General features: G+C 62.3%; 207 protein-coding genes (1 of these 207 cut by a window edge). 91 read left to right on the top strand and 116 right to left on the bottom strand.

Annotated features, from left to right (window positions below):
* The 3 genes from SB753_RS16090 to SB753_RS16080 form a co-directional block, all read right to left on the bottom strand.
* A protein-coding gene (locus SB753_RS16090) for an NAD-glutamate dehydrogenase (protein WP_410800690.1) crosses the window boundary here: on the bottom strand, nucleotides 1-4,794 show its 5' portion. Its footprint begins 60 nt before the window's first position; the window shows 4,794 of its 4,854 coding nt (coding positions 1-4,794); it begins with the start codon at nucleotides 4,792-4,794; its stop codon lies beyond the left edge, outside the window.
* Between the two features lie 110 nt (nucleotides 4,795-4,904).
* Complete coding sequence (locus SB753_RS16085) at nucleotides 4,905-5,771, bottom strand: alpha/beta fold hydrolase (RefSeq protein WP_408485722.1); 867 nt, start codon at nucleotides 5,769-5,771, stop codon at nucleotides 4,905-4,907.
* Nucleotides 5,768-6,802, bottom strand: coding sequence for a M14 family zinc carboxypeptidase (locus tag SB753_RS16080; protein WP_408129927.1), 1,035 nt, complete (start codon nucleotides 6,800-6,802; stop codon nucleotides 5,768-5,770). The genes SB753_RS16085 and SB753_RS16080 overlap by 4 nt, the downstream gene beginning before the upstream one ends.
* Nucleotides 6,803-7,102: 300 nt before the next feature.
* Here SB753_RS16080 and SB753_RS16075 point away from each other — a divergent pair, with 300 nt between their 5' ends.
* The 3 genes from SB753_RS16075 to gabD all read left to right on the top strand — a co-directional run bounded on the left by SB753_RS16075 (nucleotide 7,103) and on the right by gabD (nucleotide 10,934).
* Nucleotides 7,103-7,939: a DMT family transporter gene (locus SB753_RS16075; RefSeq protein ID WP_020068219.1), complete on the top strand. Its 837-nt coding sequence runs from the start codon at nucleotides 7,103-7,105 to the stop codon at nucleotides 7,937-7,939.
* Between the two features lie 233 nt (nucleotides 7,940-8,172).
* Entirely contained in the window at nucleotides 8,173-9,462 is a 1,290-nt protein-coding gene (locus SB753_RS16070) for a 4-aminobutyrate--2-oxoglutarate transaminase (RefSeq protein ID WP_204522994.1), read from the top strand.
* Nucleotides 9,463-9,473: 11 nt separating this feature from the next.
* A complete protein-coding gene (gene gabD / locus SB753_RS16065) occupies nucleotides 9,474-10,934 on the top strand; it encodes an NADP-dependent succinate-semialdehyde dehydrogenase (RefSeq protein WP_087753879.1) in 1,461 nt (486 codons plus the stop codon).
* Between the two features lie 71 nt (nucleotides 10,935-11,005).
* Here the strand turns inward: gabD and SB753_RS16060 are convergent, their stop codons facing one another.
* Nucleotides 11,006-11,329: a DUF4148 domain-containing protein gene (locus SB753_RS16060; protein WP_020068216.1), complete on the bottom strand. Its 324-nt coding sequence runs from the start codon at nucleotides 11,327-11,329 to the stop codon at nucleotides 11,006-11,008.
* A 113-nt stretch (nucleotides 11,330-11,442) separates the two neighbouring features.
* Nucleotides 11,443-12,450, bottom strand: a complete 1,008-nt coding sequence (locus SB753_RS16055; RefSeq protein WP_131316788.1) for a GlxA family transcriptional regulator — start codon at nucleotides 12,448-12,450, stop codon at nucleotides 11,443-11,445.
* A gap of 366 nt (nucleotides 12,451-12,816) precedes the next feature.
* Between SB753_RS16055 and SB753_RS16050 the strand changes: the two genes are divergently transcribed.
* The 6 genes from SB753_RS16050 to SB753_RS16025 all read left to right on the top strand — a co-directional run bounded on the left by SB753_RS16050 (nucleotide 12,817) and on the right by SB753_RS16025 (nucleotide 18,198).
* Nucleotides 12,817-13,770: a choline ABC transporter substrate-binding protein gene (locus tag SB753_RS16050; RefSeq protein ID WP_408163332.1), complete on the top strand. Its 954-nt coding sequence runs from the start codon at nucleotides 12,817-12,819 to the stop codon at nucleotides 13,768-13,770.
* Nucleotides 13,771-13,816: 46 nt separating this feature from the next.
* Nucleotides 13,817-14,746 carry a 3-keto-5-aminohexanoate cleavage protein gene (locus SB753_RS16045; RefSeq protein WP_020068213.1) on the top strand — a complete coding sequence of 310 codons (930 nt, stop codon included), beginning with the start codon at nucleotides 13,817-13,819 and terminating at the stop codon, nucleotides 14,744-14,746.
* A 72-nt stretch (nucleotides 14,747-14,818) separates the two neighbouring features.
* Nucleotides 14,819-15,784 (top strand): L-carnitine dehydrogenase, encoded by a 966-nt coding sequence (locus tag SB753_RS16040; protein WP_410800686.1) that lies wholly within the window; start codon nucleotides 14,819-14,821, stop codon nucleotides 15,782-15,784.
* Nucleotides 15,785-15,888: 104 nt separating this feature from the next.
* The gene (locus SB753_RS16035; protein WP_204522997.1) at nucleotides 15,889-16,398 is read left to right on the top strand and encodes a thioesterase family protein; all 510 of its coding nucleotides are present in this window, start codon (nucleotides 15,889-15,891) and stop codon (nucleotides 16,396-16,398) included.
* Nucleotides 16,391-17,338 carry an alpha/beta hydrolase gene (locus SB753_RS16030; protein ID WP_410800684.1) on the top strand — a complete coding sequence of 316 codons (948 nt, stop codon included), beginning with the start codon at nucleotides 16,391-16,393 and terminating at the stop codon, nucleotides 17,336-17,338. Before SB753_RS16035 ends, SB753_RS16030 begins: the two co-directional genes overlap by 8 nt.
* Nucleotides 17,339-17,700: 362 nt before the next feature.
* Nucleotides 17,701-18,198 carry an acyl-CoA thioesterase gene (locus SB753_RS16025; protein WP_020068209.1) on the top strand — a complete coding sequence of 166 codons (498 nt, stop codon included), beginning with the start codon at nucleotides 17,701-17,703 and terminating at the stop codon, nucleotides 18,196-18,198.
* 23 nt (nucleotides 18,199-18,221) lie between these two features.
* Here the strand turns inward: SB753_RS16025 and SB753_RS16020 are convergent, their stop codons facing one another.
* The 8 genes from SB753_RS16020 to SB753_RS15985 form a co-directional block, all read right to left on the bottom strand.
* The gene (locus SB753_RS16020) at nucleotides 18,222-19,652 is read right to left on the bottom strand and encodes an ATP-binding protein (RefSeq protein ID WP_410800682.1); all 1,431 of its coding nucleotides are present in this window, start codon (nucleotides 19,650-19,652) and stop codon (nucleotides 18,222-18,224) included.
* Nucleotides 19,653-19,675: 23 nt separating this feature from the next.
* Nucleotides 19,676-20,647: a response regulator gene (locus SB753_RS16015; RefSeq protein ID WP_087753986.1), complete on the bottom strand. Its 972-nt coding sequence runs from the start codon at nucleotides 20,645-20,647 to the stop codon at nucleotides 19,676-19,678.
* Between the two features lie 288 nt (nucleotides 20,648-20,935).
* Entirely contained in the window at nucleotides 20,936-21,610 is a 675-nt protein-coding gene (locus tag SB753_RS16010; protein ID WP_020068206.1) for an HAD family hydrolase, read from the bottom strand.
* Between the two features lie 57 nt (nucleotides 21,611-21,667).
* Nucleotides 21,668-22,336, bottom strand: a complete 669-nt coding sequence (locus SB753_RS16005) for a DUF2894 domain-containing protein (RefSeq protein WP_410800680.1) — start codon at nucleotides 22,334-22,336, stop codon at nucleotides 21,668-21,670.
* A 52-nt stretch (nucleotides 22,337-22,388) separates the two neighbouring features.
* Nucleotides 22,389-23,036, bottom strand: a complete 648-nt coding sequence (locus SB753_RS16000) for an OmpA family protein (RefSeq protein ID WP_087753987.1) — start codon at nucleotides 23,034-23,036, stop codon at nucleotides 22,389-22,391.
* 5 nt (nucleotides 23,037-23,041) lie between these two features.
* A complete protein-coding gene (locus tag SB753_RS15995) occupies nucleotides 23,042-25,399 on the bottom strand; it encodes a DUF802 domain-containing protein (protein ID WP_410800678.1) in 2,358 nt (785 codons plus the stop codon).
* Nucleotides 25,400-25,409: 10 nt separating this feature from the next.
* Nucleotides 25,410-26,315 (bottom strand): DUF3348 domain-containing protein, encoded by a 906-nt coding sequence (locus SB753_RS15990; RefSeq protein ID WP_410800676.1) that lies wholly within the window; start codon nucleotides 26,313-26,315, stop codon nucleotides 25,410-25,412.
* Nucleotides 26,316-26,492: 177 nt separating this feature from the next.
* A complete protein-coding gene (locus SB753_RS15985; protein WP_020068201.1) occupies nucleotides 26,493-27,140 on the bottom strand; it encodes a helix-turn-helix domain-containing protein in 648 nt (215 codons plus the stop codon).
* Between the two features lie 106 nt (nucleotides 27,141-27,246).
* On the opposite strand from SB753_RS15985, the gene SB753_RS15980 reads away from it, so the two are divergent.
* A complete protein-coding gene (locus SB753_RS15980) occupies nucleotides 27,247-28,533 on the top strand; it encodes an MFS transporter (RefSeq protein WP_410800674.1) in 1,287 nt (428 codons plus the stop codon).
* Nucleotides 28,534-28,738: 205 nt separating this feature from the next.
* A complete protein-coding gene (locus SB753_RS15975; RefSeq protein WP_410801050.1) occupies nucleotides 28,739-29,971 on the top strand; it encodes an NAD(P)/FAD-dependent oxidoreductase in 1,233 nt (410 codons plus the stop codon).
* 63 nt (nucleotides 29,972-30,034) lie between these two features.
* Here SB753_RS15975 and SB753_RS15970 read toward each other — a convergent pair whose 3' ends face one another.
* Nucleotides 30,035-30,307, bottom strand: coding sequence for a hypothetical protein (locus tag SB753_RS15970; RefSeq protein ID WP_410800672.1), 273 nt, complete (start codon nucleotides 30,305-30,307; stop codon nucleotides 30,035-30,037).
* Between the two features lie 113 nt (nucleotides 30,308-30,420).
* The gene (locus SB753_RS15965; protein WP_410800670.1) at nucleotides 30,421-31,866 is read right to left on the bottom strand and encodes a putative bifunctional diguanylate cyclase/phosphodiesterase; all 1,446 of its coding nucleotides are present in this window, start codon (nucleotides 31,864-31,866) and stop codon (nucleotides 30,421-30,423) included.
* A 256-nt stretch (nucleotides 31,867-32,122) separates the two neighbouring features.
* Between SB753_RS15965 and SB753_RS15960 the strand changes: the two genes are divergently transcribed.
* A complete protein-coding gene (locus SB753_RS15960) occupies nucleotides 32,123-33,073 on the top strand; it encodes a LysR substrate-binding domain-containing protein (RefSeq protein ID WP_310069091.1) in 951 nt (316 codons plus the stop codon).
* A gap of 99 nt (nucleotides 33,074-33,172) precedes the next feature.
* On the opposite strand, the gene mctP is transcribed toward SB753_RS15960, so the two are convergent.
* Both mctP and SB753_RS15950 read right to left on the bottom strand, forming a co-directional pair.
* Nucleotides 33,173-34,654, bottom strand: a complete 1,482-nt coding sequence (mctP, locus tag SB753_RS15955; protein WP_410800668.1) for a monocarboxylate uptake permease MctP — start codon at nucleotides 34,652-34,654, stop codon at nucleotides 33,173-33,175.
* A complete protein-coding gene (locus SB753_RS15950; RefSeq protein ID WP_110404245.1) occupies nucleotides 34,651-34,848 on the bottom strand; it encodes a DUF3311 domain-containing protein in 198 nt (65 codons plus the stop codon). The genes mctP and SB753_RS15950 overlap by 4 nt, the downstream gene beginning before the upstream one ends.
* A gap of 328 nt (nucleotides 34,849-35,176) precedes the next feature.
* Here SB753_RS15950 and SB753_RS15945 point away from each other — a divergent pair, with 328 nt between their 5' ends.
* From SB753_RS15945 to SB753_RS15935, 3 genes are all read left to right on the top strand, one after another.
* Nucleotides 35,177-36,598, top strand: coding sequence for a cache domain-containing protein (locus SB753_RS15945; RefSeq protein ID WP_087753900.1), 1,422 nt, complete (start codon nucleotides 35,177-35,179; stop codon nucleotides 36,596-36,598).
* A complete protein-coding gene (locus SB753_RS15940; protein WP_410800666.1) occupies nucleotides 36,595-37,242 on the top strand; it encodes a response regulator in 648 nt (215 codons plus the stop codon). Before SB753_RS15945 ends, SB753_RS15940 begins: the two co-directional genes overlap by 4 nt.
* A 97-nt stretch (nucleotides 37,243-37,339) precedes the next feature.
* The gene (locus tag SB753_RS15935; RefSeq protein WP_410801048.1) at nucleotides 37,340-37,867 is read left to right on the top strand and encodes a hypothetical protein; all 528 of its coding nucleotides are present in this window, start codon (nucleotides 37,340-37,342) and stop codon (nucleotides 37,865-37,867) included.
* A 53-nt stretch (nucleotides 37,868-37,920) separates the two neighbouring features.
* On the opposite strand, the gene SB753_RS15930 is transcribed toward SB753_RS15935, so the two are convergent.
* The 6 genes from SB753_RS15930 to SB753_RS15905 form a co-directional block, all read right to left on the bottom strand.
* Complete coding sequence (locus SB753_RS15930; RefSeq protein WP_410800664.1) at nucleotides 37,921-38,406, bottom strand: hypothetical protein; 486 nt, start codon at nucleotides 38,404-38,406, stop codon at nucleotides 37,921-37,923.
* Between the two features lie 22 nt (nucleotides 38,407-38,428).
* Nucleotides 38,429-39,313, bottom strand: coding sequence for an H-NS family nucleoid-associated regulatory protein (locus SB753_RS15925; RefSeq protein WP_410800662.1), 885 nt, complete (start codon nucleotides 39,311-39,313; stop codon nucleotides 38,429-38,431).
* 252 nt (nucleotides 39,314-39,565) lie between these two features.
* Nucleotides 39,566-39,904: a hypothetical protein gene (locus SB753_RS15920; protein WP_087753905.1), complete on the bottom strand. Its 339-nt coding sequence runs from the start codon at nucleotides 39,902-39,904 to the stop codon at nucleotides 39,566-39,568.
* A 221-nt stretch (nucleotides 39,905-40,125) separates the two neighbouring features.
* Nucleotides 40,126-41,199, bottom strand: a complete 1,074-nt coding sequence (locus tag SB753_RS15915) for a DUF6765 family protein (protein ID WP_020068187.1) — start codon at nucleotides 41,197-41,199, stop codon at nucleotides 40,126-40,128.
* A 225-nt stretch (nucleotides 41,200-41,424) separates the two neighbouring features.
* Entirely contained in the window at nucleotides 41,425-41,826 is a 402-nt protein-coding gene (locus SB753_RS15910; protein WP_020068186.1) for an FKBP-type peptidyl-prolyl cis-trans isomerase, read from the bottom strand.
* A gap of 57 nt (nucleotides 41,827-41,883) precedes the next feature.
* Nucleotides 41,884-42,741, bottom strand: coding sequence for a carbon-nitrogen hydrolase family protein (locus SB753_RS15905; RefSeq protein WP_410800660.1), 858 nt, complete (start codon nucleotides 42,739-42,741; stop codon nucleotides 41,884-41,886).
* Nucleotides 42,742-42,911: 170 nt separating this feature from the next.
* Between SB753_RS15905 and SB753_RS15900 the strand changes: the two genes are divergently transcribed.
* From SB753_RS15900 to SB753_RS15880, 5 genes are all read left to right on the top strand, one after another.
* Entirely contained in the window at nucleotides 42,912-45,569 is a 2,658-nt protein-coding gene (locus tag SB753_RS15900; protein ID WP_410800658.1) for a ligase-associated DNA damage response DEXH box helicase, read from the top strand.
* Entirely contained in the window at nucleotides 45,566-46,228 is a 663-nt protein-coding gene (gene pdeM, locus SB753_RS15895; RefSeq protein ID WP_310069069.1) for a ligase-associated DNA damage response endonuclease PdeM, read from the top strand. The genes SB753_RS15900 and pdeM overlap by 4 nt, the downstream gene beginning before the upstream one ends.
* 335 nt (nucleotides 46,229-46,563) lie before the next feature.
* Nucleotides 46,564-47,952 carry an FAD-binding oxidoreductase gene (locus SB753_RS15890; protein WP_410800656.1) on the top strand — a complete coding sequence of 463 codons (1,389 nt, stop codon included), beginning with the start codon at nucleotides 46,564-46,566 and terminating at the stop codon, nucleotides 47,950-47,952.
* Between the two features lie 200 nt (nucleotides 47,953-48,152).
* Entirely contained in the window at nucleotides 48,153-48,743 is a 591-nt protein-coding gene (locus SB753_RS15885) for a YSC84-related protein (protein WP_020068181.1), read from the top strand.
* 245 nt (nucleotides 48,744-48,988) lie between these two features.
* Complete coding sequence (locus SB753_RS15880) at nucleotides 48,989-50,476, top strand: SulP family inorganic anion transporter (RefSeq protein WP_410801046.1); 1,488 nt, start codon at nucleotides 48,989-48,991, stop codon at nucleotides 50,474-50,476.
* 82 nt (nucleotides 50,477-50,558) lie between these two features.
* On the opposite strand, the gene SB753_RS15875 is transcribed toward SB753_RS15880, so the two are convergent.
* Nucleotides 50,559-51,098, bottom strand: a complete 540-nt coding sequence (locus tag SB753_RS15875) for a YbaK/EbsC family protein (protein ID WP_410800654.1) — start codon at nucleotides 51,096-51,098, stop codon at nucleotides 50,559-50,561.
* Nucleotides 51,099-51,308: 210 nt separating this feature from the next.
* On the opposite strand from SB753_RS15875, the gene SB753_RS15870 reads away from it, so the two are divergent.
* Both SB753_RS15870 and SB753_RS15865 read left to right on the top strand, forming a co-directional pair.
* Complete coding sequence (locus tag SB753_RS15870; protein WP_410800652.1) at nucleotides 51,309-52,634, top strand: YihY/virulence factor BrkB family protein; 1,326 nt, start codon at nucleotides 51,309-51,311, stop codon at nucleotides 52,632-52,634.
* A 401-nt stretch (nucleotides 52,635-53,035) separates the two neighbouring features.
* Entirely contained in the window at nucleotides 53,036-54,238 is a 1,203-nt protein-coding gene (locus SB753_RS15865) for a porin (RefSeq protein WP_088173325.1), read from the top strand.
* A 268-nt stretch (nucleotides 54,239-54,506) separates the two neighbouring features.
* On the opposite strand, the gene SB753_RS15860 is transcribed toward SB753_RS15865, so the two are convergent.
* The 7 genes from SB753_RS15860 to SB753_RS15830 all read right to left on the bottom strand — a co-directional run bounded on the left by SB753_RS15860 (nucleotide 54,507) and on the right by SB753_RS15830 (nucleotide 63,418).
* Nucleotides 54,507-55,379, bottom strand: a complete 873-nt coding sequence (locus SB753_RS15860; protein ID WP_131318853.1) for a proteasome-type protease — start codon at nucleotides 55,377-55,379, stop codon at nucleotides 54,507-54,509.
* Nucleotides 55,380-55,659: 280 nt separating this feature from the next.
* Nucleotides 55,660-56,460, bottom strand: a complete 801-nt coding sequence (locus SB753_RS15855; protein ID WP_020068175.1) for a transglutaminase domain-containing protein — start codon at nucleotides 56,458-56,460, stop codon at nucleotides 55,660-55,662.
* A gap of 10 nt (nucleotides 56,461-56,470) precedes the next feature.
* The gene (locus SB753_RS15850; protein ID WP_020068174.1) at nucleotides 56,471-57,421 is read right to left on the bottom strand and encodes an alpha-E domain-containing protein; all 951 of its coding nucleotides are present in this window, start codon (nucleotides 57,419-57,421) and stop codon (nucleotides 56,471-56,473) included.
* Nucleotides 57,422-57,562: 141 nt separating this feature from the next.
* Nucleotides 57,563-58,972, bottom strand: a complete 1,410-nt coding sequence (locus SB753_RS15845) for a circularly permuted type 2 ATP-grasp protein (protein ID WP_027777539.1) — start codon at nucleotides 58,970-58,972, stop codon at nucleotides 57,563-57,565.
* A 409-nt stretch (nucleotides 58,973-59,381) separates the two neighbouring features.
* Complete coding sequence (locus SB753_RS15840) at nucleotides 59,382-59,834, bottom strand: HU family DNA-binding protein (protein ID WP_020068172.1); 453 nt, start codon at nucleotides 59,832-59,834, stop codon at nucleotides 59,382-59,384.
* Nucleotides 59,835-60,284: 450 nt separating this feature from the next.
* The gene (locus tag SB753_RS15835; protein ID WP_310353736.1) at nucleotides 60,285-61,772 is read right to left on the bottom strand and encodes a PLP-dependent aminotransferase family protein; all 1,488 of its coding nucleotides are present in this window, start codon (nucleotides 61,770-61,772) and stop codon (nucleotides 60,285-60,287) included.
* Between the two features lie 104 nt (nucleotides 61,773-61,876).
* Nucleotides 61,877-63,418, bottom strand: coding sequence for a peptide MFS transporter (locus SB753_RS15830; protein ID WP_410800649.1), 1,542 nt, complete (start codon nucleotides 63,416-63,418; stop codon nucleotides 61,877-61,879).
* A gap of 443 nt (nucleotides 63,419-63,861) precedes the next feature.
* Between SB753_RS15830 and SB753_RS15825 the strand changes: the two genes are divergently transcribed.
* The 7 genes from SB753_RS15825 to SB753_RS15795 all read left to right on the top strand — a co-directional run bounded on the left by SB753_RS15825 (nucleotide 63,862) and on the right by SB753_RS15795 (nucleotide 71,833).
* Complete coding sequence (locus SB753_RS15825) at nucleotides 63,862-64,434, top strand: cupin domain-containing protein (protein WP_020068169.1); 573 nt, start codon at nucleotides 63,862-63,864, stop codon at nucleotides 64,432-64,434.
* A 173-nt stretch (nucleotides 64,435-64,607) separates the two neighbouring features.
* Nucleotides 64,608-66,224 carry an ABC transporter substrate-binding protein gene (locus SB753_RS15820; RefSeq protein ID WP_410800647.1) on the top strand — a complete coding sequence of 539 codons (1,617 nt, stop codon included), beginning with the start codon at nucleotides 64,608-64,610 and terminating at the stop codon, nucleotides 66,222-66,224.
* A 15-nt stretch (nucleotides 66,225-66,239) separates the two neighbouring features.
* Nucleotides 66,240-67,178, top strand: coding sequence for an ABC transporter permease subunit (locus SB753_RS15815; RefSeq protein WP_020068167.1), 939 nt, complete (start codon nucleotides 66,240-66,242; stop codon nucleotides 67,176-67,178).
* A 2-nt stretch (nucleotides 67,179-67,180) separates the two neighbouring features.
* Nucleotides 67,181-68,095, top strand: a complete 915-nt coding sequence (locus tag SB753_RS15810) for an ABC transporter permease (RefSeq protein ID WP_027777533.1) — start codon at nucleotides 67,181-67,183, stop codon at nucleotides 68,093-68,095.
* A 1-nt stretch (nucleotide 68,096) separates the two neighbouring features.
* Nucleotides 68,097-69,098, top strand: a complete 1,002-nt coding sequence (locus SB753_RS15805; RefSeq protein WP_020068165.1) for an ABC transporter ATP-binding protein — start codon at nucleotides 68,097-68,099, stop codon at nucleotides 69,096-69,098.
* Complete coding sequence (locus tag SB753_RS15800) at nucleotides 69,095-70,114, top strand: ABC transporter ATP-binding protein (RefSeq protein ID WP_131318860.1); 1,020 nt, start codon at nucleotides 69,095-69,097, stop codon at nucleotides 70,112-70,114. Before SB753_RS15805 ends, SB753_RS15800 begins: the two co-directional genes overlap by 4 nt.
* A 156-nt stretch (nucleotides 70,115-70,270) precedes the next feature.
* On the top strand, nucleotides 70,271-71,833 hold the full coding sequence (locus SB753_RS15795) for an OprD family outer membrane porin (protein WP_027804654.1): 1,563 nt from the start codon (nucleotides 70,271-70,273) through the stop codon (nucleotides 71,831-71,833).
* A gap of 80 nt (nucleotides 71,834-71,913) precedes the next feature.
* On the opposite strand, the gene SB753_RS15790 is transcribed toward SB753_RS15795, so the two are convergent.
* Complete coding sequence (locus SB753_RS15790) at nucleotides 71,914-72,813, bottom strand: IclR family transcriptional regulator (RefSeq protein WP_087753920.1); 900 nt, start codon at nucleotides 72,811-72,813, stop codon at nucleotides 71,914-71,916.
* Nucleotides 72,814-73,089: 276 nt separating this feature from the next.
* Between SB753_RS15790 and SB753_RS15785 the strand changes: the two genes are divergently transcribed.
* Genes SB753_RS15785 through SB753_RS15755 form a run of 7 tightly spaced genes read left to right on the top strand, consistent with a single transcriptional unit; the run spans nucleotide 73,090 to nucleotide 79,928 of the window.
* Nucleotides 73,090-74,181, top strand: coding sequence for an ABC transporter ATP-binding protein (locus SB753_RS15785; protein WP_087753921.1), 1,092 nt, complete (start codon nucleotides 73,090-73,092; stop codon nucleotides 74,179-74,181).
* On the top strand, nucleotides 74,174-75,088 hold the full coding sequence (locus SB753_RS15780; RefSeq protein WP_410800644.1) for an ABC transporter permease: 915 nt from the start codon (nucleotides 74,174-74,176) through the stop codon (nucleotides 75,086-75,088). The genes SB753_RS15785 and SB753_RS15780 overlap by 8 nt, the downstream gene beginning before the upstream one ends.
* Before the next feature lie 27 nt (nucleotides 75,089-75,115).
* Nucleotides 75,116-75,910, top strand: coding sequence for an ABC transporter permease (locus tag SB753_RS15775; protein WP_131318868.1), 795 nt, complete (start codon nucleotides 75,116-75,118; stop codon nucleotides 75,908-75,910).
* A gap of 23 nt (nucleotides 75,911-75,933) precedes the next feature.
* A complete protein-coding gene (locus SB753_RS15770) occupies nucleotides 75,934-76,302 on the top strand; it encodes a (2Fe-2S)-binding protein (RefSeq protein WP_087753993.1) in 369 nt (122 codons plus the stop codon).
* Nucleotides 76,299-77,732, top strand: a complete 1,434-nt coding sequence (locus SB753_RS15765; RefSeq protein ID WP_410800642.1) for an FAD-dependent oxidoreductase — start codon at nucleotides 76,299-76,301, stop codon at nucleotides 77,730-77,732. Before SB753_RS15770 ends, SB753_RS15765 begins: the two co-directional genes overlap by 4 nt.
* Entirely contained in the window at nucleotides 77,725-78,852 is a 1,128-nt protein-coding gene (locus tag SB753_RS15760) for an NAD(P)/FAD-dependent oxidoreductase (RefSeq protein WP_410800640.1), read from the top strand. The genes SB753_RS15765 and SB753_RS15760 overlap by 8 nt, the downstream gene beginning before the upstream one ends.
* 29 nt (nucleotides 78,853-78,881) lie before the next feature.
* Nucleotides 78,882-79,928 carry an ABC transporter substrate-binding protein gene (locus SB753_RS15755; RefSeq protein ID WP_020068155.1) on the top strand — a complete coding sequence of 349 codons (1,047 nt, stop codon included), beginning with the start codon at nucleotides 78,882-78,884 and terminating at the stop codon, nucleotides 79,926-79,928.
* Nucleotides 79,929-80,004: 76 nt separating this feature from the next.
* Here the strand turns inward: SB753_RS15755 and SB753_RS15750 are convergent, their stop codons facing one another.
* From SB753_RS15750 to SB753_RS15695, 12 genes are all read right to left on the bottom strand, one after another.
* Nucleotides 80,005-80,304, bottom strand: coding sequence for a hypothetical protein (locus tag SB753_RS15750; protein WP_020068154.1), 300 nt, complete (start codon nucleotides 80,302-80,304; stop codon nucleotides 80,005-80,007).
* Nucleotides 80,305-80,373: 69 nt separating this feature from the next.
* A complete protein-coding gene (gene panE, locus SB753_RS15745) occupies nucleotides 80,374-81,309 on the bottom strand; it encodes a 2-dehydropantoate 2-reductase (protein WP_131318870.1) in 936 nt (311 codons plus the stop codon).
* Nucleotides 81,310-81,438: 129 nt separating this feature from the next.
* Nucleotides 81,439-82,404, bottom strand: coding sequence for a nucleoside hydrolase (locus SB753_RS15740; RefSeq protein WP_410800638.1), 966 nt, complete (start codon nucleotides 82,402-82,404; stop codon nucleotides 81,439-81,441).
* 7 nt (nucleotides 82,405-82,411) lie between these two features.
* On the bottom strand, nucleotides 82,412-82,801 hold the full coding sequence (locus tag SB753_RS15735; RefSeq protein WP_087753929.1) for a cytidine deaminase: 390 nt from the start codon (nucleotides 82,799-82,801) through the stop codon (nucleotides 82,412-82,414).
* Nucleotides 82,802-82,817: 16 nt separating this feature from the next.
* Nucleotides 82,818-84,095 carry a NupC/NupG family nucleoside CNT transporter gene (locus SB753_RS15730; protein WP_392394617.1) on the bottom strand — a complete coding sequence of 426 codons (1,278 nt, stop codon included), beginning with the start codon at nucleotides 84,093-84,095 and terminating at the stop codon, nucleotides 82,818-82,820.
* A gap of 75 nt (nucleotides 84,096-84,170) precedes the next feature.
* Nucleotides 84,171-84,380, bottom strand: coding sequence for a hypothetical protein (locus SB753_RS15725; protein ID WP_027777516.1), 210 nt, complete (start codon nucleotides 84,378-84,380; stop codon nucleotides 84,171-84,173).
* Nucleotides 84,377-84,655, bottom strand: coding sequence for a hypothetical protein (locus SB753_RS15720; RefSeq protein ID WP_410800635.1), 279 nt, complete (start codon nucleotides 84,653-84,655; stop codon nucleotides 84,377-84,379). Before SB753_RS15720 ends, SB753_RS15725 begins: the two co-directional genes overlap by 4 nt.
* A gap of 127 nt (nucleotides 84,656-84,782) precedes the next feature.
* Nucleotides 84,783-85,415 (bottom strand): response regulator transcription factor, encoded by a 633-nt coding sequence (locus tag SB753_RS15715; RefSeq protein WP_020068147.1) that lies wholly within the window; start codon nucleotides 85,413-85,415, stop codon nucleotides 84,783-84,785.
* Nucleotides 85,412-87,043: a response regulator gene (locus tag SB753_RS15710; protein WP_410800633.1), complete on the bottom strand. Its 1,632-nt coding sequence runs from the start codon at nucleotides 87,041-87,043 to the stop codon at nucleotides 85,412-85,414. Before SB753_RS15710 ends, SB753_RS15715 begins: the two co-directional genes overlap by 4 nt.
* On the bottom strand, nucleotides 87,040-89,199 hold the full coding sequence (locus SB753_RS15705; protein ID WP_410800631.1) for an ATP-binding protein: 2,160 nt from the start codon (nucleotides 89,197-89,199) through the stop codon (nucleotides 87,040-87,042). The genes SB753_RS15710 and SB753_RS15705 overlap by 4 nt, the downstream gene beginning before the upstream one ends.
* Before the next feature lie 193 nt (nucleotides 89,200-89,392).
* Nucleotides 89,393-89,713 (bottom strand): hypothetical protein, encoded by a 321-nt coding sequence (locus tag SB753_RS15700; RefSeq protein WP_027777513.1) that lies wholly within the window; start codon nucleotides 89,711-89,713, stop codon nucleotides 89,393-89,395.
* Between the two features lie 171 nt (nucleotides 89,714-89,884).
* A complete protein-coding gene (locus tag SB753_RS15695; RefSeq protein ID WP_408163564.1) occupies nucleotides 89,885-90,739 on the bottom strand; it encodes a hypothetical protein in 855 nt (284 codons plus the stop codon).
* Between SB753_RS15695 and SB753_RS15690 the strand changes: the two genes are divergently transcribed.
* The 5 genes from SB753_RS15690 (at nucleotide 90,689) to SB753_RS15670 (ending at nucleotide 96,232) form a co-directional block, all read left to right on the top strand.
* Nucleotides 90,689-90,835 carry a hypothetical protein gene (locus tag SB753_RS15690; protein WP_410801065.1) on the top strand — a complete coding sequence of 49 codons (147 nt, stop codon included), beginning with the start codon at nucleotides 90,689-90,691 and terminating at the stop codon, nucleotides 90,833-90,835. The genes SB753_RS15695 and SB753_RS15690 overlap by 51 nt on opposite strands.
* 270 nt (nucleotides 90,836-91,105) lie before the next feature.
* A complete protein-coding gene (locus SB753_RS15685) occupies nucleotides 91,106-92,452 on the top strand; it encodes a class I SAM-dependent methyltransferase (RefSeq protein ID WP_410800630.1) in 1,347 nt (448 codons plus the stop codon).
* 252 nt (nucleotides 92,453-92,704) lie between these two features.
* A complete protein-coding gene (locus SB753_RS15680) occupies nucleotides 92,705-93,871 on the top strand; it encodes an HPP family protein (RefSeq protein ID WP_410800628.1) in 1,167 nt (388 codons plus the stop codon).
* 142 nt (nucleotides 93,872-94,013) lie between these two features.
* Nucleotides 94,014-94,430, top strand: coding sequence for a MarR family winged helix-turn-helix transcriptional regulator (locus tag SB753_RS15675; protein WP_087753938.1), 417 nt, complete (start codon nucleotides 94,014-94,016; stop codon nucleotides 94,428-94,430).
* A 2-nt stretch (nucleotides 94,431-94,432) separates the two neighbouring features.
* Complete coding sequence (locus tag SB753_RS15670; RefSeq protein WP_410800626.1) at nucleotides 94,433-96,232, top strand: chloride channel protein; 1,800 nt, start codon at nucleotides 94,433-94,435, stop codon at nucleotides 96,230-96,232.
* 16 nt (nucleotides 96,233-96,248) lie between these two features.
* Here SB753_RS15670 and SB753_RS15665 read toward each other — a convergent pair whose 3' ends face one another.
* The 9 genes from SB753_RS15665 to SB753_RS15625 form a co-directional block, all read right to left on the bottom strand.
* Nucleotides 96,249-96,794, bottom strand: a complete 546-nt coding sequence (locus SB753_RS15665; protein WP_410800624.1) for a DUF488 family protein — start codon at nucleotides 96,792-96,794, stop codon at nucleotides 96,249-96,251.
* Nucleotides 96,795-96,934: 140 nt separating this feature from the next.
* Nucleotides 96,935-98,368, bottom strand: coding sequence for an efflux transporter outer membrane subunit (locus SB753_RS15660; RefSeq protein ID WP_410800622.1), 1,434 nt, complete (start codon nucleotides 98,366-98,368; stop codon nucleotides 96,935-96,937).
* A 10-nt stretch (nucleotides 98,369-98,378) separates the two neighbouring features.
* Nucleotides 98,379-99,950 carry a DHA2 family efflux MFS transporter permease subunit gene (locus SB753_RS15655; RefSeq protein WP_020068135.1) on the bottom strand — a complete coding sequence of 524 codons (1,572 nt, stop codon included), beginning with the start codon at nucleotides 99,948-99,950 and terminating at the stop codon, nucleotides 98,379-98,381.
* A gap of 6 nt (nucleotides 99,951-99,956) precedes the next feature.
* Nucleotides 99,957-101,084, bottom strand: coding sequence for an HlyD family secretion protein (locus SB753_RS15650; protein WP_410800621.1), 1,128 nt, complete (start codon nucleotides 101,082-101,084; stop codon nucleotides 99,957-99,959).
* 110 nt (nucleotides 101,085-101,194) lie between these two features.
* On the bottom strand, nucleotides 101,195-101,614 hold the full coding sequence (locus SB753_RS15645) for a MarR family winged helix-turn-helix transcriptional regulator (RefSeq protein ID WP_288830887.1): 420 nt from the start codon (nucleotides 101,612-101,614) through the stop codon (nucleotides 101,195-101,197).
* An 86-nt stretch (nucleotides 101,615-101,700) separates the two neighbouring features.
* Nucleotides 101,701-102,123, bottom strand: a complete 423-nt coding sequence (locus tag SB753_RS15640) for a MarR family winged helix-turn-helix transcriptional regulator (protein WP_410800619.1) — start codon at nucleotides 102,121-102,123, stop codon at nucleotides 101,701-101,703.
* A 62-nt stretch (nucleotides 102,124-102,185) separates the two neighbouring features.
* Nucleotides 102,186-103,076 (bottom strand): transglutaminase domain-containing protein, encoded by an 891-nt coding sequence (locus SB753_RS15635; protein ID WP_088175792.1) that lies wholly within the window; start codon nucleotides 103,074-103,076, stop codon nucleotides 102,186-102,188.
* Nucleotides 103,073-105,706 carry a circularly permuted type 2 ATP-grasp protein gene (locus SB753_RS15630; RefSeq protein ID WP_204523037.1) on the bottom strand — a complete coding sequence of 878 codons (2,634 nt, stop codon included), beginning with the start codon at nucleotides 105,704-105,706 and terminating at the stop codon, nucleotides 103,073-103,075. The genes SB753_RS15635 and SB753_RS15630 overlap by 4 nt, the downstream gene beginning before the upstream one ends.
* A 29-nt stretch (nucleotides 105,707-105,735) precedes the next feature.
* Nucleotides 105,736-109,218, bottom strand: a complete 3,483-nt coding sequence (locus SB753_RS15625; RefSeq protein ID WP_410800617.1) for a DUF2126 domain-containing protein — start codon at nucleotides 109,216-109,218, stop codon at nucleotides 105,736-105,738.
* Between the two features lie 235 nt (nucleotides 109,219-109,453).
* Here SB753_RS15625 and SB753_RS15620 point away from each other — a divergent pair, with 235 nt between their 5' ends.
* Nucleotides 109,454-110,578 (top strand): putative zinc-binding metallopeptidase, encoded by a 1,125-nt coding sequence (locus tag SB753_RS15620; RefSeq protein ID WP_088175794.1) that lies wholly within the window; start codon nucleotides 109,454-109,456, stop codon nucleotides 110,576-110,578.
* 148 nt (nucleotides 110,579-110,726) lie between these two features.
* On the opposite strand, the gene SB753_RS15615 is transcribed toward SB753_RS15620, so the two are convergent.
* The gene (locus tag SB753_RS15615; RefSeq protein WP_088175795.1) at nucleotides 110,727-111,170 is read right to left on the bottom strand and encodes a phasin family protein; all 444 of its coding nucleotides are present in this window, start codon (nucleotides 111,168-111,170) and stop codon (nucleotides 110,727-110,729) included.
* A 349-nt stretch (nucleotides 111,171-111,519) separates the two neighbouring features.
* Here SB753_RS15615 and SB753_RS15610 point away from each other — a divergent pair, with 349 nt between their 5' ends.
* Together SB753_RS15610 and SB753_RS15605 are read left to right on the top strand one after the other, a co-directional pair.
* Nucleotides 111,520-111,978, top strand: coding sequence for a hypothetical protein (locus SB753_RS15610; RefSeq protein WP_410800615.1), 459 nt, complete (start codon nucleotides 111,520-111,522; stop codon nucleotides 111,976-111,978).
* Between the two features lie 549 nt (nucleotides 111,979-112,527).
* Nucleotides 112,528-113,295 carry a DUF4410 domain-containing protein gene (locus SB753_RS15605; protein ID WP_410800613.1) on the top strand — a complete coding sequence of 256 codons (768 nt, stop codon included), beginning with the start codon at nucleotides 112,528-112,530 and terminating at the stop codon, nucleotides 113,293-113,295.
* Nucleotides 113,296-113,410: 115 nt separating this feature from the next.
* On the opposite strand, the gene SB753_RS15600 is transcribed toward SB753_RS15605, so the two are convergent.
* Nucleotides 113,411-113,848, bottom strand: coding sequence for a response regulator (locus tag SB753_RS15600; RefSeq protein WP_193610990.1), 438 nt, complete (start codon nucleotides 113,846-113,848; stop codon nucleotides 113,411-113,413).
* Nucleotides 113,849-114,013: 165 nt separating this feature from the next.
* Nucleotides 114,014-115,810, bottom strand: a complete 1,797-nt coding sequence (locus tag SB753_RS15595; RefSeq protein WP_410800611.1) for a cytochrome c biogenesis protein DipZ — start codon at nucleotides 115,808-115,810, stop codon at nucleotides 114,014-114,016.
* 348 nt (nucleotides 115,811-116,158) lie between these two features.
* Here SB753_RS15595 and SB753_RS15590 point away from each other — a divergent pair, with 348 nt between their 5' ends.
* Both SB753_RS15590 and SB753_RS15585 read left to right on the top strand, forming a co-directional pair.
* The gene (locus tag SB753_RS15590; RefSeq protein WP_410800609.1) at nucleotides 116,159-116,710 is read left to right on the top strand and encodes a thioredoxin family protein; all 552 of its coding nucleotides are present in this window, start codon (nucleotides 116,159-116,161) and stop codon (nucleotides 116,708-116,710) included.
* Nucleotides 116,711-116,803: 93 nt separating this feature from the next.
* Nucleotides 116,804-117,718, top strand: a complete 915-nt coding sequence (locus SB753_RS15585; RefSeq protein ID WP_392394633.1) for a LysR substrate-binding domain-containing protein — start codon at nucleotides 116,804-116,806, stop codon at nucleotides 117,716-117,718.
* A 9-nt stretch (nucleotides 117,719-117,727) separates the two neighbouring features.
* Here SB753_RS15585 and SB753_RS15580 read toward each other — a convergent pair whose 3' ends face one another.
* Together SB753_RS15580 and SB753_RS15575 are read right to left on the bottom strand one after the other, a co-directional pair.
* Nucleotides 117,728-117,982 carry a tautomerase family protein gene (locus SB753_RS15580; RefSeq protein ID WP_027777491.1) on the bottom strand — a complete coding sequence of 85 codons (255 nt, stop codon included), beginning with the start codon at nucleotides 117,980-117,982 and terminating at the stop codon, nucleotides 117,728-117,730.
* A gap of 58 nt (nucleotides 117,983-118,040) precedes the next feature.
* A complete protein-coding gene (locus SB753_RS15575; protein WP_027777490.1) occupies nucleotides 118,041-118,751 on the bottom strand; it encodes an SDR family NAD(P)-dependent oxidoreductase in 711 nt (236 codons plus the stop codon).
* Between the two features lie 398 nt (nucleotides 118,752-119,149).
* Here SB753_RS15575 and SB753_RS15570 point away from each other — a divergent pair, with 398 nt between their 5' ends.
* Nucleotides 119,150-120,088, top strand: coding sequence for a YihY/virulence factor BrkB family protein (locus SB753_RS15570; RefSeq protein ID WP_020068117.1), 939 nt, complete (start codon nucleotides 119,150-119,152; stop codon nucleotides 120,086-120,088).
* Nucleotides 120,089-120,201: 113 nt separating this feature from the next.
* Here SB753_RS15570 and SB753_RS15565 read toward each other — a convergent pair whose 3' ends face one another.
* The 9 genes from SB753_RS15565 to SB753_RS15525 form a co-directional block, all read right to left on the bottom strand.
* Complete coding sequence (locus SB753_RS15565) at nucleotides 120,202-121,080, bottom strand: ABC transporter permease (RefSeq protein ID WP_087753952.1); 879 nt, start codon at nucleotides 121,078-121,080, stop codon at nucleotides 120,202-120,204.
* Nucleotides 121,077-121,916 carry an ABC transporter ATP-binding protein gene (locus SB753_RS15560; protein ID WP_410800606.1) on the bottom strand — a complete coding sequence of 280 codons (840 nt, stop codon included), beginning with the start codon at nucleotides 121,914-121,916 and terminating at the stop codon, nucleotides 121,077-121,079. Before SB753_RS15560 ends, SB753_RS15565 begins: the two co-directional genes overlap by 4 nt.
* Nucleotides 121,917-122,000: 84 nt before the next feature.
* The gene (locus tag SB753_RS15555; RefSeq protein WP_288828808.1) at nucleotides 122,001-123,053 is read right to left on the bottom strand and encodes an ABC transporter substrate-binding protein; all 1,053 of its coding nucleotides are present in this window, start codon (nucleotides 123,051-123,053) and stop codon (nucleotides 122,001-122,003) included.
* Between the two features lie 85 nt (nucleotides 123,054-123,138).
* Entirely contained in the window at nucleotides 123,139-124,047 is a 909-nt protein-coding gene (locus SB753_RS15550; protein ID WP_410800604.1) for a TauD/TfdA dioxygenase family protein, read from the bottom strand.
* Nucleotides 124,048-124,222: 175 nt separating this feature from the next.
* Nucleotides 124,223-124,801: a c-type cytochrome gene (locus SB753_RS15545; RefSeq protein WP_410800602.1), complete on the bottom strand. Its 579-nt coding sequence runs from the start codon at nucleotides 124,799-124,801 to the stop codon at nucleotides 124,223-124,225.
* A complete protein-coding gene (soxC, locus tag SB753_RS15540) occupies nucleotides 124,794-126,071 on the bottom strand; it encodes a sulfite dehydrogenase (protein ID WP_410800600.1) in 1,278 nt (425 codons plus the stop codon). The genes SB753_RS15545 and soxC overlap by 8 nt, the downstream gene beginning before the upstream one ends.
* Nucleotides 126,072-126,178: 107 nt before the next feature.
* Nucleotides 126,179-127,522: an ATP-binding protein gene (locus SB753_RS15535; protein WP_027777482.1), complete on the bottom strand. Its 1,344-nt coding sequence runs from the start codon at nucleotides 127,520-127,522 to the stop codon at nucleotides 126,179-126,181.
* The gene (locus SB753_RS15530; protein ID WP_020068109.1) at nucleotides 127,519-128,259 is read right to left on the bottom strand and encodes a response regulator; all 741 of its coding nucleotides are present in this window, start codon (nucleotides 128,257-128,259) and stop codon (nucleotides 127,519-127,521) included. The genes SB753_RS15535 and SB753_RS15530 overlap by 4 nt, the downstream gene beginning before the upstream one ends.
* Nucleotides 128,260-128,385: 126 nt before the next feature.
* A complete protein-coding gene (locus tag SB753_RS15525) occupies nucleotides 128,386-128,757 on the bottom strand; it encodes a GFA family protein (protein WP_020068107.1) in 372 nt (123 codons plus the stop codon).
* Nucleotides 128,758-129,204: 447 nt separating this feature from the next.
* Between SB753_RS15525 and SB753_RS15520 the strand changes: the two genes are divergently transcribed.
* The 4 genes from SB753_RS15520 (at nucleotide 129,205) to SB753_RS15505 (ending at nucleotide 132,325) form a co-directional block, all read left to right on the top strand.
* On the top strand, nucleotides 129,205-129,435 hold the full coding sequence (locus tag SB753_RS15520) for a DUF4148 domain-containing protein (protein WP_087753958.1): 231 nt from the start codon (nucleotides 129,205-129,207) through the stop codon (nucleotides 129,433-129,435).
* A 53-nt stretch (nucleotides 129,436-129,488) separates the two neighbouring features.
* Nucleotides 129,489-129,905: an organic hydroperoxide resistance protein gene (locus SB753_RS15515; RefSeq protein WP_410800597.1), complete on the top strand. Its 417-nt coding sequence runs from the start codon at nucleotides 129,489-129,491 to the stop codon at nucleotides 129,903-129,905.
* Between the two features lie 123 nt (nucleotides 129,906-130,028).
* The gene (locus SB753_RS15510; RefSeq protein WP_410800595.1) at nucleotides 130,029-130,955 is read left to right on the top strand and encodes a LysR family transcriptional regulator; all 927 of its coding nucleotides are present in this window, start codon (nucleotides 130,029-130,031) and stop codon (nucleotides 130,953-130,955) included.
* A gap of 107 nt (nucleotides 130,956-131,062) precedes the next feature.
* Entirely contained in the window at nucleotides 131,063-132,325 is a 1,263-nt protein-coding gene (locus SB753_RS15505; protein ID WP_410800593.1) for an MFS transporter, read from the top strand.
* Between the two features lie 89 nt (nucleotides 132,326-132,414).
* Here the strand turns inward: SB753_RS15505 and SB753_RS15500 are convergent, their stop codons facing one another.
* The 4 genes from SB753_RS15500 to SB753_RS15485 all read right to left on the bottom strand — a co-directional run bounded on the left by SB753_RS15500 (nucleotide 132,415) and on the right by SB753_RS15485 (nucleotide 134,698).
* Complete coding sequence (locus tag SB753_RS15500; RefSeq protein ID WP_020068102.1) at nucleotides 132,415-132,753, bottom strand: DUF190 domain-containing protein; 339 nt, start codon at nucleotides 132,751-132,753, stop codon at nucleotides 132,415-132,417.
* A 32-nt stretch (nucleotides 132,754-132,785) separates the two neighbouring features.
* Complete coding sequence (locus SB753_RS15495; RefSeq protein ID WP_410800592.1) at nucleotides 132,786-133,583, bottom strand: protein-L-isoaspartate(D-aspartate) O-methyltransferase; 798 nt, start codon at nucleotides 133,581-133,583, stop codon at nucleotides 132,786-132,788.
* A 171-nt stretch (nucleotides 133,584-133,754) separates the two neighbouring features.
* Nucleotides 133,755-134,201, bottom strand: coding sequence for an SRPBCC family protein (locus SB753_RS15490; protein ID WP_027804642.1), 447 nt, complete (start codon nucleotides 134,199-134,201; stop codon nucleotides 133,755-133,757).
* 188 nt (nucleotides 134,202-134,389) lie between these two features.
* Nucleotides 134,390-134,698, bottom strand: a complete 309-nt coding sequence (locus tag SB753_RS15485) for a hypothetical protein (RefSeq protein WP_020068099.1) — start codon at nucleotides 134,696-134,698, stop codon at nucleotides 134,390-134,392.
* A gap of 355 nt (nucleotides 134,699-135,053) precedes the next feature.
* Between SB753_RS15485 and SB753_RS15480 the strand changes: the two genes are divergently transcribed.
* The 3 genes from SB753_RS15480 to SB753_RS15470 are packed head-to-tail and all read left to right on the top strand — an operon-like array spanning nucleotide 135,054 to nucleotide 138,827.
* Nucleotides 135,054-135,275 (top strand): type II toxin-antitoxin system ParD family antitoxin, encoded by a 222-nt coding sequence (locus tag SB753_RS15480; RefSeq protein WP_087753962.1) that lies wholly within the window; start codon nucleotides 135,054-135,056, stop codon nucleotides 135,273-135,275.
* A 14-nt stretch (nucleotides 135,276-135,289) separates the two neighbouring features.
* On the top strand, nucleotides 135,290-138,430 hold the full coding sequence (locus SB753_RS15475; protein ID WP_020068097.1) for a CheR family methyltransferase: 3,141 nt from the start codon (nucleotides 135,290-135,292) through the stop codon (nucleotides 138,428-138,430).
* Nucleotides 138,431-138,455: 25 nt separating this feature from the next.
* Nucleotides 138,456-138,827, top strand: a complete 372-nt coding sequence (locus SB753_RS15470; RefSeq protein WP_020068096.1) for a response regulator — start codon at nucleotides 138,456-138,458, stop codon at nucleotides 138,825-138,827.
* Nucleotides 138,828-138,853: 26 nt separating this feature from the next.
* On the opposite strand, the gene SB753_RS15465 is transcribed toward SB753_RS15470, so the two are convergent.
* On the bottom strand, nucleotides 138,854-139,960 hold the full coding sequence (locus tag SB753_RS15465; RefSeq protein WP_410801043.1) for a DMT family transporter: 1,107 nt from the start codon (nucleotides 139,958-139,960) through the stop codon (nucleotides 138,854-138,856).
* Nucleotides 139,961-140,185: 225 nt separating this feature from the next.
* Here SB753_RS15465 and SB753_RS15460 point away from each other — a divergent pair, with 225 nt between their 5' ends.
* From SB753_RS15460 to SB753_RS15445, 4 genes are all read left to right on the top strand, one after another.
* The gene (locus SB753_RS15460) at nucleotides 140,186-140,845 is read left to right on the top strand and encodes an FMN-dependent NADH-azoreductase (RefSeq protein ID WP_410800589.1); all 660 of its coding nucleotides are present in this window, start codon (nucleotides 140,186-140,188) and stop codon (nucleotides 140,843-140,845) included.
* A 140-nt stretch (nucleotides 140,846-140,985) separates the two neighbouring features.
* Nucleotides 140,986-141,903, top strand: a complete 918-nt coding sequence (locus SB753_RS15455; RefSeq protein ID WP_410800587.1) for a LysR substrate-binding domain-containing protein — start codon at nucleotides 140,986-140,988, stop codon at nucleotides 141,901-141,903.
* A 94-nt stretch (nucleotides 141,904-141,997) separates the two neighbouring features.
* A complete protein-coding gene (locus SB753_RS15450; RefSeq protein WP_410800585.1) occupies nucleotides 141,998-142,393 on the top strand; it encodes a DUF6232 family protein in 396 nt (131 codons plus the stop codon).
* Between the two features lie 394 nt (nucleotides 142,394-142,787).
* Nucleotides 142,788-143,879, top strand: coding sequence for a hypothetical protein (locus SB753_RS15445; protein WP_410800583.1), 1,092 nt, complete (start codon nucleotides 142,788-142,790; stop codon nucleotides 143,877-143,879).
* A gap of 102 nt (nucleotides 143,880-143,981) precedes the next feature.
* Here SB753_RS15445 and SB753_RS15440 read toward each other — a convergent pair whose 3' ends face one another.
* Entirely contained in the window at nucleotides 143,982-146,435 is a 2,454-nt protein-coding gene (locus SB753_RS15440; RefSeq protein WP_410800582.1) for a glycogen/starch/alpha-glucan phosphorylase, read from the bottom strand.
* 781 nt (nucleotides 146,436-147,216) lie between these two features.
* Between SB753_RS15440 and SB753_RS15435 the strand changes: the two genes are divergently transcribed.
* Nucleotides 147,217-148,584, top strand: a complete 1,368-nt coding sequence (locus tag SB753_RS15435; protein WP_087754000.1) for an MFS transporter — start codon at nucleotides 147,217-147,219, stop codon at nucleotides 148,582-148,584.
* Nucleotides 148,585-148,758: 174 nt separating this feature from the next.
* Here SB753_RS15435 and ltaE read toward each other — a convergent pair whose 3' ends face one another.
* The 3 genes from ltaE to SB753_RS15420 all read right to left on the bottom strand — a co-directional run bounded on the left by ltaE (nucleotide 148,759) and on the right by SB753_RS15420 (nucleotide 151,236).
* Nucleotides 148,759-149,766, bottom strand: coding sequence for a low-specificity L-threonine aldolase (ltaE, locus tag SB753_RS15430; protein ID WP_410801041.1), 1,008 nt, complete (start codon nucleotides 149,764-149,766; stop codon nucleotides 148,759-148,761).
* A 248-nt stretch (nucleotides 149,767-150,014) separates the two neighbouring features.
* Nucleotides 150,015-150,797 carry a peptidoglycan DD-metalloendopeptidase family protein gene (locus tag SB753_RS15425; RefSeq protein ID WP_410800580.1) on the bottom strand — a complete coding sequence of 261 codons (783 nt, stop codon included), beginning with the start codon at nucleotides 150,795-150,797 and terminating at the stop codon, nucleotides 150,015-150,017.
* A 127-nt stretch (nucleotides 150,798-150,924) separates the two neighbouring features.
* Nucleotides 150,925-151,236 (bottom strand): cupin domain-containing protein, encoded by a 312-nt coding sequence (locus SB753_RS15420; protein WP_088175817.1) that lies wholly within the window; start codon nucleotides 151,234-151,236, stop codon nucleotides 150,925-150,927.
* Between the two features lie 254 nt (nucleotides 151,237-151,490).
* Between SB753_RS15420 and SB753_RS15415 the strand changes: the two genes are divergently transcribed.
* Entirely contained in the window at nucleotides 151,491-151,808 is a 318-nt protein-coding gene (locus tag SB753_RS15415; protein WP_020068086.1) for a hypothetical protein, read from the top strand.
* 176 nt (nucleotides 151,809-151,984) lie between these two features.
* Nucleotides 151,985-152,788: a DUF2968 domain-containing protein gene (locus SB753_RS15410; protein WP_410800577.1), complete on the top strand. Its 804-nt coding sequence runs from the start codon at nucleotides 151,985-151,987 to the stop codon at nucleotides 152,786-152,788.
* A 214-nt stretch (nucleotides 152,789-153,002) separates the two neighbouring features.
* Here SB753_RS15410 and SB753_RS15405 read toward each other — a convergent pair whose 3' ends face one another.
* From SB753_RS15405 to SB753_RS15380, 6 genes are all read right to left on the bottom strand, one after another.
* Nucleotides 153,003-153,332, bottom strand: coding sequence for a DUF4148 domain-containing protein (locus tag SB753_RS15405; RefSeq protein WP_410800576.1), 330 nt, complete (start codon nucleotides 153,330-153,332; stop codon nucleotides 153,003-153,005).
* Between the two features lie 264 nt (nucleotides 153,333-153,596).
* Nucleotides 153,597-155,006 (bottom strand): NADP-dependent phosphogluconate dehydrogenase, encoded by a 1,410-nt coding sequence (gene gndA / locus SB753_RS15400; protein WP_087753972.1) that lies wholly within the window; start codon nucleotides 155,004-155,006, stop codon nucleotides 153,597-153,599.
* A 143-nt stretch (nucleotides 155,007-155,149) separates the two neighbouring features.
* Nucleotides 155,150-155,779 carry a DUF938 domain-containing protein gene (locus SB753_RS15395; protein WP_087753973.1) on the bottom strand — a complete coding sequence of 210 codons (630 nt, stop codon included), beginning with the start codon at nucleotides 155,777-155,779 and terminating at the stop codon, nucleotides 155,150-155,152.
* Between the two features lie 77 nt (nucleotides 155,780-155,856).
* The gene (locus SB753_RS15390) at nucleotides 155,857-156,726 is read right to left on the bottom strand and encodes an NAD-dependent protein deacetylase (RefSeq protein WP_087753974.1); all 870 of its coding nucleotides are present in this window, start codon (nucleotides 156,724-156,726) and stop codon (nucleotides 155,857-155,859) included.
* A 48-nt stretch (nucleotides 156,727-156,774) separates the two neighbouring features.
* Nucleotides 156,775-157,011, bottom strand: a complete 237-nt coding sequence (locus SB753_RS15385) for an oxidoreductase-like domain-containing protein (RefSeq protein ID WP_227471261.1) — start codon at nucleotides 157,009-157,011, stop codon at nucleotides 156,775-156,777.
* Nucleotides 157,012-157,113: 102 nt separating this feature from the next.
* Nucleotides 157,114-157,878, bottom strand: coding sequence for an SDR family oxidoreductase (locus tag SB753_RS15380; protein ID WP_088175822.1), 765 nt, complete (start codon nucleotides 157,876-157,878; stop codon nucleotides 157,114-157,116).
* Nucleotides 157,879-158,131: 253 nt separating this feature from the next.
* Between SB753_RS15380 and SB753_RS15375 the strand changes: the two genes are divergently transcribed.
* Nucleotides 158,132-158,986 (top strand): polysaccharide deacetylase family protein, encoded by an 855-nt coding sequence (locus tag SB753_RS15375; RefSeq protein WP_408172442.1) that lies wholly within the window; start codon nucleotides 158,132-158,134, stop codon nucleotides 158,984-158,986.
* Between the two features lie 49 nt (nucleotides 158,987-159,035).
* Here the strand turns inward: SB753_RS15375 and SB753_RS15370 are convergent, their stop codons facing one another.
* Complete coding sequence (locus SB753_RS15370; RefSeq protein ID WP_408172444.1) at nucleotides 159,036-160,448, bottom strand: DUF2252 domain-containing protein; 1,413 nt, start codon at nucleotides 160,446-160,448, stop codon at nucleotides 159,036-159,038.
* Nucleotides 160,449-160,730: 282 nt separating this feature from the next.
* On the opposite strand from SB753_RS15370, the gene motA reads away from it, so the two are divergent.
* Both motA and motB read left to right on the top strand, forming a co-directional pair.
* Nucleotides 160,731-161,618 carry a flagellar motor stator protein MotA gene (motA, locus tag SB753_RS15365; protein ID WP_020068077.1) on the top strand — a complete coding sequence of 296 codons (888 nt, stop codon included), beginning with the start codon at nucleotides 160,731-160,733 and terminating at the stop codon, nucleotides 161,616-161,618.
* Nucleotides 161,615-162,601 carry a flagellar motor protein MotB gene (gene motB / locus SB753_RS15360; RefSeq protein WP_020068076.1) on the top strand — a complete coding sequence of 329 codons (987 nt, stop codon included), beginning with the start codon at nucleotides 161,615-161,617 and terminating at the stop codon, nucleotides 162,599-162,601. Before motA ends, motB begins: the two co-directional genes overlap by 4 nt.
* 48 nt (nucleotides 162,602-162,649) lie before the next feature.
* Here motB and SB753_RS15355 read toward each other — a convergent pair whose 3' ends face one another.
* The 3 genes from SB753_RS15355 to SB753_RS15345 form a co-directional block, all read right to left on the bottom strand.
* Nucleotides 162,650-163,459 carry an exodeoxyribonuclease III gene (locus SB753_RS15355; protein ID WP_087752129.1) on the bottom strand — a complete coding sequence of 270 codons (810 nt, stop codon included), beginning with the start codon at nucleotides 163,457-163,459 and terminating at the stop codon, nucleotides 162,650-162,652.
* 23 nt (nucleotides 163,460-163,482) lie between these two features.
* A complete protein-coding gene (locus SB753_RS15350) occupies nucleotides 163,483-163,725 on the bottom strand; it encodes a hypothetical protein (protein WP_408412983.1) in 243 nt (80 codons plus the stop codon).
* A 131-nt stretch (nucleotides 163,726-163,856) separates the two neighbouring features.
* Entirely contained in the window at nucleotides 163,857-165,956 is a 2,100-nt protein-coding gene (locus tag SB753_RS15345) for a D-(-)-3-hydroxybutyrate oligomer hydrolase (RefSeq protein WP_410800572.1), read from the bottom strand.
* Nucleotides 165,957-166,111: 155 nt separating this feature from the next.
* Here SB753_RS15345 and SB753_RS15340 point away from each other — a divergent pair, with 155 nt between their 5' ends.
* From SB753_RS15340 to SB753_RS15315, 6 genes are all read left to right on the top strand, one after another.
* Nucleotides 166,112-166,873 (top strand): (2Fe-2S)-binding protein, encoded by a 762-nt coding sequence (locus SB753_RS15340; protein ID WP_088175827.1) that lies wholly within the window; start codon nucleotides 166,112-166,114, stop codon nucleotides 166,871-166,873.
* A gap of 12 nt (nucleotides 166,874-166,885) precedes the next feature.
* Nucleotides 166,886-167,887, top strand: a complete 1,002-nt coding sequence (locus SB753_RS15335; RefSeq protein WP_410800570.1) for an FAD binding domain-containing protein — start codon at nucleotides 166,886-166,888, stop codon at nucleotides 167,885-167,887.
* Nucleotides 167,884-170,106, top strand: coding sequence for a xanthine dehydrogenase family protein molybdopterin-binding subunit (locus SB753_RS15330; RefSeq protein WP_410800568.1), 2,223 nt, complete (start codon nucleotides 167,884-167,886; stop codon nucleotides 170,104-170,106). The genes SB753_RS15335 and SB753_RS15330 overlap by 4 nt, the downstream gene beginning before the upstream one ends.
* A 77-nt stretch (nucleotides 170,107-170,183) precedes the next feature.
* Entirely contained in the window at nucleotides 170,184-170,774 is a 591-nt protein-coding gene (locus SB753_RS15325) for an NTP transferase domain-containing protein (protein WP_410800566.1), read from the top strand.
* A gap of 200 nt (nucleotides 170,775-170,974) precedes the next feature.
* Nucleotides 170,975-171,679 (top strand): PIG-L family deacetylase, encoded by a 705-nt coding sequence (locus tag SB753_RS15320; protein ID WP_020068067.1) that lies wholly within the window; start codon nucleotides 170,975-170,977, stop codon nucleotides 171,677-171,679.
* 114 nt (nucleotides 171,680-171,793) lie between these two features.
* A complete protein-coding gene (locus tag SB753_RS15315; protein ID WP_164701897.1) occupies nucleotides 171,794-171,946 on the top strand; it encodes a hypothetical protein in 153 nt (50 codons plus the stop codon).
* A 16-nt stretch (nucleotides 171,947-171,962) separates the two neighbouring features.
* Here the strand turns inward: SB753_RS15315 and SB753_RS15310 are convergent, their stop codons facing one another.
* From SB753_RS15310 to aepX, 3 genes are read right to left on the bottom strand one after another with little or no spacing between them, the layout of a single operon-like run.
* Nucleotides 171,963-173,030 carry a 2-aminoethylphosphonate aminotransferase gene (locus tag SB753_RS15310; RefSeq protein WP_410800564.1) on the bottom strand — a complete coding sequence of 356 codons (1,068 nt, stop codon included), beginning with the start codon at nucleotides 173,028-173,030 and terminating at the stop codon, nucleotides 171,963-171,965.
* Between the two features lie 21 nt (nucleotides 173,031-173,051).
* Complete coding sequence (aepY, locus tag SB753_RS15305; RefSeq protein WP_410800562.1) at nucleotides 173,052-174,233, bottom strand: phosphonopyruvate decarboxylase; 1,182 nt, start codon at nucleotides 174,231-174,233, stop codon at nucleotides 173,052-173,054.
* The gene (gene aepX / locus SB753_RS15300) at nucleotides 174,230-175,954 is read right to left on the bottom strand and encodes a phosphoenolpyruvate mutase (protein ID WP_410800560.1); all 1,725 of its coding nucleotides are present in this window, start codon (nucleotides 175,952-175,954) and stop codon (nucleotides 174,230-174,232) included. The genes aepY and aepX overlap by 4 nt, the downstream gene beginning before the upstream one ends.
* Nucleotides 175,955-176,502: 548 nt before the next feature.
* On the opposite strand from aepX, the gene SB753_RS15295 reads away from it, so the two are divergent.
* The 3 genes from SB753_RS15295 (at nucleotide 176,503) to SB753_RS15285 (ending at nucleotide 180,498) form a co-directional block, all read left to right on the top strand.
* Nucleotides 176,503-178,044 carry a methyl-accepting chemotaxis protein gene (locus tag SB753_RS15295; RefSeq protein WP_392394664.1) on the top strand — a complete coding sequence of 514 codons (1,542 nt, stop codon included), beginning with the start codon at nucleotides 176,503-176,505 and terminating at the stop codon, nucleotides 178,042-178,044.
* A 255-nt stretch (nucleotides 178,045-178,299) separates the two neighbouring features.
* Nucleotides 178,300-180,036 (top strand): peptidoglycan D,D-transpeptidase FtsI family protein, encoded by a 1,737-nt coding sequence (locus SB753_RS15290; protein WP_410800558.1) that lies wholly within the window; start codon nucleotides 178,300-178,302, stop codon nucleotides 180,034-180,036.
* 204 nt (nucleotides 180,037-180,240) lie between these two features.
* Nucleotides 180,241-180,498: a DUF2866 domain-containing protein gene (locus SB753_RS15285; protein ID WP_020068060.1), complete on the top strand. Its 258-nt coding sequence runs from the start codon at nucleotides 180,241-180,243 to the stop codon at nucleotides 180,496-180,498.
* Here SB753_RS15285 and SB753_RS15280 read toward each other — a convergent pair.
* Nucleotides 180,480-181,112: a 2-hydroxychromene-2-carboxylate isomerase gene (locus tag SB753_RS15280; protein WP_410800556.1), complete on the bottom strand. Its 633-nt coding sequence runs from the start codon at nucleotides 181,110-181,112 to the stop codon at nucleotides 180,480-180,482. The two genes, SB753_RS15285 and SB753_RS15280, sit on opposite strands and share 19 nt — an antisense overlap.
* A 107-nt stretch (nucleotides 181,113-181,219) precedes the next feature.
* Nucleotides 181,220-181,846 carry a LysE family translocator gene (locus SB753_RS15275; RefSeq protein ID WP_131320455.1) on the bottom strand — a complete coding sequence of 209 codons (627 nt, stop codon included), beginning with the start codon at nucleotides 181,844-181,846 and terminating at the stop codon, nucleotides 181,220-181,222.
* 170 nt (nucleotides 181,847-182,016) lie between these two features.
* Here SB753_RS15275 and SB753_RS15270 point away from each other — a divergent pair, with 170 nt between their 5' ends.
* The 5 genes from SB753_RS15270 to SB753_RS15250 all read left to right on the top strand — a co-directional run bounded on the left by SB753_RS15270 (nucleotide 182,017) and on the right by SB753_RS15250 (nucleotide 185,348).
* Complete coding sequence (locus SB753_RS15270) at nucleotides 182,017-182,598, top strand: IMPACT family protein (RefSeq protein WP_410800554.1); 582 nt, start codon at nucleotides 182,017-182,019, stop codon at nucleotides 182,596-182,598.
* Between the two features lie 57 nt (nucleotides 182,599-182,655).
* A complete protein-coding gene (locus SB753_RS15265; RefSeq protein ID WP_410800552.1) occupies nucleotides 182,656-182,892 on the top strand; it encodes a hypothetical protein in 237 nt (78 codons plus the stop codon).
* A complete protein-coding gene (locus SB753_RS15260; protein ID WP_087752150.1) occupies nucleotides 182,816-183,355 on the top strand; it encodes a hypothetical protein in 540 nt (179 codons plus the stop codon). Before SB753_RS15265 ends, SB753_RS15260 begins: the two co-directional genes overlap by 77 nt.
* Before the next feature lie 218 nt (nucleotides 183,356-183,573).
* Nucleotides 183,574-184,194, top strand: a complete 621-nt coding sequence (locus SB753_RS15255; protein ID WP_088175835.1) for a LysE family translocator — start codon at nucleotides 183,574-183,576, stop codon at nucleotides 184,192-184,194.
* Between the two features lie 176 nt (nucleotides 184,195-184,370).
* Nucleotides 184,371-185,348: a 2-dehydropantoate 2-reductase gene (locus tag SB753_RS15250; RefSeq protein ID WP_020068054.1), complete on the top strand. Its 978-nt coding sequence runs from the start codon at nucleotides 184,371-184,373 to the stop codon at nucleotides 185,346-185,348.
* 134 nt (nucleotides 185,349-185,482) lie between these two features.
* Here the strand turns inward: SB753_RS15250 and SB753_RS15245 are convergent, their stop codons facing one another.
* From SB753_RS15245 to oxlT, 3 genes are all read right to left on the bottom strand, one after another.
* A complete protein-coding gene (locus tag SB753_RS15245; RefSeq protein ID WP_410801039.1) occupies nucleotides 185,483-186,934 on the bottom strand; it encodes an aldehyde dehydrogenase family protein in 1,452 nt (483 codons plus the stop codon).
* A 90-nt stretch (nucleotides 186,935-187,024) separates the two neighbouring features.
* Entirely contained in the window at nucleotides 187,025-188,065 is a 1,041-nt protein-coding gene (locus SB753_RS15240) for a LysR family transcriptional regulator (protein ID WP_410800550.1), read from the bottom strand.
* A 33-nt stretch (nucleotides 188,066-188,098) separates the two neighbouring features.
* Entirely contained in the window at nucleotides 188,099-189,445 is a 1,347-nt protein-coding gene (oxlT, locus tag SB753_RS15235; protein ID WP_020068051.1) for an oxalate/formate MFS antiporter, read from the bottom strand.
* A gap of 364 nt (nucleotides 189,446-189,809) precedes the next feature.
* Here oxlT and SB753_RS15230 point away from each other — a divergent pair, with 364 nt between their 5' ends.
* Complete coding sequence (locus SB753_RS15230; RefSeq protein WP_027777430.1) at nucleotides 189,810-190,757, top strand: LysR family transcriptional regulator; 948 nt, start codon at nucleotides 189,810-189,812, stop codon at nucleotides 190,755-190,757.
* A 96-nt stretch (nucleotides 190,758-190,853) separates the two neighbouring features.
* Entirely contained in the window at nucleotides 190,854-191,159 is a 306-nt protein-coding gene (locus tag SB753_RS15225) for a hypothetical protein (RefSeq protein WP_027777429.1), read from the top strand.
* A gap of 104 nt (nucleotides 191,160-191,263) precedes the next feature.
* Here SB753_RS15225 and SB753_RS15220 read toward each other — a convergent pair whose 3' ends face one another.
* The 7 genes from SB753_RS15220 to SB753_RS15190 form a co-directional block, all read right to left on the bottom strand.
* Complete coding sequence (locus SB753_RS15220; RefSeq protein WP_410800549.1) at nucleotides 191,264-192,298, bottom strand: NAD(P)(+) transhydrogenase (Re/Si-specific) subunit beta; 1,035 nt, start codon at nucleotides 192,296-192,298, stop codon at nucleotides 191,264-191,266.
* 63 nt (nucleotides 192,299-192,361) lie between these two features.
* Nucleotides 192,362-193,183: a fumarylacetoacetate hydrolase family protein gene (locus SB753_RS15215; RefSeq protein ID WP_410801037.1), complete on the bottom strand. Its 822-nt coding sequence runs from the start codon at nucleotides 193,181-193,183 to the stop codon at nucleotides 192,362-192,364.
* An 82-nt stretch (nucleotides 193,184-193,265) separates the two neighbouring features.
* Nucleotides 193,266-195,461 carry an acetate--CoA ligase family protein gene (locus SB753_RS15210; RefSeq protein WP_020068046.1) on the bottom strand — a complete coding sequence of 732 codons (2,196 nt, stop codon included), beginning with the start codon at nucleotides 195,459-195,461 and terminating at the stop codon, nucleotides 193,266-193,268.
* A gap of 101 nt (nucleotides 195,462-195,562) precedes the next feature.
* Nucleotides 195,563-196,810 (bottom strand): formyl-CoA transferase, encoded by a 1,248-nt coding sequence (frc, locus tag SB753_RS15205; protein ID WP_020068045.1) that lies wholly within the window; start codon nucleotides 196,808-196,810, stop codon nucleotides 195,563-195,565.
* Nucleotides 196,811-196,834: 24 nt separating this feature from the next.
* On the bottom strand, nucleotides 196,835-198,598 hold the full coding sequence (locus SB753_RS15200) for a thiamine pyrophosphate-binding protein (protein ID WP_020068044.1): 1,764 nt from the start codon (nucleotides 198,596-198,598) through the stop codon (nucleotides 196,835-196,837).
* A gap of 513 nt (nucleotides 198,599-199,111) precedes the next feature.
* On the bottom strand, nucleotides 199,112-199,831 hold the full coding sequence (locus SB753_RS15195; protein WP_410800548.1) for a GntR family transcriptional regulator: 720 nt from the start codon (nucleotides 199,829-199,831) through the stop codon (nucleotides 199,112-199,114).
* Nucleotides 199,809-200,027, bottom strand: coding sequence for a hypothetical protein (locus SB753_RS15190; RefSeq protein ID WP_020068042.1), 219 nt, complete (start codon nucleotides 200,025-200,027; stop codon nucleotides 199,809-199,811). Before SB753_RS15190 ends, SB753_RS15195 begins: the two co-directional genes overlap by 23 nt.
* A 356-nt stretch (nucleotides 200,028-200,383) precedes the next feature.
* Between SB753_RS15190 and shiA the strand changes: the two genes are divergently transcribed.
* The 3 genes from shiA to SB753_RS15175 all read left to right on the top strand — a co-directional run bounded on the left by shiA (nucleotide 200,384) and on the right by SB753_RS15175 (nucleotide 203,614).
* A complete protein-coding gene (gene shiA, locus SB753_RS15185; protein ID WP_088175841.1) occupies nucleotides 200,384-201,700 on the top strand; it encodes a shikimate transporter in 1,317 nt (438 codons plus the stop codon).
* Between the two features lie 371 nt (nucleotides 201,701-202,071).
* On the top strand, nucleotides 202,072-203,475 hold the full coding sequence (locus SB753_RS15180; RefSeq protein ID WP_310068820.1) for an OFA family MFS transporter: 1,404 nt from the start codon (nucleotides 202,072-202,074) through the stop codon (nucleotides 203,473-203,475).
* 10 nt (nucleotides 203,476-203,485) lie between these two features.
* Nucleotides 203,486-203,614, top strand: a complete 129-nt coding sequence (locus SB753_RS15175; RefSeq protein WP_020068039.1) for a hypothetical protein — start codon at nucleotides 203,486-203,488, stop codon at nucleotides 203,612-203,614.
* 73 nt (nucleotides 203,615-203,687) lie between these two features.
* Here SB753_RS15175 and SB753_RS15170 read toward each other — a convergent pair whose 3' ends face one another.
* The 3 genes from SB753_RS15170 to SB753_RS15160 all read right to left on the bottom strand — a co-directional run bounded on the left by SB753_RS15170 (nucleotide 203,688) and on the right by SB753_RS15160 (nucleotide 208,803).
* Complete coding sequence (locus SB753_RS15170; RefSeq protein ID WP_410800547.1) at nucleotides 203,688-206,546, bottom strand: YadA-like family protein; 2,859 nt, start codon at nucleotides 206,544-206,546, stop codon at nucleotides 203,688-203,690.
* Nucleotides 206,547-206,932: 386 nt separating this feature from the next.
* Nucleotides 206,933-207,358: a DUF3830 family protein gene (locus SB753_RS15165; RefSeq protein ID WP_027777418.1), complete on the bottom strand. Its 426-nt coding sequence runs from the start codon at nucleotides 207,356-207,358 to the stop codon at nucleotides 206,933-206,935.
* A 521-nt stretch (nucleotides 207,359-207,879) separates the two neighbouring features.
* The gene (locus SB753_RS15160; RefSeq protein WP_310068812.1) at nucleotides 207,880-208,803 is read right to left on the bottom strand and encodes an AraC family transcriptional regulator; all 924 of its coding nucleotides are present in this window, start codon (nucleotides 208,801-208,803) and stop codon (nucleotides 207,880-207,882) included.
* A gap of 175 nt (nucleotides 208,804-208,978) precedes the next feature.
* On the opposite strand from SB753_RS15160, the gene SB753_RS15155 reads away from it, so the two are divergent.
* Nucleotides 208,979-209,974, top strand: a complete 996-nt coding sequence (locus SB753_RS15155) for a helix-turn-helix transcriptional regulator (RefSeq protein ID WP_027804632.1) — start codon at nucleotides 208,979-208,981, stop codon at nucleotides 209,972-209,974.
* An 80-nt stretch (nucleotides 209,975-210,054) separates the two neighbouring features.
* Here the strand turns inward: SB753_RS15155 and SB753_RS15150 are convergent, their stop codons facing one another.
* Together SB753_RS15150 and SB753_RS15145 are read right to left on the bottom strand one after the other, a co-directional pair.
* Nucleotides 210,055-210,816: an ABC transporter permease gene (locus tag SB753_RS15150; protein ID WP_020068034.1), complete on the bottom strand. Its 762-nt coding sequence runs from the start codon at nucleotides 210,814-210,816 to the stop codon at nucleotides 210,055-210,057.
* Entirely contained in the window at nucleotides 210,813-211,739 is a 927-nt protein-coding gene (locus SB753_RS15145; protein WP_410800546.1) for an ABC transporter ATP-binding protein, read from the bottom strand. The genes SB753_RS15150 and SB753_RS15145 overlap by 4 nt, the downstream gene beginning before the upstream one ends.
* Nucleotides 211,740-211,853: 114 nt before the next feature.
* Here SB753_RS15145 and SB753_RS15140 point away from each other — a divergent pair, with 114 nt between their 5' ends.
* Together SB753_RS15140 and SB753_RS15135 are read left to right on the top strand one after the other, a co-directional pair.
* The gene (locus SB753_RS15140; protein ID WP_410800545.1) at nucleotides 211,854-212,060 is read left to right on the top strand and encodes a hypothetical protein; all 207 of its coding nucleotides are present in this window, start codon (nucleotides 211,854-211,856) and stop codon (nucleotides 212,058-212,060) included.
* Nucleotides 212,061-212,152: 92 nt separating this feature from the next.
* On the top strand, nucleotides 212,153-212,533 hold the full coding sequence (locus SB753_RS15135; protein WP_410800544.1) for a hypothetical protein: 381 nt from the start codon (nucleotides 212,153-212,155) through the stop codon (nucleotides 212,531-212,533).
* A 193-nt stretch (nucleotides 212,534-212,726) separates the two neighbouring features.
* Here SB753_RS15135 and SB753_RS15130 read toward each other — a convergent pair whose 3' ends face one another.
* Complete coding sequence (locus SB753_RS15130; protein WP_410800543.1) at nucleotides 212,727-214,382, bottom strand: tannase/feruloyl esterase family alpha/beta hydrolase; 1,656 nt, start codon at nucleotides 214,380-214,382, stop codon at nucleotides 212,727-212,729.
* A 26-nt stretch (nucleotides 214,383-214,408) separates the two neighbouring features.
* The gene (locus tag SB753_RS15125; RefSeq protein WP_410800542.1) at nucleotides 214,409-215,515 is read right to left on the bottom strand and encodes an OpgC domain-containing protein; all 1,107 of its coding nucleotides are present in this window, start codon (nucleotides 215,513-215,515) and stop codon (nucleotides 214,409-214,411) included.
* A gap of 540 nt (nucleotides 215,516-216,055) precedes the next feature.
* Between SB753_RS15125 and SB753_RS15120 the strand changes: the two genes are divergently transcribed.
* Together SB753_RS15120 and SB753_RS15115 are read left to right on the top strand one after the other, a co-directional pair.
* Complete coding sequence (locus tag SB753_RS15120; protein WP_410800541.1) at nucleotides 216,056-217,282, top strand: acyltransferase family protein; 1,227 nt, start codon at nucleotides 216,056-216,058, stop codon at nucleotides 217,280-217,282.
* Nucleotides 217,283-217,355: 73 nt separating this feature from the next.
* Complete coding sequence (locus SB753_RS15115) at nucleotides 217,356-217,610, top strand: hypothetical protein (RefSeq protein WP_087753314.1); 255 nt, start codon at nucleotides 217,356-217,358, stop codon at nucleotides 217,608-217,610.
* Between the two features lie 43 nt (nucleotides 217,611-217,653).
* Here the strand turns inward: SB753_RS15115 and SB753_RS15110 are convergent, their stop codons facing one another.
* Complete coding sequence (locus SB753_RS15110) at nucleotides 217,654-219,558, bottom strand: AAA family ATPase (protein WP_088175845.1); 1,905 nt, start codon at nucleotides 219,556-219,558, stop codon at nucleotides 217,654-217,656.
* Between the two features lie 525 nt (nucleotides 219,559-220,083).
* On the opposite strand from SB753_RS15110, the gene SB753_RS15105 reads away from it, so the two are divergent.
* A complete protein-coding gene (locus tag SB753_RS15105; RefSeq protein WP_410800540.1) occupies nucleotides 220,084-220,707 on the top strand; it encodes an ATP-binding cassette domain-containing protein in 624 nt (207 codons plus the stop codon).
* Nucleotides 220,708-220,745: 38 nt separating this feature from the next.
* Here the strand turns inward: SB753_RS15105 and SB753_RS15100 are convergent, their stop codons facing one another.
* From SB753_RS15100 to SB753_RS15090, 3 genes are all read right to left on the bottom strand, one after another.
* On the bottom strand, nucleotides 220,746-221,753 hold the full coding sequence (locus SB753_RS15100; RefSeq protein ID WP_410800539.1) for a zinc-dependent alcohol dehydrogenase family protein: 1,008 nt from the start codon (nucleotides 221,751-221,753) through the stop codon (nucleotides 220,746-220,748).
* A 120-nt stretch (nucleotides 221,754-221,873) separates the two neighbouring features.
* Entirely contained in the window at nucleotides 221,874-222,833 is a 960-nt protein-coding gene (locus tag SB753_RS15095) for a hypothetical protein (protein WP_410800538.1), read from the bottom strand.
* A gap of 133 nt (nucleotides 222,834-222,966) precedes the next feature.
* Nucleotides 222,967-224,520 (bottom strand): tetratricopeptide repeat protein, encoded by a 1,554-nt coding sequence (locus SB753_RS15090; protein ID WP_410800537.1) that lies wholly within the window; start codon nucleotides 224,518-224,520, stop codon nucleotides 222,967-222,969.
* Nucleotides 224,521-224,785: 265 nt separating this feature from the next.
* On the opposite strand from SB753_RS15090, the gene SB753_RS15085 reads away from it, so the two are divergent.
* A complete protein-coding gene (locus tag SB753_RS15085; RefSeq protein ID WP_027804628.1) occupies nucleotides 224,786-224,983 on the top strand; it encodes a heavy-metal-associated domain-containing protein in 198 nt (65 codons plus the stop codon).
* Nucleotides 224,984-225,025: 42 nt separating this feature from the next.
* Nucleotides 225,026-225,424 (top strand): DUF305 domain-containing protein, encoded by a 399-nt coding sequence (locus SB753_RS15080; protein ID WP_410800536.1) that lies wholly within the window; start codon nucleotides 225,026-225,028, stop codon nucleotides 225,422-225,424.
* Between the two features lie 80 nt (nucleotides 225,425-225,504).
* On the opposite strand, the gene SB753_RS15075 is transcribed toward SB753_RS15080, so the two are convergent.
* From SB753_RS15075 to SB753_RS15060, 4 genes are all read right to left on the bottom strand, one after another.
* A complete protein-coding gene (locus SB753_RS15075) occupies nucleotides 225,505-225,969 on the bottom strand; it encodes a hypothetical protein (protein WP_410800535.1) in 465 nt (154 codons plus the stop codon).
* Between the two features lie 263 nt (nucleotides 225,970-226,232).
* Entirely contained in the window at nucleotides 226,233-227,414 is a 1,182-nt protein-coding gene (prpF, locus tag SB753_RS15070) for a 2-methylaconitate cis-trans isomerase PrpF (RefSeq protein ID WP_410800534.1), read from the bottom strand.
* A gap of 25 nt (nucleotides 227,415-227,439) precedes the next feature.
* Complete coding sequence (gene acnD, locus SB753_RS15065) at nucleotides 227,440-230,037, bottom strand: Fe/S-dependent 2-methylisocitrate dehydratase AcnD (protein ID WP_410800533.1); 2,598 nt, start codon at nucleotides 230,035-230,037, stop codon at nucleotides 227,440-227,442.
* A 190-nt stretch (nucleotides 230,038-230,227) separates the two neighbouring features.
* Nucleotides 230,228-230,686 (bottom strand): citrate/2-methylcitrate synthase (locus tag SB753_RS15060; protein ID WP_410800532.1); only part of this gene is annotated, 459 nt, incomplete at its 5' end.

The following is a 230,686-nucleotide window of genomic DNA, read 5'->3' as shown; positions in this document are numbered from 1 at the left end:
TCCGCCAGTGGCCCTCAGGTCGGCAAGCAGGCGCGCATAACGCTCGAGCTGCGTGGCGCGCTTGTCGCGCCACGCCTGAACGAGTGCCTCCGGCGTGGCCGCATCGTCGGCGCCGGCAAGCGCGCTCATCGTGAGCGCGCGTTTGAGTCGCGCAAGTTCGGCCAATGCGGACGCGCGCGCCAGCATGTCCCAGTGCGACGGCGCGGGCAGCGCAGCCGCGCGTTCGCTGATCCAGTTGTAGTTGAGCAGCGTGCCGAGCGCGAAGTACACACCCGCCACGAGTTCGAGCTTGCGCTCGCACGTGGACGCTACTTCTGCGATGTCGAGCAGCGCCGCTGAAATCTCGCCGCTCGCAATGCGCACTGCGAGTTCACTATCAACGCCGGCGTCGACCAGCACACGCTGGCGGTCGGATAGCGCTTCGAGATCTGCAGCCGGCAGCAAAGCAGGCCATTGCGGCGCGAGACGCTGCGCGGCGTCGCGGCAACGCGCGAGCAGACCGGTCACGTCGTCGCTGTTCACGCCCGGCGATGACAGATGCCGCAGGAACCACAACGCCGATCGTTCGACGAGCCGCGCGACCTCGACGAACATACGAGCCTGCACGTCGTCGGCGACGCGGTTATCCAGCGCGTCGATGCTGCGCCACACATCGTCGAGATCGAACACATCGCGAGCCATGATGCAGGCCCGCACGATGTCGCCGGGTTGCGCATCGGTTTCCTCCATCAGCCGATGCACGAACTCGCAGCCCACGCGGTTCACCAACGCGTTGGTTAGATGAGTCGCAAGGATTTCGCGGCGCAGAGGATGACGCTGCATCGGCTCACTGAAGCGCTGGCGCAAAGGCCTCGGAAAATATTCGATCAACATGTCGCTGACGAGCGGGTCTTCGGGCACCGAAGAATCGAGTAGCGCGTCGTACAGCCACATCTTGCTGTACGCGAGCAGCACCGCGCGCTCCGGCGTGGTGAGCCCTTGTTTCGCGGCCTGCCGCTCAGCCACTTCTTCGTCGTTCGGCAGAAACTCGATCGCGCGGTTCAGGCGGCCGGCGCGTTCCAGATAGCGCATGAGGCGCGTTTCAGCGTCGAGCAGTTCGACACCATAACGGCCTGCAATCGAGAGCGCCTGAGTCTGGTAATAGTTGTCCGTCAACACCAGCAGGCCGACTTCGTCGGTCATTTCCGCAAGCAACGCGTTGCGTTGCTTGGCGGTCATCTCGCCGTCGGCCACCACGAGTCCCAGCAGAATCTTGATGTTGACTTCATGGTCGGAACAGTCGACACCTGCCGAGTTGTCTATTGCATCGGTATTGATGCGGCCGCCGCGCTGCGCGAACTCAATACGGCCGAGTTGCGTGAGCCCCAGGTTGCCGCCTTCGGCTACGACCTTGCAGCGCAAGTCCGCGCCGTTCACCCGGATCGCATCGTTCGCGCGGTCGCCAACCTGCAGATGCGTTTCGCGTGAGGCTTTCACATAAGTGCCTATGCCGCCGTTGTAGAGCAGATCGACGGGCGCTTGCAGAATCGCGCGCATCAGTTCGGCCGGCGAGAGCGCCGCTGCGCTGATGCCGAGTACCGATTGCACGGCCGGCGAAAGGGCAATGGTCTTGGCCGTGCGCGGAAACACGCCGCCGCCCGCTGAAATCAGCGAAGGGTCGTAGTCGGCCCAACTCGATCGATCGAGAAGAAAGAGACGTCCGCGCTCGGCAATACTGGCTGCCGGATCGGGATTCGGGTCCAGGAAAATATGCCGATGATCGAACGCGGCCACGAGCCTGATATGCGGCGACAACAGCATGCCATTGCCGAACACGTCGCCGGACATATCGCCGATACCGACCACCGTGAAGTCCATCGTCTGCGTATCGACGCCCATTTCGCGGAAATGCCGCTTAACGGACTCCCAGGCGCCGCGCGCCGTGATCGCCATCTTCTTGTGGTCGTAGCCGACCGAGCCGCCCGACGCAAACGCGTCGTCGAGCCAGAAACCGTATTCCTGCGAGATCGCGTTCGCGTAGTCGGAAAACGTGGCCGTGCCTTTGTCCGCGGCGACCACCAGATACGGATCGTCGGGGTCGTGCCGCACTACGTCGCGCGGCGGCACGACCGTCGTGCCCGCGAGATTGTCGGTCAGATCGAGCAAACCGCGCAGGAACGTTTGATAGCACGCAATGCCTTCGCGCATCCATGCATCGCGTTCCGATTGCGGCGGCGGGTTCTTCACGACGAAGCCGCCTTTCGAGCCGACCGGCACGATCACGACGCTCTTCACCATTTGCGCCTTCATCAGACCCAGCACTTCAGTGCGGAAATCCTCGCGACGGTCCGACCAGCGCAAGCCGCCGCGCGCCACCCGTCCACCGCGCAAATGCACGCCTTCGACGCGCGGCGAGTAGACCCATATCTCGAACATCGGCTTGGGCTCCGGCAAGCCGGGCACCTGCGCCGGATTGAACTTGAACGATAGATACGGCTTCGGCTTTCCGTCAGCATCGAAGACGTAATAGTTGGTGCGCTGCGTGGCTTTGATGACGCCGAGAAACTGCCGCAGTATCCGATCCTCGTCGAGATTGGGCACCTGGTCGAGCGCGCTGTCGATCGTCTTCAGCAAATTCTCCACGCGCGTCTCACGTGTGCCGGCCAATGACGGGTCGAAGCGCGCAATGAAGAGTTCGACCAGCATGCGCGCAATCGCGGGATTGCCGGTCACCGCGCGCTCGATATACGCATCGCTGAAAGTCGAGCCCACCTGACGCAGATACTTCGCGTACGCACGCAGTATCGTCACTTCGCGCGCGCTCAATTGCGCACGTAGAACGAGGCGGTTGAAGTCGTCGCTTTCTATCGCGCCGGTCCACACCTGCTCGAACGCATCTTCGAAAAGATCCTTCACGCGCTCGATATCGAACTCGGCGTCGTCGACCACTTCGAGCCCGAAGTCGTGAATCCACGCAGGTGTCGCGTCCAGCGCTTCGATCAGATACGGCCGCTCTTCATCGACACGCACGCCCAGGTGTTCGAGCATCGGCAAACTGCGCGACAACGCGATCGGCATTCCCGCTCGATAGACCTTGAAGCGGAATGCGCGCGGCCCGGCTTCGATTGGGCGATACAGGTTCATCGCGAGGCGCTCGCTACCCTGCACGCGCTCGATCAGTTCGATGTCGCGCACCGCCGTGCGCGCGGCATAGTCGTCGCGATAGCCCGGCGGAAACGAATCCGCGTAGTGCTGCAGCAGACGATTGCCCTGCTCTTCACCGAACGCGTCGAGCAGCGCATCGGCGAGATCGTCCTGCCAGCGGCGCGACACCTGCACGAGACGTGCTTCGAGTTCGCGCGTATCGACATCGGGCATGCCGCCCGGTTTTGCATGCACGACGAAGTGAATGCGCGCGAGCGTGGATTCGGAAAGCAGCGGCGTGAACTCGACGCTCGCTCCGTTGAATGCTTCAGTAAGCAGATTGGCGATACGTTGCCGCAAATCGGTGTTGTACTTGTCACGCGGCACGAACACGAGACACGACACGAAGCGGTCGAAGCGGTCGCGCCGCACAAACAGGCGCGTGCGCTGATGCTCCTGCAAACGGAGCACGCCGAGCGCGATATCGTAGAGCTGGTTCTCGTCGGCCTGAAACAGTTCGTCGCGCGGATACGTTTCCAGCACCGTCACGAGCGATTTCGCCAGATGACCTTTCGGCAAGAATCCGGCGCGCCTCACGATGTTCGCGCACTTGCGCCGAACGATCGGAATCTCGGCCGCCGACACAAAATACGCGGTCGACGTATAGAGGCCGATGAAGCGCCGCTCGCCGACCACCTTGCCGTCAGCACCGGCCAGTTTGATGCCTACGTAATCCAGGTAGCCGGGCCGATGCACCGTTGCCCGCGAATTGGCCTTGGTCAGAAAAATCGGCGAGGCGCTCGAAATGATTTCGGCAGCGGCCGGCGGTAATACCGTCACCTCTGGCGATGCTGCGGCGCCATCCGTTGCACGCAGCTCATCGCGCATGATGCCGAGGCCCGAGCCGGGCACCGCGCGCAGTCCGTAGCCCGTGCCCTGCTGCACGAGTTCGTAATCGCGGTGGCCGAGAAAGGTGAAATGGTCGGCGACCATCCATTCGAGAAACGCGCGCGCTTCCATCGTATCCGGCCCGCTCTCGCCGACTTTCATGGCCTTGATCGTGACGCGTGCGAGTTCCACTATCTTCGGCCAGTCTTCAACCGCGGCGCGCACGTCGCGCAGCACTTTCGCGATGTCGTCGCGCAGCGCGTCCAGTTTCGCCGCGTCGCCGCAACGGTCGACTTCGAAGTGAATGAACGAAGCCAATTGCGAGCGCGTGTCGGCAGCTTCTTCCGAGCCCTGCGTCACACGCGCGATGTCGCCGTCGGGCCCGCGCCAGATGCGAAACACCGGATGCACGACCGAATGCAGCGCGAGCCCTTGCCGATTGACCGCCATCGAAACAGAGTCGACCAGAAACGGCATGTCGTCGTTGACGATTTCTATTACCGTGTGATCGGAGTGCCAGCCATGCTGCTCGAGAATCGGGTTGTAGACGCGCAGCCTTTCCCTGCCGGGCACAAAGCGCTGCGCGGTCTGCCAGTGCGCGAGCGCGGCACCGTACAGATCGGGAATGGAGCGGCTTTGCAGATCGTCGACGTCGACGAAATCGTAGTAGTGCCGCAGAAAGGGCTCGACGATGTGAAACGTCGGCTCGGGCAAGCGCGCTCGTGCAAACTCGACGACATCGTTCAGCAAGTGCGTGACGGCTTCTTCGTTCTTTGCTTGCATGATGAACTCCCCGGCTGTCGGCAGTGGCGGGTATCGCCCGGATCGCATGCATCGTCTGAACAAGGATTATGCGCCTGCATGCCGCAATGCGACCCATGCACCGACTTAGGTTATACCCGCTGCCCAGCCTTATGCTGCAAGCGCGCAATCGCCATTTGCCGTACGTGGTCCGCTTCGGCGGCTTCGTGCGCAAGCCATGCACTCACCTGTTCGCCGACCCACGCGGGATCGTCGTGCGGCAGGTCGTGGCCTGCCCATGCATGTTCGCGATGACGCGCGCCCCACGCTGCGGCCAGCTTCGCGGAGCAAACCGGATCGACGAGCCGGTCTTCATGCGAAGACAGAATCAGCAGCGGACAAGCCGGTTTGGCCGCGCCTGCGGTAAAGCGCGCCGCCGCCGATAACTGGCGCAACGCATTGCCGCGGCTCACCGGCGCGCTGCGGCGAATCATGCTCCATGATTGCAGATCGGCTTCAAGGGTATCGACGTTGTTGCACGTCAATCGATGAATGGCGGACTCAGCGCGCACCGCGTCGTTCCAATGCATGGCGATTGTCAAAAGACCCGGCCATGCGGACGGACGCAGGCGTTCGTGTACGCGGCTGAACGGACGCATGCTCGTGTTGATCAACACAAGGCGCCCGATTTCGTCGGGGTACCGTTGCGCCCAGGCAGTCGCGACCATGCCGCCGAGCGACATCGCCAGCACGTTGAATGGGCCGCGCGTGGATATATCCGTTGGATCGGCGCCGACCGTGCTCGTGCCGTTCGCCCCTCCTTGCACAGCAGCAATGCGCACGAAGTCGACCATTCCGGCGACGGTCGCTGGCGCGCGCAAGTGTGCAAATTCGCCGTTGCCCGGCAAGTCGATCAAGCTCACGCCCGAAGCGCCCGCGGCTTCACGTAACACATCGGGCAAACGGCCCCAGTGACGTGTCTCGCGTGTCAGTCCGCGCAGCAAGATCCACGTGCTCATGCGCTGTCCGGTCTGTACCAGTGATCGATCGCGCTTTGCAGCAATTGCTCGCGGCGATTGCCTTGCGGCAGCCAGCGCTGCGCCGAAAAAACGGCGCGCGCCAGAAAATCGAGCAGGTTCGCGTGGCGCCGCAAAACACGCGCCGTGCGATGCGCCTTCACCGGATTGAAGATCCCCTGACGCGAGAACAATTGCCGCGGGTTCTTCTTGATCCAGAGCCACGAACCGAGTTCGAGCGTCATCGGCAGAAAGACGTTGGGTGCGGGCGCGCGGTCGTACGCGAAGTCCCACAGATCGCCGTGCAGCAGATATTGATGACTCTGCGGCTCGAACGTATAGCCATGATGCGGATGCGAACGCTCGAACATGGTTTTCAGCACGTACATTTCCGGCAGATGCGGCATCAGCTTGCGCGTGCGCGCATACGGAAACCAGATGCTGTCGTTCCAGCCGTAACCCGAATGGCAATCGAGCGCGATGCTCAAGGGCCGCGCGGCCAGTTCCGTTTCGACTACCTGCAGCAGCGCGGCGGCCTCGGCTTCCATCGGGGCGCCGCGGCGTCCGCGATACCACGGCAGCCACGCGCCGACGCGCTGGCCGCCCGCCAGCAGCGGCACGCGCTCGTCCGCGTTTTGCGGCGCGTTGCGCATCAGGTCGACGCCGTTCGGATTGGCTCGCGTGGCCGCCCACATGCCGCCCGGATTGACGATCGGCACGAAGATAAGGCGAATCGACTGAAGTTGCCGGACCAGCAGTTCGTCCCATTCGAGCCGCGCAAGCAGCGCGCGCATGTAATCGAGCACGAGTTGCGAGCCGATTCGCTCGAGCCCATGAATGCCGCCGAAGAAGCCGATGGCCGGCGCGCGCGGATCGGTCGAACCGATGCTCGCGGTATGCACGCCGAAACGCCGGCCACGTACGGTCGTCTCGCAGAGCGTGCGGATCGCAAAGCTCGCACTGCCCTGATCGAGGATCGCCTTGAGATCTTCGTACTCGGCGAAGCTGTCGGGAAGGAAGCTCAAAGGCTGCATGGGGGCGTCGCGAGGAGTGCTGGGTGTCGGGGACGGCACGGCGAATGAAGCAATATAGCCTGGCCGAAGGTCGGGATGCGTGACGGTTGCGCAGCCGGGAAATGCTGACATACGCGCGTCATATTAACGTCGCATGGACGTCATCATGACGTCATCCGGATCGCCACAAATCGCCTCCTTTTTCCCCATAAAGCCCCTCCTTTTTGGTCGTCCACTCGTCCCTTTGCGTCTTCTGCTGGAATAATCACGGGCTTGCGGCCGGCAGTCAGGCCAGCCAACCCAGCCCTGTCCTGACCTTCGATGGAAACCCTTGTCGTCTTGCTGGTCCTGCTGTCGGCGCTCCTGCACGCCACGTGGAACGCCTTCCTGCATCTGTCCGAAGACCGTGTGTGGCTGCTCGGCATGATGGCGATTCCGTACATCGCCGTCAGCGCGGTCGGTGTGATCGTCCTGCCGTTGCCGGCGCCCGCCGCGTGGCCGTATATCTTTGCGTCGGTGGTCCTGGAGTTCGGCTATCTGCTGGCGTTGATCCGCGCCTATCGAAGCGGCGACTTCGGGCAGATCTATCCGATTGCGCGCGGTCTGTCGCCGATGCTCGTCTTCGTCGGCGCACTGGTGTTCGCGCATGAATCGCTCAAACCGCTCGCCGCGATAGGCGTCGCGCTGGTGTCGATCGGGATTGTCTCGCTCGCGTTTCGCCGCGGCATGCGCTTCTCCGGCGAGAGCGTGCCGTTCGCGCTGTTGACGGGATTTTTCATCGCGACGTATTCGGTCGTCGACGGAATCGGCGCGCGCGTCGCAGGCAATGGCCTTAGCTACATCATGTGGGTCTATCTGATCTGGAACGTGCCGCAGTTTCTGCTCGCATGGCATTGGCGCGGCGGCGCCAAAGGGCTTTTCATCGGCCGCTCGGTGGTGCTCAAGGGCATGGCGTCCGGCGCGCTCGCGCTCGTCGCGTATTGCCTGATCATCGAGGCGTACCGTTATCTGCCCATTGCGATGGTCTCCGCGCTACGCGAGTTGAGCTCGATCTTCGCGGTGTTGATCGGCTGGCTTTTCATGCGGGAAAAGCTCACTGCGCGGCGCATCGTTGCATGTGCACTGGTGACGTTGGGTGCGGTGCTGATCCGGATTTGATGCTGGCGGCGCGGCCAGCGGCCTTGCGCTGACAAGTTGCCGCTTCGGAACCGCAATTCTCAATCTCGAACTTCGCCTGGCGTGCTCACGCAGGCGCCGCCCTTCTCCTCAGCGCCCCCAATTGGCTCCACCGTTTTCATTTAAATGGCTCTGAAGCTAAGAGCCAAATCTAACTATAGTCGCTCCATGTGCCGCGCGACGCGCGGCGTCCGCCGACACAGAGGAGCCACGCGATGAACCCGAAGAACGCAGAACTGAAGAGCCGCAAGGATGCCGCCACGCCGCGCGGCGTCGGCGTGATGTGCGATTTCTATGCAGAGCGTGCGCAGAACGCGGAACTATGGGATGTGGAGGGTCGCCGCTTCATCGACTTCGCTGCGGGAATCGCAGTGTGCAATACCGGCCATCGTCATCCAAAGATCGTCGCCGCCATTCGCGACCAGCTGGACCGTTTCACGCACACGGCGTATCAGATCGTGCCGTATGCGTCGTATGTGGAACTCGCGGAAAAGCTCAACGAGCGCGCGCCTGGCGATCATCCGAAAAAGACCGCGTTTTTCACGACCGGCGCGGAAGCTGTTGAAAACGCGATCAAGATTGCACGCGCCGCGACCGGCCGTCCGGGCGTCATCGCCTTCACCGGCGGCTTTCACGGCCGCACGCTGATGGGCATGGCGCTGACCGGCAAGGTCGCGCCGTACAAGGCGGGCTTCGGTCCGTTCCCGTCCGACGTATTCCACGCTCCGTTCCCCAATCCGCTGCATGGCGTGAGCACGGCCGATTCGCTGAAGGCGATCGAATTCCTCTTCAAGGCCGACATCGATCCAAAACGGGTGGCCGCGATCATCTTCGAACCGGTTCAGGGTGAAGGCGGGTTCTATCCCGCGCCGGCTGAGTTCGTGCGCGCGCTGCGCAAGCTCTGCAACGAGCACGGCATTCTGCTGATAGCCGATGAAGTGCAAACCGGCTTTGCCCGCACCGGCAAGCTGTTCGCAATGCATCACTACGACGTGGTGCCCGATCTGATGACGGTTGCCAAGAGTCTCGCGGGCGGCATGCCGCTGTCGGGCGTGATTGGCCGCGCCGACGTCATGGATGCGGCGGCGCCCGGCGGGCTCGGCGGCACCTACGCGGGCAACCCGCTGGCGGTGGCCGCCGCGCTTGCGGTACTCGACATCATTGACGAAGAGAAGCTGTGCGAGCGCGCCACGATCCTCGGCGACCGCGTCAAGGCGAAGCTGATCGCGCTGCAAAACGAGGCGCCGCAAATCGCCGACGTTCGCGGCCCCGGCGGCATGGTGGCCGTCGAGTTCTGCAAACCTGGCAGCACGGAACCCGACGCAGAATTCACGAAACGCGTGCAAACACGCGCGCTCGAACGCGGCTTGCTGCTGCTCGTGTGCGGCGTCTATTCGAACGTGGTGCGCTTCCTGTTCCCGCTGACGATCGAGGACACGGTCTTTGACGAAGCGCTGGCGATTCTCGAAGACGTCATCAAGGACAGCGTAGCTGTCGCAGCTTGAGGAAACGCCCAATGACCACGCTCACTCTCAAAGACCCGGCTCTGCTGAAGTCCCACGCCTATCTCGCGGGCGAATGGCAAGGCGCCGACGACGGCTCTACCTTCGAAGTTGTGAATCCCGCAACCGGCGAAGTCGTCGCGACGGTGCCGCGCATGGGCACCGCGGAAACGCGCCGCGCCATCGACGCCGCCAACGCCGCATGGCCCGCATGGCGCGCGAGCACCGCCAAACAGCGCGCGGTGATCCTGCGCAAATGGCATGACCTGATGCTGGAGAACGCCGACGACCTCGCGCTCATTCTCACCACCGAGCAAGGCAAGCCGCTTGCCGAGGCAAAGGGCGAAATCCAGTACGCCGCCTCGTTCCTCGAATGGTTCGCGGAAGAAGGCAAGCGCGTGAACGGCGACACCATTCCGACTCCCGCAAACGACAAGCGCATTGTCGTGACGAAGGAACCCGTCGGCGTTTGCGCGGCCATCACGCCGTGGAATTTCCCGGCCGCCATGATCACGCGCAAAGTCGGTCCGGCGCTCGCAGCGGGCTGCCCGATCATCGTCAAGCCGGCGGAAGCGACGCCGCTTTCCGCGCTCGCGCTCGCCGTGCTGGCCGAACGCGCAGGTGTACCGCGCGGCGTGTTCAACGTGGTGACGGGCGAGCCGAAAGCGATCGGCGCGGAAATGACCGGCAATCCGATCGTGCGCAAGCTGTCGTTTACCGGCTCGACGCCCGTTGGCCGTCTGCTGATGGCGCAGTGTGCGCCAACGGTAAAAAAGGTGTCGCTCGAACTGGGCGGCAACGCGCCGTTCATCGTTTTTGACGACGCGGATCTCGACGCCGCCGTGGCCGGCGCGATTGCATCGAAATATCGGAATAGCGGCCAGACCTGCGTTTGCACGAACCGCTTCTACGTGCACGACAAGGTGTACGACGCGTTCGCCGCGAAGCTGCGCGCCGCCGTCGAGCAACTGACCGTGGGCCGCGGCACCGAGGCAGGTGTCACGCAGGGTCCGCTGATCAATGAGGCGGCGGTGCTCAAGGTGGAGTCGCATATCGAAGACGCGCTCGCCAAAGGCGCGCGCGTCGTGACGGGCGGCAAGCGTCATGCGCTCGGTCACGGCTTCTTCGAGCCGACCATACTCGCGGATGTCACGCCCGACATGAAAGTGGCGCGCGACGAAACCTTCGGTCCGCTTGCGCCGCTGTTCCGGTTTTCATCCGACGAGGAAGTCATCGCGCTTGCGAACGACACCGAGTTCGGCCTCGCGTCGTATTTCTATAGCCGAGACATCGGACGCGTCTGGCGTGTCGCCGAAGCGTTGGAGTACGGCATGGTCGGCATAAATACGGGACTTATCTCGAACGAAGTCGCGCCGTTCGGCGGCGTCAAGCAGTCGGGCTTGGGGCGCGAAGGCTCGCACTATGGCATCGATGACTACGTGGTCATCAAGTACATGTGCGTGGGTGGAATCTAAACGCAAAAACGGCACGCAAAAGCGTGCCGTTTTTTTTTTCGCGCGGCGAGAGGCGCCGCGCCGCTGTTCCGTTACTGCCCGACGTAGACCGGAGCCGAATACGAGCTCGACGTCACTTCAGCGCGGTTGCCTGCTTGCGACGAGCCGTTCGTTGCCGAACCGTAGCCGCTCGTTTGAGCCGCACGGTTCTGTGCGGCGACGCGCGCTTCGGCAGCCTGGATATTTGCCGGGTAATCGTAGTCGTTCGACGTTGCCGGGTTATATCCCGCCTTCTCCAGCTGGATCAGTTCGGCGCGCACCTGAGCACGGGTAACCGGCTGGTTCGATTGCGCGAAAGCGGCGAGCGGTGCAGAGATAAGAGCGGCGATAACAGCAGCTTCGATCAGGGATTTCATGATTACTACCTCCAGAGATTGTTTTGTGCTGAGCTGAAGGCGGTTTGTCTTCAGCAGATGGACACAGTTTAGGAGGCTAGGAACCTAGGGTAAACCCCATATCATAGAATTCACTATTGTCGTATTTGTGATAATTCGGCAGCGTGCGCGCTGATTAGCGCGTTCTTCGACACGAGACCGCCAGTCACCTGACGGTCGCTGCGCGGGCTTGCGCCGAATCGCGCGCGATAGGTCCGCGAGAAGTGCGACGGTGATTCAAACCCGCAAGCGACGCAAATCGACGTAATGGACATGTCGGTCTGCTGCAGCAACTCACGCGCGCGAGCAAGGCGCAACTGCAGATAGAAATGCGTCGGCGTGTCCTTCAGCGACGCGCAGAACAGCCGTTCGAGCTGCCGGCGCGTCACGCCGATCTCCTGGGCGAGCCGGTCGGGCGTCAACGGCTCTTCCATGTGCTGCTCCATCACGCCGATCACCTGAATCAGCTTGCGGTTGTGCACGCCGTAGCGTGCTGCGATCTCCATGCGTTGATGGTCGGAGCGCTGACGGATGCGGCTCACCACGAACTGCTCGGACACCGCCGAAGCCAGCGCCGCGCCGTGCTTGCGGCCGATCAGGTCGAGCGTCATGTCGATCGACGCGGTGCCGCCTGCGCATGTAATGCGCCTCGCGCCGATTTCGAAGAGTTCCTGACTGGCATTCAGCGACGGATAGCGCTCGCGAAACGCCGACAACGCCTCCCAATGCACGGTCACGTTGTCCTCGCCGCCGAGCAGCCCCGCTTCCGCGAGAACGAAGCTGCCCGTGTCTATCCCGCCGAGCGTCGCGCCGGCCCGGTCCAGGCGCCTGAGCCACTCGGCCAGTTCGCGCGTGTAGCAGGCGAGCGGCTCGAAGCCCGCCACCACGAACAGCAGCCGCGCATCGTTCACTTCGGCGATTGCCGCGTCGGCGTTAATCGAAATGCCGTTGCTGGCCGCGACCGGTGTGCCGTCGAGGCTCACGATGCGCCAGCGGTAGAGCTCGCCGCGAAAGCGATTGGCAACGCGCAACGGCTCGACCGCCGACATGAAGCCGATCGCCGAAAAACCAGGCAGCAGCAGGAACGATATCTCTTCAGGCATTGCGCGGGACCCGGTCAGATGCGAAGACGACGGTGCGAGACGAAAGCGGCAAGCGCAAGCCGCCCCGCGGTTCCGGGCGAGCGTAGCAAGCGCGTCGCGGGCGGGCAAGGCGTGCCAAAAATCTCCCAGCCAATTGCTGCGTTGCAACCGCACGGCAACGTCGGCGCATGCTGGTTTTCCCTTGTTGTCGCGTGGAAGCAAGAACGGGTCGCTGACGGTCGCTTTGGCGGCAATATGGGGCATTAACGTTAGGGCATCGAGGCAGGCGATTTCGTGAGATGGCAGCCGTGCCTTGCAGCCTCACCGGTAAGCGGTCCATTCGACAACGCGCGGTTAAACGCGCACAAGCGTCAATAGGGGAACGTCATGGAATTACGCATCAAAACGCGGCTGGCCCGGCTTGCGTACCTCGCCGCCGCCGTTACCGCGCTGCCTGCGTTTGCGCAGGACCCGGCCACCTGCCGCGCCGTGCATTTCGCGGACATCGGCTGGACCGACATCACGTCGACAACTGCACTCGCGTCCACCGTTTTCGAGGGGCTCGGTTATCAACCGGTCACCACCGTCGCTTCCGTGCCGATTTCGTTCGCGGGCCTGAAGAGCAAGCAGCTCGATGTGTCGCTCGGCTACTGGTGGCCGGTGCAGGAGAAAGCCATCGCGCCGTTCGTCGAATCGAAATCGATCCAGGTGTTGCAGCCACCCAATCTGACGGGCGCAAAGGCGACCTTCGCGGTGCCCGCCTATGCGTATGACGCGGGCCTCAAAACATTCGCGGACATCGCCAAACATCGCGATCAGCTCGACGGCAAGATCTACGGCATCGAACCCGGCAGCAGCGCGAATGCTGCGATCCAGAAAATGATCGCGACCAACCAGTTCGGTCTCGGCGGATTCAAGCTGATCGAATCGAGCGAAGCGGGCATGCTCGTTTCCGTGGACCGCGCGATCCGCGACAAGAAATGGGTGGTGTTTCTCGGCTGGGAACCGCATCCGATGAACATTCAGATCGACATGAAATACCTGTCCGGCAGCGAGGGCGTATTCGGTCCGAACGACGGCGAAGCGCGCGTTTATACGCTGACGTCGCCCGATTATCTGACGCGTTGCCCGAACGCCGGCAAGCTCGTGAGCAACCTGCGCTTCTCCACGCAACTGGAGAACCTGGTCATGCAATCGGTGATGAACAAGCAAAAGCCCTCGGATGCCGCGAAGGCGTATCTGAAGAAAAACCCGCAAGTACTCGACGCATGGCTTGCTGGCGTCAAGACCTACGACGGCAAGGACGGTTTGCCCGCGGTCAAGGCCTACCTCGGGCTATGAGTCGGCGCGCGAGTCGTGACACTTTCATTTACAGGACCTGGTAAGCATGAACCATGAAGTCATCGTGACCTGCGCGGTCACCGGCGCGGGCGACACAGTCGGCAAGCATCCCGCCATCCCTGTCACGCCCAGGCAGATCGCCGAGGCCGCGATCGAAGCGGCGAAAGCGGGCGCCACCGTCGCCCATTGCCATGTGCGCGATCCGAAAACCGGACGCGGCAGCCGCGATCCGCAGTTGTATCGCGAGGTAGTCGACCGGATTCGCTCGTCGGGCACGGACGTCATCATCAATCTGACTGCGGGCATGGGCGGCGACCTCGAAATCGGTCCCGGCGAAGACCCGATGCGCTTTGGCGCGAACACGGATCTGGTCGGCGGCCTGACGCGCCTCGCGCACGTCGAAGAATTGCTGCCGGAAATCTGCACGCTCGATTGCGGCACGCTCAATTTCGGCGATGGCGACTACATCTACGTTTCGACGCCCGCGCAACTGCGTGCCGGAGCAGCGCGCATTCAGGAACTCGGCGTGAAGCCAGAACTGGAAATTTTCGACACCGGCCATTTGTGGTTCGCAAAACAATTGCTGAAGGAAGGCCTGCTCGACGCGCCGCCGCTGTTTCAACTTTGCCTCGGCATTCCGTGGGGCGCGCCCGCGGACACCACGACGATGAAAGCCATGGCCGACAACCTCCCGCCTGGCGCGCAATGGGCGGGTTTCGGCATCGGCCGCATGCAGATGCCGATGGTCGCGCAGGCGATGTTGCTCGGCGGCCATGTCCGAGTCGGCCTCGAAGACAACATCTGGCTCGATAAGGGTGTGCCCGCAACGAACGGCACGCTCGTGCAGCGCGCGGTGGAAATCATCGAACGCCTGGGCGGACGTGCGCTGACACCCGCCGAAGGACGACGCAAGCTCGGCCTGCCCGCGCGCGGAGAACGGCAACTCGAACGACGCGTGGCCGGTGAATACGTTTGAGCGTGCGGCGTTGCATGCTCACGAATGGCTAGGGCATCGAAGAACTCACAGGCAAACAAGGAAACGTCAGCAATGGCAGTGATCGTCGATATCAAAACATTTGCCGCGATCGGCGCGGGCGTGATCGGCAGCGGCTGGGTGGCGCGCGCGCTCGCGCACGGGCTCGATGTGATCGCGTGGGACCCCGCACCGGGCGCGGAAAAGCAACTGCGCGAGAACGTCGCCAATGCGTGGCCCGCGCTAGAACGCGTCGGCCTCGCCGAGGGCGCGTCGCAGTCGAGACTGCGCGTCGTCGATACGATCGAAGCGTGTGTCGCGAACGCGGACTTCATTCAGGAAAGCGCGCCCGAGCGCGAAGAACTGAAGCTCGCGTTGCACGAGCAGATCAGCCGCGCCGCGAAGCCGGACGCGATCATCGCTTCGTCCACTTCGGGGCTATTGCCGAGCGACTTCTACGCGCGGGCTGTGAATCCGGAACGCTGCATCGTCGGGCATCCGTTCAATCCGGTGTATCTGCTGCCGCTCGTCGAGGTGCTCGGCGGGGAGCGCACAGCGCCAGAAACCATCGACGCCGCGCTGCACATTTACCGCTCGCTTTCAATGCGCCCGCTGCGGGTTCGCAAGGAAGTGCCAGGCTTTATCGCGGACCGGCTGCTCGAAGCGCTGTGGCGCGAGGCCCTGCATCTCGTCAACGAAGGCGTGGCGACCACCGGCGAAATCGACGACGCCATCCGCTTCGGTGCCGGCATCCGCTGGTCGTTCATGGGCACGTTCCTTACTTACACCCTTGCAGGCGGCGATGCAGGCATGCGCCACTTCATGCAGCAGTTCGGTCCCGCGCTGGATCTGCCGTGGACTAAACTGATAGCGCCGAAACTGACCGGCGAACTGATCGACCGCGTCGTGGACGGCACCGCCGAACAGGTCGGCCCGCGCTCCATCAAGCAGTTGGAGCGTTATCGCGACGACTGCATCACGAGTGTGCTGGCCGCAATCGGCGAAGCCAAGGCGCGGCACGGACTGACGCCGGCGGATTGACGCGAGCCTCGCAATGCGCGGCACCGCACCGTGCCGCGCCGCTTCCGCCATGTACGCCGCAAAGCGCGAAGCAGGCGACGAACCAGACAAGGAGACTCCGCAACATGCTGCAAACCGCTGCCCTGCCCTGCTATCGCGACACGGTGCGCGCGGATTGGGTCGATTACAACGGCCATTTACGCGACGCGTTCTACATGCTGATCTTCAGCTTCGCGACCGACCAGCTGATCGACCAGATTGGTTTGCCGGACGCGGTGCGCAAGGAGCGTGGCCGCTCGATCTACACACTCGAAGCGCACATCAACTATTTGCACGAAATCAAGGAAGGCACGCGCGTGCGGGTCGATATGCGCGTGCTCGGGTGCGACGCCAAGCGGCTGCAACTCTACCTGGAGATGTTCGCCGACGGCAGCGACACGCCGGTCGCGGCGGGTGAGCAGATGCTGTTGCACGTCGACACGAGCGGGCCGCGCTCGGTCGCGTTCGATGCCGACGTGGCCGCTCGCGTGCAGGAATTGGCCGACGCTCATGCCGCGTTGCCGCCCGCGACCTACGCGGGCCGCATGATCGGCTTGCCCGCCGCCGCACAACGTAGCCGGAGCCAACATGCTTGAGCCGCAGATGGCTGAATTTATCGCGCGAGCCGCCGCGGTCTATCCAGGGCATAGCACCTCGTTGACGCCGCGCGAGCAGCGCGAAATCTACGACCGCTACGCGGCTGCGCTCACTCCGCCTTTGCCGGCAGAAGTCGTCACCGAAGACGCGCAATTCCTGTCCGCGGCAGGCCATTCGAATGCGCTAAGGCTGTATCGCAACGGTGCGAATGCGGGCGCGATGCCGCGCGGCACTGTGCTGTATTTCCACGGTGGCGGCTTCGTGCTTGGATCGCTCGACAGTCATCAGGTCATCACGGCGCGCCTTGCCGCGGATACCGGCCTCAATGTAATCGCCGTCGATTACCGGCTCGCGCCCGAACACCGCGCACCGTCCGCGCATGACGACTGCATGGAGGTCACGCTCGCGGCGCTGGAACGGCGGCTGCCCTTCGATTTGCCTGACGGCGCCACGCTGCAACTCGCGGGAGATAGCGCCGGCGCCACGCTCGCTGCCAGCGTGGCGATGCGTTTGCGCGACGAGGGCATCGAAGGAATAAGCGGTCTCGCGCTGATTTATCCGATGCTCGGCACCGACCCGCAGCCGCCCTCACGCGATACCGAAGCGCAAGCGCCCATGCTCACGCTCACCGACGTCCACGCGTTTCGCGACATGTATTGGGGCGAAACGGCGCCATACCCCAAGTGGACCATCCCGCTCGACGCCACGCGTTATGACGGACTTCCGCCCACGCTTGCGATAGGCGCCGAACACGATCCGCTCAGAGACGACGCGCGTGTGTTCACCGAACGCATTCAGGCTGCAGGCGGAGAAGCGCACCTGTGGATCGGCACAGGACTCGTACATGGATGCTGGCGCGCTATCGAATCGAGCCCGGGCGTGCAGGCGATGCATGGCGAAGTCTGCCGCTTTCTGTCCGCTAATGCCCACGCGGTGTGAACGGCAATCGCCGCGTCATTTATGCGCTTTCGATAAACGCCGTTTGTCAATCGGTCATTAAACCTGAAACGCGCTGCATAGCGGGTTTCCTTCCCGCTCATACCCATTGCCGCATTCGGCGTCGCAGTTCCATTTGTTCTGTTGGCTGACCCACTGAATAAAAGAATCGCTGCATCAACACTGTCGTCGGACTGATGGTCCGTTCACCAGGGCCCCGTCGTGCGAGCCGCGCACGAATTGCGGGCTCTTGTTGCGCGCGAATAGCCATATCAGCCATTTCCCCAAGAGAATGGGATGTGCCCGCCGTGCTGGCCGGCATGTGTGGCTGCCACAAGCAGCCGTTCCTGTAAAAGGAAAATCGTATGTTGATGCGAGAAGCTATCCCTCACGCTTTGAATCGTGGCAATGCTCATCTTTCGGACAGCCCGCTGGTAATGGATTCGCCGAAAACCTTTGTCCATTCTTTCGACATCTATCTAAAAGATTCGAATGCGTTCATGAACACGTATTTCGCCCGCTATTTCGAGTGGCAAGGCGTTTGCCGCGAGCGGTGGTTCCACGAGTGCATTCACGACAACCTGCTCGGCTCGGACGGCATGTTCGTGACCAAGCGGGCGCACCAGGAATACGTGCATGAAACCTTTCCGTTCCAGCGGGTCGATTGCTACCTGAACACGGTGCAAGTGAGGCAGTGCTCGGCGTACTTGCTGTTCCGCTTTTGCGTCGATGGACGCAAGGTGTCGCAAGGCTATCAGCAGATTCTGTATGCCGGGCGCGACCGGAAGATCCGCCGCTTTCCGGATGGAATCGTCGACCGTGTGAAGGAGTATGAGTTGCCGTTGTCGGCGCTGACGGAATAAGCCACAGCGCTCAAACCGAAGTCTCAACGCCGGCGCGCTTCGCGTACCGGCGGCCTGGACAATGCCCTGTCCGCTGCCGAGCCCGGCAGCGGCAGACGCACGATAAAAGTGGTGTGCGCACCGCGCACCGACGTGCATTCGATACTGCCGCCCAGCAGCTCCGTCGCGCGGCGGCAGAACGCGAGTCCCATGCCCGCGCCGCTGCCGTGCCGCTTGGTCGAGAAGAATGCGTCGAAGATGTGCGGCAGAACGTCCGGCGCAATGCCTGGTCCCGTGTCGCGGAATTGCAGCATGCAGAAATCCTGGTCTTCCAGCGCGCTGATCGTGATCTGGCCTTCGCCTTTCACATGAATCGCATGCAATGCGTTTTTCAGCAGATTGAACAACACGAAGACCACCACCGTATCGGAGCCGGAAAAGCGCAGCATCGGATCGATCGGCAAGATCGTGATGCGCTCGCGTTCGTCGGCGCGAAACGGGTAGCGTTCCAGCGCGGAGTCCACGCACTGCCGTACCGGATGGGCGCTGAAACGGCTGCGGTCGAGCCGGTCGAGCGTGTACGAAGCCAGCGCCATTTCGACCATCGCGCTCGTGCCGGACACCTCGCGTCTGATCGCCGTGGCAAGCTGGCTGATGCGCTCGGACTGGCCGGAGTGTTCTTCATCGTCATACAGGCCGTGCGCGACGGCGAGGCGATAGCCTTTGAAAACATGACTCCAGACGCTCGCGATCTCGTCGGCGTGCATGCCGATCGTGGCCAGCGGGGTGGCGATCTCGTGCGCGATGGTAGCTGCAAGCGCATACGGGTGAATCAGGTGGTAGCGGACAATCGTGATGGCAAGCAGCCCCAGACTCAGCGCGATGAACAACACGCCAGGCGGATAGAACGGATAGCCATAGTTGACCGCATAGTCCACGGCGGCAAACGAGTAGAGACCAAGCGCCGCGAGACACAGGTCCAGACGCCGGCGCGCCTGCCCGCCTGCATTTTTTCGCGCGCCAAGCAGAAGATGGCCGCTGCGCGCGGCAAGCAGCACCGTCTGCACGACATGCAGCGGATGCAGCGGCCCGGCAATCGGATAGTAGCCAAAGAAATAATGCTGATAGCCGGCAACGACTTCATTGCCTGGCAGCAACACCGCGAGCACGAAACACAGACCATACGACGCCAGCAGCAGCGGCCGCTCCCGGCGCCGCGCCGCAACTTCTGTCACGAAGTGATAGAAAGTGGTCGGCAGAAAGAGAATGAACAGATAGCCGACGCGAACCAGCAAGCCGGCGACTTCCGTATCTTTGGTCTGGAACAGCAGCGTCCATGTGCCCTGCCATGCGAAAGTCGCCGCGCACATCAGGAGGAAAGGCACCGAGAGCCGCGTCACCCCTTGCGTGATGACCACGTAGAGGCCGAACACGACGAACATGGCCGACACGAAGGCAGTGGGGATGGCGTACATGTTGCTCGACGTGCCGGCAGACGTTAGCGTGCCCGGTCGCTCCGCCACTGCGCGAACGTGAGCGGCCTGACGCCGGCCTGGACCACTTCGGGCGTCTCGATCGGGCTCCAGCAGTAAAACGCGTCGCCCCAGCCGGGAATGGGTTGCGGCTTGAGCATTCTGAATTCGACGCCCGAGCGGTAGGCGAGATGCGGCCAGAAAAGCGGCATGACTTCGCGCACCGCCATCTGTTTCAGCAACTCGGCCGGGCCGCTTTCGTCTGCGACGATTTCGCCCTGAGATATCCAGTCGTGCTCGGCCCACGCGACGAAGACACTGCCCCTTCCCTCGCGATCGAACATGAGAATCGCATTCTGCTCGGGCCGCCAGTAATACTCGACGATGCCTTTGTCCTTCACCACTTCGTCCAGCACCTTGCGCGTGCGCGGGTCGCAATACGTCATGCCGTTCTCGCCCAACGCGAGCCAGCCCATTTCGGAGCAGTGACGGCTCTTCGCGTCTTTGAGGAAGTGGACGAGCCGGTTTGCCGAATCGGCGTCGGTCTTGCGCAGATATAAATCGACAATGCCGGCGTTGAATGCTTTCACTGCGACAGTTTCGTCCGCGACGCCTGTGAGCAGAATCTTCGCGCAATGCAGGTTGGATATGGAGGACAGAAACTCGACACCGCTCACGCCCGGCATGTCGTAGTCCACTACGACGGCTGCCACTTCGGAGAAACGTGTTGCGCGCGCGAGCACATCTCGCTGCGGCGATGACTCGACGAAGCGATCAAAACCGGTCTCGCTCAAACAGGCTGAAGCCGGCGCGAATTCCAGCGAGTTCTCACGCGCATGCTGGCGTATGAACGCAAGCCCCGCCTGCGGACGCGAGAAGAACAGATTGGTGGAAACGTCCGGAAAAAAGCGGCGCAGGGCGTCGAGGTAGTTGTCGTTGTCGTCGACGAAAACAACCGTTGTCGGATAGGAGACGGGTGGTCGAATAAACTTGTTCATGTTTTTAGCGTGGTTCGTCGGGCCGCCGCAGAGCGTTACCGTGACAGGCTCGCCGGCCACCGCATGAGCTCAAGGAACATACCGGCGCGCCGCCATATGCGTACACGCCGGTCAACTATTGCAGGTTGCAGGGCCGGCCCCGTTTCACCATATAGTACAGGGCTCTTGGCGCGAACAGTACAAAGTTACGCGTGGCGCCGGCAGCCTATGCGCGTTGAATCAACCGGATGAGCATGGGTGGAACGAGCCACCGCGGCCGCGTTGACTGCGGCCGCGCGATGCTCGTGATCAGGGCCGCGAAGCGACTTCGTCGAGATGGTCGAGTAGCGCCGCGGGGTCGTCGTAGACGCGCAGCGCGCCGGAACGCTCCAACTCTTCAGTGCCGTAGCCGCCCGACAGCAACCCGACACCGAGCGCGCGGCAGCGCCGCGCCGCGAGCATGTCCCAGATGCTGTCGCCTACTACGACCGAGTGTTCGATCTCAACGCCAAGGCGTTCGGCCGCCGCGAGGAAAAGGTCGGGGTCGGGCTTCGCATATTTGACGTCGTCGCGCGTCACGACGACCGCTTTTGCCGGATCGACGCCGAGCGCTTCGAGATTCACCGCAGCGGTTTCCATGCGCCCGCTGGTCGCCACCGCCCAGGGCGTGCCCGCTTGCGTCAAGGCATCGAGCAGTTCGCGCGCACCCGGCAGCGGACATACTTGCGCGCGCAGGTTTTGATAGGCAGCCGCGTGCGCATGACGAAGACGCTCGCTGCGCTCGGCGCTGATCTCTCCGTGGGTCTCACGCAGAAGCTGATTGGTGAAGAGTCCCCCGCTCATGCCGATCTTTCGATGAATCCGCCAGACCGACAGGGGAATGCCTTCGCTGTCGAGCGCTTCTTTCCACGCCAGCACGTGCTGATAAACACTGTCGACGAGCGTGCCGTCGAGATCGAATAAAAATGACGTCTGGATTCGCATGGTGGGCTCCTTTCGATGGCTACCCCACCAATATGCCACGGCACACGCCGTCCGGCATCAGCGGGACTTGCTGCGAGTGCCTTTGGCGGACGCCCCGGCGCGCGGCGCATCCTTGCTGGCCGGGACGCCGCCGCTCAATTGCTCCATCCAGGACAGCGCGTCGACATACGACAAAAACTGTTTCAGATAGCCCGGCGACAACTCGCGCATGAGCGACAGCGAACGGTGCACGAGGCTGCTCGAATTGAGCGGACCGGCATTGCCGGGCGCCGGCTGCAGCGACTGCCGCAACTGCTTTTCAGTGCGGACCTTGGCCCAGGTTTCCCTGAAATAGTCGAGCGCGGGAAGCTCCGGGTAGGGGGCCCGTTCGCCTTCAGGGCGCCGCGGCTCGTCTTGCATGTAGCCGACGAGTTCGGCAAGCGTGCCGCGTGCATGTCCATCCGGAGACGACGCATGACCGGCGGTGGCCGCCGCCTGGTCGACTTTGCGCGCATAGGTTTCTAGCAGCGCGGCAAGCTCCTCGTCGAGCACTTGGCGCGCAGCGCCGGTGTGCGCGGCGGCACGTCGTTCGAACGCGTCGATGAAAGCGAAACGCAGCGGATCAAGGCGGTCGGCGCCGCGCTCGCGCCACGCGTCGAGGGTGGCGCGCGGGGTTTGCACGGCGGAATTCGTCGGCGCGGTCCCGGGTGGGTGGTTTGCCTCGGCCGCGTGCACCGTTTCACCCATGCATCCGGCCTGCGGCACACCCGGCGTCGGCCTTGCGTCGACGTTCGCGCTGTCACTCATGGGGCTTGCCTGCCGCAGCCGACGGCCTCGGAACCGGCGCTATTTCCACGCGACGGTTGCGCGCCCGTCCTGGTTCGTCGGCATTCGAGCTAACGGGTTGTCCGGAGCCGAACGCCGCCGCGAAAACCGACGACGCCGGCACGCCCGCATCGATCAGCGCGCGGGTCACTGTCAGCGCGCGCTGCGCCGACAATTCCCAGTTGTCCGCGAAACGGCGGTTGCCTTCGCGCAGCCGCTGGTCGTCGGTAAAGCCGCTCACCATCAGGATCTGGTCGTTCGCGCCCAGATACGCGGACAACGGCCCGGCGAGGCTCTTCAACAGATCGCGCCCTTGCGGCTGCAACTGGTCGGAGTTCAGCGCAAACAGCACGTTGCCGCTGATGCCGATACGTCCGTTCACCAGCGTCACGCGGCCCGCCGCGAGCGGCCCCGCCAGCGCCTGCTCGAGCGTCTTGCGGCGCTGCGTTTCAAGCTGACGCTGCTTGACCTCCTGGTCGAGCTTGTTCGACAGTTCGAGCTGCACGCCGATGACAGCCACCAGAATCAGCATGAACGCGCCGAGCAGCACCGACATCAGATCGCCGAACGCCGCCCAGATCGGCGTGCCCTGCTCCACGCCGCCGTCGATGTCCTCGCTCATCCCGCTCATGCTGCCTCGGCTCCATCGGCGGCGCGCTGGGCAGCGAGCAGCTGCAGATCTTCGACGATCTGCTTTTGCGACATCACGCTAAGATCGACCACCTCGCGTGCTTGTGCGACGTAATATGCAAGCTGCTCGTCGCTGCGAGCGAGCGACTTGTCGAGCGCAGCCTCGATTCTCTCCAGATGCGCGACAAGCTTGTCGTTCGATTCGCCGAAACGCTGAACGGCCGAGCCAAACGCTTCGCCCAAGCTCGCCACTTCGACGGCGCCGCCGGTGATCTGCGCGGCAATTGCGCCGATTCTGTCCGCCTCGGTTTCGACCTTGTCGGCGAACCTGGTCCCGACGCGCTCGAGAAGATCCGCTGACGTCGCGACGAGCGCATCCACCGCCGTGCGCTGCTCCGTCGATGCATGGTTGACAGCATCGAGCAGCGTTTCGAGCGTTTCCATCAAGCGGCTGCGCTCCTGCAACATGGCGGTGTCGCGCACCATGCTGTCCGAGAGCTTCTGACGCAGTTCCGCGACCACTTCGGCGGCGGCCTTCGGTGCCTCCGACGCTGCCTGCACGAGCCGCGATATTTCGGCGATGGTCTCGCTCGCGTGTGCCTGCGTTTGCGCAGCGATATCGCTCGCGGTCCGCGCGAGCGTGTCGCATATCTCCTGCTGACGGCTCGCCGTGCGCTCGCCGGCCTGCTGCCACTCCTTGCCAAGCGTGGCCGCCATTGAATCGAGCTTGGAGGTCCACGCCGTCAACCGCTCTTCATTACGCTCGCCTGCCTGCTGCCACTCCTTGCCGAGCATGGCCGCCATCGAATCGAGCTTCGAGGTCCACGCCGTCAACCGCTCTTCGCTGCGCTCGCTCGCCTGCTCCCATTCCTTGCCGAGGCTGGCCGCCATCGAATCGAGTTTCGAGGTCCACGCCGTGAGCCGCTCTTCATTACGCTCGCCTGCCTGCTGCCACTCCTTACCGAGATTGGCCGCCATCGAGGCCAGCGTCGCCGTCCACGCCGCGAGCCGCGCTTCGTCTTGAGAAGCCAGTTCAGTCCGCAGATCCGCATGCGACTGCCCAACGGTCCGCACCAACGACGCCGAACGCTCTTCGAAGCTCGCCGCCGCGGCAGCGAGCGCCTGCTCGTGCCGCACTGCAAGCGTCTCGCCGGCCTGCTCCTGACGCGAAAGCGCTTCCTTCCACGCTTGCGAGACGTTGCCCGCCGCGGCTTCCAGCCGCGCGGACACGCCGTCGACCAGACCGGCCGAGCGCTCGTCGAAAGTCTGTGTGAAGCGCTCAAGCGACGCGCGGAACTGCTGCGTCATGTCCTCGTTCGAACGCTGCTGGCCCGCAAGCGCCTTGCTCCAGATGTCGGCGACCGTCGCAGCGGCTGATTCGAACCCGCGCGACAGGCCATCCAGTTGCTGCTGAACCGCCTGACCCACGCTCGCGTGCAACGCCGCGGACTCGCGCGCGAGGCCGGCCATCGTTGCCTGCATGACGGGCTCCAGCGCCTCGCCGGCCGCGCGCGTGCTGTCCGCGATACTTCGCTTCAGCGACTGCTCGACCGACGCCGCGAGCCGCGTATAGGCGACCTGTGCATTGCTGTGGAATGCCTCCTGACTCGCAAGCTGGCGCTCGTTGAAAGCGAGGCTGTGCTGCTCCATCGCCGCCATCATGGTTTGCAGGCGATCGACGAGCGTCGGCATCAATTCAGCCTGCGTTTGCAAGAGCCGGAAGCTTTCGTCGCGCTGATGAGCCTGCGAGTAGATGCGCAAGCTCGTCGCGATCTTGACGTCGAGACGTTGCGCCGCTTCGAGCCGCTCGCGGCGGCAGAGCGCCGACAACAGGCCGAGCATCGCCGAGCTGGCGACGCCCGCGATCGACGTGCCGAATGCGAAGCCGAGCCCCTTGACCGGCGCGGCAAGCGAAGCGCGGATCGCTGCGAGGTCGGTCGCGCTTTCGAGCGCCATGCCCGTGCCTCGCAGCGTCACGACCATGCCCAGCAGTGTGCCGAGCATGCCGAGCAGCACCAGCAAGCCAACCAGATAAGGCGTCAATGCAGGGCCCGGCAACGCAACGCGCTCGCCTTCAATACGCAGCCGCGCCGCGTTGCGCAGACCTGGATGCAGCAGTTCGAGCCACGCACCTAGCTGCGGCGGCGGCTCGGATAAACCGGCCACGGCACGCGCGAGCGTCCCAGTGGCCTGGCTATAGCGACGCAATTCGAGCGCGCCCGCCAGATAGCAGGCGCCGATCAGTAACGTGACGGCCAGCGCCAGCCAGTTCGAACCGACATAGCCGATAGCGATGCCGCACACCGCGGCGAGACCTGCCGCGAACACAACGAATTCAATACGAAATCTGGACATAGTGTCCCAGTTAGCGAGTACGAAGGGCGGCGAGCAGCCCTTCGACCGGTTGTAAACGAACATCCAGCTCAGCAAGCAACACGCTCTGCATGTCCTTGCGGAAAACGTCGAGCCACGCATTGGGCGCGACCGCTTGGGCGGGCGTCGGCGCGGCGTCAAGAGCGGGCGCTTGCGGCTGGGGCTGAGCCTGGGCGTGGACCTTCGGCTCAACGCTGCCCTCAGCGGCACTGCCGGCCGCGGCTGCGGCAGCGGCGTTGCCTGCTGCCGTGCTTGCGGCGCGGCTCGCTGCACTCTCCGCTTGCGTACCGTCGTCCAGTGCCGGCGCCGGCTCCTGGTCTTGCGCCTGCTGCGCGGCCTCGCGAAGCCGCTCGAAGTGCCCGGCGAGCAGCACGGGCACGCTCGCCAGCAAATTCCGCTCACGCTCGCCGAGCGCGCGCTCCATCACGGCGTCCAGCAGCGCAAGGCGGCCCATTGCGGGGGTTTTCGCGGCGAGCAGCGCCCGCAGCCGGCCGCGCAAATTGCCGACACCCGTTTCCATCGACTGCTGCATGGCCTGGTAGCGTTGGCGAAACAACGCGTAGTCCGCCGGCACGGCCTGTGACTCGACGTACCCGGCACCGCGGCGCCTCGCGGCGGCAAAGGCGCTGTCGCCCGTAATGGTCTTGACTAGCGACGCACGCACGCGCGCGCATTCCGCCTCCTCCGCGCTGCCGAACACTCGCGCGGTCGCAGGCACCGAGGGCGGCGCGCCAGTAAGCGCCGAAGACAGCGCAATCGCGTCCGTCCAGCCGAGCCACTGGCTCAGCCTGTCGGACAGCGATTGCCGGGGTTCGGGGACGTCGGCATCGGCGAAACGCGCCAGCAGGCGGATGAGCGCCGGGCCGCTGGGAGCTGTGCGCTGAAGGGCTTGCAACATACCACCGGATGCAAAAAAGTCAGCAGTTTACACGCTGACGCGGACGACGGCTTCCGTCCCCAGAAGATCGGTCCGCAACAGGGACATTTCGCGGCCTCGCATATTGCGTGCGGTAAAGCTGCGCGGCTGGCCCGCGGCCCCCGTGGTCACGCGACGCCCGAGCGCAAACGCATTCGTTCAAATGGCCCCGCGGGGACGATGTTCGTCCGTATCGACGCAGCACACGAGCGCATCGGCGTCTTCGTCGCCGACGCTCAGATAGATGTGCCCGACCGAGCTATCGAAGTAAAGACTGTCGCCCGGCATCAGCTTGAACGACTTGCCGTTCTCGAAGCGCAGTTCGAGTTTGCCGCTCAGCAGAAAAACGAATTCTTCGCCCGAGTGCCGGATGTACTCAGGGAAGTCGGATACGGCGCGGGCGTGAATGTGTGCGCGCATCGGCATCATGCGTTTGCCGGTCAGACTGTTCGCCAGCATCCCGTACTCGTAGTTCGGCGTGTCGTAAATCTGCTGCTTGCCCGCCGCCGTGAACGAGGGCTTCATCGCACCGGCGGCCGGCTTGCGACGCCGCCCGAAGATCGCGTCGAATTCGAGTTCCAGCGAATGCGCGAGCGCCGCGAACTTGTCGTAGGTCAGCGCAATGTCGCCGCGTTCCGCCTTCGAGATCGTCGATACCGCAATACCCGAGCGCTCCGACAGTTCGGCCAGCGTCAATCCGCGCGTTTTGCGCGCCTGCCGCAAATGCGCGCCCACCAGCTTGTGATCGAGCAAGGGCGGCGCTTCATGTCCTAACGCCGCCTGTTGTTTCACTGCTACTTTGGCCATCTCACCGGATTCCGCTTGCAAGGAAAATTTCTCGTATGTGAGAAATTTATTTTTTCTCGTATATGATAACTCACGTCGATTCCACCTTTTCTGTGGGAACCCTATCGTGTCTACCCTTGCTCTCAGTAAGCCCGGTTTGACGAAGACCCGCGTCATCACCGCCACGAGCATCGGCACCGCGCTCGAGTTCTACGACTTCACGATCTACAGCTTTTTTGCTATTCAGATCGGGCAGTTGTTCTTTCCTGGCGCGTCGCCGGTCAACCAGTTCCTGCTGTCGATCGGTGTATTCGGCGTCGGCTTCGTGGTCCGGCCTTTGGGCGGCGTGGTGATCGGCGCCTATGCGGATCGCGCGGGGCGCAAGAACGCGATGGTCCTGACCATCATGCTGATGGCGCTCAGTTGCGCGATGATCGCGTGCGCGCCGACTTATGCGGTTGCGGGACTCGCCGCGCCGTTGATCGTGCTCGTGGCGCGCCTGATCCAGGGTTTCGCGGCGGGCGGCGAATTCGGGCCTGGCACGACGCTGCTCGTCGAGTACGCGACCGACGACACCCGCGCCTTCTTTGCAAGCTGGAACTTCGCCGCGACCGCAGCGGGGCTCGTGCTCGGCGCGCTCGTCGCAACGCTCGTCAACGTGTTGTTGCCGAAGCAGGCGGTGCTCGAATGGGGCTGGCGTCTCCCGTTCGTGCTAGGCATTGTCGCGGCACCGGCCGGCATGCTGATCCGCAGACGCCTCGAAGAAACGCTCACCGAGCGCAAGCCCGGCGAACCCGCGCCGCGCGGCGCGCTGAAGGCCGCGCTGACCACGCACCTCAAGCTCACGATTCTCGGCACTTTCGCCGAATTGGGCGGTTCGGTTTCTGTGTATATCACCGCGTTTTTTCTGCCAAGCCATGCGGTGCGCGCGCTGCACCTTTCTTCCACGTCCGCGGTGATCTCGGGTATCGTCAGTTCGCTCGCGCTCTTCGTTTCGGCGCCGCTCGCGGGCATGCTGGCCGATCGCTTCACCCGCAAGCGGGTGCTGGTGATCTCCCGCGTGGCAATGCTCCTGCTCGTGTATCCGGCGTTTGCATTTCTGAGCGCGCATCCGTCCATGGCAGCGCTTTGCATGGTCTCGGCGCTGCTCGCGGTCTTCGTGTCCGGGCAGATCGTGCCCGTGCTGGTGATGATTCCGGAACTGTTCCCGAAACATGTGCGCGCAACGGGAATTGCGTTGACGTATGTGGTGAGCGCGTCGTTCTTCGGCGGCTTCTCGCCGTTTATTGCAAGCTGGCTGGTCGCGCGCACCGGCAATCCGCTCGCACCGGCCTGGTATGTGGCCGCTGCCTGCGCGATCTCGCTAGTACCCGTGATCTGGCTGCGAGACCGTACGGGCGAAGCGCTCGGCTGACAATGAACAGGCAACAAGCAAGAATGCAATGAGCGAACAGGCGATGACTACCGACACCGGATTGCCTGGGTGCAGAGCGGTCGAGTTGCGCCGCATGATTGGCGTGAAGACAATCGCCGGTGGAACTACTCGACGCGTACCTTATCTTCTCAACCGGTCCGGCTCGAATGGCTCGGGCCTTTCAGCGCTTTAACCGATGACTGCAATCAAATTCGATACCGTAGTGTTAGGCGCAGGCATTGTCGGCGTGTGCGTCGCCGTGCATCTGCAACAACGCGGCCGTCAGGTCGCGCTGGTCGATCGCAAGCTGCCCGGCAATGAGACTTCGTTTGGCAACGCAGGCCTGATCCAGCGCGAAGGCGTCTATCCGTATGCGTTCCCACGCGGACTCGGCGCCCTGCTTCGGTACGCGCGCAACCAGTCGCTCGACGTTCGCTACCATGGCGATGCGCTGTTCCACGCCGCGCCGTTTCTGTGGAAGTACTGGCGCAATTCCGAGCCCGCGAAACACGCTGCAATCGCGAAGTCGTACTCGACGCTCATCGAACACTGCATTAGCGAGCACCGCGAGTTGGCCGCAAGCGCAGGCGCGAGTGCATTGCTTCGGCCCACCGGCTGGATCAAGGTGTTTCGAAGTAATGCGGCCCAAGACGCGGAAATACGTCTTGCGGAGCAATGGCGCCGCGAATATGGCGTCGAATTCGAAACGCTCGACGCGGCTCGATTGCAGCAGGCCGAACCCGATCTCGACAAGGCATTGCAAGGTGGCTTGCGCTACACGCAAGCCGATTCGGTGAGCGATCCGAACGCACTCGTCACGGCCTACGCCAAGTACTTCGAGACACTCGGCGGACGCATCTTCACCGGCGATGCGAACACGCTTCGCAATGGATGGGAGGTGGCGACAGACGAGGGGACTATCGCGGCCTCTTCGGTGGTCGTCGCACTCGGGCCGTGGTCGGACGTTCTCACTTCGAGGCTCGGGTACTCGCTGCCGCTCGGCGTCAAGCGCGGCTATCACATGCACTATTCGCCAAGGGCTGGGGCACGCCTCAATCATCCGGTGCTCGACGTGGAAAACGGCTATCTGCTTGCGCCAATGGCGCGCGGCATCCGCTTGACGACGGGCGCCGAAATTGCGCTGCGCGACGCGCCGAAAACGCCCACGCAACTCGCCGCTGTCGAACCGATTGCGCGCACGCTGTTCCCACTGGACCAACGTGTCGACGATCAACCGTGGATGGGCGCGCGGCCTTGCACGCCCGACATGATGCCGGTGATCGGGCGCGCTGGAAAACATCAGGGCTTGTGGTTCGCATTCGGCCACGCGCATCACGGACTCACGCTGGGGCCAGTGACAGGCCGCCTCATCGCCGAAATGATGACCGGAGAGCAAACGCTGGTGGACCCGCGGCCGTTCAGAGTTGACCGGTTCTAACGGCGAGCGCGAGCGGCGTCATTGCCGCTCGCTTTTATCTGCGCCACCATTGGGCCGCCGGACTCAGTGCAGCGGTTGCAAGGCCGCCCAGTGGGTCCAGCCACCTTCGCTCTCAGCCGCGCTAACCCGCAACGCACGCGAGCCGTCGGCAAAAATCAGCGACTCGGTACGGCACGCGTCGCTATCGGGAATATCGCGCAAGCCCACGAAGCCATGCTCGTGTTTGAACGTCAGATTTCCTTCCCGCAGTATGCCGAGGTAAGACGGCTCCGGTTCGTCCAATGGCTGAAGCGTGCAACGGTTCAGCAACACAGCAGCGACTTCTGCATCGCACATAGTCTCTCTCCTCATTAGTGCAACACCGCCCGTGCGACGGGCACTCGATCTCGTCGTTTTTATAAAATTGATTCTAGAAGCCATGGTAGAAAACGCTACTTTTTTAGTTAGGATCACTTATGCACGTGGCAGTTCTTCATTCGCACAGGCCGCCGCGACAATCCGGCCGCGCATTCTGCAGCGTTGCATGGACGGCTGAACAGATAGCCTTGCAGCGCGTCGCAACCTATTTCGCGCAATGTAACGGCCTGCGCTTCGGTTTCCACGCCTTCCGCCGTTACGCGCATATTGCACGCGTGCGCCATTGTCACGAGCGCATGCGTGATCGCCACCGAATCTGCATCGCGCGGCAAACCCGCAACGATTGACCGGTCGATCTTCAGGCTATCCACCGGGAACCGCTTCAGGTATGACATCGATGCGTAACCGGTGCCGAAGTCGTCGATTACCAGCTTGACGCCCAGCTTCGCAAGCGCCGCAGTGGTAGAGCGCACGGCCGCGTCATCGGGCAGTTGCATGCCCTCGGTGATTTCGAGTTGCAGCGCCGAAGGCTCGAGACCGCTGTTGTCGAGACATGCAGCGACATGTCGCACCAGACGCTCGCTGAATTGCGACGGCGAAATATTCACCGAGACAGCGATGTCCGGCGCGATACTCCAGCGCCAGTCCGCAGCCTGTGCGCATGCCATCTCCAACACCCAATCGCCGATGCTTTCCATCAACCCGGCCTGTTCCGCAACCGGAATGAACTCGGCGGGTGGAACGTCGCCAAGTTCGTTGCTCGTCCACCGCGCCAGCGCCTCGACGCCTATCGTCTTGCGTGACGTCGCATCCACTACCACCTGATAGGCAAGTCTGAATTCGCCGCGGGCGAGTGCATGGTGCAACAGACCTTCGATCGCAAATCGGCGCTGCACGCCTTCCCGCATCTCGCCGGTGAAGAAGCACACGGTGCCGCGACCGCATCGCTTCGCGTGGCGCATCGCGGCCCCGGCGTCACGCATCAGGGAAGCCGCATTGCGCGCATCGTCGCCGGAGACCGCAGCGCCCACCGATGCACTCACGCGATACTCGCGCCCGGCAATCACAAATGGCTCGCCGAACGACGCGAGCACTTGCTGCGCGAATCGGGTCAGCCTCGACACATCGCCGAACCTATGCATCACGATCACGAACTCGTCGCCGCCGATACGGGCGAGCAACTCGTCCTCAGAGATGGAGCTTGCAAGCCGCTGAGCAACGCGGCGCAGGAGCCGGTCGCCGAGATCATAGCCGGCAATGTCGTTGATTCTGCTGAAGCCGTCGAGGTTGACGACCAGCATCGCAACGTCTCCCGCCTTCGCAGCCGCAAGCAAATGTCCCGCGCGCCTCGCTGCGCAGGCGCGGTCGTACACGCCCGTGAGCAGATCGAAAGACGATGCGCGCGCAACGTTTCCATGATCTGGACTTTGCGCTATCACCCCCGAATTGTGCGCATGGTGCGACGGTGCGCTGCGAGACGCAGAGCGTGACTTTGCGTGCGAACGGCTCGCCGGCAATACCGAGACTTGCTGAGTCATCGCTACGCTCCTATGATAAGCATTACACATCAACCGAAATTCAGCTTGTTTTATGCATTTACCGAATCTTCATTTACCTTAAGTACTCCGTATATCTGATCTGGTTAAAGCGGGGAGAACAGGCCGGCACTGCAACGCCGTATTCGTGCCTCCAAGATATTCCGGCATAGCACTTCTGAGAATGGGTCGCGTTGGTGAACGCGTAAAGCAACGGCAAACGCTTCGCCACGTCCCGCACAAACCGCTGGACAACATAATGAAAATTCATCAGCTACGCGCTCTCATCGCCATTGCGGATGCGGGCAGTGTCAGGGGCGCCGCGCGAGTGCTCGATTCATCGCCGGCCGCCGTCACGCAATGCATTCAACAACTGGAAGAAGCGGTACGCATGCAACTCGTTGTGCGCACATCTTCCGGCGTGACGCTTACGGCATCAGGACAAACCCTCCTCTTGCACGCGCGACTCGTGGCCGCGCAAATGAAGCGTGCGCAGCAAGCCATGAACGCAATACGCGGGGAGCCAGGCGGGCGTCTGTCCATCGCCGTGACTGCATGGGTCGCGCTTACCTTTCTGCCGGAAACAGTGGCCCGGTTTCGCGCGAAGATGCCGACCATTCAGCTGGAGCTATTCGAAGGCTTATTGGCGATCGCGACACCGCGCTTACGCGACGGCAGTCTCGACATTTATGTGGGCCGACAGGCACCGGGCGCGACAAGTTGCGACTTCACCTATCAACCGCTATTCGCATCGAGTCGCGCAGTCGTGGCGCGGCACGATCATCCGTGTGCGGAGTGCCGCTCGCTGGCGGAATTGCGCGACGCCGACTGGCTCGTCGCGCTGGACCCTGAAACCGACGCGCAAGCGCCGTATCAGATATTCGGCCGCCGCGCGTTTCCCGAGCCACGCAGTATTCACTATCTGCACTCGCTGACTGTCGCGGTCGCGCTGCTCAAGCGCACGGACATGCTCAGCATTTTTCCCTGGCCTCTTGTCGAGCTTTGTGCGGCGCGTGACGGTCTGTGTCCGATCCCGTTGCGGGACGAACTCGATGAGTCCACCGTCGGCGTCATAGTGCGCACTGGCGAGCCGGCCGATGCCGCGTCGCGATGCTTTATCGATTGCCTGATCGAAACGATTCGCGACGAATCGTGGGCCCGAACGGGCGACATTCGCCGGGCCATGCAATCGGTCGAAGTATTGGTCTAGCGCGTTTGCTGCAGGCTGCGCTTCGTTCTTTCGATCAAGCAAAAACGCCGCGGGCCTTACGGCTCGCGGCGTCTGCCAAGCTGAACAGCAACTGGACGATCAGGCGCTAACTGCCACCCGGCGCGGCGACACGGCAGAGACGACAAACGTCACGACAATGTTCACCACCAGTGCGATGAGGCCGATATAGATTGGGTACACAGCATCGCCGAGATGCAACGCAAACACCGGCTTGAGCCCCTGCGAAATTGCGAGTGCCGTGCCCAACACGATACCCACGAGCCAGCCGGCGAACAGGCCCGGCGTATTCAGGCGACGCGTGTACAACGAGAACACGATAGCCGGGAATATCTGCAGGATCCACACGCCGCCGAGCAATTGCAGGTCGATTGCATATTGCGTGGGCAGGAACACGATAAACAGCAGCGCGCCGAACTTCACCACCAACGACACGATCTTCGCGTTCGACGCCTCGGCCTCCGGCGTGATGTTCGGCGACACCAGCGGACGCCACAAATTGCGCGTGAACAGGTTGGCCGCACCGATCGACATGATCGCTGCCGGAACCAGCGCGCTGATCGCGATCGCCGCCGCGGCGAAACCGACGAACCACGACGGGAACAGGGTGCCAAAGAGGGTCGGCACAATGTCCGACGCCGACTTCACATGCACGCCGGCCGCAATCGCCATGTAGCCGAGCAACGCGATCAGACCCAGCAATAACGTATACGCCGGCAGGAAAATCGCATTCTTGCGGACCGTAGTCGCCGATGAAGAAGACAGCACCGCCGTCATCGTATGCGGATACATGAACGCGGCGAGAGCGGAACCCAGCGCGAGCGATGCATAAGCCGTGAATTGCGTCGGCTTGAGGATGATGCCGGTCGCGCCGCCCTTTGCCCTGAAGTACGTATCGGCTGCGTCGAACACATGCGCATAGCCGCCGAGCTTCGCGGGAATCAGCCACACCGCCGCAATCACGACGATATAGATCATGATGTCCTTCACAAATGCGATCATCGCCGGAGCACGCAAGCCGCTCGCATACGTATAGAGCGCGAGGATCACGAACGCGACGATCAGCGGCAATTCGCCGGTCACGCCAAGCCCCTTGATCACTACTTGCATGCCGACCAGTTGCAACGCGATATACGGCATGGTCGCGACAATGCCGGTCAGCGCGACAGCGGCCGGAAACCACTTGCCGCCGTATTCACCGTGCACGTAGTCCGCTGCCGTGATGTGGTTTTTCGCATGCGCGACTTTCCACAGTTTCGGCATGACAGCGAACACGAACGGGTAAACGATGATCGTATACGGCAGCGCGAAGAAACCATAGGCACCGACGGAATACACGAGCGCAGGAACCGCGATCACCGTGTATGCGGTGTAGAAGTCTCCGCCCACCAGGAACCACGAAATCACCGTACCGAACTGCCGGCCACCAAGCCCCCACTCATGCAATTGCGTGAGGTCGCCGCGCTTCCAGCGCGCCGCGAAGAAGCCAATCACCGTAACGAGAACAAAGAACGCGATGAAGACGGTCATCGCCACCGGATTGACGGGATTCAGATCGTTCATTTGACACCTCGATACACGACGTAAATCAGTAGCGAGGTCAACGGCACCCACAAGAACTGATACCAGTAAAAGAACGGAAAACCGGCGAACGACGGACGCGTGTCGTTATAGAACGGCAACCACAGCAACGCGACGTACGGGAGCAAAAGAATGAGCCATAGCCATGACCGGCCGGCGGTGGGGGAGGTCTCCATGTACTTCTCCTAGATCTATTATTGACACCACGCATCCGGACTTGTGGTCCGGCACGCGGAAAGCCGGCACCGGGCATCTGTTTGCAATACCCCGGGTGCCAAACCGGGTTTGCCTTTGCGCGCTGCTAACGCCTGTCAGGCGCAGCATTAACAGGGCCCGGCACAAACGTTCATACGAAATGCGCGGCGGCATGAGGGCGAAAACGGCCCGCAAAGACGCAGAACGCCGCGGGGATGTAGTATTCGCCTTCGTAAGCGTCCTCACAAGCGCGCAACTACGTAAGCCGGCTACGTATTACTACGTAGCCTACCGGCCGTTTTTTCAACGATGAAACTCAAAGCCAAGATTGTTCTGCTGGCGATCGTGCCATTTCTCGCGGCTATTGCCAGCATCGAAATCGGTGTGCGCCGCGAAGCGACCGCGCTTGCGCAAACGCAGCACGCGACGACCCAGGCTGCGTACATGACCAGCAAGGAGATCGAGCTCAAGCATTACGTGGAGTTGGCCACTTCCGCAATCGCACCGCTTTATGAAGCAAGCCAGGACAATGCGCGCGACGATGCACTGCGCCGCACGCGAGCGCTCGACATCCTTGAAAAGATGGATTTCGGCAAAGACGGTTATTTCTTTGTCTACGACATGCACGGCCGCTCGCTGATGCATCCGCGCGAACCGGACCTCGTCGGGCGCGATCTATCGGAATTGCGCGATCCGCAAGGCGTGCCGACGATCCGCAAATTGCTCGCCGCGGCGGCGCAAGGCGGCGGCTATGTGCGTTACCTGTGGCATCGTCCGTCGACGGGCAAACTGGCGTCAAAACTCGGCTACGTCGTGCCGCTCGAACGCTGGGGCTGGATGATCGGCACAGGTATTTATCTCGACGACGTCGACACAACGCTCGCGCATATCGACGAACGGGCGGCGATGAATATCGACCGCACCATGATGTGGATCGACGCGATCGCACTGGCCGGGCTCGCCGCGATTGCACTGTGTGCGCTCGTGCTCAACGTCACCGAATATCGCAGCGCGGACGCGAAACTGAAGCGGCTTGCGCAACAGGTTGTCGAGTCGCAGGAGAACGAACGCGCGCGGCTTTCGCGTGAATTGCACGACGGCATTAGCCAGATGATGGTGTCGGTGAAACTGCTGCTCGAATCCGCGCTTGCTCGCTTCGAACGCAGCGAAACCCGCGTGCCCGCCGCCGAAGCCGCGCTTTCCACGAGTCTCACGCGTCTCGGCGATACCTTGCGTGAAGTGCGCCGCATATCCCATGCGCTGCGTCCGTCGATGCTCGACGACCTTGGCGTCGCGGCAGCCATCGAACAACTCACCCGCGAACTGAGCGAACAGTCGGGAATTGAAATCGGCTTCACGCAAATTGCGCACACTCATGCGCCGGCTCTGCCCGATGCGGTCAACACGGTGCTGTTTCGTATCGCGCAGGAAGCGCTGACCAACATTGTGCGTCACGCGCACGCATCGAGCGCGGCGCTCGCATTGGAAATCGCCCACGACGCGGTCACACTGACAATCGCGGACAACGGCTCGGGTTTCGACGTTACGCACGCCTTCGTTGGCCGCCGCTCAGGCGTGGGCCTGCGCAACATGCGCGAGCGCGTAGAAGCACTAGGGGGAACGCTTGCACTCAGTTCCCAGCCCGGCCACACACTGGTCACGGCGCGCGTGCCGCTCGGCATCGGCACCACGGAGCTTCCTACCCGGAGCCTGCAGGAGACCTCTTTATGAACGACATATCGCACGCAGCGGCCCGCCTTATCCTGGTCGACGATCACCCACTCGTACGCGACGGTCTGCGCGCGCGGCTCGAAGCCGTGCGCAACATCGAGGTTGTCGGCGAAGCGGGCAATGCGCAGGAAGCACTTGCGCTCGCGGAGAGTCATGAACCTCACCTCGTGTTGATGGACGTCGGCATGAACGGAATGAACGGCATTGCGCTCGCCGGCATGTTCCATGAGCGCTTTCCCGCAATTCGAGTATTGATGCTGTCCATGCACGACAACCTCGAATACGTCACGCAGGCCGTGCGTGCAGGCGCGAGCGGTTATGTACTGAAGGACTCACCGGCGACCGAAATCATTCAGGCGATCGGCGCAGTGCTCGACGGCAAGACGTATTTCAGCGCGGGACTCGGCGCCCGCCTGATTCATGCGTCGGCCATGCAATCGCCGGTCGAGCGGCTTACGCCGCGCGAACGGGATATTCTCGATGCACTCGCCGAGGGCTTGTCGAGCAAGCAGATCGCTCAGCGCAATGATCTGTCGGTGCGTACTGTGGAGACGCATCGTCTGAATTTGAAGCGCAAGCTCGATATCGAAGGTCAGGCCGAATTGATCAAGTTCGCGGTTGAGAACCGGCGCGCGGGCCGTTAATACGAAACGATGTCCCGCTGTACACGGAGTGGAGACAAAGACAATGAGACGATTAATGCGGATGCCCGCCAGTGCATTGCAATGCGCGGCGTTATGTATGTGGGTGACGCTGGCGTCAGCGTTGGCTTCATTTTCGCCCGGCGCCCACGGCCAGGAAGAGCGTATTAATCGCGGACACGATCCGTTCTTTCAGATATCTAAAGCGATTGACGGATGCCCAGTGCCGCTGGGACCGCTCGAAACCGAACAGGAATGGCTGGACGAAAGTCATTACCGCATCGAGCGCGGCAACAGTTGCTGGATAGAAGGCCGCTGCCGTTTATCGAACGCCTATTTGTACGACGCTGAAATCGCCGAAGCCGTACAGCGGCGTCTGGCCAATATCAATACCGCTACGCATTGGCGCGAACAGTCGGCGTTGTGGCTCACGTTGCAACGCCGTTTTATTTATGTGCAGGGTTGCGTTGCTGCAAGCTTCGACAAGCAGACATTCCTTTCCGAACTCGCGAAAACCGCCGACGTTGAACGCGTGATCGACGACACGACCAGTAATCCCCACGCCGCAAGACTGCCGTATAAAACGCTTGCGGACCCGGACCGGCCTGTAGTCGATCCGGGCAACTAGCGCGAAGAATGGTGAGCCGCGCCGCACGCTTATGGACACTGCGGTCGATTTGCCTACCGCACCAGCGCAAATGCTTCGCGGCTGGCGATCTCCGCCGCGCCATATACGCCGACCACGGTGTAATCAGAGGCCACACATTCGAACGTCGATTGCTGAAACGTAATGACGAAATGGCGCCTCGTGAGTTCCGGTGACGAAACTGCGGAAAGCTCTTCGACGAGAGACGAATTGATGACTTCGTGGACCGAGAAAGCAGCGAGGCCTTGCGACGCAAGCGGGTGAATCTGCATATCGTGCTCGCCCGGCGGCCCAAGTCGATGAAACGTGGTGTCGGGAAACAGCACCGTGCAGAAAGGGTCGTCGTCCGGATCGAATGGACCAAACCGTTCGAAGTCGGACTCCGCAATGGGATAAGCGAGAATCACACGGCGGTCGCTCGCGACAATGAACGGTTCGGCAGCGTCGTCTGCGGGATGAGGAACTGAGTCCAGCAGAAGAACCTGGTCCTCCTGCTGGGATGATTGGAGCGCGTTGGTCATGTACTTCGTTATTCCAATACGCTTATGCGCCGGCTTGCACGGTGGAAGCGACCGGTGCGGACGCGCTTACTGCTGCCGTTTCCGCTTTTGCCGCCCTCTTGCGGCCTGGTGCCTTGCTAGCGGCTTTCGTTGCAGCTTTCGTTCCGGCGTTTGTTGCAATCTTTTTCGCGGCCTTTTTTGCGGTCGCCTTTCGCGCAGTAACTTTCTTCGCGGCTGACTTTTTTACAGCGGCTGTTTTGGCCGTTATCGATTGCGCTCCCGCCTTCGCCTTTTTCGCCACGACTTTTTTCGCGGCGGCCTTTTTACTGACAACGCCGCTCGTGGCTGCCGACTTCGCCTTGCCTGCCGTTTTCTGGCTGGCGGCGCCAGACGCCGGTGCTGCACTGCTGTCTATCAGGAACCTCGTGCGATCCTTAACCGATGCGAGCCATGCGGGCGCAGGGCCGCGTCCGCTCCACGTCGCACCAGTGGTGGGATGACGATACTTGGGCGGTTGCGCGCCTTTGGGCTGACCTTTGCCTTTCGCGCCACTAGCGACAAGCTTCGTGAATCCGTTCGATTCGCTTGCACCGTCGATCAGAAACACGCTTCGGTCTTTCGCACTGACAATCCAACCCGGCGCGCGACCGTGTCCGGTCCAGGTCGCGCCTGTTTTATGATCGCGATACTTGGGTACTTTCTGGCCGGCAACTGCAAGCTTTGCCTTGCCGCTTCCACTATTGCCATTAAGACGATTGGCTTCGCGCCGCGCTTTTGCTTTGGCTTCGATATCTGCGGTGGTCAGGCCGTGCTTGAGCATCAGGTCGCGGATCTGGTCGATTGCGACTTGTGCTTTCCTTGCAATCAGGATGTCAGCTTGCGCCTGGAGCTTCTTAAGCTTTGCCTGGATCTGCTCTAACGTGGGCATTGAATTGCTCCTTATGTGGTAATCGATCGAACTATGCCATGAATAGCGTCAGAAAGGCATAGTCGAGTGGCCGTAAAAACCCGAGTTTATTTCCGCTATGCGTGCCGGAGTACGAAACTTTTCTTCGATGCACTCAATAGACGCCTTTTTCGAGCTTTCGTTCTTTGCCCTCGATCTTTTTTGGTCTCCCTATCGGCTTACTTCTTTCTGCTATTCGCCTTCTCTTTATATTTCCAATTGTTGCAGCACAAATCATATCGGCGTAAACACAGCAACCTGACGGTCGGCAATGTATCTGACGCCGCGCAAGAAGCGGTACTGCTGGTCGTCGGCGGTGATCCGGTTGAGGCCGATTCTCGTCAACGCCAGGATCTCGTCCGCCTGCTGGGCAGGTATGACGCCTTCGTCCCGCAGGTCCTCGAAAACGCCGGACGGATCGCCGACATAAACGCTGCGTACCTGCGTACCTATCCGCATCAGGACCACGCTTTCCCCCTCGTCGAGCGCGAGTTCCAGGTAGCCGGCCAGTGTTCGCAACGACTCGGGCGTGCAAGTCTGCGACTGATAGATCGCAGCATTCGATGGCGTCATGTCGGTACCCCGTTACCTATATAAAGAAAGAGCCGCCACTATGCGTCGCGGCAGTACTCGCTTCTACTATAGGCAAGCATTCGAATATTCAAAGCCTTCCAGTTCGTTTTTTAACGCCGCTTTGGCCGGTAACCATGCGTTACTTGTCTTGCGGTGCCGTTTTACGCGTGTCCAGCGCGCAGGTCAGCCTCCCAAACGTGAGCTTTAAAAAGCGATGCGCGTCAGGCAATCCGCAGGCCATAGGCAGGCAGAATCTCCTGGGTCGTCAAAAAACGGTGCTGTTTGACGGCGTCGTGAAAGAGCCGGTAATCGCTCTTTTCGAATGCCTCGGTCCATACCGGTTTGTCGCCGGAGTCGTCTTCAGAACGAAGACCGGTGGCTTTGTATTTCCATGAGCCGACGCCCTTGGGGACGTAATCGGGAATGGACTCTCTCAAGCCGGGAATACCGCCGTTTCTGACTACCTCGCAGACAGCGCGCAGGCGCTCGTTGTCGTCCATGATCCGGTTGGTATCGAGCAATTCCGTCACGGCCTCTTTGACGTTTTCCGGCAGCCCCGCTTCGTTTTCAAAGTCTTCTCGCCCGGCAACGTACGCGCGCACCGCACGGCACGCCATATCCGCGGCCGCGACGAACTCGGGCAGGTTATGTCTCTGTATCAGCGTGTTGCGGCCGTCGATGTAGTGCCACTTTGCCCACGGCTGATCCGGATAGTGCAAGGCAGCACCGTGTCCGACGGGTAGGGCAAGCGTAAGAACGTCTTCCTCGACGTGCTGGATCAGGTGCTGCATCGCGAGCGTGAGGTTGGCAAGCCAGCCATGACGCGTGCAATCCTGCGCCACGAGTGAATGAACCCGGTTCCCCGGACTTTCGATACCGGCAAATCCCTGATGCGCCCATGTATCGACATACGTATGAAGCGTGACGCCGAGACGATGCAAGCCCATCTCCGCGCCGCGCTGACGGATGGCTCGCCGCACGACCTCGCGCGCGACTGCGCTGTCCGCACGGCACACGGCTTTTTCCTCCAGCGTTGCGCCCACTCCTGCCGGCAGAAAATGGAACGGCGCCCATACGAGCCGGTTCTGGTCGTTCTCGGTGTTGGCGTAGTCGAACGTCTTATGGGCGGTGGCGAAGCGCTCGAACGTTTCTCCGCCCTGGAAACGGAGGATGCCCGGCGTGGTTGCGTCGTCGACATACTGGCAGGCATGGGCGACAGTCAGCGCCTCGCTGGGCGTCATCCCGCCGACTCGGGCAACGATATAGACCACGCCGTAGTGGAAGTCGATGTTCATGGCATACGCTCCTCATGCACGATGAATGACAACAACAGCATTGGTAAACGAGCGAGTGGGCGCCGACTTAAAAGCATGTCGCCGCTTGCCGGTATTCTTTCTTATTGTTCGATGATGTTTTCCTGTCCGCGTGCGCCAACTGGCATTGCCCCAATGCCATGCCATAAAAAAACCCCGCTGCGTTATCCGTAGCGGGGTCTGTTTTTCAGCGCATTGTGCGCCGCCTTATTTCACTATGTCGACCAGCTCGACTTCAAACGTCAAGTCGCTGTTCGGCGGAATAACGCCCACACCGCGGCTACCGTAGGCGGTAGCGGCTGGGCAGGTCAATTTGGCCTTGCCGCCCACTTTCATGGTCTGAACGCCCTGCGTCCAGCACGGAATCACACGGTTGAGCGGGAATGTCGCGGCGCCGCCGTGCTTTGCGGAAGCGTCGAATTCAGTGCCATTGGCAAGCGTGCCACGATAGTTGACCTTGACGACATCGGTGGCCGCGGGCTGCGCGCCGGTACCCTGCACGAGGTGCTCGACGATCACGCCTGAAGGCAGCTTCTCCGTAGCCGGAGCGGCGGCCATTGCGGTGGACGAAAGTACAGTGGCAGCGAGCAGAGCAACGATAGATTTCAAAACGAATCTCCAGATGGGTAGTACAGATCATTCTAGCGCAACGACTGCTGCGTGCCGTCAGTCTATCCGCCTTATTGCATGGTCGAGCGTCGGCGCGTCGACATGCGCGACGAAGTCCGCAAGTGCCGTTTCGCGTTTCCGGACATCGGCAAGAACCGCAGGGTCGAGTAAAGCACTAATCACTTCTTCCCGCTCGCGACCGGCTTCTGCAATCACGTCGCCATACGGACTCCAGATCGCGCTCGCGCCACACGTATCCCAGCCGCCGGTGGTACCGATATGGTTGGACAAGAGAACATACATTGTGTTGTCGAACGCGCGTACAGGGAACCAGATACGTGACTGGTGATAGCCGGACTTGACGCTGAATAGTCCGCTGACCAGATAGGCATGCGCACCGCTCACAGCCGCATGACGTGCATGTTCGGGAAAGCCGGAGTCGTAGCACACGCCGAGCGCGAGCCGCCATCCGTCCAGTTCCAGCATGCAGCCTTGCGTGCCTGCACGGTAGATTTCCGCTTCGCTTTTATACAGATACTGCTTGTGGTAAGACTCGACGTCTTCGCCGCGACGATCGAACACGAGCGATGAGATGTGCAGTCCATCGGCGTCGCGCGTGGCCGCGCCGACAATCGCCGCAATGGCGTGCCGGCGACATGCTTCGCGAATCGGGTCGAGGCGCGAATCCAATTGACCGAATGCGTATTCCGACGGGTCGCCCGCAATCAGGCCGGGTTCATACCCGCTCAAGAACTTCTCGGGAAAAACCACCAGTCTTGCGCCGCGGTCGGCGGCACGACCGGTCAATTCGACCGTCTTTGCTATGTTTGCCGTCACGTCCCCGCAAACCGGTTGCGCCTGCGCAGCGGCAATTTGCAATGGCACTCGAGGCAACGACGCGAGCTTGTTATTCACCGTAGACTCCGTTATCAACGCACATGTGAAGCCACGGCATTTAATCACGGACGGTCACAAAGTGGGAGTGCGAGGATATGGTGAACCAGCACGGTACATGCATGGTCCACACAGAAGCTGCATTGCGAAGAATCGCTGCGATGCGAACCCGATGCTAGTGAGCGCTTCCGATGAGTGAACCGGCCGATCCCGACAACCGCGAAGTTCCACCGCCCACGGCCATGCCGGAGCGGCGTCGCGCGCCCCGGCCGCGACGCATTCCGCGCAGCCGCGAGCAGCAGGCGCGGCTCGACGCGCGTGAGCCGGCATTCGAGCCGCTGCCTTTTGCCATCGACGAAGATGCGGCGCGCCGCCCTTTCGCCGACAAGCTTCACGCGTGGTTCGAGGCGCGCGGCTGGCAGCCTTTCGACTTTCAGCGCGAAGTCTGGCGCGAAATGGAACGAGGCGCGAGTGGGTTGCTGCACGCAACCACCGGGGCGGGCAAGACGTGGGCCGTATGGTTCGGCGCGCTTGCCGCCCTTTCGTCGAGCGCGTCGCCCGCACCCGCTGTCACCCGAAAACGAGCGGCAGTTACTCAGCCCGAACCACTCACGGTTCTCTGGATCACGCCGATGCGCGCACTCGCGGCCGACACCGCGCGTGCACTGCAAAGCTCGGCAACCGAACTGGCCGTGCCATGGACAGTGGGTCTGCGAACCGGCGACACATCGTCCGCAGAACGTGCGCGGCAGAATCGGCGCATGCCGTCCGCGCTGATCACCACACCCGAGAGCCTGTCGCTCATTCTGACGCGAGCCGACGCACGCGAAGTACTGTCGCACTTAAAGTTCGTGATCGTCGACGAATGGCATGAGTTGCTCGGCAACAAGCGCGGCACGCAGACGCAACTCGCGCTTGCGCGGCTCGCGCGCTGGAGACCGGAACTGCAGGTTTGGGGTTTGTCGGCGACACTCGGCAACCTTCCTTTCGCAGCCGAAGTACTCCTCGCGCCTGTCAGAACGCCGCGCGTGAGCGTGCACGGCAAGCTGCCCAAAGCATTGATCGTCGATACGGTTATTCCGGAGACCATCGAACGATTTCCGTGGGGCGGTCATATGGGCATGCGGCAGGTCGAGGCGGTCGCCGATGCCATTGGCGAAGCGCATACGTCGCTCGTATTTACGAACACCCGCTCGCAATGCGAGGTCTGGTATCAGGCACTGCTCGAAGCGCGGCCCGAATGGGCGGGTGCAATTGCATTGCATCACGGCTCGCTCGATCAGGAAGTCCGCGAGTGGGTCGAGCGCGGCTTGAAGAGCGGCTTGTTAAAAGTAGTTGTATGTACATCGAGCCTGGATCTGGGCGTCGACTTTCTGCCGGTGGAGCGTGTATTTCAGATCGGCTCGCCCAAAGGCGTCGCGCGTTTGATGCAGCGTGCCGGCCGCTCCGGCCACGCGCCGGGGCGGCCGTCGCGGGTGACGATCGTGCCCACGCACGCGCTGGAACTCGTCGAAGCGGCCGCGGCGCGGGAAGCGGTTGAAAAGCGGCAAATAGAGGGCCGCGAAACGCCGGAAAAGCCGTTCGACGTCCTGGTTCAACACCTGGTGACCGTGGCAATCGGCGGCGGTTTCGACGCGCGTGAGCTTTACGATGAAATTCGCACCGCGTATGCGTACCGGCATCTCACGCAAAATGAATTCGATTGGGCACTAGGCTTCGTCGAGGGCGGCGGCACCGCGTTGCGAGCGTATCCCGACTATCATCGCGTGGTGCGCGAAAGCGACGGCTTCTACCGCGTGCCACGCGAGGACCTCGTGCGACGGCATCGCAACAACGTCGGCACTATCGTCGCAAACGGCACGCTGAATGTCGCTTATCTCGCGGGCGGACGCATCGGCGCAATAGAAGAGTCTTTTGTTTCGCGACTTAAGCCGGGCGATATTTTTACCTTTGGCGGACGGGCGCTGGAACTGATTCGGGTGCAGGACATGACCGCATGGGTCAAGCGCGCGACGTCTGGACGCGGTGCAATGCCCCAATGGGCGGGCAGCCGCATGCCGCTTTCCTCTGAACTCGCCGAGGCGACATTGACAATGCTCGCGCGCGCCGCTGGCGGCATCTATAACGAACCGGAAATGCGCGCGGTTCGACCGCTGCTCGAATTGCAGCAGAGGTGGTCGGCGTTGCCGGAGCCCGGCGTGCTGGTCGCAGAAGTACTGAAATCGCGCGAAGGGCACCACTTTTTCTGTTATCCATTTGCGGGGCGCACGGCGCATATCGGTCTCGGCGCATTGCTCGCGTGGAGAGTGGCGCGAGAGAAACCGGGCACGTTCTCCATTTCAATGAACGACTATGGTTTCGAGCTGTTGTCCGCGCAACCATTCGATTGGGCTGCGGAACTCGAAAGCGGTTTGCTGTCCCCTGAAGAACTCGACCACGACATACTTGCGAGCCTCAATTCGTCGGAGCTCTCCAAACGGCGTTTCCGCGAAATTGCGCGGGTGTCAGGACTGGTATTCCAGGGACATCCGGGCCAGCAGAAGAGCGCGCGGCAATTGCAGGCTTCCAGCGGCCTGTTTTACGATATCTTCCGCAACCACGACAGCAGCAATTTACTACTCAATCAGGCAGACGCCGAAGTGCTATTGCAAGAACTCGACGCCAAACGCATTCGCTCCGCGCTCGAACGGATGAATGAAAGCCGCCTCGTTCTCACGCGCCCGAAAAAACCAACGCCGTTTGCGTTCCCGCTGATAGTTGGACGCTTACGCGAAAAAGTCAGCACGGAGAAGCTCGCGGATCGCGTCGAGCGAATGCTCGCGGAACTGGAAAAGGCGGCTCGCACATGAAGCCTGCTTCGTTGCAGGTCGACATCGCCAGACATGCACTCGTGCTGTCGAGCTTGCGCGCCGCGTTCGATCCCGCGCTGCGCTGCCTTTTCGTTGCGGACGCGCATTTTGGCAAGGACGCGGTATTCCGCGCGCGCGGCGTTCCCGTGCCAGTCGGCTCGACTGCCGACAACCTGATGCGCCTCGACATTCTGATCGCCGAATTCGAACCGACCACGCTCGTATTTCTCGGCGATCTGCTGCATGCGCGCGAGGCACACGCCGACGAAATGCTCAATGCGTTGCACGTCTGGCGCGCCCGGCATGCGGCTTTGCGGGTCGTGCTGGTTGAAGGCAATCACGACCGGCATGCGGGCGCCTTGCCCGCTACACTCAATGTCGACTATGTGCAGGAGCCTTGGCGCATAGGACCGTGGGCGTTGTGTCATCACCCACAGAATGTCGAAGGTGCTTATGCACTCGCCGGCCATTTGCATCCCGTCTATCGAATCGCAACACGCAACGACTCGGTTCGCGTGCCGTGCTTTCGTTTCGGCCCGCGACACGGCGTATTGCCCGCATTCGGCAGCTTTACCGGCGGCGCACGCGAAGACGGCCGCGCCAGTGGCGAAAGAGTCTTTCTCGTGGTTCACGAGAAAGTGATCGAGGTGCCTGGCTGATCATCCGGGCTGCACACGGCTGCGTCGTTTTTGTCATATGTGTCGTAGCGCAACGCTCGCACAACTGCCGATCCAACACTTTCAGACACGACCTTTTCCGCAAGCACATGCACCATTGACCACGCGAGCGCCGCTGTAGTGCCGCCTCGTGTCTGTGGACGCCCGCGCTGCGGGCTTCCGCACGAGCGTCGAGCCGCACGCGGGTTTACGTGCGTTTGACTAAATAAGACAGCCCCGTTTACTGAACGCTGAACCAAGCTGTCAAGATTCTTGCGATCTACCTGGTCAGTCAACGGTGCTCGACGAGCGCCCTCACCAAACCTTGGAGACAAACCATGGCTCACGTGTCGAACAGCGCTATCGAGGAACTGAAAACCGCTGTACGCGGGCAGCTGATGTTGCCCGACGATGCCGGTTTTGACGAAGCACGCAGCATCTGGAATGCAATGATCGACCGGCGCCCTGCGATGATCCTGCGCTGCGCGGGTGTCGCCGATGTGCGGCGCGGCGTAGCCTTCGCGCGCGACAACGGTCTGCCGCTTGCGATTCGCGGCGGCGGTCATAACATTGCCGGCAGCGCCTTGTGCGACGACGGTCTCGTGCTGGATTTCTCGCTGATGAAATCCGTGCGAATCGACCCCTTCGCGAAACGCGCGTACGTCGAACCGGGCGCGACGCTCGCCGACTTCGACCATGAAGCGCAGGCCTTCGGACTCGCGACGCCGCTGGGCATCAACTCGACTACGGGCGTCGCAGGCTTGACGCTAGGTGGCGGTTTCGGCTGGCTTAGCCGCAGATACGGCATGACGGTGGACAACCTGATTTCAGCCGACGTCGTCACCGCCGATGGGGAATTGCTGCGCGCCAGCGCCGAATCGAATGAAGACCTGTTCTGGGCGATTCGCGGCGGCGGCGGCAACTTCGGCGTGATTACGTCATTTGTGTTCGAGCTGCATCCGGTAGGACCGATGGTGTTCGGCGGACTCGTCGTATTACCGCTCGATCAGGCGCGGGACGCGCTCGTCAAATATCGCGCAGCAACGCCGGACATGCCGGACGGACTCAGTGTGTGGGCCGTTCTGCGCCTTGCGCCGCCCCTGCCGTTCTTGCCCTCCGACGTGCACGGCAAGCCTGTCATCATCTTCGCAATGTGCTACACGGGCCCGACCGCAAACGGCCCTTCCGCCGTCGCGCCAGTGAAGACGTTCGGCACGCCGGTCGGCGAACATCTCGGCGAAATGCCGTACGCGATGTGGCAAAAGGCGTTCGACCCGTTGCTCGCGCCGGGATCGCGCAACTACTGGAAGTCCCACAACCTCGCCAGCATCGACGATGGCCTGATCGAGGCACTGCTTCAGTCGATCCAGAATCTGCCGTCTCCGCAGTGCGAAATTTTCTTTGGGCAGATTGGCGCACAAACGCAACGCGTACCGGTGAGCGCGACAGCGTATTCGAGTCGCGATACTCAATACGCGATGAACGTGCATGGCCGCTGGGAAGATCCCGCCGACGACGACCGTTGCATATCCTGGGCGCGCGCATTCTTCGATGCATCGGCGCCATTCTCGCTCGGCAGCGTCTATGTCAACTTCATGACGCAAGAAGAAGCGGGCCGCGTCGCCGACGCGTATGGTCCGAATTACGAACGGCTTGTAGCCGTGAAAAGCCGTTATGACCCGCACAATCTATTCAGTCACAACCAGAACATTCGCCCGGCCGTATAGCGGCGGAACGTGAAATTCGACATACCCGCGCGCGCGAACCCCGCGCCACGCGGGGCCTCCATGCCGTCTTTGCGCACGCGGCATGCGCAGGCACAGGAAATGCTGCATCATCATGGACACCGGTCTAACGGCCGGCGTCATGGCATTACCGTTTCATCGATAAAGAAAAACCACCTCGATAACGTAAAAGGACAAATAACATGCGCAGACGACAATTCATCACGACGGCCGGCGCGGCTTTCGCTACCGCGGGTCTCGGCCTCGCCGGTTGCACCACCACGTCCTCGTCTTCGAACGCGTCGGCGTCCGCCAACGCCAGCAAGCGCGACACGATCAACGCGGGTGTCGATTCAACGCTGTCGCGTCTGTATGCGAACGTCGGCGGCTCGCGTGAACTCGTGGCGAAAGCGCGCGGGGTGCTGGTGTTTCCGTCGGTGATCTCCGCGGGCTTCTGGGTCGGCGGCCAATATGGCGAAGGCGCATTGCGCGTGGGTGGCCGCACGAGCGGCTACTACAGCACAGTGGCCGGCTCGTTCGGCTTGCAGATCGGCGCACAGTCGAAAGCGCTCGTCTTCCTCTTCATGACGCAGGAAGCACTCGACAAATTCCTCAACAGCCAGGGTTGGGCAGCCGGTGCAGACGCAACCGTTGCCGTGCTAAAGGTCGGCGCGAACGGCGCGATCGATACGTCGACCGCGACGAGCCCGGTCGAAGCATTCGTTCTGACGAACGGCGGCCTGATGGCCGGCGTATCGCTCGAAGGCACGAAGGTTTCGCGCCTGATCATCTGATCGACGTGAGAAGCCACGCGGCCGCATTGCGGACCGCGTGGCGACGGTCTTGCGCTTCTCCGCGCGAACCAGCGCGATCCATCGCGAACGCTGAGAGCGTCACCGGTCAAAACCGCTGACCTGCTGTAAAATCCCCCCTTTCGCAAACGCCCGGCCCCCGAAACACCTCAGGCCAGGACGCTCATGTTGCCAGGCATCCGCATCTGCAGATGCAACGTTCGCCGCGGCAAACCACCTCGCTCAAGATGAATACCGCTAGCCCTACTCACGGTTGGCCCGCAAGGCTTTCCGGAATCCGCGCCAATGTGCTCGCGGGTCTGACCTCGTCGTTCGCGCTGGTTCCCGAATGCATCGCGTTCGCGCTCGTCGCGCACCTCAATCCGCTCATGGGCCTGTATGGCGCGTTCTTCATCTGCACGATCACTGCACTCTTCGGCGGCCGTCCGGGAATGATTTCGGGCGCGGCCGGGTCGATGGCGGTTGTTATCGTGGCGCTGGTCGTTCAGCACGGCGCACAGTATCTGCTCGCTACCGTCATACTCAGCGGCGTTCTGATGGTGCTGTTCGGCGCATTGCGGCTCGGCAAACTGATCCGCATGGTCCCGCATCCGGTCATGCTCGGTTTCGTCAACGGACTGGCAATCGTAATTGCTACCGCGCAGCTCGCGCATTTCCGGCAGAGCACGCCGCAAGGCGAAGCATGGCTGCACGGCAGCGCGCTCGCGATGATGTGCGGCCTCGTCGCGCTCACCATGCTGATCGTTTATGTACTGCCGCGCGTCACGCGGGCAGCGCCGCCCGCACTGGTAGCGATCGTAGGCGTCGGCGTATTTGCTCAACTGCTGCATCTGCCTACGCGCACGCTCGGCGATATGGCGCACATCGCGGGCGGGCTGCCGGGTTTCAATCTGCCGGACGTCCCGCTGAACCTGGAGACGCTGCAAGTCGTGCTGCCGTATGCGGTGCTGATCGCAATTGTCGGTCTGCTGGAAACGCTGCTGACATTCAATCTGACCGATGAGATCACCGAGACCCGCGGTCAGCCGAACCGCGAATGTCTCGCCTTGGGCGCGGCGAATATCGCCTCGGGTCTGTTCGGCGGCATGGGCGGTTGCGCGATGATCGGCCAGACGATGATCAATCTGAATTCGGGGGGACGCTCACGCCTTTCGGGCATTGTCAGCGGCGTGATGATCCTGATGTACATCCTGTTTCTGTCGCCGCTCATCGAACGCATTCCTCTTGCGGCGCTCGTCGGCGTGATGTTCGTGGTCGCGCAGCAGACTTTCGCATGGGGTTCGCTGCGCGTGCTCGGCAAAGTGCCGCGCAACGACGCACTCGTGATCATTGCGGTCACGCTCATCACCGTGTTTTCCGATCTGGCGATCGCCGTGCTGTGCGGCATCGTGATCGCAGCGCTGAATTTCGCGTGGCAGCACGCGCGCGAAATTCACGCGCATATCGAAGACCGCGCCGACAATAGAACCTATGTGCCGCGCGGCACGCTGTTCTTCGCTTCCACCGCGCGTTTTCACGAGTTATTCGATCCGCAGCAAGATCCGGCGGACGTCACGATCGATTGCAGTCATCTGCTGCTCGCAGATCATTCCGCGCTCGCAGCGCTGCAAGGTCTTTACGAGCGTTATCGCAAAGCCGGCAAACAGCTTCGCGTGAAGAACCTTTCCGAGCATAACCGGCGCTTGCTGAGCCGCGCGGGTGTCGGGTTCGCCTGAGGGTTCGCCTCTGGGGTCTCTTGCCTCGCGCTCATGCGGCGTGCTCCTGCGGCGTGCTCCTGGATGGGCACGCCGACGAGATTCACTCCGCGGGCAACGTCAGGTCGGCCACCTCGCAACGCGGCCACTGACGCAAGACGTCGGGCGCCAGCAGAAGCTTCGCCGCGCGGATGCCCGCTCCCATGACGATCTGCGCGCGCTCCATCACGGCGGCATCGACGAGAATGCGCCAGTCCGCCGGCAATCCGAAAGTCGTAATGCCGCCGAACTCCATTGCGCTCAATTCGACCGCCACCTCACGCTTGGCGAACGACAGCCGCTGCGCGCCGAGCGCCGCCTTCACCGCTCCGTTGACGTCGAGCCGCAACGACCCAAGCGAAACGAGCGCTGCATAGTGCTCGCCGCCGTCTTTTTTATAGCGCACCACGATCGTATTCGCGCAGTCTTCAAGACCAAAACCGTAGCGCGCGCTGAAGGCGGCGGTGTCCGAAGCGTCGTCGGTCACGGAGAAAACCGTTACGCCTTGCGGCGGCAACTGCGCGAGAACATGCGCGGGCAGATGCGCGGCGAGTTCTTCTGCGGGGATCACGTCCAACTGCGTTAAGGCTTCGTGCGAATGCATGGCAGTCTATAAAAGTAGATGAGGTAAGCCATCGCATTCTAGCGTCTAGCGGCAATGCGCATCGGCGCGTGGCCGAACGGCTCGCGGACTAACGCGCTTGCTATAGTCACAGGCACAAGGTTTGCGAAAGACAGCGATACGAGGCTGCGCCGCGCTAGCCGAGTGGCTCGCGCGTGCCGGCCGGCGCCCGTACCCATCGAGACTTCGACCATGGACATCGACACGCTTTCCGCCGAGAACCTCCAGCACGCGGCTCGCCAGCAAGCGAACTGGGCAATCGGAGCGCTCAAGCAGTTCTCCGAAGACCGCTGCACGGCAATGGCAGCGAGCATTGCGTTCTACGCCGCCTTTTCCCTCGCGCCGACCCTCGTCATGGTAATCGCCGTGGCGGGCTGGTTCTTCGGCGCCGAGGCCGCGCGCGGTGAACTGTTCGACCACATCCACGGGCTGCTCGGCGACCAGGCCGCGGCGGGCGTGCAGACCATCGTCGAGAACGCGCACCACAGCGGCAGCGCGGGCGGCGTCGCGGCCATCATCTCGTTCTCGATGCTGGCAATCGGCGCGTCAGCCACTTTCTCGTCGCTCAACAGCGCTCTTAACGTCGTGTGGCCGAACACCGGTCCACGCACATCGAGCGTGATCGCGCTGGTGCGCGTGCGGCTGATCTCGTTCGGCCTGGTGCTCGGCGTCGCGTTTTTGCTGATCGTCTCCCTCGTGCTCGATACGGTGATCACGTTCATCGGCAAATGGCTGTGGGGCGACTCGCCATATGTCGTGATCGGCAATCTGCTGCAACTCGGCGTGGGTTTGCTGGTGCTTGCGTTTGCGTTCGCCGGCTTGCTCAAATTCCTGCCGGACGCGAAGGTACGTTGGCGCGATGCACTGGTCGGCGGGGTCGTCGCGGCGGTGCTGTTTTCGGCCGGCAAGAAGCTGTTCGCGCTCTATCTCGCGCACGCCGGCATGGCGAGCTCGTTCGGCGCGGCGGGATCGCTCGCCGTGCTGCTGATGTGGCTGTACTTCTCGGCGGCCGTGCTGCTGCTCGGCGCTGAGTTTTCGGCCGCGCGGGGCCGTCTTAACGACCCGCGCGGCGGCTGGGGCATGCAGGCCGACTCGCCGCCGGGCAGCCGCGCGAAACTCGCATCGGTGTTGGCGGCGTCGACGGTGCCGGCAAACGCGGCCTTGCACGCCGGCGCCGAAGCTTCCGGCAGCGACGTGCCGACGGCTTCGCTCGACAGCGCCCACGCGGAGCCGGGCGCCGGCACGCATGCGGCTTACGACTTACGCCGCATGCAACTGCGCAAGAAGGCGTCCGCGCGCGCGGCCGCGCTGAACGTCGGACGCTCGGTAATCTCGGCGGAGGCGCAAGCGACCCATCTCGCCGCAGTCACGTTGCTCGGGGCGAGCCGCAAAGCGGTCGAGGCAGATCGCTACGTGCGCAAGCACCCGTGGAAATCAGTCGCCCTGGCAGCGGCTGCCGGCCTCGCGGCGGCCACCATCGCGCGTCACAACCGGGACGACGACATCGCGCCAAAGTAGCGCAACGGCTGTTGCGACTGTTTTTGCCCCGCAATGGTGCGCATTGATCACAATCGGGCCGGCATGTCTAGTCCGCTTTTCGGCGTAGTCACGCCGCGCCTGCCTATACCCACTCCAAAACCCGTAGGCCGGATTTAGACGACTTCATTACACTCTACTTACACATAATTGCCTAAACGGCCGGTTCCGATACGGTCTGAGTCAATGAAACAACAATAATGCGAACACAACGAATCAATATTGCGAAAAAAGAAACAATCCCAAAGCCGCTTTAAATACAAGGCTTTGCGACGATTGTCGGTTTTTGGCGACACTCTTTTTTTTCCAGTTCTTACCGATTGACGCCCTGAGCTATTCTCCTTTCCGCAACAAGTAAACTAATCATCTGCGTGGAGAATTGGATGAAACGAATCGCACTGTCTACCCTCTCGTTGGCGCTCCTCGGCGTTACCGGCGCTGCACACGCTCAAAGCAGCGTGACCCTGTACGGCTTGATCGATGAATCGGTCCAGTACGTTCACAATGCCAACCCGGCTAACAACAACTTGTGGCAGCTCGCAGCGGGTAACCTGCAAGGCAGCCGCTGGGGCATGAAGGGCACGGAAGATCTGGGCGGTGGCCTGAAGGCGATCTTCCAACTGGAAAGCGGCTTCAACCCGAACAACGGCAAGATGGGTTCGTACGGCACGGGCACGAAGCTGTTCGGTCGCCAGGCATACGTCGGTTTGACGCAAGATGCATACGGTACGCTCACGTTGGGTCGCCAGTACGACCCGCTGGTCGACCTGGTTCAGCCGCTGACGGGTGACAACTTCTTCGGCAGCACGTTCACGACGCCGGGCGACGTTGACAACAACGACAACAGCTCGCGTACGAACAACGCAATCAAATACGTTTCTCCGGTGTGGAGCGGCTTCCAGTTCGAAGGCATGTACGCACTGGGCGGCGTTGCAGGCGCAACGGGCGCAGGTCAATCCTGGGCAGGTGCAGCGACGTGGTCGGGCGGCCCCTTCAGCGTTGCAGCTGGCTACTTCCGCATGGAAAACGGCAACACGCTGGCAAGCCGCGGCGTCGTTCCGGGCACCAACCAGGGTGGCACGTGGAACGCGGGCGTGACGTCTGACGCTACGTTCGACGGCTCGAACATCAACGGCGCGTACGCATCGGCCAAGCAGATCGATATCACGTCGGCCGCTGCACAGTACGTGACCGGTCCGTTCACGTTCAACGTTCGCTATAGCTTCGCGCAATACAAGCCGGACGCGTTCTCGGGCTTTGGTGAGCAAGAGAAGTATCACGTTGCAGGCGCGTACGCTGGCTACCAGCTGACGCCGGCAATGCTGCTGGGCCTGGGCTACACCTACACGCACGGCGCGGGCGACACGTCGGCGAACTACCACCAGGTTTCGCTGGGCGGCGACTACTTCCTGTCGAAGCGGACCGACCTGTACCTCGTTGGCGCATACCAGCACGCAAGCGGTCGCCAGCGCGACGCAGCGACCGGTGGCATTGTCGACGCAGGCGCATCGGTTGGCTCGTATGGCTACCAGGCCGGTTCGAGCAGCCAGGAAATCATCAGCCTGGGTATCCGTCACAAGTTCTAATAGAACAGCATGGCATACGGCTCAAGACATCGAGCCGTACCTTGAAGCCAGCCAGAGGCGCAAGCCGAAGGCTGGCTTTTTTCATTCGGCGACGGAAACGGCGCGGGTGTCCAGCAGGGAAGCGTTCGGGGCACGGTGCGGCTCGAAGCCGTCGCGCCGCAGCAGCATCCGGTCAGCCGCGCGTTCTGGGCTTATCTACTTGTGGCAAAGACCTGCGCCGCGTCGATTGCGACGCGCAGCCATGATCAAACACGAAACCGCCCAACGGCTACCTGCGCTGCGCCTTGCCCTTCTCCGCCTGCGCCAGAGTCTGCGCGGGCCTTGCGTCGAGATCGTGCTCCACGCCATCAGCACCCACCGGCGCGCGATGCATGACAAGCGCGCGCTCGCGCTGGAGCATCGGCACATTGGGCGATTCGTGCCAGTCGGGATCGGGGATCTCGCCGAACACCTGGCGCAGCCGCTCGCCCCAGGTGCGATGAATCATCTCGAAGTAGGCGTTGTCGTGATCGATGGACACGAAACGCGTGACCCGCAGCGAATCTTTTTCATAAACCAGCAGATCGAGCGGCAGCCCGACCGACAGGTTCGAGCGCAACGTCGAGTCCATTGAGATGAGCGCGCACTTCGCGGCTTCGTCGAGCGGCGTGGACGGCGTGAGCACCCGGTCGATAATCGGCTTGCCGTATTTCGCCTCGCCGATCTGGAAATACGGGTTGACCGCCGAGGCCTCGATGAAGTTGCCCGCCGCATAGATCATGAACAGTCGCGGCCGGTTGTTGGCAATCTGCCCGCCGAGAATAAAGCTGCAATTGAAGTCGACGCCGAATTCCTGCAGCGCTTCCGCCTCCCGCTGATGCACGCAACGCACCGCGCGGCCGATCACGCGCGCCGCGTCAGCCATGGTGGGCGCGCTCCAGAGCGTGGGCTGCGACGGATCGCTCGGCTCCGACAGTTCGTGCAACACCGCCTGCGTCAGCGACAGATTGCCCGCGCCGAGCAGCACCAGCATGCGTTCGCCCGGCTGCTCGAACACGGACATCTTGCGGGCGGTGCTGATGTGGTCGACGCCCGCATTGGTCCGCGTGTCCGAAAGGAACACGAGACCCTCGTCGACGGACATCGCTACACAGTAAGTCATAAGAGAGGATACCCGCGAAAAACGACTGAACGGCGCTATTGTAATGCGGCGCAGATGCGCCTCTTCACCGTATTACGGCCTCGGCCGGTTTGTTCTTGATAGTGGCGAACACCGGCACGGCCGGACAGCCGCTGTGGGCGCTACGCGGACGTCAAGCGGGAAAGCACGCGCGCTCGACAAGCGCCCGCACAAAACAGGCTCGCGTGCCCGGCAATTGCGGACCGAACTCGGCCGAAGGCAGCGTACACCGCCACCTTCCGTGCGCTTGCGGCCCCGCAACCTACTGCGACATCTGCGCGCTGACCGTTACCGAGACTTCCAACTCCTCTTCCCTGCCGCCGATTCGCCGGCCGCGCACCGGCGCCGCAGCCTCGTAGTCGCGCGCGACCGCCAGCCTGCAGTAGATTTCGCTGGCAAAGGCCGCATGCGTGACGTCGATCGAGACCCAGCCCGTGCCGTCTACCCACACGTCCACCCATGCATGGCTCGCCGCATGCGGCACGTCGCCGGGTTCGATATAGCCGCTCACGTAGCGCGCCGGAACTCCACGCGCGCGGCAACAAGCGAGCATCAGATGCGCATGGTCCTGACAGACGCCATTGCCGAGCGCGAGCGCCTGCGCCGCCGTGCTGGTGACCTCGGTGATGCCGGGGTGGTACTTCACGCGCTCCACGATCCGTTCCGACAGCGCGATCAGATTCGCCGAACTGGTGAGGCTCGGGACCGAGTCCGCCAGTTCGCGGATCGCAGCGTCCGCTTCGGTCAGACGCGTCGCGCACGTGAAGTGCTCGAGCGGAATCGGGCCGACGTCGTCGAGAAGCCGGCCGTCGATCAGCGCAATCGTCTCGACCTCGCCCGACACCTGCAGCCGGATCTCGCTATGCGGCTTGTTGATGACGAGCGTATGCAGCACGTTGCCATAGGCGTCGAAGGCCGGGTCGAGCTTGCCCGGCGTGTCGATACTCCAGCGCCGCACCATCTGGGAAGCGCCGTTGGCCGGAGTCAGGCGCAATTGCTGGATTGAATAATGGACAGTCGCTTCGTAACGATAGGACGTGTCGTGGCGGATCGTCAGGTACATAAGCACTCCGTCAGGCGACTGGCAGCATGAGATAAGTACGCGCGACGAGATTGCCCAGCTCGAACACGCGAGCGAGGAACTGGGTCAGGTAGGCGTGCAGGCCGGCTTCGAAAATCTGCCGGATGTCGGAGTACAGCAGTTCGGCGCGCAGCTTGCCGGCAAAACGCTCGCACTGGTTCGAGCCGGACGTTCGCAGCATCGCCAGATTCGCGCAGACGCCTTCGAGCGAAGCCAGCAGCGAACGCGGCATCTGCTGGTTCAGGATCATCAGTTCCACCACACGGGCTGGCGTGACGACGTCGCGATACACCTTGCGGTAAATTTCCAGCGCGGACACAGAACTCAGGATCGAAGTCCAGTAATAGAAGTCTTCGAGCTGGCGCGCGGCGTCGCGTGAATTCGGTTCGACGTCGGCAAAGCGCACGTCGAGAATTCGCGCGGTGTTGTCGGCGCGCTCGAGAAAAGTACCCAACTGCGTGAAGAAAAACGCGTCGTCCTGCAGCGCCGTGCCAATCGTCACGCCACGCGAAAGATGCGAGCGGAACTTCACCCATTCGAACAACGCGCCGGGATTGGCAGCGGCCTGACCAGACGAAATGCGCTCGTTGAATTCGAGCCACGTATCGTTGATGGTCTCCCACCATTCGGTCGTCAACGTACCGCGAACGGCACGCGCGTTTTCGCGCGCCGCCTGCAGGCACGAGTGAATACTCGAGGGGTTGTTCGCGTCCGCCACCATGAAGTCGAGCACGTGTTCGCGAGTCGGCTCGTCGTAGCGTTGTGCGAACGCTGTTTCGAGTTCGGAAATGCGCAGCACCGAACGTTGTGCGCGCGCCTCCTGATCGGGCGTCTGCGGCAGCAAAAGCGCCTTCAGGTTGATATCGAGCATGCGGGCGGTGTTCTCCGCGCGCTCCATGTAGCGGGCCATCCAGAAAAGGTGATCGGCGGTGCGGCTTAACATGACGGCGTTCCGTATCTGATGACGCGAAGCTCGATGAAGTGAAAGCTCGCGCTGGTTATCCGTATGCGCCGGCGGCTTCTTGATACACGCCCCGGCGCGCTGGGTTGCGGGCGCGGTGGTTGCAACCGCGCGGCAACTGCGTCAGTCGACCATCCACGTGTCCTTGGTCCCGCCTCCCTGCGACGAATTGACGACGAGTGAGCCTTCCTGCAACGCGACGCGAGTGAGTCCGCCCGCGACCATCGTGACGGTCTTGCCTGACAGCACGAACGGACGCAGATCGATGTGGCGCGGCGCGATGCCGGCTTCGACGAACGTGGGGCACGCAGACAGCGCCAGCGTGGGCTGAGCGATATAGCCCGCCGGCCGCGCGATCAGACGCTCGCGGAACGCTTCGATCTCGGCCTTCGTCGACGCGGGTCCGACAAGCATCCCGTAGCCGCCCGCGCCATGCACCTCTTTCACGACCAGTTCCGGCAGATGCGCGAGCGTGTAAGCCAGATCGTCGGGCTTGCGGCACTGGAACGTGGGAACGTTGTTCAGAATCGGCTTCTCGCCCAGATAGAACTCGATCATTTCCGGCACGTACGGATAGATCGATTTGTCGTCGGCGATGCCGGTGCCCATCGCGTTCGCGAGCGCGACCCGTCCCGCGCGATACGCAGTCAGGAGGCCCGGCACGCCCAGCGCCGAATCGTTACGGAACGCGAGCGGGTCGAGAAAATCGTCGTCCACGCGACGATAGATCACGTCCACACGCTTGGGTCCCTGCGTGGTGCGCATGAACACATAGTTGTCGTCGACGAAAAGATCTTTGCCTTCCACCAGTTCGACACCCATCTGCTGCGCGAGGAACGTGTGCTCGAAATACGCGGAGTTGTACATGCCCGGCGTGAGTACCACCACGACCGGATCGTCGACGCCTTCGGGCGCTACCGAGCGCAGCGTATCGAGCAGCAGATCGGGATAATGCGCGACCGGCGCAATGCGGTTCTGTACGAATAGCTCGGGGAAAAGCCGCATCATCATCTTGCGATTTTCGAGCATGTACGACACACCCGACGGCACCCGCAGATTGTCTTCGAGCACGTAGAACTCGCCCTCGTCGCCAGCGCGCACCACGTCGACACCGGCAATATGCGCGTAAACACCGAGCGGCACATTCACACCCTGCATTTCCGGCCGATATTGCGCGTTGGTATAAACCTGCTCAGCGGGCACGATGCCCGCGCGCACGATTTTGCGATCGTGGTACACGTCGTGGATGAACAGATTGAGCGCCCTAACCCGCTGACGTAAACCCGCTTCGAGCGTCTTCCATTCGTCGCGCGGAATGATGCGTGGAATCAGGTCGAAGGGAATGAGCCGCTCGGTTCCCGACAGGTCACCGTTCACCGCAAACGTAATACCGACTCGGCGAAACAGCAGGTCCGCTTCGGCACGCTTGCGTGCGATCGCTTCGTTTCCCTGCTTCGAGAGCCATCGTTCGAAGCGCGCGTAGTGTGGCCGCACGGCATCGTCATGATGACGCATCTCGTCATAGCATCGCATGTCACGCCCCGCTCTTGTTGTCGGATAGAAGGCGAATGCGCTGCGCATTCGGTGTTCGATATTCGTTCAAGCAAGCGCTATGCCATTCGGCTTTTAGCGCATGAAACCGCAGACGTGCACACGAACAGCGCATAGCGGGGCAAAGGGTCTCGCTGTCATCGTACTGCGGCAGCACACGATGCGCTAGTACAGTGCACGCGCGAATGGCGGATGCACCGCATCGCGCTTTTGAGACCTGCGGCGCGCATTTGGAGCGCAAGAACGAGCGTAAACTTGGGCGCAAAAAAATCCCCGTGAATTTTCATTCACGGGGATTCATACGACTTGCAGTGCGGAATTGCAGTGCGTGAGCCGCGGAGGTCAACCAACGCGAACGTCGTCAACCGCCTGGGCGACGCGCGATGCGCAATTAGCCTGCTGCAGCGTCCTTCAGCTTCTTCAGCGGGCGTGCCTTGATGCGCACGCTAGCCGGCTTTGCCGGGAACCAGCGCTCTTCGCCCGAGAACGGGTCTTTGCCGAAGCGCTTTTTCTTGGCCGGCACAGCTTGCACGACGATCTTCAGAAGACCCGACAGCGTGAATTCGCCAGCGCCCTTCTTGTGAACAGCGCCGAGGATCGTGTCTTCGAGCGCGGCCAGAACGGCCTTCGCAGCCTTCGGTTCCACAGCGGCGCGTTCAGCAACGTGTGCAGCCAGCGAGGCCTTCGTGAAGGTGTCCTTGATCGGCGACGGTGCGCTGGACGCCTTCACGGCGACCTTCTTAGCTGCGGGAGCTTTCTTCGCAGGGACTTTCTTTGCAGCAACCTTCTTGGTCGGTACCGGGGCAGCAGCCTTCTTGGCCACCTTTTTTGCGGAAGTCGGCATGTTTCTCCTACCTGTTGTGGTCAGTGAATTGCACGAAGCGCATACGGTATGTGCACGCTTCAACGCCGGATTCTACAAGCGCTGATGCGATTTGCGCGACTCTTTTATGTATAACAGCGCAGGTTTGTTGCGCGGCGCAGACTGCGCGACACATTTTGATCCTTGTTTCAGGGGCTAAACTGCTTTGGCGGCTCCTTCAACACGGACACGTAACGTGCGTTACAAGCGGTTTCAGTGCATGTATAGCGGCACATTCTGCACGGCACGATGGATCGAGACGTGCCATCGTCCGGTCATTTTTGGCGCTGCGGGCACCGCGTCTCGACGTTCGCTGGACGGCATTGGCCTTGTCTTCGATTCGCAAAGCGACCGGCAACCGGCGCTTCGGGTAACTCCGCATTGGCCGCGCAACGCGAATCCATGCAACGCCATCGCGTCGCATCGGACGTCTCAGTTGCCAGGCGACGAAGCAAGGCGCGCGAGGATGCCCGCAAGTGTCCCGAGCGACGTATCGATATGTGGCTCGGCGATGTTGCCGTAGCCGAAAATCAGACCGGCCTGCGGTTTGGCGCGCTGATAAAACGGCGCGAGTCCGTACAGACCGATCGACGCCTCGCGCGCCGCCGTCACCACTGCCTGCTCCGTCAGCGGCGCTCGCAGGCGCGCCGCTATATGAATGCCCGCCGTCGGCACGATCGGCTCGAACCACGGTGAAAGCCCGCCTTGCAGATGTTCGAGCAGTCGTGCGCGCCGCGCCGCGTACGTCTTGTGCATGCGCCGCAAGTGCTTGGCGAAGTCGCCGTTGAGCATGAACGACGCCAGCGCGGTTTGCGTCAGCGTGCAGCCGTGCCAATCCGCAATCTGACGCGCCTTGTAAAGCGGCCCGTAAAGCGAAGCGGGCGGTACCACGTAGCCGACCCGCAACTCCGGGAAGATAGTTTTCGAAAACGTGCCCACGTATGCAACCAGGCCGGCGCGGTCGAGGCTTTTCAACGGCTCCATCGGCCGGCCTTCGAAACGGTACTCGCAGTCGTAATCGTCTTCGATGATTACCGCGCCGCGTTTCTGCGCCCATTCGAGCAGCTCGACACGGCGCTCGAGACTCATCGGCATACCCAGCGGAAACTGATGCGACGGCGTCACGTAGACAAGCCGCGCATTGTCCGGCAGTTTGCCGACGATCAAACCTTCACGGTCGACGGGCACATGCGCCACGCGCGCACCGGTCGCCTCGAAACACGCATGCGCCGGCGGATAACCGGGATCTTCGATGGCGGCGACTTCGCCGGGACCGAGCGTCACGCGCGCGAGCAGGTCGAGCGCGTGCTGCGCGCCTTGCGTGACGATCACCTCTTCCCAGTTGCTCGACACCGCCCGATTGAACGCGAGATAGCGCGCGATCGCCAGACGCAACTCCTGTTCGCCGGCTGCGTCGCGATACGTTCCCTGTCCGCGCGCTTGCGTACGCAACGCATGATTCACACAGCGGCGCCAGACGTCGAATGGAAACAGCGTCTTGTCGGTGGCGCCGCCTATGAAATCGTACGGCGACGCCACCGATGGCCGCGGCACCGGCAAGCTGTCGGGCATCTGCTCCCACAGCGGTTGTGCGCGCGCGGCGTCCCGCCTGCCCTTCGCACGTTCGCGCGACGAGTCCGCCACGCGCGCATGCGGCGAGCGCTCCACCGGCAAGCGCTCGAGACCGTCGGCGACGAACGTTCCCGAACCGGCTCGCGCGGTGAGATAGCCTTCCGAAAGAAGCCGCTCGAACACGTCAAGCGTTGTCTTGCGCGACACGCCCAACTGCGTCGCGAGATCGCGCGTCGACGGCAGCCGCGTGCCGCCGGCAAGACGCCCTTCGAGTATGCCGGCTCGCAACTGGCGATAAATCTGTCCGGACAGGTCGTGATGCCCTTCTACGGCGATGTGGATTTCCATTTGAACGGCTACCTGAAATGTCCGCGCCATGATACTTCGGCGAGGCCAGACGGCAGCAAGACAGCAGCCGCAAACTGAGTCCACCGCGTTCCGGCGAACCGCGCTTATTCCGTCACCGCGCTGCCGGCCGTAGCAGACTGCGTTGCGCGGTCGCGCGTCTCGTCGCCGGATCGCTGATGTTCACGCGAGAGCTTGCGCATCAGCGGCAACAGCAGTACCGCGACGAGCGCACCGGCGGCGGCAAGCCAGCCGAGACCGGTGAAGAGTTTCGTATAAAGCGGCAATGACACGAGCGGGTCCATGTCGCCGGCCGGCATCTGCGCGAAATTCGCGACCACGCTGCCCAGATACTGCGACACACCGGTCGCAACGAAATACGCGCCCATCATGAAGCCGCCCATACGAGCGGGTACGTAGCGGGCGATCATCGCAAGGCCCAAGCCACTCACGAGCAGTTCGCCGAGCGAATACAACCCATAGCCGCCGACCATGAACCACGACGACACGCGTCCATTGACAGCCGAGTGACCGCTTGCCGCATAGACGAAGAAGCCGGCCGCCACCACCGCGAAGCCGAACGCGTATTTCACTGCGACCGGGACGTCGTTGCCGCTTTTCGCGAGCCGCGTATAAAGCAGCGCAAGCAACGGGCTCAGCAGCATGATCCAGATGGGATTGAGCGCCTGGAATTGCGCCGCGCTCCAGGTAAAGAGCGTCGTGCCGAACAGCGAGAACCGCGGATCGACGTTGCGCAGCGCGAACAGCGTGAGCGACGTAGACATCTGCACATAGAACACGAAGAACAGGATCACCTGAGCGGTGAGGATCAGCGCAGCCACGAGACCCGCGCGTTCCGAGCGTTCGCACTTGAGGAGCATGTAGCCGAAAATAGCCAGAATCGCGGCGCCCGCTGCATACACGCAGGCGACTGCGATCGCCTTGTGCTGCAGCACGAACATGGTCGCCACGCCCAGTGCGACGCCGCCGACTGCGACCGCGCCGACGCGCCGCCAGCGTACCGGTTCGGCGTCCGGGGCCGAGCCGATATGCGCCAATGTGCGGAACATCACGAAGTAGTTCGCCACCGACAACAGCATGCCCGCGCAGCAGACGCCGAAGGCCGTATGCCAGCCCCAATGGTCCTTGATCCACGGCGTGGCGAGCATGGACACCGTCGAGCCGATATTGACCGCCATGTAGTAGATCGTGAACGCGCTGTCGATGCGCGCGTCGTCGCCTTCATAGATGCGCCGCACGAGATTCGCCGCGTTCGCCTTGAAAAGGCCGTTACCCACGACGATCACGCCAAGCGACGCGTACATGAACGCAAGCTGGTCGTTGGGCAGCGCCAGCATCAGATAGCCGGCGGCCAGCACTACGGCACCGAAAATCATCGTTCGGCGCGCGCCCAGAATGGTGTCGCCAATCCAGCCGCCAATAGACGGCGACGCGTAGACGAGCGCGGTGAAGGCGCCCCACGTGAGTGTCGCGTGGCTGTCCGCAAAGTGCAGCTTGTCGATCATGAACAGCACGAGCAGCGCAGCCATGCCGTAGTAGCCGAAACGTTCCCACATCTCGATCAGAAAGACGGTCGAAAAAGAACGCGTCTGCGAAATATGCGCACCAGCGCGTCTGGATGATTCCATCATCTACCTCTTGCTTGAAACAGTTGTGTGCGGCGGGAGGAACTTGCTAGCCGCCGCGAAAAATCGAATTGCGGAAAACGGTCCGGCGTTTATGAGTTGTCGGTCCCGGCGGTGGGGGTTGCATCTCGCCAGCCCATACTTAGGGATTGGAGAGCAGCATCGGAAACTGTCCTTCGTGTCATGCCGTTAACGTCTTGAATCCAGTTTGCATAGCCATGCACAACGTCGAAGCCTCGCGCTACCTGGCGGAAGAGACGCCCGGTTTCCTCGGCCTCATCGGTCAAATTGGCCGGAGGTCGTGTGGCTTCTGGCAACATAGCGTGCTGTCTCGAAAAATGTGGCGCGTATCCAGGCGGGGCTCCAGGCCCGCAGTCCCGCCAAGGCGTCATCAAACCATATTTGCATATATCAAACAAATTTTGACGGGCTAATTTCCTCCTGCTATGGTCACGACAATTCATAAGAGCAATGCGGCACTCGAAATAGGCAGCAAGATCCGCGCGTTGCGGCAACGACTCAAGCGAACGCTGGACGACACGGCAACCGCGGCGGGAATTTCCAAGCCGTTTTTGTCGCAGGTGGAGAGAGGTTTGGCGTCGCCCTCCATCACGTCGCTTGCCGGCATCGCTCACGCGCTCGGAGTGACGGTTCAGTATTTCGTCGACACGCCTAGCGAAGAGCGGTCGGTGAGCCGCGGCGATCAGCTGAAGTTTTTCGGTTTCGCGGACTCGGCCAATCTGTTCGCCCGATTGACCAATGTGACGGGCGGCCGTCAGCTCGAGGCGATCCTCGTGAGAATGCCGCCGGGGCAAAAACGCTCGGAAGTCACGACGCATGCCGGTGAAGAGTTCATGTATGTGATCGACGGCGAAGTGTCGTTGACGCTGGAAGGCAAGACGTTTGTGCTGCGCGCGGGAGACAGCGCGCATTACGAATCGACGGTGCCGCACAGCTGGGTGAACACCGCTCGCGTGGAGTCGGTGGTTGTCTGGGTCGGCACACCGAGACTGTTTTAAAGAAGCGGGCTCCTTTTCCGGTTCATCCGGCAGGGACAGCCTGCATTACCAAATGTAAGGATTCCTGCATGTCGGACAAACAACAAGGGCCGCCCAGGCCCGAATAAGACAGATAGCCGGGCGCTCCCGCGTCAGCGCGTTTCTCTCTCGACCTTTCCTGCGATTCTGAACCGATGAAAACCCCGTTTGCCTATGCGACGGCGCTGAGTGCGCTCGTCCTTACATTTACCTCGTCCGCGTTTGCCGTCACGGTGCCACCCGGCGTCACGCTCGCCGCCAGCCAGGAGATCACCCGCCAGGTGCCGGCGGAAACCGAATCGCTCGACCCCGCTCATATCGAATCGTGGACAGGCAACACCATTGCGCTCGACATGTTCGAAGGCCTCACGCGCATCGACGCGGCCGGCGCGGTTGTCCCGGGCGTCGCGCAATCCTGGACGCGCACCGGGCCCGACACGTGGGTCTTCAAGCTGCGCCACGACGCGCGCTGGAGCAACGGCCAGCCGGTCACAGCAGCAGACTTCGTTTACGCATGGCAACGCGTGCTCGATCCGAAGACAGGCTCTAAATACACGGTGCTGGTCGAATTCGTGAAGAACGCGAAGGCGATCCTGGCGGGTAAGGCGCCGCTGTCGAGCCTCGGCGCGCGAGCCGTCGATCCGTACACGATCGAAGTCACCACCGAAGTGCCCGCGGCCTTCTTCCCGCAGCTTGCCGCGATGCCGACCATGGCGCCGGTCAATCGCGACGTCGTGGCCCGGTTTGGAAACGAGTGGACGCGGCCGGGCAACTTCGTCGGCAACGGTCCTTACATGCTCGCCGACTGGCAACCCAACAACCGTCTCGTCGGCGCGAAGAGCAAGACCTATTGGAACGCGAGCAAGGTCGTGATCACGAAAGTGACCTATTTGCCGATCGAAAACGATGAAACGGCCATGCGCATGTACCAGGCCGGCCAGTTCGATTACACGTATTCGATTCCGTCGGGCATCTATGCACAAGTGAGCAAGCAGTTCGGCCCCGAGCTAAAGACCGGGCTGCAGATCGCCACCTACTACTACAGCCTGAACAACGAAGATCCGATCTTCAAGGACAAGCGCGTGCGTCAGGCGCTTTCGATGGTGCTCGACCGCGACCTGCTGACGCAGCGTCTGACCGCCGACGGCGAGTTGCCGATGTACGGCCTCATCTCCAAGGGTACGCAAGGCGCGGCTGTCTTCAAGCCGGACTGGGCAGGCTGGCCGATGGCAAAGCGCGTCGACTACGCACGCAATCTGCTGAAGAGCGCCGGCTATTCCGACGCAAAGCCGCTCGCTTTCACGCTGACGTACAACACGAACGACCTGCACAAGAAGGTCGCGCTTTTCGCGACGTCTGAATGGCGCACCAAGCTCGGCGTGAACACGAAGCTCGAAAACGTCGAATACAAGGTGCTGCTCAAGCAACGGCATGACGGCAAGGTGCAGGCCTCGCGCGACGGCTGGTTCGTCGATTACAACGACGCGATGTCGTACTTCGACCTGATCCGCTGCAATAGCGTGCAGAACGATCAGCGCTACTGCAATCCGCAAGTGGACAAGACCGTCGACGAAGCCAACCAGCAACTCGACGACGCAAAGCGCACCGAGCTTCTCACGAAGGCGCACGACACGGCAATGAACGACTACCCAATGGTGCCGCTCTTCCAGTACTCGGCGGTGCGGCTCGTGAAGCCGTACGTGGGCGGCTATACGTCGACCAACTACGTCGACCAGCGCGCCACACAAGACATGTATCTGATCAAGCACTAAGCGCGGAGCATCGACATGCTGGCCTATACGCTGCGCCGCACGCTCTGGGCGATCCCGACGATTCTCGCCGTGATCACCGCGTGCTATCTGCTGCTGCATCTCACGCCGGGCGGGCCATTCGACACCGAGAAGCAACTCTCGGCGGCCGTGCTCGCGAATCTCAACGCCAGGTATCACCTCGACGAACCCTTGTGGCTGCAGTACTTCCACTACCTCGGTTCGCTGCTGCACGGCGATCTCGGGCCGTCGTTCCGCTACGCCGACTGGTCGGTCAACGACCTGGTGTGGAAAGCGTTGCCGGTGAGCCTCGGCGTGGGCGGCGTGTCGGTGCCGATTGCAGTCGTGATCGGCGTCACGCTAGGCACGCTGGCCGCGGTGCGCCGCGACCGTTTCGTCGATCACGCGGTGATGGTGCTCGGCAACATCGGCAACGTCGTGCCGCCGTTCGTGCTGGGGCCTGTGCTCGTCTGGATCTTCGCGATTCTGCTGAAGACTTCGGAAGGTCACGGCTGGCTGCCTGCGGGCGGCTGGGGCGAAGGCGAATGGCGCTATCGCGTGCTGCCGATCGTGCTGCTCACGTTCATCAACGTGGCTGCAATAGCGCGGGTAATGCGCGGCAGCATGATCGAAGTGCTGTCGGGCAACTTCATTCGCACGGCTCGCGCGAAAGGCTTGCCGGGCCGCACGATCGTGTTGCGTCACGCGCTCAAGCCGGCGCTCATGCCTGTCGTGTCGCTGCTCGGCTCGGTCTGTATTTCGTCGATCACGGCGGCTGTCGTGACCGAGTCGGTATTCGCACTGCCGGGGCTCGGCCAACTGGTGGTGAACGGCGCGATCAATCGCGATTACACGCTGGTGCTCGGCCTCGTCGTGCTGACGACCGCCGTTGCAGTGCTTTTCAATCTGCTGGTCGACCTCGCATATGCGTGGCTCGATCCGCGTATCCGGTACTGATCATGGCCCGCTCCATTCAATCGACTGCCGCGGCGCTCGATCCGCTCGCGGCCATTGCCAGCGCCCCCCGCTCGCGCGGGCCGCTCGCTACCGCCGCCGCGCGCTTCGTACGCAACCGCGCGGCGTTCACCGGTTTTGCCGTTCTGTTGCTGATCGTGATCGCATGCGTGGCCGGTCCGTGGCTGCTGCCCAACGGCCCTATCGACAGCGACTGGTCCGCGATCAGTCTGCCGCCCACGCTGCAAAACATGCACTGGTTCGGCACCGACGAGCTCGGCCGCGACCTGCTCGCGCGCACGCTGCAAGGCGGGCGCGTCTCGCTTGAAGTCGGCTTGCTCGGCACGCTCGTGTCGGGACTGATCGGCGTTGCATATGGCGCGACCGCGGGTTATCTCGGCGGCCGCGTCGATGCGGTGATGATGCGCATCGTCGACATGATGTACGCGATTCCCTACATGCTAATCGCGATTCTGATGATGACGATGTTCGGCCGCGCGTTCTATCTCGTCGTGCTGACCATCAGCGCGTTTTCGTGGCTCGACATGGCGCGCGTGGTGCGCGGCCAGACGCTGTCGCTGCGCTCGCGCGAGTTCATCGACGCGGCTAAGGCCATCGGCGTGAGTTCGCGCTCGATCATCGTGCGTCATATCGTGCCGAACCTGTTCGGCGTCGTCGTGGTGTACGCCAGCGTGACGGTGCCCAACATCGTGCTGACGGAGTCGGTTTTGTCGTTCCTCGGTCTCGGCGTACAGGAGCCGATGACAAGCTGGGGCGTGCTGATCCAGGACGGCGCGCAGAAGCTGGAATCCATGCCCTGGCTTCTGCTATGCCCGGCCGTGATGCTGTGCGTGACGCTCTATTGCGTGAATTTTGTCGGCGACGGTTTGCGCGACGCTTTCGATCCGAAGGACCGCTGACATGCCGCTACTCGAAGTCAAAGACCTGAGCGTGCGCTTCACGCGCCGCGAAGGCGCACCCGTCGACGCGGTGCAACGCGTGTCGTTTTCGCTCGAACCAGGCCGCACGCTCGGCATTGTCGGCGAGTCCGGATCGGGCAAGAGCCAGACGGTCATGGCCTTGCTGGGCCTCCTCGCGGGCAACGGCAACGTGTCGGGCGAAGCGCTCTATCGCGGCGAAAACCTGCTTGCGATGAACGAAGCGGCACTGAACAAAATCCGCGGCGATCGCATCGGCATGATCTTTCAGGACCCGATGACCTCGCTCAATCCGTTCCTGACGATCGAACGGCAGATGACCGAAACGCTGCAACTGCATCGCAAGATGTCGCGCCGCGACGCGCGCCGCCGCGCGATCGAAACGCTCGAAACGGTGCGCATTCCCGATTCCGCACGCCGTATCGGCATGTATCCGCATGAGTTTTCCGGCGGCATGCGGCAACGCGTGATGATCGCAATGGCGCTGCTGTCCGAGCCCGAAATCCTGATCGCCGACGAACCCACCACCGCGCTCGACGTAACCGTACAGGCGCAGATCATCGAGTTGCTGCGCGAACTGAATCGCGAGCGGGGCACGGCGATCATTCTGATCACGCACGACATGGGCGTCGTCGCGGGCCTCTGCGACGACGTGATGGTGATGTACGCCGGCCAGACCGTCGAACAGGCGAGTGCCGCATCGCTCTTTGCGGCGCCCACGCATCCGTACACGCGCGGGCTGCTCAACGCATTGCCGCGTCTCACCGACAGCTCTGACGACGACCGTCCGTTGCAAACCATTCCCGGCAATCCGCCGCTGCCTGGCGAAGTCGGCGCAGGTTGCGCGTTCGCGCCGCGCTGTGCGTACTGCAGCGATCAGTGCCGCCAGTCGCGTCCGGCGCTCGTTGCAGCGGACGGCGATCCGCAAGCACTGCGCGCCTGCCACCGTCCGGTCGGAGAAATACTCGAGGCACAACACGTATGAACGCGACTTCCATCGCAAGCGGCGAAGCAACGACCTTGCTCTCAGTCGAACAACTCAAGGTGCAATTCGGTGTGCCACGCGGTGGCTACCCGTGGTCAGGCAAGACGACATTGCGAGCCGTGGACGGCGTGTCGTTCAACGTGCGACGCGGTGAGACGATCGGTCTTGTCGGCGAATCCGGTTGCGGCAAGTCGACGCTCGCGCGCGCGATCATCGGGCTCGCGCCAGTCGCAAGCGGCAGTGTGCGTTGGCTCGGCAACGAAACCGTATTGCCCAACGCGCGCCGCGATACGACGCTGCTGCGCCGCGACGTGCAAATGATTTTCCAGGACCCGCTCGCATCGCTGGATCCACGCATGACGATCGAACAGATCGTCGCCGAACCGTTGCTCACGCACGGCAAGGACATCGCGCGCGCCGACGTGCAGCGCCGGGTACTGACCATGCTGGAGCGGGTCGGCCTGAACGCGCAGCATCTACGCCGCTATCCGCATGAGTTCTCGGGTGGCCAATGTCAACGCGTGGGCATTGCGCGTGCGTTGATCGGCGAGCCGCAACTGGTGATCTGCGACGAACCGGTGTCCGCACTCGACGTGTCGATCCAGGCGCAGATCGTCAATCTGTTGCGCGATCTGCAACGGGAGTTGTCGCTGTCGCTGCTGTTCGTCGCGCACGATCTCGCGGTGGTCAAGGCAATCAGTCACCGCGTGCTCGTGATGTACCTGGGACGCGTGATGGAGTTCGGCGACAAGCGCGATGTGTACGGCACGCCCCGTCATCCATACACGCGCGCTTTGCTGTCCGCTGTGCCGGTGCCCGATCCGGCGATCGAGCGAGCGCGCCGCCATCTGCTGTTGCGCGGCGAAATCGCTTCGCCGCTGAGCCCACCGTCGGGCTGCGCGTTTCGCACACGGTGTCCGGATGCGATCGACGCTTGTGCGGCTCAGATTCCGCAACCCGTGACGCACGGCGCGAACTCGACACGAGTGGCGTGCATCCGCGTTAGCAACGATTAGGTTCCGGACGTTTTAACCAGCGGCCCCACATTCACCGGCGCGGCGTTGATGCCACGCCGTGGGATTCGCTCGTCATGTCATCAGCATGACGGGCGATTAGCAAGGACTGGCTAAGCGCCAGCCAGAGTTTCAATAACAACTGTCGAGACATTCCCAATGAAACATAACCCAACAAAAAACCGGTCAAAAAAGTCCGGACTCACTGCCGCGCTTTGCTGTGCAATTACCCTCCCCGCCATGGCCGTTGCCGCGAATGCGTATGCCGACGACGCCATAGCGCAGCCCTCGACCAGCCCGGCTATCGTTCCGCCTGCCGCGCAAACGTTGTCGTCGCCCGCGCAGGTGTCTCAGGCTCAGCCTGCGAACAAGCGCCGCGCGGACCAGGGCGGTCAGATCCGCAACGATCAGCCTGACACGACGAACGCGATCGTCAACGCCGAGGCCTCGCAAATCGTCACGCCGCCCACGCCGCCATCGAGCCAGGCCGCAAGCCAGGGCTTCATCGCGGATAGCCACCTGAACCTGCAATTCCGCAATTACTCCGACTACTTCCAGGCGCCACCCACGACTTACCGTCATGCGTGGGTGCAAGGCATGCAGGTCAACTATGAATCCGGCTTTACGCAAGGTCTGATCGGCTTTGGCGTCGACGCGTCGCTGTTCGCTGCGCTGAAGCTCGACGGCGGCAACGGCGCGGGCAACATGGTGCACGTCGGGAAAAGCGGCGGCGGGTCGCAACAACTCGCGTGGGCGTACCCGGGCATGTACGACATCAAAGGACGCATTTCGGAAACGGTCGTGAAATACGGTCTGCAAGACGTGACGAACCCGTTTCTCGAACCGCACGACAACCGCGCGCTGCCGCCGACCTTTCTTGGCGTTTCTCTCGTCAGCAACGATCTTGCTCACACTACGCTCGAAGCCGGCAGCTTCACCAAGGTCGATGCACGCGGTCACACGAATCTGAGCAATCTGACCACATCGTATGGCGGCACGCGAATCGACCGCGTGACCTATCTCGGGGGCACCTGGCACTATGCGAAGAACGGCGAGATGGCTCTGTACGTCGATCAGGCCGACGACGTCTGGCGCCAGTACTACGGCTCGGTCGCGCAGTCGTTCGGCGATCCGACCACGATCAAATGGAGCGGGCTCGCCAACATCTACTCGACGCACGACACAGGCGCGTCGCGTCAGGGGCACATCAACAGCAACGCATACAGCGTGTCCGTGTCCGCGCAACACGGCCCGCACGCGCTGCTGCTCGGTTATCAGCAAGTACTCGGCGACCAGTTCTTCGACTACGTGAACGAAACCAACGGCATCTACCTGACGAACTCGATGGACGTCGACTACAACGCGCCGCATGAACAGTCGCTGCAACTGCGCTATACATTCGACGGAAAATACGCGGGCGTGCCGGGGCTGAAGGCGATGTTCTGGGGCGCGTATGGCTGGGGCGCCGATGGGTCGGCGGGTGCTGCGGAAAACGCGTCGCCGTCAGCCGCGCTGCACGATCTCTACTGGAAGAACGGAGAGCCGGTGCACGGCCATCATCACGAGTTCGGTTTTATTCCGAGCTATACGCTGCAAAGCGGCCGCTTCAAGGACACCAAGGTCACGTTCATCGCAATGTGGCATAACGCCAGCTATCACTACTCGGACGGCAACAACATGGAATACCGTCTCGTCGTGAACGTGCCCGTGAAGGTGTTTTAGGCGCACCGTTCTCGTTTGATGCAAGGGCGTCGCGTTGCGCAGTTTGCGCGCGACGCCTTTCAATCGCACGCCTGTGCCGCTTATTCCTGCTCCGAGCCCGCGATGCGCACACTGGTCATGGCGCGCGACAAGCCATGCATCGGCCGGCGCAGCGCGACATCGAACGGATTGGTTTGCGGGCCGATCGCTTCGGCCTGACGGCGCAGCAGTTCGACGACCATCGGCAAGCGGTCGTCGCTCAAGCGCGCCGCGAGCGTACCTACGCTCAATGCCGCGACCGCCACGCCAGTGCGGTCGAGAATCGGCACAGCCACGCCTGCCATGCCGTCGAGCACGCCGCTATTGCGGCCCGCGTATCCCAACTGCCGCACGCGTTCGATCTCGGTGCGCAAGTACACTTCGTCCAGCACTCCGTAACCGCGAATTCGCGGCACATTGAAGCGGATGATTTCCTCGCGCTCCGCCTCGGGCAGGAACGCGAGAATCGCGAGACTGCCCTGCCCCACGCCCAACGCCACGCGCCCGCCAATATCGCCCGTGAACGAGCGGATTGGAAACGGGCCTTCGCAGATGTCGAGACACACCGCGTCGAAACTGCTTTTGACAAGCAGGAAGATCGTGTCGCCAAGACTCGCGCAAAGCCTCAACAACGCAGGGCGGCATAACGTGCGCATGCCACTCGGGTTTCCTGCTTGCGCCGCAAGCGCGAAAAAATTCACGCTGAGGCGATAAAGCTTCGAGTTTTCGTCCTGTTCGACGATGCCTTCCGCGATCAACGCGTGCAGGATGCGATGCACGGTGGCCTGCGTCAGACCCACTGCTTTCGCGAGACGCGTGACGCGACCGCCGTCGGGCTGCGCTTCCGACAATGCGCGAATCACGGCGAAAGCGCGTTCCAGCATGCCCGTGCCGGGAACCGCGCCCGGTTCGGCGGTTTCGGCGGTCCCGCTTCTGGTGTCTCGCTTGGCGGCAGCATTCATCTCTTTTGGCTCGTTTGTATTTCAATCACCGGAATACTATAAAGCGTTTGCGTGATTGATGGAATCGCGGTCGTCCGCCCCGCCTCGCTACACCGCCGCAGTCTCATAGGGTTTTTACCACTGCTGCGCAGTGAAACACTCGCCACCGCATTTCGCCTCTGCATTCCATTGAATGGAATGTTTAGAAATTAAATATCGCCAAACGGAATTTCAAATTGACGCCGCATAATTTGGCTGGCTAGAGTCGGCGTCATCGAGGCATCTAAAGGCCACATCATGTCGTTCCTAACACTTACAGACGTCACGAAATCGTTCGGCGACCTTCAGGCCGTTGCGGACGTCAATCTGTCGGTGGAAAAAGGCGAGTTCGTTTCGCTGCTCGGCCCTTCGGGCTGCGGCAAGACGACGACGCTGCAGATGATCGCCGGCTTCCTCGAAACAACGCGTGGGCGCATCACGCTCGACGGTCGCGACATCACGCATATGAAGCCGAACAAACGCGGCCTCGGCGTGGTGTTCCAGAGCTACGCGCTGTTCCCGCACATGAGCGTGGCGGAGAACGTCGGCTTCGGACTCGAAATGCGCAATGTCGACAAGGCGGAGCGCAACGAACGCGTGCGCGAAGCGCTGTCGCTCGTGCGGCTCGATCAGCTCGCGCACCGCTTCCCGCGCGAGTTGTCGGGCGGACAGCGGCAACGCGTGGCGATTGCGCGCGCAATCGTGATCGCACCGCCCGTGCTGCTGCTCGATGAACCGATGTCGAATCTCGACGCCAAGCTGCGTGAAGACATGCAGTTCGAACTGCGCGGCATTCAACGCAAGATCGGCACGACGACAATCATGGTCACACACGACCAGTCAGAGGCGCTGTCGATCAGCGACCGCGTGGTGGTGATGGAAGCCGGCCGCATCACGCAGATCGACACGCCATACGAGGCGTACGAGCGCCCGGAGAATCGCTTCGTCTCGCAGTTCATCGGCAAGGCCAACATGCTGCCGGGCACGGTGATCGCGCGCGAGGGCGACGCGATCCGCATCGACCTCGGACATGATCTGTGCGAAACCGGCCGTACCGCGCAATTGCCGATGCGCGAGCGCGTGGTCGGCGTAGGCGACGCGGTCACGCTGTGCATTCGCCCGGAAAAACTCCGGCTCTGTCCGCCGGACGCGGGACGTGTGCCGGCCACGGTCACGAGCCGCTTTTTCCTCGGTAGTCAGTGGTTGTATCGTCTCGACAGCCGGCTCGGCGAAGTGCTGGTGTGCTGCCAGAACGAAGGCAATGAGCCGTTGCCCGAAGGCGCGGCAGTCGGCGTCGACTGGAACAGCGAAGCGATCCGCTTTATCCAGCGGGATGCGCATCATGGATAGCACGCTGCCCGCAACGGAGAATGGCAAGACCGCATCCGCAGGCGCGAAGCGTGCGCCGTGGCGCGCATTCTTGCCGCTGTGGCTCATGTGCCTGCCCGCGTTCCTGCTGTTCGTCGCGCTCGTGCTCGTGCCGCTTCTGATGACGCTCGTCTTGAGCTTCTATCGTTTCGATCCGGCAAGCGGCCCGCTCGCCGCGTTCCAGTTCGGCAATTACGCCGAAGTGCTGGGCTCATCGTATTTCCACACGATCTTTCTGCGCACGTTCGGCATTGCGTTTCTCGTCACGCTGCTGTGCGTCGTGATCGGCACGCCCGAGGCATATGTGCTGTCGCGCATGCGCGATCCGTATCGTTCGATGTTTCTGCTGGTGATTCTCGCGCCGCTGCTCGTCTCGGTCGTCGTGCGTGCGTTCGGCTGGAGCATGCTGCTCAACAGCAACGGTCTCGTGAATCAGGCGTTCGGCCTCTTCGGCCTCGGTCCTTACAAACTCGAGTACACCACCTTCGCGATCGTCATTGCACTGGTGCACGTCATGCTGCCCTTCATGGTGATTCCCGTGTGGACCGCGTTGCAGAAACTCGATCCGCAAACGGAGAACGCAGCGCTGTCGTTGATGGCGTCGCCCGCAACGACGCTGCGTCGCATCGTGTTGCCGCAACTCACGCCTGGCATTCTGTCGGGCAGCCTGATGGTGTTCGGTTTGTCGGCAAGCGCATTCGCGATTCCCGGACTGCTCGGCGGACGCCGGCTAAAGGTCGCCGCGACCGCCGTCTACGACGAATTCCTCGGCTCGCTGAACTGGCCGCTCGGCGCCACCATCGCGCTGCTGTTGCTGGTCGCGGATCTGATCGTGATGCTCACTTACTACCGGGTTCTGGAACGCAGATACACCAGAAGCCTGGGCTGACACAGCGGTTCATCGCGCGGAAACATCATGAGAAAGAACGGTCCCATTGCGTTGATTTTCCACACGCTCGTCATTGCGTTCGTGCTCGCGCCGCTTGTGATCGTCGTGCTGGTCGCCTTCACGCCCGACGAAACGCTCACGCTGCCCACGCACGGTGTCTCGCTGCGCTGGTTTCGCGCGATTCTCAACTACCCCGACTTCATTTCGGCGTTTTTCAACAGCCTGAAGCTCGCGTTTGCATCGGCGACGCTCTCGCTGATCGTCGCACTGCCCGCCGCGCTCGCCATTGGCCGCGCGCGCTTTCCGGGCCGTGCTTTTCTGAACGGCTTGCTGCTCTCGCCGCTGGTGATTCCCGGTCTTGTACTCGGCATCGCACTACTGCGGTTTTTCGCGCTGATCGGCGCGACTGGCTCGTTCGCGTGGTTGATCCTCGCGCACATGATCATCATTACGCCGTTCGTCATGCGGCTCGTGCTGGCCTCGGTAAGCGGCCTTGACCGCAGCGTGGAACACGCGGCGCATTCGCTCGGAGCCGATTCGTGGACCGCGTTTCGCCGCATCACGTTGCCGATGATTCTGCCCGGCATAACCGGTGGCTGGCTGCTGGCCTTTATCAACAGCTTCGACGAACTGACGATGTCGATCTTCGTAACGTCGCCGCAAACCGTCACGCTGCCCGTTCGCATGTATATGTACGCGACAGAATCCATCGATCCGATGATGGCATCCGTCTCCGCGCTCGTGATCTTCATTACGGCGGGCGCAATGCTGCTGCTTGATCGCGTGTATGGACTCAACCGCATTCTGATCGGCCAGCACTGATGTCTTCTTCTGTTCATGCGCTCATGCAGTCCAATTCTTCGCCGTCCGACGCCGCAGTGCCCACAGGCGAGGCTCAGTTCGTCCGCATCGCCGAAACGCGGCGCGAACCTCTGCACTTTTATCTCGACGGCCGGAAAGTGTCCGCTCTGCAGGGCGATACATTGCTGACCGCCGTGCTGATGCAACAGCGCCGCGTGCGAGACAGCGAATTCAGCGGAGCGCCGCGCGCCGGCTTCTGCCTGATCGGCGCGTGTCAGGACTGCTGGATGCGCACCGAAGACGGCAAGCGTCTGCGCGCTTGCTCGACGCTCGTCACCCCGGGACTGCGGGTGCTGACTCGTATCGAACCGGCAAGCGCCGCAGCGAAAAGCCACAGTGGAGACGCGCAATGAGCGACGATCGCCGCATTGTGATCGTCGGCGCCGGACCGGCCGGCGTGCGCGCTGCCGAAACGCTGGTTGCGGCAGGTATGCGTCCCACCGTGGTAGATGAAAATGCGCGCTGGGGTGGGCAGATCTACCGGCAGCCACCGGAACATGGCGGCTTCCAGCGCTCGAAGAAAACGCTCTACGGTTTCGAGGCGCGCAAAGCCGACGCGTTGCATACGACAATGCAAGCGCTCCTGCCTTACATCGACTATCGGCCCGACACACTCGCGTGGGCTTGCGAAAGCGGTCGACTCGACACACTTCAGGCAGGGCGCGAAATCAGTGTGCCGTTCTCGCATCTAATCATTGCGAGCGGCGCGACGGACCGCGTTTTGCCTGTGCCCGGCTGGACCCTGCCCGGCGTCTATACACTCGGCGCGGCACAGGTCGCTTTGAAGTCGCAAGGCTGCGCAATCGGCCGGCGCGTAGTGCTCACGGGCACAGGGCCATTGCTATATCTCGTCGCATATCAGTACGTCAAAGCGGGCGCGCAAGTCATAGCCGTGCTCGACACGAGCCCGCTCAGCCAACAGATTTCGGCCGCTTCCAGACTCGCCCGGCTTCCGGCGACATTCGCCAAGGGTTTGTATTACGTCGGCTGGCTCAACGCGCATCGCATACGTATCGAACGGGGCGTGAAGCTTGTTGGTATTCGCGGCACGCGCAATGTCGAGGCCATCGAATGGCGCTCTTTCGAAAATAGTTCGGTTACCGAATCAATTGCATGTGACGCGGTCGGCATCAGTTTCGGCTTGAAGCCCGAAACGCAGCTCGCGGATCTCGCCGGTTGCCGTTTCCGGTTCGACGCGCTCAACCGTTGCTGGCTGCCCGAACTCGACTCCGCCGGGCGCAGCTCCGTGAGCGGCCTGTATCTGGCCGGCGACGGCGCAGGCATCGCGGGCGCCGACGCTGCCGAACTCGCGGGACGCCGCGCCGCGCTGGCCTTGCTCGACGACCTCGGCATCGAACATCCACGCGGACCCGGCATGCTCGACGCCGCATCGATTGAACGCAAGCTGCAACATATCGCCGTTTTCCGCGCGGGCATTGAGACGGCATTCGAACCGCCCCCGAAATGCGCCGCGCAATGGCCCGACGACATGACCGTCTGTCGTTGCGAGGAAGTCGATGCGGGCACGTTACGGCGTTGCATCCGCGGTGGCGAAGCGAACGAGATCAACCGCCTGAAGGCGCTGACTCGCGTCGGCATGGGTCGTTGCCAGGGACGCATGTGCGGCGAAGCCGCGCTTCTAATGCTCGCCGAAGAAACCGGTCGCCCACTCGACGCAGTTGGCCGCCTGCGCAGCCAGCCGCCAGTCAAACCCATCCCGCTGTCGCCCGCGATGTATGCCGACGATGTCGCTGCTATCCCAGAGGAGGCCCGCGATGAGTGACGCACCGCACTACGACGTGGCGATCGCGGGCGGCGGTCTCGTCGGTTCGTCGGCGGCACTCGCGCTTGCCAGGCGCGGCTTGCGCGTGGGCCTCTTCGAGCGGCGCTTTTGCGGCGCGCAGGCGAGCGGTGTGAACTACGGCGGCGTACGCTGCCAGGGCCGCCCGGTCGAGCAGATGCCGCTCGCCATGCGCGCGCGTCGTATCTGGGACCGCTTGCCGGACCTGATCGGCATCGACGGCGAATTTACGGTGTCGGGACATTTACGCCTCGCTCGCAGCGAGAGCGACCTTGCCGCGCTTCAGCAATGGGCGGACATGGCGCGCGATTACGGACTCCATGCGCAGTTGTTGAGCGGCGCGCAGTTTCGCGAGCGCTATCCGTGGCTCGGCGCGGCGGCTGTCGGCGGATCGTTATGCGCGAGCGACGGACACGCGAATCCGCGCCTCGTGTCGCCCGCATTTGCACGCGCTGCGCGTGCCGCGGGCGCGGACGTGCGCGAGCAGACCGCATTGAGCGGCATTCATCACGACGGCAAGCGCTTCCATATGCGCGCGGGCGACACGCAGATCAGCGCGGACTGGCTGATCAATTCCGCCGGCGCGTGGGCGAATAAGGTGGCGGGCTACTTCGGCGAAAGCGCGCCGATGAAGCCGATCTATCCGAACATGTGGGTCACCGAGCCGCTGCCGCTTTTCATCACGCACAACCTGGGCGTGTATGGCGGCGGCATCTATGCGCGGCAAGTGGCGCGCGGCAATTGCGTGATCGGCGGCGGACGCGGGCATGGCGACGGCGAATACGGTCAACCGTCGACGGAAACCACGCGGGCCGTCATGCGCGACGCGTGCGCGCTGCTGCCCGCGTTGCGCGAGGCGCTACTGATTCGCACATGGAGCGGTGTGGAAGGCGAGACGCCCGACAGCAACCCGATCATCGGGCCGAGCCGCGCAGTGCCGCGTCTGTTGCATGCATTCGGCTTTTCGGGCGGGGGCTTTCTGCTCGCGCCCGGAGTTGGCGAGGTGCTCGCCGATCTCGTTATCGACGGCACCACGGCCACGCCTCTCGACGCTTTTTCGATTGGCCGCTTTGCACAGCTTGCTACTTCATCCGTCGCTTAGATCACGTTTGTGAAACTCAGGAGCCTTTAATGAAATTGTTCAGGACGATCGCGGCATTGGCCGCATTGTGCGCATTCGGCGCGGCAGCACCCGCATGGTCGCAAACGAAGACGATCTACATCGGCATGAATGGCGGCCCGATGGAAAAGGCGTACACGAGCCAGGTGCTGCCCGACTTCGAGAAAGCGAACAATGTGAAAGTAGTCGTGGTGCCGGGCACGTCGTCGGATATTCTCGCTAAGCTGCTCGCAAACAAGGCGAGTCCGCAGATTCACGTAGTGTTTCTCGACGACGGCGTGATGGCGCGCGCCGTCAGCATGGGCGTGTGCAAAAAGCTCGACGACTCGCCGGTGCTCAAAGAACTCTATCCGTTCGCGCGTATGAAGGACGACATGGGCGCGGGCGTGCAACTCGGCATGACCGGCATTGCGTACAACAAGAAGCTGTTCGCTGAAAAAGGCTGGGCTCCGCCTACGTCATGGATGGATTTCGCCGATCCGAAATACAAAGGCAAGGTGGTGTTCCAATCCGCCTCGAGCAGCACATTCGGCCTGCACGGTTTCCTCGCGATCAACCGTTTGATGGGCGGCACCGAGCAGAACGTCGAACCGGGCTTCACGAAATGGGCCAGCACGGTTGGCCCCAACGTCGTGGAGTACGTGCCGAACTCGGCGAAGATTTCGGAAATGGTGCAAACCGGCGAGGCCGGCCTCTTTCCGCTGACGCCGACCGCCGTCGGCGATCTGGCCGATAAGGGAATTCCGGTCGGCTATGTGAATCCGAAGGAAGGTCCCGTGCTGCTGCTCGTCGATCTGTGCGTGGTCAACAACAACCCCGATCCGCAACTTGCACAAAAGCTCGCGCAGTTCCTGCTGTCCGCGCCGGCGCAGACGAAAGCCGCTGAAGCCGGCCGCCAGATTCCGACCAACCGTCTCGCGAAAATGACGCCGCCGATGCAGCAAAGCCTCGGCAACGTGGAAGACCTCGTGCGCAAAGTCACGGTGGTGGACTGGGACACTATTAATGCGCACCGTGCGCAATGGGACACGCGCTGGAACCGGCAGATCGAACGCTAGGCTTCCCGCTTCGCCTGAATGAAACGCGCGCCACCGTGCTACGGGGCGCGCGTTTTTACGTCATGTGGGTGGCGGTTCAGAAGATCACCGAGATCGCCACCGCGAGCCAGATTGCCACGACGCCAGCAAGAAACAGATGACGCGCAATGCGTATCCTGACGTCGCTTGTCTCCGGCTCCACGGGGCTCGTGGCCATCCACGGTACAAGCCCGAGGCATCCAAAGCCGATCAGCGCGAGTACGAACACAATAATGTCGGCAACACGCCACCCGGTCGGCTCATACATTCCCCAGTAGCCGAGGAACGCGATACCGATCGAGAAAATCGTAGCCGACGCCGCGCTGAGCGCGGGCACTGATCCGATTGGAGCCGGCATGTTCGCCTCCGGTCATTGAGCGGTTACGGCAACCTCCGGTCACACGACTCGCGACTTGCGACCCAAGGCTTACGACGTGCGCGTTTGCCTCGCTTCATACGTCTTCAGATGGCTATACGCGATGCGCAACAACGTCAAAGCGTGGTCGCCGTTTTGCGCTTCGCCGCCGCGTGAGATCAGATCGCCCAGTATGTGATCCGCCTCAGTGTGCGAGTGATTTTCCACGTCGCGCAACATGGACGCCGTGAGCGGCGACGGTGTGAAGAGCGTTTGCGTTGCGCGCGCATCGAAGTCTGGCGCCATCGTAAAGCTGTTCTGTTCCGCAACCGCGCGACACTCGCCGAGCAGGCCTTCGATTACGCGCTTGCCGTCGGGCGCGGACAGTATGTCGCCAATCGAACCGCGCATCAGGCACGTGCTCGCCGCCAGCGTGGCGAGGAACACCCACTTTTCCCACATGCGCAACAGGATGTTCTCGCTGACGGTGACGTCGAAGTTCGCGCCGGCCATTGCATCGGCAATGGCTTGTACGCGTTCCGATACGCCGCCCGCCAGTTCCCCGAACGTAACCGCATGCATCTCGTTCAGGTGCACGATCTGCTGGTCCGCGTTGAGCGTGGCCGCGATCACGCATTGGCCGCCGAGCACTCGCGCTTCGCCGAATTTCTCCGTGAGCACGTCGATATGGCGCATGCCGTTGAGCATCGGCAAGATCAGCGTTGATTCGCCCACGAGCGGAGCAAATGAATCGATTGCATCGTCGAGACTGTAGGCCTTGCAGCTTAGCAGCACGAGATCGAACGGCTCGGCGTTCACGCCGGCCAGAATCGTTTTGACGTCGCGCTGAGTGAGATCGCCGCGCGGGCTCCTGATCACCAGTCCGTCGCGCTGAAGCTTGTCCGCCCGGCCCGCGCGCACGAGGAACGTGACGTCCTGCCCCGCCGCTGCGAGTCGTCCGCCGAAGTAGCCGCCTACCGCCCCCGCTCCCACCACTAGAATTCGCATCTCTGACCTCTCGAGTGAATGTCGTCGCTCGAAGCAATGTAGCAAAGATCGACGCAACGCATCGGACAAGCGTCCATGCTGGGCCTGACGTGAGCCGGCGTTCTTCGTCCGGTCAACGGCGCCGACCGTTTAACCCTTTGCGCACACGGTGCTCTCGTACAGCGCGAGCATGCCGGCCGCGTCAACGCCGACGCAAACCTGGCAATCCGGCCGCTCGTCCCAGTCCGGCGCGGGCACGGGCATAGTGGAAGGCTTCTGAATAGTCTGGCCGACCGCGATGCCGTCCGTCAGCACCCGCACAGGACCGCTGCGCGTGGTGTACAGATGCGGCGCGAGCACATACGCAACGGCCGACGAATCGTGCACGTAGATGCCCTGGAGCTGTGCGCTTTGCTGATGAAACGCCTCGTAGTGCCGCGACACGTCCCACACGAACTGGCCTGCCGCGCCGCCACGGTCGCGGATCGACGCCAGATACTCCTGGCTCATGACGGTGCGCTGCGTGACGTCGAGCCCGACAATCGCAACGGGCCACGCCGCGCCGAACACGATATCGGCGGCATCGGGGTCGCCGAGAATGTTGGCCTCGGCTGCGGGCGTGACGTTGCCGAGCACGCCGTCCGTGCCGAATGCGCCGCCCATGATCACGACCTGCTTGACGAGCGGCGCGATCTGCGGATCTTCCGCAAGCGCCAGCGCAAGATTGGTCAGCGGGCCGACTGCAAGCAGCGTGACTTCGCCAGGATGCGCACGCACCGTGTCGATGATGAATCGGTGCGCGGGCCGTGCATCGAGCGGCGCATGTTCGGTGGCGCCCAGCGCGATGTTCCCGAGTCCGTTGTCACCGTGAATCCACGCGAGCGGTTGCGGCGCGGCTCGCTTGAGCGGCGCGGCAGCGCCGCGTGCGACCGGCACGCCCGTCGCGAACCGGCCTGCAAGAAAGCGCGCGTTGTGCGTAGTGGTCTCGATCGTGGCGTTGCCGAATACGCTTGTTAGTCCGAGCAGTTCGATATCCGGATGCAGCGCCTGGAACACCAGCGCCATGGCATCATCGACGCCGGGGTCCGTGTCGTAGATCAGCTTGTGCGTGCTCATGGCGTGCTCATAGATAGAACGCGTCCGGCAGTTGTTCACGCGCGGTCGTGTCGCGCGTTGCGCCGTGGAGATTGCCGAGACGAATCGGCAACTCGGGACCACCCAGTTCGATGATCACCTGGCGGCACGCGCCGCACGGTGCAATCGGCCCCTCCGTATCGCCGATCACAGCGAGCGCTGCGAACTGGTCGCGCTGATAACCTGCCGCAATCGCGCTGAAAAACGCTGTACGTTCAGCGCAGTTGCACAACCCGTACGACGCATTCTCGACGTTGCAGCCGTCGAACACACGGCCGTCTTTCGTCAGCAACGCCGCGCCGACCTTGAATTTCGAATAGGGCGCATAGGCCTTTTCTCGCGCCACGCCTGCGCGTTCCAACAGCTGTTCCATGTTCATGCAAGACATCCTCGATTCAATTGAGCGTAATGAACATGCCCGCGATAGTCGCGCTCATCAGATTGGAAAGCGTTGCCGCGAGCACGACACGCAACCCGTATCGCGCGACTTCGGCGCGGCGTTCCGGCGCGACCGCGCTAAAGCCGCCCGTGAGCACCGCAATCGACGCAAAGTTCGCAAAGCCGCATAACGCGAACGACAGAATAGCAATGGTACGCGGATCGAGCGCATGCAAGCCCGCAGCAGTCACGCTCGCCGCATCTTTCAGGTACGGCGACAACGATGCATATGCAACGAACTCGTTGAGAATGATCTTCTGACCGAGGAAATTGCCGGCAATCGCCGCCTCGTTCCACGGGACGCCGATCAGCCATGCGAGCGGCGCGAACACCACGCCGAGGACCGATTGCATCGACAGTTGCGGGTGGCCGAACCAGGCGCCTATGCCGCCAACGAGGCCGTTGAGCAACGCGATCAGACCGACGAACGCAATCAGCATAGCGCCCACCATGACCGCGATTCTGAGGCCCACGGTCGCGCCCGAGCTAGCTGCCTCGATCACGTTCGCGGGACGCTTTTCGTCGAAATTGAGGTTGTCGAGATGAACGCGGCTCGGCTCGGTTGACGGATGAATGATCTTCGCGAACAACAGCCCGCCTGGCACCGCCATGAAAGACGCCGCGAGCAGATATTCGATCCGTACGCCAAGGCCCGCGTAACCCGCCAGCACCGAGCCGGCAACCGCGGCCATGCCGCTCGACATCACCGCGAACAGTTCGGCGCCTGTCATGTCGCGGGTGAACGGTTTGACGACCGCGGGCATTTCGCTTTGACCGAGAAAGATCGTGGTGACAGCGGAAAACGACTCAAGCTTCGACACGCCGAGCAACTTCTGAAACACCGTGCCAAGCACGATCACGATCCAGCGCATCACGCCCAGGTAGTAGAGCACGGAAATCAGCGCGGTCACGAAGATAATGGCCGGCAACACCCGCACGGCAAAGACGAAACCACCGTTGCCGAACACCTCGAACATTCTGGACTGCACGAGTCCGCCGAACAGGAACTCGATGCCGGCATTGCCGTAGCCAAGCACGTTATTTACGCCTGCGGCGGCCGCCGCGAGAATCGTCTTGCCAAGCGGCACGAAGAGAATAAATGCGCCGATGCAGACTTGCGCGAGCAATGCGCTACTTACAGTCCGTAAGCGAATGGCACGCCGATTCGTCGAAAAGATGAAAGCGATGAAGAGCAGTACGGCAATGCCGAGTACGTTCCGTGCGATGAGTGCCATGTCTCAAGTTCTTCATATGAAAGTGGCACTGATGCTAAACGAAACTGCTGCCGGAGAGAATGTTTAAAGCAGGATTTAATGCGATTTGGAAAAGAACACGCGAGCACCCTCCTCCGGTGTCAGGCCGAGATTGAAATAGCCTTCGAGCCGCTCGGCGTCCGCGTCGTTCAGCGTGAAGGGCGTGCGAATGAAGCCGGACACGACCGCATGGTCGTACCACACACTCATCCACATACGCAGCGCCAATACTTTCGGCGATCCCCAACCCCATTCATCGTGGGTCATGATCCTCCCTTCTTCGCGCGTATTGCCGCCTGGCCGGCGGTGGTGGCTACCCTCATGGCGGGCCGCTCGTCAGGCGGGAATACGTGCCACAAACCGTTGCCGTGACGGAAGAAAAAGAGCGTCAACGTGCCCGTCTCACGTTGTGCCTCGACACATATGCAGCGTCTGTTCCCTTGGCCGGCGGAGGGCTGCAACTGGATTCGAGCCGATGCCGCACCGCTCGTGTCCAGCCACTTCTCGACCAGTTCGCGCAACGATCGCTCTGACGCCGCCATAACTCCTCCGCTCATTCGCATGGTGCATCGTAGAACGACGGTGGCAACGCCTCCATCGGCGGCGGCGGAATGTCAGATCAGGAATGCCTGCTTCAGTACTCAGGTTTTCCTGACGCGTGTCCACTATCTATTCGGCGACCAGTCCGTGCCTTATTGCGTAGCGAATCAGGTCCGCGTTATTGGCAAGGCCGAGCTTCTGCATGAGTCGCATCTTGTGCGTGCTGATCGTTTTCGCGCTGAGCGCGAAAGCATCGGCAATTTCATTCAGGCTCTTGCCGAGCGCAAGCATTTGCAGAACCTGAAACTCGCGGTCGGAAAGAATTTCGTGCGGCGGCGCGTCGCCCGAGTACGTTTCGAAAACGATTCCCTCCACCAGTTTCGGGTCAATGAAGCGTCCGCCTTCGGCGAGCTTATGAATTGCAGCGAGCAGCACGTCGGGATTGCTGTCTTTCGTGACATAACCCGTTGCGCCCGCACGCAGCGCGCGAGAGACTACCTGTGCCTCGTTATGGATACTCAGCACGAGTACGGGCAGCGACGGACGTTCCGCACGCACGCGCCGGATCAGATCGACACCGCTGATGCCCGGCATCGTCATGTCGAGCAGCAGCAAATCCACCTGACAGGTGCGCAGTTTCTCGATTACTTCAGAACCTTGCGCCGCTTCGCCCGCCACCATAATGTCGGGCGTCGTTTCGATTATCTGCTTGAGACCTCCGCGCACGAGCGGATGGTCGTCGGCAATCAGAAGCCTGATCATGTCTGAACCCCGTCCTGAAGCGGTATATGTATCGAGACCGCAGTGCCCGTTCCCGGCGCACTGTCGATCAGCAGCGAGCCGCCTATCAGACGCGCCCGCTCGCTCATGCCGAGCAATCCGTACGAATAGTCGCGACGCACGGCATCCTGATCGAAACCGCAGCCGTCGTCGCTGACATGCAGGTCGAGTGCCGTCGACGTATTCGTCAACGTGACGTCCGCTCGCGTCGCGCATGCATGCCGTGCGACGTTCGTCAGCGAAGCCTGCACGATTCGAAACATTGCGGTTGCGTGTGCATCGGAGAGCACGGGCTCTCTGCCATTCAGACGAAACTGGCAGGCAAGTCCGCTGCGCCGCCCGAAATCGTCCACGAGCCATTCAAGCGCCGATACGATTCCGTAATTGAGCGCTGCCGGCCTCAAATGGCTCGCGACGTTGCGCACCATCCAGATGGTTCTTTCAACGAGCTCGCGCATGTCGTCGGTTCTTTTTGCCACTTCTAGATCGCCGGAGAGTCGCATTTTGAGCAGCGACACGTCCATCTTGAGCGCCGTTAGCAACTGGCCCAATTCATCGTGAATTTCCATCGCGATACGCTTTCTTTCCTCTTCGCGAATGGCTTCCATATACGCGGACAGTTCGCGCAACTGCTCGCGCGATTCCACCAGTTCCTGCTCGATCCGCTTGCGTTCCGTAATGTCGTTGAGGCCGACGAAAATCGCGGGCGCATCGTCGTAGGTCGCGACACGCGCAGTCGCGATGGCCCAGAACGTCGAGCCGTCCCCACGCTTTAACTGAACTTCGGTGTTGCGAAAGCTTCCTTCGTGACGCAGGTCTTCGACAAGCCGGTCGCGGTCTGCGATATCCGCATACAACTCGGCGATGTTGCCGATATGCGTGGTCACATAATCGATGCCGAAGAGTTCGCGCAATGGCTTGTTCGTGTACAGAACGTGCCCTTCGGGCATCGACGTAATGCAAAGCGGCACCGGACTCGTTTCGACGATCGTTCGAAAACGGAACTCGCTCGCGACGAGCCGCGCTTCTGCACGCCTGCGTTCCTCGATCTGCGACTGCAGCGTCGCATTTGCGCGCCCCAGTTCGTCCGTGCGCTGCGCGACGCTTGCTTCGAGGCCGTCGCGCACGCGCGACAACGCGGCCTCGGCTCGCTGACGCACGAGCACTTCGTCCTGCAATTGCCGGTTCTGCGCAATGAGTTTCTGATGCATGCCTCTGAGCGCAAGATGCGTGCTGATGCGCGCCATCATTTCGTCGACGTGGACGGGTTTCGTCAGGTAATCGACGCCGCCTGCCGAGAAACCTTCCACCATGTCCTCGCTACCCGTTAGCGACGTCATGAAGATCACGGCGATATTGCGCGTGCGCTCGTCCGACTTGAGACGCCGGCAGGTTTCGAAGCCGTTTATGCCTGGCATCCTCACGTCGAGAAGAATCAGGTCGGGCTGCGAGAATTGCGCGCGTTGGATGGCCTCCGGGCCGTCTAGCGCGACGAGCACCTTGAAGCCGCGCGCTACCAGACTCTCGACAACGATCGCCAGATTGGCCGGGTTGTCGTCCGCGATCAGGACCGTGGGCGAGTCGTCAGCGGGAAGCGCGGTGCCGTTCATCCGACCGCCCTGCGTTCGAGTTGCTCCTCGACGAGTTGGAGTAGCGCTTTCGATTGATAGCCTTTCGCGAGGCTTAGAATCCGCGCGGCGAATGCGCGGTAATGTGGATCATGCGTCGCGACCCGTTCGGCCCACAGCCTTATCTCCTGCATATCGCCGCGGCGCGCGAGCAGATGCAACTCTTCCAGTTCGTCTTCGGGTACCGCGACAGGATGCCCAGCAGGGGCATCCTGCACGCCAGTTGTAGCGCCCGCGGGCGCGTAGGTCCATTCAAGATCGAGCAGGCGCGCGACATGCGCGAGCAGTTTCCCGAAGTCGATCGGCTTGGGGAGAAACGCATTCGCGCCGGCTTCGAGGCTGCGCTGTTCGTCGGCGCCTGATGGACTCGCGGAGGTCGCGATTACCGGCACTTCCGAAAAACCCTGAATCTGCCGCAACCTGCGCGTGGCTTCCAGTCCATCCATATCGGTCATTACGATGTCTGTCACGATCAGCGCCGGTCGCTCGCTCAACGTTTTCGCGAGTCCCTGGCGGCCGCCTGTCGCTTCAACAATATCGAACCCGAGCCGGCCGAGAAATTCCACTAGCACCGCGCGGTTCATCGCGACGTCGTCGATCACCAGCACCTTGCGACGCGCTCCCTTGTAACCGGTCGTCATGCGAGTATCGGCAATAACCGGCGCGGCGGGGACCGCGCCCGAGGCCGCCGGCAGTTCGAACCAGAATACACTGCCGCGGCCAGGCTGGCTCTGCACGTGGATTTCGCTGCCCATTGCGTGCAGAAACTGCTGACTGATCGTCAGCCCAAGCCCTGTCCCACCCGCGCCGCGCTCCAGGTGCGCAATCTGTTCGAACGGCTCGAAAATGGTCTGAAGTTTGTCGGCGTCCATGCCGATGCCTGTATCGCGCACTTCGAAACATACGCTGGTCTTCGCAGTCATTTCGACCAGCAAGCTCACGCTGCCTTGATCCGTGAAGTTGAATGCGTTTGCGAGCAGGTTCAGCAGCACCTGACGCAAGCGCCGTTCGTCCGCGCGAACGGCGTCGGGCACATCGGGCCCCACCCGCCAGATGAACTCGACATGCTTCTGCGCATTTTTAACTTCGATGATTTCGCGAATCGCATCGAGCGTGCCGGCGAGCGGCACGTCGCCTATCTCGACGCGCAACCGGCCTGCCTCTATCCGCGCGAAATCGAGTGCATCCGCAATCAGTCCGAGCAGGTGTTCGCCGCTGCGTTGAATGACGCCGACGCCGTCGCGTTGTCTCTCGCTCAGGCTCGGGTCGCGCCGCAAGATCTGCGCGTAGCCGAGAATCGCGTTCAGCGGCGTGCGCAACTCGTGACTCATATTGGCCAGGAACTCGCCCTTCGCTCGATTCGCTGCTTCGGCAGCGCGGCGCGCCTCGCGTTCGGCACCGGCCTCCCGCTCGTCGAGATATGCGCGATGCAGCCGGGCGCCCATCGAATTGAACGCCGTCACCACGCGCTCCAGTTCATCGGGCTCGCGGGGTACACGCCGGTTTAGCTTCAGAGGTTCGGCTGGCTCGCGAAAGTCGTAGCCGTCGACAGTACGCGCAAGCACCGCAAGATGGCGCGTCACGAGCCGATTCAGAATAAAGACGATGAAAAGCGAAACGAGGAAAATGTTGGCGGCTTGAGTGATGAGAATCAGCAACGCCGTGTGCTTCAGATCGTCGTACAGATGGTTCAACGTAGCCTGCACGTATAGCGTGCCGATGCGCTGGTCGTTGCCGAGCACGTGATGCATGAGCGGGTACTCACGCGCTATCGACGGCCCGCTGGCTGGTCTGCCCGCGCTCACGAGCGTTGGCGCCGAACTGCCGCCCGACTGGCGCACTTCAGCCACACTGATATCTGCCAGACGCAGAATGCCGCCGAGTTCAAGCCGCAACTGCGCCTCGTCGAGCCGCCACAGCGCCTCGCCCAGACTGTCGCGGTAACTTTTGTCGATGTCCGAAAGGCGGTTTTCTATGAGCGCAATGCCCTGGCTGTAATCGCGATGAATCTGCAGCGCGGTGAGCAACAAGGTGAGCACGCAACTAAACAGGATCGCGATGGCAAGAAGCCGGAGCACGATACTGTGCCGTAACCGCCTGAGCGGATACCACCACTCCCCCATGGGGTTGACAGCCATATTGCCCCCGCAAGCATGGTGATGTCGTTACTCGTTCCGTGCTGGCGCAGCGCGCTGCTATGTCAGGCGCCCGCGCCGAAAAGCGGTTGTTCCTATCTTATGACGCCATGCGCGCGCATCGCAATGTACTCTGCTTCGTTGCCTGCTCCATTGCCCCATTGCTTGCCGCAGTTCGCGTCAATCTTCCATTGGCTCAGGATGACAGCCGGATTTCAATGACGCCTTGCGGCTCGTGAACCGCACGAAGCAGCAGAGCGTCGACGCATTCGGTCAGCTCTCGGAGCATTGCCGTTGCCTCGCCATCCAGTTCCATTGGATGGGACTTTCGTAGTTCCCGCAACGTTTCTCCGACTCGCCTGATCGCCTTGGGTCCGCTATCGACTAGCGGCCAGCAATGCATCAGATAACCCAACGGCGTGATGCTGCGTCGTTCGCACCAGATGTCGAAGAGACGGAAGCAGATCGAGTTGATATGCTCCACCTCGGTTTCACGCTGCGACGGATAGGAAATCATCTCTGTTACCCGGTTAGGCCATTTTGATTCATCCATCATAGAACGATACTCATCGCGCAACAGTCAGGCAGCGCGCATGATCCGTCAAGGGTATCCTGATTCGAGGGTAAGGAAATCCTGACCCCTGCTCACCGGTTTTCGCGAGCGACGCGGCGCGCCCTGCTCTCCCCGCTAGGGTGCACTTGCGCGCACGATGGCCGGCCACTGCGCCCAATACTCTTCCGGAATCTTTCGGTCAGCCGCGGACAGATAACGGTTGTCCAGTTCTATCACCTTCCTGTCGCGCAAATTGGCTTGCGCCAGCGCGCGCTGAATGTACGGGTGCGAATCGAAAAGCCGCATATATGAGCCGTCTTTGTAAGCCGCCATGAAGCCGCGCTCTATTGTCATAGCGAGCCTGGGATCACGGCGAGCCACATAAAAGAGAAAGTCCGACCGGTACTTAAGCAGCAAACGTTTTTCAACCGTCAGGTCGGGGTCCGCCTGCTTGCGCGTTTCGAGTTCGGGGAACGCTTCGATTACGCCTCGCGGGTAATAGTCTATTCGGCCCGCGCGCGTCATTGCGAATAACGTGTCCGTGCTGGACGTTTCCACTTTCAGACCGGCGTCGAGCAGAATGTCCGTGTCGACCCAGCCGAGCCCCTGGCCCGCCGTCAACCGGCGCAGATCTGCTACGTTGTCGACCTTGTCGAAGTCGGCCTGCCGGTCTTTCCTTATCACAAACACGCGATAGCCGATCAAGCCGCGATTCACCGGAATGTGGACCACGTTCAGCCCGGTTTCCGCGCGGCTATCCATGCTGGTCCATAGAAGATTAATGGAGTCGCCGTCGGCGAGTTCTGCCAGCGCGCGGCCGCGCTCCATGGCCACGTCGGCCTGACGAATCGTATAGGTGACTTTTGCCGATCTCATCGCGAGGTCCAGCACTGCAAGTGCAAATGCCGCATGAACCTCACCTCCGGTGCGGATTCGCGGATGAACGATCTCGAAGTCAGCGGACGACCCGGCATGCGGCCGGCCAAGCATGCCGGCCGTGCTCAATGCCGCGAGTACAAAGCTCCTGCGCTGCATGATGTTATGGACGTATGGTTCTATGGCGCTCCCGTCGGCACCATCATGTAAGCATCCTGTCACTGCGCTGAAAGCTTGGCAATTAGTAGAAGCAGACGGAACTTGCGCGGTGAGCCTCGCTGCAATGTCAATTCGCGGGCATTCGACTCTCATGGAAAACCCTCGGCGCAAGTCGGTATGCCGAGTCTGCAAACGATCCGGATAGCTAACTGTAAAGACCGGTTCATTGGCACGGCAACGCCAGAACCCGCCGACGGTCCTTTCTTGCGGCACGAATGATGCTTCGGAAGAACCATCAGGTTGTTGCAAGGAGCCAACGCCATGACGCTCTGGAGCCTCTTGCGTTCGCCAGGGGAACAGCAGATCGCCGGCATGCCGCTGCCCTGCTCTGTGGCCCTGCCCGACGGTCAGCGCATCGGCGCGCGCGAGCCGCGTCTGTCGTTCGAGATACGCGACACGAGGGCGCTACTGCATCTGACTCAGGGAGCGATCGGCCGGCTCGCGGAAGACTACGTGGAAGGCCGGCTGGAAATAGACGGCAGCATGCACGACCTCATGGCTGCGGCGCCGGCCTTGCTGCGCAGCGATCCCACACACGAAACACATGGATGGCTGCTGGACCACGTGAACCGTGCGCGCCGCGCGATCTGGGAGCGCACGCACCATAGCCGTGCCAAAGACGCCGCTCAGATCCAGCATCATTACGACGTCTCCGACGATTTTTACGCGCTGTGGCTCGACCCGCTACGCGTGTACTCATGCGCCTACTTTTCTTCGCCGGATATGTCTCTCGCCGACGCGCAGCAGGCCAAGCTCGACCACATCTGCAGGAAACTCATGTTGCGCTCCGGCGAGCGCTTTCTCGACGTCGGCGCGGGTTGGGGTGCGCTGTTGCTGTGGGCCGCCGAACACTACGGCGTTGCTGCAACCGGCATTACGCTTTCCAGGAACCAGCATGCGTACGTCAACCGGCTGATCGAGCAAAAGGGACTTCAGGGCCGCGTGACGATGCTGCTGCAGGACTACCGGGACGTCGATGAATCCGCGCCGTTCGACAAGGTCGCGTCGGTCGGCATGTGCGAGCACGTCGGCCGCCTGAACCTGCCGGCGTACTTTGCGAAGATGCGACGTCTGCTCAGACCGGGCGGTCTCATGATGAATCACAGCATTACCGCAGGCGGCGCCGACAACGCGGAAGTCGGCGGCGGTATGGGCGACTTCATCGACAGATACATTTTTCCGGGCGGCCAACTGGTACACGTAAGCGTAATGATGAATGCGATGACGCGCGGCAATCTCGAGCCGGTAGACGCAGAATGCCTGCGTCCGCATTACGCAAAAACGCTATGGCATTGGGCGGATGCACTGGAAGCACATCTCGATCAAGCACGCGAAGTACTCGGCAAGGACGCGGAGAAAATTATCCGCGCGTACCGGCTGTATCTGGCCGGATCGGCAATGGGATTCGAGCGCGGATGGACGTCGCTGTTCCAGATCCTCGCGTCGCGCCCCGCAGAGTCAGCAAAAGCCGATGATGGTCACGCGGGCCGCATGCCATGGGCTCACAGCGACTATCCGTTCAATCGGACATACATGTATGCGCGCGACCCTGCTATCGATCGGGTCAACGAGGTCGAACGCGCGAACGGTGGTCACGAAATTCGTTGAGCCGCTGGTTTCTGTCGCCGGAAATCAGATCCGCATTCAGTTCTTTGACGAAGTGCGGAATCCGATCAAGCTGATCGCCAATCGCAAAGTGCCCTGTTGCTAAATGCCCTTCGCCGCCAAGGTCACCGCTAAGCGCCGCCGGCGTTTTATATCATATTGGCATATAATTATGACCACACGGTATTCGCGTTGGCGCAGCTTTCGCGGGTATCTTCGCAGCCCAGTACAATCGACTAACTCCTCGTTCGCATCTTGTCCCGCTCCTTCGTCCTGCGCTGGCTGTCCAGCTTTGTTCCCGTTCCGGTCACCGTCAAATGGCAGGAGCGCGCGCGCTCATGTCTGGGTGCGCTGCTCGGTATCGCGTTCACCGGCGGCTCGATGTATCTGCTGTTGGGACCGGGCGCGAACATTCCTCTGCTGGTTGCGCCGATGGGCGCCTCCGCCGTACTACTGTTTGCTGTGCCCGCGAGTCCGCTTGCGCAGCCGTGGTCGATCATCGGCGGTAATCTCGTTTCTGCGACGATCGGCGTGACGTGCGCGAATGTGATCGGCGATCCCACACTGGCGGCCGCGCTGGCCGTCGCGCTTGCCATTGGCGGTATGTTCGCGCTTCGCTGCGTGCACCCGCCGTCGGGTGCCGTCGCGTTGACCGCCGTGCTCGGGGGCCCGGCCATTCATGCGCTCGGTTACCGGTTCGTGCTCGAACCGATCGCAATACAGTCGGTCGCGCTGCTCGCCGCTGCGATCGCCTATCACGCCGCCACCGGCCACCGTTATCCTCATTCGGCACGCGCGTCGCGCGGCGCGGCGGGCAGTACCGCAGACGCCGACTCGCGCGCCGGCTTCACACGCGCCGACCTGGAAGCCGTACTCAAGCGCCGCAGCGAAATGCTCGACATCGACCCGGACGACCTGGAATCGCTGCTGCGCGAGACTCAGCTTCAGGCCTTCTCACGCAGTTTCAACGAACTGACCTGCGAGAACATCATGTCGCGTCATGTGGTGTCGGTGTCGGCGGGCACCCGCGCGGTCGCTGCATGGGCACTGTTGAAACGCAACAAGGTGAAAGCGCTTCCGGTGATCGACGCGGACCACGGTCTGATCGGCATCGTCACGCGTGCAGATCTCGTCGATAAAAGAATTTTTGGCCAGTTCGTGCCGTTCATTGCCTATATAGACGGCTGGCTGCGCGGCGATGCACTGCGTGCGCCAACCGTCGGCAGCGTGATGACCACCGACGTCTGCACCGTCAAGACCAATGCGCCGATTACCGACCTCGTGCCGATGTTTGCCAACTACGGTCACCACCATATTCCTGTGCTGGATACCGCTGGACACGTGGTCGGCATGATTACTCAAGTGGATCTCATCTCCGGGCTCTATCGGCAGACCGTGGTCAAGGCGCAGCAGGCCGCGTGATCGTACGCATTGCACTGCGCGCGGTTGCACGCCACGTCGCAGCGGGAAACGAGAAACGGACAACGTTTGACGCGAGAGTCACGCGCTCAGAATTACATCATTTCGTGATATAATTTTTGCTTATCTACACTGGCGGTGAGCAATGAAAGAACGGTCTTCAGGATTGCGTAAAGCCGACTTCGAGCAACTGTCGGAGTTTCGCTATCAGATGCGGCGCTTCGAACGGTTCTCGGAACAGGCCGCGCAAAGCGAAGGCATTACGCCGCTGCAGTATCTGTTGCTGCTGCATATCAAGGGATATCCGGAGCGCGACTGGGCAACTGTCGGCGAACTCGCGGAGCGGCTTCAGGCTCAGCATCATGGCGTCGTCGCGCTGGTGTCGCGCTGCGAAGCACTCAGTCTGGTGCGCCGTCAAACTAGCGAGACCGACCGCCGCCAGGTTGAAGTACACATTGAAAAAGCAGGCGAAAGAGTGCTTGCGAGACTTGCCGAGCTTCATCGCGCCGAGCTCAGATCGCTCAAGGGCGCCTTCCAGGTTCCTCAGATCGACCTCGACTAATCATGAACACCGACTCCCACAAGCGGGACTTCTCCGCCAACGCGCGACTGCCGGGCATTTTCGCGCTCGCCGCTTGCATCGGCGGAGTCAGCACGCTCGCAGCCTTCGTGTTGCTGAACCTGATTCATCTGTTCACGAACCTGTTTTTCTTCGGCACATTGTCGTTCGTCGAACGTTCGCCCGCCCATAACAACCTCGGTATGTGGGTCATTGGCGTGCCGATAATCGGCGGACTGATCGTCGGACTGATGGCGCGGTTCGGCTCGGAAAAGATTCGCGGGCATGGCATTCCCGAGGCGATCGAGGCGATCCTGTTCGGCAAAAGCCGGATGTCACCCAAGGTGGCCGTGCTCAAGCCGTTGTCGTCGGGCATCGTGATCGGCAGCGGCGGCCCGTTCGGCGCTGAGGGCCCCATCATCATGACGGGCGGCGCGCTCGGCTCGCTGATTGCGCAATGCTTCAAAGTCACTTCCGCGGAACGCAAGACGCTGCTCGTGGCAGGCGCAGCAGCAGGCATGACCGCCGTGTTCGGCACGCCCGTGGCGGCGGTGCTGCTAGCCGTCGAATTACTGCTCTTCGAATGGCGGCCCCGCAGTTTTCTGCCCGTGGCCGTGGCCTGCGCGGTGGCCGGTTTCGCTCGCGCGGCGTTCTTCGGCACAGGTCCGTTGTTTCCGCTCGAAACAGCCGCGCCAGATGGGTGGTCGCTATTTTCTTGCCTGATTGCAGGGCTTTTGTCCGGCGCGCTCGCGTCGGGACTTTCCGCCGCGCTTTACAAAACCGAAGACCTGTTCGGCAAGCTGCCAATCCACTGGATGTGGTGGCCCGCACTCGGTGGCGTCGTGGTGGGTATCGGCGGGTGGCTGGAGCCGCGAGCACTTGGCGTAGGTTATGACGTGATCGGCGACCTTCTGCATCAACACATTGCATTGCAGATCGCCATCGTGTTGCTCGCGGTGAAAGCCATCATGTGGGTCGTCGCGCTCGGATCGGGTACATCCGGTGGCGTGCTCGCCCCGCTGCTGATGCTCGGCGCGGGACTCGGCACCGTTCTCTCACACTGGCTGCCCGGCAATCAACCTGCACTATGGCCGCTCGTCTGTATGGCCGCAACGCTCGGTGCGACACTCGGTGCGCCGTTGACCGCCATCGTCTTCGCGTTCGGCGTCACGCACGACAGCAACGCGCTATTGCCCTTGCTCACTGCTACGCTAGTTGCTCACGGCTTTGCCACGGTCACCATGCGCCGCTCGATCATGACGGAAAAAATCGCGCGGCGCGGCTATCACATCTACCGCGAATACGGCGTGGACCCTCTTGAGCGCCATCATGTGGACGAGGTGATGACAACCTCCGTCGAGTCGATCGAAGCCGACATGACGGTCGGCGCGGCGCTCGACAGATTCTTCGGTGCAAAGCAGACGCGTCGTGCGTACCCGGTGGTGCGTGGCGCCGTGGTAATCGGCGTGGCCGATCGCGCGCTACTCGAACAGTTTCGCGACGAGGACCCGAACCTGCGGCCCGCCATGAGCGTCGCGGACGTCTTCGCTCAGCGTTCACTGGCGTTCGCGTTGCCCTCGGAAACCTGTCGTCTCGTAGCGACGAGACTGGCAGTGCACGACCTCGAACGATTGCCCGTTGTAGCCGATGCAAAGTCGATGCGTCTTGTCGGCATCGTCTCGCGCAGCGATCTCGTCAAGCCATCGCTCAGTCACTTTGAAGAAGAGCACAAGAAAGAGCGGTTCCGTCGTCTGACGCCGGCGCGCGGCAAACGGAGATTTGCGCCCATCGGCAAAGCGGGCTAATTGAAATCAGTTGGCTTCAATGCGAAGCGGACTGCGCCGGATAGACGAGCAAACCATCGGGCTGCGCGCTCGCACCCGGCGTGATGGTCGCCGGGTTCACGTGATGCGCATCCATGATGTGCATTACGGTTTCACCATGCATCAGCAGATAGTCCGTAATGATGCGCCGGTGACAACGCCACCACACTGCTTCCGAGCACATGATCGCGCAGCGCCTGCGATGTCCGAGTTCGCGAAGTTCTGCCAGGCCCTTTTGAAAAGGGTCCGTCATCGCGTAATCGGCATAGTTTCGAAACGCGGGGTGCGTCCAGTACCCGTTCGGAGACGGACCCTTAACTTTGAGGCGGCCACGACGCCCTCCGAGTTCCGCCAGATGCTGGTACTTGATATGTGCCGGCGCCAGCGACTCCGGCAGCGTATCGCGGTTGAACTGCGGGTTGGTACGAGAACGTGGAATGCTGCGCACGTCGACTAATGTTTCGACTTCCGAAGTATTGAGCAAATCAATCAGTTCGGACAGCGTGCGCGTGGAGTGCCCAATTGTGAAGAACGGCCGTGCCATCATGACCTCGTCGGCTTCGTCGTGTCATCGGATTGTATCGTTACCAAGGCGTAAGCCCACCGCCTTCCCGCCTGCACTTTCGCCACGCATTCTGCATGCCCGCACAACCTCAACCCCCAGCGCACCGGTCACATAGCAGGTCAATTATTCGACGACACTGCCGTCACCGTTTCAGGAACGTCCCAGCCGCCGCCCAGCGAACGATATAAGGCAACGGCGGCAAGCGCATGCTCGCGCCTTGCCTGGTTCAGCGATTCGGCGTCGCGCAAGTACGCCTCCTGCGCAGCGAGGACATCGAGGAAACTGGACGCACCGCCTTTGTAAAGGTCACTCGACAAACGCAACGCCTGATTCGACGCATCCAGCGCGCCGCCGAGGCGCTCGACTTGTACAGCGCCATTCACCAGTTCGCTGCGCGTGTCTTCGATCTCTTTTAGCGCTTGCAGCATCGTCTGTTGCAGGCCAAGTTGCGATTCACGCATGCGGCTTTCGCTCGCATCGATATTGGCGGTGATTCGGCCGGCGTTGAAAATCGGGCTCGTCGCGCTCAATGCGGCGCTAAACAGGTTATCGGTCAGCGTGGGCAGTCCAAGGTACGAAGAGGCCAGCAAACCATCGGCGAGATTCAGCCTGAACTTGGGGTAGCGCTCGGCTTTCGAAACGCCCACTTCTGCGGCGCGCCGCTCGACGGTGGCATACGCGGTGCGCACGTCGGGCCGCTGCAACAATGCTTCTGATGGCAGCACTTGCGGCACTCGTTGTGCAGGCACGGGAATGTCGCGCGCATCGGCGAGCAACAGGCTATCCACGCTCTCCGGTGTGCGTCCCGAGTAAACCGCGATCAGACTCAGTTGATGCTGCACGGCCGTCTGCATGCGTGGAATCTGCGCCTGCAAGTCCTGCAACTGGTTCTGCGCGCGCGCAACGTCGAGTTGTGACGACAGGCCGTAATGCAGACGCTGCTGCGTGAGCTTCAGCGCGCGAGCGCGTATCTGCTCGTTCTCGTTGAGAATCTGCAACTGCGCCTGAGCCCAACGCAGATCGATATAGGCTGCTGCCGCATTGGCGGCGAGCGCAAGCCGTACCTCGTTCAACGCCGACTGCCGGCCCGACACTTGTGCTTGCGCCGCCAGAACGGCCAGACGCTCGCCGCCGAATACATCGGGCGCCCAGCTGGCCGAGAGGCCGGCACCCGCCTGGCGCACGTATCCGAGCGGCGGCGGCGTGTTTTGACGTGAATACGAGGCGTTGGCGCCGGCATTCAACTCAGGGAGCAAGGCAGCGCGATTCTGCGTGACCAGGTCCTGCGCCTGCCTGACGCGCTCCACTGCCGCCTGCACATCGAGATTGCCGCTCAATACCGACTCGACCAGCCGATGCATGACAGGGTCGCCAAACTGGTCCCACCACACGTTGGCACTCACGCTGTCTTGCGGCGCGTCGACGCTCCACGCTTGCGGCGCGAGCGCGCTCACCGTCTGCGGCAGATCCGCGTGCGTCGCCGGCTGTACGGCGCACGCGGCAAGCGCCAACGTTAGAGCGCTTGTCAGTACTTTGAGAGCGGTCGTTTTCATCATCAGGTCCTCAATGAGCATCGGGCGGGGGCGCGGCATTTCCGAATGGGCGCGAGAAAAACACGCTCAGCAAGCCCACGACAAAACACAGCGACACGGCGAGAAAAGTGTCGGAGAAAGTGAGCACCAAGGCTTCTCGCATTAGAACCGCATGCAATGCGCCGAGTCCTGCATTGGCTGCATTCAACGCGTTTCCACCGAGTGCCGCGAAATGCGCGGCTTGCTGTTGCAAGATCGATTCGACTACCGGACGACCCGCCGTCAAGTGTTCGTCGAGCCGCTCGTAGTGCAAATTGAGCCGGTCGTTCAGCATCGTGCTGCTCACTGCAATGCCGATTGCGCCACCCAGATTACGCATCAGATTGAAGAGGCCGCTCGCGGACCGAAGTCGAGACGGCGGTAGTGAGCCGAGCGCCATCGTGACGATTGGGGGAATGCAGAACTGTTGACCGATGCCCCGCAGCGCCTGCGGAATCAGCAACTCCTGCCAGCCCCATTCATGAGTGAGCGGCACATACAGATAACAACCAAGGCCGAACAACACGAGACCAAACACCATCAGGAGGCGCATATCGACAAAGCGCGCGAGCGTCGAGTACGCAACCAGTGCCAGCAACTGGAAACAGCCTACCGACAACAACGCAAGGCCGATCTGCAGCGAGTCGAAACCGCGAACGCGAGACAGGAACACCGGCGTCAGGAAAACAGTGCAGAAGATCCCAATGCCCGTGATAAACGACAGCAAACTGCCGATGCCGAAATTGCGAACCGCCAACGCACGCAAATCGACAATCGGTTCCTTTGCGGTAAACGCATGCACCAGGAAAAGAAATCCGCAAATAGCCGATATCCATGTACACAGAACGATTACGTCGTCGCCGAACCAGTTCTTGCGCGGCCCTTCTTCGAGCACATATTCGAGGCAGCCGAGAAAGCCGGACATGAGCGCTATGCCAAGGTAGTCGCCTTTTTTCAACAGCGACAAATCGGCTTTGTCGACATGCACGTACTTCGGCACCGTCAACGCGACGACAAGACCCGGCGCCAGGTTCAAATAGAACAGCCAATGCCACGACCATTGCGACGTTATCCATCCGCCGATTACAGGCCCCACGGTCGGAGCGAGCGACGCAAGCGCGCCGATCGTGGTCGACGCGATCAGGCGTTGCTTGCCCGGAAACAACACGAATGCCGTCGTAAATACGGTCGGAATCATCGCTGCACCGAGCGCACCTTGCAGGCCGCGAAACAGGATCATCGAATTGATGTCCCATGCGAGTCCGCACAACATGCTCGTGACGGTGAAGCCAAGTGCCGAGAACGCGAACAGCCAGCGCGTGGAAAACACGCGCGTAAGCCAGCCGGACATCGGAATCACGAGAATTTCAGCGATCAGATACGACGTCTGCACCCACGACAGTTCGTCCTGACTAGCGGACAAGCCGCCGCCGATATCCTTGAGCGACGACGCGACGATCTGGATATCAAGCGTCGCCATGAAAAAGCCGAGGCACATCAGCGCGAACGCAAAAACCTTCGTGCGCGTCGGCTGGTCGGCGGGATTCGCGAAAGCGTCGGTCATGATGGTTTATCCGCGAGCCGGTGCGCTCTGAGCACCGGCGTGATCGAGGTGGTCCACGTGGTCGAGGTGAACCTTTACCGTCGCCGAGAGACCGGGACGCAACACGCCTTGCATGTTCTGCGGCACGGCCAGGCGCACTCTCACCGGCACGCGCTGCACGATCTTCGTGAAGTTGCCAGTCGCATTCTCGGCGGGCAGCACACTGAAGGTTGCGCCGGTTGCCGGAGCGAGGCTCTCCACCACGCCGCGAATGCGTGTGCTGGAAGCATCCAGATCGACATCGACCGTGTCGCCGACGCTCATCTTCTTCAACTGGTCTTCCTTGAAGTTCGCGTCGATCCACAATCCGCTCGCGGGCACCACCGTCAGCAGCGAAACGCCGGTGTTTGCGAGCAGTCCGACGCGCGCGGTGCGGTTGCCCACATAGCCGTCGATCGGGGAACGAATGGTGGTGTACTCGACGTTCAACGCCGCCACGCGCTGCGCCGCTTCCGCGGTGGCAATGCGGGCCAGTGCGTCGCCGATCTGCGCGTCGAGCACGGCTATCTGCCGCTGCGCCGCGATCAACGACGCGCCGCTGCGATCCACCGCGGCATGCGCCTTGGTGAGATCCGCATTAGCACGCTCCGCCACCTGATTCGATACCGCGTCGTCTTTCACGAGCTCGCGATAGCGAGCCTGATCCGCTGCGCTGCGCGTCAGTTCTGCACCGTTGGCGCGAACTTCCGCCTTCTGTTCGTCGATCGTGGCAAGCTGCAAGGATTTCTTCGCCTGCAGCTCGGTCACGGCGGCCTGGGCGCTGCGGACCTCTGCCGTGGCTTGCGCGAGGCGTGCGTCGTAGTCCCGCGAGTCCAGCTTCACGAGCACTTGCCCCGCATGCACGAACTGGTTGTCCTTCACCAGCACGTCAGCCACGAAGCCATTCACCTTCGGCGCCATGACCGTGACGTCGCCGCCCACGTAGGCATCGTCCGTCGTTTCGACGAAGCGTCCCACGAAGAACCAGTACGACGCGGCGAGCGCCAGCACGGCAAGCACCGTGATGATCGCGAGCAGCATCCACGGAACGCGCCTGGCCGGTTTGCCGGCCTGCGCGGCGCCCGCTGGCGCAACAGTCGAAGGTGTAGTGGACATGATGGTTATATGTGTGCGTATGCACTGGTGAAGTTGAAAAAATAGCGCCGATTGATGGCGCCCGTTCATTGCGTTGATTGCTACCGGCCGGTCATGGCTCTGTGCTCAATTCACAAGTGGCCGGTGATCGCGAACAATTCGCCGCGCAACGCTTGCGCACGTTGCCCGCCAAAGCTGTGCTCGAATTCAGCCTGCGCGGCGTGCCAGTGCTTACGCCCCGCCTCGAGCAGCGTCTCACCTTCTGGTGTGAGCGTGACCGACAGCGCTCGTGCGTCCGGGCCGTGTGCCTCGCTCAACAGCAGCCCGCTGCGGCGCAGCGGCTGGATCGTGCGGACCAGCGTGGTGCGCTGCATGCGCATGGCTTCAGCCAGTTGCTTCATCGTCATTGGGCCAGTGCGTTTGAGGCGGCCAAGCAAGGAGAACTGTGTGATCGTCAAGCCCACGCTTGCCAGATGGCGGTCGTAGATCTGCGAGACATAACGCGCCGCCTGGCGGATCGCGAAACAATCGTCGTCGAATGGCTCTTCCATCGCTCCAACTCCAATGAGTGCATACGCACACATGTAGATATAAAAAAACTCGCAAACGACAACTATTTGCGAGCCATGCGCCGGCCTTAGCCGGTAATTGTGAACAACTCGGCGCGTAATGCCTTGGCGCGATGGCGTCCGAACTTCTCTTCGAACTCGCTTTGCGCGGCACGCCATGCGATAGCCGCCTGATCGAAAGTCTTCTCGCCTTTCTCCGTCAGGCTGAACAGATACGTTCTGCCGTCGTGTTCAGCCGATTCAGCAACCACCAGCCCGTCTCGTTGCAGCGGTTTCATGGCGCGCACGAGCGTGGTGCGCTCCATCACCATTGCGTCTGCCAGATCCAGGATCGGCAGGTTCGGCGTGCGCGCGAGTTTCGCGAGAATGGTGAATTGCGCTGCCGTGACCCCCACCGTGCTGAGATGGCGCTCGTACAGCTGCGTGATGTGCCGCGCCGCCTGGCGCAGCGCAAAGCAATTGCATTCGTCGTAGGAGAGAGGACGGTTCATGCTTCGCAGTCTAGGTGTGCATATGCACTTCGTCAAGTACTTTTACGCAGCAGAAGCCGGTTTTAAAGCGCAAGAACCGTCACGCCAACTTCGACGCGATGCGCGCCCCCACCGAGGATCATGCCGCGCAATAACGATACGTCGCTGTAATCGCGACCAATAGCGAGCGTGACGTGGTCGGTATCGGCGAGCACGTCGTTGGTTGGGTCAAGGTCGATCCAGCCACTGCCGGGACAATGCACCGACACCCAGGCATGCGACGCATCGGCGCCGATCAGCCGCGGCTGCCCCGCTGGCGGATCATTTCGCAGATAGCCGCTCACGTAGCGCGCGGGCAAACCAAGCGAGCGCAAGCAGCCGATCATCACCTGCGCGAAGTCCTGGCACACGCCGCTCTTCAATTCGAACGCACGCTCGGCCGGCGTATCGAACATGGTCGCCGAAGGCTTGTACGCGAAGTCCTCGTGAATGCGGTGCATCAGATCGATCGCACCAGCGGCAACCGGCGTGCCGGGCGCAAAGCTCGGCAACGCATAATCGCGCAGCGACGGCCGCGGCACGATATTGGGCGACGCGAAACAGAACTCCGCCTCGGCCCGAAACTCTCCGCCCACGCGAAATTCGAGCGCGTCGGCCACTTCTTCCCACGCCGGTGTGGCCTGAGGATCGAGATCCGCCCAGCGCGGCGTGAGCGCCACGGTCGTTTCGCTGACGAGTTGCAGCCGCTCATGCGGCGTGTCGAGCGCGAAATAGAGAACGTCGTTGCCAAACGCATCGATACGGCTATTCAGATACGAAGGCCGCGGTTCGATGCGTTCGTCGTGCGACACGACGCGCTGCCAGGCGCAGACAATGGGCCGGATAGTCGCAAGATGCTGCGCGGTCTCGACATAGGTTGAGTAGTGGTACGTGGTGCGGTGCGAAACCGACAGCACGACGGGCGCGTTTTTCATGACCATACCTGCGAAGCGACCGTGCTGGCGTGGCTGAAATAGCGTGCACTGATTTCATGCGCCGCCGCGCCGACGAACCCGCCGATCTGATCGCATACCGCAGTCAGACTGCAATATCCGCCTTCCCCGTCAACCTCGCACAGCGACGCAAGCGTGGGCAACGACGCGGCAGGCGGCATCAATTCCGCAAACGGACGATGCCGCGTGCTACCCGCAGCCACCGCGATTTCGTCGAGCTTCTTGCGCAACCGCTCGTACACACCATAAATTCCGCGCGGATTGGTCGGCTCGATTACAAGCAGATCGAGCAGAGCCGGCACTTCGAAGCGTCCCGGATAAAGCGAGCGGTAGGTGAGCGTGCTGTCGAACAATTGCAGCAGCAGATCGAAACCGGCCGGCGTTGCCAGTTGGCCTTTGTCGGCGGCTACGCGCACAAACGTGCTCATGGCCGACACGCGTTCGATATGCCGCCCGACGAACAAAAGCCGCCACGCCTCGTCGCGTGTCATACGGTCGCCCTGTGCGCCGCTGATCGCCGACAATTGCACCGACAGCCGTTCGAGCGCGTTCATCAGCGTGACGCGGTCGTAACGGCTGCTGCCATTCGTAGCACGGCCGTTCAGCGCTGCCGGTGGAGAAGCGTCGCTGATACCGGCAGCCGGCATCAGCGTCTGCAACGCGTCGCGGAAGTCGTTGCGCGCGGCGAGAATGATACGCCAATGATCGTTCGACAACCGCCCGCGCACTTCGCCATTCGAGCGAGCCTGACAGTTCAGGTTCTGGCCGATGCTCGCGGCGCCCGTGCTCTCGCTCAGATTGGCGACCAGCGCGCGTTCGAATGCTTGCGGCGTATGCGGCACGGAGATGTCGCCTGCCTGCAGAAGTCCGCAGTGCAGCGCAAGTTCGACGAGCGTCGGGAGCATCGTGTCGGCATCGCTGCCTTCGAGCGAGCCCAGAATGAAGCGCAGCAAACGCACGTTGTTTTCCGCGCGTTCACCGTAACGTCCGGCCCAGAAGAGGTTCTCCGCAGCGCGGCTCGACACGGTGCGATGCTTGCGCGCGAGGTCCGCAGGCTGCATCGGCGAAGGCAGCAGCGTGAAGGTCGACGTGGGCTGGCTGGACAGCACCCACGTGTCGACGCTGCTGCCGCCGTACTGCATGGATACCGTGGCCTGCCGCTCGGCGCCCATGCGTGTGAAGCCGCCAGGCATGACGTGCCAGCCGCCGTTTGCATCGGCGATCGCATACGCGCGCAACACGGAAGGACGCCCGCCAATCGTGCCGTCCTCGTAACGCGGCGTGCAGGAAAGACGCTGCGCCTGCTGGATCGTAAAGTTGCCGGGCGTCGCCTCGATACGCTCACGCCACGCCGACAGCCGCTGTCTGCCCTGCTCGACGCCCGGCGGCGCATCGCGGGCCGCAACCGGCCACGTGGGCACGATGAAGGCTTCTTCGAGATGCGCGAACGCGTGCTCACGCGCCGCCTGTTCGCCGCACCACCAGGTGGCGACACTCGGTAAAACGAGGTCTTCGTCGAACAGCGTTTCGGCTATGCCGGGCAAAAATCCGTGCAAGGCGGGCGACTCGACAAAGCCGGAGCCCGGCACGTTCGAAACGATCACGTTGCCGGCACGCATGACCTGCAGCAGGCCCGGCACGCCGATGGTCGAGTCGGCCCGCAATTCCACGGGATCGCAGAACGCATCGTCCAGACGGCGCAGCACGACATGCACGCGTTCCAGACCGGCGAGCGTCTTCAGATAAAGCATGTCGCCGCGCACCGTGAGGTCCTTGCCTTCCACCAGCGTGACGCCCAGGTAGCGCGCGAGAAACACGTGCTCGAAGTAAGTCTCGCTGAAGGGCCCCGGCGTGAGCAACGCAATATGAGGCGAAGCATCGGCGCGGGGCGAATCGTGACGCATGGTCGCTTGCGCCGCCTGAACCAGCGTTGACATCAACTGCGAATACGTGGGCGCGAGGCGGCTTACATGCATCGAACGGAACGGATCGGCAAACAGCGCCGAAACGATCAGCCGGTTTTCCAGCGCATAGCCGAGACCGGAGGGCGCTTCGGTGCGATGCGCCATCACCGTCCACTCGCCGTTGGGCGCACGCGCGAGGTCCACTGCGACCACTTGCAGGAACTGCCCGCCAGGCGGCGCATAGCCCTTCACGGGGCGCAGATAGCCGGGATGACCGAACACCAGCGCGGGAGGCAACTGTCCGCGCTGGAGCAAGGTTTGCGACCCATAGATGTCGGCGACGATCGCATTGAGCAGATGCGCGCGCTGTATGACGCCTCGCTCGATATGCGCCCACTCGGCTTCGCTGATCAGAAACGGCAGCAGATCGAGCGCCCACGCGCGCGGCTCGCCGTTATCCGCGTACACGTTGTAGCTGATGTCGTTGTCGCGGATCTGCTGCGCAACCGAAGCGCGGTGACCTTCGAGCCGCGCGATGCCGTCTTCGCCGAGCCGCTCGAAGAACTGCCGCCACGGGGCGCGCAGCGCGCCGGACGCGTCGCGCAACTCGTCCCAGTGTCCCTCGTGAGCGGGTAAAAGCCGCAACAGGGACGAAGCGTCCGCGCGGGTCGCGGACGTTTCGAAGGGAAAAGTCGATTGAAAAGCCAAGGTCGTGTCGTTATTGAAGGTGAGCTGTCTTACCAGTAGCGCAGATCGAGCGTGAACGGAAATTCGAGGCTGCGTTGCGGCGCATCGACTGCAAGCGGCCCCGGCGTATGGCCCGACGCGAAGAACCGTGCGCGCCGCCGGCTTTCGGCTTCGTAGGCGTTCACGGGGAACGTCTCGTAGTTGCGCCCGCCCGGATGTGCGACATGATACTGGCATCCGCCCACCGAGCGGCCATTCCATGTATCGACCAGATCAAACGTGAGCGGCGCGTCCACGCCGATGGTCGGATGCAACGCCGAAGGCTGCGACCACGCGCGAAACCGCACGCCCGCCACATATTCGCTGACGCGGCCGGTCGGCTGCAACGGCACGGGCACGCCGTTGACCGTCAGCACATGGCGGTTCTCGTTAAGCCCCAGCGCACGCACCTCGAGACGCTCCACCGACGAATCCACATAACGCACGGTGCCGCCCGGCGAGCCCTCCTCGCCCATCACATGCCATGGTTCGAGCGCATTGCGAATGGTCAGCGATACGCCGCTCACCGTGGTCTCGCCGACCAGCGGAAAGCGGAACTCGAAGTGCGGTGCGAACCAGCTGCTGTCGAACGCGAAACCCGCGCGGTTCAGTTCGTCCAGCACGTCGTCGAAATCCATCTTCACGAAGGTGCCGAGCAGGAACCGGTCATGCAGTTCCGTGCCCCAGCGCGTGAGCCGCTGCGTGTACGGCGTGTGCCAGAAACGGGCGACGAGCGCGCGCAGCAGCAACTGCTGCACGAGGCTCATGCGCGCGTGCGGCGGCATTTCGAAACCGCGCAATTCGAGCAGGCCGAGGCGCCCCGTGGGTCCATCGGGCGAGTACAGCTTGTCGATGCAAAATTCCGCGCGATGCGTATTGCCCGTTACGTCGATCAGAATGTTGCGCAACGAGCGGTCGATCATCCACGCGGGCAGATTCGCACTGTCGCGTCCGCCGAGCAGATCGATCTGCCGCTGCAATTCGCGCAACGCCACTTCGAGTTCATAGACCTGATCGTTGCGCGCTTCGTCGATGCGCGGCGCCTGGCTCGTCGGGCCAATAAAAAGCCCTGAAAACAGGTACGAAAGCGACGGATGGTTATGCCAGTACGCGATCAGACTCGCGAGCAGATCAGGACGCCGCAGGAACGGACTGTCGGCGGGCGTCGCGCCGCCGAGCACGAGGTGATTGCCGCCGCCGGTGCCGGTGTGGCGCCCGTCGGTCATGAACTTCTCGCTGCTCAGATAGCTCTGCGCCGCCGACTGATAAAGATACTCGGTGTGATCGACCAGTTGATCCCAGTCCGCTGCCGGATGAATGTTCACCTCGATCACGCCGGGGTCGGGCGTGACCTGCAACATCTTCAGGCGAGCATCGCGCGGCGGCGGATAGCCTTCGAGCACGACCTGCATGCGCAATTCGGAAGCCGTCGCTTCGACGGCGGCCAGCAGATCGAGATAGTCGTCCAGTTCGGTGAGCGGCGGCATGAACACGTGCAGGAGCGAGCGGCCGCTGCCGAGCCCAGCGGCTTCCGCTTTGGGACCGGCCGCGCGCTTCGGATCGCGCGCCTCGACGCAAATCGCAGTGCGAAGCGTTTCCTTCGACGACTCGCCGCGCGCGGGCGCAACAGACACGCCGGTATCGCCACGCTGAGGCGCATACGCGAGGACGGCACTGCCGGGCATGCCGCTCAACAGATCGCCGGCCGACGACGACAACGCCGCAGCGCGCCGCGCGTCAGCACCCGTCATTTCGTGCCGCTCGCCGTCGTACTGCATGCGCAACTGCGCGGCCGAACGCAACGGCACCGGCGGCGCGAACGGATCGTGTGCGTGCTGATACGGATAGTCGGTCTTCGACACCCACGGCAGCGAATCGAGCGGCAGGCGATAACCCATCGGCGAATCGCCCGGAATCAGATACATGCGTTCGTCGCGAAAGAACCAGCGGCCGCTGACCCACTTCGGCGCCTCGTGCGGCACATCGCGCTCGCGCGCAAGCGGCAGCACATAGCCGGTCGCGCCGCCGAGACCCGCGTCGAACACGCGGCGCAAACGCACGCGCTCGAGTTCGTCGTCGAGTCGCGCATCGAGTGGATCGACATTGACGGGCAGACGCCGCTCGCGCCACAGGTAGTACCAGACATCTTCGAAGCCGGGCAGGATGCAGTCTTCGTCCAGCGACAGCTTCGTGGCGAGGTGCGTGAGAAAGCGCTGCGCGTCGGCGGCCGTGTAGGTGCCGGGCTCGCGTTCGTCGGCGAACAGCTCGGGGTTCTGCCAGCACGGCTCGCCGTCGGCACGCCAGTACAACGACATGGCCCAGCGCGGCAACTGCTCGCCCGGATACCACTTGCCCTGGCCGATATGCAGGAAGCCGTTCGCGCCGTAGCGTGAGCGCAGCTTGTCCATCAACGCGACGGCGTAGCCGCGTTTGGTCGGGCCGAGCGCATCCGTGTTCCATTCGGCGGCGTCGCGGTCGCGCACCGACACGAACGTCGGCTCGCCGCCCATCGTGAGGCGCACGTCCATGTCCACGAGTCGACGGTCGACGTGCGCGCCCATGGCGAGGACGTCGCTCCAGACTTCGTCGCTATAGGGCTTTGTCACGCGCGGCGTTTCGAGCACGCGGCTGATCGACATGGTGTGGCTGAACTCGACCTCGGATTCGTCCACCGCGCCCGAAATCGGCGCGGCGCTGCCGGGTTCCGGTGTGCAGGCGACCGGAATGTGGCCTTCGCCCGCAAGCAGACCCGAAGTCGGGTCGAGCCCGATCCAGCCGGCGCCTGGCAGATAGACCTCGCACCATGCGTGCAGGTCGGTGAAGTCGACTTCAGTGCCGCTCGGGCCGTCGATCGATTTGATATCGGGCGCAAGCTGCAGCAGATAGCCCGACACGAAGCGCGCCGCAAGGCCCAACTGGCGCAACGTCTCGACTAGCAGCCAGCCCGAATCGCGGCACGATCCGGCGGCGCTCACGAGCGTTTCCTCGGGCGTCTGGACGCCGGGCTCCATCCGGATCAGGTAGCGGATTTCGCGTTGCAGCCGCTGATTCAACGCGACCAGGAAGTCCGCGGTCGCGGTCGGCGCGCGGTCGATACTTTCGACGAACTCAGCGAAGCGCGGTGTCATGGGGCGCTTCACGCGATACGGCGCGAGTTCGAGAGCGAGGTCAGGCGAATAGTCGAACGGAAATTTTTCGGCCGACGGCTCGAGAAAGAAATCGAACGGATTGTAGACGGCCATCTCGGCGACCAGATCGACAGTCACCTTGAACTCACGCGTCTTTTCCGGGAAAACGAGCCGCGCCTGATAGTTGGCGAACGCGTCCTGTTGCCAGTTGATGAAGTGCTGAGCCGGCTCGACCCGCATCGAATAAGAAAGGATCGGAGTCCGGCAATGCGGCGCGGGCTTCAGACGCACGACCTGGGGCGACAGCGCAACCAGCCTGTCGTAACGGTAATGTGTGACGTGGTTCAACGCGACGCGTATGGACACACCGGACTCCTGGTCTGTGGTTGGCAGCCCGCCAAAAGCAAGCTTTATGCCGTTCGTCTGAAAGCCGCATGCGGCCACGGTACTGCTGTTGGCAGCGCCGTGCACCAAATAGAGGCGGCGCCGATGCACGATCATGCCCATACTGTGCGTTAAAGCGGTGACGTCTGGCAAATGCGGCATGAACATTGCGCGACGTCCACGCTCCTTACCGTCACTCACCGCTCAGGCTTCGTCCATGAAAACGTTCCACTGCAATCGCTGCTCGCACCTCGTGTTCTTCGAGAACGTCCTGTGCGAGCGCTGCGAGGCGCTACTCGGCTATGTGCCGGAACTGCGTGAGATCAGCGCTTTCGAAGACGCGGGCGAAGGGCGCTGGCGCAGCCTGCACCCGGAAGCGGACGGCGCGCTTTACCGGCAATGCCATAACTACTCCGTTGAAAACGTCTGTAACTGGATGATCCCCGCCGATTCGGAGGACACGTTATGCCAGTCATGCCAGCTGACACACACCATTCCCAATCTCGGCGAGCCCGATAACCGGCTTTACTGGTATCGGCTGGAAGTGGCGAAACGCAGGCTGCTGTACACGCTGGCCGAATTTGGCCTCGATATCGAATCGCGCCAGGAAGATCCCGAGCACGGTCTCGCGTTCGAATTTCTGGAGGACGGCGGCGACGGTTCACGTGTGATGACCGGGCATGACAACGGACTCATCACGCTGAATATCGCCGAGGCCGACGACGCCCACCGCGAAAAAGTGCGCACCGCAATGGGCGAGCCGTACCGCACGCTGCTCGGCCACTTCCGCCACGAAATCGGCCACTACTACTTCAGTCAGCTGGTGGAGAACAACCCGCGTTGGCTCGAACCGTTCCGCAAGCTTTTTGGCGACGAGCGCGCCGATTACGGCGAAGCACTCGACGCATACTATCGCGACGGCGCGCCGGCCGACTGGCAGGCGTCGTACATCAGCGCGTATGCGACGATGCATCCGTGGGAAGACTGGGCGGAAACGTGGGCGCACTACATGTTGATCGTCGACGTGCTGGACACATCGACCTCGTACGGCGTCGCGCTGCTACCTGACGATCCCAGCGAACCGACGCTGACCGACCGCACGCCGGTTGAAGACGCAAGCTTCGATAATCTGATGAAGCGCTGGTATCCGCTCACCTATGCATTGAACAGCCTGAACCGCAGCCTCGGCATGCCGGACGGTTATCCGTTCACTTTGGCCGTGCCCGTAGTGGACAAACTGCGCTTCGTGCATCGCGTGATTGCGGACGCGGGCAATAAATCGTCGACTTCGCAAAGCTCGAAAAGTCCGGCGAAGGAAGCGGCGTCGAAGCAGGCAACGTAGAAGCGTGCGCTGACGCACATTGCGCCGCATTCGGGGCGGTCTCAATACAAGAAAAAGCCGCGAACGGCTCGACGGAATCCGACGGCCATTCGCGGCATTGGCGCTCTGCAACACCTGCCGCAGAGAAGCGATTCAGCACTCGTGCGCGTTACTTCTTCGGCTGTTGCTGTTGCTGTTGCTGTTGCAGAAGCGAGCGCAATTCCTGCACGTTTTCTTCCACGCGCTTGGCGATCACCGCATACGACTCGGCTTGCGTCTGATACGCCGCCTGTGCGAGCTGCTGCATATCCGCGAGCGACTTGTGCAAGCTTTGCTGGATCAGCTCGGCTGTCTTCGCCGAAGGTGTTGAACCGCTCGCCGCCAACTGCCCCGTTAACGACTGCAACTCGGTGAGCGTCGTGCGCAACATCTCGGCCTGTTTCTGCGCGAGCGACTGCATGCCCTGGAACGCTGTCTGATTCGCCTGAACCAGTGCTTCGACGTCCTTGCGCCGTGCTTCCATGATGGCGGGCACGTCGAAACCGGGCAGCTTGAACTGCTCCAGCATTTTGGTGAAATCGCCAAACGGATTGGCGGTATCAGGTCGGTCCATGCGAAATCCTCCTTTACGGTTGAACAATCGCCACCGGCGCCTCGCCGCAAGACTCACGCGATGCAGGCGCCCGCGGTATCCGGTGCGCCGCGCCCCGCCACAGCGTTGCGCGGTTGTGGGGTCGGACGGCACATTGCGTCAATCATGCGCCATCCCACGCTATTGCGCCAGCGCATGCGCCATTCCCGCACGCCGCGCGACGCGAATCGCTCGCCTGGCGAAAGGCATGGGCGCAAGACTTCGTAAGCGTGGAGAAGCCAGTGTGTAACCCGGCACAACGGCGTCTCGTCTATCGTTAGGATGAGTCGGCGCACTGTCGCGCCGGCGCTCTGTCGATAGGAGCGACCTCATGAAAAAACAGATTTTTGGCGCGGCGGTGGCCGCCGTGCTGACCGTGGCCGCAATGGCCGCCTATGCGGAAGACAGCCTGCCGGCGCCGCCTACCTTTCATCATGGCGGAACGCCACATACTGAGGGCGCGCGAGAACCGCATGACGCTATGGGTCCGATGCCTCCCATCGGCCCCGGTTTCGCCGTGATCAACGACCTCGAACAGTTGCGCCGACTGTACGCGCTGAGCGGACGCCCGGGCGACATCGTCGCCGTGTATCACGACGTGCTCAACAGGACGCAGGACCCGATGCTGCGGCACTACGTGTACGACTCGCTCGCCCGCGAACAGTTGAAGCCCGCCAATCCCGACCAGGCGATCGCCACGTTGCGCACGAGCCTGTCGGAAGACCTCGCCGCGGCCAGCAAGCCGCCGCGCATGCCATTCGAAAACGCGCCGCAGACGAAGCCGCAGTAACACTCGCAGCAACGTGATTCCCACTGGAAGCGCTGCCGCGAACAGGCCCTCGCCGACGTTCGTCGCGCAGCGTTAGTTCTCGCACATTGCCGCTCACTGGCCGCTTTTTCGTCTTCCGTCAGGTGATTACGATAAAGGCTGTCTAAACGCCCGTGCGAGTGAAGCATGCGTTATCCAGTCGATGTGGCCGTTGCCGCCGCTTTGCTTGTGTTCGTGCTCTGCTGCATCGTGACGCTTGCGTTGAACTGAACCCTTCTGCACGTTGCGCCGACCATGTCCGCGCGACGCTTCTCAGCTGTCCGCGGCGCATTGCTCCCACGCAAAAACGCCCGCCTGGCGCGTGACATTGCGCGAAATAATTGTTCGATGGAGTTGGGCAAGCGCCTCCCCCATACTTCGTTTCGCTGCCGGTGCGTACGAAACAGAACGCAAGCGATCAAGAGTGCTTTACGTGCGATACCTGTCGCCGATGATCACGATCCCCCGGTTGCCGGTCATCGGAAGACAGGTTCGAACACTACGGCACCGCGTGCCGACAACGAGACAACCATGCTCAATTCAATCAAGCTCATCAAGAAGAACACTGCCCGTGTTGCCTGCATCGCACTTGTCAGCGTCAGCGCGTTGCTGACGGGCTGCGCGGGCGGCAGCGTCACCAATACGAGCGCAGCGACCGTACAGCCGACCGTGCATCCGGACAACATCTACGTCTACACGTTCGATACGCAAGCCGACCAGGTGAAGCTCGACGGCGGCATGCTGCAGAAATTAAAGACGCATATTGGCGGTTCATCTGCGGCGCAAGAGCAATCCAACGACGCAACCGAAGTCCGCGAGCAGGTCGCGAACGAAATCGTGCACCAGTTGCAGTCGATGGGCCTGCGCGCGATCCGCTCCGACATACCCGCACCCGCCGATCAGAATGTGCTGATGGTGCAAGGCAGCTTCGATAAGATCGACGCGGGAAACCGCCGCCGTCGGACACTGATCGGTCTCGGGGCCGGCAAGAGCGAGGTGAGCAGTTCGGTGCAGATCTTCTATAAGCCCGCAGGCGGCGCGCCGCGGCTCGTGCAAACCTTCGACGCAAGCGCGGACAGCGGCAAGACGCCGGGCATGGCCGAGACGGCCGGCGTGGGCGCGGCGGCGGGAGGTATCGTGACGTCGGCGGCCGTGGGCGGCGGTTTGCACGCGGTCTCCGAAACGAAGCGCGCTGGCGTGTCCGCCGACGCAACGCGGCTGGCCGATGCGGTGGCGAAGCAGATCGCGCAGATCGGCGTGAGCGGCGGCTGGCTCTCGAGCAGCCACGTCAAAGGCTGACGAAGGCAGTGCGGCTCGCGCATCAACCGGGCCGCATGAACTGCATGGGCAGCGCTCTCATCTTTATCGGTCGCGCGTCCTCAGAAACCGCCGCGGCCGCCTTCACCAAAGACAATTAATTTGTCTCTCGCCAGAGAATTCGCATCAGCGCAAGCAAAGCGGTCGGCGCGGTGCCCTTCCGGCAGTAGCCGTCGAAATTGTGACGGCCACGCCCGGTCTCCCGCACATGGTCTTCGTCGAGCGAGGTAAACGCGACAATGCCAAGACTCGGTGTGGGCAGATAGGTGCGCAGCGCGCTGGCCGTTTCATAGCCGTCGCGCTCCGGCATCATGATGTCGAGCACCACCACGTCGGGCACCCAATCTTTCACGCAGCGCAGCGCCTCGTTACAACCAATTGCCGCACGCGCTTCCACACCCTCGTACGAAAGATAGGTAGCAAGCGCTTCCGCAGCGCCCGCGTTGTCGTCGACCACGAGGACGCGCGGCACCTCGTGCAATACCCGCACCTGGCGGGCGCTCCATCTCTGGCAGCTACTCGTTGTCTGGGACATGTGTCACGATTTGCAATAAAAAACTATCGCAGCGCAGCAAGTCGCATTCCACGGCGGGCTTGCAGGAAGGTCGTCGCGTCGCTCTCGTGCGCCGCGCCGCGCAGGCAGGGACAGCGTGCCGCACTTGCCTGTCCCGGCCGGCTCCGCAAGCGAACTCCGGTTGTGCTAGCCGAATGTAAATGCGTATGCGCTCACCCCAGAATCGAGAAACTGGATCTCGAACGTTCGGTCCTGAACCGGCCCGCTTTGCCGCACGAGCTGATAAAGCCGGTCTTCATTGACAACGCCGACGCCGTTCGCGTCCGTGTCCGCGCCATGCGAAGCGCCCGGCGGTTTGCCGTCGATCGTGACTTTGAACCTCACCGGTTTACCGTCCGCCATCGGCCCCAGCACAAGATGCAGGTCGCGCGCGTGGAAGCGGTAGGCGATCTTTCCACCGCTTTTGGCCAATTGCGCGCGCTCGCCGCCGACATTCCACTCTCCGTCGAGGCTCCAGCTTCCGGAAGGCAGTCGTGCGGGCGACGTGTAAGTGCGAAGCACGTCCGGCGCGAGCGTTTCCGGCGACGCAAAACCTTCCGCCTGCCGATAACCGACGTAAGTCTCGCCCGAGCGCAAATCCCGCGGGTCGGCGGCAGCTTCGATTCCCGTCGCCTTCGCCGCACCCGCCGGCGCCGGCAGCTTCGTATGGCCCGCGTCCGCCAGCAATTGACGGATGACTTCTTCCGATTGCTCGTACCCGCCCTCTCCGAAATGGTGATAGCGGATGTCGCCGTGCGCATCGACGATATAAAAGGCCGGCCAATATTGATTGTCGAACGCCTGCCACACGGCGAGCTTGTTATCGATCGCGATCGGATAATCGACACCCAGATCCGCCGCGGCTCGCTTCACGTTCGCAATGTTGTGTTCGAACGCGAATTCCGGTGCGTGCACACCGATGACCACGAGCCCCTGATCGCGATAACGGCTCGACCACGTCTTCAGATACGGCAACGTACGCAGACAGTTGATGCACGAATACGTCCAGAAATTGACGATCACCACTTTGCCACGCAGATCGGCCGTCTTCAGCGGTGGCGAATTCAGCCAGTCGACCGCGCCCGACAGCGACGGCATTGCGCCTTCCACGGGCAGCGCAAGCGGCGCGGAAACGCGCATCGGATTAGATACTTCGCTGCCCTCGGCGCTCGCGCTGACCTTCAGCAACGCGCCGTGGTCCGGGCGCTGCGCACTCGCCCGAGGCGACCAGCGCTGAACCAGTTTTCCTTCGATGCCGGTGGTATTCAGCGAAGGCACATAGGCCAACGCACGCGTATCCACGCCGAGCGCAATTGCCCCAGCGGAAACGAGCACCGCCACGCCGAGCACCTGGCGCACGCGCTCGCTCACTCCGTACGAGCGCTTGAGCGTGGTGAGCAGCCGCCCGCCGATGGCGAGGACGATGGCAAGCGAAGTCGCCGCGCCCGCTGCGAACGCGAGCAACGGCAAGATACTCGCACCGCCTGGCCGATGCAGGATCACGCCGGTCATCACGAGACCGAGAATCGGGCCCGCGCACGGAGCCCACAGCAGCCCGGTTGCGACGCCAAGCAGCACCGACGACACCACGCGCGGTTCGCCGCCGTCGCGGCGCAGCGCGCCGTCGAGACGATTGCCGGCACTGACGAGCGGATGCGTGAGTCGCTCGGCCAGCGACGGAAACAGCAGCGCAGCGCCGAATACGCCAAAGAAAGCGAGCGCGATCCACCGGCCGTATTCGTTGACGTGTGCGACCCAGGTGCCGCCGGCCACGGCGAGACTCGCGACGGCCGCGAACGTCAGCGCCATGCCGGCCAGCAGCGGCAACCCGTGCCGGACGAATGACTGATCGACGCGCGCAAACACGAGGGGCACGACCGGGAGAATGCACGGACTGAGAATGGTGAGCATGCCGCCGGCAAAGGCGAGAAGTATGAGCAGCATAACGATGTCCTTTCGTTCAATGAGTTCGTCGGCCAGGTCAGCAGACCAGGGCGGAACGCTTACATGCATTGAACTACCGGCACGTATCGGGCTTGTGTCGGCGCACGCGGCGAAGTGCAAGCTCATGTATCGGCGGCTGCCTGGATACAGTGCGACACAAAAGTCGTTGGGCCTCGCGGGGCGGGCGTGACTTTGTATCTCAGCGTATCGGGCGGCAGTGCTGACACAAAACATTGCGCACGAGCTCGGGTAGCGACACATGCCAGATACGTCGGCGGCGCCCAATGACGTCATGTCTACCGATCAACCCTTGCGCGCAACCTGCGCCTTCTAAAAGGACATTCGATCATGCACGCCCGACTCAAAACGATCGCCACTGTCGGCTCATTTATCGCGCTTGCGCTGCTTGCCAGTCTGCTTGCGACGCGCGGCAGCGCGATTACCGCCGCTGAACGCAATCCGCCGGCCGCGCCCCAGATAACCGGCATCGACAAGTGGCTCAACAGCCCGCCGCTCACACTGCCGCAACTGCGCGGCAAGGTCGTGCTGGTCGACTTCTGGACGTATTCATGTATCAACTGCGTCAACACGCTGCCGTACGTGAAGAGCTGGTACAAGCAATACGGCAATCAGGGACTGGAAGTGATCGGCGTTCACACTCCGGAATACCCGTTCGAACGCGACGCCGGGCACGTGAGCGCGGCACTCAAGAAGTTCGACATTCAATATCCGGTGGCGCTCGACAACCAGTACGCGACGTGGAACGCCTTCAATAACCAGTACTGGCCCGCGCTGTATCTGTTCGACAAGACAGGTCACGTCGTCTACAGCCACTTCGGCGAAGGCGATTATGCACAGACGGAGGCAAAGATTCGCGAGTTGCTGGCGCAACCGGGTTGACGTCATGCGGCGCCGCCGCATTCCGGTATTGACGACGCCAGGTCCGCCTGCCAGCATGCGTCAATCTTAACCAACCAGGCTTGGCGACGGCCCATGCGAGCACCCAATCATCTGAATGCACTGCGCGCCTTCGAGGCGGTCGGCCGGCATCTGAGTTATGTCGCCGCTGCGGAAGAACTGCACGTGACGCCCGCCGCGATCGGCCAGATGATTCGCGGGCTGGAGGAAACGTTGGGGATCGAGCTGTTTCATCGCTCGACGTCGGGCGCGTCGCGGCTCATGCTGACCGACGCGGCCCGCGCGGCCATGCCCGAACTGCAGGCGGGTTTTGAATTGCTCGCGACGGCTGTAGAGCGTCTGAAGGCCAGCAAGGAGCGCATCACGGTGACTGTCACTGTGCCGCCCGCTCTCGCCGACAAGTGGTTCTTGCATCGCGTGGAACGATTTCAGCGCAACTATCCGCGCTACGATCTGCGCATCGACCTGTCGCTCAAACTCGTCGACTTCACCGCCGACAGAGTGGATGCCGGCATTCGCTACGGCACCGGCCAGTGGCCGGAGCTTACCGCGACGTTCCTGATGCGCGACGAGTTCTTCCCGGTGTGCAGCCCCGCGCTACTCGCGGGTGAACATCCGCTTAAGACACCCGCCGATCTGAATTACCACCCGTTGATACACGACATATCGATGCGCATGGCTCCCACCTTCCCCACCTGGCGTTCCTGGGTGCAGAAGACGGGTAATGCGGGCGTCGTCGACTGCGACCGCGGGCTGCAAATCAACGACTCGGCCGCAGCGATCCACACCGCAATCTCAGGCAACGGCGTCGCACTCGGCAGAACCTGTCTGGTGGAACGCGACATCGCGGAGGGCCGTCTCGTCCGGCCATTTCCGGAGGCGCAGACTTGCGAACTCGCCTACTACGTGGTCCACCGAAAGGACAACGGCAACGAGCCCGCGGTGGTCGCATTCAAGGAGTGGCTTCTTGCGGAAGCCAGCGCGCGGTAGCCGCGCGGCTCAATCGGTCTTGCCGCTCTCGCCGCTTTTCAGCGCTTTCTGCTTGCGGTATTCCTGAACCGGCAAGCCGCCCCAACCCCAGTTTTCCATGTCCACTTCTTCGATCACGACGAACGTCGCTTCGAGCGGCTTGTTCAGCACGTCGAGCAACACGTGGCTGACACCGCTGATCAAGCGCGCTTTCTCGTCGGCGGTGACCGACGATGCGCCAGGCTTCGTTCCCTCGCGCGTAACCTGAATCGTGACGATAGGCATGTCGTTCTCCATGGCAAAGCGGGCGCCGCCAATCGGCGCCCGGTGATTTTCGATGGGTTTAGTGACCGGCGCTCTGGCCGCCGTCCACGTGCAGGATTTCGCCCGTCACGAACGGCGCCGCGTCGAGATACAGCACGGCCTGAACGATGTCGTCCATTTCGCCCATGTGGCCGACCGGGTGCAGCGCACCAAGCGCTGCGTGCGTTTCGACCGCATGCATCGGCGATTTGATGATGCCCGGCGACACCGCATTGGCACGAATCCCCGCTTTTGCATATTCAATGGCGATCGACTTCGTCGCTGAGTTCAGGCCGCCTTTCGTCAACGATGCAAGCACCGAAGGTACGCCGCTAACAGCATGATCCGTGAGGCTCGTCGTAATGGTGACGATGTGCCCGCTTTGGCGCTTTTCCATCTCGGCAATGGCGAGTTGGGTGATGTTGAAAAAGCCGTCGAGGTTCACGCCTTTCACCAATGCGTAGTCTTCTGCCGTATAGCTGGTGAAAGGCTTCGCGAGGAAGACGCCCGCGTTGTTGACGAGCGTATCGATGCGGCCGAAACGGGCGACACCTTCTGCGATCACGCGCCGCGCGGTGGCCGGGTCGGCGATGTCGCCGGCGACCGTAGCGATGTTCGGGTCGTCGAACGGGGTAATGCCGCGCGCCGTAGCGACCACGCGATAACCGCGTTGACGGAAAGCCTTAACCAATTCGGCGCCGATGCCTTGCGATGCGCCCGTCACCACTGCGACTTTTTCCGACGTATTCATGTTGTGCTCCAAAGTATTTAGATTCAGATATGAGAGCGCGCTGCCTGGCGTGCTGCCTGGCCGGGTGCCGCTTGCTGAAGCGGGTTTTGCAGTGCGCCCTCGGTGACTGAACTATCGGCTTTGAGCGGCCATTGGACAAACGAGAAGATCTGCTGCGGCGGAAAAGAAAAACTACGGCGGCCGCGCGCGCTTCGATGAGGCGCTAGTCGACATCGGACAGCATCGAGAGGGGCAAGCCGCGGTTGCCGGTATCGATACAGACGCTGACAGCCGCGGCTCGCGTGGCGGGCAGGCACAAGGGATGCGCAGTGCAATCCAGCGCTGCGGCCCGCCGGGCGGGCTTAGCCGCCGGTTAACCGGAGCCGCGGAGCGTCATCAAGTTCAATGGCGAGGCGTATATGAACAAGATCTCATCCCGCGCAGCGGTGTCGAAAAACCACGGATGGTTGCGTAACGCTTTCACCGTCGGCGTTAACGCAGGCAAGCGTTTCATGTCGGACCGCTGCCCGATGATGGCCGCCAGCGTCGGCTTCTATTCGGCTTTCTCGCTGGCGCCCACGCTCCTCATGGTGCTCGCGGTCGCCGGCTGGTTCTTCGGTGAAGATGCGGCACGCGGACGTCTGTTCGATCAGATGCGCGGCATTCTCGGCAAAGACGCGGCCGAGGCGATGCAGACCATCGTCGAGCACGCGCATCGGGCGAGCGGCGGGGGCATCGCCGCAGTGGTGTCCCTCGTGCTGCTGATCGTCGGCGCATCCGCGACTTTCACTTCATTGAACACCGCGCTCGATGTCGTCCTCGAAGCTGCGAAAGACGCCAAAAGCAAGGGCAGCATCACCTGGCTCGTGCGGACCCGGCTGGTGTCCGTCGGCATGGTGCTTGGCCTCGGCTTTCTGCTTGTCGTGTCCCTCGTGCTCGACACCGCGATCACGTATGCGGGCCATGCGATTTTCGGCGATTCGCCATTGGTCGTCGTCACCGCGATCCTGCAAACGGTAATCGGACTTATCGTGCTGGGCGCCGCATTCACCGCGCTTCTCAGATGGATGTCGGACGCGCACGTGGGTTTCATGCACGCCGCGATTGGCGGGATGACGGCGGCAGTTCTGTTCTCGGTCGGCCGGCACCTGTTCGGCCTTTACCTCACGCATGCGGGCACAGCCAGTTCGTTCGGTGCAGCGGGCTCGCTCGCCGTGTTGATGATGTGGCTTTACTTCTCCGCAGCGGTGTTTCTGTTCGGCGCGGAAACGACGGCCGAACTCGCAGGACGCAACGAAGTGAAGGACGAAGAGAAAGACCGGCCGTTGTCGGTGGGTGCGGCACGGTCGCGCGGGTGATGGTGCGGTTGCGTCAGTACTTTACTGCGCCGCTGCGCTGGTGCCCGGATCGGTTTGCCGCGAAGCACCTGGCGGCGTGCGTGCCGTATGCCCAGCGGCCGCAGCGCCCGCAACTACTGCTGCACCCCCCAGCGCCGCACCGTAACCCGCTCCAGCGTATCGAACACCAAATGCTCGACCAGCAGTCCGATCACGATCACCGCGGCGAGCCCCGCGAAAACGCGGTCCGTGTACAACTCGTTGCGGTTCTGAAAGATGTACCAGCCAAGTCCGCCGTTGCCCGAACTCGCGCCAAACACGAGTTCTGCCGCGATCAGCGTGCGCCAGGCAAATGCCCAGCCCACACGCAAGCCCGCGAGAATCGACGGCAATGCGGCCGGCACCAGAATCAGCAATACATGGCGCATTCCCGTGAGACCATAGTTGCGTCCGGTCATGCGCAGCGTGGCGGGCACCGATTGAAAGCCGGAATACGTGTTGAGCGCCAGCGGCCACAGCACCGAGTGCACGAGCACGAACAACAGGCTGCCCGTGCCGAGTCCGAACCATAACAACGCAATCGGCAACAACGCGATGGAAGGCAACGGGTTGAACATCGCCGTCAGCATCGACAGTAAATCGCGCCCCACACGTGTGGACACCGCAAGCGATGTCAGCACGAACGCCAGCGCCGCGCCCAGCAGATAACCGCGCAGCAGTACCGACATCGACACGGCCGTCTTTTGCAGCAATTCGCCGGACCACACGCCCTGCACGAAGGCGCTGAACGTCGCGCCGAACGTGGGCAGCAGCAGATCGTTGTTGACCACGCGCGCCGCAATTTCCCATGCAGCGATCAGCACTAGCGCAATCAGCGTTTTTCGCAGCCAGCTCTGCGCGAAAATGCGCCTCGTCAGCGGCAACGGCGCCTCAATGACGAGTTCGCCGAGCGGTTCCAGAGGGCGCTCGTATTCTTCGCGAACCGGCGGCAGTAATGTGGCGGGCGAACTCATTGCACGGCCTCCGTCTCGTCGAACAACAGATGATGGATACGTGCGACGCTGCGCTGGAAATCGCTGCGCCCAAAGCTGTCCTGCGAGAACTGATGACTGTTCAATTCCGCACGCACACGGCCTGGATGCGGCGATAGCAACAGAATGCGGTTGCCCACCACGAGCGCCTCTTCGATTGAATGCGTGACGAAGAGCAGTGTGAAATTCACTTCTTCCCACAGGCGCAGCAGTTCCTCCTGCATTTTGCGGCGCGTCAATGCGTCGAGTGCGGCGAACGGTTCGTCCATCAGCAGCACGCGCGGCTGCATGGCGAGTGCCCGCGCGATGGCCACGCGCTGCTTCATTCCACCCGACAACGTATGCGGATAAGCGTTCGCAAACGCAGCGAGGCCGACTTTCTCCAGATAATGCAGAGCACGCTCGTTGGCCTCCGCGCGAGACAGCTTCTTCGCAACGCGCAGCGGAAAGGCTACGTTTTGCAGCACTGTCTTCCACGGCGGCAACTGGTCGAACTCCTGGAACACGACAATGCGGTCGGCGCCTGGGCCGCGCACGATCTGACCGTCGAGCGAAATGGTGCCCGACGCCGGCTCGATGAAACCGCCCACCGCCTTGAGCAGCGTCGACTTGCCGCAACCGGACGGTCCGAGCAGCACGAAGCGGTCGCCGCCGAAGACGTCGAAGCTGACCTCGTGCGTCGCGCGGACAATGCGCTCGCGCGTCCGGTATTCCAGGCTGACATTCTCCACCGCGAGCAGCTTTTCGCTGACGGCGGGCCCGCTGCGCGCCGTGCGCTCTGTGTTGTCCGGAAAGAGAAGCGTAGGATTAGCCACCATCGGATCGCTCCCGAGATATGGATTGCGCGGAACCGCCAGGCATTCGCTGCATTCCGTCGATGTTAAAAACGCGGCGCGTCATGCTCAACTGCCGGCGGCCGTTGCGGGATCGTCGAAGAAATAGTCTTTCCACGACTTCGGTTCGTTTTTGATCGCACCCACGCGATACATGAATTGCGCGAGCCCCAATGTGTTTTGCGGCGCAATCTTGAACTCAACCTGCGGATTCCTGATGATCTTCAGCAGCAGCGCTCGGTCGATTTTCGATTTGTTCGTGCGCACATAAATGTCGGCCGCAGCTTCCGGATTGGCGGCGATGAACTTCGACGCGTCCGCCAGTGCATCGACAAAAGCGCGGTAAGTCTTTGGATTGCCGTCGCGGAATTTTTCCGTCGCGTAGAGCACCGTTGCCGAACTTGGGCCGCCGAGCACATCGTACGAATTCAACACAATATGCGCCTTCGGGTTCGCTGCGAGTTCCTGATCCTGAAACGGCGGATTGCCGAAATGCCCGCTGATTTCGGTGCCGCCCGCAATGATCGCCGCCGCCGCATCAGGATGCGGCAGTGCCTGTGTGTATTTGTCGAGGCGGTTGTATTCCTTGTCGCCCCACCGCTTCGCCGCGGCATATTGCAACACGCGCGACTGCACCGACACATTCACTGCGGGAACGGCGATTCGGTCTTTAGCGCTGAAATCGGCGATGCTCCTGACGTCCGGATTGTTACTCACCAGGTAGTACGGCAGATTGCCGAGCGAAGCCACGCCCTTCACATTCTGCTTGCCATGCGTGCGGTCCCAGATAGTCAGCAACGGACCCACACCGGCGCCTGCAATGTCCACCGCGCCCGACAGCAATGCGTCGTTGACGGCTGCCCCGCCGGAGAGTTGCACCCAATCCACTTTGATATCGAGACCTTGCTTGCGGCCCTCTTTCTCGATGAACTGCTGATCGCGCGCAACGTTCAAGAGCAGATAGACAATGCCGAATTGCTCGGCGATACGGATCTGTCCTTCGGCTCGCGCAGACGCGGCAGCGCTCATGCCCGCCGCGCCGACAGAGACGGCGATCAACGTGGCAACGAAACGGCGGGCAAGCAACGACCGCACAGCGGTCGAATGAAACCTGGCAAACATCGGAACTCCGGTCGGCGAGAGGTGTGAATTGTTTGAGTTGTCTGAGATGTCAGCTGTAGCAGCACGCTCGGCGCGCGAGGCGTAATCAGAACGGCACATCGCCTTCAATCGTCGTGCGATAAAGCTTGCGGCGCAGATGGTCAGGCGTGCCCGCCGCGAGGTGCATCAACGAGCGGTTGTCCCAGAAGACCATGTCGTGCTCGGCCCAGCAGTGCCGGTACACATGCTCGGCACGCACGCTATGCGCGAAGATTTCATCGAGTAATTGCCTGCTTTCGTCTTCCGGCAAACCAATCACGCGCGTCGTGAAATGTTCGCTCACGAACAGCGCCTTGCGCCCGGTCTCAGGGTGCGTGCGCACAATTGGATGGACCACCGGCTTTACCTGCGCGATCTGCTCGGCAGAGAGATTCGGCCGCCACGGGCTGCGTTTTTGCAACTCGGCGTATTTCGCGAGATAGGTGTGCTCGGCAGACCGGCCTTCTACCGCGTTGCGCAGATGCGCGGGCAATGTGTCCCACGCAAGGTGCATGTTGGCGAACAGCGTGTCGCCGCCTTCGGCCGGCAATTCCTGCGCGTGCAACAACGAGCCGAGGCTCGGTTTTTCCTTATACGACAGGTCCGAATGCCAGTAGTGACCGGCATCGCCAAGGCCGATTGGCTGCCCGTTTTCGACGATATTCGATACCACCAGAACTTCGGGATAGCCAGGCAACTGGAACTGGTGCAGCACGTGAATCTGCAACGGACCAAAGCGGCGGCTAAATGCGATCTGCTCGTCCGGTGTGATGCGCTGATCGCGGAACACCAGCACATGATGGTCGAGATGCGCGCGGTGAATGCGCGCGAAGTTCTGCGGGCTGAGCGGCTTGCTGAGATCGAGCCCGAGCACTTCGGCCCCGACGGGGCCGTCGAAAGCGCGAATCTCGATGTACTGATCGGCGATGGCGCCGCCGGCGTCGTGCGCGGCGGTGGGAGCAAAGGCTGTCGTCACGGGAAACTCTTCGTCGTATCTGTTCGCGGAGCGCCGTTCCGGCGCAGTCAGATGAATGTACCGGCGCACACGCGCGAGGACAACGAAGCAAATCCGATACGGATATCTGCTGGAGTGATAAACCCGATGTTTCAACGCGCGAGCGCCGCGCGCGAGCCTTTGTTTGCGCGGTGCGTCACAGTCGTCCGGGACGCGGATCGGGCACGAATCCGTCGCGATTGGGCATGGCGACACGCGGCAGCGACGCTGCGTCCAGCCGCGTATCGGCGGGAACGATGCCGTTTTGGTTCAGCAGGAAAGCGCTGAGCGCATAGACCTCGTCGGCGGAAAGGGATTGGGGCGCGTTGTAGGGCATCGCGCGGCGGATATAGTCGAAGAGTGTCGTTGCATACGGCCAGTAGCTGCCGACGGTGCGCTTGGGCTTTGCGCTCGACAATGTGCCCTGGCCGCCCACCAGCGGATCCCCGAGACCGCCTTCGCCCTGCGCACCATGGCACGCCGCACATTTCGCGGCGAACACGTGCGCGCCGGTCGCAACATCGCCGCTGCCCGCTGGCAGGCCGCGGCCGTCGGGCGCCACGTCGATGTTCCATGCGCCGATAGCCTGCTCCGTGAGCGGCGCGCCGATATCGTGCGGCACGCTTACATTGCGGGCATCGGGAGCAACCGTCGAACATGCAACGAGCGCCATGATCGACACCAGCGCGACGCACGCTGAACGGACGGAACTACCGGTTGAACGGCGCTCACGCATTGCGCACCTCGCCGCTGGCATCGACGCGCCATTGCTGGATCGCGTTGTAGTGGTACTGCGAATTCAGGCCGCGCGCGGCGACCAGTTCCGCACGCGTGGGTTGCACGTAGCCCGTGGAATCGGTGGCACGAGAAACGATCGCGGACGGCGCGCCGTCCCAGCGCCAATCCGCTTCGAAACGCGTCAGCGCGCGATCGCGTGCGGCGCTCTCCAGACGCGCAAGCCGCCAGGACGCGCCGCCATCGGTCGACACTTCGACCTTGCGAATGGTGCCGCGCCCCGACCACGCAATGCCGCTGATCGGGTAATAACCATGCGTGGTGAGGCGATGCCCCGGCGACGGCCGGGTAATGACAGACTTCGCGTCCATTTCGAACACGAACTGGCGCGCGCTGCCGTCGGCCAGCAGATTCGTGTATTTGGACGTCTCCTCGCGCGTTTGCAGCGGCGCGTCGACCACTTTCAGCCGCCGCAGCCATTTGACGTTCGTATTGCCTTCGAATCCCGGAACGATCAGCCGCAGCGGATAGCCGTTCTCGGGCCGCAAGCGCTCGCCGTTTTGCGCGTAGACCACGAGCGCGCGATCGAGTATGCGATGGAGCGGCAGGCTGCGCGTCATCGCGGCGGCGTCCGCGCCTTCAGCGAGCAGCCATGGGCCGTCGTTAGTCTTGCCTTGCGTCGACACGCCGCCTACCTCTTCCAGCAACGTGGAAAGACGCACGCCCGTCCATTCGCAACACGACAACAGGCCGTGAGTCAGTTGTACAGGCAGACCGCTCGGACCGTTCCACTCGCTGCCGGTGTTGCCCGAACATTCGAGAAAGTGGATTCGCGACTCCGCGGGCAGGCGCAGCAGATCGTCCATTGTGAACAGCTTCGGCGTGCGCACGAGGCCATGAATCGCGAGGCGGTGCTGATCGGAATCTATGTCGGGCACGCCGCCATGATGACGTTCGTAGACGAGCCCGTTTGGCGTAATGGTGCCGAAAAGATCGGCGAGCGGCGTCATCGACGAGGCCGCGCCGGGCAGCGGCCATGCGCGTGCGCTGCGGCGCACCACATCGGCCTCGCGCGGCGACGGCACGCCATAGGGATGATCGAGGACGGGCGCGCCGGGCGCGCGGCTAAACGGTGCGACGTCGAGCGGCCGCAGCAGCTCGCCAGCGGCCGCAGCTTGCGACGCAACCAGGCCGCCTGCGGCGAGACGGCCCAGCAGCCGGCGGCGGCTACGCGATGGCGGCAGATCGGGCGACGTTTTGCTTGGGGTCATTGCGGCAGCGGCGCTCCATGAAGAAGTCGACGATGCTAGCAATGCACGCCGCCGCGGCCAAACGATCAATCGTGATATGCATTGCAGCGAACGCTGCCGTGGCCGCTCTACGCCACCGCGGCAGGCGACGCCATCACCAGGTTGCGCAACGTGAGCCTCGCTTCCAAGCCGCCGCCGGCACGATTATGGAGTTCGAGCGTTGCATCCATGGCGAGCGCCAGTTGCCGCGCAATTGCGAGGCCAAGCCCCGTTCCGCCGGTCTGACGGTTACGCGACGCTTCGAGCCGGTAGAACGGCTGGAATACATCTTCGAGCGAATCGGCCGGAATGCCGGGGCCGCGGTCGAGCACGGCAACGCTCGCCTGGCCACCGGGCAACATCGCCACGTCGATCTCCGCACTGCCGCCGAACTTCAGAGCGTTATCCACCAGATTGCCGACGATACGCCGCAGCGCCTGCGGGCGCGTCATGAGCGGCATGCCGAAGCGGCCCTGCAACGACACCGCCTGACCGGCGTCGACATAATCGCAAACCAGACTGTCGAATAGTGCATCCGGATCGATACGGCACGGCAATTCCGTTGCGCCGTGCAAGGTGCGTGCATAGGTGACGCCCTCTTTCACGAGCGCTTCCATTTCCTGCAAATCCTGGCGCAGTTTGATGCCTTCAGATTCAGCGTCCATCATGTCGACGCGCAAACGCATGCGCGTGATCGGCGTTTGCAGGTCGTGCGAAATGGCCGCGAGAATCTGCATGCGCTCGGTGACGTACATCGCAATGCGTTCCTGCATCGCATTGAATGCACGCGCCGCGCGCGCGACCTCGGATGGCCCGCTTTCGCTCAGACGCGCAGCCTTGAGATCCGGGCCGAGCGCGTCGGCGGCGACGGCCAGATCGTGCAGCGGGCGGGTGGCCGTGCGCACAGCCAGCCAGCAGCAGCCAAGCAGCACGACGAGTTGCAGCAGCAGCACGAGTGGCAGCCAGCGCGATAACGGCGCGCCGGACATAGGGCGCATGTCGATGGTGAGCGGCGTGCCGTCGGTGAGCTTCAAGTGAACCTGCAGCCGTTCACGGTCGCCCGGGACCGCATTCACCGTGAGCGGATAATTCGTGCCTATGCCTTCGTCGATAGACCGTGCGACACGCGCCGACAGATTGGCGTCCACCGGTCCACCGCTCACGCCCGGCCCGAGCATGAATTCGTAGCTGCGCCGCGCGAGACGCGGCAGCCACTGCGCACGTTCGTTAGCGGGCAGATGGTCGAGCAGCGCGACAGAACTCGCGACCTCACGCTCGATGTAGCCCATCATCACGTTCGTCATGGTCTGGTCGCGTTCGGTCATGGTGAGCCAGAACGACAACGCCTGCGCAGAGGCGAGCCCAAAGAACAGGATCACCGTCAACCTTGCGAAGAGCGTGCGCGGCCAGTGCAGCGACGAAATAAGGCTCATTGCTGATCCTCGATCGCACTGACGGACGCCGAGAACACATAGCCCTCGCTGCGCAGCGTCTTGATGTAACGCGGTTCGCGCGCGACGTCGCGCAAGCGCTGACGCAGGCGGCTCACCATCAGGTCGATCGAGCGGTCGAATTGGTCCGCCTGACGGCCTTGCGTCAGATTGAGCAACTGGTCGCGCGTCAACACGCGCTGTGGATTATCCAGAAACACGCGCAGCAGACGGTATTCGGCGCCGCTTAGCGCGACCATCGTGCCTTCGGAGTCGAGCAGATGACGCGCCGTGGTATCGAGCCGCCAGTCGCCGAATTCCAGCATTTGCGCAGTTTCCGTTACCTGCATGCCGGGCGGCAGCATGCGCGCGCGGCGCAGCACGGCGCGAATGCGCGCGAGCAGTTCGCGCACGGCAAACGGCTTCGGCAGATAGTCGTCGGCGCCCATTTCCAGACCCAGTATGCGGTCCGCTTCCTCGTTGCGCGCTGTCAGCATCAGCACGGGCACCGTGCGGAACTTGCTCGCGCGCAACTCGCGGCACAGGACGAGGCCGTCTTCGCCGGGCATCATCAGATCGAGCACGATCAGGTCCGGCGCGCCTTGATCCAGCACGGCGCGCATCTGTCGTCCGTTGGCGGCAAGCGAAACCCGCATGCCGTTCTTTTCCAGGTAGCCGGCGATCAGTTCGCGGATTCCGCGATCGTCGTCGACGATCAGTACGTGGTCGATCGTGTCCATCAATGGATCATCTCTTTTGACGTTTCACCTGCACCCGGCTCGCACACAGCATTGAACACTGCACCGGATGCGCCCATTCCGCAGCCATGCCGCCCGCGATAAACGCGATGATTGCCAGCAGCCGCCTCATGCGTCCTCCACGACGGAAAGACTGGCGCCGTCGGAAAGACCGGCATCCAGCGTATACGGATCGACGCCTTCCAGGCAACCGATATTGACGCGCCAGAGCTTCGGATCCTTGCGCGTTTGATGAAACGGATATATACCGCAGTGCTTGCAGAAGAAATGCTTCGCCACGCGCGTGTTGAACTGGTACAGCGTCAGCGCATCCTCGCCTTGCTTGATCGTCAGCTGGTCAGCCGTGAAGGGCGGGGTCATCAGCGCGCCCTTGCGCCGGCACAAGCTGCAATTGCAGCGCGCCGCGGGTGCGACAGGCGTGTTCACTTCGAATTTGACGGCCCCGCAGTGGCAGCTTCCTTTCAGCAAATGGGTGTTCATGCGGACTCTCCTGATAGTGCGATGTCTGCTTTATAGCGCGCGGAGAGCGGCGATTTATGTCGCAATGTATCCGGGCTGGCGCCTGACACATAACATTGCACCAAGGCCCGTGGTGGCCCCGCGGCGTCGCGGTTCGGTCAGACAAAAAGCTCATCCACGGGGGCATCCGCGAACAGGTCAGAGAGCCGGGAAATCGCCAGATGCGTCATGCGCTAAATCTCACTGCACGGGCGGCGGCTTTGTATCGCAGTGTATATGCGGCTTTACGCGATACACAGCATTGCAATACGCCGCTTTGCTGACACAAGCCAGATACCCGCCGCCGTTCTAATGCCTCAACGACGGAACACGGGCAGCGCTGCTGACGCAGTCTTGCCGGCATTGCGGGAACTGCGGCGCGCTGCCCGGTCGACGGACGCCTTTTCTTTATCTCTTACGGAGCACGACATGAAAGTATCTACGATCGCTGTGGCTTTGGCCCTTTCCGCCACCACTCTTTCCGCTTTTGCCGCCAATCCTTCCACGGTTGCGATGAGCAATGTGGACGCGCAGCAAACGCACCAATGGGCGCCGACGCAAACTGCGGCGAAAAGCCGTGCCGAAGTGCGTCAGGAACTGGCTCGCGCGACGAAAAGCGGTGAGATCGCTTCACTGAACAAGCTTTATCAGGGCAGCTAAGCGTCAGACTCGAGATCAACCTGTTCCCACCACCTATTAAGCGAACTTCAATCATGAGCTCATCAACCAAGGTGCTGTACACCGGCAAAACGCATACCACCGGCGGACGCGATGGCGCATCGCGCAGCTCGGACGGCAGACTCGACGTCAAGCTCGGCTCGCCCGGCGCGTCGGCGACCGGCACGAATCCGGAGCAGATGCTGGCTGCCGGATGGTCCGCGTGCTTCATCGGCGCAATGGGGCTCGCCGCGAAGAAGCTGCAGGTCACACTGCCGGCAGACACCGCCGTCGACGCTGAAATCGATCTGGCGATGAACGACAGCGGCTATTTCCTCCAAGCGCGGCTGAACGTCAGCCTGCCCGGAATCGACCGCGAGACCGCGCAGGCGCTCACCGATGCCGCACATCAAACGTGTCCGTATTCGAAGGCGACTCGCGGCAATATCGACGTGGTAATCGCGATCGTTTGAAACTGCCCGAAGTAACGTAGCGCCGCGACGCCGCCACTTTTACGGGTGCGGCGTCGCTATTTTTGCGCGGTCGTGAAGCGATAATGCTTGCACCATCACCTGGTCGAGCATGAGGGAATCGCCATGGACCGAATCGACGCGATGAAAGTTTTCATCGCCACGCTGGACGAAGGCAGTCTTGCGGGCGCGGCCCGCAGGCTAGGCCGCTCGCCCGCGGCCGTGAGCCGTGCGATTGCGTTCCTCGAAGCACATACGGACACGGCGCTACTTCATCGTACGACGCGCAGCATCAAGCTCAGCGAAGCGGGCAAGCGTTATGCGTCCGCCTGCCGGCGCATCCTGACCGACCTGGAAGAAGCGGACATGATCGTCGCGCACGAACGCTCAGCGCCGCGCGGTCTGCTGACCGTGACCGCGCCCGTCGCCGCGGGCGAAGAGCTGCTGCGGCCAATCGTCGACGAATTCATCGAACGCTTTCCCGCGGTATCGATCCGGTTACAATTGCTCGACCGGCCGGTGAGTTTGATCGACGAAGGAATCGACGTGGCGTTGCGCATCGCGCATCTTGCCGATTCGACGCTCGTCGCGGTCCCCGTGGGTGAAGTCAGGCGCGTCGTGGCTGCTTCGCCCAGGTACCTCGCAAAGCATCCGCGCATCAAGGTCCCCGCAGATCTCGCACAGCACCAGATTATTTCAATGACGCACTTCGGCGTGGACTCATGGACCTTTCCCACGTCGAGCGGCTCGCCGATACCGCAGGTCGTTCAGTTTACGCCGCGCTTCATCGTCAATACGATTCGTGCGGCCGTCGCGTCGGCGGCGGCCGGTCACGGCGTCACGCGCATGTTCCTGTATCACGTCGCCGAGGAAGTCAAAAAGGGATCGCTGAAAATCGTTTTGCCCGACAGCGAACAGGCGCCGCTGCCGGTTCATCTGCTCACACCGCATGGGCGGCTTTCGGTTCCCAAGGTGCGTGCATTTGTCGACTTTGCCGCGCCACGTCTGCGCAAGCACTTCAAGGTACTCGGCAGTATCACCGGCCCGGATTGAACCGCTCGGCGGCAGAATATCTTCCGGGTGCCGTGGATTCTCGCACGATGCGATGCAATCTAGACTGACTGGACTCACACAGGTCGGATCATCGCGCAGAGGACGACATGAACCAGACAGCCAGCTCCCCATTCTCTACCGGACTGCAGTCCGCGCGGCCAGGTTATGCCGAACGCAACGAAAACTACTGGCGGCGCAATCTGGTTGTCTGCGTGTTCGGATCGTTCACCACGCTCGTGAGCTTGAGCATGTTGCTGCCGTTCCTGCCGCTGTATGTGCAGCAACTCGGCGTGTCATCGCAGTCGGCAATCATCGAATGGTCGGGCATCGCGTTCGGCGCGACGTTCCTCGGAACCGCCGTTACCGCGCCGCTGTGGGGGCGGCTTGCCGACCGCTACGGCCGTAAGCCCATGCTGGTCCGCGCGGCTGTAGGCATGGCCGTGGTCATGTCGCTGATCGGCGTCGCGCATACCGTGCATCAACTGGTCGCGCTGAGGCTGATTGCGGGACTCGTCGGCGGTTATGCGTCCGCGTCTACCGTTATGGTCGGCACTCAGGTGCCGCGCGAGCGCGCTGGCTGGGCGCTCGGCATCTTGTCGACTGGCGCGCTGGCCGGCAGTCTGATCGGCCCTCTAGTCGGCGGCGTGTTGCCGGCGTGGCTCGGCATTCGCGGCACGTTTTTCGCGGGAGGAGCCATGATCGCGGTCGCGGCCCTGCTGACCATTTTCGTCGTCAAGGAAGATTTTCATCCTGCCGACGCCGCCGCGCGCAAAGCGACCAGCGCGGCACCGCCAGCCCGTCGCACGAACTACGCGATCGTCACCGCGCTGCTCGCCACCGCGATGATGGTGCTGCTCGCCAACATGTCGATCGAACCGATCATCACCGTCTACATTGGCGGGCTCGGCATGGCCCCTGGGAACATTACTCGTATCGCCGGTGTGGTCATGGCGTGTTCCGCGCTGGGCAGCATATTGACGGCGGCCCGGCTTGGCGCACTCGCCGACCGTATCGGCAGTTGGAACGTGATTGTCGCGTGCCTGGTCGTGACCGGTATCGCGATGATTCCGCAAGCCTTCGTCACGCAATGGTGGCAACTCGCCGGCTTGCGATTGCTGATGGGTATGAGCCTCGCCGGTCTTCTGCCGGCCATATCAAAGCTTGCAAGGCACTCCGTCGACGAAAGCAAAACCGGTCAGATGCTCGGCTATCTGCAATCCGCGCAATTCAGCGGCCAGGTGATCGGGCCGGTGATCGGCGGGCAGATCGGCGTGTACCTGGGATTGCATTCGGTGTTCTTCGTCACAGGCAGCTTGCTGATTGCCTGCGCCGGTCTCGCGCAATGGGCGCGCAAGCAGCAACACGGCTGAATGCCAACGCGTAGCCGGACGGCTAACATTCGTTTTCGACACGCTCACGAGAGCCGCATTGATCGCTGTGTCGCGATCAATGCGGCTCTTTAATTCGCGACCCCGCCGCTGTTCTCGTCTCCAACTACGCCGAATTCCACGGCTGTCTTCACGTAGAACAGATGCACGCCCTCGGCCCGCAGGCGTTCGAACAATCGGCCGGATTCCTCGGTCGTCACCGCCATCACGATGGACAACGGCTGGTCCGCCAGTTCGAAAAAGTGCGACGAGTGCACCCGACGATGGTGGCCGATACCCTCGCTCGCCGGTATCACGGTCGCGCCGCGCAGGCCGAGTTCGCCGGCCAGATGGACGAGCCAGTCGGCAACCGGCTTGCCGCGATGACGGCGATCGTGCTGTGTGAAAAACGTGATCTGGTAACCGTTCATGTCGATGTCTCCCCGGCGCCGTGCGATACCGTTCAAGCCACTGCGAGCAAGCGATGCCGGCTGGCGTGTGCGCCGGCGCTCATCGGGCATGGACGCCGGTCGTCCGCGCCACCAGTGCCGCCTGTGCCGCCTGTGTCCATGGTCCCGAGTGTGCCGCCCGCATCGCACTGAGCCGCATCCGGTCCGGGCCACGCGTCGGCGCCTACCAGAGGCACGAAACTTACCTCGCCGAGCGAGCTGCTGCGATAGTCGTCTTCGCCGCGGCGAACCAGTTTGACGAGCCGTTGATAATGCAGCTCACGGCCAACCGGCATGACGATCCGGCCGCCGATAGCCAACTGGTTGCGCCATGCAGCGGGAATATGCGGCCCCCCCGCCGCCGCAATGATCGCGTCGTACGGCGCGTGTTCCGCGAGGCCTGTCGTGGCGTCGCCAAGATGAACGGTGACGTTGGATATATTCAGCCGCGCGAGGATGTCGCGGGCCGTGGCAACGAGTTCCGCGTGTCGCTCGACCGAATAAACATGCGCGGCAATGGCCGCCGCGACGGCAGCCGCATAGCCGGAACCGGTGCCCACGTCGAGCACGATGTCGCCGGGCTGGAGTTCCGCGGCCTCGATCATCGTGGCGACAATGGCTGGCTGGGAAATGGTCTGCTCGTTGCCGATGGGCAGGGGTCTGTCTTCGTACGCCAGATCCCGAACATAATCGGGCACGAAAGCCTCGCGCGGTACAACGCGCATTGCGGCCAACACCTGCGGATCGCGAATGCCGCGCCGGACGATCTGCCGCTCGACCATCCGCTCGCGCGCCTCGTTGAAATTGGTCATCGCCACCTCCCGTCGTGAGCCGGCGCCCGCCTGGTCGTATGCCGCGTTGCAGCAGATCGCCGCTTTGCAGCACGTCGTCCGCATGCAACGAACGACACGTTACAAGCGGATGCGGGACCTGTATTCAGTCTACGCGCAGATGGCGCCGGACAAAATCGGTGGTGTCGCTGGTCAGTCGGCGATCTCGGGTTCGACCAGTTTCGCGAGTTGCATCAACGATTCCTGCCAGCCGAGGTAGCACATTTCAACGGGAATGACCTCGGGCACGCCTTCTTGCAGAATCGAGACCTCGGTCCCGCACGACACCCGGCGGAATGTGATCGTCGCGGACATCTTGCCCGGCAGGTTGGGGTCGTCGAAGTGATCCGTGTAGCGGATTTTCTCGGACGGCACGAGTTCGAGATACTCGCCGCCAAACGAGTGGCTATTGCCGCTGCCGAAATTGCGGAACGACATCTTATAGGTACCGCCCACGCGCCCTTCGTAATGGTGGACCTGACAAGTAAAGCCATACGGAGGCAGCCATTTCGCCAGCGCGTCCGGTTCGAGGAACGCGCGATAGACCCGTTCCGCAGGCGCGCGCAATACACGGTGGAGTCGGATGGTTCCAGTAGTCATGGTCAGCCTTTCAGTTGAGAAGTTGGACACACCGATACGACGATCCGACTACTGGGAAATCGATATGACTCGATAAAGAACATGCAGCGGGCCCGCTGCAAGCCTGGCGCGCGCAACCAATCGTCGGACCATCGGCCGAGGTGGTGAATTGCGGTAGCAGACGAAGTGCAGTAAAAGCCGACCGCGCGCTAGATGCGCGGCAGGTCGTCAATGCATTTTTCGATGTGGCCGTCCGGAACGTCGGTGTCGATCCCGTCGTGCCCGCTGGTATGCGCGACGGCGACGATTTTCGGCCCGAGAAAGCGCGTGCCGCCGAGCGTAAAGAGAGACCAGACGGCGTCGCCGCGACGGATAGCGGCCACGACCTGAGGCACCTCGACGATCGAAGTGGGAGACAGCCAGCTACGTGTTGCCGGATCGACAGCCGCCCAGCGCACGTGCGTGATGCGGTCGGTCGAAGGGTCGATACGCACAGCGTCGATACCGAAAGTAGCCATGACATTTACCCCCACGCACACAGGCGAAGATCATCGCACCATCATCGTCCAACGCGTTGACCGACGCAAGCGGCAGCGCGCCGACCTCCCCGTACGCCGGATATCGACGTAACACCCGCAAGCCGTCGGATTTGCGCCCGTCTGCAGACAGGTAAGCAGCACTCGCCGGTTCAGGCCGGTTCAGGCCGGTTCAGGCCATATCCGGCTGCCCGGCTATCCTTCCGGCGCAGCGGGAACGGTCGTTGCGTGACCAACTGCATGACCGATCCCAAGGCGGCTCCCTAAGCAGCAAATGCGCCGGTCGTGGCATCGAAAGGGTAAGATTGAGTGATCCCACCAGTCACGAAAGGCTCACGTGCTCAGCAAGCATGCATCCAATGTCAGCTTGGCGGAGCATCTGGCTTCGTTCGTACGGAAAGAAATCAATAAAGGCCGCTACGGCACCGTCAGTGAAGTCGTGGGTGTCGGTTTGTGCTTGCTGAACGAGGACGTTGCACGTCGTGCAGTGTCCGGCAGCGGCAACGGCGCGGTGCGCACAACGCATATCGAGCGCACGCACGGCCGTAGCGAGGCATGAACCAAGGAGAAACAATGGCGCCAGCCACCGACTTCCCCATTGTCGGCGTGGGAGCCTCTGCTGGCGCAGTAGAGGCCCTGGAAGGCTTTTTTCGCGGACTGCCTCAAAAGCCGGGTCTCGCCTGCGTGATCGTCACGCACCTGAGCCCGGACCGCGAAAGCATGCTGCCTGAGATCGTGGCGCGCTTTACCGATATGCCGGTGCACGCCATCACCGACGGCATGCGAATCCAGACCGACAACGTCTATCTGCTGCCTAGCGATGCTGTCGTGAGCGTGGCAAATCGAACGCTTCATGTTCAGGAACAGGACAGGAGCCGGCGTGAGCGCAAACCCATCGACATTTTCCTGAGCACGCTTGCTGCCGACGTCGGCGAACTCTCTGCCGGCGTGATCCTTTCCGGCGCTGACACAGACGGCACACTGGGGATCAAGGCGATCAAGGAACGCGGCGGACTTACCCTTGCCCAGGCTAGCGACGGCTACGGCCCGCACCATGCGGACATGCCCAGAAGCGCTATCGCGACAGGCCTTGTCGATTTCGCGGTGCCTGCCGAACAAATGGGCGGCAAGCTCGTCAACTTCGCAGCGGGTGCCTTCATGCTCGACGGGCTCGATACGCTCGACGAACGCGCTGCAGGCCCGTCCGGCGAAGGCGACGCCAGCGACTTCAACGAGGCCCGCAACGCGATCTACGCGATCCTGCGTAATCAGGTGGGGCACGACTTCAGCGGCTATAAGATCAAGACGTTCTTGCGCCGCGTACAGCGGCGCATGCAGGTGCTCGAAATCGAGACTCCGGACGCCTATGTCGCGCGACTCACCGCGGACCCGGAAGAAGTCGCGGCGCTTTTTCGCGACCTGCTGATCAACGTCACCAGTTTCTTCCGCGATGCCCCGGCTTTCGAGACACTTGCCGACACGGTGCTTCCAAAGTTGCTCGACGGACGCGGCGCCGAGGATACCGTGCGCGTGTGGGTGCCAGGCTGTGCGACCGGCGAGGAAGTCTATTCGATCGCCATGCTTCTGCGCGAGCAGATGGAGGGCCGTACCGCCGCGCCGCAAGTGCAGATTTTCGCGACCGACATTGACGACGGCGCGCTCGGCGTCGCGCGCGCGGCACGCTATCCGCTCCCGCTGCTCGAAGGTGTCTCTGAAGAGCGGCGGCGGCGCTTCTTCGTTGAAGACGGCAGCAGCTACGTGCTTTCAAAGGAAGTGCGGGACATGTGTATATTCTCGCCGCATAGCGTGATTCGCGACCCGCCTTTTTCGCGCATCGATCTGGTCTCGTGCCGCAATCTGCTGATTTACTTCGGCAGTGAAATCCAGAACCAGGTGATCCCGACGTTTCACTACGCGTTGCGTCCGGACGGTTATCTGTTTCTGGGCACGTCGGAAAACGTCAGCCAGTTCGACGAACTCTTTACGCCCGTCGACAAGAAGCACCGGATTTTCCGGCGCAGGGCCGACGTCGCGCCGCAACTTCGTTTGCCCCTCACCATATCGGCGCTGAGGATCGGGCAGATTGCTTCACTCACGCCCACGCGTCCTTCGCTAGGCAGCGCGGGGCTCCGGCACGTGGTGGACAACCACATGCTCGAGCGGTTCACCCCGCCGCACGTGCTGGTCACGCGCGAGGGCGACGTCGTGTATTACTCGGGCCGCACGGGCAAGTACCTGGAGCCGGCCCCCGGCGTGCCGACGCGGCAACTGTTCGCCTTGGCGCGCAAGGGACTGAGCCTCGATCTGCGTTCGGTGTTCCGCGAAGCTGTCGAGTCGGGCCGCACGGTGACGCGCGCAGGCGTGGTGGTCGAGGGCGAAGGCGGCCGCGTGCAGATCATCAGCCTGACCGTTGAACCGCTGAGCGAGCAGGTGCACGGCGAGCACATGTATATCGTTGTCTTCGAGGACCAGGGCCCAGGGCTCGCGCGCGAGGAGGCGCTTGCGCGCGCTCAGTCGATGCATGACGGCACGGCCGTGCAGTTCGAAAAAGAGTTGCGCGACACGCGCGAACGCCTGCAATCGATGATCGAAGAGTATGAAACGGCGCTGGAGGAACTCAAATCGTCGAACGAGGAACTCGTATCGGTCAACGAGGAACTGCAGTCGTCGAACGAAGAGCTGGAGGCGTCGAAGGAAGAACTGGTTTCGCTCAACGAGGAGCTGCACACCGTCAATCTCGAACTGAACGGCAAGATCGACGCGCTCGACCGCTCCAACAGCGACCTGCAAAACCTGTTCGAGAGCACCTCGGTTGCGACCGTTTTTCTCGACCGCAATCTGGTCATTCGCTCGTTTACGCCGGCAATGGGCGGCATCTTTCATATTCGCCCCATTGACCGCGGGCGTCCTATCACGGAACTCGTCAGCCATCTCGATCTGCCCGGACTGGAACTCGATATCGAAGCTGTCTTCACTACGAACCAGCCGAGGGAGCGCCAGGTCAGCGGGAAAGACGGCCTTTCGCATTTTCTCGTGCGCCTCGCCCCCTATCGCAACGGCGACCGGCAAACCGACGGTGTGGTTATCGCCTTCGTCGAGATAACGGGCATGGTGCACGCGGAAGAACGTCAGGAGGTTCTGATTGCGGAGCTGCAGCACCGCACGCGTAATCTGCTGGCGGTCATCCAGTCAATCGCGCAACAAACGCTCGCAGGCGATTCGTCACTCGACACGTTCACGAGCCGCCTTGCGGCGCTTGGGCGTCTACAGGGGCTAATCGGCGACGCAAACGGTAATCTGATCGATCTGCGGGAGATCGTGCGCCTCGAACTGGATGCGCTCGGTGTGGCCGACAGCGAGCGCATCGAACTGCGCGGGCCCGTCGTGCCGCTGGGTTTTCGGAACGTGCAGACAATTGCACTGGTGCTGCACGAACTGGCGACGAACGCGGTGAAGTACGGCGCACTCAAGGACAAAGAGGCGCGGCTCGCGGTGCGCTGGCGCGTCGAAACGGAACTGCCGGGCGCTGCGTCGCTGGTGTTCGACTGGATCGAAAGCGGCTTGCGTGTCGCTCCGGACAGCACGCGGACCGGCTTCGGCCGGCAATTGATCGAAAAGGCGCTGCAGTTCACTCTCGGCGCAAAGACGGCGCTCCTGTTCAATGCGGACGGCGTCTCGTGTCATATCGAAATACCGATGCCTGCGGTTCATTAGCGGCAGCGGTCAAAAGGGGTTGAACATGGGGTTCGCAAACGTGCTCACAGGTCAAAGGATCATGGTAGTCGAAGACGACTATCTGGTCGCGCTTGCGCTCTCCACCGTGCTGGAAGGCGCTGGAGCAAGCGTTGTCGGACCGATTTCGGGAGCGCGCGAAGCTGTCACGTTGGTCGAGGAAGGCAACGAACACATCGACGCGGCGATTCTCGACGTCGATCTGAATGGTGAACCGTCCTATCCGGTGGCGGACGCGCTCGCATCGAGACATATACGGTTCGTTTTCGCAACGGGCTATGGAATCGACGCGGTGGATGCACGCTATCGTCACTACCCGCGCTGTCAGAAACCGTTCGATCATCACGCACTTTTCAAGGCGCTAAGCGCAAGCGGATGACAGCCCTCGCCTGTCGCGGCCGGGCGCTAATGGCGGTGGCGGTGATGAATATCGGGAAAATGCGCATGCGAATGCGTGACCGGCAGATGGACGTGCGGGTGAGTATGCGGCTCGTCGCCGGAATAAGGAAAGTCGTGCTCGTGTCGATGGTGTTCGTCATGACGATGCCGGTGCGTGTGTTCGAGTCGCTCATGACTATGTCGATGCTCGTGCCTTTCCCGCACGTGGAGCCAGATTCCGAGCGCCATCAGAAGAGCGGCGGCTGAGAAAGACGGATCGGGCAGCGCAGGCCAGATGACGAGTGACAGCATCACGCCGAACAGCGGTGCGACCGAAAAGTAAGCGCCGGTACGCGCCGTACCGAGATGGCGCAGAGCGACGACGAACAATACGAGGCTAACGCCATAGCCGGCTAACCCGGTCAGCATGGCCGCCGCCACGGTTCCAGCAGATGGAAGCGAAGCGCCGGCGGCGATCGCAATCGCGAGATTCACCGGACCGGCCACGAGGCCCTTGACGCACGCAATCACCATTGCGTCGTTTGCAGCGACCTTACGCGTGAGATTGTTGTCGATGGCCCAGCACAGACATGCGCCGACAATCAGCAGTGCCCCGACGGGTACGCGCGTCGATCCGGGATGCCACGACAGAATCATGCCCCCCGCGACGATCGCCACCATGCCGAGGAAGACCTGAACGTCGACATTCTCGCGGAAAATCGCCCAGGCAATTACGGCGGTCAATACGCCTTCGAGATTCAATAACAACGAACTCGTGGCCGCCGGCGTGCTCGATAGTCCCATCATCAGCAGCGCCGGACCCGCGACGCCGCCCGTAGCAATTGCCCCAAGAAGCCAAGGCAGTTCGCCTTTATTGATGCGATGGCCGGTGCTGGGTCGCGAGCCCGGCGACGTCAGTGAACGCCACGCGATACCCAGGCCGAGCCCGACTCCACTGCCCAGATAGAACAGTCCCGCCAGCATGAACGGATCGACTGATCCGAGCAACGCTTTGGCCAACGGCGTGGCGGCGCCGAATAGCGCAGCGGCGATGAGAGCGACGCATATCGCGCCTTGTCCGGATTTCACGATCTGACCTTTGAATCGTTGCGAAGCGCTGAAGGGTTCGCACATATCGAGCTGTTGCGAAAGCACCTGCATTCAGTGCGCCTCGTGCGGCTCGTGCCTCCGATTATGCTGCGCTTTTCTGTGCGCAGCCAGGAGCGGGTACTTGCCCGCCGCTTCGAGTTGAGTTTTTCTCAAGCTCACAAGAAAATCGTCAATTTCACGAAGCGCAGCCGCGTGGCTAAATCGACGTTCCCGTTGTTTCGTCTCATCATGCCAAGGAACGCACACGCGATGACTACTCTCCTTCACATCACCGCCAGCGCGCGCAGTAGCCGTTCGCTCAGCCGCAAGCTGTCCGGCGCCTTCGTCGACGCATGGCAGGAAATCGAGCCCGCAACCCGAATCATTACCCGCGACGTGGGAGCCAATCCACCGCCGGCCATTTCCGAGGACTGGATCGCTGCCGTTTTCACGCCTGCGGAGAACCTCACGCCGGCGCAGCGCGAAGCATTGCGGCTGTCCGACGAACTGATCGACGAACTCGACCGCGCGGATCTGATCGTGATCGGCACGCCGATGTACAACTATGGAATGCCAGCGGCATTGAAGTCATGGTTCGACATGGTCATTCGAATCGGCAAGACGTTCACGTTCGATCTTGCACGCGGAGACTTTCCGCTTGAGCCAGTCATGCGCGGCAAAAAGCTCGTCATTCTGAGTTCGCACGGCGAATTTGGATTCGGCCCGGGCGGCGTGCGCGAGAAGATGAATCACCTCGAAACACACATTCTGACCTGCGCGAATTATCTTGGCGTCGAAGAAAGTCACGCCATCAGCATCAGCTACCAGGAGTTCGGCGACGAACGACACGAAGCATCGGTCGCGGATGCTTTCGCTGCGGTGCCGGTACTGGTGAGCCGACTCGCAACATGTCACAGCATCAACGGGTGATTGATTGATCACACCAGCACTATCAATGGCGCTGAAGGCGTTTCTGGACGAAAGCGTCGCGACGAGTGACAAGGGCGCACGGTTGCTTTCGGTAAAATGCATTCACCGTAACCGGCCGGCCTTCGTGAAGGTATCTCGCCATGCGCAAGTTGCCACCGCTCAATTCAATCCGCGCATTCGAGGCTGCCGCCCGGCATCAGAGTTTTACCGAGGCCGCCGCTGAGCTGTCCGTGACTATCACGGCGGTGAGCCACCAGGTCCGGCAACTCGAGGCGCGCATCGGCCACAAACTGTTCGAGAGAACGGGCGGTGCGGTCACGCTTACGCCGGTGGGCAAAACGATCTATCCGCTCGTGAGAGATGGCTTCGACCAGATCGCTCAGGCGTTCGAGGCGGTCAATTCCCGCGTCGACGAAGATTCGATCCGGATCTCGGCCACCCGTGCATTCGCGCAGCGCTGGCTGATGCCCAGGCTGGCGCGGTTCAATGCGATTCACCCGGACGTCACGGTGCATATCCATGGCTCCGAGAAATCCGTCGATCTGCGCGCGGACCATATCGACCTGGCGATCCGCTATGGTCCCGTCGGCGCCGGCGAGCAGAGTTCCGTGATCCTGGAGGACTGCTATTTCGCGGTCGCGGATCGCGGCATTTGCCCCGAAGATCGTCCGCCGGTCATCAAAGACTTCCGCAAACTTCCGTTTCTCGCGTACAGGTGGGAAAACGGCGCGCTGAACGCCCCGGACTGGTCCGCGTGGCTTGCGCTCGTCGAGCACGACCAGACTGTGGAGTCGCGCATTTCCTGGTACAGCGACGAGATGCTAGCGCTCTACGCGGCGGAATGTGGCCTGGGTCCGTTGATGTGCAGCAGCGTGCTAATCGACGAAGAATTGCGCACCGGGCGCCTGCGCCGCATCGAAGGCCCGTCGCTGCCGGGGTTCTCATATCGACTCGTGCAAACGGCGTCGACGCGTCCTAAAAAAGGACTTCGCCTTTTCACGAAATGGCTTTGCGAAGAAGCACAGCTGTTTCGGGACAGGTCCGCCGCGACCCGCTAGTCGATCCGCTGCCGGGCGGTGAAAGAACCGATTTCCGTTGGAACTTTGAAGTCTGGTACCCTGCGCCCTTTGCAACAGCTTGCATTCAATCTCGATGGAAAACCCATTCAACGATCGCGGCGTGTCTGTCACGCGCAACGCGCTCTCATCCGCTGGCCAGGTCTTTCCGCTGCGCGACATCGTCAGCGTGCAGGTCGTCACCGTGGAGAAGAACAAGATATTGCCCGTCACCATTTCGCTGCTGGGGCTCGTCGGCGGGATTGTTGGCGGCGTACTGCACGCGCCGGTGGGCATCGTGTGTGGCGTGATGCTGGTGGTTGTCGGCTGGCTCACCTGGGTGACGCAGGACATCACGCATCGTCTGATGGTGCAAACGGCCAACGGCGAACGCGAGGCGCTTTCGAGCGTCGATCGTGAGTTCGTCGAGCGCGTCGGCGCGGCCGTGAACGAAGCTAAAGGCACAGCTGCGTCTGCGGCGCAGAAAGCCTGAGCAAGTCAAAGCGGGGCCCGCGCCCGCGGGCCCGAGCAACCGCCGCCGGCAGTGCTCACAGCGCGGTATATCCATCGACGTCAAGAGACCCGCTGCTGCGCGTCGCTCCACGCTTCAGGTCTTCACACATCTTTGCAAGTGCGCGTTGGTGCGCAGGTAGAGTCGCCGCTTCTGTTATCGCGCGTTCCCTGGCGCAGGCCTCGCGTTGCCGCACGAGCTGCATGTGCTGCGGCATCGGGGCACTCCGCTCGCACTGCTAGCAACCAGTAAGAGCCGGTGGCTTTGCTGGTGCGTTTTGCTAGCGTTTTGCTAGCGCCTTGCCGGTGCATCTCTTTCCGTAAAGCGGTCGTATGCATCGCCTTCGCCAGGGACCGCGCTTTTGCGAGCGTGCCCCATGTCCCTGCCTATTGTCGATGCCGCGTGCCGGCATCTGCACCGTCACTTTTCCCGTTTCACCGCTGCTATGCTGGTCTCCGCTGGCGCGCTATCGACGTTGAGCGGCTGCTCGGTCACTTTCCCGACGCCCACGCCGCCGGCTCCCGCTGTCTCGCTGATCAACGGCGGCAAAGACGGCGTGCTGATTCCTCTCCATGTGGAACGCGCCGACGAGGATCACGCGCGCCTCGGCCTGCCGGTCGAACTGGACGGCAAACCCGTCTACGTCGCGCTCGATACGGGCACGCAAGGTGTGCGTGTATTGAAATCGGTGCTGCCGGGTTCCGACTATGCGAGCGCCGCGCCAGCCAGCACGTTGCTGCTCGCGAACGGCGCGCAGGTTTCGGGCATGGCCGTGAAATTGCCGCTGAGCGTCGCCGGATCGAAGGCCGTAGAGATCGGCGCGCAAGCGGTCGACACCGTCAGTTGCCAGGCCACCTCGAGACATTGCGTTGCGATGGACGGCTACAGCGGCGAATTCGGCTGGGCCTTCTCGGGACTTTTCGGCGTGGGCGCAGCGCAACCGGGCGACGCCTGTTGCACACAGCCGCTGCGCGCATTAGCCGGCCACATTGGCGAGCGGTATCTCGTGCACTCGAACTTCGCGAAGCCGTATCTGCTATTGAGCCCGTCGAGCGCAATCACGAAGGACTACACGATCGTGCCGATGACCGTATCGAACGACGGCACGATGCAATGGCCGCGAGGCTGCATCAATGTCGGCGACAAGATGACGTTCTGCGCGCCGCTCGTGTTCGCCACGGCCACCACCGGCATGATCCGCATTGAAACGGATACCGCGCCGAACTGGACCGGCGACGACAGCGTGGGCAAAGTGCTGATACAGGGTAACTACAACACAGCGGTTGGCTCGGGCAACTGGGTGCACCGCTACGAAGACGCGCAAGTGACCATCGTCAAGGCGCAACCGGGCGAGAACCGCATCGTGATCGGTCTGATGGGCATGCAGAATATCGACGTGCTGTTCGATTTTCCGCGTGCTCAATTGGGTCTCTACGCGAATCGGGCAGTTGAAAACCTCACGCCGTAACATAGCTTCAACAAGAAAAGGCCGCGCGTCGTTTAACTGACGCGCGGCCTTTTTTTCGCCGCTGCGGAAGTCACGCGATCCGCAGCGGAGCAACGCAAACGCTCAGCCCAGATTAAGCGGATCGACGCGCCAGATCTCGCGTGCGTATTCGCTGATGGTTCGATCCGACGAAAACTGCCCCATGCCCGCCACGTTCTCGATCGCGCTCTCGGTCCACGCGCGTTTGTCGACGAAACGCGCGTCCACTTCACTCTGCGCCTTCGCAAACGCGGCGAAATCGGCAAGCACCATGTAGTGATCGCCCCAGTCCACCAGCGTGTGGAAAATATCGGAGAAGCGCAACGGATCGTCGGGCGAGAAATAACCGCTGCGGATCTGGTCGAGGGCCATGCGGAGTTCGGCGTTCTCCTCGTACACTTGCCGCGGCCGGTAGCCGCTTGCACGCAGGTCGTCCACTTCGTCCGCCGTGTGACCGAAGATGAAGATGTTCTCGCGGCCCACGGCGTCGCAGATTTCGATGTTCGCGCCGTCCATCGTACCAATCGTCAACGCACCGTTGAGCGCGAGCTTCATATTGCCGGTGCCCGACGCTTCAGTGCCTGCCATCGAAATCTGTTCGGACAGATCGGCGGCGGGAATGATCAGTTCCGCCACGCTCACGCCATAGTTGGGCACGAACACCACTTTGAGGCGGTCGCCGATCAGCGGATCGTGATTGACCTTCTGACTCACGTCGCCGATCAGTTTGATGATCGTCTTCGCCATCCGGTAAGCGGATGCCGCCTTGCCGGCGAACATCACGACGCGCGGTATCCAGTTGTGCTCCGGATTCGCGCGAATCTGGTTGTAGCGCACGATCACATGCAACACGTTCAACAGCTGCCGCTTGTATTCGTGAATGCGCTTCACCTGCAGATCGAACAGCGCATCAGGATCGAAATGCAGCTTCGTGTGATGCGCGAGCCGCTGCACGAGGCGCAATTTATTCTGCCGCTTCGCTTCACGGAACGCTTCGACAAAGCCGCTATCGCCGCGCAGCTCGCGTAGCTGCTCGAGCTCGAACAGATTGCTGCGCCAATGCGTGCCGATCCGCTGATCGATCAGCGACGACAGCGACGGGCTCGCCTGCGACAGCCAGCGCCGCGGCGTAATGCCGTTGGTCACATTCGTAAAGCGGTCCGGATAAATGCGCGCGAAGTCGGCGAAGATGTCGCGCGTCATGAGCTGCGAATGCAGCTTCGACACGCCGTTCACCTTGTGGCTCGCGACAATCGCCAGATACGCCATGCGCACCCGCCGCTGACCGTATTCGTCGACGAGAGAAATACGGCGGATCATTTCGGCGTCATGGCCCGAACGCTCGCTGACATGCTTCAGAAAGCCGGCATTGATCTCGAAGATGATCTCCAGATGCCGCGGCAGCAGCCTCGACAGCATCTCGACGTCCCATGTTTCGAGCGCTTCGGGCATCAGCGTGTGGTTCGTGTACGAGAAAATCTGCGTGACGTGTTTCCACGCCTTGTCCCACGGCAGATGATGCACGTCCACGAGCAGACGCATGAGCTCGGGAATCGCGAGCACGGGGTGCGTGTCGTTCAGATGCACCGCGACCTTTTCGGAGAAGCGCCCGAACGTGCTGTGCGTGCGCTGATAGCGGCGGATCAGATCCTGCATGGTCGCCGAGACGAAGAAGTATTCCTGACGCAGCCGCAGTTCGCGACCGGCCGGCGTCGAGTCGTCCGGATAGAGAAGGCGCGACACGTTCTCCGACATGTTCTTCGTGTCCACCGCGTTGCGGTAGTCGCCGCGGTTGAACGCGCCGAGGTCCAGTTCGTCGGTGGCACGCGCGGACCACAGTCTCAGCGTGTTGGTCGCGTCGGTCGCGTAGCCGGGAATCACCGTGTCGTATGCCGTTGCGTTCACATGCTCGGTGTCGATCCATTCGACCTGATCGCCGCGCTGCACGGTGCGGCCGCCGAAATGCACGGTGTACTTGATCTCGGGCCGCGGAAACTCCCACGGGTTACCCGCGCGCAACCAGTAGTCGGGCGCCTCGACCTGCTCGCCGTTGACGATCTCCTGACGGAACATGCCGTATTCATAACGGATGCCGTAGCCGAAGCCGGGAATGCCGAGCGTCGCCATCGAATCGAGAAAACATGCGGCGAGCCGGCCGAGACCGCCATTGCCGAGCGCGGCGTCGGGCTCTATATCGATGAGCGCGTCCATGTCGACGCCGAGGCTCGCCAACGCCTCCTTCATCTGATCGTGAATGCCCAGCGCGAGCAACGCGTTGGTAAAGGTCCGGCCGATCAGGAACTCCATCGACAGGTAGTAGACGCGCTTCACGTCCTGCTCGTATTGCAGGCGGGTGGTCTTCATCCAGCGTGCGACGAGCCGGTCGCGCACGGCGAGCGCCGCGGCGTGCAGCCAGTCATGCGGATGCGCGGTGACGGCGTCCTTGCCGACGCCGTACATCATGCGATTGGAAATTGAGCGCCGTAGCGCGTCGACGGTACTGTTGAGCTGGTCGAATTCCAGATCGACGGCTGTCATCGAAGCCTCCGGGAAAAAACGCTGCGACATGCGCGAACCGCACAGATGACGGACGGGAGGCGCGTGCCGGTCAGGCGGGTTAAGAATCAGAGTAGGACATTTTACGACTCCCGGATGTCGGCGAGCGCGGGTGCTGATCACGCACATGCCATGCCCGCCTGTCTGCGCGGCCACGAACAGAGCCGGCCACTTTTGCGCACGCGCACGGTGCAAGGCGCGCGTGAAAGGGCACTGCGCGCGTGCATCGGTTGATCGGAGCAGTGATGCCAAAGTGTGAAGGTGTTCGCCGCAAGCGTGACAGGATGCGACGCAAATCACGTGACAGAAGCAATTATTTTTTCGGTTCCTAACGTCCGGACGGCCGAAGAAGCGATTGAGTTTCAAGCTTCATCTGGCTGATGCTGGCGACAAGCGTATCGAGCGTGTGACGGCTAGAGGTGCCGTGCGCAACCTGCGACGGCGTACAACCGGCGACGGCGCGCGTCAACTCGAAGGCGCGCCGCGGGGCTGACAGTTAGTTGCATACACATTCGATTTTCATCCACCTTACAGCGCCCGCGTGCGCTGCAGGAATTCCCGGGCTCTGTAACAATCGCTACATTCGCCGCGCGGCGGCCTTGGGCTTCGCCCAACAAGCCCGCGCCTTGCGTTATGCACAACCTTGCGACTCGCGCGCCGCATGTTCAGATTCGTGCCGCGTCGACACGCACACCCGACGAGCCATGCCTTGTCCGACAAGCTGAGCGCGGCGTCCGCGCCGCCCTTTCCCGCGGATGCTCCCATGTCCGCCGCCAACCGCCGTGCGATGGCGGCGATCATGCTTGCCGTCGCGCTCGCGACGCTCGACACGGCGATCGCCAACACCGCACTGCCCGCGATCGCCGCCGATCTGCACGCGGCGCCCGCTGCATCGGTGTGGATCATCAACGCTTATCAGCTCGCGATGGTCGCGACGCTGCTGCCGCTTGCCGCGCTCGGCGACATCATTGGGCATCGGCGGATTTATATCGGCGGCATTGCGCTGTTTACCATCGCGTCGCTCGCCTGCTCGATGGCGCCGACCCTGCCGATGCTTGCGGGCGCACGCGTGCTGCAAGGCCTGGGTGCGAGCGCGATCATGAGCGTCAATACCGCGCTGATCCGCTTCCTGTATCCGCCGCACCGGCTCGGACGCGGGCTCGGCATGAACGCGCTGATCGTCGGCGTGTCGTTTGCGGTGGGTCCCACGGTCGCGTCGCTGATTCTCTCGGTCGCTTCCTGGCCGTGGCTATTCGCCGTCAATGTGCCGCTCGGCGTGCTGGCGCTGGCTTTTGCATGGCCTGCGCTGCCGCACACGGAGCGCGGCGCACACAACTTCGATCCGCTCGCCGCGCTGCTGAACGTGGTGACGTTCGCCGCACTGATCTTTGCGCTGGGCGAAGCGGCGCAGCGCGCATCGACGCAACTCGTGCTGAGCGCCGCTGCCGTCACGGTGATTTTTGGCCTGCTGCTGATTCGCCGTGAAGCCGGGCACCCGGCGCCCATGCTGCCGGTCGATCTTTTCAAGCGGCCCGTGTTCGCGCTGTCGGCAGTGACCGCCGTGTGCTCGTTCGCCGCGCAAGGCCTGGCGTTCGTCTCGCTGCCCTTTTATTTCGAGGATGTACTGCACCGCAGCCAGGTTGAAACCGGCTTTCTGATGACGCCGTGGCCGGTCGTCGTCGCGTTGGCGGCGCCGCTCGCGGGCAGCTTGTCCGACCGCTATCCGCCCGGCCTGCTCGGCGCAGTCGGACTCGCGGTGATGTCGGCGGGAATGGCCTCGCTTGCGCTACTGCCGGTGCATCCGCACGTGCTCGACATCGGCATTCGCATGGCAATTTGCGGCGCGGGTTTCGGCTTTTTCCAATCGCCGAATCTGAAAGCGCTGATGGCGAGCGCGCCGCCCGAGCGCAGCGGCGGAGCAAGCGGCATCGTCGCGACGGCGCGGCTGCTCGGCCAGACCACCGGCGCGGCGCTGGTCGCGTTGAGCTTCGGGATCGCGGGCCGGCACGGGCCGACGCTCGCGCTCGGCGCGGGCGCCTTCTTCGCGGGCGCGGCGAGTCTGGCGAGCGGATTGCGGCTCCTTGCACCGTCGCATCGTGCGGGCGCGCACGCGAAAGCGTCGGGGAAATGAAAACGGGCGCGCTATTGGACAGCGCGCCCGTTCTCGTCAATTGATTACAGATTGATATCCGCTCGACGGCCAGCGTCAGCACGGCCGGACGGACACCGCGCAATGCCGGTTCGCTGAGGCGATCAATATGTCACGTGACACGTCTTGCTCGATCGCCTCCCGAGCGGCACGCAATCAACGTGCGGCGAAGTACCCCTTCACTGCCGCGATGAACGTGTCGATGTCCTCACGCGACACGTCTTTGTGCGTAACGAACCTCGACGCGTACAACATCTGCGTAAGAATGCCGCGCTCTTTGAGCCAGGCTTCGAGCGGCGCGCAATGCTGCTGCGGAAACTGCGCGAACACCATGTTGGTTGCAACAGACTGCACCTTCACCTGGTCGATGGCTTCAAGACCCGCCGCCAGATGCGCGGCGTTCGCGTGGTCGTCGGCGAGACGCTCGACGTTGTGCTCCAGCGCATACAGGCAGGCCGCCGCCAGCACGCCCGCCTGGCGCATGCCGCCGCCGAGCACCTTGCGCCAGCGGTGGGCCACGTCGATCAGTGCCTGGCTGCCGACCAGAACCGAGCCGACCGGCGCGCCGAGGCCTTTCGAAAAGCAGATCGAAACGGAATCGAACGGCTCGCACAGCGCCGCAACCGGCTTGCCCGACGCAACCGACGCATTAAAGACGCGCGCGCCATCCAGGTGCGCCGTCAAACCGCGTTCGCGAGCAAGTCCGACAGCTTCTGCGACATAACCCTCCGGCAGCACTTTCCCGCCGATCGTGTTTTCCAGCGCCAGCAGACGCGTGCGCGCAAAGTGGTTGTCGATCGGTTTAATCGCGGCCGCGATCTTGTCGAGCGGAATGGAACCGTCTGCGGCATTTTCAAGCGGTTGCGGCTGAATGCTGCCGAGCACCGCCGCACCGCCGCCTTCGTATTTGTACGTGTGGGCCAGCTGCCCGACGATGTATTCGTCGCCGCGCGCGCAGTGCGCCATCAACGCCGCGAGATTGCTTTGCGTGCCGCTCGGGAAGAACAGACCGGCCTCTTTGCCGGTACGTTCGGCAAGCGTCGACTGCAGACGCAGCACGGTCGGGTCGTCGCCCCAGACGTCGTCGCCGACTTCGGCGGCCGACATGGCTGCGAGCATCGCCGGAGTCGGACGGGTTACGGTATCGCTGCGCAAATCGATCATTGTGTGTCCCTGTGCGTCTTTCGTGTGAGAGGCCATGACGGACGGCCGGCTTGCCACGTCCGCGTGCAACGGTCGCAATGGTTGCAACGGCAGCAGCGGCGCCGGCTCGTGAGCCACACAGTGTATTCAATTCACGCGGCGCTCGCATGGCCGCGTGAAAGTCGGTTGAAGCGTGCCTGGCTCAGCCCGCAGTTCAGCCCTCAGTTCAGCCCGCACACAGGCCAGGCTCAAGCGAGGCTCAACTACATCTACCCGCCGGACTTAGGCAGCCATGCGAGCGGATCGACCGGCTGGCCGTTCTGACGAACCTCGAACTGGATCGACGCGACACCGCGGCTATCCACGCCGACTTCGCTGATGGTCTGGCCTTGCGCAACCGCATCGCCTTCCTTGACGAGCAGCGTGCTGTTCTGGCCGTAAGCGGTGATCAGCGAGTCGTCGTGCTTGATGATGATGAGCGGCCCGTACGCCTCGATGCCCGAACCCGCGTAGACCACACGGCCGGTGGCGGCTGCCTTGACGGGGTCGCCCGGTCGTCCGCCGATCACGATGCCGTTCGACCTGCCTGCGGCGAAGGTCTTGAGGATAGGCCCCCGCAACGGCCATTGCAGCACGCCCTGCTGCGGCGCCGCCGCCGTGGGTGCGGCTGGTGCTGAGGGCGCGGCCGGTGCCGCGGGCGTGCTCGGCGCCGCAGCGACGGGCGGCGCCGCGACGCGGCCGGACGCCATCGGCGGAGCAACGCGCAGCACCTGCCCGGGAGCAACGGCCGCGTTGACCGGCAGACCGTTCCAGGTCGCGATGTCCTGCGGCCTGTGCCCATAAGCCGATGCGACTCCGGCAAGCGTATCGCCGGGATTGACGCGATAGAAACCCGCCGGCACGGGCACCGTGCTGAGCGTGGTGGGCCGGGACTGTGTGTTGCCGTAGAACGGCGTGTTGTCCCACGGCGCACTCACGCAGCCGTTGAGTATCACGCCTAGCGCGGCAGTCGCCAGCAAACGGGTCCCCTTCAGTTGCCATGGTCTCATCATGTGATTTGTCCTCGACATTTTTTGGATTCGAGCTTCTGATCGATCGTCTTGATCGATGCCCGTAGCAATTGCCGTACCGCGCGCGGGTCAGCGCACTGCAACCTCGCACATCACCGCGCCTGCAAACTTAAACACTGCCCTCGGCTTCTACCACGAGAATGCGCGCCGGGCCGATCGGATGCGCCACGTGCTCGGTGCCCACGGACGCATAGAACACATCGCCCGTTTCAAGAATTGCCGCCTGCTCCACGCCGTCCTGGCGATAGCGCATCTCGACGCGGCCATCCAGCACGGCGAACACTTCTTCGCCGTCGTTCACGTGCCACTTGTAGGGCTGATCCGTCCAATGCAGACGTGTCGTGATGCCGCCCATGTTGGCAATGTCGAGCGCGCCCCACGGGCGCGTCGCGGTGAAGCTCTTGCTGCGAATGATCTTCATGGTCGCTAACGCATTTGGTAGAGAGAGCGGCCTTTGCGCCAGTCGCAATCGGCCATGGACGCAGCGCACGCCGGGCGCTGCCGGGCAGCTTTTTGAACGCTCATTATAAGTCGCGCGACACGCGCTCCACGCCCAGTCAGCGAGTGCCGCGGCAATGATGTGATCATTGAAACCTCTGGACGCTCACCTATACTCAACCTTGCTGCGCCGACGGGGCGTGGACTGAAACGACCGGATCCCGCATGGAGTCGACGATGAACAAAGCCACATTTCTCGCCGTGCAACTCAATGTCGACGACGTGGCCGCGTCGCCTGGACTGGCCGAATTGTTGAACACGCATCTGGTTTTTGCCGCCGATGTGGCCGAGGCCGCCGACGCACTCGTGCAACTTGCGAGTATCGCGGGATTGTCGGGTGGCGTGGAGGCGCGCGTCGAAATTCCCGCGCTGGCCATCGAGCGTCTGCGTGAGGCGCTCGACATTCTGAGCGGCTACGACGAATCGTGGCTGCTTGCGCTCGAGCCGAGCCACGCGTTATTCGCGGACATAGGCCGGCATCGCACCTTGCATTAGGACTGCGCACGCGGACGACATCCGCAGGCACGCGCAGCCCCGGCGCAACCGTGGCATCCACTCACTCGCGCCGCTGAGCCATTGCTTTTCGCTCACCGCCCAATCCGCCAGTTAGCCGGAACGCTTTATTGCCGGCGCCGTCTGGCCCTTCGGGCGAGTCAACTGGAGGAACCGCCGTGAAAAGTCTCCTTAACCGCCGTAGCGTGCTGGCAGGCCCATCGCATGTCGTCAGGGTCGCGCAGGACAATGCCAGCGCGCCCGTCCCGCCCGACGATACCGACGACGCGTCGCCGGAGACGGCGTCCGACGCGCCGTCCGCGCTTTCGTCAGCACTTTCGTCCGATGCTCCGTCCGCGTTCGCATCCGACCCGGCGCAGGCGGCTGTGGCGCGCGGCGCCGCTCGTCCGGTGTTGACATTGCGGCCCGTGCAGACCGTGCCGTCGCAGGTGAGCGCGCGTGGCGTGCAGATTGCGAATACGGCCGAAGTCGAATGGCTCGCCGAAGAAGAGGCGCTCATGCCGTTTCGCGTGTTTCGCAGCTTCGCGTATTCGGTGAGCCTGCTGTTTCATGCGAAGGAGGTCACGTACTACGTCGCGCTCTATCAGGACGGCGCGCTCTGGCGTGCGTTGAAGGCAGCCGACCTCGAAGCCGCCGAAGCGGCCTTCCATCATTTCGAAGACCAGGCGACGCGGCTCTCGGACTGTGAAACTCGCCGCGCGCAACTGGAGGCGCAGAACGAACAGCTGGCCCGCGAGATCGCTCGCTCTGAAGCGCAAGCCGAACGGCTACGCAGCGATTTGCAGCGGCGTAGCGCACAGGAGCAGGCGGCGTCGAGCCGGCAGCATCAGGTGCGCAAGGAAGTGTCCCAGCTCGAAGCTCAACGCGTGGCGGCGCAGGCGCATCTGAACAAGGCACATCGGCAGATGCAGCAGCTCAATCTGACGAGCAACGAAGCGATTCCACATTTGCCGACTCGTTGAATCGCCCGGTTCCGTCACGAAGAGCGCGAAGAAGGCGCCCGGCGCAGCTCGCTTGCCACGCGCCATGCGTCCTCGAAGCGGTAAACAGAAAAACGCCGTCAAGGCAAAAACCTTGACGGCGTTTTTCTATCGGCGGCCACCTGTCAGTCAGGCGGCGCCTCCGGTTGGCTTCTACGCGAACGGCTGCCCGATTCGGCGCCGCTCGACTGCCAGATTAGTTGCCGAAATAAACCGAGCTACGATCGGTCGTGACCGCACGGCCTGCTTGCGAGCTGCCTGCGATCGGTGCGCCGTAACCGCTGTTGGCTACTTGAGCTGCGGCTTGCGCGGTGCCATTCCGAGCGTCGACACGTGCTTGAGCAGCTTGCAGGTTTTCGGGGTAGTCAACATGGTCGCCGACCGGGTTGTAGCCAGCCTTCTCGAGTTGGACCAGTTCGGCGCGAACTTGAGCGCGCGTGACCGGCTGGTTCGATTGAGCGAACGAAGCGACAGGAGCGGCGAAAACAGCAGCGGCGACGACTACGGCAGAGATAAGAGTCTTCATGATGTATAACCTCCAGAACTTGTTGTGATTCGCTTCGGGCTTTGTGTCCCTAGCGCTTAAGTAGAAGTTTAGGAGCGAGAACATCTAGGGGAAACCCCTAAAACGACGAAACTCTATTCCGGAAATTGCAATAGTCGGTGTCCGAATCCTGTCAGTGTCGAAATGACCGACGCTCGCAGCAATAATGCCGCCGAGGCATTTCAATACCCTGGAACGGCGCGCCCCGGCCTGCGCCGGGCGCGCGCTGCTAGGGGTTACAGCGGTTTAGCTCCAGTTCGCGTGGAAGCTGCCCGGCTTGTCGATACGCTCGAACGTATGGGCGCCGAAGAAGTCGCGCTGCGCCTGCACGAGGTTTGCGGGCAAACGCTCCGAGCGGTAAGCGTCGAAATATGCAACCGCCGACGCGAACGCCGGGACCGGCACGCCCGCATTGATCGCGGCGACGACCACTTCGCGCAACGCTGACTGGTAGTTGCTCGCAATATCGCGGAAGTACGGGTCCAGCAGCAGGTTCGCGATCGTCTTCTCTTTCGTGTAGGCGTCGGTGATCTTCTGCAGGAAGCGCGCGCGGATAATGCAGCCGGCGCGGAAGATCTTGGCAATCGTGCCGAAATCCAGATCCCACTTGTACTCTTCCGAAGCCGCGCGCAACTGCGCGAAACCTTGCGCGTACGAGATCACCTTGCTGAAGTACAGCGCACGGCGCACCGACTCAATGAACGCTTCGCGCTCAGCTCCAAGCGGCTTCGCGCTCGGCCCGTCGAGCACCTTGCTCGCGGCAACACGCTGATCTTTCAGCGACGAAAGCACGCGCGCAAACACGGCCTCCGTAATCAGCGGTAGCGGCGCGCCGAGGTCGAGCGCATTCTGGCTGGTCCACTTACCGGTACCTTTCTGCGCCGCGCGATCCAGGATCACGTCGACCAGATCCTTGCCGGTTTCCTCGTCTTTCTTGCTGAAAATCTTCGAGGTGATTTCGATCAGATAGCTGTCGAGCTCGCCCTGATTCCACTCGGTGTAGACCTTGCCGAGTTCCTCGTTCGACAGGCCGACGACCTGCTTCAGGACCGCATAGCTTTCGGCGATGAGTTGCATGTCGCCGTATTCGATGCCGTTATGCACCATCTTCACGAAATGGCCAGCGCCGTCCGGGCCCATGTAGGCGACGCACGGCTCGCCGTCCGGCGCCTTTGCGGCGATCTCGGTGAGGATCGGCGCAACCAGGTCGTATGCGTCGCGTTGCCCGCCCGGCATGATCGACGGACCTTTCAGCGCGCCTTCCTCGCCGCCCGACACGCCGGTGCCGATAAAGTGCAGGCCGGCCTTCGCCAGCTCCTGGTTGCGGCGGATCGTGTCGGTGAAATGCGTGTTGCCGCCGTCGATCAGAATGTCGCCCTTTTCCAGCAGCGGCTTGAGCGATGCGATGGTCGCGTCGGTCGGCTCGCCGGCCTTGACCATGAGCAGAATGCGGCGCGGTTTTTCCAACGACTCCACGAACTCTTCGAGCGTGAACGCCGGCACCAGCTTCCTGTCCGGATATTCGGCGATGAGTTCGTCGGTCTTTTCGCGGCTACGGTTGTAGACCGACACCGCGTGGCCGCGGCTTTCGATGTTGAGCGCCAGATTGCGGCCCATGACCGCCAGCCCCACCACGCCGATTGCCTGTTTGCCCATGTGAATTCTCCAGTGTCCAAAAGTGTCGTGACGCCGCGCCGGAAATAACGTCGGCCGGACGTCGAGGGTGAAAGCATAAAAGAAATGCCGGTTTGCCGCTCGTTAACGGGCACGCAACACGGCTTTGCGCCCTTTCCGAGCGTTCAATGCGCCTGTGCTTCGCGCTTTCGGAACACGAGGCTGAAATTGTTGGCCGGCATCGCGACCGGCTCGTCGCACGTGAATCCCTCCGATGCCGCGAGCGCCACGACCGCTTCCATGTCGCGCACGCCCCACGCCGGATTGCGGCTTTGCAATTGCCGGTCGAAAGCCTCGTTGCTCGGCGCCGTGTGCGCGCCGCCGCGTTTGTAAGGGCCGTACAGATACAGTACACCGCCACGAGCGAGATGGCGGCTTGCGCCCGCGAACAGCGCTTGCGCAGCGCTCCACGGCGCGATGTGAATCATGTTGATGCAGACCACCGCATCGAGCACGCCTACGCCCCAGTCGGCCTGATGCACGTCGAGGGCAAGCGGCGCGCGCACGTTCGGCGGCGCGCCGTGCGCGATCCATGCAGCAATCGACTCGCGCGCTTGCGCGTCGGCGTCGGTCGGTTGCCAGTCCAGTCCGGGCATCGCGCCGGCAAAGTACATTGCGTGTTGACCCGTGCCGCTCGCAATTTCGAGTACGCGGCCCGTGGCCGGCAACGCCGTGCGCAAGACGGCGAGGATCGGTTCGCGATTGCGCTCGGCGGAGGGCGAATGTTGCCGCATCGACGGAACAGGTTCGGTCATGTGGATGTAGTGTGGATTGTTTGCGTTGAATCGGGTTGCATGGCTTGCATTCGCTTGTCCTGGCACCGAGCCGCAGTTCAATCTACCGCGAGACGGCCGGCCAAAGCGGTCAGCGTATCGGCGCATGGCGCCGCAATTTTCAGCGACAACAGCGGATCGGCGCGCGTACGCCCGAGATTGATCGCGGCGACTGGTTTGCGCTGCTTTTGCGCCCACACGCAGAAGCGATAGCCGGAATAGACCATCAGCGACGAGCCGACCACCAGCACGGCGTCCGCGGCATCGAGCGCATGCGAAGCCGCCTCGACGCGCTCGCGCGGCACACTTTCGCCGAAAAACACCACCGCCGGTTTCAGCAAGCCGCCGCAATTCGTGCACGCCGGAACGCGAAACGCTTCGAGCGCGTGCCATTCGAGATGCGCATCGCCGTCGGCGGCAGTTTCGGCGGTCACGCTCAGCAGCGCGGGATTTTCCGCCTCGAGCGTCTGCTGGATCGACGCGCGCGAATGCTGCGTGCCGCAATCGAGACAAACGACCCCGTCTATGCCGCCGTGCAATTCGATCACGTCGCGGCTACCCGCGCGCTGATGCAATCCGTCGACGTTCTGCGTGACGAGCGTCGGCACATGGCCTGCCGCCTGGAGGCGCGCAAGCGCGACATGTGCGGCGTTGGGCTGCGCCTGTGCAACGACCGGCCAGCCGACCATGCTGCGCGCCCAGTAACGCCGGCGCATTGCGTCCGTACCGAGAAATTCCTGCAGCGTGATGGGCGGCGAGCGCTTCCACTCGCCGTTGTCGTCGCGATAGCCGGGAATGCCGGAATCCGTGCTGATGCCCGCGCCCGTCAGAACGAAGAGCCGTGGATAGCGCTGCACGAAGTCGTGCAGATCGTCGAGGGTGTGCGATTCGTTGAAGGGTTCGAGTGGCGCGGAAAAAAGGTCGGTCATGACGGGATCACTGATGACTGCGGCGGCGTAAAAGCGCGCGACGGTGCTTCACCGGCGCTTGCGCACGCCGCGCTTCGCCGCCGGGATCGGGACCGCCGCACGTTGCGCCTGCCGCGCTTCCCATTCGGCCAGCGCGACCCGGTAGCGCTCCAGCGCGTCGTCATATAGATCGAACACGCACGGACTACAGCCGCTATGGCAACAATCCTCGAGGTCGGGCTGCACCGGCGGTGCGGGCTTTGGATCGTCCACGGCGCTGGCTTGAGGCACGGCTGATGACTTCACGTGAACACGCTCGGAACGCACGCAATGCGAGGCAGCGAAGGCGAAGAAGGAAAGCGCTCAGTATATGTTGATCTCCCGCGCCGCGCTTGGCGCGGGTGGCCGTCAGCCGCGTCCGACGAACGGCATCTTGCTCGCCATGATGGTCATGAACTGGACGTTCGCCGACAGCGGCAATTGCGCCATGTGCAGCACGGCGTCCGCGACATGCTGCACGTCCATCAGCGGCTCGACCGCGATCTCGCCGTTCGCCTGCGGCACGCCGCGCGCCATGCGCTCGGCCATTTCCGTGGCCGCGTTGCCGATATCGATCTGCCCGCACACGATGTCGTATTTCCGGCCGTCGAGCGACACGGCTTTCGTGAGGCCCGTGACTGCGTGCTTGGTCGCTGTGTAGGCAATGCTGTTCGGCCTCGGCGCGTGCGCCGAAATCGAACCGTTGTTAATGATGCGCCCGCCGCGCGGATTCTGCGTTTTCATCAGACCGAATGCCGCCCGCGTGCACAGGAACACACCGGTGAGGTTGGTGTCGACCACCGAACGCCATTCGTTTATATCGAGTTCGTCGATGTCGACCGGCGAGCCGCTGCGCCCGGCGTTGTTGAACAGCAAGTCGAGCCGGCCATAGCGTTCGCGGACCGTGTTGAACAGCGCGTCGACACTGTCCGCGTCCGTCACGTCGCAAGGCACCGCGGCCGCTTCTCCGCCCACGGCGCGCGCCTGCTCGGCTACGGCGTCGAGCGCCGCCTGACGACGGCCCGCAAGCACCACGCTATACCCATGCTCCGCGAGACGTACCGCACATGCACGGCCGATGCCGCTGCCCGCACCCGTTACCAATGCCACCTTTCTGATTCCCGTCACCGTCACCGCTCGTCTCCCTGTTTCATGAATGAAGGGCCGCCCCGCACCATCGCTCCTGCACCATTGTTCGGCACCTGTTTCGAACCATACCGCAGCGGACGGTCGATCACAAATGCCGCCTGCGAGAGCTTCCATCATGCAACCGGCGCGCTTTCATTGCGGTTCCTGTCCGCGAGCTTGCCGGTCCACGCATCAATGGTATCGTTCGACGTTGCGCGCGGTGCCCTGCTTGCCCGCGCAATTACCGGAAGCACGCTTTATGAACCAACTCTCCACGCCCCACGACGCTGGAGCGCCACCGCTGCGCCGGTGGCCTCAGACCGGCTATCCCGCGATGCTCACCGCCACCGCCGCATGGCACGTCTTGGTGCTGGCCGCATGGCTGCTGGCGCCCCGCGCATGGCCGTGGTGGCTCGCCGCGATCTTTGCGAATCACGCTGTATTTACCGTGGCCGGTCTGCTGCCGCGTACGTCGCTGCTGGGTCCGAACTGGACGCGCCTGCCCGCTGCCGCGCGCAACGCGGATGCAATCGCATTGACTATCGACGACGGTCCAGATCCCGTCGTCACGCCGCAAGTACTCGACCTGCTCGATGCGCTGCACGTGCGCGCTACGTTCTTCTGCATAGGAGAAAAGGCGCGGCGTTATCCGCAACTCGCACGCGAGATCGTCGCGCGAGGTCATGCGCTCGAAAACCATTCGCAGGTTCACGTGCACACATTTTCTGTGACGTTTCCCGGCGCGCTTCTGCGCGAGATAGATGCCGCGCAACGCACACTCGAAGAACTCAGCGGCGAGCGGCCCATGTTCTTTCGCGCGCCGGCAGGCCTGCGCAATATTTTTCTGGAGCCGGTGCTGCGCAAGCTAGATTTGCGGCTAGCGGCATGGACGCGCCGCGGCTACGACACACGCGAACGCGATCCGCAAGTCGTCACGCGCAGGCTGCTCGACGGTCTCGCGCCGCGCGACATACTGCTGCTGCACGACGGCAACGCCGCGCTGACCGCCGACGGTAAGCCGCTGATTCTCGCCGTGCTGCCACGTGTCATCGAGGCGGCTCGCAAAAGGAACTTGCGCTTCGTGACGCTACGCGAGGCGAGGGTCGACGCTTGACAGTGTGGATTCACAGCCCTGATTCACAGCGTTGATCCACAGCGTTGCTTCACATGCAAAAATCCGCCGCCATGTCTTCGTCTGAGCGCGCCTCGATAACACCGCTTCGACATGCCTTGACGAAGACATCGTAGTCGCGCTCCACCTGATCGGCGTAAGTCGCCGCGTAAGCTGCCAACGCCTCGGCGAACTGATCGCCGCGCCCGATATACGCGCTCACTTCGACCGCCTGGCCGCTCGCCTTTGCATGGGCACGCGCCATCGCCCAGCCGCATAGCCTCGCGTAACCGTCCAGCAGATCGCTGTCGAACAATTCGATGCTCGCCGACAGCTTCATGTCGCGCAATTGACGGAAGTAGTAATGCCGGCCGAGCGAACTCGTCGCCCAGCCTAAAAAGATGTCGCTCGCGGCCTGCAGCATGCGCTGCCCCTGCACCACGCGCTCGCCTTGATGCTTGACCGGTGGCGACTTGTAGTAGCGGGCGATCACCGACGGCCTCGCTTCCTTGATCTGTACGAAGAGCGGCTTGCCCGTGGGATCGACGAGCAGCACCGCCATGCAGCGCGTCCCCACGCTGCCCACGCCCACTACCTTGAATACGATGTCCTGCACGCTGAACTGACCAAGCAGTTCACGCCGGTCATGCGACATCGTCTTCATGTACTCGCTCCACATGCCGTCGAGTATCTTGTGCCCGTGCGAGCCCTTCAGTTCATCGGTCTCTTCGGATGTGAAGAGCGTGTTCGAGCCGAGCACGTGAAAAAGCGCAGGCGGCGCATCGCGAATCACCCAGCGCTCGCCGTCATGCTCGGCCATCTTTTCGAACAGACTTTCGTGCGTGCGGCTCGCGGCCTTCTCCATGCCGCGGCGCACCGCGCGGCGGCGTTCCGGCGACAGCGCGGTCTCCGCCATGCGGTCGAAGGTAATGCGCTCATACCAGAGTTCCAGCGCGCCGCATTGTGCGTATTGCGCCATGCGATTGCGGTATTCGCTCACGGCGGTCATCACCAGATGCTCGGCTGTGCCGCGACTCAGGCGCATGTGACGCGCGGCCAGCACGAGGCTGGCGGCAAGGCGCTTGAGGTCCCATTCGAATGGGCCCACCGACACTTCGTCGAAATCATTCAGGTCGAAAACCAGCTGGCGCTCGGGCGTCGCGAAGCCACCGAAGTTCATCAGATGCCCGTCTCCGCAGATCGGCATGGTCAGGCCGCTGTCGTGAACCTGGCTTAGATCGTGAGCTTGCAGGTTCGCGGTGCCGCGAAAGAACGTGAACGGCGACACGGCCATGCGCCCATAGCGCAACGGCACGAGGTTCTGCACGCGGCCTTCGCTGCTTTGCTTAATAAGGTCGATTGGATCGCGGTCTAATGCGCCCACCGTTTTATGACTCGACCGCTTCGATTTTTCGCGGGCGGCACGGCCGCGGGCCTCGCGCTCCGCAATGGTGCTGGCTTTCATAGTCATCTTCGTTCGTCTTGAGAGTTCACCGTCGAGGAGCCCTGACGCGGGTCGCACTGCATGCTAGCAGAGCAACCGGTAAAAAGGTGCGGGCGCTTTTACCGATGCCGAATGAATGCGCGAGCGAGCCCTGCAATATTTGAATTCCGGTTGCTTCGCGCTCTTCAGCAATCACCCTTTCGAGCCGTTTACCAGTACATGCGGAAATTCAGTGACGCACGCAAATGCCCTTGACCAGGGCTCATTCTCACAACGTGCGGCGCGCAAGATTATGGAGAATTTATGTTTGTTGCGATTGGCTGGCTGTTGGTGATCGGCTCCGTCCTTGGGAGCTTTCTTGGCGTGGGCGGCCATTTGCCGGCGCTCCTTCAACCGTTCGAATTGCTATGCATTTTCGGCGCGGCAATTGGCGCGTTCGTAGTGAGCAATCCCACTTCGACATTGAAGAAAACCCTCAAGGCGATTCCTAAATGTTTCAAGGGCGGCGGTTACACAAAGGAAAAATATCTGGAGCTGATCGCTCTACTTTATGAGCTGCTTCAGAAGGCACGCAAGGAAGGCATGATGTCGCTCGAAGCCGACGTCTTTGCGCCGGAAGAAAGCGTGATTTTCCAGAAGTATCCGCACGTCCTCGCCGACCATCATCTGCTGGATTTTATCGTCGACTATTTGCGCATGATGTCGGGCGGCAACGTCAACGTGCTCGAAGTACAGGACCTGATGGATGAAGAACTGGCCACGCATCACGCGGAAGCTTCGGTGGCAGCCAATGCAATCCAGAAGATGGCCGACGGCCTTCCTGCATTCGGCATCGTTGCCGCCGTGATGGGCGTGGTTCACACCATGGGTTCGGTCGGCGCGCCGCCCGCCGTGCTCGGCGAGATGATCGCGGGTGCACTGGTCGGAACGTTCCTCGGCATTCTTCTCGCATATGGCTTTATCGGTCCGCTCGCCGATCTGCTCAACGCAAAGGGCCGTGCCGAAGCGAAGCCGTTCCAATGCGTGAAGGCGGTGCTGCTTGCCTCGCTGTCGGGCTATGCACCGCCCATCGCCGTGGAGTTTGGCCGCAAGGTGCTGTTCACCGCCGATCGCCCGAGCTTCCAGGAACTCGACGACGCCGTGCGCGCGACCAAATCGCCGAAGCCGGCCACCGAGGGAGCCGCGTCATGACGCAAAGAAGGTCACGCGGCTCCCAGGACGAAGCGCCGCCGCCGATCATCGTGCGCCGCTCGAAAAAGGGCGACGACCACGGTGGGCATCATGGCGGCGCGTGGAAGATTGCGTATGCCGACTTCGTCACTGCGATGATGGCGTTCTTCCTGCTGATGTGGCTGCTCGGCTCGACGTCGAAGTTCGACAAGCAAGGCATCGAAGATTACTTCAACACGCCGTTATCAAGCCTGCTCGGCGGCAACGAAGGCACGGCCGCAGCACGGCCGAGCATCGTGCAAGGCGGCGGCCGCGACATCTCGGACACGCGCCCCGGCGACGGCAAGAAAACCCAGATCGAACCCGCCACTCCTGTGAACGTGGCGCCGACCGTCGCGCCCGCAGACACGGCCCGCTTGCAGCAACTGAAAGAGAAGCTGGTCTCGTTGATCGAACAGAGTCCTGCGTTAAAGGCCTTCAAGGACCAGATCCGCATTTCGATCACCAACGAAGGACTGCGCATCGAGATCGTCGATTCGCAGAACCGCCCGATGTTCGCATCGGGAAGTCCGAAACTGCAGAGCTACGCGGTCGCGATACTGACGCAGATCGGCGCCGCGCTCAACGACGTCGAGAACCGGATCTCGATCGCGGGGCACACCGACGCCGTGGCATACACAGGCGGACCGGTAGGCTATTCGAACTGGGAGCTTTCTTCCGAGCGCGCGAATGCCGCGCGGCGCGCGCTGGTGGCAGGCGGCATGCACGTCGAAAAGCTGTTGCAGGTACGCGGTCTTGCTGATGTACTGCCGCTCAACAGCAATGTCGTGGACGAACCGACCAATCGGCGCATCAGCATTCTCGTGATGAACAAGGCCGCGGAGCAGGCGTTCTTCCACGACGGCGGACGTACGTCGATCGATGAAAACGTGCCTGCCAGCTCGGCTATCCCGGCTGTCGCGGCGCGCATGCATCCGGCTCCGGGCGCAACGATAGTTCGCTAGCGTTACCCCGCGCATCGATGCGTCACCGCCAGTCGCAAGACGCGTGCTTCAGCTGCGTGTCTTGCGACGCGACGCGCCCATGTCCAACTCGACCCATGTCGGCGCATGGTCGCTCGCATGCGGCTCGCCGCGCACCCAGCGGTCCACGCCCGCGTCGCGCAAGCGCGGCGCGAGGTCCGGGCTCAGCAGAATATGGTCGATGCGCAAGCCGGAGTTGGTGTCCCAGTGCCGGCGGAAATAATCCCAGAACGTATAGACCCGCTCCTCGCCGAAATGCGTGCGCAGCGAATCCGTCCATCCCTGTGCGACGAGACGCCGGTAGCGCTCGCGGCTTTCCGGCTGCAACAGCGCGTCTTTCAGCCATGAGCGCGGATTGTAGATGTCTTCGTCGGTAGGCACGACGTTGAAGTCGCCGGCCAGCACGACCGGATGTCCGCTCTTGAGCAGCTTCGCCGCATGGTCGATCAGATGGTCGAACCACTTGAGCTTGTACTCGAACTTCGGACCGGGCTGCGGATTGCCGTTGGGCAGATAGAGGCAGCACACCAGCACGCCGTCGACGGCCGCTTCCAGATAGCGGCTATGCGTGTCCTCTTCGAAGCCCGGCAAGCCACGGCGGCTTTCGAGCGGCGGCTCGCCCTTCGACAGAATCGCCACACCGTTCCACGCGCTCTGGCCGTGCCAGATGGCGTGGTAGCCCGCTTCGCGCAATGCGTCGGCGGGAAACGCGCTATCGGCGGCCTTCAGTTCCTGCAAGCAGACAATGTCAGGCGCTTCGCGCTCCAGCCATTGCAGCAACGCGGCCTGGCGCGAACGGATTCCGTTGATGTTGAATGTCGCAATGCGCAGCCTCGCCACGACGGTTCCTCCTGCAACGCAAGTTATTTCGACGCCGGTCCCGACACGGCGTCGGCCGCCTCATCGCACCATTCGATTGCCCACGACCTTGCGCAGGCGATCGCATCGGCCTCGTTCGAGAAAGCGTCGATGTCGCCGGAATCGTGCGACCGGAAATGCTCGTTTTTCCGCGGTATGCGAGTGATTTTCGCGCGCGCGTAGTAGACGCCTTCGTCGGCGTGGCGTGCGCGGCAATCGATGTGGAAATGCTTGTAGTCGAACTGCATCGGCTGTCCTCTGAACGCGCTTGATTCCGAATACAGGTAGCATCGTTCATACCCGGCCTGGTATTCAAACTAGCGGCCACACGCGCGATCAGACACCGCGCGCGTGGTCCGCTATCGACACACAGCCACCATCAGTTCGGCACGTTCACCACCCCGTTCGACACCGTGATGGCATTGCCGCCAGGGTTGGCCGCAATCGCCGGCAAGTTGGCGACGGTCAATACGGGTGCAGCGCCCGGTGAGCCGCCGCGCGGCACCGTATGAACCACTTGAGACGGCGGCAGCGGCGTGCCGCTCTTCAGATGACTCCACATCAGATTGAGTGCCTGAATGTTGTAGTAATGCAGCGGTACGAAGCGGTTGTCGAAGCCCGCCACGCCGAGGAACGCGTCGAAGTGCTGGCCGTTCGTGATTTCATAGAACGAGAGCTTGCTCGCGCCGCCTTCGAGCAGCTGGTTCGTTGCGACATAGGGCCGCGACGCATGATTGATCGGCACCAGCGCATCGGCCCGGCCTTGCACGATGATGGTGGGCTTGCCATGCAGGTTAGCATTCACCTTGATCGCTTCAACGCTCGTTGTCAGCGTGCCGTTGGTCCACAGCGTACGCAGGCAGGCTGCGCCCGCATAGCTTGCGTCGACGGTTGCGAGCCGGTGGTCGAATGCGCCCGCCGTGCCCGCGTTGTAGACGAGGTTGATACCGTTGGTGGGCGGCACACCATTGCCATTGCCGAACACAGTGAGCATGGGCGATACAGCCGGCGTCACGCCCGCCGCGCCCGTCGAACTCGTCGTGCCGAAGCTGAAGTTGCACAGGTTCGCGCTCACGCTCGCTCTCGCATAAGCGTTCGCGTAAGTCACGGCGACGGCGGGCACCGCCTGCGAATCCCACATCGGCGCATGGAGCACGTCGGAGTCGGTCTCGTAGCCGTTCTGATGCAACAGCGCGAGCGCATTGGTTGCCTGGGTGACGGTGTCCGCCCCCGCGATCACACCGTTGGCCGCGAGCGCCGCGCATCGCGCGGTGCGAATCGCGGTGGTCGTGGCAAGCGGCAGCGCCGTCAGATACGGCGCGCCGACTGCGGCAGGCGCGAGCGCTGCGCAAGGCTCAAGCAGATTCGCGAGCGTCATGTAATCCGCAAGCGGCTTGCCGAATGCGCCGACGGGCACACCGCCCTGAGTCACCGAGACTTGCGAGGGCACGCGCACGTTGATCTGCGGCTCGCCGACTACCACTGCGGTAATGAGTCCGGAGGTATCCTGCTCGGCGGCTGCGAGCGACGCGCCGCCGCCGTTGCTCACCGATGCCGCGATCGTCGTGATGCTGCCCTGGTTATAGCGTACCGTGCGCGTCGAGCCGTTCAACGTTCCATACGAATCGTTGAGTGCCCAATACGCGAACTTGATCGCCTGCAACGTGTTCTTGCCCCAGTCCTGCTCCGGGTTCTGCTGCGAGTGCGCGTGCTTGAACGCGTACCGGTTAGGGAACTGGCTGTTGTAGGTGGCGGCATCCGTGTTGCCCAGGTTGGCCGTGAAGAGGCTCGCGTTGCCTGCGGCATTCGCGTCCTGCAACGTGCCGTCGATCAGCGTCACGCGATTCGTCGACAGTTCGTGCGCGCCGTTGCCCGAGCCTTTGTCCGTGTAGGCGACCGCGCAGCCGCGCTTGAGACCCCACTCGCCGGCCGCGGAGATCGCGCCATACACGCCGCGAGAACCCGATGACGTTGCCGTGACGATGCACGGTTGATCCGCATTGAAGCTCGCCGGAATTTGCACGAGCACGCTGACATTCTGCTTACCGCTGCCGTCGTCTGCGAAAGCGAGGTATTCCTTGCCCGCTATCTTTCCTTCGCCCAACGTGTCGTTGCCGTTCACATCGACATTGGGACCCCAGAAGCGCCCATAGCCGCCATTGCTACTCATGTCGACGAGCGCGCGATAGTTCGACCAGATCGCGAGTCGGCGCAGTTCCGCCGCTGTCGGTTGCGCGGCGTTGGCAATCGCGGGAGCAGTGGCTGAAGCGAGGCCAGTTTTACCGAGTCCGGCCGTGAGCAGGTCGTCACTATTGCCGTCATATGACTGTGTCCTGACGGTGCCCGCGATGAAGCTGGGAAGGACGTTGGCTTGCGGCTGCGGCGTGCTGTCGTCGTGGTCGCCGTGGCAGGCGCTCACACCGAGAGCGACAACGATTGCAAGGGGAAGCGCGTGCCCGACTCCAATGGGTGATCTCATATGTGCTGTCTCCGTTATTTTCACAATACCGTTTTGTGTCAGCGTTGTTCACGCAACTGCGCCGGATTTGTTACCCTCGGTTGTTGGACGCGAAGCTTCGGATACCGACGCATCGTCAGCCTGCATTGACCTTTCAGCGGAGTCAATAGAACGTTATGGCAACAGACAACGAATGTCATGATCCGGGTGACGAAGCCGCCGCCTTGCACCAACCTTCTCGTCGCCGTTTTCTACAATCGGCTGCAGCAGCCGCGACTGTCGGTGCGGCACCGCACCTTCGCGCACAAGCGCAAACATCTGTAGCGCCACCCGCGCAGGCTCCTGCTCCCGTGCCGCCACGCCCCGTCGAATTGAACGTCAACGGCCGTGCGTATACGTTGCAACTCGAGCCGCGCGTGACCTTGCTCGATGCATTGCGTGAGTACGCGGGTCTCATGGGCACCAAGAAAGGCTGTGACCGCGGACAATGCGGCGCTTGTACGGTGATCGCCAACGGACGCCGCATCAATTCATGTCTAACGCTCGCCGTCATGCATGAAGGCGAGACCATCACCACGGTCGAAGGGCTCGCGAGCAATGGTGCATTGAGCCCGCTGCAACGCGCGTTCATCGAACACGATGCGTTTCAGTGCGGCTACTGCACGCCGGGGCAACTATGCTCGGCGACCGCTCTGCTCCAGGAGTTTCGCAACGGCACGGCGAGTGTTGTGACCGCCGATGTGCGCCAACGTCCCGCCAAACTTTCCGACGAAGAGATTCGCGAACGCATGAGCGGCAACATTTGCCGCTGCGGTGCCTATTCAAATATCGTTGCCGCGATACGCGCGGCGCATGAAGGCAGTGGTCAGAATGCGGGCACGGCTGGCGCCGACCATCGTGACCATCGCGATAACCACGATAACCGCGACAACGCGTAACGGAGCGACGGCATGGATGCGATTACCTACGAACGCGCCGCCGATGTCGCCGGCGCAGTGCGCGCCGTGCAGCAACCGGGCGCGGTGTTCATCGGCGGCGGCACGAATCTGCTCGATCTGATGAAGGGAGGTGTCGAGCGTCCGGTGCGGCTTATCGACATCACGCATATCGGCGGACTCGACGGCGTGACGACACTGCCCGACGGCGGCATTCGCATCGGCGCACTCGTGCGCAATAGCGACGCCGCGAACCACGCGTTGGTGCGCGAACAGTATCCGTTGTTATCGCAAGCATTCTTGTCGGGCGCGTCGTCGCAATTGCGCAATATGGCGACGGTCGGCGGGAATCTGCTGCAACGTACCCGCTGCGCATACTTCTACGACACCGCTTTCTCCCAGTGCAACAAGCGCGTATTGGGCAGCGGCTGCGCGGCGCTCGAAGGGCATAACCGCATGCACGCGATTCTCGGCGCGAGTCCGCAGTGCGTCGCGGTCAACCCGTCGGACATGAGCGTGGCGCTCGCCGCGCTCGATGCGGTGGTCCGCGTGAGCGGCCCGGCCGGGGAGCGAAGCATTCCGTTCGCCGAATTTCATCGGCTACCGGGCGACAGACCCGATGTCGACACCACGTTGCGTCCCGGCGAACTGATTACCGCGGTGGATCTTCCGCCACCGCTTTTCAGCGCACATTCGCACTACCTGAAAGTGCGTGACCGCGCCAGTTACGCATTCGCCCTGGTCTCGGTGGCCGCTGCATTGCAGATGGACGGCGAGCGCGTGCAGACCGCGCGCATTGCATTGGGCGGCGTCGCGCACAAACCGTGGCGCGCCAGCGCAGCCGAGCAGATGCTGAACGGACAGCCGCTGACACAAGCCGCGCTCGCCAACGCCGCTGCCGCTGCATTGCGCGATGCCCGGCCGCTCGCCGACAACCGCTTCAAGGTGCAGCTCGCGCAACGCGCGATCGTGCGTGCAGTGAATCAGGCCGCCGGCCGCGCAGGAGGTGTCGCATGACGCTGATCGGTCAACCGTTCGACCGCATCGACGGTCTTCTCAAAGTAACCGGCGAAGCACGCTATGCCGCGGAATTTCCGGAAGCGCGTCTCGCCCACGCGGTGCTCGTGACGAGCACGATTGCACGCGGCACGATTGCGTCGATCGACGCAAGCCGCGCGCAGGCCGTGCCCGGCGTGCTGCTCGTCATGACGCATCAGAACGCACCGCGTCTGCCGAACGGCGGCAAGGCGCAACTGGCCCCGCCTGCGGGGCGTCGACTGTCGCTCCTGCAGGACAACCAGGTGCATTACAACAACGAGCCGGTGGCGGTAGTCGTCGCCGATACGCTCGAACATGCGACCGATGCCGCGCGCCGGTTGCGCATCACGTATCAGAGCACGCCGGCCACGCTCGACTTCGCACAGGCGAAGGCAAATGCACATGCCCCGGACAAACCGCAAGGGCGTCAAACGGATACGCAGCGTGGCAGCTTCGAAGACGGCATGCAGAACAGCGCGGTGCATATCGACGCAACCTACACGACGCCCATCGAGCATCACAATCCAATGGAGCCGCACGCGACCATGGCGCGTTGGGACGGCCCGCAACTTACGCTCTACGATTCGACCCAGGGCGTGAGCGGCGAAGCGCAGGCGGTGGCCCGAACGCTCGGCATTTCACCTGGCGACATACGCGTGATCTCGCCGTTCGTCGGCGGCGGATTTGGCTGCAAGGGCTCGTCCTGGTCACATGTGTCCTTGTGCGCGATGGCCGCGAAACAGACCGGGCGTCCGGTGCGGCTCGTGCTCGAGCGGCCGCAAATGTTCGGTCCGGTCGGTGCACGTCCGCGCACCGAACAGCGCCTCGTGCTGGCCGCGCGGCGCGACGGCACGCTGAGCGCCATGCGTCACGACAGCATTTCGAACACGTCCAAGATCGAAGACTGGACCGAGACGTGCTGCATGGTCACGCGTATGTTGTATGCGGTGCCGAACCAGGTGACCACGCACCGGCTCGTGCCGCTCAACGTCGGCACGCCGACCTTCATGCGCGCGCCGGGCGAGACGACCGGCTCGTTTGCGCTGGAATCCGCAATGGACGAACTGGCGGTCGCGCTCAAAATGGACCCGCTCGCGTTGCGCCTGAAGAACTATGCGGAAGCCGATCCGCAGGAAAACAAGCCCTGGTCGGGCAAGTCGTTACGTGAGTGCTATCAGATCGGCGCGGAGAAATTCGGCTGGTCGCGGCGCAGCCCCGCGCCGCGTTCCATGCGTGACGGCAATACGCTGATCGGCATGGGCATGGCGACCGCGACCTACCCGGCCAATCGCAGCGAAGCGAGCGCCATCGCGCGAATTCTGCCCGACGGCACTGCGATGGTGGCCTCGGGCACGCAGGACATCGGCACTGGAACGTACACGGTGATGACCCAGGTCGCCGCGGACGCGCTTGGCTTCGCGCCGGAAAACATCCACTTTGCGCTCGGCGATTCGTCGCTGCCAAAGGCGCCGGTGTCGGGCGGCTCGCAATCGGCGGCGAGCGTTTCGCCGGCCGTGCGCGACGCCGCGACCGAGGCGCGCGCGCGGCTCATCGCGCTTGCATTGGCGGACCCCGCGTCGCCCGTGCACGGCATGGCGCTCGACGACATCACCGTGGAGAACGGCTGGGTAACGAGCCGCTCGCAACCGTCGAAGCGTGATCCCGCGGCGGCGATCGTTGCGCGCTCCGGCGGCAAGCCGATCGAAGCGACGTCCACCGTCAAGCCGGGCGGCGAGAAGCAGAAGTACTCGTTTCACTCGTTCGGCGCGGTGTTCGTCGAAGTGCATGTGGACGCGGACCTCGGCACGATTCGCGTGCCGCGCGTGGTCGGCGTGTACGACGTGGGGCGCGTGCTCAACGAGAAAACCGCACGCAGCCAGATGCTCGGCGGCATTGTATGGGGCGTGGGCGCGGCGTTGCAGGAGGAAACCTCGCTGGATACGCGCTATGGGCGTTTCACGAACGCAAATCTCGCCGAGTACCACGTGCCAGTGAATGCCGACATCGGCGCGCTGGATATCACGTTCCTCGACCGGCCCGACCCGTATATAAATTCCCTTGGCGTGCGCGGCATCGGCGAGATCGGCATTACGGGCGTGTGCGCCGCGCTTGCCAACGCGGTGTACCACGCAACCGGTGTGCGCGTGCGCGATCTTCCGATAACGCTCGACAAGGTGATGACGACGACGCAGGTCTGAGCGCGCTGCGCGGGCCGCTTGCCTCGCCGTGCGTTGCGCCGCACAATCGGTGGCATCTTACTCAACGGTGCCCATCCATGGCTTACGCGTCGCTCGCCACTGGCATATTGCTCGCGGCCGGGATCGGCTCCCGCTTCGATCCGCACGGCCTGCAAAACAAGCTGCTTGCGCGGCTGCCCGACGGCACGCCGGTCGCGCAGGAAGCGGCGCACCGGCTACTGAGGGTCGTGCCGCACGTGCTGGCCGTGGTGCGGCCGGGCGCTGAAGCGCTTGCGCGGCTTTTGAACGATGCGGGCTGCGACGTGGCGTTCGCGCCCGGCGCCGAACGCGGCATGGGCGCAAGCCTCGCTGCAGGTATTCAGGCGAGTGAGGACGCCGAGGGCTGGATCGTCGCGCTCGCCGACATGCCGCGCATCGAGATCACCACGATCGAAGCGGTGGCCCGCGCGCTCGACGGCGGCGCGCCGATCGTGGCGCCGTTTTACGACGGGCAGCGCGGCCATCCCGTAGGGTTTGGCGTGGACTACCGCGACGCGCTGCTGCGCCTCGACGGCGACAGCGGCGCGCGCTCGTTGCTCGGCTCCGAACGCGTCATGAGGCTAGATGTCGACGACGCCGGAATCTTGCGCGATATAGACACGCCCGACGATTTGCGGGCTCTGCGTTGACCGCCCGCTGAAAGCGAAAGGGCATCAGGCATGAGGCTTGCGCGGAACATGATTAATGCTCGATGCAATCGGAACCGTTCATAGACTGCGAATCAGCCGCGCAACTCGTTCCAATTCCGCCTAAGCTGATGTGACGCCGCGATTGTCACGCAACGTTACGCCGCTCACGCGGCGCACGTTTCGCAACCACCCGACTTCCCATGAGCGAAACCAGTCCGCGCCTTTTCATCGTGTCACCTCATTTCGACGACGCCGTCTTCAGTTGCGGCGCATTGCTCGCCGCGCATCCCGACGCTGCGGTTTGTACGGTCTTCGCCGCGCCGCCCGAGCATACGATGCGTACGGAATGGGATGAAAAGTCGGGCTTCAGCGACGCCCATGAGGCAATACACGAGCGCACGCTCGAAGACAATCGCGCGCTTGAATTGCTCGATGCAATTCCGCTGCGAATGCCGTTTCGCGACAGTCAGTATTCCGACTCGCCGTCGATCAGCAAAATGGCAGCGGCACTAGAGGAAACCATTTACCGAACCACGGCGAACACGTTGCTGATGCCGCTCGGCCTGTTTCACGACGACCATGTGCGCGTATTCGAAGCATGCTGCGAGATCCTGCCGCGCCTGTCGCATCTCGAATGGTTCGGCTACGAGGAAGCCATTCACCGGCGCACGCCGGGTGTCGTGCAGGCACGGCTTGCCGATCTCGCGCAGCGCGGCATCGTGGCGACGCCGGCCAATCCGAGCGCCGGACACACGATCGACGCACAGCGCCGCGGACAGATCAAGCGCGAAGCGGTCAATGCGTATCAGAGTCAGTTGCGCGCGTTCGGCGCCGGCAACTACGAGGATGTTTTTGCCGCCGAGCGCTATTGGCACCTCACCGTCGGCCGTCGCGTGAAGAAGTAACAGGACGATCAGCGCAGCAACTCTGGCGGTCAAGCCTGACAGGAAGCGTCTACGCTTGAAGAGAACGCCGGACGCCGTCCCGCTATCGCAGAGTTCTCAACCACAGGTGATGCCATGAGCTACGACATGCATACAAGCCCGATCCCCGACCCTAACGCCGATCCGACCCGCGATCCGGAAGGCGATCCGTTGACGCCGCCATCGCCCGGTCATCACACCGAAGAGCCGCAGCGCCCGGAAGGGCCGCCGGACAAAGACCCTGTGTGAGCCAGCAGCGCGGCGCTCAGCGCGTCAGTTCGGTAAAGCCCTGCACCAGCCGGTCGATGTCGGCGGCGTGGATATTGCCCATCGTCGAAATACGGAACAGCTCGGCTGACAGCCCGCCCTGTCCCGCATAGATGACGAATCCGCGCGCCTTCAGCGCATCGTGCAATTGCGGATACGTGACGCCGTTCGGCAGCCGGTATGCACGCAACACCACCGACGATTCCGCCGGCGCCAGCACGCTGCCGATGCCGCGCTCGGCCAGTCCCGCGCGCGCCTGTTCCGCGAGCGCTGCGTAACGCGCATGACGGGCGCGCCAGCCGCCTTCGTCGGCGATCTCGCGCAGTGCTTCGACGAGCGCGTAGTACGCATGAACCGACGGCGTGAACGGCGTGTTGCGCTGATCCTGCAAGCGCGCGAGCCGCCCGAGGTCGAGGTAGTACGTGCGGCTCGCCGCCTGCGCGAGCGCGGCGCGGCGCACCAGCACGAACGAGGCACCCGGCACGCCGTGCAAACATTTGTTGGCCGTCGCGGCGACCGCGTCGAGGCTCGCGTCGGCGAAATCGATCGCTTCGGCGCCGAAGCTGCTCACGCCGTCCACCAGCAAACGCAAGCCGCGCGCACGGCACAGCGTGCCCAACGCCGCGAGGTCGTTCAAACGCCCCGTCGTTGTCTCGTGATGAATGACGGCAACATGTGTGAACGCTTTGTCCGCGTCGAGACGTTCGGCGATTTTCGCGAGGTCGGGCGCCTGCATCCAGTCGTGCTTGAGCGACTCGTGCGCGATGCCGTACTGCGCCGCGATCTGCGAAATGCGCTCACCGTACACGCCGTTTTCCACCACCAGCAGCTTGCCGTTTTGCGGCACCAGCGCGGCGGTCATGCTTTCGACAGCGGCCGTACCGGAGCCCGTCATGAGCACCGCTTGCCATTCGCTCGCGTCGAGACCGTACAGGTCGACGAGACGCGTGCGCGCCTCTTCCTGCAAGTCGAAAAATTCGCTTTCGCGATGGCACAGGTCCGTCTGCAACAGGCTGTTGCGAACACGTTCGGTGAGCGTCACCGGACCGGGATTGAGCAGCAGCATGGGCGCTCCTTTACTTTGACTTCACGCGGCGCCGATGTGGCGCATGAGGCGCGTTTTCACATCGGGCGGTGTGATGGTGGGACGCGGCAAGCCGTCAGGCGTGCCGCGGCGAATCACGAGGCGCGCAAAACGCGGGCCATCGAGCGGGGCCGATTCGAACAACTGGTCGAGCACGGCCGGATCGTCGCTTTCGACCGCCGACGCATAACCGCACGCCGCCGCAACGCCCGCGAACGAGACTTGCGACGACACCGTCGCCTGTCCCCCGGTCGAGTCGTGCGCGCCGTTGTCGAGCAGCACGTGCGTGAGATTGGACGGGCCGTATGCGCCGAGCGTTGCGAAGGCGCCCATGCGCATCAGCGCGGCGCCGTCGCCGTCGAGCGCGACGACATGCAGGTCCGGCCGCGCGAGCGCCAGACCCAGCGCGAACGGCGTCACGCAGCCCATCGAGCCGACCATGTACAACTGATTCGGACGATCGTCGATTGCGTAAAGCTCGCGCCCGCAAAAACCGGTCGACGCCAGCACCACCGTCGACTCGATCGGCGTATGCGCGATCACCTTCTTCAGCGCGTCATGGCGCGACGCGAGTTCGCTCGCGGCCACGTTGGCGAACTGCGAACGCGCCGTCGCCGGCACGCGGCGCTCGCTGGCGGCGCCGGCCTTCAACTCGTACGGCGCGACGCTGCCCTTTTGCATGACGAGCGCGTACGGGCGGCCCGTTTCGTCCATGTGGGCGATGGCGCGATCCAGCGCCGGGCCGATTGCGTCGGCTTCCGTCGGGAAGGTCTCCCAGGGAATTTCCATCGTGTCGAGCATCGCGGGCGTGACGGGACCCATCAACGCGTGCTGCGGTTCATCGGCGACGCCGGGCTGGCCGCGCCACGTCACGATCAGCAATTGCGGCAAACGGAAGGTCCACGTGAGCGACGTCAGCGGGCTCACCGCGTTGCCGAGCCCGGAGTTCTGCATCATCGTGATGCCGCGGCGGCGTGTGCCTCCACCACGCTCATCGCGCGCGCCGAGCGCGACGCCGGCGATCAGCGCGACAGCGTCGCCTTCATTCGCCGCCGACACGTAATGCAGCGACTCGTCCTGCAACACGTAGTTGATGAACGGTGTCAGATACGAGCACGGCACGCCCGCGTACCAGTCGAAACCGCGATCGCGCGCCGCCTCGACGAACTGTGCCGCCTCGATCATTGCTCGGCTCCGTTCGCGGAATCCGTTGCCTGCGTGCCGACCGACGCCGCGAGCGGCGTCTGGCCATGCGCGAAGTCGCCGGCGCGGCGGAAGTCTTCGAGATCGTTCACACCGCGCCAGTGGCCGTGCACGTATTGCACCTCGATCGATTCACCGGCCTCGATCAGCGCGTTCAACAAAGCGGGCATGTCGAGCGACGCGAAATCGGCACGCGCCTGCAACTGCCGCATGACCGCCCGAAGACGCTCGCAGCCTTCGCCACGCACGTTCAGAAGACCGACCCAACGGCCATGCGGCGTTTGCGCGGCAATCTCCGACGACGCCTGCTGCCCGCTCGAAACGTGACGCAACAGCACCTTGTTGCCGAAGAGACCGCGGTCGTCGGCCGACGAGCACCACGCGAAGTCGCGCACGCTCGCGTTTTCCGCATCGGTCAACGACGAATCCACCACGACGCTGAACGCCGCCTCGCTCTCCACCAGATCGCGCAGGATATAGCTGCGGAACAGCAGATCGCCGTACGAGATCAGCGTGTCGCCCGCGAGCTTGTCGAGTGCGCACGCAAGCGATGCGAGTTCGCCGGTTTCCGCATGCTTGTCATTGACCACGAGCTTGATACCGGCCGTGTCGATTGCATCGGCGCGATAACCGCCGACCACGGTGATGTCGTTGACGCCCTGCTTCTTGAACGCGTCGACCAGCCAGCGCAACAGCGGCTTACCGGCGATCGGCAACATGACCTTCGGACGGTCCTGAGTGACCGCTTCGAGGCCCTTGCCGCGGCTCGCCGCAAGCACGACAGCTGCGCTCGCCGCGCGGCCGCTCGACAGATAGCGGTCTTCCGCTTCCGAGTATTCGTCCGCGTCCTGCAAACGGAAAATTTCATTGACGCCGGCAATGCGGTCTTCGACATTGACGAGGGTTTCACTCGTATGGATTTCTCGTGCAACCGCCTGCATGGCCGAGGTCGCCGCGCGAATCAGATGGTTCGCCCAGATCACCGTGCTGATGCCGGCTTCGCGGAACACTTCGGTCGGCGTGCTGTAGTACTTGGTGGGCACGATGACGAGCGGCCCACGGCCCGCCCACTCACGCGCGAACTCGAGAATTTCGTCGGGACGCGAGAGCTTGCTGTGAATTAGAATCGCGTCGGCGCCGGCGCGACGATAAGCTTCCGCGCGGCGCAGCGCTTCGTCCATGCCCCAGCCTGCGATCAGCGCTTCCACGCGCGCCACGATCGAAAAATTTTCGTCCGACTGCGAGTCCTTACCGGCTTTGATCTTGCCGCAGAATTCGTCCATATCGGCGAGCGGCTGCGCTTCGCCGTTAATGAAGCTATTCGTTTTCGGGAACTGCTTGTCTTCGATACACACGCCGGCAATGCCGCGTTGTTCCAGCTTGCGCACGAGGCGGCGCACGTTGTTGAAGTTGCCGTAGCCGGTATCGCCGTCGAGCAGAATGGGCAGATCGCTTGCGTCGGCCATGAATTCGAGGTTGTCGACCACCTGCGTCCAGCTTGCTTCATTGTTGTCGCGCACGCCGAATTGCGCGGAAATCGCGAGGCCCGAGCCCCAGATCGCCTTGAAACCTGCTTCGCGCACGATGCGGGCGGACAGGCCGTTATGGGCCTCCATCATGAATTCGAGTTCGTTGCTGACAAGCATCTGACGCAGACGTGCGCTGCGGGAAGCGGAGACGAAGGCGGGTTCGCGGGCATTCATTTTCGGTACTCCTTGTGGCGGGCTTATTGGCGCTCTTTTTGCCCGGCTGGCGACTGGAAAATGGCGACTATAGCGGAATTTTCATTTATTGGTCATTTAGACGGCTCTGCTTTTTCGGCCTTGCTGTTAAGTGGAAAAATGTGTCGATTTTTGCAGAGATCCACAGCCACGTGGCCTTTGGAGTTAATTGGCGTTTTGTGGAAACTTGACAGGACACCATGTCCCCACGCGCTGGCAGCCGAATCGGCGTGCTCCAGCGACGCAAATTGCAACAAGCGTATTCCAATGAAAATCGTGTTAATCGCGAAAAACAGTTGAATAACGCTTCACGATTAATTGATTACCGCGTTTCAAACTTCATTGCATTTTTAATAAACAGGCGACTCGTCGCCTTACAAAGCCGCAGAGGTCATTTAGTCAGACAAAACCCCTGCTAAAACAGCGGGTTTCCCCTGCCTCAGGAGACTCCTTGCGACTGCCGTAAACACAGTCAGCGAAAAGCAAACAGCCAATCCGATCGACCCTTTGTGAAAGCACGACCCATTGCTATGACTTTGAACAAAAAACTGGCCTCAATGATCGCCGTCCTCTGGTTCGGCCTGATCCTGATCGGCGGCTTCGGTGCATGGCAAAACCGTGCGTCGATGATTGCCGACCGGCGCGATCAGCTCACGTCGCTGATCGATCAGGCGAACCACGTGGTGAGCCGTTATTACACGCTGGCGCAGCAGCACGTCATCACCGAGGACGAAGCGAAGAAGCAGGCGCTCGCAACGATTGAGGCGATGCGCTACGGCAAGGACGGCTACATCTCGGTCAACGATTCCCAGCCGGTCATGCTGATGCATCCGTTCAAGAAAGAGATGGTCGGCAAAAACCTGGCGCAATTCACCGATCCGGCGGGCAACCATCTGTTCGTGGATATCGTCAACGCAGGCAATCGCGAAGGCGGCGGCTTTGTCGACTATCTGTGGGCGAAGCCCGGCAGCGACAAGCCCGTGGCCAAGACGAGCTATGCGATGCACTTCCAGCCGTGGGACTGGTATGTCGTCACCGGCATGTATATGGACGACGTGCAGCGCGCGTTTTATTCAAGTCTCCTGCGCTGGCTCGCCATCACCGTCGCACTCGGCGCTGTTGCTACGGCCATCATGCTGCTCGTGTTGCGCAGCATCCGCCGCTCGCTCGGCGGCGATCTGGAAGTGGCCGTCGAACATGCGCAGCTGATGGCGCGCGGCAACCTTGCGACGCGCGTGCCGGTCAAGGACAACGACGCCGGCAGCCTGCTGCATGCGTTGCAGACCATGCAGGCGGGTCTCGTGGACACCGTTTCGCGCGTTCGTACCGGCACCGAAAACATCAACATCGGCGCGAGCGAAATTGCCGCGGGCAATACCGATCTGTCGCAGCGCACCGAGGAGCAGGCGGCCGCGCTGGTGCAGACGGCGTCGAGCATGGATCAGATGACGGTCAATGTGAAGCAGAACGCCGACAGCGCGCTGCAAGCTGCACAACTCGCGGGTCAAGCCGCGGACGTCGCCACGCGCGGCAGCCGCGTCGTCGACGACGTGGTCCGTACGATGGGCGAGATCACGACGAGCTCGCGGCAGATCGGCGACATCATTGGGGTGATCGACGGCATCGCATTCCAGACCAACATTCTCGCGCTGAACGCCGCAGTCGAGGCGGCCCGCGCGGGCGAACAGGGACGTGGCTTCGCGGTGGTCGCCGCCGAAGTGCGCAGCCTCGCGCAACGCTCGGCCACGGCCGCCAAGGAGATCAAGGCGCTGATCGAAACGTCGACGAATACCGTGGAAGCAGGCGCATCGCTCGTGTCCAACGCGGGTTCGACGATGGGCGAGATCGTGCAATCGGTGCGTCGCGTGAACGAGATCCTCGAGGAAATCAGCAACGCGTCGCGCGAGCAGAGCGCGGGCATCGAGCAGGTGAATCGCGCGGTCGGGGAAATGGATCAGGTCACGCAGCAGAACGCCGCGCTCGTGGAACAGGCCGCGGCCGCCGCGCATTCGCTGAAAGACCAGGTGGGCGTTCTGCGCGAAGCGATTTCCAGCTTTGCGCTGCCGGCCTGACGCTGACGGGCGTGACAAGCGCGCGTAACAAGGCGGGAGAACGTAACGGGAAGCGACGGAAACAACGGACAACTAGACAACGCGACGGACAGAAGCGCTTGAACACGAGCCGCACGGATTTTCGGATCCGCGCGGCTTTTTTTCGCCCGTCGCGCGAGTTGACTTGCAGTAATCTCTCATACAGATTACGTTCTCATTACAATGAGCCGCGCCGCCTTTGAGCGATGCAAGTCAATCCGCTGTTTATCCGCCTCTATGATCCAGAAGAAAAAGTCTCAACCACGCGACCCGTACGCTCCGGTCGCAAAGAACCAGTTGCTCGTTGCGCGTCTTCCAATGTGGCGCTCGAAGTTCATCGTCGTGCTGGTGTTCGGTGCGTTTGCCGCGCTCGCCGGGCGCGCGCTCTGGGTACAGGTGGTGAATCGCGACTTCTACATCGATCAAGGGCAAAAGCGCTACCAACGCACGATCGAACTGGATGCAACGCGCGGCCGCATTGTCGACCGCAACGGCTCCATGCTCGCCGTCAGTCTGGCGACTTACGAGATCTGGGCGTCCCCGAAACTACTCGACGAGGCCGCGTTGCCGCCGCTTTCGAAGCTGCTCGATCTGCCGCTCGCGGAACTGCGTCGTCGTCTGAGCGGCGACAAGACGTTCGTGCTGCTCAAGCGCCAGGTCGACGCGGATACCGCCGGTCATCTTTCGAAGCTCGGACTCGCGGGCATCACGCAGATTGCGGATTCCAAGCGCTTTTATCCGGAGGGCGAGTCGGCGGCGCACGTGGTCGGCTTTACGGACATCGAGGACAACGGTCAGGAAGGCGTCGAGCTGGCGGCCAACGAACAACTGCTCGGCGTGCCCGGCCATCGCGAAGTCATCCGCGACCGGCTCGGCCGCGTCGTGTCAGAGACGCGCCCGCTCGTACCCGCGCAGAACGGCGAGACGATCCATCTGACCATCGACCGGCGCATTCAGCAACTCGCATACGGACAGTTGAAGGACGCGATTGCGAAACATCGCGCGGAAGCGGGCAGCGTGGTGGTGCTCGACGCGCGCAACGGCGAGATTCTCGCGCTCGCCAATTATCCGAGCTTCGATCCGAACGACCGCGCGCGTCTGACCGGGCGGCAATTGCGCAATCGCGCGGTGGTCGACACGTTCGAGCCGGGTTCGACGATCAAGCCAGTGGTCGTCGCGCTTTCCATCGACGAAGGCAAAGTGCGGCCGCAAAGCGTGATCGACACGGCGCCGGGTTGGTACAAGATCGGTCCCGCGGTGATTCACGACACGTCGAATCACGGCGCGATGACCGTTGCGGAAGCAGTGCAGAAGTCGAGCAATATTGCGCTCGCCAAGCTCGCGCTCAATTTGCCGGCCGAGAAAATCTGGACGAAGTATCAGGAATACGGGCTCGGCTTGCGGCCCGATCTGACGTTCCCAGGCGTGGCATCGGGCAAGGTGCGCCCGTACAAACGCTGGCGCCCGATCGAGCAGGCAACCATGGCATACGGCTACGGACTTTCCGCTTCGCTATTGCAGATCGCGCAGATCTACACCGCCTATGCCGGCGACGGAACGATGCACCGCGTGCGGTTGCTACGCGAGGGCACCGAGGCGGGCGGCAATGACGCGGGCGCTTCACCTCAAACGCGCCACGCGGTCACCACGCCCGGCACCGCACGCGCGATCCGCTCGATGCTGGAAATGGCCACGGGCGATCGCGGCACCGGGCGCGCTGCGACAGTGGAAGGCTACCGCGTGGGCGGCAAGACCGGGACTGCGCGCAAGCAGGTCGGCGCGACGTACGCGAAGAATCGCTACCGTGCACTCTTCGTCGGAATGGCGCCTATGAGCGACCCGAGACTGATCGTCGCCGTGATGATCGACGACCCGGCCGGCAAGGCGTTTTATGGCGGCACTGTCGCCGGCCCGGTGTTCAGCGCCGTAACGGGCGGCGCGTTGCAACTGCTCGGCGTGCCGCCGGATGCGTGACACTACGCGTGGCGCTCGACCCGACCGCTACGCGTATGCGTGCGGATTTGCGCGATCTTAAGTCTCGCTTAATTCTTTGCTGCAACCATGTGACTCAACATCCCCTGTTGAGCCGCCAGATCACCGGCGGCGTTTTTTTCAGCGATGTTTGCCGACGCGCCAAGAGACAGGTTGCATGCCTGCGAAAAAGAAAGAGGTCACACCATGGTTGAGAACAAGGTATTCGAGCATCTGCGCGCCATGCCTGACAACGAATGGGTCCGGCAGATTCACTCATGCAAGGTCTCTGACCCGCTGCAACCGCCTTGGGGACGTTCGTACCGGCTCGTCGAATGGACCATGAAGCACACGCCCGAAGCAAGTCGCCGCGTGGTGCCCGCCGAAAGTACACCGCTTGAAATTGCGCAGGCCGTCGTATCGCATGTGCCTGGCAGGCGCTTCTGTCAGCGCGGCGACGAATAGCAGAAGTCCAACGCGTCTTCCAGCCGGTCGTTGCCCCAGAACATTTCGTCGCCGACAAAGAAAGTAGGCGCGCCGAAAATGCCTTTGGACGCGGCAGCTTCGGTCTGTTCACGCAGACGCAGCTTGTTCGTGTCGCTCTGCGCTTCGGCGACGATCTGTTGCGCGGGTAAACCGAGTTTCGTGAGCGCTTCGCTCACTACTTCGATCGAACCGATATCGCGGTCATGCACGAAGTTCTGCTGCATGATCTCTCGACAGTACGCAGCAATCCATTCGCGCTCCGCGCCGAGCAGCGCTACACGCAGCGCGAGTAACGCTGCTCGCGGAAAAACGCTCGGACGTGTCAACGCAATGCCGTATTTGCGGCACTGCCGTTCCATGTCCTTCCACACGTAGGCGCCCTTTTCCTTTTGCAGAACGAACGGAGAATTGTCGAAACCAAGCGCGCGAAAGATCGGTCCTAGCAGAAACGGCCGCCAATCGACGCTCACGCCTCGCGCCGCGGCCTCAGCCTCGATGCGCATGACACTCAGGTAGCTATAGTTGCTGCCGAAGTCGAACCAGAACTCGATCCGGCGTGCCGGCGTGGCTGCGGAAGCGGCGATGTGGTCCATCTCTATTCTCGTGCAATGCAGGCCAGTTGAACGGGAAAGCGCTAACTATGACAAGAGTCTTTACCGCTCGCCTAGATGGCGAAAGGGCGGGCGGAATACGCGGGCGCTCAGCGCGTTTGCGTCGCCACGCGCAGTCCAAGCGAAATAAACAGCACACCGATGATCTTGTTCTGCCACCGGCGCAGCCACGTCAGGCGCTTGATAAGCCTGCCGAGCGGGCGAATCGTCAAGACGATCAGCGTGGTGTAAAGCGCGCTCATGCCGACGAAAATCAGGCCCAACGTCGTGAACTGCAAAAACGTGGAGCCATGTTCGGGATGAACGAATTGCGGAAGAAACGCGAGAAAGAAAAGCGCGGTCTTAGGATTCAGCACCTCGGCGGGAATGGCTTGAAAGAACGCTTTCGACGCGGAGACGGGCGCGCTCGCGGGCACATTCGCGTTGGTCTGCTTTTCACGCAATGCGCGAATGCCCAGATAAACCAGATACGCGGCGCCGATCCATTTGACTGCGTTGAACGCGAGTGCCGACGTCATCAGCAAGGCAGAGAGGCCAACCGCCGCGCCCAGCGTGTGAATGAAGTCGCCCACTGCAATGCCAAGGCCGGTGAAGATGCCGGCCTTGCGTCCTCCGTGCACCGTGCGTGTTAAAACCAGCAGCACGGCGGGCCCGGGAATCAGAAAGAGGCCGAATACAACGGCAATGAAAGTGCCTAACGCGGATAGCTCGAGCATGTCGTCTCCAGATTGTTTGCGTCGGTCCGATGCAAGCGGACAGTCCGAACAGTGTACTTGCGACGCACGTAGCGCGCTTGCCGGCGCCGCAAACTGGCTATCATTCGAGTCTCGGGCTTCAACGGGCTCGCAAGTTGTGTCGATTATCGCTATTGACTGGAATTCCCAAGGTGACTTACACGCTGTCCACGCGGCACATCCACGAACTCGAGATTCGCAAGAGCCGGTTCATTGCGTACGCCGTGCCGGTCGAGGATCGCGACGCCGCGATGGACGAATTGCGCCGTCTGCGCGACGAGCATCCCACCGCAACGCACGTGTGTTGGGCGCTGCTGGCAGGCGGTCAGTCCGGCATGTCCGACGACGGCGAGCCGTCCGGTACCGCGGGCCGGCCAATTCTCGAAGTGTTGCGGCATCACGATCTGGACGGCGTGCTGGGCGCGGTAGTCCGCTATTATGGCGGCGTCAAACTCGGCGCGGGCGGCCTCGTGCGTGCATATACGGACGCGATCGCTTCGGCGCTGCTGGACGCGCCGCGAATCGAACGGATCGCACAAGGATCGCTGACCGTCGAAGTCGGTTACGCCGACGAAGCCAAAGTGCGGCGATGGATCGAAGCTCAAGGCTACGCGCTCGCCGACACCGCACATGCAATGCTAGTGAAGATGACCATCCGCTTGCCGGTCAACGCGATCGACGACGCACGGCGCACGCTAGTCGATATGACACAGGGCAAAGCCGGCTTCTTCTAATGGCAACGCCCCGGCGCTTTTTATTTCGAAGATGGCGCGCAGGTGCCCGCTGTTACCATGCTGTTCTTCAACGGCATGTATCACCATTTAAAGGGCCACTCTTCTGATCTCGACCGCCGCTTGTTCCAGCACAGCGCCCAAATCGGCGCGGCATGGTTCGCTTTCGCGTTATCCGGCGCGCCCGGCAACGGGCACGCCGGCGACTTTGGGAAATATCGTGCTCAAGGGCTGCGGCGTGATCGCGCTGCCCCTGATGCTGTCCGCCTGCTCGTGGTCGTGGTTCGGGCTGAATAGCCCGCCCCGCGCGGCGGCACACTCCACGGGCTGGCTGAGCGTCGCGCCCGCCCGCGATTTCGCCTACATGCCGGCTATTGAAGGACGCATGTCGCCGAATCGCATCGAAAACACGGCGATGACCGCCCTCGTGCTGAAAAACGATATCAACCAGGCGGTGCGCGAGAGCGTCGCGAATCGTCTCAAGGTTGCTGGCTTCCATCTCAACGATGGCAGGAAAGTGCTGAGCGGCAACATCGAAAAATTCACTGTCGACGACGTCCGTTCGCCCGCGCTGTGGACACTGAAGATGCGCTACGTGGTGACGGATTCCGCCACGCAAAAGGTCGTGTTCTCGACCACCAAGACCGTCAAACGAAAATCGCCGAAGTTCACCAGCAGTTCCATTGCGATCGAAGACACGGTGAGGCTTAGCGTCGACGCATTGGTGGGCGATAGCGGATTCATCAATGCAGTGAACTGAGAACCGAGGGGCCTGCAGGAGGCTTCCGCCAGAGGCGTCTTCCAACGACACCTGCAAACGCCCGTCAGCGCAGACACGAGCAGAAACGCCACCGGTTTTCGCTACAATCGGAAGCAGCGCAGCGCGTTTTCAGGTTGCGCGTTTGCGTGTTCGCGCGCTCGCGCATTTGCGGGTTTTCACCTGGCCCGCGCCCGCGCGTTCATTCCCTGCGAGGCTCCATGTCCACCACCGCCTGGCTGTTCTTCCTCCCCGCCTGTTTCGCGATCAATCTCGCGCCGGGGCCGAACAATCTGCTCTCGATCAACGTGGCCGCGCGGCATGGCTTCATGACTGCGTTTCTCGGCGGTACCGGGCGGCTGGTCGCGTTTGCGACCATGATTGCGCTCGCCGCCACCGGTCTCGCGGTCGTGCTGCACGCTTCGGAGTGGTTCTTTCTCGCTATCAAACTCGCGGGCGCCGCTTACCTGATCTGGCTCGCCATTCAACTATGGCGCAGCGACGCGCCTGCGGTGGACACTACGCAAGAGCAGCCCGCATCGCTCGCGAGGATCGCACGCCAGGAATTTCTCGTGGCGGCGGGCAATCCCAAGGCGATACTCGTCTTTACCGCGTTTCTACCGCAATTCGTCGACATCGGGAAACCGATGCTTCCGCAATTCGCTGCGCTCGGCATGAGCTTCCTTGTGCTGGAATGCGTGGCTATCGCGCTGTACTCGTGGGCGGGGATGCATCTGGGCAAGTGGCTTGTGCGCGCTCGCGTCAGACGCTGGTTCAATCGCTGCTGCGGCGCATTCCTCGCCGCCATCGGACTCAGTTTCCTGCTCGTCCGCCGTGCCTGACCTTGGTGGAGCGCGAGCAGAAGCGCGCCGTCCATAAGCAATGCCTAATGCTTGCGCCGAGAAAGTTTAACTATCTGTATTGACCGCACGCCCCTATGCTCATTAAGTGACCCGCCGCCGTGCTCGGCGAGAGGCGGCATGGGCAAGCGACTTCTCATAGTCACAGGAGCGGCATCATGAAGATCTGCATCTTCGGAGCGGGAGCGATAGGCGGCTTGATGGGCGTGCAGTTGGCACGCGCCGGCGCCGACGTCAGTTTCATCGCGCGCGGCGCGCATCTCGCGGCAATGCGCGAGCACGGCGCGCGTCTGATTATCGACGGCGAGACGGTCAGCGCGCCGGTTCGCTGCACGTCCGACCCGAGCGAGCTCGGCGTGCAGGACTTCGTGATCATCACGTTGAAGGCGCACTCGTTGCCTGGCGTGGTCGACGCGATGCAGCCGCTGCTCGGCAAACACACTGCCGTCGTGACCGGTGTCAACGGCATTCCGTATTGGTACTTCTATCAACACGGCGGCAAGTTCGCCGGCACGCGGCTCGCGAGCGTCGATCCGGACGGCAGTCAGTGGACGAAGCTCGGCCCCGAACGGGCGATCGGATGTGTGCTCTATCCGGCCGCGGAAATCGTGGAACCGGGCCTCATCAAGCATGTTTACGGCAAGAAGTTTCCAATCGGCGAGCCGAGCGGTGAGCGCACGCCGCGCATCCAGCAGTTGCACGAGATCATGCAGGCAGCGGGTTTCGAGGCGCCGATCCGCGACAACATCCGCGACGAAATCTGGCTGAAGCTGTGGGGCAATCTGTGCTTCAACCCGATCAGCGCGTTGACGCATGCAACACTCGACGTGCTAACGAGCGACCCGGGCACGCGTGCAGTGTCGCGCACCATGATGCTCGAGGCAAAGCGCATTGCCGATCAGTTCGGCGTGCACTTTCGGGTCGACGTCGAAAAGCGCATTGACGGCGCGGGCGCGGTCGGTGCACATAAAACGTCGACGCTCGTGGATCTGGAGAACCGGCGGCCCATGGAAATCGATCCGCTTCTGACCGTGGTGCAGGAAATGGGACGCCTCGTCAACGAGCCGACGCCTACCATCGACGTCGTGCTTGCGCTCGTCAAACTGCGCGAACGCATGGCATTGCAGGGCGCTTGATCCGATAGGGTCTGTCTGCGCTTCTCGCGCTTCTCGCGCTTCTCGCGCTTCTCACCTTCATCGCGGTACGTTGAAAAAGGATCGGACGCCGCAAGGCGTCCGATCCTTTTGATTCGCGCAGCAAAATACAGCTGCTATTGATCGATGGCCAGCCAGACCGCTTTCGGCTCGGTGAAGTTTTCAATCGCCACATCGCCGTGCTCGCGGCCGAAGCCCGAATCGCCGGAACCGCCCCAAGGCAGGCGCACATCGGTATAGCCGTAGGTGTTGATCCAGACGGTCCCTGCTCTCAGGTCGCGTGCCACGCGATGCACGCGGCCAATGTCCGCGCTCCACACACCCGCTGCGAGGCTGTACAACGTGCCGTTGGCGATACGTATAGCGTCCGCTTCGTCGTTGAAACGAATCACGCTCGCCACGGGCCCGAAAATCTCCTCCTGCGAAATGCGCATTTCGTGCTCGACGTTGGCAAACACCGTCGGCTCCACGAAGAAGCCGCGCTCGCCGATGCGGCCGCCGCCTGTCACGAGCGACGCGCCTTCGGAGCGCCCGGCATCGACATAGCCGAGCACGGTCTTCATTTGCGCGGCGGAGATAAGCGGACCCATCGACGTTTCGCGCGACGACGGATCGCCGACCTTGATCGACTTTGCGCGCGCGGCGAGGCGCTCCACCACTTCGTCGTAGACATCGCGATGCGCGAGAATGCGCGAGCCCGCCGAGCACACTTGCCCCGTGTTGAAGAAGATGCCCGACGCCGCGGCACGCACTGCGTTGTCGAGATTCGCATCGGGGAAAATCAGATTGGCCGACTTGCCGCCGAGTTCGAGCGTCACGCGTTTGAAGTTGCCCGCCGCGCCCTGCAGAATGCCGCGCCCCACCGACGGCGATCCGGTGAACGTCACCTTGTCCACGCCTGGATGCGCGACGAGCGCGTCGCCGACCACACGTCCCTTGCCCGTGACGATATTCAGCACTCCCGGCGGCACGCCTGCTTCGAGCGCGAGTTCGCCGATGCGCAACGCGCTGAGCGGCGTGATCTCCGCGGGCTTCACGATCAGCGTGCAACCGCACGCGAGCGCCGGCGCGATTTTCCACATGCCGATCATCAGCGGGAAGTTCCACGGCACGATCGCAGCGACCACGCCGACCGGTTCACGCAACGTATAGGTCAAAGCGTCCGGGCGAACGGGGACCACCTGGCCGTTGATCTTGTCGCACCAGCCTGCGTAGTACTCGAGCGTATCGATCGCGGCCGGAACGTCCTGGCGCATGACGGCGGCAATCGGCTTGCCCGCGTCGAGACTTTCGAGCGCGGCCAGTTCGTCGAGATTGGCGCGCATCAGGCCGGCAAGGCGGGACAGGATGCGGCCGCGCTCTGCTGCCTTGATTCCGTTCCACACCTTCAATGCGGCGCGCGCTGCATGCACTGCCGTGTCGACGTCGGCGGCGCTGCCTTGTGCAACGTGCGCGATCGGCTCCTCGGTAGCCGGATTGATATTGACGGAATATTCGCCCGTGCCCGGCGGCAACCGCTTGCCGTCGATCAACAGGTCATGGCGCCTGAGGCCGGTATCAGTGTCCATCATGAAGCTCCTTGCATTGAAATGTTGCTTGGGCTGATTGCTGCTAGCCGGCCTCGGGGCGAAGGCCGGTTTCGGCAAGTCGATCAAGCGCTACGGCTCGTGAAGCGCCGCGCCGCTGCGCGCGGCCGCAGGCCGGGAAGGGTCGCGAGGTGTCGCGTGCGGGGATGCGGCCGACGTCGTGTGTGCGGTCGGGCTGGAGATTTCGTCCGGACCGTCGTCCGGACTTGCGTTCGTAAAGGGCGCTACGCCATGCGCCGCGAACTCCGCCCATGCGGCCGCGGCATTCGGCCTTAGTGAGCGATTGCGTCGATGCACGAGTAGCGTCGTCAATGCGATTTCAGGAACGAGCGGCCGGCTCACCAGCGACTCGCCGACGGCGGGCCAATGCGCGTCGACGGGCAGAACGCCAACGCCCAACCCGAGTTCCACCATGCGCAACACCGCCGCCACATGTCCGAATTCCTGCACCGGGCGACGCTTCAGTCCGTTCGCGTTAAAGGCCGGATCGAGCGCCGCACGCACACCCGCGTCCGCATTCAATGTGACGAGCGCCCAGTCATGCAGCGCCGCCCACGCGACGCTGGCGTGGCGGGCCAGCGGATGCGTCGACGGCATCACCGCGTGCAGCGGCGTCGTGAACATGACCTGCGCGTGCAACTGGTCGTTGGCGAGCGGCGCGGCCAGCGAGACCACGCCAAAATCCACTTCGCCGTGCTCGACGCTCGCAAGTACGCCGCTTTGGGGCTGATCCTCGACGGTGACCGTCAGTTCTGGATAGGCGGTCGCACAACGCGCGAGCCCCTGCGCGACCCATCCCGACGACAACACCGGATTGCTCGCCACTGCGACGACGCCGCGGTGTCCTTCGTAAGCCGCCCGCTCTTCGCGCAACGTCAGATCGATTTCATCGAGCAGGCGGCCAATCCTTCGTTCGAGACTGGCGCCCGCGTGCGTCAGTTGAACCTGGCGCGTCGTGCGATCGAACAATTTGAGTTCGACCGCATCTTCCAGCTCCCGCACACACCGGCTCACCGCCGACTGTGTCAGATCGAACTCGCGCGCCGCGCGTGTGAAACTCCGTTCACGCGCGACGGCGACAAACACCTTGAGTTGCTGCAACGAAACATTCATGAGGTCATGGCCGGCCGCGAACGGCTCGGCAGCCTATTCGCCGGTTTGCTCGGGCCAGTGGCTCAGCCGCGAGGCTTTGCCGTTACCCGCGACGGCGAGCACGCCCGGCTGGGGCTCGTCCTGCGAGTGGATCCAGCGCGAGCGCATCGGCGCCAGAATGAATTTCGCGGACACGCCGGCGGCAATCGTAATCACAGCCGAAACAGTGAACACGAGGCTCCATCCACCCGTTGCCGACAACACCGACGCGACCGGCACCAGCAGCGAAGCCGTGCCCTTCGCCGTGTAAAGCGTGCCGGCATTCGCCGCCGCGTACTTGCTGCCGAACGTGTCCGCGCAGATTGCCGGGAAGATCGAGAAAATTTCGCCCCAGAAGAGGAAGATCAGCGCGGCAAACGTCATGAACGCATACGGGTTCGTGCCGTACTCCATCATGCCGAGCAACGCGAGCCCTTCGCCGATAAAGATCGCGAACATCGTGTTTTCACGGCCGATCTTGTCGGAAATGAAACCGCACAGCGGACGCGTGAAGCCGTTGCAGATATTGTCGATGGAAAGCGTGGCTGTCAGCAGCGGCAGCGTAACGCCGAAGATCGTCATGGGAATGCGCGCAAGACCCCAGTCTTTTGCGATCGGGCCAATCTGCGCGGTTGCCATCAGGCCGCCGGCAGCCACCGCCACGAACGAAACGTAGATCACCCAGAACACTGGCGTCTTGATCATCTGGCCGGGCGTGAGGTCCACCTTCGACACCGCGAATTTCTTCTTTGCGGGCACATGCTTGCGCAACACAGGCTTCACCAGCAGCATGGCGAGCAGCAGAATCGCGACGCCCTGCAAGATACCGAAGAAGAAGAACGTGTGCTCGTAGCCGGAGCGGGTGATCATGTTCGCAATCGGAATCACCGTCACTGCTGCGCCCGCGCCGAAGCCGGCCGCGGTCAGGCCCGCAGCAAGGCCGCGGCGGTCGGGAAACCATTTCAACGCATTGCCCACGCAGGTGCCGTACACGCCGCCCGCACCAATCCCGGCGATAACCGCGGAGACGTAAAGCATCGGCAAGGTCGTCGCGTACGAATTCATGACCCATGCAATGCCCGCGCACACCGCGCCGCCCGCCACCACTGGCCGTGGACCAAACTTGTCGACGAGCCAGCCTTCCAGTGGAACGAGCCAGGTTTCCGTAAGGATGAAGATCGCGAACGCCATCTGAATCGAGGCCTGGCCCCAGTGATGCCGCGCGTCCATCGGCGCGACAAACAGCGTCCACGCGTACTGCAGGTTCGCCACCAACGCCATGCACACCATGCCGATGACGAGCTGCCACCAACGGTTCGCCCAGAATACGCGGGCCGTGGTCTGTTGAGTGATATCGTCCATGTGCCTTGTCTCCGCAATTATTTAGTGCAGCCGGCCAATGCGCCGTGCTGTATGTGTCCCGCCTTATCGTTATGACCCGAAAAGCCTTGCAATTCGGGAATTTTTAATCTCTGCGTCTTTAAATCGCTTCCTTTTAATTAGCGAATTAATCATCGCCTTTTGGGAAGTTCTTAATTCCGACCAATCCTTTCTGCTGCTTTCCGCCGATCCCCTATCGGTCCCGCCACGCCTGAATCCAAGCGTTAACCCGAGTGTGAGGCCGGCAGCTTCGTTTTTCTTTACAAACTCATGCTAGGGTCATTGCTGAATTACTAATAATTAAAGTTTGTTATTATGTTGATTCACGTTTGCTTATACATCGGCCATGACGATGCGCAATGCCACGCTCCGGCAGTTGAAGGTATTCGAGACCGTGGCGCGCCACCTGAGCTTTTCGCGCGCCGCCGAGGAGTTGCACCTCACGCAACCCGCCGTTTCCACACAGGTTCGTCAGCTTGAAGAGCACGCCGGCTTGCCGCTCTTCGAACAGCTGGGCAAGAAGATTTACCTCACGCCAGCCGGCACCGAAATGCTGCACTACAGCCGCGCGATCATTCAGCAGTTTCACGAAGTCGACGAAGCCATGAGCCAGTTGAAAGGCGTCTCCGGCGGCAAGCTGAATGTGGCGGTCATCAGCGCGGGCGACTACTTTTTTCCGCGACTGCTCGCCGAGTTCACGCGGCGCTATGCGGGCGTCGTGCTGAATCTTGCAGTGCACAATCGCGAGGAGTTGTTGCATCAGCTCGCGACCAACCAGACCGATCTCGCGGTGATGGTGCGCCCGCCGCATGAAATGGACGCCACGAACGAGCCGTTCGCGCCGCACCCGTACGTGATCGTGGCCGCGCCTACGCACCCGCTCGCGCAAAAGCGCAACATCAGGATGAGCCAGTTGGCGAACGAGGCATTTATCGTACGTGAGCGCGGCTCGGACACCTGGAACTCCATGGAGGAGGGCTTCGCCGGTCGCCTCTCCAATCTGAAAATCGCGATGGAGATCAAGAGCACCGAGACGATCAAGCAGGCGGTCATTGCCGGCATGGGCATCGCATTTCTGTCCGCGCATACGATCAGTCTCGAGTTGCAGTTGGGCCACCTGGTCGTGCTCGATGTCGAGAGCTTCCCGGTCATGCTCAACTGGTATGTCGTTCATCGGAAGAACAAGCGTCTGCCGCCCGTTGCCGTGGCGTTCAAGCGCTTCCTGATGGAAGAAGGCGCGAGCCTCATCGAGAAGATCACTCGGGTGAAGGAACTGAGCGTGTATAAGCAATAGCCTATGGAAATCCAATAAAACTTTAACTATTGCAAATCGATCAGTACTTCTATGCTGCAAGCGAGTTCCATCACTTGTCAGCCCAGGAGGCCGATCATGAACCACGCTTCGGTTGCGACTCATGCCAGCGCACGGACAGCCCGCGCTACCGCCGACCATCCCAACGACCCGCATCTGAGCGCTTACAACGCCGCGTTCAGTGATCTGGGTCTGCGCTTTCGCTGGGATCACGCCACGCTCGACATTCTTAGCGAGTTCAACAGCGAAGCAGCTCGCATCACCGCTTTCATCGAGCGCTTTCACGCGCATCTTCACCGCGCTTATGACGCCGATTTCCTCGCTCAACTGATCCTGCAGAAGAAAGCGCAGTACTACAGCGAATTTGCCGCCACTGGCGAATGAGCGGCACGGCGGGAACATGTTCCCGCCGCGTAGAGACTCTGTGGTTCTCGTTCCCTCTGCTGACAGATAGGCCGTCGAGGTCTGTGCTTTCATCGTGGCGGGCTTCATGGCTGTCGGCTTACCGGGAATCGGTTAGGCAGGCGGCGCGCCGCAGATGCGCGAGTGTGCGGTTGCCCGTTGCCGCTGTTATGCCAGCCTCGACGGTGACGGTATGCTGCCGCGCGCACCATGCCGGCGTCCCACGCTTCACGCATATCTTCGGGCTGTGCGTCATGTCGCCAGTCCATCGCGACAGCCATGCTGCGAACGCCGCGCGCGGCATGGGCATGCGCGTGGACGGTCGGACACTCGCAAAACTCCGAATACCCGGAACGCTCGGAACGATCGGAATACCCGCGACTGAGCATCGCATGCACGCCTATTGACGATGCAAGCGCGCTGATTGCGAGCAGCGCGGCGAGTCCGAACGGCTGTACCGCTTCAGTCGCGAACCCGTAGCCGAGCCATCCACATAACAGAAACGCAGCGACGTTGACGATGTCGTGGCCCCGACGCGCCGCCACACGAAGCGGCAACACACCGCGAAATTTGCAGAATGCGATCGCCGATGTGGCGAAGATCAACGCGCCGGCGAACACGGCCGTGCACAGTTCGATCCGCTCGAAGACCGCCTCGATCGACGACGGTAACGACGATGGCGGCGATAAATAACGGACAACGCCGACGACCACGATCGCCAAGCCCATGCCGCTCGCCACCAGCGCGACGAGCGCGGGCTGCCGTGTTAGATTGCGCCGACGCACGAGCTGCGCACCGGCAAGGGCGCCTGCAACTGCCGCGCAAATATCGGCGACGCCAGCACCCAGGCCCGCGGCGAATACGCCGGAAACGGTGGCGGCCAACGCGGCGGCGCGCCAGCAAGGCTGACTTCCGGACGCCACATTCGAGCAGGACCGCGAGCGCGAGTGATGAATCGGCATCCGCGGCAAGGGCCGCAGCATCTCAGGCAGTCCGTGTAACGGCAATTGCCCGAGCGCCGCAAGCACCGAGCCGAGCGCACAAGCCAACAGCCCGGCGAGCGTTGCCGTCAACGGTACGAACATCCCCAGCCACACGGTACTGTCTGACGCTTGCGACACGCGTGCTCCTTCGTGTTCTCGATGCAACTCCGCGCGCTCGTGGCCCGCGGACCGACCCACCGTTCAAACGAGTCCCGCTACGACGCGTGGTTTCGGCGTCTCTGAACCGGCCGCGCGTGCCGCGTTCAGTGTGTTGCGTAACGTGCCGATCCCGTCGATGGAAACCGACACCGTCGCTCCGTCCTTGATCGACCCCACGCCTATCGACGTACCGCATGCGATGACGTCGCCGGGTTCAAGCGTGAGGTCTTGCGAAATGAGGCTCACCTGCTCGGCCGGCGAAAACACCATGTCCGAGAGCGGATAGTTCTGCCGCTCGACGCCGTCGAGCATCGTCACCAGACTCGCGCTTTGCCAATCGAAGCCTGAGACGATCGCCGGGCCAATGCAGCAGAAAGTATCGAAGCCCTTGGCGCGGCACCATTGCGGAAAATGCGGATTCTCGTTGAGCAGATCCGCAGCGGTTACGTCGTTGACGAGCGTGTAGCCGAAGATCGCCTGAGCGGCCTCTTCGACGTCGGCATCCCGGCAACGCCGGCCGATCACGATGCCCAGTTCACCTTCATAGACGATCTTGCCCGCGTAGCTGGCCGGGCGGCGGATCGGCTCATCGGAGCCGATCACCGAGCCCGCCGGTTTCAGCAGAAAGAGCGGGTGCGTCGGCACCGGCTTCTCGAGCTTTGCGGCAAGCGCGTGATAGTTGTTCCACAGCGCGACGATCTTGCCGGGCGCACAAGGTGCGAGCGGCGTCAGTGCGCGCGTGGACAACACCACGCCGGTCGGCACCGGCTGATCGAGACTTTCGTACTCGTGCAGGTAGGCACCTTCGACGCGGCCGAACACTACACCGCCGTCGTTCGACATGAAACGCATCCACGTATCCATATGCCGCTCCTTGAGCGCTTCGGCACGATCTTCGTCGCTCATCGCGACGAAAACCGTGCCGCCTCCCGTTTTACGCGTCAGGTCAGATCAACCCGGCACCGCGCGCCCACTGATACTTCGCACCCAGCACCGCGACAGGAATTTCCGTCGAATACGCGTACGCGGGAACACCATGCGCATACAGGTACTCGGCCGCCTCTTCCACCTGCACGTCGCCCGCGAGCGATGCAACGATCGGTTTCTCGATGCCGCGCGCTTTCATCTCTTCCTTCACCTCGACAACGAGTCGCGCGAACACCATCGGCGGCGTGATGATCGTGTGCCAGTAGCCGAGAATGATGGAGTGAATGCGCGGATCTTCGAGGCCGAGGCGTATCGTGTTCTGATACGTCGACGGCGGCTCACCCCCTGTAATGTCGACTGGGTTTCCGGCCGCGCCGAACGGAGGAATGAACTTGCGGAACGCGGCGTCGAGATCGGCGGGCATGGTCATCAGCGACAGGCGGTTGTCCACGCAAGCATCGGACAACAGCACGCCCGAGCCGCCCGCCCCGGTGATGATCACCACGTTCTCGCCCTTCGGCGTGGGTAGTTTCGGAATGCCGCGCGCAAATTCCAGCAGGTCGCGTAGAGAGCGGGCGCGTATCACGCCGCACTGCTTGAACACGTCTTCATAGATGCGGTCGTTGCCAGCAAGCGCGCCCGTGTGCGAACTCGCAGCGCGCGCACCGAGACTCGTGCGGCCCGCTTTCAACACCACCACTGGCTTCTTCTTCGAGACGCGCGCCGCCGTCTCCGCGAATGCGCGACCGTCTTTCAGGTCTTCGCAATGCTGCGCAATGATGTCGGTGTTTTCGTCCTGTTCGAAGAATGTCAGCAGGTCGTCTTCGTCGATATCGGACTTGTTGCCGAGACCTACGATTGCCGACACGCCCATCTTCGCCGAACGCGAGAAGCCGATGATCGCCATGCCGATACCCCCGGACTGCGAAGACAACGCCGCCTTGCCCTGCACATCGTACGGTGTGCAAAACGTTGCGCACAGATTCTTCGGCGTGTAGTAGAAGCCGTAAATGTTCGGGCCCATCAGGCGAATGTCGTACTCGCGCGCAATCGCAACGATTTCCTGCTGGCCCTCCACGTTGCCCGTTTCCGCAAACCCTGAGGGAATCAGCACCGCGCCGGGAATGCCTTTCTTGCCGACTTCCGTCAGCGCGCCGGCGACAAATTTTGCCGGAATCGCGAATACGGCAACGTCGATATCGCCCGGCACGTCCAGCACGCTTTTATAGGCCTTGCGTCCCATGATCTCGTCGGCCTTGGGATGGATCGGATAGATCTCTCCCTGATAGCCGCCGTTAATCAGATTCTTCATGACCGAGTTGCCGATCTTGCCGTCTTCCGCCGACGCGCCAATGACAGCGACGCGATCCGGCTTCATGATGCGGTTCATCTGCCGCACGATGTCTTCCTGACTCGGCCGGTAGCGCTCGACTGGCGGCTCGAAGTCGAGCACGATCCGTACGTCGGCGGCAATCGCGCCACGCTTGCTCGCGAACACCGGGTTCAGATCCAGCTCCGATATCTCCGGGAAGTCGGATACGAGCCGCGACACGTTTTCAATCAAGCCCGCGAGCGCCTCGCGATCGACCGGCTCGCCGCCGCGCACGCCTTTGAGCATCTCGGCTGCCGCAATGCCGTCGAGCATCGAACGCGCGTCGTCGCGTGTAGCCGGGGCGAGGCGGAACGTAATGTCCTTCAGCACTTCGACGAGTACGCCGCCAAGGCCGAACGCCACCAGCTTGCCGAACGACGGATCGGTGACTGCGCCGACAATCACTTCCTGGCCGCCGCCGATCATCTGCTGCACCTGCACGCCGAGCAGGTTCGCCTGCGCGTTATAGCGCTTTGCGTTCTCCATGATCGTCGCGAAGCCCTGCACGACATCGGCAGCATTCTTCACGCCGACGAGCACGCCGCCCGCCTCCGTCTTGTGGAGAATTTCGGGCGAAACGATCTTCAGCACGACCGGGAAGCCGATCTCGGTCGCAAATTGCGCGGCTTCGGCCGCGGTCGTGGCGAGCGCTTCTTTCGGCACCGAAATGCCGTAGACGTCGCACACGAGCTTGCCTTCCGGCGCGGTGAGCGAGGTGCGGCCTTCCGCTTTGGCGTGATCGAGAATATGCCGCACGACGTCCTTGTTGGCGACCTGCGCGTGGCCGTCGGGCGTGTGGGCGGTGCCGCGTTCTTTCAGTGAGAGCGTGTCTTCGTATGCCATGTCCTGCCGTCTCCAATGCGGGTTCGAAAGGCGCCGCCCGGCACCGCGCTCGCCTGAATGGCGAGCGGCGGGCGGCTTGCACTACGGTTTTTCTAATGCGCCTAGATGGCGCCGGCGGTACGCAATGCGCTGATCTGTTCGGGTGAATAACCCAGTTCAGCCATGACTTCGTCGGTATGTTCGCCAAGCAGCGGCGAGCGCTTGACTTCGGTGGGGCTGTCGGACAGTTTGATAGGATTGCCAACTGTCAGATATTTACCGCGCGTCGGATGATCGACTTCGACGATCGTGCCGGTTTGACGCAGCGAGGGCTCCTCCGCGATCTCCTTCATCGAAAGAATCGGCCCGCACGGAATGTCGTACTTGTTGAGGATCTGCATGGCCTCGAACTTGGTCTTGGTCATGGTCCAGCGCTCTATCTCCGCGAAGATATCTTTCAAGCGCGGCAGCCGAGCGGCGGGCGTCGCGTAGTCGGGGTCGGTGGCCCACTCTTCCTTGCCGATCACGTTGCAGATCTTCGCCCACACCGGTGCCTGCGTGATGAAGTAGATGTATGCGTTCGGATCGGTCTCCCAGCCTTTGCACTTCAGAATCCAGCCGGGTTGACCGCCGCCGGACGCATTGCCCGCGCGCGGCACCGCTTCGCCGAACTTGCCGTTCGGATACTGCGGATACTCTTTCATCACACCGGTGCGTTCGAGCCGTTGCTGATCGCGCAGTTTCACGCGGCACAGATTGAGCACGCCGTCTTGCATGGCGGCAAGTACGCGTTGCCCCCGGCCGGTTTGGGTGCGCTGATAAAGCGCGGTGACAATGCCGAGCGCGAGATGCAACCCCGTGCCGCTGTCGCCGATCTGCGCGCCGGTCACGACAGGCGGGCCGTCGTCGAAGCCCGTCGTGGATGCCGCACCGCCCGCGCATTGGGCGACGTTCTCGTACACCTTGCAGTCCTCATACGGACCAGGGCCAAAGCCTTTCACCGACGCAACGATCATGCGCGGGTTCAATTCCTGAATGCGCTCCCACGTGAAACCCATGCGATCGAGCGCGCCCGGCGCAAAGTTCTCCACCAGCACGTCGCATTTCTGGATCAGTGCTTCGAGAACCTGCTTGCCTTCGGGGTTCTTCGTATCGATCGTGACCGAACGCTTGTTATGGTTGAGCATCGTGAAGTACAAGCTGTCCACGTCCGGAATGTCACGCAGTTGTTCACGCGTGATGTCGCCTGCTCCGGCTCGCTCCACCTTGATCACGTCCGCGCCGAACCACGCCAGCAATTGCGTGCATGTCGGGCCCGATTGCACATGCGTGAAATCGAGAATGCGCACGCCGTCGAGTGCTTTGCCCATGTCGTGTCTCCTAAGGTGTCCGTATTACTTGTACATGGTCTGGTTCTTCGTGCCCGGCGCGTACTCGCGCGGGTCGACCCAGATGTTGACGACAGCCGAGCGCCCCGTGCGATGAATTGCTTCCCGTGCACGCTGCAATGCGCCTGCGATCTGCGCTGGGTCGCGCACTTCCTCGCCGTGGCCGCCGAGCATTTCGGCAAACTTGCTGAAGGGGACGTCGCTCAGCAGGTTGCCGACATTGCCGCGCTCGTCGCCATATTTGGCGAGCTGACCGTAGCGGATCTGGTTCATCGCCGAGTTGTTGCCGATCACCGCGAGGTACGGTGCGCCGAAGCGGTTCGCCGTTTCCATGTCGAACGCGGTCATGCCGAACGAGCCGTCGCCGTAGTAGCAGAGCACTTCTTTCTGCGGATGCGCGATCTTGGCCGCAAGCGCGAATCCGGTACCGACACCAAGCGAGCCGAGCGCACCCGGGTCCATCCATTGGCCAGGACGGCGCGGACGAACGGCTTGCGCGGAGATCGTCACGACGTCGCCGCCGTCGCCGATATAAACGGTGTCGTCGGCGAGAAACTCGTTGAGTTCGTAAGCCACGCGATACGGATGAATCGGCGTGCTGTTCGACTTGAAGAGCGGCATGAGTTTTTCAGTTGCCGTCGCTTCGGCGTCCTGCAACTGCGCCATCCACTTGCGGCGTGCCTGGCGTTTGTCGTCCTTCAGGCGGCCGCTTGCGGCTTGCAATACAGCGGCGAGGATCGCACCCGGATCGCCGACCAGACCGAGGTCGATATCGCGGTTCTTGCCGACAGTCCGGTAGTCCATGTCGATCTGCACAAGCGTCAGTTCTTTACTGATGCGCTTGCCATAGCCCATCCGAAAATCGAACGGCGTGCCGACAACAATGAGAACGTCCGCATTGGCAAACGCCTGCGAACGCGTCCGGTCGAAGTGATGCGGATCGCCCGGCGGCAGCAGCCCGCGGCTCGCGCCGTTGAAATAGCCGGGAATGTCGAGGCCGCGTAGCAGCGCGATCGCTTCCTCATGACCGCGGGCGGTCCAAACCTGCTGTCCGTACAGAATCGCGGGGCGCTCGGAATTGACGAGAATATCCGCGAGTTTCTCGATGTCGCGCGGGTCGCCAATCGATTTGGTCGACGCGCGATAGTGACCCGGCTGCGGCACGACCGCGCGCGAGAGGTCGACTTCGCGGTCGAGCACGTCACGCGGAATTTCCAGGTATGCCGGACCGGGCGCGCCGTTGAAGCACTCGCGCGCGGCCATCGAGATCATGTCGGCGACCCGCTCCGTGCTCGACACGCTGGCGGCAAACTTCGTGATAGGCGCCATGATGTCGACGTGCGGCAGGTCTTGCAGCGACCCCATCTTGTGTTGCGTCAGCGCTCCCTGTCCACCGATATGCAGAATCGGGCTCTCCGAGCGGAACGCGGTCGCGATGCCTGTCACCGCGTTCGTGCAGCCGGGCCCCGCGGTGGTGACCACGCAGCCGAGTTTGCCGGTCTGCCGTGCATAGCCGTCTGCCGCGTGCGCGGCGACCTGCTCATGACGCACGTCGATGATGCGAATCCCTTCGTCCACACAACCGTCGTAGATGTCGATGATGTGGCCGCCGCACAGCGTGAAGATCGTATCGACCCCTTCGTTTTTCAGCGCCTTCGCGACCAGATGGCCGCCCGAGACGACGCCCGCGTTGCGCGTCTTCTGCTTGAGCGTGTCTTCGGCGGTGGTGCTGGCTGTGCTTGGGTTCAGGGATGAAACAACTGCGGACATGGTCGTCTCCTGTGTGTCGACCGGAGCCTGCGCTCTTGCGCTCGGTCCGGTCCCATGCTTTGGCATCGATGGAGGTCTACGCGTGAGCGCTTACTCCGGTCCCATGAAAGACTGCTGCTTGGTGGTTCTGTAACGGTTATCGACTGATGCCCCGTTCCGGGACCCGCCTTCGCGTTTAGCCTGACCTCTCCACATACGGTATGTGATATATCAAGAAGAGGCAAGAGTTATCCAACGGCTTTTTCAACATCTGCATTTCCCTGCGGAGCCTTACGGGACGAGCGATTGCCGCTTATCGCGGCTGGTCCCGAATACCGGTTCGAGGGAAAACACTGAGCGGACTTCATAAACGCTCACTGTTGATATATCACATACCACATTTCAAGAGCCGTCAAGCGCGGTGTTTCCCTACGCGCCACGCGCCAAATGAAAAAAGCCCGCGGCGTGCGAACACCGCGGGCTTTTTGCTACTGATGCAAGGCCGCTAGCAGCGGCCGCGTCTAACTTAACTTGTCAGTCGAGAAAATCGCAATTCTTTTCCACGAACGCCGCCAGGTCGAGCGAATGCTGACGCGTGAGACGTTCCGCCAGTTCCGTGTCCCGCTTCTCCAGCGCCTCGATGATGCGTAAATGGTCGACGATCGACCGCGAAGCGCGATCGCTCTGCGAGATCGTCATGCGCCGGATCGCACGCACGTGGATAAAAATATTCTTGATGGTGTCGAGAATGATCTGCGACTTCGACAACTCGACGATCGCCTGGTGAAAGGCGATGTTCGCGTCCGAATACTCGGCAATGTGCTCGGCCGGCGTCGCGTCGCGGAAATTGTCGAACATGTGCCGCAAGCGGGCGATTTCCTCGTCTGAAGCTCGCTGTGTCGCGAGACGCGCAGCCATGCTTTCGAGCGCGGCCCACATGTGGATCATTTCGACGATCTCGCGCTTACTCTTGCGCACGATGTAAATGCCGCGACGTGGGACCATGCGCAGAAAGCCTTCCTGCTCGAGCAGCGTCATTGCCTCGCGCACCGGCGTCCGGCTTACTCCGAGCGTTTCGCTCAGCACGCGCTCGTCAAGGCGGATTTCATCTCGAGTCTGGTAGATGTCCGCGTCGGCAATAGCCTGACGCAACATTGCGTAAGCCTGATCGCGCAAGCTCGCGCTTGCGCCGATAGGCTGTAAAGACAATGTCAGAGGTGTTGCCACTGCTTCAGTTTGAAGTTCCGACGACATTCATCGCCTCTTGTTGAACATGCATACGATAAGGCACCGCCGCTTCCGCGCGCTGCTCATCAAGGCCGATGAAGCGGCCATGTTGCGCTGCGAGTTGCGCGACCGGCTGCGGAATCCAGCGGGCCAGGAGAACGGTGGCGGCAGAGCCCAAGCCAACAACAGCGGCAGCCAGCAGCGAGAGAGGAACAAATTCCATTTGTAGCTCCAAACGATTGAGTGAACGAATGACTCAATCATATGCTGCATCGCCGCAAAAATCAATATTCGGTATGTAGTATATCAGTGACTGTTGTTTTCACATCACCTCTTACGGTAGCACGCACCGCTCCGTCCCGCCTGCCCTTCAATTAAACTCGCGCCGCTCCGTGTATACGCGGAAAACGCGCGCTATGCGCGCAGCAGCGTCCGATGATCGCGCAATATCGCCGAATTGCGGATTGTTCGGCGCCTGCCTCGTATTAATCTTCCGCACATCCTGCAACCGATCAGCCTCGCCCGTATAAGCCGCGACGGCGCCGGTCGGCAGTTGTTTCGAGAATCCAAGGAGACCGTATGAGCACCACCCTCTCGCCGGCCGCAGTGGCCGACAATCGCGCGGCGCGCAACCGGGCGCGCAAAGCGGCGCTCGGCAGCTTTGTCGGCGCTGTCGTCGACTGGTACGACTTCCTGCTGTACGGGATTGTTGCAGCACTGGTCTTCAACGCCGAGTTCTTTCCGAAAGTAAGCCCGGCGATGGGCACGCTGGCCGCCTTCGCCACATTCGGCGTCGGCTTTCTGTTCCGCCCGCTCGGCGGCTTCGTGTTCGGCCACTTTGGCGATAGGCTCGGTCGCAAGCGCATGTTAGTGCTCACTGTCATGATGATGGGCCTTTCTACCGCTGCAATCGGCCTATTACCGTCGTTTTCGACGATCGGCTGGCTCGCGCCGGTGCTCCTCGTCACGCTCCGCGCGATTCAGGGCTTTGCGGTCGGCGGCGAATGGGGCGGCGCAGCGTTGATGGCGGTCGAAAGCGCGCCCGAAAAGAAAAAGGCGTTTTACAGCAGCGGCGTGCAGGTCGGTTACGGCGTGGGCCTCGTGCTGGCGACGGGCCTCGTCGCGCTGATCAGCCGCTCGATGGATAACGCGTCGTTCATGAGCTGGGGTTGGCGGTTGCCGTTCCTGTTCAGCGTGGTGCTGGTGCTGATCGCGATGTGGATTCGCTCGAGCATGGAAGAGTCGCAGGAGTTCGTCGAAAAAGTCGGCGCGCGCGGCGAGCGCAGTGTACGGCTGCCGATTGTCGAAGCTTTGCTGCGTCATCCGAAGGCGTTCCTCCTGATCATTGCGCTGCGTCTCGCCGAGCTGTTCACGATGTACATCGTGACCGCGTTCGCGCTCAACTACTCGACGGCGAATCTTCACATGCCGCGCGAATTTTTCCTCACGATCGGCCTGCTCGTCGGCGCCGTGAGTTGCGTGACGATTCCGCTCTTTGCAATGCTCGCCGACCGTTTCGGCCGCCGCCGCGTGTATATCGTCGGTGCGCTCGTCGGCATGTTCAGCGCGGTGCCGTTCTTCCTTGCTCTCGAAGCCCGCTCCACCGTATGGATCGTGGTGTTCGCCGTGATGCTCGCGAACATCGCGCACGACATGGTGGTAAGCGTTCAGCAGCCGATGTTCACCGAACTCTTCGGCACCGAATATCGCTACAGCGGCGCGGGTGTCGGCTATCAGGTAGCGAGTGTGGTCGGCGGAGGCTTCACGCCGTTCATCGCGGTCGCGCTGGTCAGTTTTGCCGGCGGTTCGTGGCATCCGGTGGCGGGCTATCTCGCGATCGGCTGCCTGATTTCAGTGCTAGTCGCCGCGAAGATGAAAACCGGGCGCACTGTCTGAACGACCGACCGCGGTTAAGAAAAGCCGGCGTGGCGCGATGGCCACCGCCGGCTTTTTTTACTTTATCCACGTGGTTGAACGGCTCTCTTCGGTAGGCCGTACCTCGAGTTCACGCTTTGGCTGCCGCGATGTGACAGATCTCCGTCGCATTTCCTCGGGCAATGCCTTATGCAGTTCTATCTCATATTGCCAACCCGGGCCTACCGCCCTATCGTTCGACCAAGCAAGTTTCCAGCGAAATTTGCGCGCGCTCATATGAAGCTCAGCCGCATATATGAACCAGCATCCGATAGCAATTTTTACGCCGCCAACACTAAAGCATTCGGTCTGATGCGCCGATAACAAAGACTTCGCTTTCCGGGAGACCGACCATGAGCAGTATCACCGAGCCGCAGCACAATTCAGGCTCCGCGCCATTCTTTTCCAAGGAAGCCACCATCGCAAAACCCGGGTTTTCGCGCTGGATGGTTCCGCCCGCGGCACTTGCCGTTCATCTCTGTATCGGCCAGGCCTATGCGTTCTCCGTGTTCAACGGCCCGCTGACCAAGGTTATCGGCATCACGCAATCCACTGCGGACGACTGGTCGCTGACCTCTCTCGGCTGGATCTTTTCGCTCGCGATCGTATTCCTCGGCCTGTCGGCGGCGTTCGCCGGCAAGTGGCTCGAACACGTCGGCCCGCGTCGCACGATGTTCACGGCTGCCTGCTGCTTCGGAGGCGGCTTCCTTATTTCCGCGCTGGGCGTGTACTTGCACCAGATCGTGCTGCTGTATCTCGGCTATGGCGTGATCGGCGGGATCGGGCTCGGCTTGGGCTACGTGTCGCCGGTGTCGACGCTGATCCGCTGGTTTCCGGACCGCCGCGGCATGGCGACCGGCATGGCGATCATGGGCTTCGGCGGTGGCGCGATGATCGCGGCGCCGCTGTCCGTCGCGCTGATGAATCACTTCCGCAGCGCAACGAGCATCGGCGTAGCTGAAACGTTTATCGTGCTCGGCATCGTGTACTTCATCTCGATGTCGATCGGCGCGTTGGCCATTCGCGTGCCACCGGCGGACTGGAAACCCGCAGGCTGGACTCCGCCGCAGACCTCGCAGCAGAAGATGATCACGCGCAACCACGTGCACATCGACGAGGCCCTGAAGACGCCGCAGTTCTATCTGATCTGGCTCGTGCTGTTCCTGAACGTCACTGCGGGCATCGGCATTCTCGGCCAAGCTTCGGTCATGATCCAGGAAAGCTTCAAGGGCACCGTGACGGCGGCCGCCGCAGCCGGCTTTGTCGGCCTGCTGTCGCTGTTCAACATGGGTGGCCGCTTCGTGTGGGCATCGGCTTCGGACTGGATCGGTCGCAAGAACACCTACTTCATCTTTTTCGTGCTCGGCGCGGTGCTGTACTTCCTGGTGCCGAGCTTCGCCGCGTCCGGTCAGATGGCGCTCTTCGTGCTGGCCTACTGCATCATCCTCACGATGTACGGCGGCGGCTTTGCGACGGTGCCCGCCTATCTCGCCGACATGTTCGGCACGGCATTCGTCGGCGGCATTCATGGACGTTTGCTGACTGCGTGGGCCGCGGCTGGCGTTGCGGGCCCGGTGCTGGTCAACTACATTCGCGCCTATGAAGTCGCGCACGGCGTGGCAAAAGCGGACGCCTACACGATGACGGTTCACATCATGGCCGTGCTGCTGGTGATCGGCTTCATCTGCAATCTGTTGGTCAAGCGTGTGGACGACAAGCATCACATGACCGACGCACAAGTCGCCAAGGGCGCATAAGGAGACTCGCATGTCGACCGTTCAACCCGTACACCCGACCAACAAGGTCAAGCTCGCCGTATTCTGGCTGTATGTGATGGTTCCCCTTGCGTGGGGCGTGTACAACACGCTCGCGCAAGCGATGAAACTGTTCCAGTAAGCCGCACCGCACCCCGCCGTTTGCACGGTGGGGTGCCCGCCACCGGCACCTCTCGCCGCCTGGCTTCACCTCCTCACCACTGATACGCGGCGCCGGCGCCCACCGAGGTCGTCACCGAGCTAATGCCCGCGCTCAGCTTCACCTTGAAATTCTGCGCAACGCGCGCCGACAGGCCTACCGCCACCGCCTGATACCCCATGTAGCCCGCTGTGCCCACGCCGATTGCGAGGTTCTTCGTCGCATCGACTTCGGGAACCATGTTCATCGCCATTGCCGAAGCCGTTCCGGCATAGGCGCGCCGGGCGAGATCACCCATGCCGCTTTGGAACTGCTGCATGTTGACGGCGTCGCCCGCCGCCTGTCCCGGCGCGAGGTTGGTGATACGTCGCTCGTTGCCCGGCGAGCCTACCGAGACTGTATCCGGCTGATCCGCGACCGCCCCTTCGCCAAGCGCGACCGTGTTTGCAGCCGATGCTTTCGCGCCGCCGCCCAACGCCAGCGAACCGTTTCCGGTGGCCTGCGGAGCTTCTGCGGAACTGTTGACGGCCATGTAGGCGTTGCCAGTGGCCGCATAGTTCTTGACGCTCCTGTCGATGCTGCTGATCTGCTGGTTGGTTTGCCACAGCTGCGAGCCGGTGACCGCGTCGCTGCTGGTTGCCGAGACCTCGCCGTTCTTCAGGTTGGTCAACTGCACTGTTGGCGCATTAGCCGATATGCCGCCGAGCGTCACCTTGTCATGGGCCGAGCTGTCGTACTGAAGTGCGTTTGCGACCGTTCCGCCGATGCGGCCGACCGCGCTTTGCAAGCCGGCGATATCACCGCTGTTCTGCGTGACGCGGCCGTCGAGATTGCTGAGCGCGCCGCCGACAGTGTTCACCACCTGGCCGCCCACCCTGTACGACGGCGCGCTAATCGAGCCGTCGGCATTCACCGTGGAGCCGCCGCCTAGCGCCGTGGCCGTACTCGCCGCCTGCGCGAAGAGTTGCGAGCCGTTGACCGCTTCGGTACTCGCCGCATTCAGCGAGCCCCGCGCGACGCCGGTCACCACGCGATTGCCCAGCGTGCCCGCCACGCTGATTGCCCGGCCGTCCGTCAACGCGCCTATCTGGATGACGCGCGAGGCCGGATCTTGCGTTACGAGGCCAATGCCGCCCACCTCGACTTTCTGCTGCAAGGTGGTCAACCCGTTGTCGAGCGAGCCGAGCGCATCGCCGACGTTGCTCTGCGTCCTGCCTTGCACGTGATACGACGGAGCAATCACCGAACCGTCGATACCGACCTGTGCGCCGCCGCCAAGTCCGGCCACGACCGGACTGAACTGCGCGAAGTTGATCGCCGACGTGTCCGTGCTGCCCGCCGCGACGCCGGTCAATTGGCGTGCGCCGCCGGTGCCCGCAAAATCGACGCGTGCGCCATTCGTATTCTGTCCAACGCTGATGATGCGCGACACCAGGTCTTGCTGGACGACCCCGATCTCGCCGTTCGTGATCTGGTTCGCAACGTTCGTGAGGTTGCCCTCGAGCGTGGCGGTGCGCGTGTCGAGCCCGGCGATTTTCGTTGTGTTCACGTTCACGCGCTGATCGAGATTGGCGATGTTCGTCGTGTTGGTGCCGACGCGCCCGTCGAGGGTCGCGATGTTGTCGCTGTTCAACGCGATCGCCCGATTGGCTGCGAACAGTTGCCCGCCGTTCACTGCGTCCAAGCTGTCGCTCGTGAGCTGCCCAGCGCTGACGTTGGTCACGCGAACCGGCGCGCCGGCGTTGCCGAGCGTCATGCTGTCGTGCACGGAAGAGTCGTATTGGACCGAATTGGCGGTGGCCGCCGCGATCACGCTCGCACCTGCCGCCGTACTCGTCGCGGTACTGGTTGCAACGCTCGTCGTGACTGCTGCCGCCAGTGCCGATCCGACGTCACCATATGTAACTCCGCCGATGTTGTAGGCAGGAGCCTTTGCGGTGCCATCTACATTGACCGCCGACCCGCCGCCCAGCGCCGCGGCCACACTCGCCGCGTTGCCGTAAAGTTGCGCACCGTTCACGGCGTCGGTGCTCGACGCGCCAATCGTGCCGCGCGACAGGCCGGTGATCGTGCGGTTGCCGTTCAAGCCCGCTACGTTGACCCGAATACCTGTAGACGACGGCCCAACCAGGATGTCGCGCGTACCAAGATCCTGTTTGACGAGGCCGATGCTGCCGGACACGATTTGCGACTGCAGCGACGTGATGCCCGCGTCCAACGAAGTAAGCGCGTTGCCCACGGTGGTTTGCGTGGCAGACTGCACGTAGTACCTCGGGCCGACTGTCGAGCCGCTCGCACTGACGGATGCGCCGCCGCCCAGTGTCGACACGACCTGCTTGAGTTGGGTCACATTGACCGCCGACTGCGCTCCGGTGCCCGCCGCGACGCCGACCAGCTCACGCGGCCCGCCGAGTCCGGTGAAGTCCACGGAACGGCCGTCAATGCCTGCGCCAACGGTGAGATTGCCTGTACCGAGGTCCTGCCGAACCAGCCCGATCTGACCGTTGTCGAGATTGCTGGCGAGGCTGGAAAGGCTTGCCGAATTCTGCGAGACCGCGTCATTCGTTGCGTGGAGTTGCGCGCCTGTTACCGCATCGGTGCTGTTCGCGTTCAGCGCAGCTTGCGCCAGGTTGGTCAGCTTGACGGGAGTACCCGAGTTGCCGAGCGTCACCATGTCATGTGCTGCGCTATCGTAGAACAACGCGTCGGCCACATTCGCGCAGCCGGCTGGCGCGCATTCCTGAGCGCCAGCCGGCTGCGCAAACACCAGCGCGCCGACCAGACCAGCGCTCGCAGCGGCCACGGCCCGGCATACCGAAGCGCATCTCGCGCCGCCGCTCCTCGCTGCTTCAGACGCCGCCACATACACGCGCCTCGCTTCGTTCCATACAGTTTTATAGGTCTTGTTCAACATTCCTCCCACTCGGAATCGATTAATTTTTGCCAATATTTTCTTATGTCATCCTAAGTATCATTTGCAATAAAGAGGCTCAGGACGCCCCGGATTAACCGGCAAACAAGGCTTAAACCGCGAGTGTGCAGTCGCCTCCGGGATTCGCGAATACGATTAATCCTAAAAGCTAATTTTTAGCTTTAATTAGCTAAAAGGCATAATGCGATTCAGACGGAAACTGCCAAATGTCTTAATCCGGAATCTGCGTAATTAAGCGGCTTTAAGTGGAATGCTGAGAGTGGCCGAGAACCGGCCTGGAAGAAATACGAGCCAGTCAATGCTGGCTCGTAAGTAGAAAAACTGTGGCGCTGCGAGCGTCGCGGCGCGGTGCCAAATGTTGGGAGCGCTCAGATCTTTTCGAAGAGTACGTCTTGCGCGCCTTCCCACAGCACTTTGACGCCGACTTCGCGCAAGTTCTCCTTGCCTTCGACGATGGTCAGGAAATGGTTGCCCGCGAGTTGCCCCATCTTGCTCGCAAAGCAGCACGAGCCATAGGCGATAAGGAGTTCCGTTTCGCTGTAGCCGCCCGGATAAAACAGAATGTCGCCGACCGACGGATGGCTCGTGTGATTCTCGAAACCGACCACCGCGCCGTCGTTCTCGAGCTTGAACTCGCCGAGCGGCACCCAGCAGCCTTCGCCACTCCAGCGCACATGGATGATCTTCTGCCGGTACGGCAACAGCTTCAGGAAGGCGGCCACGGTTTGCGGCGCGTCGGGATTCGTTTCGGCGATAAAGACGTGGCCGCAGGAGGTGATTCGAAGTCGGGTCATCGCTAGGTATCCGGTAAGTCGGTGAGATGAGGATGAGGTGAGGTGAGGTGAGGATGAGGATGGTCGGTCGGATGCGGCTCGGGCCAAGCCGTGGGCCGGTTATTCTGTCGTCCCGTGCAAGGCTTAGACAGATACAGTTCGCAACCCGCCTGTCAGGCCAGTTCGACCCGCAACGCCCGGCGCCAATCACAGCGTGCGCGAGTGGAGGCGGCACCCCCGTGCCAGATTCGCCCTCCGTAGCGCCACGAATGTTCGTAGTTTGCAAGCCGCGCAATGCACAGCACACTTCGAAAGGTGCGTGATTCCTACAGACGGCATTCCGGCTAAGCCTTCCCTTGCACGGCGCAGTCGACCGGCCGCCAACCCAAAGCGCGAACGAAAGGCGCAGCGCCGCCAGGCTTCGGAGGGCGCCGCTTGCACCTGCGAGTGCAGCGGTCCCCGTTTCTCACCGGCCGTTGCCGGAACCCCGCCTACGGCTACACTGTCCACTTGCCCGCCGTTGCTGGCGCGCCATCCGCCTGTCAGCCGCGCAGCCGGTAGCCAAGCGGTGTGACGCCGTAATCGCGCTTGAACTGTACGGAGAAGTGACTGGCATTCTCGTAACCAACCGCAATTGCAATCTGCAGCACCGTCTGATCGGTCGAACGCAGCAGCTTCGCCGCTTGTTCGAGCCGCAAGCGCGTCACGTACTGGTGCGGAGTTTCGCCAGTTTCACGGCGAAACACGCGGGCAAAGTGGAAGCTGCTTAAACCAGCCTGTGCGGCGAGATCGCCAATGGCCAGATCCGCGCCAAGATTCGCGCGTATGTAGTCGGTCACGCGGCGGATGCGGCGCGGTACCAGCCGTTCGGGCTGCGCGAGGCGCGCCGTCCCCGCTTGCCGGCCGCCTGAATAATGTTGAAGAAGATGCGCGGCAAGCGCGTGGATCAGCGCATCGACATAAAGCCGCGAGTCGGCCGGATCGCTGGCGGCGCGGTGCAATGCGTTCAGCATGGCTGCGACCAGCGGGTCGCGGAACCGCATTGCCTCACTGAGCGATAGCTCGCGGCGCAATCCGTCGAGCTCCATCTGATCGGCCACGCTGTCGATCAGGCTGCGCTCAATATGTAAATGGACGGTCGACAGCGGCTTATCGCTGATCGAACGCCACCGCCAGGAGACCGGCGCGGGCGGCACGTACCAGACGTCGCCCACTCGAAGGTCGGCGCTTTCCCAGCGCCCGTTCAGATTGCGCTCGAGATGCTCGGCGCCGCTCGCGAGCGTCATCAGCGTGAGGTCTTGCAGACCGGGTGCTTCCAGCAGTTCCTGCTCGTCCGGTTCGAGATAGGAGCGCAACACCAGGTGCCGCCACGGGCGATCCACGCTCGACACCAGTTTTTGGCCCGCCATGTAGCGGTCGTAGGCAAGCGTCGTTGTCAGCTTTGGAATTCGTGTCATCACGTCCATTCCCAAGGAGGTGCCGTATGCAAATGAGAGAACTCTGTCACACCCGCGTTACCGGTCGGCTGTCAGCGCAAGATCGCGAAAATGATAGCAAGGAACCGGCTACCGCAATTTTCGGAAATAGCTAATCATTAGGGTGTCGTCTTTCACGCGTTTCGAACGCCGGAGCTACCGTTTCATGGAACACGAATGCGATACGCTGCCGCATTGGCTGACCGGTTCGCCGCAGGGCGAATCCGGCCATGCATCCGCAGCATACAACCCGGCGGTCACCGCACAACCGGCCTACCCGGCCGGCACGCGGCAGCCCGCCAAGTCAGCCCACGCGGCTGACGCATCGATGGTATCGAGCCGCGCGGCAACAGGCGCGGCGCCCGCTGGTTTCCTGACCCTCTTCACCGAGGAGGAGATCGGCACGCCCGCGCCCGCCGCACGGCGCGCGCCCGTCATCAGTCCGCTGGTGCGTTTTGGCAGTGCGCAGGACCGCATCGAATTCGTGCGGCAACGCATCAGGCAACTGGGCTTCAACTCGTTCAGCTATACGGCCACGCGCACGTTCGCGCATCGCAAGACCATGTTCGTGCTGACGAGCTACGAGTCGCAAAGCTGGCTGACGCGCTATTTCCGCGAGCGCTATTTCGAACTCGATCCGCGCGTGGCGCTGGCGTCGCCGACCGGCATGCCGTTCCTCTGGAACACGGTCGACATGCGCGCCGACCTGCCGCGCGCGCAAATGCGCAGCGAGCGGCTCGGCGGCCTGATCGACATGCTGGAGGAGACCGGCCGGAAGAGCGGCATTCTCACGCAGATGCCGCTGCCCGAGCCGGAGTTGAGCGCGAGCCTGTGCTTCAATTCGGAGATCGGCAATCCACGCTGGATGACCGAATCGATCGTCGCGGAAACGCTGATGTTTGCGCACACGATTCATGAATTCATCTGGACGCACGCGAAAAGCGTAATCGGCATGACGCCCGAGCAGCAGCGCGTCACGCTGAGCGAATTGCAGCACGCGGTATTGAAGGCGGTGGTTCAGGGGCAGCGCGACAAGGAAATTGCGTACTTCCTCGGGCTGTCGCCGCATAACGTCGACTATCACTTGCGGCGTCTGCGGCAACTGTTCAATGTTCGCAACCGCGTGCAGCTGATCAATGTCGCGAAAGCGTACGTGTCGTAGACCAGGGCGGTACTGCAGCAACCCATGCGGACGGCATGACGGCGAGCGCCGTCATGCCGTTCTCTTTTCAGCAGAAGTAATCAGCTCTTGAGCCGGTAACCCGTCTTGAAGATCCACGCAACGATCGCAAGAAACACGGCCAGAAAGAGAGCCGTCATCGCGAGGCTCACCTCGACGTTGACATCCGCGAGACCGTAGAAACTCCAGCGAAATCCGCTCACCAGATAGACGATCGGATTAAACAGCGTCACGACTTTCCAGAACGGCGGCAGCATGTTCACCGCATAAAAGCTTCCGCCGAGAAACGTGAGCGGCGTAATGATCAGGAGCGGAACCAGTTGCAGCTTCTCGAAGCTATCCGCCCATATGCCGATAATGAACCCGAGCAGGCTGAAGGTAACCGCCGTCAGCACGAGGAACAGGATCATCCAGAAAGGATGCTGCACTTGCAGAGGCACGAAAAGGCCCGCTGTCGCGAGAATGATGAGCCCGAGCAGGATCGACTTGGTCGCCGCCGCGCCCACGTAGCTCACGACGATTTCCAGATACGACACTGGCGCCGACAACAACTCGTAAATCGTGCCGGTGAAACGCGGAAAGTAAATGCCGAACGACGCGTTAGAAATACTCTGCGACAGCAACGACAACATGATCAGTCCGGGCACGATGAACGCGCCGTAGCTAATGCCGTCCACTTCCTTGATACGCGAGCCGATGGCCGCGCCGAACACGACAAAGTACAGCGATGTGGAGATCACCGGCGCGATGATGCTTTGCATCAGCGTGCGCCAGGTGCGCGCCATCTCGAACTTGTAGATCGCGCGAATGGCGTAGAGATTCATTGGTTACCTCGAAGCAGACTCACGAAGATGTCTTCAAGCGAACTCTGCGTGGTGTGCAGGTCCTTGAAACGGATGCTGGCGTCGTCGAGCGCCTTGAGCAGCGCAATGATGTCGGTGCGGCCGCCGTCGCCTTCATACGTGTAGATCAACTCGTTGCCGCCCTTCGCGACGTCGAGGCCGTAGCCTGCGAGCGCCGCCGGCAACGCGGAGAGCGGGGTTTCCAGCTGCAGCGTCAACTGCTTTTTGCCGAGCTTGCGCATCAACTCGGTTTTCTCTTCGACGAGCATGATTTCGCCGCCGTTGATCACGCCGATGCGGTCAGCCATTTCCTCCGCTTCGTCGATGTAATGCGTAGTCAGGATGATCGTCACGCCGCTTGCCGCAAGCGAGCGCACGAGCTTCCACATATCGCGGCGCAATTCGACGTCGACGCCCGCCGTGGGTTCGTCGAGGAACAGTACGCGCGGTTCGTGTGACAGCGCCTTCGCGATCAGCACGCGGCGCTTCATGCCGCCGGACAGCGTGATGATCTTGCTATCGCGCTTTTCCCACAGCGACAGGTCGCGCAGCACCTTCTCGATATACGCGGGGTTCTTCGGCTTGCCGAACAGGCCGCGGCTGAACGACACGGTTGCCCATACGGTTTCGAACGAATCGGTGGTGAGTTCCTGTGGCACGAGCCCGATTAGCGAGCGCGCGCCGCGATAGTCGGCGGCGATATCGCGGTCGTCGACCGTCACGCTGCCTTCGCTCGCGTTGACAATGCCGCAGACGATGCTGATGAGCGTGGTCTTGCCCGCCCCGTTCGGCCCCAGAAGGGCAAAGATTTCTCCCCGGTTGATCGCCAGATTGATGTTTTTTAGCGCCTGAAAACCGCTGGCATAGGTTTTCGACAGATTCGTGACTGAGACGATTGGCTGCATGGATTCGACGATGGCAGACACCGCTGTGAAAGTGGAGAAAATGACGCGCAAGCGCGACCGCACCCGCAATGTAATGGAATCTGCGAAAGCGTGCAGCGAAAGGATCGCGCCGCAGTGAAAGCCTCCTCGACGGTGCATGCTGCGATTCTCGGCGCCGAGGCCTTCGCTGCGCTGCAAGAAAGTTCGGTTTCCGTAGCGATATCAGCTGGGCGCAACGGCAATGCGCGCGCCGGTTCAAGACCTCCAGAACGCATGGCCCGCGCCGTCCCAGGAACGCGTCATGCTCGATTCCTCGCCATGCTGCTGCGCCGGCGCATCTAGCGCCGGCACTTAAGGCACAGTGCTTGCGGCAGTCTTGGCATGTGAGTGCGACGCGCTCGCGTGACATCGATCGACTCTAATGGAGATGAACCATGAAACGCTTTACCAAGACGATTTTCGCTTCGGCGCTTGTAGTGGCACTCTCGGGCGGAGCCTTTGCACAGGCGGGCGGCGGTGCCGGTGGCGGCGGTGCGGGCGGTGGCGCAGGGGCAGGCGGTTCGAGCGGTAACGGCGTGGGCGCCGGCGGCGGCACGACGGGCGGCGCAGGCGGAACTGCAACCCCGGGTGTGGGCCCCGGCACGATGAAGCACCCGGGCGACTCGGGCTATGGCTCGCCGGGCGTGACCGGCACCGGTGGCGGCATGGGCACGGGTACCGGCGCGTCGCCGAATAGCGCGACCACCAATCGCTCCAGTAACGGCATGAGCAACGGTACGGGCAGCACCAACGGCACGATGAAGAACGGCCAGTAACGAAGGTCGATGTTCGTGCAGCTTTTAACGCTGCACGAGTGGCGTTAAGAAGGACGGCGGTGCCGCTGCGCGGCATTGCCGTCCATTTGTTTTTCGAGCCGCGCTGCGACGCTTGCAGCCAGTTAGTGGATTTTGCAACGGCTCCAATGTAAAGAAGTCGCGCGTTGCATCGAAGCAGAATCGCAGCACATGGTCAGGGTTCCGTACACACGAAGCTGCTGGCAAGATTCACATTGCCCTTGCCCGTATAGCGTGGAAACAGCGGATAGCGGCACAGTGGGCGCGAGCGTCCATTGGTCGCCGCGGCGATGTCGGTGGCGATCAACGTCTCCGGCGACGCGCCGCGCGTCACCCAGTTATCGAGCGCACCGAGCAGGTCCACCGAAGGAATGAATGCGCCGCTACCGTGCTGAAAACCCGGCACCATGTAAAGACGCATGAAACGATTGACCTGGTCCACGCCGTAGCGATCGACCAATGCCTGATGGTAAGCAATCGTCTGATTCGGGCTAATGACTTCATCGGCGAGACCTTGCAGCGTAATGAGCTTGCCGCCGCGCGCAATGTAGCGCGCAACGTCCGGATTCATCGCGCCGATGGTTTCGGAGAGCGCTGTCAACTGTGCGCGATATTTGCCCGGACGTTGCGAGTCGAATCTGAGCGAGTCGAAGCCCGCGTCACGCGCAACGAAGTAGCGTATGTAGCCGTCGCCTTGCGCGAACAGATAACCGTTAGCAAAAAATCTGGGCACTGCGAGGCGCTCCGCTTGATGTCCCAACCCGAGCGAGCCTGTCAGGTGCGTACCTTGGAACACGTTGTAGCCGCGATAGCCGGCGACATCCCAGGCGAGTTTGTACGGCAGCGACAAGCCGTCGCGCATCACCATCAACGTGGCGAGTTGCGACTCGCTCAGGCATTGCTCGTTCGAAGGCGAGCGTCCCGCGCAGCGCAACGACTCGATGATTTCCGATTCATGCTCGCGGCAGGCGGGGACGTCGCTCACAATACCGTCCGCGGCACCGTCCAGCCTGTCGCAAACGCTGAGCGTGCGTTGATAGACCTGCTCCAGCAGCAACGGCGGAACATAGCCGCCCGGCGTTGCATATTCCGCCTGGCCGAGCTTGACGCCGATCAGACGAACGCCCGAAAAGTTGAGCGCGGGCGAATTGGCGATCACACCGTCGTAGTCGTCGGGAAAGCGCTGTATCACCGTGTAGCCTTCGCGGCCACCCGTTGAGCCGCCGCCAAAGTACATACGCTGCGGCGGCCGGCCGTAGGCGCGCGCAATCAGCGCAAGCGCGGCGTCGTGTGTCTTCTTCAGATGCGCATAGCCGAAGTTCGTCACGGCTTCGTCGACGAGACCGAACACCGCGAGCGAGGAATCGCCGACATGTCCGGAATCGTCGCCGAAGGTCGCATAGCCTTGCGCGAGCGGCGCGCGATCGGGCGAGAACGGCATCACGCCGGTGCCGCTCACCACGACGCCGTTATAGCCCCCTCCGCCGATTTGCAGCGCGCGGCCATTCCAGCGCCGCGGCAGATTCAGGTCGAAGCGGATGTCGGGTGTAGTCGCCTTGAGCGCCTTGATGCGACCCGTGATGCGGCAATACTCGCCGCCTTGCTGATTGCCCGGCGCGGTTGCGCCGACCATCGACGCGCTCTCGATCTGCGCGCCGGCCGTGGGCAACGCGATCACTTCAGGCGGCAACACGGCGCCCGCGAATTCGGCGCAACGCATGGCGAGCGGCGCATCCTTCTGCGCGGCGAACACCGTATGAGCGCCCGGCCCGAGCAGAGTACCGGCGATGGTGGCCACGAGCGCGCAGGCGTGGACACCTGAAGTTCGCATGAAACGCATGCGGCGCGACAACGCCCTCATCCGCAACGCGCGCCGCTCGCAGCCGCACGCAACTGCTGTCCCTTCCAGCCGTGCCAGCCGCGCGCAAGCATGAGCAGCGCACCAATGGCGACGAAGTCCCCGGCCAGTCCGATCAACACGCCGCGAAAGCCGTGAAACGTATGCGGCGTCGCTGTGTCCACGATCAACGACACCAGCGTGCCGCCGACAAAACATACGAGGCCGGTCCGGCCCACAGTGACCACGGCGGGCAAACGCTGCGCGAGCCGCGCGATGGCGCCCATGCGCACGAGCCGCGCGGCAAGCCAGGCAATAACAATAAAGTTGATCACGCGATCCACGGAAAGATTCTGTTTAAGGGTGCCGGCCAACGGCTGCGTCAGCACGAACAGTTTGACGGCGGCAAACGCGAGCACCGCGGCAATGGCGGCACGCGTGAACCAGCGCGCCGCCTCGCCAGCATGAAACTGCTCGCTGATGGGTGCGAGCCGGCACACAATGCCGAGCACGAACATCAGTTGCCATGCAAACGGATTAAAAGCCCACTCGGCCATGTCGTCAATGCTCAATAGCCCGGCCAGCGGCCGCGCGAGCCACCACACAACCGTGCTGAGCAGGAGCGCCGCGATACGCGAGCGCAGCGCCAGAGGCACCACGAGGGGCACGCAGAGCGCGAAGAACAGGTACATCGGTAGCACGCTCGACAGGTAGGGCTGCCATCGCAACACCGCGATTTCAAACGTCTGATGCAGCGGTTGAATGGCGAACGGGGGCCAGCCGGTAAGCTCGACCATCGGGTGATTCAGTCGCAGAAATGCGAGCGCCGCGCCCGAGAGCAGCGTGAGTACTGCCGTCAACAGATAAGCCCGGTAGATTTCCCAGCAGCGCCGCACGAAGCGCAGCTTGGCGGCCCGCTCTCCGCGGGCCGCAACCACCGCTGTGTACGCCGCCGCCGACGCATAGCCGCCGAGGAACACGAACACCTCGGCCGAATCGCACAATGCGTACGCATGCAGCATCAGATGAGAAAGCGTGCTGCTGGGCATGTGGTCCAGCACGATGACGATCAGCACGACGCCGCGAAAGAAGTCCACTTCGAGGGAGCGTCCGCGACGAATTTCCATTCATGTTCTCGCAGGAAAGTTATCCAGCAACGCGTCAAGATATCGCCTTCTTGCCGATGCCGTGCGGTCACGTTGTATGTGCTGACAAGCAGCCTGTCTTTAGGGGCGCCGCGCTGGCAATCTGAAATCCGCTTGTCGGCATGCGGTAAGAGTGATTCGCCGCGCATTGGATTTGCAGCAACTTTTGCGGCTTCGGTGTGGAACGAGCAAAGACGGCCGACTCGCGTCGTAGAAAAAAATCGGCTCATCGCACGATGCGATTTTTTTCGCTTTTTTTCATCGTAGGATGAATTCATGCATGACCGTCGGAGTTCGCGCAACCCGCGCGACAGGTTTCTCCGTACGGCGGCCACTCATGTGGACCGGACACGCTTGCCCGCCGACCTGCGTCCGGCGGGCGCGTTGAGCGTCAGTGCGACGCCTTCTTTTTGCCGCTGCTCGTTTGCGTGATCGAGCTTTCATTTGCGCGGCACCGGTCCTTCCATTACCGACCTGAACGGTCGCGCGCCGCGCACCGCCCTCGCATTGGAAGACACTCACATGAACAACAGAATTGCCGGCTTCGACGGACTGCGCGCCATTGCAGTCCTGATGGTCTTTCTGCAACACCGGCTATTCGGCGATATCGGCGAGATAGGCCATCTGGGCGTATGGATCTTCTTCGCGCTGAGCGGCTTTCTGATCATCCGCATTCTGTCGGCCCAGCGGCAGCGCATCGAGCAAGGTGGCAGCGGTTTCAGAGCAGAACTCAAGCGCTTCCTGTTTCGCCGGACGCTGCGAATCTTTCCGATCTACTACCTGATGCTCACGGTGATGAGCGCGCTGATGCTCGTCGGCATGGCGAGTCCGGAACTCGCGAGCGGCATGCCGTATCACTTCGCCTACCTGTCGAACTTCTGGATCGGCTCGGTGCTGCACTACTGGCCGGGGCGCTACTCGCATTTGTGGAGTCTTGCCATCGAGGAGCAGTTCTATCTCGTGGTCGCACCGCTCCTGTTGCTGCTCGCAGCGCGGCGGCATCTGGCGGTTTGCACGCTGATCGTCGTGACGGGACTGGTTTCGCTTCTGGCGATGCGCGCCGCGCATTGGCAGGAGATCACGATCTACACGCATCCGTTGAGCAACTTCTGGTTGCTGGCGCTCGGTGGAATGGGCGGCTTGATGATTTCGGAGAACGCCGGCGGTGCAGACGGTGCACGCGGTGCACGTGGTGTGCGCGCCTTGCTCGGACACGGCGCCACGTTGTTTGTTTTAAGCCTTTGTCTCGTGGGCTTTTGTGCAAGCGAGCCGGCGTGGAGCGACATCGAGAATCCTTTGCTCTTTACCGGCGTCAGCGGCGCGTATGGGCTGTGCATAGCGGCGCTGGTGTGTTCGATTGCGTGCTGCCGGAACACGGTCGTGCTGGCTCTGCTGGAAGCGCGCTGGCTTGCGGGCCTCGGACGCATCAGCTATGGCTTCTATCTGTATCACAACCTCGTTCCGGACCTGACGCGCAATCATCATGCGCAAGCGCTGTTCGGCGGTGTGGTACCGCTGTGGGCGCATGTGGCCGGGATTGGGGCGTCGTTTGCGATTTCGCTCGGCTTGGCGGTGCTGTCGTGGCGAATCATCGAAGAACCCATTCTTCGTTTGAAGACGCGGCGTGGCGCTTCGGACAAGGTAAGTGCTGATTCGAGGCACGCGGCAACACCTACGTCCGCTTCACAGGAGAAGCAGCATAGCCGGCGCGCGTTGACAGACGAAGGGACCGCTTCGGACGCAGCATGAGGTTGCGTAGGTCGCACTCGTGGCACAACGGTTGCTGACAGATGACATGACCGTTACCAACTGGAGATGCGCCGTGGCCACTCAGCCCAATAGCCCGAACGAGCATGACCAGGACAAATCGGCAGATCCGGGCGGTCCGCCCACTGAGGTCTCGAAGCCCATTGGCGATGCAATCCCGACACCGGTCGAACCGGGGCTCGACCAGCCTCTGCCGGAAAAAGGCGCCGACTCGCTGCCTGCCGACGACGACGAAGCCAAGCGCGATCCTTTGGGCGAGACAGAAACGCCTCCCGGCGTTCCACCTCCGGGACCGTCGGACTTCGCGTAACGCGGTGGTGGCTAGCCGCTCAAGCGTGATAGTGCGTGGCCGCTCAGGCCGCCTCGGGCTCGTGCACGATCTTCAGCGTGCTCTTGTGCTCCTTGATCAGGCGATACACCGTTTCGCCCGGCACCGTTTCCTGCTCGAGAAGTTCGTCTGCAATAGCGCGCAGCACGGGTTCATAGGCGTGCAGCAGGCTATAGCACTGCTCGTTCAACTCCTTGAGCAGCACGTTCGCCTGCTCGATCGCGCCCTTCATCTGCAAACCCGCGTATTGCGAGGGCAACGCGGCGAGGCTAAACAGATTGCCGTCGCTGTTGAAGCCGAACTTCGACACCATGTCGAGGCTGATACGCGACGCTTCCTGCAGATCGGAGGCCGCGCCGCTGGATGCTTCGGAAAACGCCAGGATCTCCGCGTTACGGCCGCCGAGCAAGACCTTCACCTCATTGCGGATTTCGGTCTCACGATAAAGATGCTTGTCCTGCGCCTTGGTGATAAGCGCGACGCCCAGCGCGCCGCCACGCGGCAGAATCGTGACCTCCTCGAGTACGCCGGTGCCGAGCAGCGCCGCAACCAGGCCATGCCCGGCTTCGTGCACGGCAATACGCGTGCGTTCGTCCTCGGTCAAAGCGCGTTCCGCGCCGCTCACGTCGCCGATCCGCGCGATCTTGATCGCCTCGATGAAATGCTTCGCCGCGATTTCCGTGTCGCCGGCTTTGCGCGCGACGAGCCCCGCCTGATTCACGACCATCGCGACGGTCGCCGGCGACAACCCTGTGGTAAGGCGCGCGAGTTGATCGTAGTCGATGTCCGCAGCCTTCGACTTCAGCCTCTCGGCATAGAAACGGAAAATCTTCGCGCGGTCTTCGCGATCGGGCAGGCGAACCTGCACGGTGCGATCGAAACGGCCGGGCCGGCGCAACGCCTCGTCCAGATTGTCCGGATGATTGGTGGCCGCAACGATAATCACGCCTTCGTTCGAGGCAAAGCCGTCCATTTCCGCAAGCAACTGATTAATGATGCGGTTGCTCTCCGCTTCGACGGGACCGCCGCCCGTGTCGGTGCGCTTCGCGAGACCGTCGGCTTCGTCGATAAAGATCACCGTGGGCGCGTTCTTGCGCGCCATTTCGAACAGATGTTTGACCTTCTGGATGCCCACGCCGTAATACTTTGCGCTGAAATAACTGCCGGTGATCGAGATGAAGCTCGCGCCGCATTCTCCTGCCAGCGCCTGTGCGAGCCGGGTTTTGCCCACGCCGGGGCCGCCCACCATCAGGATGCCGCACGGCGCTCGTACGCCCATCGACGTGAACTGCTTCGGGTTCGACAGATAGCCGCGAATGTCCGCGAGCGCCGCCTTCGCTTCCCCGGCGCCGATCACGTCGTCAAAGCGCAGCGTGGGCGCCTTGCCGAGCAGCGTCGCGCCGCCGCGCATCTCACGGCGCATGAACCACACCATGCCGCCGATCAGCAGCAACGGCAGCAGCAGGCTGATTACGTCGCGCGTCTGGTCGAAAGCCTGCACCCAGTTCGAACCGCCCGTGCGGATGTCCGCGTCGGGCAGCCACACCAGTTGGTATGAAGCCGCGTCGCCGTTCTTCGGCTCGCCGAGTAACAGCGCGTGCGAAAAGGTCGCGTTGTGGTCAGTCACGAAATATTTGGAGCCGTCGCGCTTCGACACGAGAATTGCACTGGGACTCACACCGATTGCGGCAACCTTCGCGTCATGAATGTCGCGCAGCATTTGCGACGCGTCTTTCTCCTCGCGCGTCCAGGCCGACGTATCGTGGCGCATCTGGTTGGCGACGCCGGTCAGCGCGGGCGCAACCTGCGCCGAGCGCTGCTGGTAATGCCACAAACTGAATGCGAGCGTCAATGCGACAAGCGCCGCTGCCGCCGCAATGACGAATTTGCGCGTGCGTGTTTTCCCAAGCGAATTCTTTCCCGGCTTCATGAGTCACTTCCAAAAACGGGCTCAAGCGAGCCCCGATACATATCGAATTAGAGAGGATGAGCGGTTGGGAGAGGAATCGGCAATTGCGACGCCATGCCTGCCTGGAAGAAAGGACACCCAACCATGCGTCCCTTTTTCACCCGCCGCGTATAAGCCAGTATGCCGTGCGGCTGCTTCTTCCAAATCGCAGAAAAGGCCTGTTTCTACCGCTTATCCCGCAGGTTGAGGCTGGCGGAAATTGGGGGCGCGAGTGGCGCATGAGTGCGGAAGAAAACTGCTCCGGCGCACAGTTTAGCAGCGCAAAAAAGGCCGCGTATTCTGTAGACCTATCATTTCACCCCGCCCTATTTTTTGTGAAAGCGATGCAGTTTTGAGATTAAGGGCTAGCCGTATGGCGATACCGCCGTCATCACGCGGAAAATCGGAACAATCGTCCGGTTTTTGATAGGCTTCGCCATCCGTCTAAAATCGCGCGCGCTCCTCACAATGGACGTTGCGCAGCGACTCACACTACACGTCACACTCATGCTCCGTTTCGAAAACCTCAGCAAGCGCTATGGCGACCGCGTCATCTTTCAGCGACTGTGGCACGACTCTGCCGCGGGCTGCGTGGCGCTCAACGACGAGTCCGGCAGCGGCAAATCGACTTTGCTCGGCATGCTTGCCGGCGTGATCGAGGCTGATGAAGGGGAAATCTGGATCGGCGACCATTCACTGCGCACGGCGCGAGAGACCGCGCAATCGCTGCTGACGTACGTGCCGGAGGATTGCATGCCGTCGCCTGATCCGACCGGTCGCGAATATCTGCAGCGCGTGGCTTCGGCGAGAGACGCGTTGGTCAGCGACGCGACGCTGGCGCTCGCCGACCGCTTCGGACTCACGCCGCATCTGGAAAAGCGCTTTGAACAGATGTCGTTCGGCACGCGCAAGAAATTTTTTCTGACAACCGCAGTGATTGGCGAAACGAAAGTGCTGATTGCGGACGAGCCCGTTGGCGGACTCGACGCCGCCGCGCGTGCGGTGCTGGTGGATTTGTTCACGACGCTCGCGCAAACCCGCACCGTGTTTTTCTCCAGCTACGACGAAGCGTTCACCGAAGCATGCGCGGCCAGAAGCGTCACATTCGCAGATCTCGCGCAGCGCGGTTGAGCGTCACCGCGTTGCGCGGACGCTCAACCGCGTCGTGCTCAGATCGATACGCAAATCTTCCCGAAGTGTGCGCCCGCCGCTTCATGCCTGAACGCGTCGCCGAGCTTCGCGAGCTCGAACGTGCTGTCGATGACAGGCTTGATGCCGGTCACTTCGAGCGCGCGAGTCATGTCGCGCTGATCCTGCCGGCTGCCGACAATCAGCCCCTGCAGCCGCTGTTGCCGTGCCATCAGCGCCGCGGTGGGCACCGGGCCCGCGCGTCCGGTCAGCACGCCGATTAGCGCAATATGGCCGCCTATCCGGCAGGCGGTGATCGACTGCGGCAGCGTGCCCGGACCGCCCACTTCGATCACATGATCGACGCCTCTGCCCCCGGTCAACGAGCACACCGTTTTGCCCCACTCAGGATTCTCGCGATAGTTGATCGTGTGATCGGCACCGAGCGCGCGAAGCTTTTCGAGCTTCGCATCCGACGAGGACGTCGCGATCACCGAGGCGCCCATCGCCTTGGCAATCTGCAAGCCGAAGATCGACACGCCGCCGGTGCCGAGCACGAGCACCGTCGCACCCGGTTTCAACTGACCGTCGACGATCAGCGCGCGCCATGCCGTCAGTCCGGCCGTGGTGAGCGTCGCGGCTTCGGCGTGGCTGTAGCCTTTCGGTGCATGCGTAAAGTAGTGGCTCGGCAGCACGACGACTTCGCGCGCATAGCCGTCAACGCCGTCGCCGGGTGTGGTTTTGAAGTCGCCAATCGTGGGCGTACCGTTCTCCCAGAAAGGGAAGAAGCACGACACGACAGGGTCGCCAGCCTTGAATTCGCCGACGCCTTCGCCGACTGCTTCGACGACGCCCGCGCCGTCCGCCATTGGAATACGCCCGGCGTCGGCGGGCAACACGCCGCTTACGACGCCGTAGTCGTGAAAGTTCAACGAGCTGGCGTGGATACGCACGCGAACCTGGCCCGGGCCTGGCTGTCCCGGATCGTCGATATCGACTAACTGGAGATTGTCGACGCTGGCAGGGGTTCCGATCTTGACGGCTTTCATGTTGCGAGTCCTTTGTGATGTGCTTGAGCGCTCGGGGCGCGGCTTGTCACAAAAGCATATCGCAAGCCGCTCGAGCATGTCGCGAGGTCGGGCAGTCGCGCGGCGTCAGCGACGCGGCATTCAAGCCGCTTTGTCGTGCGCCGCCTGCTCGAGCCACAGCCGGCTGTCGGGAAACCAGAACGCATCTGGCCGCGGTGGAGCCACGAGCTTGACGGGCAGCGCAGGGTTGAAGATTCGCGACCACGCGGACAGATAAGACGGCGTTTTGACCAGATAGCCGCAGCGCGACAAAAGCAGACTGGACACCAGCGCTTCGCGCCCGACTTCCAGCCCCGGAAAGCCGCTGAAATGAACCGGCGTCGCACCGTTCGCAAGCAGCCTCGCGGGCGCGACGCTCACCGGCTTGCTGAACGGCCATGCGACGAAGTAATCGACAAAGGCCTGTTCGTCGCTTGAAATGAAAACGTGGTTCAAACACGGATTTTCCGCTAACGTCGTTTCGACGTGACGGCAAAAGTCTTTCCACGAAACGGGAACGGCTTCGAGCGTTTTGTCAGTGCCTCTGAAGTGCACGCCCAGTGTGGAGGCGCTGATACCAAGCCGCTCGCAGACTGCATCGACCTCGCGAAGAATATGCTGCGCCGGCCGATAATTTGCAAAGAACAGTTCGCTCGCGCTGCCGAGTTCCAGCAAGTGCTCGTAACGTTGCCGGAAGCCCAACTGCACGAGGTCACGAACCGTCGAAGTCCTGAGCTTGCGCGCGAGCGGCAAGGCAGCCGGAGCGCGTACCGGTTCGAAGAACGCGGAGAACCAGTCGACCTTTCCATCGGCATCGCCATACAGGCCGCCGCGAGCGCTAATGCGCGGCGTCAGGCATTTTTCCTCACAAAACATGAGGATGAACAACACCATTTGCATGACGGAGAAAAAGCCGGAGTTCTCCTTGATTTCGATCGCAAAGACGCCCCGGTTGAGGCGCTGCATCGCATGAAGCGATATGCGGCGAGGCGTGGCGACGGAATGCTTGAATCGCTCGCTCCTTCGGATCTGTTTTGCCCTGTCGACGACTTTTCTCAACATGCCTGGCCCCTGTTAATCGATTATTTTGGCAAACGGCACCCGCCTCACCGGCGAGAGAAACCACAACACGACAGCGCCCGAGCTTAGCACCCCGAACTCACCATCCAGTAAATCTGGCGCGGCGTTGAGTTAGCTAGCGCACAAAGGAACGGTAAGTTATGCCCGGTTCATAACGCTGCTTCAATTGCGCCGCGACGCGCTCGATTACTTCGTCCCAATTTCCCCGTTGCGGTTGCGTGAAAATGCGCACTGTCGGATACCACGGGCTGTCGTCGCGATTGCGCAGCCACCGCCAGCAACCGGCAAAACGATTCAGCAACCACACCGGCTTGCCCATGGCCGCTGCCAGATGAGCGACCGACGTATCGACCGAAATGACGAGGTCCAGGTTGTCGATGATCGCGGCAGTGTCCGCAAAGTCCGACACGCCGTCCATCCAGTCGGTGAGATACGCTTTTGTCGAGGGGCTCGCACGCTTTGCGAGGTCGTCGGCTTTCTGCAAGCTGATCCAGCGAATCCGCGACAAAGAAAGCAATGGGGCGAACTGCGCCGATGTGAGGCTGCGCGCACGATCTTCGGCGAGCCCGGAGTGGCCGCCTGCCCATACGACACCGACGCGCGGCAGGTCCGGCCGGGACAACTCGCCGAGTTTTGCACGCCACTCGGCGGACCGCTGCGGCTCTGCGCGCAGATACGGCTCTGCTGGGATGTTGTCGAGGCGCGTGCCGAATGCGAGGGGCAACGACATCAACGAACATTGCCAGTCCCACTCTTTGGCATCAGGCATGACGTCGTCGAGCATGACGAGGCCCGGCCAGCGCGCACACAACGACTCTTCATACAGGCGCCGCAGCGACGGCGGGCAGATGTAGCCCACCTGGGCAAAACGTTGGAGTGCAAGCGGCAGGTAGCGCACGAACTGCAAGCTGTCGCCGTGACCTTGCTCCGGCAGAACGAGCAGGCGCGCGCCGCCCGCCACGCCGGGATCCTCGCCCTTCCACTGCGGCCATGGGAGTTCCGGCCGCTGCGATACGGGTCGCCCGTCGGCATCGACGAAATTGGCCCAACGGTCTTCAAAGTAGGGCCACGCTTCTTCGTATCGGCCCGCTGCCAGCAGCACCTGACTGAGACTTGCGCGGGCGCCGCGATTGGACGGGTCTAACGTCATGGCGTGCCTGAGGTGCTGCTCGGCCTTGCTCAACGAACCCAGGTCTTTCACGACGACGCCCAAGTTAGCGTGCGCCTGCACATAGTCCGGTTTCAGTTCGATCAACCTGCGATAGACTGCTGCCGCCTCTTCCGCACGCCCTTGCAACTGCAGCGCGACGCCGAGGTAATAGTGAAGCGAAAGCGAATCCGGCTGATACGTGAGCCCCGCGCTGGCAGTGTGCACAATGCTCGCGAACGCGCGCAGCCTGATCTGGACGAGGCACAACATATCGAAGAACGGCGGCTGCGGCTCGACTTCTACCGCCCGCTCGATCCAGCGTTGCGCCAATGGCAGCTGGTCCTGTGCGAGCGCCACCAGTCCGCGCGAGTAAAGCGCGGCCGCGTGCGCCGAGTCATGCACAATGATTCGATCGAGAAGCGCCTGCGCCGCGTCGAGGCGACCTGCGAGGCGTGCTTCTTCCGCTTCGTTGAACCAGAGCGAAATGGCTTGGGGTGATACAGGGGACTGGTTTTGCATGTTCGCGCGAATGAGTCTGCGTGGATGAGTCTGCGTGGATGAATCGTGAGACCTCGACTGGCGCAGGCTGCGAACGCTGGCCTGCGCATGAGGTGACGCCGATTATCGACGTCCAAGACGAGCGCCTGTGTAGGACCGTTCCCAATGACGGGCACAGATTGGCGTCAGCGGTAAAGGTAAAGACGCATGTTCGCAGGCTTGACCTTACCGCCGTGGGAAGGTGCAAGATCGTCTTGAGACTTGTCTCAGGAGATTGGAAATGAAATTGGAATTAGCCGTTCCGGATATGTCTTGCGGTGGATGCGCAAACGCGATTGCTCGCGCGATTGCCGGTCTTGATCCGGCTGCCGCGGTCGACATCGACGTGTCCACGAAGATCGTCAAGGTCGCGTCGACGCTAACATCGGCGCAACTCACGGAAGCCATCGCGGCGGCGGGATTTCATCCGTCGGTGAGAGACTGATAGCCGCGCGTCGCTCGAACAACTTTTTAATGGGAATCGACTATGAAGAAACTTCGCGCTTTTCGTGCATTGTGCGTGTTCGGCGGTGTGGCATGTGCCGTCGCCACCGCGCCTGTTCACGCGCAACACACGGCCTCCATGCCCGGCATGGACATGTCTTCCTCAGCCGGTGCGGCTTCCGGCGACTCGACGCCGGCGTTCAAAGCCGCCGACGAAAAGATGATGAAAGACATGAGCGCGCCGACCTACACGGGGGACGCCGATAAAGACTTCGTCGCGCACATGATCCCGCACCATCAGGGCGCGATAGACATGGCGCAGGTCGAACTCAAGTACGGCAAAGACCCGGAGTTGAAGCGCCTGGCGAAAAACATCATCAAGGCGCAGCATGACGAAATCGGCTTCATGCAACGCTGGCAGGCCAAACACGGAGCGAAGTAACGCTGCGAAGGCGACGTGTGGTCAGACGGACACCCGCACGGAGAACGGCGGCATTCAGTAGCCGGCAACGCTGTGTGTGTTCAATGGCGCGTGACGTCGGCGCCGGGTCCGGCCTCCACGTCGTCGCTTGACGCTTCATCGAGGCAAGCGGTTTCTTGCGGACCGGTGCTCATGTCGGGCACCCGCGACGCGGGCTCCTTTGCTTCCTGAAGCAGGCGCGCCGCCCGGCTCGCCGTGATGCGCTTCTTGGCCACTCCTTTTGCATCGAGTGCGATCACCTGGAAGAGTTCGCGGTCACACGCAAGCTCCTGCTGATATTGCTCGCCGGTGCTGATGAGCAATTCCAGCATGGTCTGCTGCCGGCGGCGCTCGTCAATCGTGACGGCAGGATTCCTACATATCGTGGACGCAAGCGTGATCAACGAGTCGAGCTTGCTCATCTGCCGGTCACAGAGATGGAAAGCCGAGAGCGCAAGCTTTTCGTACTGGAGAGCGTCGACGGGTGGCCGGGAATCGGCTTGCGATCGGCGTTTATTCTTACTCATTGTGCGATCTCGCTAAGACTTCAGTAGGTCGGCGGGCATTCGGTTGAGACGGGCAACACAGCCCAGCAGAGGCAGACGCATGCCTCATGTGGGCGGATGCGTGGTTACGATCACAGCTTCCAGACCTGACCGTTGAGTGTTTCTCGATGGCCCGGGGATTATAACCAGTGCGAAGCCACGCACGTTCAACCGGGCGCGCTAAAAGTCCACGTCCGAGTCTGAGTTCGACGCCACGCGTCCGGCCAGCACCGGAGCGCCTCTGCCTAGCCCTGCACCCTGACCCAACCCTCCATCAAAACTCTCGCACTGCGACTCATCACCGCCTTCGTGACGACCCACTCGCCACCGACAACTGCAGCCTCCGCCCCCACCCGCAGCGTGCCCGACGGGTGCCCGAACCTCACAGCTTCACGCTCACCGCCGCCAGCCGCCAGATTCACCAACGTTCCGGGAATCGCCGCAGCAGTACCGATCGCCACAGCGGCCGTGCCCATCATCGCGTGATGCACCTTGCCCATCGACATCGCACGAACCAGCAGATCCGCGTCGCCCGAGCCGATCCGCTTGCCGCTCGACGACACGTAGTCGGCCGGCTTCGCAACGAACGCGATCTTCGGCGTGTGCTGGCGCGTCGCGATCTCGTCCAGATGCTTGATCAGCCCCATGCGCAGCGCGCCGTGTGCGCGAATCGTCTCGAACATTGCGAGCGCCTTTTCATCGCTATTGATGGCGTCCTGCAACTCCGTGCCCTTGTAGCCGATCGCCTCGGCGTTCACGAAAATCGTCGGGATGCCGGCGTTGATCATGGTCGCCTTCAGCGTGCCGACGCCCGGCACATCGAGATCGTCGACGAGATTGCCGGTCGGGAACATCGAGCCGCCGGCGCCGTCTTCTTCCGCGGCAGGGTCCATGAATTCGAGCTGCACTTCCGCCGCCGGAAAGGTCACGCCGTCGAGTTCGAAGTCGCCCGTTTCCTGCACTGCGCCGTCGGTCATCGGCACGTGCGCGATGATCGTCTTGCCGATGTTCGCCTGCCAGATCCGCACGGTCGCCACGCCGTCGCGCGGAATCCGGTTCGCCTCGACCAAACCCGCGCTGATCGCGAAAGGGCCCACTGCAGCAGAGAGATTGCCGCAATTGCCGCTCCAGTCGACAAATGGCTTGTCTATCGACACCTGTCCAAACAGGTAGTCCACATCGTGATCGGGCTTGCTGCTTTTAGCGATGATCACCGTCTTGCTCGTGCTCGACGTCGCGCCGCCCATGCCGTCAATCTGCTTGCCGTACGGGTCCGGGCTGCCGATTACGCGCAGCAGCAGCGCGTCGCGCGCGGCGCCGGGCATTTGCGCCGCATCGGGCAAGTCCTGCAAGCGGAAGAACACGCCTTTGCTCGTGCCGCCACGCATGTAAGTGGCCGGAATTCTGATCTGCGGTTTATGCGCCATGAAACAGTGTCCTGAACGATATTGATTAAGCCGCCGCCTTCGACGACTCCAGAAAGTCCTGCGCAAAACGCTGCAGCACGCCGCCGGCCTCGTAGATGGAAAGCTCTTCGGCCGTGTCGAGCCGGCAGGTCACCGGCACCTCGACGCGCTCACCGCTTCGGCGATGAATGACCAGCGTCAGATCCGTGCGCGGCTTGCGTTCGCCGATTACGTCGAAGGTCTCGGTGCCGTCGATTGCCAGCGTAATGCGGTTCACGCCCGGCTTGAATTCGAGCGGCAAGACGCCCATGCCGACGAGATTCGTGCGGTGAATTCGTTCGAATCCTTCGGCGACAATCGCTTCCGCGCCGGCAAGGCGCACGCCCTTGGCCGCCCAGTCGCGCGACGACCCCTGGCCATAGTCGGCTCCGGCGATCACGATCAGCGGCTGCTTGCGCTCCATATAAGTTTCGATCGCTTCCCACATGCGCGTGATCTTGCCCTCCGGCTCGATGCGTGCAAACGAACCGGCCTTCACCTTGCCGTCTTCAATCACCATTTCGTTCCTGAGCGTCGGGTTCGCGAACGTGGCGCGCTGCGCCGTCAGGTGATCGCCGCGATGCGTCGCGTACGAATTGAAGTCTTCTTCGGGCAAACCCATTTTCGTCAGGTATTCGCCTGCTGCGCTGTCCGGCAAGATTGCATTCGATGGCGACAGGTGATCGGTCGTAATGTTGTCGCCGAGCACGGCGAGCGCACGCATGCCCTGCAGCGTGCGCTCGCCCGCAAGCGCACCTTCCCAATACGGCGGACGGCGAATGTAGGTGCTCATCGGACGCCAGTCGTAAAGCGGGTTCGCTTTCTCCTGCGTGTCCACCGACACCGCGAACATCGGCTCGTACACTTTGCGGAATTGCTCGGGCTTGACGCTCGAAGCCACGATTGCGTCGATTTCTTCGTCCGACGGCCAGATGTCCTTCAGCGTGACGTTATTGCCGTCGGCATCGACACCGAGCACATCCTTCTCTATGTCGAAGCGAATCGTGCCCGCAATCGCATAAGCCACCACCAGCGGCGGAGAAGCAAGAAACGCCTGCTTCGCGAAGGGATGAATGCGGCCGTCGAAATTGCGATTGCCCGACAGCACGGCAGTCGCATACAGGTCGCGCTCCACGATCTCCTTCTGGATCGCCGGGTCGAGCGCGCCGGACATGCCGTTGCACGACGTGCACGCATACGCGACGACGCCGAAGCCAAGCTGTTCGAGCTCGGGCAGCAAGCCGGCTTCTTCCAGATACAACGTGACGGCTTTCGAGCCAGGTGCGAGCGACGTCTTCGCCCACGGCTTGCGCGTGAGCCCGCGCCGGTTCGCGTTACGCGCGATCAGGCCTGCCGCGATCATGTTGCGCGGATTGTTGGTGTTCGTACAGCTCGTGATTGCCGCGATGATCACCGCGCCGTCCGGCATCAAGCCCGGCTCGTTCTCGACCTTGCCGCTGATGCCGCGCGCCGCCAGTTCGGAAACCGGCAAGCGCCGGTGCGGATTCGACGGCCCGGCGAGCGTGCGCACGACCGTGGACAGATCGAACTTCAGCACGCGCTCGTACTCGGCATGCGTGAGGCTGTCGGCCCACAAGCCGGCTTCTTTTGCGTAGGTTTCGACGAGCTTCACGAGTTCGTCGTCGCGGCCGGTCAGCTTCAGGTACTTGATGGTCTGCTCGTCGATATAGAACATCGCGGCCGTCGCGCCGAATTCGGGCGCCATGTTCGCAATCGTCGCGCGGTCGCCGAGCGTGAGCTTCGCTGTACCCTCGCCGAAGAATTCAAGGTATGCACCGACAACTTTTTCCTTGCGCAGGAACTCGGTCAGCGAAAGCACGACGTCGGTTGCCGTAATGCCTTCAGCAGGCTTACCCGTCAACTCCACGCCGACGATATCCGGCAGACGCATATACGACGCGCGGCCCAGCATCACACTTTCCGCTTCCAGTCCGCCGACGCCGATCGCGATCACGCCGAGCGCGTCGACCATCGGCGTGTGCGAGTCCGTGCCCACCAGCGTATCGGGAAACGCGACGCCGTCGTTCACCTGCACGACCGGACTCATGCGTTCAAGGTTGATCTGATGCAGGATGCCGTTGCCCGGAGGAATCACGTCGACGTTCCGGAACGCCCGCTTCGTCCAGTTGATGAAATCGAAGCGGTCTTCATTGCGACGGTCTTCGATTGCCCGGTTCTTCGCGAACGCGTCCGGGTCGAAGCCGCCGCACTCCACGGCAAGCGAGTGATCCACGACGAGTTGCGTCGGCACCACTGGATTGACCAGCGCGGGGTCGCCGCCTTGCGCGGCGATCGCGTCGCGCAAACCGGCAAGATCGACCAGCGCGGTCTGGCCGAGAATGTCGTGACATACCACGCGCGCCGGAAACCACGGGAAATCCAGCTCGCGCTTGCGTTCCACGATCTGTTTCAACGACGCGACGAGCGTCACCGGATCGCAGCGCCGCACGAGATTTTCGGCAAGCACGCGCGACGTGTACGGAAGCTTGTCGTATGCGCCGGCCTGGATTGCGTCGACGGCGGCGCGCGCATCGAAGAAATCAAGCTGGGTGCCGGGAAGGCGTTTGCGGTAGGCAGTATTCATGGCGTGGGGACCAACAGTAATGATGCGGGAACAAGGGCGGCGGCCATCGCATTGAGCGGGCGTTTTTAACGGCGCGTTCCTGCCTGAGTGAAGCAATCGGTCTAGTGTAGCTCGCTACGGCAAAGAGCGGCCCTGGCTCGCGGTATCGGAGAGCCAGGGCTCACGTGCTTGCGCGAGGGCTCTGACGGCGTTAGCCGCGCTTCGCGAGCGGCACGAACGGCAGATCGTCGGGACCGGTGTAATTCGCGCTCGGGCGAATGATCTTGTTGTCGATCCGCTGCTCGATGATGTGCGCACTCCAGCCGGCCGTGCGTGCAATGACGAAAAGCGGCGTGAACATTGCCGTGGGCACGCCCATCATGTGATACGAGACGGCGCTGAACCAGTCCAGGTTAGGGAACATCTTCTTTGCTTCCCACATCACCGATTCGAGTCTTTCCGCGATGTCGAAAAGCTTGTTGTTGCCCGCTTCCTTCGAGAGCTTCTTCGCCACTTCCTTGATGACCTTGTTGCGCGGGTCCGAGATCGTGTAGACCGGGTGACCGAAGCCGATCACCACTTCCTTGTTCTCAACGCGCCGGCGGATATCGCTTTCCGCTTCGTCCGGCGTCTGGTAGCGCGACTGGATCTCGAACGCGACTTCGTTTGC

It is taken from the genome of Paraburkholderia sp. SIMBA_053, from assembly GCF_046534895.1.
In the GTDB taxonomy this organism is placed as follows: Bacteria; Pseudomonadota; Gammaproteobacteria; order Burkholderiales; family Burkholderiaceae; genus Paraburkholderia; species Paraburkholderia caledonica.
Note: the sequence above shows the minus strand (reverse complement) of the source record. Positions and strands in the feature narration are given on the sequence as shown.

Coding starts and splice junctions, on each gene's coding strand:
- SB753_RS15100 (WP_410800539.1), bottom strand. CDS start 221,753: ATGAAAGCCGTCAAGATCGGAACCCCTGCCAGCGTCGACAATCTCCAG.
- SB753_RS15880 (WP_410801046.1), top strand. CDS start 48,989: ATGAATACCGCTAGCCCTACTCACGGTTGGCCCGCAAGGCTTTCCGGA.
- SB753_RS15545 (WP_410800602.1), bottom strand. CDS start 124,801: ATGCGTGAGCGCCGTTCAACCGGTAGTTCCGTCCGTTCAGCGTGCGTC.
- SB753_RS16025 (WP_020068209.1), top strand. CDS start 17,701: ATGTTGATGCGAGAAGCTATCCCTCACGCTTTGAATCGTGGCAATGCT.
- SB753_RS15735 (WP_087753929.1), bottom strand. CDS start 82,801: ATGAACATGGAACAGCTGTTGGAACGCGCAGGCGTGGCGCGAGAAAAG.
- SB753_RS15525 (WP_020068107.1), bottom strand. CDS start 128,757: ATGAACACCCATTTGCTGAAAGGAAGCTGCCACTGCGGGGCCGTCAAA.
- SB753_RS15250 (WP_020068054.1), top strand. CDS start 184,371: ATGAAGATCTGCATCTTCGGAGCGGGAGCGATAGGCGGCTTGATGGGC.
- SB753_RS15615 (WP_088175795.1), bottom strand. CDS start 111,170: ATGGACCGACCTGATACCGCCAATCCGTTTGGCGATTTCACCAAAATG.
- SB753_RS15770 (WP_087753993.1), top strand. CDS start 75,934: ATGCAGTCCAATTCTTCGCCGTCCGACGCCGCAGTGCCCACAGGCGAG.
- SB753_RS15415 (WP_020068086.1), top strand. CDS start 151,491: ATGAACAAAGCCACATTTCTCGCCGTGCAACTCAATGTCGACGACGTG.
- SB753_RS15390 (WP_087753974.1), bottom strand. CDS start 156,726: ATGACCGACCTTTTTTCCGCGCCACTCGAACCCTTCAACGAATCGCAC.
- SB753_RS15660 (WP_410800622.1), bottom strand. CDS start 98,368: ATGAAAACGACCGCTCTCAAAGTACTGACAAGCGCTCTAACGTTGGCG.
- oxlT (WP_020068051.1), bottom strand. CDS start 189,445: ATGGACGATATCACTCAACAGACCACGGCCCGCGTATTCTGGGCGAAC.
- SB753_RS15285 (WP_020068060.1), top strand. CDS start 180,241: ATGGTTGAGAACAAGGTATTCGAGCATCTGCGCGCCATGCCTGACAAC.
- SB753_RS16035 (WP_204522997.1), top strand. CDS start 15,889: ATGCTGCAAACCGCTGCCCTGCCCTGCTATCGCGACACGGTGCGCGCG.
- SB753_RS15255 (WP_088175835.1), top strand. CDS start 183,574: ATGTCCACCACCGCCTGGCTGTTCTTCCTCCCCGCCTGTTTCGCGATC.
- SB753_RS15435 (WP_087754000.1), top strand. CDS start 147,217: ATGTCCGCCGCCAACCGCCGTGCGATGGCGGCGATCATGCTTGCCGTC.
- SB753_RS15105 (WP_410800540.1), top strand. CDS start 220,084: ATGCTCCGTTTCGAAAACCTCAGCAAGCGCTATGGCGACCGCGTCATC.
- soxC (WP_410800600.1), bottom strand. CDS start 126,071: ATGACCCCAAGCAAAACGTCGCCCGATCTGCCGCCATCGCGTAGCCGC.
- SB753_RS15670 (WP_410800626.1), top strand. CDS start 94,433: ATGAACACCGACTCCCACAAGCGGGACTTCTCCGCCAACGCGCGACTG.
- SB753_RS15165 (WP_027777418.1), bottom strand. CDS start 207,358: ATGACCCGACTTCGAATCACCTCCTGCGGCCACGTCTTTATCGCCGAA.
- SB753_RS15450 (WP_410800585.1), top strand. CDS start 141,998: ATGGAAAACCCATTCAACGATCGCGGCGTGTCTGTCACGCGCAACGCG.
- SB753_RS15595 (WP_410800611.1), bottom strand. CDS start 115,810: ATGCTGCTCATACTTCTCGCCTTTGCCGGCGGCATGCTCACCATTCTC.
- SB753_RS15845 (WP_027777539.1), bottom strand. CDS start 58,972: ATGCGATGCTATGACGAGATGCGTCATCATGACGATGCCGTGCGGCCA.
- SB753_RS16080 (WP_408129927.1), bottom strand. CDS start 6,802: ATGCAGCCTTTGAGCTTCCTTCCCGACAGCTTCGCCGAGTACGAAGAT.
- SB753_RS15290 (WP_410800558.1), top strand. CDS start 178,300: ATGATCCAGAAGAAAAAGTCTCAACCACGCGACCCGTACGCTCCGGTC.
- SB753_RS15475 (WP_020068097.1), top strand. CDS start 135,290: ATGGCGCCAGCCACCGACTTCCCCATTGTCGGCGTGGGAGCCTCTGCT.
- motA (WP_020068077.1), top strand. CDS start 160,731: ATGTTTGTTGCGATTGGCTGGCTGTTGGTGATCGGCTCCGTCCTTGGG.
- SB753_RS15180 (WP_310068820.1), top strand. CDS start 202,072: ATGAGCAGTATCACCGAGCCGCAGCACAATTCAGGCTCCGCGCCATTC.
- shiA (WP_088175841.1), top strand. CDS start 200,384: ATGAGCACCACCCTCTCGCCGGCCGCAGTGGCCGACAATCGCGCGGCG.
- aepX (WP_410800560.1), bottom strand. CDS start 175,954: ATGAATGCCCGCGAACCCGCCTTCGTCTCCGCTTCCCGCAGCGCACGT.
- SB753_RS15935 (WP_410801048.1), top strand. CDS start 37,340: ATGTGGGTGACGCTGGCGTCAGCGTTGGCTTCATTTTCGCCCGGCGCC.
- SB753_RS15790 (WP_087753920.1), bottom strand. CDS start 72,813: ATGAATGCTGCCGCCAAGCGAGACACCAGAAGCGGGACCGCCGAAACC.
- SB753_RS15815 (WP_020068167.1), top strand. CDS start 66,240: ATGCTGGCCTATACGCTGCGCCGCACGCTCTGGGCGATCCCGACGATT.
- SB753_RS15215 (WP_410801037.1), bottom strand. CDS start 193,183: ATGGATACGTGGATGCGTTTCATGTCGAACGACGGCGGTGTAGTGTTC.
- SB753_RS15155 (WP_027804632.1), top strand. CDS start 208,979: ATGGAACACGAATGCGATACGCTGCCGCATTGGCTGACCGGTTCGCCG.
- SB753_RS15645 (WP_288830887.1), bottom strand. CDS start 101,614: ATGGAAGAGCCATTCGACGACGATTGTTTCGCGATCCGCCAGGCGGCG.
- SB753_RS16040 (WP_410800686.1), top strand. CDS start 14,819: ATGGCAGTGATCGTCGATATCAAAACATTTGCCGCGATCGGCGCGGGC.
- SB753_RS15515 (WP_410800597.1), top strand. CDS start 129,489: ATGAGCTCATCAACCAAGGTGCTGTACACCGGCAAAACGCATACCACC.
- SB753_RS15740 (WP_410800638.1), bottom strand. CDS start 82,404: ATGAGCACGCACAAGCTGATCTACGACACGGACCCCGGCGTCGATGAT.
- SB753_RS15125 (WP_410800542.1), bottom strand. CDS start 215,515: ATGGAAATTCGTCGCGGACGCTCCCTCGAAGTGGACTTCTTTCGCGGC.
- SB753_RS15465 (WP_410801043.1), bottom strand. CDS start 139,960: ATGTGCGAACCCTTCAGCGCTTCGCAACGATTCAAAGGTCAGATCGTG.
- motB (WP_020068076.1), top strand. CDS start 161,615: ATGACGCAAAGAAGGTCACGCGGCTCCCAGGACGAAGCGCCGCCGCCG.
- gndA (WP_087753972.1), bottom strand. CDS start 155,006: ATGGGCAAACAGGCAATCGGCGTGGTGGGGCTGGCGGTCATGGGCCGC.
- panE (WP_131318870.1), bottom strand. CDS start 81,309: ATGCGAATTCTAGTGGTGGGAGCGGGGGCGGTAGGCGGCTACTTCGGC.
- SB753_RS15280 (WP_410800556.1), bottom strand. CDS start 181,112: ATGGACCACATCGCCGCTTCCGCAGCCACGCCGGCACGCCGGATCGAG.
- SB753_RS15425 (WP_410800580.1), bottom strand. CDS start 150,797: ATGATGAGACCATGGCAACTGAAGGGGACCCGTTTGCTGGCGACTGCC.
- SB753_RS15950 (WP_110404245.1), bottom strand. CDS start 34,848: ATGGAGACCTCCCCCACCGCCGGCCGGTCATGGCTATGGCTCATTCTT.
- SB753_RS15375 (WP_408172442.1), top strand. CDS start 158,132: ATGAACCAACTCTCCACGCCCCACGACGCTGGAGCGCCACCGCTGCGC.
- SB753_RS15200 (WP_020068044.1), bottom strand. CDS start 198,598: ATGTCCGCAGTTGTTTCATCCCTGAACCCAAGCACAGCCAGCACCACC.
- SB753_RS15565 (WP_087753952.1), bottom strand. CDS start 121,080: ATGAGTTCGCCCGCCACATTACTGCCGCCGGTTCGCGAAGAATACGAG.
- SB753_RS15825 (WP_020068169.1), top strand. CDS start 63,862: ATGGTCACGACAATTCATAAGAGCAATGCGGCACTCGAAATAGGCAGC.
- SB753_RS15985 (WP_020068201.1), bottom strand. CDS start 27,140: ATGGCCAAAGTAGCAGTGAAACAACAGGCGGCGTTAGGACATGAAGCG.
- SB753_RS15160 (WP_310068812.1), bottom strand. CDS start 208,803: ATGGACGTGATGACACGAATTCCAAAGCTGACAACGACGCTTGCCTAC.
- SB753_RS15685 (WP_410800630.1), top strand. CDS start 91,106: ATGACGCTCTGGAGCCTCTTGCGTTCGCCAGGGGAACAGCAGATCGCC.
- SB753_RS15720 (WP_410800635.1), bottom strand. CDS start 84,655: ATGGCGGCGTCAGAGCGATCGTTGCGCGAACTGGTCGAGAAGTGGCTG.
- SB753_RS16050 (WP_408163332.1), top strand. CDS start 12,817: ATGGAATTACGCATCAAAACGCGGCTGGCCCGGCTTGCGTACCTCGCC.
- SB753_RS15635 (WP_088175792.1), bottom strand. CDS start 103,076: ATGAAAAACGCGCCCGTCGTGCTGTCGGTTTCGCACCGCACCACGTAC.
- SB753_RS15590 (WP_410800609.1), top strand. CDS start 116,159: ATGCACGCCCGACTCAAAACGATCGCCACTGTCGGCTCATTTATCGCG.
- SB753_RS15605 (WP_410800613.1), top strand. CDS start 112,528: ATGCTCAATTCAATCAAGCTCATCAAGAAGAACACTGCCCGTGTTGCC.
- SB753_RS15120 (WP_410800541.1), top strand. CDS start 216,056: ATGAACAACAGAATTGCCGGCTTCGACGGACTGCGCGCCATTGCAGTC.
- SB753_RS15800 (WP_131318860.1), top strand. CDS start 69,095: ATGAACGCGACTTCCATCGCAAGCGGCGAAGCAACGACCTTGCTCTCA.
- SB753_RS16060 (WP_020068216.1), bottom strand. CDS start 11,329: ATGAAATCCCTGATCGAAGCTGCTGTTATCGCCGCTCTTATCTCTGCA.
- SB753_RS15295 (WP_392394664.1), top strand. CDS start 176,503: ATGACTTTGAACAAAAAACTGGCCTCAATGATCGCCGTCCTCTGGTTC.
- SB753_RS16085 (WP_408485722.1), bottom strand. CDS start 5,771: ATGAGCACGTGGATCTTGCTGCGCGGACTGACACGCGAGACACGTCAC.
- SB753_RS15095 (WP_410800538.1), bottom strand. CDS start 222,833: ATGTTGAGAAAAGTCGTCGACAGGGCAAAACAGATCCGAAGGAGCGAG.
- SB753_RS15110 (WP_088175845.1), bottom strand. CDS start 219,558: ATGAAGCCGGGAAAGAATTCGCTTGGGAAAACACGCACGCGCAAATTC.
- SB753_RS15505 (WP_410800593.1), top strand. CDS start 131,063: ATGAACCAGACAGCCAGCTCCCCATTCTCTACCGGACTGCAGTCCGCG.
- SB753_RS15820 (WP_410800647.1), top strand. CDS start 64,608: ATGAAAACCCCGTTTGCCTATGCGACGGCGCTGAGTGCGCTCGTCCTT.
- SB753_RS15585 (WP_392394633.1), top strand. CDS start 116,804: ATGCGAGCACCCAATCATCTGAATGCACTGCGCGCCTTCGAGGCGGTC.
- SB753_RS15640 (WP_410800619.1), bottom strand. CDS start 102,123: ATGAACCGTCCTCTCTCCTACGACGAATGCAATTGCTTTGCGCTGCGC.
- SB753_RS15265 (WP_410800552.1), top strand. CDS start 182,656: ATGCTGTTCTTCAACGGCATGTATCACCATTTAAAGGGCCACTCTTCT.
- SB753_RS15995 (WP_410800678.1), bottom strand. CDS start 25,399: ATGTCCAGATTTCGTATTGAATTCGTTGTGTTCGCGGCAGGTCTCGCC.
- SB753_RS15695 (WP_408163564.1), bottom strand. CDS start 90,739: ATGCTTGGCCGGCCGCATGCCGGGTCGTCCGCTGACTTCGAGATCGTT.
- SB753_RS15870 (WP_410800652.1), top strand. CDS start 51,309: ATGGACATCGACACGCTTTCCGCCGAGAACCTCCAGCACGCGGCTCGC.
- SB753_RS15650 (WP_410800621.1), bottom strand. CDS start 101,084: ATGTCCACTACACCTTCGACTGTTGCGCCAGCGGGCGCCGCGCAGGCC.
- SB753_RS15785 (WP_087753921.1), top strand. CDS start 73,090: ATGTCGTTCCTAACACTTACAGACGTCACGAAATCGTTCGGCGACCTT.
- SB753_RS15075 (WP_410800535.1), bottom strand. CDS start 225,969: ATGAGTAAGAATAAACGCCGATCGCAAGCCGATTCCCGGCCACCCGTC.
- SB753_RS15765 (WP_410800642.1), top strand. CDS start 76,299: ATGAGCGACGATCGCCGCATTGTGATCGTCGGCGCCGGACCGGCCGGC.
- pdeM (WP_310069069.1), top strand. CDS start 45,566: ATGAAGCCTGCTTCGTTGCAGGTCGACATCGCCAGACATGCACTCGTG.
- SB753_RS15470 (WP_020068096.1), top strand. CDS start 138,456: ATGGGGTTCGCAAACGTGCTCACAGGTCAAAGGATCATGGTAGTCGAA.
- SB753_RS15350 (WP_408412983.1), bottom strand. CDS start 163,725: ATGCAGTTCGACTACAAGCATTTCCACATCGATTGCCGCGCACGCCAC.
- SB753_RS15485 (WP_020068099.1), bottom strand. CDS start 134,698: ATGGCTACTTTCGGTATCGACGCTGTGCGTATCGACCCTTCGACCGAC.
- SB753_RS15835 (WP_310353736.1), bottom strand. CDS start 61,772: ATGGAAATCCACATCGCCGTAGAAGGGCATCACGACCTGTCCGGACAG.
- SB753_RS15715 (WP_020068147.1), bottom strand. CDS start 85,415: ATGATCAGGCTTCTGATTGCCGACGACCATCCGCTCGTGCGCGGAGGT.
- SB753_RS15560 (WP_410800606.1), bottom strand. CDS start 121,916: ATGGTGGCTAATCCTACGCTTCTCTTTCCGGACAACACAGAGCGCACG.
- acnD (WP_410800533.1), bottom strand. CDS start 230,037: ATGAATACTGCCTACCGCAAACGCCTTCCCGGCACCCAGCTTGATTTC.
- SB753_RS16000 (WP_087753987.1), bottom strand. CDS start 23,036: ATGAGCGAGGACATCGACGGCGGCGTGGAGCAGGGCACGCCGATCTGG.
- gabD (WP_087753879.1), top strand. CDS start 9,474: ATGACCACGCTCACTCTCAAAGACCCGGCTCTGCTGAAGTCCCACGCC.
- SB753_RS15930 (WP_410800664.1), bottom strand. CDS start 38,406: ATGACCAACGCGCTCCAATCATCCCAGCAGGAGGACCAGGTTCTTCTG.
- SB753_RS15915 (WP_020068187.1), bottom strand. CDS start 41,199: ATGAACATCGACTTCCACTACGGCGTGGTCTATATCGTTGCCCGAGTC.
- SB753_RS15580 (WP_027777491.1), bottom strand. CDS start 117,982: ATGCCTATCGTCACGATTCAGGTTACGCGCGAGGGAACGAAGCCTGGC.
- SB753_RS15330 (WP_410800568.1), top strand. CDS start 167,884: ATGACGCTGATCGGTCAACCGTTCGACCGCATCGACGGTCTTCTCAAA.
- aepY (WP_410800562.1), bottom strand. CDS start 174,233: ATGATCGAGGCGGCACAGTTCGTCGAGGCGGCGCGCGATCGCGGTTTC.
- SB753_RS16010 (WP_020068206.1), bottom strand. CDS start 21,610: ATGCGAATCCAGACGTCATTTTTATTCGATCTCGACGGCACGCTCGTC.
- SB753_RS15555 (WP_288828808.1), bottom strand. CDS start 123,053: ATGTTTGCCAGGTTTCATTCGACCGCTGTGCGGTCGTTGCTTGCCCGC.
- SB753_RS15445 (WP_410800583.1), top strand. CDS start 142,788: ATGTCCCTGCCTATTGTCGATGCCGCGTGCCGGCATCTGCACCGTCAC.
- SB753_RS15530 (WP_020068109.1), bottom strand. CDS start 128,259: ATGGACACGATCGACCACGTACTGATCGTCGACGACGATCGCGGAATC.
- SB753_RS15395 (WP_087753973.1), bottom strand. CDS start 155,779: ATGACCGAACCTGTTCCGTCGATGCGGCAACATTCGCCCTCCGCCGAG.
- SB753_RS15145 (WP_410800546.1), bottom strand. CDS start 211,739: ATGCAGCCAATCGTCTCAGTCACGAATCTGTCGAAAACCTATGCCAGC.
- prpF (WP_410800534.1), bottom strand. CDS start 227,414: ATGGCGCATAAACCGCAGATCAGAATTCCGGCCACTTACATGCGTGGC.
- SB753_RS16075 (WP_020068219.1), top strand. CDS start 7,103: ATGGAAACCCTTGTCGTCTTGCTGGTCCTGCTGTCGGCGCTCCTGCAC.
- SB753_RS15780 (WP_410800644.1), top strand. CDS start 74,174: ATGGATAGCACGCTGCCCGCAACGGAGAATGGCAAGACCGCATCCGCA.
- SB753_RS15315 (WP_164701897.1), top strand. CDS start 171,794: ATGAGCTACGACATGCATACAAGCCCGATCCCCGACCCTAACGCCGAT.
- SB753_RS15775 (WP_131318868.1), top strand. CDS start 75,116: ATGAGAAAGAACGGTCCCATTGCGTTGATTTTCCACACGCTCGTCATT.
- SB753_RS15150 (WP_020068034.1), bottom strand. CDS start 210,816: ATGAATCTCTACGCCATTCGCGCGATCTACAAGTTCGAGATGGCGCGC.
- SB753_RS15700 (WP_027777513.1), bottom strand. CDS start 89,713: ATGATTTCCTATCCGTCGCAGCGTGAAACCGAGGTGGAGCATATCAAC.
- SB753_RS15840 (WP_020068172.1), bottom strand. CDS start 59,834: ATGCCGACTTCCGCAAAAAAGGTGGCCAAGAAGGCTGCTGCCCCGGTA.
- SB753_RS15855 (WP_020068175.1), bottom strand. CDS start 56,460: ATGTACCTGACGATCCGCCACGACACGTCCTATCGTTACGAAGCGACT.
- SB753_RS15335 (WP_410800570.1), top strand. CDS start 166,886: ATGGATGCGATTACCTACGAACGCGCCGCCGATGTCGCCGGCGCAGTG.
- SB753_RS16045 (WP_020068213.1), top strand. CDS start 13,817: ATGAACCATGAAGTCATCGTGACCTGCGCGGTCACCGGCGCGGGCGAC.
- SB753_RS16070 (WP_204522994.1), top strand. CDS start 8,173: ATGAACCCGAAGAACGCAGAACTGAAGAGCCGCAAGGATGCCGCCACG.
- SB753_RS15750 (WP_020068154.1), bottom strand. CDS start 80,304: ATGCCGGCTCCAATCGGATCAGTGCCCGCGCTCAGCGCGGCGTCGGCT.
- SB753_RS15310 (WP_410800564.1), bottom strand. CDS start 173,030: ATGCTGCTGCTCAATCCCGGTCCGGTGACGCTCACCGAACGTGTTCGC.
- SB753_RS15440 (WP_410800582.1), bottom strand. CDS start 146,435: ATGACAGCCGTCGATCTGGAATTCGACCAGCTCAACAGTACCGTCGAC.
- SB753_RS15575 (WP_027777490.1), bottom strand. CDS start 118,751: ATGAATACGTCGGAAAAAGTCGCAGTGGTGACGGGCGCATCGCAAGGC.
- SB753_RS15535 (WP_027777482.1), bottom strand. CDS start 127,522: ATGAGCCTTATTTCGTCGCTGCACTGGCCGCGCACGCTCTTCGCAAGG.
- SB753_RS15890 (WP_410800656.1), top strand. CDS start 46,564: ATGGCTCACGTGTCGAACAGCGCTATCGAGGAACTGAAAACCGCTGTA.
- SB753_RS15940 (WP_410800666.1), top strand. CDS start 36,595: ATGAACGACATATCGCACGCAGCGGCCCGCCTTATCCTGGTCGACGAT.
- SB753_RS15245 (WP_410801039.1), bottom strand. CDS start 186,934: ATGGACACTGATACCGGCCTCAGGCGCCATGACCTGTTGATCGACGGC.
- SB753_RS15925 (WP_410800662.1), bottom strand. CDS start 39,313: ATGCCCACGTTAGAGCAGATCCAGGCAAAGCTTAAGAAGCTCCAGGCG.
- SB753_RS16005 (WP_410800680.1), bottom strand. CDS start 22,336: ATGGGTGAAACGGTGCACGCGGCCGAGGCAAACCACCCACCCGGGACC.
- SB753_RS15850 (WP_020068174.1), bottom strand. CDS start 57,421: ATGTTAAGCCGCACCGCCGATCACCTTTTCTGGATGGCCCGCTACATG.
- SB753_RS15230 (WP_027777430.1), top strand. CDS start 189,810: ATGACGATGCGCAATGCCACGCTCCGGCAGTTGAAGGTATTCGAGACC.
- SB753_RS15810 (WP_027777533.1), top strand. CDS start 67,181: ATGGCCCGCTCCATTCAATCGACTGCCGCGGCGCTCGATCCGCTCGCG.
- SB753_RS15320 (WP_020068067.1), top strand. CDS start 170,975: ATGAGCGAAACCAGTCCGCGCCTTTTCATCGTGTCACCTCATTTCGAC.
- SB753_RS15705 (WP_410800631.1), bottom strand. CDS start 89,199: ATGGCTGTCAACCCCATGGGGGAGTGGTGGTATCCGCTCAGGCGGTTA.
- SB753_RS15135 (WP_410800544.1), top strand. CDS start 212,153: ATGAAACGCTTTACCAAGACGATTTTCGCTTCGGCGCTTGTAGTGGCA.
- SB753_RS15460 (WP_410800589.1), top strand. CDS start 140,186: ATGACTACTCTCCTTCACATCACCGCCAGCGCGCGCAGTAGCCGTTCG.
- SB753_RS15755 (WP_020068155.1), top strand. CDS start 78,882: ATGAAATTGTTCAGGACGATCGCGGCATTGGCCGCATTGTGCGCATTC.
- SB753_RS15805 (WP_020068165.1), top strand. CDS start 68,097: ATGCCGCTACTCGAAGTCAAAGACCTGAGCGTGCGCTTCACGCGCCGC.
- SB753_RS15795 (WP_027804654.1), top strand. CDS start 70,271: ATGAAACATAACCCAACAAAAAACCGGTCAAAAAAGTCCGGACTCACT.
- SB753_RS15495 (WP_410800592.1), bottom strand. CDS start 133,583: ATGACCAATTTCAACGAGGCGCGCGAGCGGATGGTCGAGCGGCAGATC.
- SB753_RS15990 (WP_410800676.1), bottom strand. CDS start 26,315: ATGTTGCAAGCCCTTCAGCGCACAGCTCCCAGCGGCCCGGCGCTCATC.
- SB753_RS16015 (WP_087753986.1), bottom strand. CDS start 20,647: ATGAACAAGTTTATTCGACCACCCGTCTCCTATCCGACAACGGTTGTT.
- SB753_RS15225 (WP_027777429.1), top strand. CDS start 190,854: ATGAACCACGCTTCGGTTGCGACTCATGCCAGCGCACGGACAGCCCGC.
- SB753_RS15340 (WP_088175827.1), top strand. CDS start 166,112: ATGGCAACAGACAACGAATGTCATGATCCGGGTGACGAAGCCGCCGCC.
- ltaE (WP_410801041.1), bottom strand. CDS start 149,766: ATGATCGATTTGCGCAGCGATACCGTAACCCGTCCGACTCCGGCGATG.
- SB753_RS15175 (WP_020068039.1), top strand. CDS start 203,486: ATGTCGACCGTTCAACCCGTACACCCGACCAACAAGGTCAAGCTCGCC.
- SB753_RS15325 (WP_410800566.1), top strand. CDS start 170,184: ATGGCTTACGCGTCGCTCGCCACTGGCATATTGCTCGCGGCCGGGATC.
- frc (WP_020068045.1), bottom strand. CDS start 196,810: ATGGGCAAAGCACTCGACGGCGTGCGCATTCTCGATTTCACGCATGTG.
- SB753_RS15665 (WP_410800624.1), bottom strand. CDS start 96,794: ATGGCACGGCCGTTCTTCACAATTGGGCACTCCACGCGCACGCTGTCC.
- SB753_RS15170 (WP_410800547.1), bottom strand. CDS start 206,546: ATGTTGAACAAGACCTATAAAACTGTATGGAACGAAGCGAGGCGCGTG.
- SB753_RS15885 (WP_020068181.1), top strand. CDS start 48,153: ATGCGCAGACGACAATTCATCACGACGGCCGGCGCGGCTTTCGCTACC.
- SB753_RS15620 (WP_088175794.1), top strand. CDS start 109,454: ATGAAAACGTTCCACTGCAATCGCTGCTCGCACCTCGTGTTCTTCGAG.
- SB753_RS15190 (WP_020068042.1), bottom strand. CDS start 200,027: ATGGAATTTGTTCCTCTCTCGCTGCTGGCTGCCGCTGTTGTTGGCTTG.
- SB753_RS15600 (WP_193610990.1), bottom strand. CDS start 113,848: ATGTCCCAGACAACGAGTAGCTGCCAGAGATGGAGCGCCCGCCAGGTG.
- SB753_RS15455 (WP_410800587.1), top strand. CDS start 140,986: ATGCGCAAGTTGCCACCGCTCAATTCAATCCGCGCATTCGAGGCTGCC.
- SB753_RS15500 (WP_020068102.1), bottom strand. CDS start 132,753: ATGAACGGTTACCAGATCACGTTTTTCACACAGCACGATCGCCGTCAT.
- SB753_RS15570 (WP_020068117.1), top strand. CDS start 119,150: ATGAACAAGATCTCATCCCGCGCAGCGGTGTCGAAAAACCACGGATGG.
- SB753_RS15370 (WP_408172444.1), bottom strand. CDS start 160,448: ATGAAAGCCAGCACCATTGCGGAGCGCGAGGCCCGCGGCCGTGCCGCC.
- SB753_RS15130 (WP_410800543.1), bottom strand. CDS start 214,382: ATGCGAACTTCAGGTGTCCACGCCTGCGCGCTCGTGGCCACCATCGCC.
- SB753_RS15195 (WP_410800548.1), bottom strand. CDS start 199,831: ATGTCGTCGGAACTTCAAACTGAAGCAGTGGCAACACCTCTGACATTG.
- SB753_RS15920 (WP_087753905.1), bottom strand. CDS start 39,904: ATGACGCCATCGAATGCTGCGATCTATCAGTCGCAGACTTGCACGCCC.
- SB753_RS15675 (WP_087753938.1), top strand. CDS start 94,014: ATGAAAGAACGGTCTTCAGGATTGCGTAAAGCCGACTTCGAGCAACTG.
- mctP (WP_410800668.1), bottom strand. CDS start 34,654: ATGAACGATCTGAATCCCGTCAATCCGGTGGCGATGACCGTCTTCATC.
- SB753_RS15960 (WP_310069091.1), top strand. CDS start 32,123: ATGAAAATTCATCAGCTACGCGCTCTCATCGCCATTGCGGATGCGGGC.
- SB753_RS15725 (WP_027777516.1), bottom strand. CDS start 84,380: ATGACCCACGATGAATGGGGTTGGGGATCGCCGAAAGTATTGGCGCTG.
- SB753_RS16055 (WP_131316788.1), bottom strand. CDS start 12,450: ATGCCTGAAGAGATATCGTTCCTGCTGCTGCCTGGTTTTTCGGCGATC.
- SB753_RS15945 (WP_087753900.1), top strand. CDS start 35,177: ATGAAACTCAAAGCCAAGATTGTTCTGCTGGCGATCGTGCCATTTCTC.
- SB753_RS15090 (WP_410800537.1), bottom strand. CDS start 224,520: ATGCAAAACCAGTCCCCTGTATCACCCCAAGCCATTTCGCTCTGGTTC.
- SB753_RS15345 (WP_410800572.1), bottom strand. CDS start 165,956: ATGAGATCACCCATTGGAGTCGGGCACGCGCTTCCCCTTGCAATCGTT.
- SB753_RS15860 (WP_131318853.1), bottom strand. CDS start 55,379: ATGACTTACTGTGTAGCGATGTCCGTCGACGAGGGTCTCGTGTTCCTT.
- SB753_RS15080 (WP_410800536.1), top strand. CDS start 225,026: ATGAAGAAACTTCGCGCTTTTCGTGCATTGTGCGTGTTCGGCGGTGTG.
- SB753_RS16030 (WP_410800684.1), top strand. CDS start 16,391: ATGCTTGAGCCGCAGATGGCTGAATTTATCGCGCGAGCCGCCGCGGTC.
- SB753_RS15275 (WP_131320455.1), bottom strand. CDS start 181,846: ATGCTCGAGCTATCCGCGTTAGGCACTTTCATTGCCGTTGTATTCGGC.
- SB753_RS15690 (WP_410801065.1), top strand. CDS start 90,689: ATGAACGATCTCGAAGTCAGCGGACGACCCGGCATGCGGCCGGCCAAG.
- SB753_RS15965 (WP_410800670.1), bottom strand. CDS start 31,866: ATGACTCAGCAAGTCTCGGTATTGCCGGCGAGCCGTTCGCACGCAAAG.
- SB753_RS15610 (WP_410800615.1), top strand. CDS start 111,520: ATGAAAAAACAGATTTTTGGCGCGGCGGTGGCCGCCGTGCTGACCGTG.
- SB753_RS15970 (WP_410800672.1), bottom strand. CDS start 30,307: ATGTGCGATGCAGAAGTCGCTGCTGTGTTGCTGAACCGTTGCACGCTT.
- SB753_RS15420 (WP_088175817.1), bottom strand. CDS start 151,236: ATGAAGATCATTCGCAGCAAGAGCTTCACCGCGACGCGCCCGTGGGGC.
- SB753_RS16020 (WP_410800682.1), bottom strand. CDS start 19,652: ATGTACGCCATCCCCACTGCCTTCGTGTCGGCCATGTTCGTCGTGTTC.
- SB753_RS15730 (WP_392394617.1), bottom strand. CDS start 84,095: ATGGCACTCATCGCACGGAACGTACTCGGCATTGCCGTACTGCTCTTC.
- SB753_RS15865 (WP_088173325.1), top strand. CDS start 53,036: ATGAAACGAATCGCACTGTCTACCCTCTCGTTGGCGCTCCTCGGCGTT.
- SB753_RS15760 (WP_410800640.1), top strand. CDS start 77,725: ATGAGTGACGCACCGCACTACGACGTGGCGATCGCGGGCGGCGGTCTC.
- SB753_RS15710 (WP_410800633.1), bottom strand. CDS start 87,043: ATGAACGGCACCGCGCTTCCCGCTGACGACTCGCCCACGGTCCTGATC.
- SB753_RS15900 (WP_410800658.1), top strand. CDS start 42,912: ATGAGTGAACCGGCCGATCCCGACAACCGCGAAGTTCCACCGCCCACG.
- SB753_RS15490 (WP_027804642.1), bottom strand. CDS start 134,201: ATGACTACTGGAACCATCCGACTCCACCGTGTATTGCGCGCGCCTGCG.
- SB753_RS15655 (WP_020068135.1), bottom strand. CDS start 99,950: ATGACCGACGCTTTCGCGAATCCCGCCGACCAGCCGACGCGCACGAAG.
- SB753_RS15210 (WP_020068046.1), bottom strand. CDS start 195,461: ATGGCATACGAAGACACGCTCTCACTGAAAGAACGCGGCACCGCCCAC.
- SB753_RS15405 (WP_410800576.1), bottom strand. CDS start 153,332: ATGAAGACTCTTATCTCTGCCGTAGTCGTCGCCGCTGCTGTTTTCGCC.
- SB753_RS15510 (WP_410800595.1), top strand. CDS start 130,029: ATGGACCGAATCGACGCGATGAAAGTTTTCATCGCCACGCTGGACGAA.
- SB753_RS15520 (WP_087753958.1), top strand. CDS start 129,205: ATGAAAGTATCTACGATCGCTGTGGCTTTGGCCCTTTCCGCCACCACT.
- SB753_RS15875 (WP_410800654.1), bottom strand. CDS start 51,098: ATGCATTCGCACGAAGCCTTAACGCAGTTGGACGTGATCCCCGCAGAA.
- SB753_RS15240 (WP_410800550.1), bottom strand. CDS start 188,065: ATGAATGTTTCGTTGCAGCAACTCAAGGTGTTTGTCGCCGTCGCGCGT.
- SB753_RS15830 (WP_410800649.1), bottom strand. CDS start 63,418: ATGGAATCATCCAGACGCGCTGGTGCGCATATTTCGCAGACGCGTTCT.